The organism is Actinokineospora cianjurensis (assembly GCF_003663795.1).
GTDB lineage: Bacteria > Actinomycetota > Actinomycetes > Mycobacteriales > Pseudonocardiaceae > Actinokineospora > Actinokineospora terrae.
Window position 1 is genome coordinate 113,742 of sequence record NZ_RCDD01000006.1, and the last position, 195,063, is coordinate 308,804.

Annotated in this window: 184 protein-coding genes, 1 other RNA gene and 1 riboswitch (1 of these 186 cut by a window edge); of the genes, 122 read left to right on the forward strand and 63 right to left on the reverse strand. The window is 70.8% G+C overall.

Going from position 1 to position 195,063, the window contains the following annotated elements; all coding sequences use genetic code 11:
* The 4 genes in view from CLV68_RS34290 to CLV68_RS27730 are tightly spaced (each overlapping or abutting the next) and all read right to left on the reverse strand, a layout consistent with a single transcriptional unit that may run on beyond the window.
* Positions 1-496, reverse strand: partial view of a hypothetical protein gene (locus tag CLV68_RS34290; RefSeq protein ID WP_170224623.1) — the 5' end (the start) only. 554 nt of this gene lie to the left of the window's left edge; 496 of the gene's 1,050 nt are visible here — the first part of the coding sequence; the start codon lies at positions 494-496; the stop codon falls past the left edge of the window.
* The gene (locus CLV68_RS27720) at positions 493-2,853 is read right to left on the reverse strand and encodes a hypothetical protein (protein WP_121393850.1); all 2,361 of its coding nucleotides are present in this window, start codon (positions 2,851-2,853) and stop codon (positions 493-495) included. The genes CLV68_RS34290 and CLV68_RS27720 overlap by 4 nt, the downstream gene beginning before the upstream one ends.
* Positions 2,850-3,848, reverse strand: a complete 999-nt coding sequence (locus tag CLV68_RS27725) for a hypothetical protein (RefSeq protein WP_121393851.1) — start codon at positions 3,846-3,848, stop codon at positions 2,850-2,852. The genes CLV68_RS27720 and CLV68_RS27725 overlap by 4 nt, the downstream gene beginning before the upstream one ends.
* The gene (locus CLV68_RS27730; RefSeq protein WP_147460186.1) at positions 3,845-5,563 is read right to left on the reverse strand and encodes a serine/threonine-protein kinase; all 1,719 of its coding nucleotides are present in this window, start codon (positions 5,561-5,563) and stop codon (positions 3,845-3,847) included. The genes CLV68_RS27725 and CLV68_RS27730 overlap by 4 nt, the downstream gene beginning before the upstream one ends.
* 397 nt (positions 5,564-5,960) lie before the next feature.
* Here CLV68_RS27730 and CLV68_RS27735 point away from each other — a divergent pair, with 397 nt between their 5' ends.
* Entirely contained in the window at positions 5,961-7,118 is a 1,158-nt protein-coding gene (locus CLV68_RS27735; protein WP_121393853.1) for an alkaline phosphatase PhoX, read from the forward strand.
* A 44-nt stretch (positions 7,119-7,162) separates the two neighbouring features.
* On the opposite strand, the gene CLV68_RS27740 is transcribed toward CLV68_RS27735, so the two are convergent.
* Complete coding sequence (locus CLV68_RS27740; RefSeq protein WP_121394030.1) at positions 7,163-7,456, reverse strand: 4a-hydroxytetrahydrobiopterin dehydratase; 294 nt, start codon at positions 7,454-7,456, stop codon at positions 7,163-7,165.
* A gap of 34 nt (positions 7,457-7,490) precedes the next feature.
* Positions 7,491-7,601: riboswitch (TPP riboswitch) on the forward strand.
* Between the two features lie 22 nt (positions 7,602-7,623).
* Between CLV68_RS27740 and CLV68_RS27745 the strand changes: the two genes are divergently transcribed.
* From CLV68_RS27745 to CLV68_RS27755, 3 genes are read left to right on the forward strand one after another with little or no spacing between them, the layout of a single operon-like run.
* Positions 7,624-8,661, forward strand: coding sequence for a thiamine ABC transporter substrate-binding protein (locus CLV68_RS27745; RefSeq protein ID WP_121393854.1), 1,038 nt, complete (start codon positions 7,624-7,626; stop codon positions 8,659-8,661).
* On the forward strand, positions 8,625-10,223 hold the full coding sequence (locus tag CLV68_RS27750) for an ABC transporter permease (protein WP_246010144.1): 1,599 nt from the start codon (positions 8,625-8,627) through the stop codon (positions 10,221-10,223). The genes CLV68_RS27745 and CLV68_RS27750 overlap by 37 nt, the downstream gene beginning before the upstream one ends.
* Before the next feature lie 16 nt (positions 10,224-10,239).
* Positions 10,240-11,238, forward strand: a complete 999-nt coding sequence (locus CLV68_RS27755) for an ABC transporter ATP-binding protein (protein WP_121393856.1) — start codon at positions 10,240-10,242, stop codon at positions 11,236-11,238.
* Between the two features lie 695 nt (positions 11,239-11,933).
* On the opposite strand, the gene CLV68_RS27760 is transcribed toward CLV68_RS27755, so the two are convergent.
* From CLV68_RS27760 to CLV68_RS27770, 3 genes are read right to left on the reverse strand one after another with little or no spacing between them, the layout of a single operon-like run.
* Positions 11,934-12,812, reverse strand: a complete 879-nt coding sequence (locus CLV68_RS27760) for an ABC transporter permease (protein ID WP_121393857.1) — start codon at positions 12,810-12,812, stop codon at positions 11,934-11,936.
* 52 nt (positions 12,813-12,864) lie between these two features.
* A complete protein-coding gene (locus CLV68_RS27765; protein ID WP_246010145.1) occupies positions 12,865-13,854 on the reverse strand; it encodes an ABC transporter ATP-binding protein in 990 nt (329 codons plus the stop codon).
* Positions 13,855-13,859: 5 nt separating this feature from the next.
* Entirely contained in the window at positions 13,860-14,924 is a 1,065-nt protein-coding gene (locus CLV68_RS27770; RefSeq protein WP_121393859.1) for a sigma-E factor regulatory protein RseB domain-containing protein, read from the reverse strand.
* 132 nt (positions 14,925-15,056) lie between these two features.
* On the opposite strand from CLV68_RS27770, the gene CLV68_RS27775 reads away from it, so the two are divergent.
* From CLV68_RS27775 to CLV68_RS27785, 3 genes are read left to right on the forward strand one after another with little or no spacing between them, the layout of a single operon-like run.
* Positions 15,057-15,791, forward strand: coding sequence for a response regulator transcription factor (locus CLV68_RS27775; RefSeq protein WP_170224624.1), 735 nt, complete (start codon positions 15,057-15,059; stop codon positions 15,789-15,791).
* Positions 15,792-15,817: 26 nt separating this feature from the next.
* Positions 15,818-17,122: a sensor histidine kinase gene (locus CLV68_RS27780; protein ID WP_121394032.1), complete on the forward strand. Its 1,305-nt coding sequence runs from the start codon at positions 15,818-15,820 to the stop codon at positions 17,120-17,122.
* Positions 17,123-17,133: 11 nt separating this feature from the next.
* Positions 17,134-17,514 (forward strand): (deoxy)nucleoside triphosphate pyrophosphohydrolase, encoded by a 381-nt coding sequence (locus CLV68_RS27785; RefSeq protein ID WP_121394034.1) that lies wholly within the window; start codon positions 17,134-17,136, stop codon positions 17,512-17,514.
* A 57-nt stretch (positions 17,515-17,571) separates the two neighbouring features.
* Here CLV68_RS27785 and CLV68_RS27790 read toward each other — a convergent pair whose 3' ends face one another.
* Positions 17,572-17,766, reverse strand: a complete 195-nt coding sequence (locus tag CLV68_RS27790; protein ID WP_092785511.1) for a hypothetical protein — start codon at positions 17,764-17,766, stop codon at positions 17,572-17,574.
* A gap of 207 nt (positions 17,767-17,973) precedes the next feature.
* Here CLV68_RS27790 and CLV68_RS27795 point away from each other — a divergent pair, with 207 nt between their 5' ends.
* Both CLV68_RS27795 and CLV68_RS27800 read left to right on the forward strand, forming a co-directional pair.
* Complete coding sequence (locus tag CLV68_RS27795; protein WP_170224625.1) at positions 17,974-18,849, forward strand: helix-turn-helix domain-containing protein; 876 nt, start codon at positions 17,974-17,976, stop codon at positions 18,847-18,849.
* The gene (locus tag CLV68_RS27800; RefSeq protein WP_121393862.1) at positions 18,846-19,028 is read left to right on the forward strand and encodes a DUF397 domain-containing protein; all 183 of its coding nucleotides are present in this window, start codon (positions 18,846-18,848) and stop codon (positions 19,026-19,028) included. The genes CLV68_RS27795 and CLV68_RS27800 overlap by 4 nt, the downstream gene beginning before the upstream one ends.
* Positions 19,029-19,061: 33 nt before the next feature.
* Here the strand turns inward: CLV68_RS27800 and CLV68_RS27805 are convergent, their stop codons facing one another.
* Positions 19,062-19,472 carry an Imm1 family immunity protein gene (locus CLV68_RS27805; protein ID WP_121393863.1) on the reverse strand — a complete coding sequence of 137 codons (411 nt, stop codon included), beginning with the start codon at positions 19,470-19,472 and terminating at the stop codon, positions 19,062-19,064.
* Positions 19,469-20,275, reverse strand: coding sequence for a DddA-like double-stranded DNA deaminase toxin (locus CLV68_RS27810; RefSeq protein WP_147460187.1), 807 nt, complete (start codon positions 20,273-20,275; stop codon positions 19,469-19,471). Before CLV68_RS27810 ends, CLV68_RS27805 begins: the two co-directional genes overlap by 4 nt.
* An 83-nt stretch (positions 20,276-20,358) precedes the next feature.
* Here CLV68_RS27810 and CLV68_RS27815 point away from each other — a divergent pair, with 83 nt between their 5' ends.
* From CLV68_RS27815 to CLV68_RS27825, 3 genes are all read left to right on the forward strand, one after another.
* The gene (locus CLV68_RS27815) at positions 20,359-20,958 is read left to right on the forward strand and encodes an SAM-dependent methyltransferase (RefSeq protein ID WP_121393865.1); all 600 of its coding nucleotides are present in this window, start codon (positions 20,359-20,361) and stop codon (positions 20,956-20,958) included.
* A gap of 154 nt (positions 20,959-21,112) precedes the next feature.
* Positions 21,113-21,682 (forward strand): DddA-like double-stranded DNA deaminase toxin, encoded by a 570-nt coding sequence (locus tag CLV68_RS27820; RefSeq protein WP_147460188.1) that lies wholly within the window; start codon positions 21,113-21,115, stop codon positions 21,680-21,682.
* Positions 21,679-22,095: an Imm1 family immunity protein gene (locus CLV68_RS27825; protein WP_170224626.1), complete on the forward strand. Its 417-nt coding sequence runs from the start codon at positions 21,679-21,681 to the stop codon at positions 22,093-22,095. The genes CLV68_RS27820 and CLV68_RS27825 overlap by 4 nt, the downstream gene beginning before the upstream one ends.
* A gap of 35 nt (positions 22,096-22,130) precedes the next feature.
* Here CLV68_RS27825 and CLV68_RS27830 read toward each other — a convergent pair whose 3' ends face one another.
* The 5 genes from CLV68_RS27830 to CLV68_RS34295 all read right to left on the reverse strand — a co-directional run bounded on the left by CLV68_RS27830 (position 22,131) and on the right by CLV68_RS34295 (position 24,978).
* Entirely contained in the window at positions 22,131-22,535 is a 405-nt protein-coding gene (locus tag CLV68_RS27830; protein WP_121393867.1) for an Imm1 family immunity protein, read from the reverse strand.
* The gene (locus CLV68_RS33525; protein ID WP_147460189.1) at positions 22,532-23,278 is read right to left on the reverse strand and encodes a DddA-like double-stranded DNA deaminase toxin; all 747 of its coding nucleotides are present in this window, start codon (positions 23,276-23,278) and stop codon (positions 22,532-22,534) included. Before CLV68_RS33525 ends, CLV68_RS27830 begins: the two co-directional genes overlap by 4 nt.
* The gene (locus CLV68_RS33530) at positions 23,279-23,536 is read right to left on the reverse strand and encodes a hypothetical protein (RefSeq protein WP_147460190.1); all 258 of its coding nucleotides are present in this window, start codon (positions 23,534-23,536) and stop codon (positions 23,279-23,281) included.
* Positions 23,537-23,715: 179 nt separating this feature from the next.
* The gene (gene trpS, locus CLV68_RS27840) at positions 23,716-24,684 is read right to left on the reverse strand and encodes a tryptophan--tRNA ligase (protein ID WP_121393869.1); all 969 of its coding nucleotides are present in this window, start codon (positions 24,682-24,684) and stop codon (positions 23,716-23,718) included.
* Positions 24,685-24,837: 153 nt separating this feature from the next.
* On the reverse strand, positions 24,838-24,978 hold the full coding sequence (locus CLV68_RS34295; protein ID WP_170224627.1) for a hypothetical protein: 141 nt from the start codon (positions 24,976-24,978) through the stop codon (positions 24,838-24,840).
* Between the two features lie 203 nt (positions 24,979-25,181).
* On the opposite strand from CLV68_RS34295, the gene typA reads away from it, so the two are divergent.
* From typA to CLV68_RS27890, 10 genes are all read left to right on the forward strand, one after another.
* Positions 25,182-27,101 (forward strand): translational GTPase TypA, encoded by a 1,920-nt coding sequence (gene typA, locus CLV68_RS27845; protein WP_121393870.1) that lies wholly within the window; start codon positions 25,182-25,184, stop codon positions 27,099-27,101.
* 226 nt (positions 27,102-27,327) lie between these two features.
* A complete protein-coding gene (locus CLV68_RS27850) occupies positions 27,328-28,929 on the forward strand; it encodes an ABC transporter family substrate-binding protein (RefSeq protein ID WP_246010146.1) in 1,602 nt (533 codons plus the stop codon).
* 239 nt (positions 28,930-29,168) lie between these two features.
* The gene (locus CLV68_RS27855; RefSeq protein ID WP_121393872.1) at positions 29,169-30,977 is read left to right on the forward strand and encodes an ABC transporter family substrate-binding protein; all 1,809 of its coding nucleotides are present in this window, start codon (positions 29,169-29,171) and stop codon (positions 30,975-30,977) included.
* A gap of 176 nt (positions 30,978-31,153) precedes the next feature.
* A complete protein-coding gene (locus tag CLV68_RS27860) occupies positions 31,154-32,152 on the forward strand; it encodes an ABC transporter permease (protein WP_121393873.1) in 999 nt (332 codons plus the stop codon).
* A 34-nt stretch (positions 32,153-32,186) separates the two neighbouring features.
* Complete coding sequence (locus CLV68_RS27865) at positions 32,187-33,092, forward strand: ABC transporter permease (RefSeq protein ID WP_092785603.1); 906 nt, start codon at positions 32,187-32,189, stop codon at positions 33,090-33,092.
* On the forward strand, positions 33,092-34,255 hold the full coding sequence (locus tag CLV68_RS27870) for an ABC transporter ATP-binding protein (RefSeq protein ID WP_121393874.1): 1,164 nt from the start codon (positions 33,092-33,094) through the stop codon (positions 34,253-34,255). The genes CLV68_RS27865 and CLV68_RS27870 overlap by 1 nt, the downstream gene beginning before the upstream one ends.
* A complete protein-coding gene (locus CLV68_RS27875) occupies positions 34,252-35,289 on the forward strand; it encodes an ABC transporter ATP-binding protein (RefSeq protein WP_121393875.1) in 1,038 nt (345 codons plus the stop codon). The genes CLV68_RS27870 and CLV68_RS27875 overlap by 4 nt, the downstream gene beginning before the upstream one ends.
* A 107-nt stretch (positions 35,290-35,396) precedes the next feature.
* A complete protein-coding gene (gene mshB / locus CLV68_RS27880; RefSeq protein ID WP_121394037.1) occupies positions 35,397-36,269 on the forward strand; it encodes an N-acetyl-1-D-myo-inositol-2-amino-2-deoxy-alpha-D-glucopyranoside deacetylase in 873 nt (290 codons plus the stop codon).
* Positions 36,266-36,673: a hypothetical protein gene (locus CLV68_RS27885; RefSeq protein WP_121393876.1), complete on the forward strand. Its 408-nt coding sequence runs from the start codon at positions 36,266-36,268 to the stop codon at positions 36,671-36,673. Before mshB ends, CLV68_RS27885 begins: the two co-directional genes overlap by 4 nt.
* The gene (locus CLV68_RS27890; RefSeq protein ID WP_121393877.1) at positions 36,654-37,442 is read left to right on the forward strand and encodes a hypothetical protein; all 789 of its coding nucleotides are present in this window, start codon (positions 36,654-36,656) and stop codon (positions 37,440-37,442) included. The genes CLV68_RS27885 and CLV68_RS27890 overlap by 20 nt, the downstream gene beginning before the upstream one ends.
* Positions 37,443-37,467: 25 nt before the next feature.
* Here CLV68_RS27890 and CLV68_RS27895 read toward each other — a convergent pair whose 3' ends face one another.
* A complete protein-coding gene (locus tag CLV68_RS27895) occupies positions 37,468-38,187 on the reverse strand; it encodes a GNAT family N-acetyltransferase (RefSeq protein ID WP_121393878.1) in 720 nt (239 codons plus the stop codon).
* A 148-nt stretch (positions 38,188-38,335) separates the two neighbouring features.
* Here CLV68_RS27895 and fdxA point away from each other — a divergent pair, with 148 nt between their 5' ends.
* A complete protein-coding gene (fdxA, locus tag CLV68_RS27900; protein ID WP_121394039.1) occupies positions 38,336-38,656 on the forward strand; it encodes a ferredoxin in 321 nt (106 codons plus the stop codon).
* On the forward strand, positions 38,653-39,732 hold the full coding sequence (gene dapC / locus CLV68_RS27905; protein WP_121393879.1) for a succinyldiaminopimelate transaminase: 1,080 nt from the start codon (positions 38,653-38,655) through the stop codon (positions 39,730-39,732). The genes fdxA and dapC overlap by 4 nt, the downstream gene beginning before the upstream one ends.
* Before the next feature lie 789 nt (positions 39,733-40,521).
* Here dapC and CLV68_RS27910 read toward each other — a convergent pair.
* Positions 40,522-40,869: a hypothetical protein gene (locus CLV68_RS27910; protein ID WP_147460191.1), complete on the reverse strand. Its 348-nt coding sequence runs from the start codon at positions 40,867-40,869 to the stop codon at positions 40,522-40,524.
* A 301-nt stretch (positions 40,870-41,170) separates the two neighbouring features.
* On the opposite strand from CLV68_RS27910, the gene CLV68_RS27915 reads away from it, so the two are divergent.
* Both CLV68_RS27915 and CLV68_RS27920 read left to right on the forward strand, forming a co-directional pair.
* Positions 41,171-41,797, forward strand: a complete 627-nt coding sequence (locus CLV68_RS27915; RefSeq protein ID WP_121393881.1) for a protein rhiA — start codon at positions 41,171-41,173, stop codon at positions 41,795-41,797.
* A gap of 151 nt (positions 41,798-41,948) precedes the next feature.
* Entirely contained in the window at positions 41,949-43,055 is a 1,107-nt protein-coding gene (locus tag CLV68_RS27920; RefSeq protein WP_121393882.1) for a hypothetical protein, read from the forward strand.
* Between the two features lie 232 nt (positions 43,056-43,287).
* Here CLV68_RS27920 and CLV68_RS27925 read toward each other — a convergent pair whose 3' ends face one another.
* Together CLV68_RS27925 and dapD are read right to left on the reverse strand one after the other, a co-directional pair.
* Entirely contained in the window at positions 43,288-44,160 is an 873-nt protein-coding gene (locus CLV68_RS27925; RefSeq protein ID WP_170224628.1) for a CHAD domain-containing protein, read from the reverse strand.
* Between the two features lie 41 nt (positions 44,161-44,201).
* Entirely contained in the window at positions 44,202-45,185 is a 984-nt protein-coding gene (dapD, locus tag CLV68_RS27930) for a 2,3,4,5-tetrahydropyridine-2,6-dicarboxylate N-succinyltransferase (RefSeq protein ID WP_121393884.1), read from the reverse strand.
* Positions 45,186-45,229: 44 nt separating this feature from the next.
* On the opposite strand from dapD, the gene dapE reads away from it, so the two are divergent.
* Genes dapE through CLV68_RS27945 form a run of 3 tightly spaced genes read left to right on the forward strand, consistent with a single transcriptional unit; the run spans position 45,230 to position 47,674 of the window.
* Positions 45,230-46,297 carry a succinyl-diaminopimelate desuccinylase gene (dapE, locus tag CLV68_RS27935; RefSeq protein ID WP_121393885.1) on the forward strand — a complete coding sequence of 356 codons (1,068 nt, stop codon included), beginning with the start codon at positions 45,230-45,232 and terminating at the stop codon, positions 46,295-46,297.
* A 49-nt stretch (positions 46,298-46,346) separates the two neighbouring features.
* Positions 46,347-47,141 (forward strand): LOG family protein, encoded by a 795-nt coding sequence (locus CLV68_RS27940; protein ID WP_121393886.1) that lies wholly within the window; start codon positions 46,347-46,349, stop codon positions 47,139-47,141.
* Positions 47,138-47,674, forward strand: coding sequence for an LOG family protein (locus CLV68_RS27945; protein WP_121393887.1), 537 nt, complete (start codon positions 47,138-47,140; stop codon positions 47,672-47,674). The genes CLV68_RS27940 and CLV68_RS27945 overlap by 4 nt, the downstream gene beginning before the upstream one ends.
* Before the next feature lie 4 nt (positions 47,675-47,678).
* Here CLV68_RS27945 and CLV68_RS27950 read toward each other — a convergent pair whose 3' ends face one another.
* Complete coding sequence (locus CLV68_RS27950) at positions 47,679-48,350, reverse strand: lysophospholipid acyltransferase family protein (protein ID WP_121393888.1); 672 nt, start codon at positions 48,348-48,350, stop codon at positions 47,679-47,681.
* Between the two features lie 95 nt (positions 48,351-48,445).
* Between CLV68_RS27950 and folP the strand changes: the two genes are divergently transcribed.
* The gene (gene folP / locus CLV68_RS27955; RefSeq protein WP_121393889.1) at positions 48,446-49,315 is read left to right on the forward strand and encodes a dihydropteroate synthase; all 870 of its coding nucleotides are present in this window, start codon (positions 48,446-48,448) and stop codon (positions 49,313-49,315) included.
* Positions 49,312-50,214, forward strand: a complete 903-nt coding sequence (locus CLV68_RS27960; RefSeq protein WP_121393890.1) for a glucosyl-3-phosphoglycerate synthase — start codon at positions 49,312-49,314, stop codon at positions 50,212-50,214. Before folP ends, CLV68_RS27960 begins: the two co-directional genes overlap by 4 nt.
* On the opposite strand, the gene CLV68_RS27965 is transcribed toward CLV68_RS27960, so the two are convergent.
* Positions 50,211-50,675 (reverse strand): GNAT family N-acetyltransferase, encoded by a 465-nt coding sequence (locus tag CLV68_RS27965; RefSeq protein WP_121393891.1) that lies wholly within the window; start codon positions 50,673-50,675, stop codon positions 50,211-50,213. The genes CLV68_RS27960 and CLV68_RS27965 overlap by 4 nt on opposite strands.
* Positions 50,676-50,759: 84 nt before the next feature.
* Here CLV68_RS27965 and CLV68_RS27970 point away from each other — a divergent pair, with 84 nt between their 5' ends.
* The 3 genes from CLV68_RS27970 to CLV68_RS27980 are packed head-to-tail and all read left to right on the forward strand — an operon-like array spanning position 50,760 to position 52,034.
* Positions 50,760-51,062 carry a DivIVA domain-containing protein gene (locus tag CLV68_RS27970; protein WP_092785451.1) on the forward strand — a complete coding sequence of 101 codons (303 nt, stop codon included), beginning with the start codon at positions 50,760-50,762 and terminating at the stop codon, positions 51,060-51,062.
* On the forward strand, positions 51,046-51,474 hold the full coding sequence (locus tag CLV68_RS27975; protein ID WP_121393892.1) for an SRPBCC family protein: 429 nt from the start codon (positions 51,046-51,048) through the stop codon (positions 51,472-51,474). Before CLV68_RS27970 ends, CLV68_RS27975 begins: the two co-directional genes overlap by 17 nt.
* Positions 51,471-52,034 (forward strand): DNA-3-methyladenine glycosylase I, encoded by a 564-nt coding sequence (locus CLV68_RS27980; RefSeq protein WP_121393893.1) that lies wholly within the window; start codon positions 51,471-51,473, stop codon positions 52,032-52,034. The genes CLV68_RS27975 and CLV68_RS27980 overlap by 4 nt, the downstream gene beginning before the upstream one ends.
* On the opposite strand, the gene CLV68_RS27985 is transcribed toward CLV68_RS27980, so the two are convergent.
* Together CLV68_RS27985 and CLV68_RS27990 are read right to left on the reverse strand one after the other, a co-directional pair.
* On the reverse strand, positions 52,021-52,809 hold the full coding sequence (locus CLV68_RS27985; RefSeq protein ID WP_121393894.1) for an enoyl-CoA hydratase-related protein: 789 nt from the start codon (positions 52,807-52,809) through the stop codon (positions 52,021-52,023). The genes CLV68_RS27980 and CLV68_RS27985 overlap by 14 nt on opposite strands.
* Positions 52,810-52,828: 19 nt before the next feature.
* On the reverse strand, positions 52,829-53,629 hold the full coding sequence (locus CLV68_RS27990) for a PaaX family transcriptional regulator (protein ID WP_121394040.1): 801 nt from the start codon (positions 53,627-53,629) through the stop codon (positions 52,829-52,831).
* A gap of 171 nt (positions 53,630-53,800) precedes the next feature.
* Here CLV68_RS27990 and CLV68_RS27995 point away from each other — a divergent pair, with 171 nt between their 5' ends.
* Both CLV68_RS27995 and CLV68_RS28000 read left to right on the forward strand, forming a co-directional pair.
* Positions 53,801-53,968, forward strand: a complete 168-nt coding sequence (locus CLV68_RS27995) for a DUF3117 domain-containing protein (protein WP_018684035.1) — start codon at positions 53,801-53,803, stop codon at positions 53,966-53,968.
* 94 nt (positions 53,969-54,062) lie between these two features.
* Positions 54,063-55,553: a leucyl aminopeptidase gene (locus CLV68_RS28000; RefSeq protein ID WP_121393895.1), complete on the forward strand. Its 1,491-nt coding sequence runs from the start codon at positions 54,063-54,065 to the stop codon at positions 55,551-55,553.
* On the opposite strand, the gene CLV68_RS28005 is transcribed toward CLV68_RS28000, so the two are convergent.
* Together CLV68_RS28005 and glgA are read right to left on the reverse strand one after the other, a co-directional pair.
* On the reverse strand, positions 55,475-55,984 hold the full coding sequence (locus tag CLV68_RS28005; protein WP_170224629.1) for a GtrA family protein: 510 nt from the start codon (positions 55,982-55,984) through the stop codon (positions 55,475-55,477). The genes CLV68_RS28000 and CLV68_RS28005 overlap by 79 nt on opposite strands.
* Positions 55,974-57,149, reverse strand: a complete 1,176-nt coding sequence (gene glgA / locus CLV68_RS28010; protein ID WP_121393896.1) for a glycogen synthase — start codon at positions 57,147-57,149, stop codon at positions 55,974-55,976. Before glgA ends, CLV68_RS28005 begins: the two co-directional genes overlap by 11 nt.
* 185 nt (positions 57,150-57,334) lie before the next feature.
* Here glgA and glgC point away from each other — a divergent pair, with 185 nt between their 5' ends.
* Entirely contained in the window at positions 57,335-58,552 is a 1,218-nt protein-coding gene (glgC, locus tag CLV68_RS28015; protein WP_121393897.1) for a glucose-1-phosphate adenylyltransferase, read from the forward strand.
* Here the strand turns inward: glgC and CLV68_RS28020 are convergent.
* Complete coding sequence (locus CLV68_RS28020) at positions 58,549-59,199, reverse strand: O-methyltransferase (protein ID WP_121393898.1); 651 nt, start codon at positions 59,197-59,199, stop codon at positions 58,549-58,551. The two genes, glgC and CLV68_RS28020, sit on opposite strands and share 4 nt — an antisense overlap.
* A gap of 252 nt (positions 59,200-59,451) precedes the next feature.
* Here CLV68_RS28020 and sigE point away from each other — a divergent pair, with 252 nt between their 5' ends.
* The 4 genes from sigE (at position 59,452) to tatB (ending at position 62,885) form a co-directional block, all read left to right on the forward strand.
* Entirely contained in the window at positions 59,452-60,087 is a 636-nt protein-coding gene (sigE, locus tag CLV68_RS28025) for an RNA polymerase sigma factor SigE (RefSeq protein WP_425454886.1), read from the forward strand.
* Positions 60,088-60,106: 19 nt separating this feature from the next.
* Positions 60,107-60,715 (forward strand): anti-sigma factor family protein, encoded by a 609-nt coding sequence (locus CLV68_RS28030; protein WP_121393899.1) that lies wholly within the window; start codon positions 60,107-60,109, stop codon positions 60,713-60,715.
* A gap of 235 nt (positions 60,716-60,950) precedes the next feature.
* Entirely contained in the window at positions 60,951-62,441 is a 1,491-nt protein-coding gene (locus tag CLV68_RS28035; RefSeq protein WP_121393900.1) for a S1C family serine protease, read from the forward strand.
* A 45-nt stretch (positions 62,442-62,486) separates the two neighbouring features.
* Positions 62,487-62,885, forward strand: coding sequence for a Sec-independent protein translocase protein TatB (gene tatB / locus CLV68_RS28040; RefSeq protein ID WP_121393901.1), 399 nt, complete (start codon positions 62,487-62,489; stop codon positions 62,883-62,885).
* A 106-nt stretch (positions 62,886-62,991) separates the two neighbouring features.
* Here the strand turns inward: tatB and CLV68_RS28045 are convergent, their stop codons facing one another.
* A complete protein-coding gene (locus CLV68_RS28045; protein ID WP_121393902.1) occupies positions 62,992-64,137 on the reverse strand; it encodes an Mrp/NBP35 family ATP-binding protein in 1,146 nt (381 codons plus the stop codon).
* Between the two features lie 147 nt (positions 64,138-64,284).
* On the opposite strand from CLV68_RS28045, the gene CLV68_RS28050 reads away from it, so the two are divergent.
* Positions 64,285-64,737, forward strand: coding sequence for a MarR family winged helix-turn-helix transcriptional regulator (locus tag CLV68_RS28050; protein WP_246010148.1), 453 nt, complete (start codon positions 64,285-64,287; stop codon positions 64,735-64,737).
* Here the strand turns inward: CLV68_RS28050 and CLV68_RS28055 are convergent.
* From CLV68_RS28055 to CLV68_RS28065, 3 genes are read right to left on the reverse strand one after another with little or no spacing between them, the layout of a single operon-like run.
* The gene (locus CLV68_RS28055) at positions 64,734-65,267 is read right to left on the reverse strand and encodes a DUF1003 domain-containing protein (RefSeq protein ID WP_121393904.1); all 534 of its coding nucleotides are present in this window, start codon (positions 65,265-65,267) and stop codon (positions 64,734-64,736) included. The genes CLV68_RS28050 and CLV68_RS28055 overlap by 4 nt on opposite strands.
* Positions 65,260-66,519, reverse strand: a complete 1,260-nt coding sequence (locus CLV68_RS28060; RefSeq protein ID WP_170224630.1) for a magnesium transporter MgtE N-terminal domain-containing protein — start codon at positions 66,517-66,519, stop codon at positions 65,260-65,262. The genes CLV68_RS28055 and CLV68_RS28060 overlap by 8 nt, the downstream gene beginning before the upstream one ends.
* Positions 66,520-66,567: 48 nt before the next feature.
* Positions 66,568-67,497 (reverse strand): ArsR/SmtB family transcription factor, encoded by a 930-nt coding sequence (locus CLV68_RS28065; RefSeq protein WP_121393906.1) that lies wholly within the window; start codon positions 67,495-67,497, stop codon positions 66,568-66,570.
* Between the two features lie 247 nt (positions 67,498-67,744).
* Between CLV68_RS28065 and CLV68_RS28070 the strand changes: the two genes are divergently transcribed.
* The 13 genes from CLV68_RS28070 to CLV68_RS28125 all read left to right on the forward strand — a co-directional run bounded on the left by CLV68_RS28070 (position 67,745) and on the right by CLV68_RS28125 (position 80,374).
* On the forward strand, positions 67,745-68,809 hold the full coding sequence (locus CLV68_RS28070; RefSeq protein WP_121393907.1) for an HpcH/HpaI aldolase/citrate lyase family protein: 1,065 nt from the start codon (positions 67,745-67,747) through the stop codon (positions 68,807-68,809).
* Positions 68,802-69,656 (forward strand): HpcH/HpaI aldolase/citrate lyase family protein, encoded by an 855-nt coding sequence (locus CLV68_RS28075; RefSeq protein WP_281274705.1) that lies wholly within the window; start codon positions 68,802-68,804, stop codon positions 69,654-69,656. Before CLV68_RS28070 ends, CLV68_RS28075 begins: the two co-directional genes overlap by 8 nt.
* 10 nt (positions 69,657-69,666) lie before the next feature.
* Positions 69,667-70,785, forward strand: coding sequence for an AAA family ATPase (locus CLV68_RS28080; RefSeq protein WP_121393908.1), 1,119 nt, complete (start codon positions 69,667-69,669; stop codon positions 70,783-70,785).
* Entirely contained in the window at positions 70,778-71,443 is a 666-nt protein-coding gene (locus tag CLV68_RS28085; protein WP_121393909.1) for a DUF4276 family protein, read from the forward strand. The genes CLV68_RS28080 and CLV68_RS28085 overlap by 8 nt, the downstream gene beginning before the upstream one ends.
* 233 nt (positions 71,444-71,676) lie before the next feature.
* Entirely contained in the window at positions 71,677-71,862 is a 186-nt protein-coding gene (locus CLV68_RS33535) for a hypothetical protein (RefSeq protein WP_143073685.1), read from the forward strand.
* A 148-nt stretch (positions 71,863-72,010) separates the two neighbouring features.
* On the forward strand, positions 72,011-73,204 hold the full coding sequence (locus CLV68_RS28090) for an acyl-CoA dehydrogenase family protein (RefSeq protein WP_121393910.1): 1,194 nt from the start codon (positions 72,011-72,013) through the stop codon (positions 73,202-73,204).
* 46 nt (positions 73,205-73,250) lie between these two features.
* The gene (locus CLV68_RS28095; RefSeq protein ID WP_121393911.1) at positions 73,251-73,778 is read left to right on the forward strand and encodes a YflT domain-containing protein; all 528 of its coding nucleotides are present in this window, start codon (positions 73,251-73,253) and stop codon (positions 73,776-73,778) included.
* A gap of 160 nt (positions 73,779-73,938) precedes the next feature.
* Complete coding sequence (locus CLV68_RS28100) at positions 73,939-75,219, forward strand: ABC transporter substrate-binding protein (RefSeq protein WP_121393912.1); 1,281 nt, start codon at positions 73,939-73,941, stop codon at positions 75,217-75,219.
* Positions 75,216-76,103: a carbohydrate ABC transporter permease gene (locus CLV68_RS28105; protein ID WP_121393913.1), complete on the forward strand. Its 888-nt coding sequence runs from the start codon at positions 75,216-75,218 to the stop codon at positions 76,101-76,103. The genes CLV68_RS28100 and CLV68_RS28105 overlap by 4 nt, the downstream gene beginning before the upstream one ends.
* Positions 76,103-76,945 (forward strand): carbohydrate ABC transporter permease, encoded by an 843-nt coding sequence (locus CLV68_RS28110; RefSeq protein ID WP_281245099.1) that lies wholly within the window; start codon positions 76,103-76,105, stop codon positions 76,943-76,945. Before CLV68_RS28105 ends, CLV68_RS28110 begins: the two co-directional genes overlap by 1 nt.
* Before the next feature lie 4 nt (positions 76,946-76,949).
* Complete coding sequence (locus tag CLV68_RS28115) at positions 76,950-78,131, forward strand: ABC transporter ATP-binding protein (RefSeq protein ID WP_121393914.1); 1,182 nt, start codon at positions 76,950-76,952, stop codon at positions 78,129-78,131.
* Between the two features lie 113 nt (positions 78,132-78,244).
* Positions 78,245-78,601 (forward strand): peptidase inhibitor family I36 protein, encoded by a 357-nt coding sequence (locus CLV68_RS28120; RefSeq protein ID WP_121393915.1) that lies wholly within the window; start codon positions 78,245-78,247, stop codon positions 78,599-78,601.
* Positions 78,602-79,357: 756 nt separating this feature from the next.
* On the forward strand, positions 79,358-80,374 hold the full coding sequence (locus CLV68_RS28125; RefSeq protein ID WP_121393916.1) for a hypothetical protein: 1,017 nt from the start codon (positions 79,358-79,360) through the stop codon (positions 80,372-80,374).
* A gap of 10 nt (positions 80,375-80,384) precedes the next feature.
* Here the strand turns inward: CLV68_RS28125 and CLV68_RS28130 are convergent, their stop codons facing one another.
* Positions 80,385-81,224 carry a ParB N-terminal domain-containing protein gene (locus tag CLV68_RS28130; RefSeq protein ID WP_121393917.1) on the reverse strand — a complete coding sequence of 280 codons (840 nt, stop codon included), beginning with the start codon at positions 81,222-81,224 and terminating at the stop codon, positions 80,385-80,387.
* Between the two features lie 425 nt (positions 81,225-81,649).
* Between CLV68_RS28130 and CLV68_RS28135 the strand changes: the two genes are divergently transcribed.
* From CLV68_RS28135 to CLV68_RS28155, 6 genes are all read left to right on the forward strand, one after another.
* The gene (locus CLV68_RS28135) at positions 81,650-82,738 is read left to right on the forward strand and encodes a PPE domain-containing protein (protein WP_170224631.1); all 1,089 of its coding nucleotides are present in this window, start codon (positions 81,650-81,652) and stop codon (positions 82,736-82,738) included.
* Positions 82,739-82,757: 19 nt separating this feature from the next.
* Complete coding sequence (locus CLV68_RS28140; protein ID WP_121393919.1) at positions 82,758-84,410, forward strand: hypothetical protein; 1,653 nt, start codon at positions 82,758-82,760, stop codon at positions 84,408-84,410.
* Positions 84,407-85,246 carry an ESX secretion-associated protein EspG gene (locus CLV68_RS28145; protein ID WP_121393920.1) on the forward strand — a complete coding sequence of 280 codons (840 nt, stop codon included), beginning with the start codon at positions 84,407-84,409 and terminating at the stop codon, positions 85,244-85,246. The genes CLV68_RS28140 and CLV68_RS28145 overlap by 4 nt, the downstream gene beginning before the upstream one ends.
* 94 nt (positions 85,247-85,340) lie before the next feature.
* Entirely contained in the window at positions 85,341-86,777 is a 1,437-nt protein-coding gene (locus CLV68_RS28150) for a hypothetical protein (protein WP_147460192.1), read from the forward strand.
* Between the two features lie 14 nt (positions 86,778-86,791).
* Positions 86,792-87,130, forward strand: coding sequence for a hypothetical protein (locus CLV68_RS34300; RefSeq protein WP_170224632.1), 339 nt, complete (start codon positions 86,792-86,794; stop codon positions 87,128-87,130).
* Positions 87,127-87,963 (forward strand): ESX secretion-associated protein EspG, encoded by an 837-nt coding sequence (locus CLV68_RS28155; RefSeq protein ID WP_170224633.1) that lies wholly within the window; start codon positions 87,127-87,129, stop codon positions 87,961-87,963. Before CLV68_RS34300 ends, CLV68_RS28155 begins: the two co-directional genes overlap by 4 nt.
* A gap of 914 nt (positions 87,964-88,877) precedes the next feature.
* Here the strand turns inward: CLV68_RS28155 and CLV68_RS28160 are convergent.
* On the reverse strand, positions 88,878-89,960 hold the full coding sequence (locus CLV68_RS28160; RefSeq protein ID WP_121393923.1) for a magnesium and cobalt transport protein CorA: 1,083 nt from the start codon (positions 89,958-89,960) through the stop codon (positions 88,878-88,880).
* A 421-nt stretch (positions 89,961-90,381) separates the two neighbouring features.
* On the opposite strand from CLV68_RS28160, the gene CLV68_RS28165 reads away from it, so the two are divergent.
* Both CLV68_RS28165 and CLV68_RS28170 read left to right on the forward strand, forming a co-directional pair.
* Positions 90,382-90,885, forward strand: coding sequence for a MaoC family dehydratase (locus tag CLV68_RS28165; RefSeq protein ID WP_121393924.1), 504 nt, complete (start codon positions 90,382-90,384; stop codon positions 90,883-90,885).
* Positions 90,886-90,926: 41 nt separating this feature from the next.
* Complete coding sequence (locus CLV68_RS28170) at positions 90,927-92,039, forward strand: DUF2332 domain-containing protein (protein ID WP_121393925.1); 1,113 nt, start codon at positions 90,927-90,929, stop codon at positions 92,037-92,039.
* Between the two features lie 6 nt (positions 92,040-92,045).
* Here the strand turns inward: CLV68_RS28170 and CLV68_RS28175 are convergent, their stop codons facing one another.
* Positions 92,046-92,468: an NUDIX hydrolase gene (locus tag CLV68_RS28175; RefSeq protein WP_121394047.1), complete on the reverse strand. Its 423-nt coding sequence runs from the start codon at positions 92,466-92,468 to the stop codon at positions 92,046-92,048.
* A gap of 143 nt (positions 92,469-92,611) precedes the next feature.
* Here CLV68_RS28175 and CLV68_RS34305 point away from each other — a divergent pair, with 143 nt between their 5' ends.
* Genes CLV68_RS34305 through CLV68_RS28190 form a run of 4 tightly spaced genes read left to right on the forward strand, consistent with a single transcriptional unit; the run spans position 92,612 to position 94,907 of the window.
* On the forward strand, positions 92,612-92,776 hold the full coding sequence (locus tag CLV68_RS34305; RefSeq protein ID WP_169735350.1) for a hypothetical protein: 165 nt from the start codon (positions 92,612-92,614) through the stop codon (positions 92,774-92,776).
* Positions 92,777-92,795: 19 nt separating this feature from the next.
* Positions 92,796-93,368: a PH domain-containing protein gene (locus CLV68_RS28180; protein WP_092785379.1), complete on the forward strand. Its 573-nt coding sequence runs from the start codon at positions 92,796-92,798 to the stop codon at positions 93,366-93,368.
* A 55-nt stretch (positions 93,369-93,423) separates the two neighbouring features.
* On the forward strand, positions 93,424-94,287 hold the full coding sequence (locus CLV68_RS28185) for a PHP domain-containing protein (RefSeq protein ID WP_121394049.1): 864 nt from the start codon (positions 93,424-93,426) through the stop codon (positions 94,285-94,287).
* A complete protein-coding gene (locus tag CLV68_RS28190; protein WP_121393926.1) occupies positions 94,287-94,907 on the forward strand; it encodes a MarC family protein in 621 nt (206 codons plus the stop codon). The genes CLV68_RS28185 and CLV68_RS28190 overlap by 1 nt, the downstream gene beginning before the upstream one ends.
* Here CLV68_RS28190 and CLV68_RS28195 read toward each other — a convergent pair.
* Positions 94,888-95,247, reverse strand: coding sequence for an ArsC/Spx/MgsR family protein (locus tag CLV68_RS28195; protein WP_121393927.1), 360 nt, complete (start codon positions 95,245-95,247; stop codon positions 94,888-94,890). The genes CLV68_RS28190 and CLV68_RS28195 overlap by 20 nt on opposite strands.
* An 86-nt stretch (positions 95,248-95,333) precedes the next feature.
* On the opposite strand from CLV68_RS28195, the gene CLV68_RS28200 reads away from it, so the two are divergent.
* Together CLV68_RS28200 and CLV68_RS28205 are read left to right on the forward strand one after the other, a co-directional pair.
* Positions 95,334-96,140, forward strand: a complete 807-nt coding sequence (locus tag CLV68_RS28200; RefSeq protein ID WP_121394051.1) for a RecB family exonuclease — start codon at positions 95,334-95,336, stop codon at positions 96,138-96,140.
* Positions 96,137-96,460, forward strand: a complete 324-nt coding sequence (locus CLV68_RS28205) for a hypothetical protein (protein WP_246010149.1) — start codon at positions 96,137-96,139, stop codon at positions 96,458-96,460. The genes CLV68_RS28200 and CLV68_RS28205 overlap by 4 nt, the downstream gene beginning before the upstream one ends.
* A gap of 105 nt (positions 96,461-96,565) precedes the next feature.
* Here the strand turns inward: CLV68_RS28205 and CLV68_RS28210 are convergent, their stop codons facing one another.
* Both CLV68_RS28210 and CLV68_RS28215 read right to left on the reverse strand, forming a co-directional pair.
* Entirely contained in the window at positions 96,566-96,790 is a 225-nt protein-coding gene (locus CLV68_RS28210) for a DUF3107 domain-containing protein (protein WP_121393929.1), read from the reverse strand.
* A gap of 124 nt (positions 96,791-96,914) precedes the next feature.
* On the reverse strand, positions 96,915-97,586 hold the full coding sequence (locus CLV68_RS28215) for a ferritin-like fold-containing protein (protein WP_121393930.1): 672 nt from the start codon (positions 97,584-97,586) through the stop codon (positions 96,915-96,917).
* A 362-nt stretch (positions 97,587-97,948) separates the two neighbouring features.
* On the opposite strand from CLV68_RS28215, the gene CLV68_RS28220 reads away from it, so the two are divergent.
* Genes CLV68_RS28220 through CLV68_RS28230 form a run of 3 tightly spaced genes read left to right on the forward strand, consistent with a single transcriptional unit; the run spans position 97,949 to position 101,973 of the window.
* Positions 97,949-99,607: a DEAD/DEAH box helicase gene (locus CLV68_RS28220; protein ID WP_483902897.1), complete on the forward strand. Its 1,659-nt coding sequence runs from the start codon at positions 97,949-97,951 to the stop codon at positions 99,605-99,607.
* Between the two features lie 5 nt (positions 99,608-99,612).
* Positions 99,613-101,061 carry an Rv3212 family protein gene (locus CLV68_RS28225; protein ID WP_121393932.1) on the forward strand — a complete coding sequence of 483 codons (1,449 nt, stop codon included), beginning with the start codon at positions 99,613-99,615 and terminating at the stop codon, positions 101,059-101,061.
* 60 nt (positions 101,062-101,121) lie between these two features.
* Complete coding sequence (locus tag CLV68_RS28230; protein ID WP_121393933.1) at positions 101,122-101,973, forward strand: alpha/beta fold hydrolase; 852 nt, start codon at positions 101,122-101,124, stop codon at positions 101,971-101,973.
* Here CLV68_RS28230 and CLV68_RS28235 read toward each other — a convergent pair.
* Both CLV68_RS28235 and CLV68_RS28240 read right to left on the reverse strand, forming a co-directional pair.
* Positions 101,970-102,278 carry a DUF4873 domain-containing protein gene (locus tag CLV68_RS28235; RefSeq protein ID WP_121393934.1) on the reverse strand — a complete coding sequence of 103 codons (309 nt, stop codon included), beginning with the start codon at positions 102,276-102,278 and terminating at the stop codon, positions 101,970-101,972. The two genes, CLV68_RS28230 and CLV68_RS28235, sit on opposite strands and share 4 nt — an antisense overlap.
* A gap of 10 nt (positions 102,279-102,288) precedes the next feature.
* Complete coding sequence (locus CLV68_RS28240; RefSeq protein WP_121393935.1) at positions 102,289-103,038, reverse strand: TetR/AcrR family transcriptional regulator; 750 nt, start codon at positions 103,036-103,038, stop codon at positions 102,289-102,291.
* Positions 103,039-103,107: 69 nt separating this feature from the next.
* Here CLV68_RS28240 and CLV68_RS28245 point away from each other — a divergent pair, with 69 nt between their 5' ends.
* The gene (locus CLV68_RS28245; protein ID WP_121393936.1) at positions 103,108-104,019 is read left to right on the forward strand and encodes an AurF N-oxygenase family protein; all 912 of its coding nucleotides are present in this window, start codon (positions 103,108-103,110) and stop codon (positions 104,017-104,019) included.
* Positions 104,016-104,915 carry an alpha/beta fold hydrolase gene (locus tag CLV68_RS28250; protein WP_121393937.1) on the forward strand — a complete coding sequence of 300 codons (900 nt, stop codon included), beginning with the start codon at positions 104,016-104,018 and terminating at the stop codon, positions 104,913-104,915. The genes CLV68_RS28245 and CLV68_RS28250 overlap by 4 nt, the downstream gene beginning before the upstream one ends.
* A gap of 19 nt (positions 104,916-104,934) precedes the next feature.
* Here CLV68_RS28250 and CLV68_RS28255 read toward each other — a convergent pair whose 3' ends face one another.
* On the reverse strand, positions 104,935-105,720 hold the full coding sequence (locus tag CLV68_RS28255; RefSeq protein WP_121393938.1) for a PP2C family protein-serine/threonine phosphatase: 786 nt from the start codon (positions 105,718-105,720) through the stop codon (positions 104,935-104,937).
* A 135-nt stretch (positions 105,721-105,855) separates the two neighbouring features.
* Positions 105,856-106,491, reverse strand: a complete 636-nt coding sequence (locus CLV68_RS28260) for a TetR/AcrR family transcriptional regulator (RefSeq protein WP_121393939.1) — start codon at positions 106,489-106,491, stop codon at positions 105,856-105,858.
* A 232-nt stretch (positions 106,492-106,723) separates the two neighbouring features.
* On the opposite strand from CLV68_RS28260, the gene CLV68_RS28265 reads away from it, so the two are divergent.
* The 7 genes from CLV68_RS28265 (at position 106,724) to CLV68_RS28295 (ending at position 116,151) form a co-directional block, all read left to right on the forward strand.
* Positions 106,724-107,659 carry an alpha/beta fold hydrolase gene (locus tag CLV68_RS28265; protein WP_121393940.1) on the forward strand — a complete coding sequence of 312 codons (936 nt, stop codon included), beginning with the start codon at positions 106,724-106,726 and terminating at the stop codon, positions 107,657-107,659.
* A 73-nt stretch (positions 107,660-107,732) separates the two neighbouring features.
* On the forward strand, positions 107,733-108,767 hold the full coding sequence (locus CLV68_RS28270) for a DUF3152 domain-containing protein (protein WP_121393941.1): 1,035 nt from the start codon (positions 107,733-107,735) through the stop codon (positions 108,765-108,767).
* 108 nt (positions 108,768-108,875) lie between these two features.
* Positions 108,876-110,054 (forward strand): adenylyltransferase/sulfurtransferase MoeZ, encoded by a 1,179-nt coding sequence (gene moeZ, locus CLV68_RS28275; RefSeq protein WP_121393942.1) that lies wholly within the window; start codon positions 108,876-108,878, stop codon positions 110,052-110,054.
* Positions 110,055-110,197: 143 nt separating this feature from the next.
* Positions 110,198-110,989 (forward strand): TIGR02569 family protein, encoded by a 792-nt coding sequence (locus tag CLV68_RS28280; RefSeq protein ID WP_121393943.1) that lies wholly within the window; start codon positions 110,198-110,200, stop codon positions 110,987-110,989.
* Positions 110,990-111,093: 104 nt separating this feature from the next.
* Entirely contained in the window at positions 111,094-113,163 is a 2,070-nt protein-coding gene (locus tag CLV68_RS28285; protein WP_281274706.1) for a molybdopterin oxidoreductase family protein, read from the forward strand.
* 67 nt (positions 113,164-113,230) lie between these two features.
* On the forward strand, positions 113,231-114,676 hold the full coding sequence (locus CLV68_RS28290) for an FAD-dependent oxidoreductase (RefSeq protein WP_121394053.1): 1,446 nt from the start codon (positions 113,231-113,233) through the stop codon (positions 114,674-114,676).
* A complete protein-coding gene (locus CLV68_RS28295; RefSeq protein WP_121393945.1) occupies positions 114,673-116,151 on the forward strand; it encodes an MFS transporter in 1,479 nt (492 codons plus the stop codon). The genes CLV68_RS28290 and CLV68_RS28295 overlap by 4 nt, the downstream gene beginning before the upstream one ends.
* 416 nt (positions 116,152-116,567) lie before the next feature.
* On the opposite strand, the gene CLV68_RS28300 is transcribed toward CLV68_RS28295, so the two are convergent.
* Positions 116,568-117,137 (reverse strand): hypothetical protein, encoded by a 570-nt coding sequence (locus tag CLV68_RS28300; RefSeq protein ID WP_121393946.1) that lies wholly within the window; start codon positions 117,135-117,137, stop codon positions 116,568-116,570.
* A 217-nt stretch (positions 117,138-117,354) separates the two neighbouring features.
* Here CLV68_RS28300 and CLV68_RS34830 point away from each other — a divergent pair, with 217 nt between their 5' ends.
* The 5 genes from CLV68_RS34830 to CLV68_RS28325 all read left to right on the forward strand — a co-directional run bounded on the left by CLV68_RS34830 (position 117,355) and on the right by CLV68_RS28325 (position 119,741).
* Positions 117,355-117,771, forward strand: a complete 417-nt coding sequence (locus CLV68_RS34830) for a hypothetical protein (protein ID WP_211346793.1) — start codon at positions 117,355-117,357, stop codon at positions 117,769-117,771.
* 71 nt (positions 117,772-117,842) lie between these two features.
* Positions 117,843-118,832: a pirin family protein gene (locus CLV68_RS28310; RefSeq protein WP_121394055.1), complete on the forward strand. Its 990-nt coding sequence runs from the start codon at positions 117,843-117,845 to the stop codon at positions 118,830-118,832.
* A complete protein-coding gene (locus tag CLV68_RS28315) occupies positions 118,829-119,188 on the forward strand; it encodes a tetratricopeptide repeat protein (RefSeq protein WP_092785327.1) in 360 nt (119 codons plus the stop codon). Before CLV68_RS28310 ends, CLV68_RS28315 begins: the two co-directional genes overlap by 4 nt.
* 84 nt (positions 119,189-119,272) lie before the next feature.
* On the forward strand, positions 119,273-119,362 hold the full coding sequence (mprA, locus tag CLV68_RS28320) for an MprA protease, GlyGly-CTERM protein-sorting domain-containing form (RefSeq protein ID WP_092785325.1): 90 nt from the start codon (positions 119,273-119,275) through the stop codon (positions 119,360-119,362).
* A gap of 187 nt (positions 119,363-119,549) precedes the next feature.
* Positions 119,550-119,741 carry a hypothetical protein gene (locus CLV68_RS28325; protein ID WP_147460193.1) on the forward strand — a complete coding sequence of 64 codons (192 nt, stop codon included), beginning with the start codon at positions 119,550-119,552 and terminating at the stop codon, positions 119,739-119,741.
* On the opposite strand, the gene CLV68_RS28330 is transcribed toward CLV68_RS28325, so the two are convergent.
* Both CLV68_RS28330 and CLV68_RS28335 read right to left on the reverse strand, forming a co-directional pair.
* The gene (locus CLV68_RS28330; RefSeq protein ID WP_211346797.1) at positions 119,738-120,055 is read right to left on the reverse strand and encodes an MGMT family protein; all 318 of its coding nucleotides are present in this window, start codon (positions 120,053-120,055) and stop codon (positions 119,738-119,740) included. The two genes, CLV68_RS28325 and CLV68_RS28330, sit on opposite strands and share 4 nt — an antisense overlap.
* A 2-nt stretch (positions 120,056-120,057) precedes the next feature.
* Complete coding sequence (locus CLV68_RS28335; RefSeq protein ID WP_170224635.1) at positions 120,058-120,786, reverse strand: alpha/beta fold hydrolase; 729 nt, start codon at positions 120,784-120,786, stop codon at positions 120,058-120,060.
* Positions 120,787-120,862: 76 nt separating this feature from the next.
* On the opposite strand from CLV68_RS28335, the gene CLV68_RS28340 reads away from it, so the two are divergent.
* The 5 genes from CLV68_RS28340 (at position 120,863) to CLV68_RS28360 (ending at position 130,337) form a co-directional block, all read left to right on the forward strand.
* Positions 120,863-124,027, forward strand: a complete 3,165-nt coding sequence (locus tag CLV68_RS28340) for an ATP-dependent helicase (protein ID WP_121393950.1) — start codon at positions 120,863-120,865, stop codon at positions 124,025-124,027.
* Between the two features lie 94 nt (positions 124,028-124,121).
* On the forward strand, positions 124,122-127,370 hold the full coding sequence (locus CLV68_RS28345) for an ATP-dependent helicase (protein ID WP_281274707.1): 3,249 nt from the start codon (positions 124,122-124,124) through the stop codon (positions 127,368-127,370).
* A 31-nt stretch (positions 127,371-127,401) separates the two neighbouring features.
* Positions 127,402-128,754 (forward strand): ribosomal protein L7/L12, encoded by a 1,353-nt coding sequence (locus tag CLV68_RS28350; RefSeq protein ID WP_170224636.1) that lies wholly within the window; start codon positions 127,402-127,404, stop codon positions 128,752-128,754.
* 75 nt (positions 128,755-128,829) lie between these two features.
* The gene (locus CLV68_RS28355; RefSeq protein WP_425426361.1) at positions 128,830-129,894 is read left to right on the forward strand and encodes a potassium channel family protein; all 1,065 of its coding nucleotides are present in this window, start codon (positions 128,830-128,832) and stop codon (positions 129,892-129,894) included.
* Positions 129,895-129,926: 32 nt separating this feature from the next.
* Entirely contained in the window at positions 129,927-130,337 is a 411-nt protein-coding gene (locus tag CLV68_RS28360; RefSeq protein WP_121393952.1) for a hypothetical protein, read from the forward strand.
* Here CLV68_RS28360 and CLV68_RS28365 read toward each other — a convergent pair.
* A complete protein-coding gene (locus CLV68_RS28365) occupies positions 130,334-131,323 on the reverse strand; it encodes a neutral zinc metallopeptidase (RefSeq protein ID WP_147460194.1) in 990 nt (329 codons plus the stop codon). The genes CLV68_RS28360 and CLV68_RS28365 overlap by 4 nt on opposite strands.
* A 579-nt stretch (positions 131,324-131,902) precedes the next feature.
* Between CLV68_RS28365 and CLV68_RS28370 the strand changes: the two genes are divergently transcribed.
* The 5 genes from CLV68_RS28370 to nudC all read left to right on the forward strand — a co-directional run bounded on the left by CLV68_RS28370 (position 131,903) and on the right by nudC (position 139,906).
* The gene (locus CLV68_RS28370; RefSeq protein ID WP_170224637.1) at positions 131,903-133,402 is read left to right on the forward strand and encodes a DUF2207 family protein; all 1,500 of its coding nucleotides are present in this window, start codon (positions 131,903-131,905) and stop codon (positions 133,400-133,402) included.
* Between the two features lie 75 nt (positions 133,403-133,477).
* Positions 133,478-135,010: a hypothetical protein gene (locus CLV68_RS28375; RefSeq protein WP_147460195.1), complete on the forward strand. Its 1,533-nt coding sequence runs from the start codon at positions 133,478-133,480 to the stop codon at positions 135,008-135,010.
* Between the two features lie 77 nt (positions 135,011-135,087).
* Entirely contained in the window at positions 135,088-136,374 is a 1,287-nt protein-coding gene (locus CLV68_RS28380; protein ID WP_121393956.1) for a M16 family metallopeptidase, read from the forward strand.
* Positions 136,375-137,490: 1,116 nt separating this feature from the next.
* A complete protein-coding gene (locus CLV68_RS28385; protein WP_121393957.1) occupies positions 137,491-138,846 on the forward strand; it encodes a M16 family metallopeptidase in 1,356 nt (451 codons plus the stop codon).
* 97 nt (positions 138,847-138,943) lie between these two features.
* Complete coding sequence (gene nudC / locus CLV68_RS28390; RefSeq protein ID WP_121393958.1) at positions 138,944-139,906, forward strand: NAD(+) diphosphatase; 963 nt, start codon at positions 138,944-138,946, stop codon at positions 139,904-139,906.
* On the opposite strand, the gene CLV68_RS28395 is transcribed toward nudC, so the two are convergent.
* Both CLV68_RS28395 and CLV68_RS28400 read right to left on the reverse strand, forming a co-directional pair.
* The gene (locus CLV68_RS28395; protein WP_121393959.1) at positions 139,903-141,261 is read right to left on the reverse strand and encodes a GntT/GntP/DsdX family permease; all 1,359 of its coding nucleotides are present in this window, start codon (positions 141,259-141,261) and stop codon (positions 139,903-139,905) included. The genes nudC and CLV68_RS28395 overlap by 4 nt on opposite strands.
* Entirely contained in the window at positions 141,258-141,749 is a 492-nt protein-coding gene (locus CLV68_RS28400; protein WP_121394059.1) for a gluconokinase, read from the reverse strand. Before CLV68_RS28400 ends, CLV68_RS28395 begins: the two co-directional genes overlap by 4 nt.
* A 98-nt stretch (positions 141,750-141,847) precedes the next feature.
* Here CLV68_RS28400 and CLV68_RS28405 point away from each other — a divergent pair, with 98 nt between their 5' ends.
* Positions 141,848-142,525 (forward strand): FadR/GntR family transcriptional regulator, encoded by a 678-nt coding sequence (locus CLV68_RS28405; RefSeq protein WP_121393960.1) that lies wholly within the window; start codon positions 141,848-141,850, stop codon positions 142,523-142,525.
* Here CLV68_RS28405 and CLV68_RS28410 read toward each other — a convergent pair.
* The 5 genes from CLV68_RS28410 to CLV68_RS28430 all read right to left on the reverse strand — a co-directional run bounded on the left by CLV68_RS28410 (position 142,515) and on the right by CLV68_RS28430 (position 151,673).
* A complete protein-coding gene (locus tag CLV68_RS28410; protein WP_170224638.1) occupies positions 142,515-143,624 on the reverse strand; it encodes a DUF2399 domain-containing protein in 1,110 nt (369 codons plus the stop codon). The genes CLV68_RS28405 and CLV68_RS28410 overlap by 11 nt on opposite strands.
* A gap of 64 nt (positions 143,625-143,688) precedes the next feature.
* The gene (locus CLV68_RS33540; RefSeq protein WP_147460196.1) at positions 143,689-143,943 is read right to left on the reverse strand and encodes a hypothetical protein; all 255 of its coding nucleotides are present in this window, start codon (positions 143,941-143,943) and stop codon (positions 143,689-143,691) included.
* Between the two features lie 176 nt (positions 143,944-144,119).
* The gene (locus CLV68_RS35475) at positions 144,120-148,703 is read right to left on the reverse strand and encodes an SbcC/MukB-like Walker B domain-containing protein (RefSeq protein ID WP_246010150.1); all 4,584 of its coding nucleotides are present in this window, start codon (positions 148,701-148,703) and stop codon (positions 144,120-144,122) included.
* Positions 148,700-149,938: a TIGR02678 family protein gene (locus CLV68_RS28425; RefSeq protein WP_121393962.1), complete on the reverse strand. Its 1,239-nt coding sequence runs from the start codon at positions 149,936-149,938 to the stop codon at positions 148,700-148,702. Before CLV68_RS28425 ends, CLV68_RS35475 begins: the two co-directional genes overlap by 4 nt.
* The gene (locus CLV68_RS28430; RefSeq protein ID WP_246010151.1) at positions 149,928-151,673 is read right to left on the reverse strand and encodes a DUF2397 domain-containing protein; all 1,746 of its coding nucleotides are present in this window, start codon (positions 151,671-151,673) and stop codon (positions 149,928-149,930) included. Before CLV68_RS28430 ends, CLV68_RS28425 begins: the two co-directional genes overlap by 11 nt.
* Here CLV68_RS28430 and CLV68_RS28435 point away from each other — a divergent pair.
* Positions 151,596-152,609, forward strand: coding sequence for a cobalamin biosynthesis protein (locus tag CLV68_RS28435; RefSeq protein WP_121393963.1), 1,014 nt, complete (start codon positions 151,596-151,598; stop codon positions 152,607-152,609). The two genes, CLV68_RS28430 and CLV68_RS28435, sit on opposite strands and share 78 nt — an antisense overlap.
* Here CLV68_RS28435 and CLV68_RS28440 read toward each other — a convergent pair.
* Genes CLV68_RS28440 through CLV68_RS28450 form a run of 3 tightly spaced genes read right to left on the reverse strand, consistent with a single transcriptional unit; the run spans position 152,503 to position 154,597 of the window.
* Complete coding sequence (locus tag CLV68_RS28440; protein ID WP_211346794.1) at positions 152,503-153,294, reverse strand: SURF1 family cytochrome oxidase biogenesis protein; 792 nt, start codon at positions 153,292-153,294, stop codon at positions 152,503-152,505. The two genes, CLV68_RS28435 and CLV68_RS28440, sit on opposite strands and share 107 nt — an antisense overlap.
* 20 nt (positions 153,295-153,314) lie before the next feature.
* Positions 153,315-154,160, reverse strand: a complete 846-nt coding sequence (locus tag CLV68_RS28445; protein ID WP_121393965.1) for a fructosamine kinase family protein — start codon at positions 154,158-154,160, stop codon at positions 153,315-153,317.
* Complete coding sequence (locus tag CLV68_RS28450; RefSeq protein ID WP_121393966.1) at positions 154,142-154,597, reverse strand: low molecular weight protein-tyrosine-phosphatase; 456 nt, start codon at positions 154,595-154,597, stop codon at positions 154,142-154,144. The genes CLV68_RS28445 and CLV68_RS28450 overlap by 19 nt, the downstream gene beginning before the upstream one ends.
* Before the next feature lie 30 nt (positions 154,598-154,627).
* Between CLV68_RS28450 and CLV68_RS28455 the strand changes: the two genes are divergently transcribed.
* The 5 genes from CLV68_RS28455 to CLV68_RS28475 all read left to right on the forward strand — a co-directional run bounded on the left by CLV68_RS28455 (position 154,628) and on the right by CLV68_RS28475 (position 159,462).
* Complete coding sequence (locus CLV68_RS28455) at positions 154,628-154,810, forward strand: hypothetical protein (RefSeq protein ID WP_121393967.1); 183 nt, start codon at positions 154,628-154,630, stop codon at positions 154,808-154,810.
* 962 nt (positions 154,811-155,772) lie between these two features.
* Positions 155,773-156,795, forward strand: coding sequence for an Rv2231c family histidinol phosphate aminotransferase CobC (gene cobC / locus CLV68_RS28460; protein ID WP_121393968.1), 1,023 nt, complete (start codon positions 155,773-155,775; stop codon positions 156,793-156,795).
* Positions 156,792-157,631, forward strand: coding sequence for a Nif3-like dinuclear metal center hexameric protein (locus CLV68_RS28465; protein ID WP_121393970.1), 840 nt, complete (start codon positions 156,792-156,794; stop codon positions 157,629-157,631). The genes cobC and CLV68_RS28465 overlap by 4 nt, the downstream gene beginning before the upstream one ends.
* Positions 157,628-158,365, forward strand: a complete 738-nt coding sequence (locus CLV68_RS28470) for a zinc ribbon domain-containing protein (RefSeq protein ID WP_121393972.1) — start codon at positions 157,628-157,630, stop codon at positions 158,363-158,365. Before CLV68_RS28465 ends, CLV68_RS28470 begins: the two co-directional genes overlap by 4 nt.
* Before the next feature lie 2 nt (positions 158,366-158,367).
* Complete coding sequence (locus CLV68_RS28475) at positions 158,368-159,462, forward strand: bifunctional RNase H/acid phosphatase (RefSeq protein ID WP_121393974.1); 1,095 nt, start codon at positions 158,368-158,370, stop codon at positions 159,460-159,462.
* Positions 159,463-159,621: 159 nt separating this feature from the next.
* On the opposite strand, the gene ssuE is transcribed toward CLV68_RS28475, so the two are convergent.
* Positions 159,622-160,188: an NADPH-dependent FMN reductase gene (gene ssuE, locus CLV68_RS28480; RefSeq protein ID WP_121393975.1), complete on the reverse strand. Its 567-nt coding sequence runs from the start codon at positions 160,186-160,188 to the stop codon at positions 159,622-159,624.
* Between the two features lie 215 nt (positions 160,189-160,403).
* Between ssuE and rnpB the strand changes: the two genes are divergently transcribed.
* From rnpB to CLV68_RS28545, 13 genes are all read left to right on the forward strand, one after another.
* An RNA gene (rnpB, locus tag CLV68_RS28485) (RNase P RNA component class A) lies at positions 160,404-160,792 on the forward strand.
* 365 nt (positions 160,793-161,157) lie between these two features.
* Positions 161,158-161,448: a hypothetical protein gene (locus tag CLV68_RS28490; protein WP_245782706.1), complete on the forward strand. Its 291-nt coding sequence runs from the start codon at positions 161,158-161,160 to the stop codon at positions 161,446-161,448.
* A 19-nt stretch (positions 161,449-161,467) separates the two neighbouring features.
* Positions 161,468-161,998, forward strand: a complete 531-nt coding sequence (locus tag CLV68_RS28495) for a hypothetical protein (protein WP_121393977.1) — start codon at positions 161,468-161,470, stop codon at positions 161,996-161,998.
* A 127-nt stretch (positions 161,999-162,125) separates the two neighbouring features.
* The gene (locus tag CLV68_RS28500; RefSeq protein WP_425454887.1) at positions 162,126-164,915 is read left to right on the forward strand and encodes an ATP-binding protein; all 2,790 of its coding nucleotides are present in this window, start codon (positions 162,126-162,128) and stop codon (positions 164,913-164,915) included.
* Positions 164,916-165,012: 97 nt separating this feature from the next.
* Positions 165,013-167,133, forward strand: coding sequence for a magnesium transporter (locus CLV68_RS34310; protein WP_170224639.1), 2,121 nt, complete (start codon positions 165,013-165,015; stop codon positions 167,131-167,133).
* 3 nt (positions 167,134-167,136) lie between these two features.
* Positions 167,137-167,760 carry a hypothetical protein gene (locus CLV68_RS28510; protein ID WP_121393981.1) on the forward strand — a complete coding sequence of 208 codons (624 nt, stop codon included), beginning with the start codon at positions 167,137-167,139 and terminating at the stop codon, positions 167,758-167,760.
* Positions 167,757-168,764: a C40 family peptidase gene (locus CLV68_RS28515; protein WP_121393983.1), complete on the forward strand. Its 1,008-nt coding sequence runs from the start codon at positions 167,757-167,759 to the stop codon at positions 168,762-168,764. Before CLV68_RS28510 ends, CLV68_RS28515 begins: the two co-directional genes overlap by 4 nt.
* A gap of 20 nt (positions 168,765-168,784) precedes the next feature.
* Positions 168,785-169,261 carry a hypothetical protein gene (locus tag CLV68_RS28520; protein WP_121394065.1) on the forward strand — a complete coding sequence of 159 codons (477 nt, stop codon included), beginning with the start codon at positions 168,785-168,787 and terminating at the stop codon, positions 169,259-169,261.
* A gap of 9 nt (positions 169,262-169,270) precedes the next feature.
* Complete coding sequence (locus tag CLV68_RS28525) at positions 169,271-169,474, forward strand: hypothetical protein (RefSeq protein WP_121393985.1); 204 nt, start codon at positions 169,271-169,273, stop codon at positions 169,472-169,474.
* Positions 169,475-170,071: 597 nt separating this feature from the next.
* Positions 170,072-170,932: a 3-methyl-2-oxobutanoate hydroxymethyltransferase gene (panB, locus tag CLV68_RS28530; protein ID WP_121393987.1), complete on the forward strand. Its 861-nt coding sequence runs from the start codon at positions 170,072-170,074 to the stop codon at positions 170,930-170,932.
* A gap of 154 nt (positions 170,933-171,086) precedes the next feature.
* On the forward strand, positions 171,087-172,034 hold the full coding sequence (pip, locus tag CLV68_RS28535) for a prolyl aminopeptidase (RefSeq protein ID WP_121394067.1): 948 nt from the start codon (positions 171,087-171,089) through the stop codon (positions 172,032-172,034).
* Between the two features lie 91 nt (positions 172,035-172,125).
* On the forward strand, positions 172,126-173,847 hold the full coding sequence (locus CLV68_RS28540; protein WP_121393989.1) for an NAD+ synthase: 1,722 nt from the start codon (positions 172,126-172,128) through the stop codon (positions 173,845-173,847).
* A 40-nt stretch (positions 173,848-173,887) separates the two neighbouring features.
* Entirely contained in the window at positions 173,888-175,282 is a 1,395-nt protein-coding gene (locus CLV68_RS28545) for an RNB domain-containing ribonuclease (RefSeq protein WP_121393990.1), read from the forward strand.
* Between the two features lie 571 nt (positions 175,283-175,853).
* On the opposite strand, the gene CLV68_RS28550 is transcribed toward CLV68_RS28545, so the two are convergent.
* The 3 genes from CLV68_RS28550 to secA2 all read right to left on the reverse strand — a co-directional run bounded on the left by CLV68_RS28550 (position 175,854) and on the right by secA2 (position 180,470).
* Entirely contained in the window at positions 175,854-176,612 is a 759-nt protein-coding gene (locus CLV68_RS28550) for a helical backbone metal receptor (protein WP_121393992.1), read from the reverse strand.
* Positions 176,605-177,273: an NADPH-dependent F420 reductase gene (gene npdG / locus CLV68_RS28555; protein ID WP_121393994.1), complete on the reverse strand. Its 669-nt coding sequence runs from the start codon at positions 177,271-177,273 to the stop codon at positions 176,605-176,607. The genes CLV68_RS28550 and npdG overlap by 8 nt, the downstream gene beginning before the upstream one ends.
* 851 nt (positions 177,274-178,124) lie before the next feature.
* Positions 178,125-180,470, reverse strand: coding sequence for an accessory Sec system translocase SecA2 (gene secA2, locus CLV68_RS28560; RefSeq protein WP_121393996.1), 2,346 nt, complete (start codon positions 180,468-180,470; stop codon positions 178,125-178,127).
* A gap of 109 nt (positions 180,471-180,579) precedes the next feature.
* Here secA2 and CLV68_RS28565 point away from each other — a divergent pair, with 109 nt between their 5' ends.
* Entirely contained in the window at positions 180,580-182,160 is a 1,581-nt protein-coding gene (locus CLV68_RS28565; RefSeq protein WP_121393998.1) for an alpha/beta hydrolase, read from the forward strand.
* Positions 182,161-182,172: 12 nt separating this feature from the next.
* Positions 182,173-183,708, forward strand: coding sequence for an alpha/beta hydrolase (locus tag CLV68_RS28570; protein ID WP_246010152.1), 1,536 nt, complete (start codon positions 182,173-182,175; stop codon positions 183,706-183,708).
* Here CLV68_RS28570 and CLV68_RS28575 read toward each other — a convergent pair.
* Genes CLV68_RS28575 through CLV68_RS28585 form a run of 3 tightly spaced genes read right to left on the reverse strand, consistent with a single transcriptional unit; the run spans position 183,698 to position 186,688 of the window.
* Positions 183,698-184,468, reverse strand: a complete 771-nt coding sequence (locus tag CLV68_RS28575; RefSeq protein WP_121393999.1) for a GNAT family N-acetyltransferase — start codon at positions 184,466-184,468, stop codon at positions 183,698-183,700. The two genes, CLV68_RS28570 and CLV68_RS28575, sit on opposite strands and share 11 nt — an antisense overlap.
* Complete coding sequence (locus tag CLV68_RS28580) at positions 184,431-185,987, reverse strand: MFS transporter (RefSeq protein WP_121394001.1); 1,557 nt, start codon at positions 185,985-185,987, stop codon at positions 184,431-184,433. The genes CLV68_RS28575 and CLV68_RS28580 overlap by 38 nt, the downstream gene beginning before the upstream one ends.
* The gene (locus tag CLV68_RS28585; RefSeq protein WP_121394003.1) at positions 185,984-186,688 is read right to left on the reverse strand and encodes an LppX_LprAFG lipoprotein; all 705 of its coding nucleotides are present in this window, start codon (positions 186,686-186,688) and stop codon (positions 185,984-185,986) included. Before CLV68_RS28585 ends, CLV68_RS28580 begins: the two co-directional genes overlap by 4 nt.
* 178 nt (positions 186,689-186,866) lie before the next feature.
* Between CLV68_RS28585 and CLV68_RS28590 the strand changes: the two genes are divergently transcribed.
* Positions 186,867-187,427, forward strand: coding sequence for a hypothetical protein (locus tag CLV68_RS28590; protein WP_121394004.1), 561 nt, complete (start codon positions 186,867-186,869; stop codon positions 187,425-187,427).
* On the opposite strand, the gene CLV68_RS28595 is transcribed toward CLV68_RS28590, so the two are convergent.
* Positions 187,408-188,379 (reverse strand): GlxA family transcriptional regulator, encoded by a 972-nt coding sequence (locus CLV68_RS28595; protein WP_121394006.1) that lies wholly within the window; start codon positions 188,377-188,379, stop codon positions 187,408-187,410. The genes CLV68_RS28590 and CLV68_RS28595 overlap by 20 nt on opposite strands.
* A 72-nt stretch (positions 188,380-188,451) precedes the next feature.
* On the opposite strand from CLV68_RS28595, the gene CLV68_RS28600 reads away from it, so the two are divergent.
* The 3 genes from CLV68_RS28600 (at position 188,452) to CLV68_RS28610 (ending at position 194,684) form a co-directional block, all read left to right on the forward strand.
* Positions 188,452-189,729 carry an MFS transporter gene (locus tag CLV68_RS28600; protein ID WP_121394007.1) on the forward strand — a complete coding sequence of 426 codons (1,278 nt, stop codon included), beginning with the start codon at positions 188,452-188,454 and terminating at the stop codon, positions 189,727-189,729.
* 16 nt (positions 189,730-189,745) lie between these two features.
* Positions 189,746-191,089 carry a type I glutamate--ammonia ligase gene (gene glnA, locus CLV68_RS28605; RefSeq protein WP_092785225.1) on the forward strand — a complete coding sequence of 448 codons (1,344 nt, stop codon included), beginning with the start codon at positions 189,746-189,748 and terminating at the stop codon, positions 191,087-191,089.
* Between the two features lie 64 nt (positions 191,090-191,153).
* Positions 191,154-194,684, forward strand: coding sequence for an FkbM family methyltransferase (locus CLV68_RS28610; RefSeq protein ID WP_121394009.1), 3,531 nt, complete (start codon positions 191,154-191,156; stop codon positions 194,682-194,684).
* The last annotated feature ends 379 nt before the right edge of the window (positions 194,685-195,063 follow it).

Genomic DNA, 195,063 nt, shown 5'->3' on the forward strand with positions numbered 1-195,063 from the left:
GCGCGGCGTCGACCAGCCGCGTCGTCGGCCCGTCGAGGACGTACACGGCCGCGTCCACCGTCGCCGCGCCGACGTCCAGCACCAGCAACGGCCCGGCCGCCCGACCCGGTCGTGCCTGCGCCGCCGCGACGCATTGCAGGCCGGGTACCAGCCGGGCATCGGCGAATCCCACGGCGTCGGTCAGCACCCGCAGCAGCACCTGCCCGGTCTGGCCGCTCTCCGGCGAGATCACCGAGTCGGCCCCGAACACCGCCCACCGGTCCGGCACGGCCAGCACCACGCTCGCCTTCGCGGGCACCACCGGCACCAGGTCGGTGAACAGGTTCCCGAGGAACACCGCCAACCGCCGCGCCGCCGTCCTGGTGGACCCGTGCTCCGCGATCCCGGTGGCCGAGCCCGCCGACAGCGGCGGGCTCGCGCACTCGTGCACCGACCCGGCCGTCGCGATCTTCGTCCGCGCCGTGCCCAGGTCGATCCCGACCGCCTGCCCGGTCACTGGCCACCGCCGCGGAAGCGGGGCATGCGCCAGAACGAGTGGTCGGACTGCCTGGCCAGGTGGTCCAGGTCGTCCCGGCTACCAGCGAGCCGGGGCAGGGCCTGCCGCACCGCGGGCTCGGCGGAGAGGTCGCGCAGGGCGCCGGTGATCAGTGACAGGGCACGCGCCAGCGGCTCGACGAGTTCCGCGGTGGACTCGTGCGCGGTCAGCAACGCCCGGGGGAGTTCGACGGACCCCTCGGTCCGGTTCGCCACGGCCTGCGCCAGTTCGAGCCACTGCACCGCCGACGGTTCCCACGCCGAGGCGACCACCGACCGGACGGCGGTGTTCGTCGGCCACCGCCGCGTGCACCAGACCACCAGCAGGTCGACCACAGTGGACACCTCGGTCTCGGCGGTCAGCTCCACCAGCGTCCGCCAGGCGTCGACCCGCTCGTCCCGCCGCAGGTACCCGTCCCAACGCCGCATGGTCTCGTAACGTTGCTCGTCGGCGAGAACGGCGTCAGCGAGCGCGGTCACCACCGCCTCGGGCACGTCCGGTTCCTCGACGCCCTCGTGCAGCAGGTCCCACAGCACGTCGAGCAGGTCCCAGTCCCGCTCGACCTGACCCGTGACCGCCGCGGCCACCAGCCCCCGCTCGGTGACGCCGAACTCCACCAACGCCGCCCGGTACGCGGGTGTGTTGCCGAACTCCACCTGTTCACCCGCGAGGAGGTCGATGACGTCCCGGTAGGCGGCCTGCGCGGGTTCCAGCTCGCACGCCCGCACAGGGGCCCACCACGTCGGTACTCCGCCCTGGCGCACACGTTCATGCGCCAGCGGCAACAACGCGGACATCACCTGACGTAGACGATCCGGCCGTGCCTCGGACTTGCGCAGCAGCACAGCCAACGCGCCCCCATCGGCACTGTCCAACGCGGCCAGGTCGGGTTCGCTCGGCGTCAGCTCCTCCATGAACGGCATCCGCACCGTCTGCCACGCCGTTGCGGCCCCGATCTGGTCTAGCTCGCGAAGCAGTGCCGCGTGTTCCTCCTGCGGTTCGCCGTGCAGCAAGAACCGTCCCACGTGGACTGACAGCGGCAGGGAGTCGACGACCACGGACGAGAGCGCCGCGGCCCACTGTTCCTGCTTGCCGAGTTCGACGACGACCTCCGCCGCCCTCACCGTCGACGGATCCTCGACCACACCCGCCGGAACCAGACCTTGACCGAACGGGTCCAGCGAGTCCACCGCGAGCGCCAACCGGGCGAACGGCTCAAGTCCAGCGACCGGAAACCGGGCATCACCGACCGCCGCGGCCACCCGCTCGCGCAGGGTCTCGTCGAGGGCGCCCGACCAGTGCGTGCGCAGGATCTCCTCGTCCTGCGTGATGTCCTCGGGCGACGCCTCGCACAGGTACGAGGCCAGCACGGCCTGCCGTTCGGCCCGCGAGTACTCCTGGAACAGCCCGAGCTGGACCAGCCTGCGCAGGTGGTGCCCTTGGACCACACCGGAAGACGCCAATGCCACCACGTCCGCGGCCAGCGTGATCTCACCCAGCGCGGCCCCGACGAGCGAGGTGTCCGGAGTGGTCACGTCGCGGCGCCGCTTGAGGTAGGCGAGCAGGTTCGGGTGTTCGTGGTACATGCGCACGAACTCCGCCCCGTAGCCGCTTTCCGGCTGGACATCACCGAACACCTCCACCGGGGTGTCGTCCGCGCTCTTGTGGTCGGTGAACGCCAACCGGAAGACCCCGGCCACGTTCGACCACGTGCTCGCGCTCAGCCAGGTGCGTGTACCGGAGGGCAACGCGTTGGCGACGCCGTCGAGCGCGGTCAGCCGCTGGGACAAGGTCAGGTCACCACCGCCCATCAGCGTCACCGGGTTCTCCAGCACAGCCGCTGCCGCGATGGCGGCCGTGGGCAGCCTCAGGCGCTGCGGCTCGGTCGAGATCACCGGTTCTGCGGTGATCTGCTTGCCCTGGAACGGTTCCGGAACGTCCCAGCCCAGGTCGATGCCCTTGACGGTGTGGTAGAGGTCGGCGAACCCCAGGTCGAGGGCCTCGGCCACCGGCAGGGAGAAGAACCTGGTGATCGCGATCCGCCGCCCGGTGCGGTCGGTGTCGTTGGTCCACTGCCGGATCCCGATGCCCAGGTACGTGACGCCCTTGAGGGTCGGCTGGGCGAACCACACCCACGGCAGCGCGTCCTGGCCGGACTCGGCCGCGGGCGAGTTGCCCGGGTTGTTGTGGGTGATGACCGACTCGAACTGCGCCGGGGTGAACGGGCCCGCGCTGGTGGCGAGCACCGCGTAGTCGTCCCGTGTGGACTGCCGCTTGCCCCACAGCGCCCAGTCCAGCCGCAGGGCGGCCCGGCTCACCACTTCTCCTGCTTGCGCACGACGTCGTGCAGCCACAGCAGCGGCTCCAGCACGTTGATCGGGTGCACCTGGCCCAGGATGCGCTCCTTGCCGTCCTTGACCTCGATGTTCCGCTCGCCGTCCGGGCGGAACCGGCCGTCGGCGAGGTAGAAGCCGATCGAGGAGGTCACGAAGTAGTTCAGCTCGCGGAAGTGGTTGCGCAGCGCCAGGTCGACCAGGTCGCTGTTGCTCTTCGGGTCCGCGCACAGGCGCTGGAAGAACTCCGCCGCGCGCGCGTCGGGCACCCTGGGCATGTGCGGCCGGTGCGCGTCCTGCACCACGTACCGCTTGGCCTCGGTGTACACGTCCTGCTCGTCGAACTTGTTGACGCACACCGCGACCCGCTGCGGGAGGTGGCCGTTGACCTGCCGGTGGGTGGTCAGCACGTGCCTGGCCAGCCGGGCGAGCACGGGCTGGAAGAAGTAGTAGGCGTCCCTGCTCTCCTTGTCGCGCTTGGGGTCGAACAGGTAGACGATCCCCTGGCAGTGCAGCAGGTGGTCGAGCAGTTGCTCCTCCTCGTGGTTGCGCGGGCTGGCCGAGGCGAGCCCGCCGGGGGAGAAGTCGGGGTCCGCGGCCGCCCCCGCGCCGGTGCCGCCGAACAACCGACCCGGCACGTCGAGCACGTCCAGCACGAACTCGACCACTTCGGACCGTTCGACCGGCATGCCCAACGCGTTGCGCTTCTTGACCTTGCGGTGCCCGGTGAACCGGAACCCCAACCGCGTCGGTGCCTCCGAGGCGACCGGGAAGGTCCGCTCGTGGGTCATCAGCCGGACCGACTCCATCAGGAACTTCTCCGACGGGTCGTCCATGCCGGTCATGAACCACTTGTACGGCCCCACGTGGCGGGTCGCGGCGATGTAGAGGGCGCCGAGGAACGTGGTCTTGCCGCTGCCGGGTGGTCCCCACAACCCGATCCGGATGTCCCCGGGCGGATCGTGCCGCGTTGCGTTCATCGGGGTTCCTCCTGCGGGAGTCTGGTGAGGGGGAAGGGCAGGGTGGCGGTCGGGCCGGTGCGGCCGAGCACGCGGGCGTCGGCGGCGAGCCGGTCCGCGGCGACCCAGTCCGCGCGCAACGGGGTGTGCGGTCTGGTCAACGCGGACCAGGCCGCGGTGGTCCACTCGGCGGACTCGGGGTCGCGGCGCTCCGGCTGGTCCCACACCGCGACCCGGTGGACGTCGTCGCGTTCGAGCCTGCGCACGAGGTCGTCCCAACGGTGCCCGTTGGGGCAGTGCTCGGTCGGGTGCGGCGGTCGGCTGCCCAGCACCACGAGGGTGCGCGCGACCGAGCGCCACGGAAGGCTTGCCGCCGCCCACAACGCGTCCTCCACCGGCGCCGCGCGCGGGTCGAGCACCGGGGTGGCGCGCAGGTCGTCGAGGAAGTCCCGCGCCGTGGCGACTCCGCCGAACTCGCGCACGGCGAGCACCTGCTGCGGCATCCGTCCTTTGTGGTCGGAGTACGCGAGCACGGCGACCCGCACCGACGCCGGAGCCGGGTGTCCCCGCTCGATGGCGTCGACCAGGGCTAGAGCCAGTTCTTGTCTTCGGGCGAACGCCGAACCGCCGAGTTCGACCGCCACGACGAGGTCGGCCGCGCTGTCGTGGCGCCGGTACCGCGCGGGCACCTGGTCGATCGCACCGGTCCAGGCCGCCGGGGCCGGTTCCGCGTCCGGTTCGACGACCTCCACGGTGCACGGCCCGGTCAGCCGGAAGCGCACCGCGTGTTCCCGGTCCGGCGCGAGTTCCACCGTCGTCGTGCTGATCGGCGTGCGGCGCCACGGCGGCGTGCCAGCCGACCCGGCGACGACAGCGAGCAGTACCGGCTCGTCCTGCGGTGGAGCGGCAACTCGGACCACCGCTTCCGGGCTGTCGGCAGCCGTGGCCCCCTGGGGGAACAACGGCTGCACGACCACGGTGGTGCGCCCGTCGGCCGCGACATCGATGAGGACCAGACCACTGCCGTGCCGTTGCGGCACGTCCTTGGCCAGTTCCAACACCAGGGCGTCGTCGATCGCGGGCTCGTCGGCACCGACCACGTGCACACCGGACGGGTCGAGGGTCTCGTCGAGCGCGCGCCACCCCGCGAGCCGGTTCAGCACCACCGCGCCGTCCGGCCACCGCGGGAGGTCCAGCACCACGGGTTCCCCGCCTGCCAAGGCGAACCGGGCGCGGTCGTCGTCATCGGGCAGGCCGAGCGAGTGCCAGCACCAGCGCTGCGCCGACCGCACCCCTGGCCGTCCCAGGTGGTCGGTGCCCAGGTGCACCACGGTGATGCCGGACGCGGCGATGTCCACGACCACCGCGTCCGAGAGCAGGAGCGGCGTGATCACCTCGGCGACGGTCCCGAGCGCCTTCCGCTTGACCGTCGAGGCTTCGACCGCCGCCACCAGGTCCGCGCGCTCCGGTCGGGGTCCGCGCGCCAGGCCGGTCAACCGCTCGAACCTGGCAAGATCACCCGCTTCGGGGTACCCGGCCGCCAGCGCCGCCGCGGCCAGGTCCCACCCGCGGCACGCCCGCTCGAACGCCGCGGCGAAGGACTCCGCCCGCGCCCGCGACGGCGCGCCCGCCCACGGGCCCGCCGACAGCACCCACCCGCACCCGGGGCAGTGCGTGCCGACCGGATCGGCCAGCAGGCACACCGGGCAGGTCGTTCCCGTCCCACCGGTGCTCATTGTCGTTCCTGGTTCTCGAAGTGGTTCTCGGTCCTGGGAAATGGTTGACGGCGATTCCGGCGGCCGTGTCCGGCCGAGATCCCACCGCGGTCCGGCCGCATTCCGGATCGCCGCGATCATCGCTCTGACTAGGTAGTCCCCGCACCCTGCGAGATCGTTACAAGTAAGATCGCCCGGTGGCCTGATGTATTCGCGCGATCGTTACCTGGAACCGGTTGCTCGCGATTTTCGGTCAATGCTGAGCCACACTCGGGTGGACAGAAAATGGACACGCTTTCTGCGGGGAACGATTCCCGCAGTGCCCCGTACACCTCGACGTACGCTGGGTGTCACCAGGCGCGGTTACGGTCGGTCCGCACGGACGCGAGAACACCGCCCAGCAGAGCGGAGTCTGACCATGCAGCGCCGGAACTTCTTGCGCGTCGCCGTCGTCGGTGGCGCGGCCGTCGTCGGCGGGGCCTCGTGGGGCACCGCGTTCGCCGCGACAGCCCAACCAGGACCGAGCCCGTACGGCGCGTTGCTGGCCCCCGACGCCAACGGCATCCAGCTCCCGGTCGGCTTCAGCAGCCGGGTGATCGCGCGGACCGGCCAGAAGGTCGCGGGCACCGACTACTTCTGGCACCCGGCCCCCGACGGCGGCGCCTGCTTCGCCGACGGCACCGGGTGGATCTACGTGTCCAACAGCGAGGTCCCGCTCGTCGGCGGGGTCGGCGCGGTCCGGTTCGACGCGACCGGCCGCGTCACCGGCGCGTACCGCACGCTCTCGGGCACGAACGTCAACTGCGCAGGCGGCGCGACCCCGTGGGGCACCTGGCTGTCCTGCGAGGAGATCGACTACGGGCGGGTCTTCGAGACCGACCCGTGGGGCGCGCGGCCCGCCGTGGCCCGCCCGGCGCTGGGCCGCTTCAAGCACGAGGCGTGCGCCGCCGACGCCGACCACGGGTACCTCTACCTCACCGAGGACACCCCGGACGGCTGCTTCTACCGCTTCCGCCCGAACACCTGGGGCGAGCTCTCCAGCGGCGTCCTGGAGGTCATGACCGGCGCGGACGACCAGGTCGACGGCCAGGTCGGCTGGGCGCGCGTGCCGGACCCGGACGGGTTCCCGATCACCACCCGCAAGCAGGTCGGCGCCGCCAAGCGGTTCAACGGCGGCGAGGGCTGCCACTACGCGGCGGGCACCTGCTGGTTCACCACCAAGGGCGACAACCGGGTGTGGGCCTACCGCCCGGACACCTCCAGCATCGCCCTCGCCTACGACGACTCGCTCGTCCCGCCGGGCACAGCCACGCTGACCGGCGTCGACAACATCACCCGCTCCACCGCGGGCGACCTCTACGTCGCCGAGGACGGCGGCGACATGGAGATCAACATCATCACCCGGGACGCGCTGGTCGCCCCGGTGCTGCGGGTCACCGGCCAGTCCGGCTCGGAGCTCACCGGCCCGGCGTTCAGCCCCGACGGCCGCAGGCTCTACTTCTCCTCCCAGCGCGGCACCGCCGGGAACGTCTTCGGCGGCATCACCTACGAGGTCACCGGCCCGTTCCGGTCCTGAGCCCCTGGGGAGGCGGCGCCCGGGGACGCCCGGGCGCCGTGCCCCTAGTCGACGGCGCTGACCACCCCGTCGATCTCGGTCGCCAGGTCGGTGTCCTTGGCCGTGACGCCGTTGGCCGAGTGGGTGGAGCAGCGGAAGGTCACCTTGTTCCACCGGATGTCGATGTCCGGGTGGTGCTCGGCGCTCTCGGCGAGCTCCGCCACCCGGTTCACCACCCGGATGGCGGTGGCGAAGTCGGCGAACTCCGCCACCAGGACCAACCCGCCCTCCACCAGCCGCCACCGCGGCAGCCTGCCCAATGCCTTGCCGATCTCCGGGTCGCTCAGCAGTTCAGCCATGGTCCCCATCCTGGCCCCAACCGCAGGCGTACGCTCACCCTGCCACGGGAGTCCGGCACGCCGGGCTGAGAGGAGGGCACGCGGCCCTCGACCGTCCACACCTGATCGGGATCATGCCCGCGCAGGGAGGTGCTCGTGGCGCGCTCGCCCGAGGAAGGACACACCCCATGCGCAGACGCCGCCTCCTGCTGGCCGCCGCCATGACCATCCCGCTGGTCGCGAGCTGCACGGCGAGCTCCCAGGACACCTCAGAGCGCACGGTGGTCCTCGTCACGCACGACTCGTTCACCGTCGAGCAGCCGGTGCTCGACAAGTTCAAGGCCGACACCGGAATCAAGATCGACGTGCGCAAGAGCGGCGACGCGGGCGCGCTGACCACGCAGCTGGTGCTGACCAAGTCCGCGCCGATCGGCGACGCGGCGTTCGGAGTGGACAACACGTTCGCCTCACGCGCGCTCACGGAGGGTGTCTTCGCCGAGTACAAGCCCGCCGACGCCGACAAGGGTCCGCAGAAGTACGCGGTCGACAACTCCAGCAGGCTCACCGCGGTGGACGTCGGCGACGTGTGCGTCAACGTCGACCTCGCCGCGCTCGCGGGCCGCGAACTGGCCACCCCGGCCAGCTTCGAGGACCTCGCCGACCCGCGCTACAAGGACCTCCTCGTCGTCGAGGACCCGGCCACCAGCTCGCCCGGCCTGGCGTTCCTGATGGCGACAGTGGCGCACTACGGCAACAAGGACTGGCCCAACTACTGGAAGCGCCTCAAGGACAACGGCGTCAAGGTCGTCAGCGGCTGGGAAGAGGCGTACACCCAGGAGTTCTCCGGGTCCTCCGGCAAGGGCCCGCGCCCGCTGGTCGTCTCCTACGCCTCGTCGCCGTCGGCGGAGATCGGCACGGACGGCAAGCCCCGCACCGCCGCGCTGCTCGACACGTGCTTCCGCCAGGTGGAGTACGCGGGTGTGCTCAACGGCGCGAAGAACCCCGACGACGCGCGCAAGGTCGTCGACTTCCTGATCTCCGAGACGTTCCAGAAGCTGGTGCCCGAGTCGATGTACGTCTACCCGGCGCGCGACGGCGTCGCACTGCCCGCCGCCTGGCAGCAGGCCGCGCCGCGACCGGAGAGCCCGTCGACGCTGCCGGTCGAGGACATCCAGGGCAACCGGGAGCGGTGGATCGAGCAGTGGCGCACGGCCGTCCGGGCCTGACCGGCGCGCTGGCCGCGGCCGCGCTGCCGCTGGGGTTCCTCGCCGTCTTCTTCCTGTGGCCGGTGGTGGCGATCGTCCGCCTCGGACTCGGCCCCGGCGTCGGCGCGGTCCTGTCCAGTTCGGACACCTGGTCCATCGTCGGCTTCACCCTCGGCCAGGCCGCGGCGGCCACTGCTGTCGCGGTCGCCGCCGGCCTGCCGGTCGCGTTCCTGCTGGCGCGGACGTCGTTGTGGGGCAACGGGTTCGTGCGCGCGGCGGTGATGGTGCCGTTCGTGCTGCCGACGGTGGTGGTGGGCCTGGCGTTCCGCTCGCTGTTCGGCGACGGCGGACCGCTGGCGATCATCCTGGCGAACGCGTTCTTCAACGTGGCGGTCGTGGCCCGCACGGTGTCGGCGCTGTGGTCGCATGTGGACAGACGTGCGGAGGACGCGGCGCGGTCGCTCGGGGCGTCCCGGTGGCGGACCTTCCTCTTCGTCACGCTGCCGGTGCTGCGGCCCGCCATCTCGTCGTCGGCCGCCGTGGTGTTCCTGTTCTGCGCCACCAGCTTCGGCGTGGTCCTGCTGCTGGGCGGCGGGGAGTACGCGACGCTGGAGACCGAGATCTACCTGCGCACGGTGCAACTGTTCGACCTGACCGGGGCGGCGGCGTTGTCGTTGCTCCAGTTGGCCTCCGTTGTCGCGGTGCTGGTGATCGGGGCCGTGCTGCGCCGCCGGTCGACTGCGTTGCGACTGCGGGGGCGGGCGGACACGGCGCGGCGTCCGGTCGGCGGCGAGCGGGGCGTTGTCGCGGCGGCGTATGCGGTGATCGCCGCGCTGATGGTGCCGATCGTGTCGCTGGTGGCCAAGTCGTTCGAGTCGGGGCTCGACGGCTACCGTGCGATCGGCGGGACCGGGTTCCGCGGGTCGTTGCAGGTCACGGGCTGGGAAGCGGTGCTGAACTCGCTGCGCGCGGCAACCGATGCGACCATGCTCGCCTTGGTGCTGGGCATCCTCTCGTGCGTCGCACTGGTGACGCTGGGCCGGACCCGAGCCCGCCCCAGCCTCATCGAGACCATCGACACCGCACTGATGCTGCCCCTGGGCGTCTCCGCGGTGACGGTCGGCTTCGGCTACCTGATCACCCTGGACGCGCTGCCCGGCGACCTGCGCACGTCACCGCTGCTGGTCCCGCTGGCGCAGGCCCTCGTGGTGACCCCGCTGGTCATCCGCACCCTGCTCCCGGTACTGCGGTCGATCGACACCCGCCTCCGCCAAGCCGCGGCCACCCTCGGCGCCCCACCCTGGCGAGTCTGGCGCGAGGTCGACATACCCCTGTCGGCTCGTTCCTTCGTCGCCGCCACCGCCTTCGCCTACGCCGTGGCCCTGGGCGAGTTCGGCGCCACCAGCTTCCTGGCCCGCCCCGAATCCGCCACCCTCCCCGTGGTCATCGGCCGCCTGGTGGCCCGCCCGGGGGAGCTGAACAACCAGCTGGCGTACGCGTCCTGCACCCTGCTGATGCTGGTCACCGTGGCCATCGTCATCGCCGTGGACCGCCTCCGCGTCGGCACGGTCGGGGAGTTCTAGTGCTGAGGAGGTCTCGATGCTTCGCGTTGACGGTCTGACCGTGCGGTACGGGCGGGTGGCGGCTGTTTCGGCGGTGGACGTGGAGATCGCCGACGGGGAGGTGTTGGCGCTGCTGGGGCCGTCCGGGTGCGGGAAGTCGACGCTGCTGCGGGCGGTGGCGGGGTTGGAGCCCGCGGACGGGGGGATTTCCTGGGACGGGGTGGATCTGGGCGGGGTGCCGGTGCACCGGCGCGGGTTCGGGCTGGTGTTCCAGGACGGGCAGCTGTTTCCACATCGGACGGTCGCGGGGAATGTCGCGTTCGGACTGCGGATGGCGGGGGAGCGGAAGGTCGCCGCCCGGGTGGACGAACTGCTGGACCTGGTGGGCCTCGCCGGTTTCGGCCCGCGCCGCGTGACGGAGCTGTCCGGCGGCGAGCAACAGCGGGTAGCCCTGGCTCGGGCCCTCGCACCCCGCCCCCGGTTGCTGCTACTGGACGAGCCACTGTCTGCTTTGGACAGATCACTCCGCGAACACCTGGCCATCGACCTGTCCCGCCTGCTGCGCGACTCCGGCACCACCGCCCTGGTGGTGACCCACGACCACGACGAGGCATTCACCCTGGCCAACCGAGTAGCCGTCATGCGCGCCGGTCAGATCGTCCAAACCGGAACCCCGAACCAGGTCTGGCGCCACCCCGTCGACGAGGACACCGCCCGCTTCCTGGGCTGCACTTCCTTTGTTGACGCCACAGCAACCAACGGCATCATCCACACCCCCTTCGGCCCAACCCCCTTCCCCCTCCCCAACGGCCCCGTCCGCCTCGGCCTACGCCCCACGGCCCTGAACGCCGCCCCCGGCCCCACCACCGGCACCATCACCACCACAGTCCACCACCGCGACCACATCCGACTCACCGTGCAAACCCCCACCCTCCTAGTGGACGCCACAGCCAGCATCGCCTCCACCCCCGCCCCCACCCCCCACACCCAAACCCCCCTATCCCTAAACCCCGACGGCCTAGCCATCATCGGCTAGCGCCCCACGATCCCCATCCCCCCAACCTGTCCACAGCCCCGATCGTGACTCTGGCCCCCTCTGCGCGCCCCCACCTAGGCTTGATTCGGGGGCTGCTCGATCCGGTGTCCAACAGTTGGGACTGCGCGGCATCGCCGCCCTCTTACCCCACCGCCCCGCTCTTACTCCGCCGGGACGCATGCCTTCGTCGTCCACCCGGTCGCGGTGCTGGGCGCCGTGTGCCCGGAATACGCGACGCGCCCCGAGCGAGCCATCCTCAACCACACCGCCATGCTCGCCACGGGCCTCTTCCTGCCCCGACGCCTGCCCAGTGCAGACTCCAGTCGATCCCCATCGCCTCAAGCTGTCCACAGCCCCGACTATCACCCTGGCCCCGCCACTTGCTTCCACCTAGGCTTGATTCGGGGGCTGCTCGACGCCGCGCCTACCGGTTAGCGCCACCGGACGTCGCCTCCCTCTTACCCGAACGCCACACTTACCCCTGCCGCGCCCAACGTCTGCCCAGTGCCCATTCCTGCCGCTCCGTCCGGATATCCCCATCCCCCCAACCTGTCCACAGCCCCGACCATCACCCTGGCCCCCTCCGCGCAGCCCCACCTAGGCTCGATTCGGGGGGCTGCTCAGCCAGGACGCCCTGGACAGCGCAACGGCGACGCCCCAAGCGAGGCGTCGCCGTTGTGTCCCCGAGCGGCAGGTCAGCCGTCTCGGGTGAGCATGCGGCTGTAGGCGATGGAGCCGCCGATCAGCATGTAGCAGGCCGCGCGCAGGGCGCCGTCCACGAGCGGGCTCCAGGCGATGGGGTCGCGGATGATCTCGCCGACCGCGTCCCAGCTCGTCGTCACCAGCACCGGGTCGATCCAGTCCAGCGCCGGGATCGCGCTCAGCACCCCCGACACGATCACCAGCCCGAGCGTCACCACCACCACGATCAGCGGGTGCTCGGTGAACGCCGACACCGCCAGCGCCACCGCGGCCAACGCCCACACCTGCAGCGCCACGTACACCACCGTGATCGCCACCCGCCCGAGCGCCTCCCCGAACGGCAGCGACGTCCCCGAGGCGGTCAGCATGCCGTCGCCCCCCAGCAACAGCACCCCCGTGATCATCCCGGTGACCGCCATCAGCACCACGGCCAGCAACGTCACCGCCGCCACCCCGAACGCCTTCACCGCCAGCAGCCGCCCCCGCCCGACCGGGGCCATCAACATACCCCGCAACGTCCCGTGCGACGACTCCCCGGCCAACGCGTCCGCCGCCAGCATCGCCCCGGTCAGCGGCAGCAGCATCACGACAGCGACCGACAGCGCGAAGATCGGCAACAGCATCCCGTTGCCCATCACCAACGCCGCCATCGCGTCACCCTCACCGGTCTCCCCCGACGCGGTCGCGATCGCGATCCCGATGCCCATCACCACCGGCACCAGCCCCAACAACCCCAACCCCACCAGCGTCCGGGGCCTGCGCAACACCATCCGCAACTCGGACCGAAGCACCCGCCCCAACGGCGCCCGCCGCACGACCAGCTTGTCCACCCCACCCGCCCCACCCACCAGATCGGCGGTCTGCGCGCTCATCGGACTTCCCCCTCGTTCAATACCCAGACCCGGCCGAAAGCCGCCCGCCCGTTCATCGGGCGTCCTCCGTGACCAACGTGTCCAGATCGCCCAGTTCCGCCGTCGACGTGTCCTCCGTCAGCCGCGCGAACAGGTCCTCCAGCCCGGTCCGCTGCCGCCGCACCTCGTGCACCGGCACCCCCGCCCGCACCAGGACCTCCACCACCGCAGGCGCCGTAGTGGCCGTCAGGTCCACCCGAACCCCCTCCGGCACCGCCCGAGCAGGCACCCGCTGTTCCCGCAGAGCGTCCACCGCCAGCGTCACCTCAGGCGTGGTCACCAGCAGGTTCGCGCTCCCCGCCTCCAGCAGCGACGACAGCTCCCCCTGCGCCACCACCGTCCCCTGGTTCAGCACCGCCACGTGCGTGCAAGTCGCCTCGACCTCGGCCAGCAGGTGTGACGACACCAGCACCGTCGTCCCCGCGGCGTGCAGGTCGGCGATGATCGTCCGGATCTCCCGCGTGCCTGCGGGGTCCAGTCCGTTCGTCGGCTCGTCCAGCACCACGAACTGCCGTGGTACCAGCAAAGCCGCCGCCAGACCGAGCCGCTGCTTCATCCCGAGTGAGTACCCCCGGAACCGCCGCCCCGCCGCCCCCGACAGCCCGACCCGCTCCAGCGCCGCCCCCACGGCCCCCGGGATGTCCGACGTGGACAACAGCGGTTCCGCCGCAGCAAAGCGCAACAAGTTCTCCCGGCCCGAGAGGAACGGGTAGAACCCAGGCCCCTCCACCAACGCCCCCACCTGGGGCAACGCCAGCGCGGCGCCGTCCGGCATCCGCTGACCGAGCAGTTCCACCTCACCCGCGGTGGGCGTCACCAGACCGAGCAGCATCCGGATGGTCGTCGTCTTACCTGAACCGTTGGGGCCGAGCATCCCCAGTACCGCACCCGTTGGGACTACCAGGTCGACGTTGTCCACGGCGACCGTGCCCCGGTAGACCTTACGAAGGCCCTTGGTGCGGGCGGCCGCGGTAGGAACCGCGGCCGCCCTCTGCTCGGTCAAGCCGCTCACTTCTGCCCGAGGGCGTCGATGAGGACCTGCTGCGGCACGGCACCGACCGCGACCCGGCCGTCGGCGGTCACCAGCGCGGTGCCGACCTTGGTCGAGATCACGTACCCGGTGCCGAACGACCCGGAGACCTCCTTGCCCAGCTTCTTGAGGATGCTGGTGGCGTCCACCGGACCGCCGCGCTCGCCGGACTGCGGGATCTGCGCCGACAGCAGCGCCGCGGGGACCTTGCCGGTCGCGACCACGTCCCAGCCCTCGCCGACGACCTTCAGGTCGGCCGACTTGAGCAGTTCACCCTTGTCCTCCGACGACTTCTCCTGCTTGCCCTCGGTGACCTTCGCGCCTGCGGGCGGGGTGAAGGTGAACAGTGCCGGGTCCTGCGCACCGGTGCTGAACTGGGTGAACCCGATCCGCAACGCCGGGTCGGACTGCCCGTTGGCCAGCACCTCCAGCCGCAGCGGCACCCTGGTCTCGGAGTCGACGGCGATCCGGACCTCGCGCAGCAGCGTCCGCTCGGTCGGCTTCGGGGTCAGCACCAGCTGGTACGCGGCCCGGTCGGCGACCCGCGCGGTCCCGTCCACGGTGACCGTGGAGTCCTTCTTGAGCAGCTCGACCAGGTCGCGGGCCGCCGTCGCCGGGTCGGCCAGCTTCTCCTCGGAGTCGTCCTTGGCCTCGCTGGTGAACTTCGTGACCGACTTGTCCGAGGAGTTCCACAGCCAGGTAGTCGTACCGTCCTGGACGAAGGTCCGCTCGCCGCCGCCCTGCTTGAGCGCGATCCGGCCGCGGCCCTGTCCGTCGGCGTAGACCCGTGCAAGCTCGTCGTCGCTAGAGCCCTGGGGCAGACCCGGGATCGGCAGGCCGATGTTGTTGCGTAGCTCTACCGCACCCGCCAGCGCCGGGATCTTCGCGTCGATGACCGACTGCACGAGCGCCTCAGCGCTAACGGGCGGCAGCGTCGGCGGCGCCTCGTTGGCCCCCGCCGGGCTCGCGATCAGGACCAGCCCGACGACCCCCGCCGCTGTTCCCGCTGCCGCGACGGTCAGCGCCGTCCTCTTCCTGTCCATTGCTCTCTCCCCTGTTCGGGTTGTCGTTCCCGCACCGAGAACACTGCGCCACCCTCGCTGAGATGGTGCTGAGAGCGCCCGGCCTGCTGAGAGTCGGCTGAGAGTCCACGCCCCTGGTGGGCCGCTAGCGCCATGATGGCACCTGTGAAGCCTCGGGTGCTGGTGGTCGACGACGAGCTGGGCGTGCGGCGCGCCCTGCAACGCGGGTTGACCGCCGAGGGAATGGACGTGGTCGTCGCCGCTGACGGGCCCAGCGCCCTGCGGGTGGCGCTGACCGGCGCGTTCGACGTGATCCTGCTCGACATCATGCTGCCCGGCCTGTCCGGCTACCGGGTGCTGGAGCGGCTGCGCGCCGAGGGCGTGCGCACCCCGGTGCTGCTGGTGTCGGCCAAGGACGGCGAGGTCGACCAGGCCGACGGCCTCGACCTGGGCGCCGACGGGTACCTGGTCAAGCCGTTCTCGTTCGTGGTGCTGGTCGCCCAGGTCCGCGCGGTGCTGCGGCGCGGCTCGGACGAGGGCAACGGGCGGACGCTGCGGCTGGGCAGGCTGGAGGTCGACCGGGGGACCCGTCAGGTGCGGTTCGACGGCGCGCAGGTGTCGCTGAGCCCGCGGGAGTTCGCGGTGCTGGACACGCTGGCCGGGCGCGCGGGGTCGGTCGTCACCAAGGACGAACTGCTGCGCGCCGTGTGGGGCGACGAGCAGGCCGCGACCCGCAACGCCGTAGAGGTGTACGTCGGCTACCTACGGCGCAAGCTCGACGCCGCGGGCGCGGACGGCATCGTGCGGACGGTGCGCGGTCACGGCTACCTGGCCTCGACGTCGGAACTGGACGCCGCCATCGACCCGGCCGCGGCCCCACCCCGGTGATCGGCTTGCTGTGGCGGCGCCGCTCTATGCGCTTCCGAGTCACGACCGTCGCCACGGCCGTCACCCTCGCGGTGCTGGTAGTGCTGGCCCTGCTGACCAGCCGCATGATCGGACCGCTGCTGGTCAGGTCTACCGACGACGAACTCGCGCCAGTGCTGTCTGCGGCTCTTACGGCAGTAGCTGAAGGCAAGGCGCCCTCATCCGGTACGCCCAACATCAACGTGCACGTCCTCGACACCGCGGGCACGCCCGTAGACGGCAAGCCAGCGCCGTTGCTCTCACCTGCCGACGTGCGGGTCCTCAAGGCCGGTACGCCTGTCCTGCGCCTCACAGACACCCCACCCACGCGCTGGCAGGGCACCATCGCGACCGGCCCTGACGGTTCTCAACGCCTGGTAGTCGTAGGCGCTGGCCTGCCCGGTTACGCGGCCGCGCACGGTAGTGCTCTCCGGTGGCTCTTGGTCGCCGCGATCATTGTTGCCGCCGCCAGCGCTCTAGCCACCTGGTTCGCGGTGCGATCAGCCCTCCGACCAGTGCAAAGAATGCGCGCAGCAGCGACCCGCCTAGGGGCAGGCAAACGTTTGCCCCTGCCGTCGTCGCACGATGAGTTGCACTCCCTCGCCGGAGCTCTCAACGACCTCTTGGCCCGCCGCGACGAAGCCGCAGACAGGCTAAGACGCTTCACCGGCGACGCGGCCCACGAGCTCCGATCCCCGGTCGCCTCGATCCGCGTCCAGGCTGAGGTCGCGGTCCGACACCCCGACCCGGAGCTGTCCCAAGAGGTCCTGACCGACGTTGTCCACGAGTCCGAGCGGCTGTCAGCTCTAGTCGACGGCCTACTCACCCTGGCCCGTTCCGACGCAGGCGAGGTACCCCCAGCAGAGCCGGTAGACCTAACTGCGGCCGCTCACGCTGCCGCTGCCCGCTGCACCTCCGACGACGGCCCCGAGGTCGTAGTCCACACCCCGACGGGGCTGTCCTGGGTCTGGGCCGCCCACAACGAGGTGGATCTGGTTCTGGACAACCTCCTCAGGAACGCCGTCCGCCACGCGCGCTCCCTGATCACGGTCACGGTCATCACAGGCTCTAACGTCACCAGACTCGTAGTGGACGACGACGGCTCGGGTATCGCGGCCGAGCACCGCCAGCGCGTATTCGACCGCTTCTACCGAGTCCAGGACGACCGCGCGCGCAGCAGCGGGGGAACCGGCCTCGGCCTGGCTCTAGTGGCGGAGGTGATCCGTAGGCGCGGCGGGACAGTGCGCGTGGCGGAGTCGCCAGAAGGTGGTGCGCGCTTCCTGGTGAGTTGGCGAACGACGTCCCTGTCGTAAGGATGTCCCGCATGCTCGTAGTGGTGGGAACGGCGATCGTTGGCCCGCAAGGTCTCTTGGCGCAAGAGCGCGCGTTCCCGCCAGAGGTGGCTGGGATGTGGGAGGTCCCCGGTGGTCGCGTGGAGCCGGGGGAGACGGATGAAGAGGCTGTCGTACGCGAGTGCATGGAAGAGCTAGGCGTAACGGTGAAGGTGGGGGAGAGGGTCGGCGCGGACGTCCCCTTGCGCGAAGACCTCGTGCTCAGGGTCTATGCGGCGCAACTGGTAGACGGCGAACCCACGGCCCGCGAACACCGGACGTTGAGGTGGCTCACCGCGGCCGAGTTGTCCACGGTGACCTGGCTCCCGGCCGATGAGGCCCTGCTCCCGGACCTGCGGGTGCTCCTGGCCTGACTTCCTTGGGCCGTCCCAGGGTGTGCCGCCCGGGGCAGCGGCACACCCCAGCGGCCCTCAGGCGGCGAGTTCGGTGCTGCAGACGCTGATCAGGGTCTCCAGGGCGTCGCGGGTGAAGCGCATGGTGAAGTCCTGGCCGGTGATGCTCTCGTTGAAGTGGACCTCGACGCCGTCGCTGCCGGTCTCGGCGCGCATGACGCAGTCCGCGTTGATGGTGACGAAGGTGTCGACGACGATCGGGGCGTGCCGCATGGGCTTCCTTTCGGGGGTGGGGTCGGGATCGCGCTGCGCTGATCACTGACTACGCTGCGAAGGCGGGCCCGGCGTTGTGGGTTACATGTATCCCATAATGTAGGGGGTACATGCATCCCTCGACAGACCCCCGATCGGGGGAAGTTTCCCCGGGCGCAACGAGATGGTGGGATGGCGGTAGCCGTGCCCACGACGACAGGAGGACCGATGGCGAAGGGCGCAGCCACCATGCCCCGAGTCTTCCTCGGCGTGGCCCTGGCCCAGCTCCGCTCGGACGCGGGCATCTCCCTGGAAGCGGCCGCCAAGCACGTGGGCAAACCCCGCCAGCGCCTGATGAACTTGCTGGAAGGCCGCGCCACCTTCACCGCCGAGGAACTCACCACCCTCGCCAAGTACCTGGGCGCCACCGGAGACCGCCTCTCCGAACTCGAATCCCTAGGCGCCGAAGCAAGAAAATCCCCCACCGGCGACCCCTACACCGACCTAGGCCCAGAATCCTGGCGCCGCGTCGCCTACCTGGAAGCCAAAGCCGAGTCGATCCAGGCATACGAGAACGGCGTCTTCCCCGCTCTGGTCCAAAGTGGTGAGTACCTCACTGCCCTGAACGAGGCCAGCGAAGGCATCTGGCTCGATGCCGCTCCCGAACCGGCGCGCGCGAAGCGAGTAGCGGCCCGCTTGGAACGGCAGCGTTCAGTCTTCGACCATGCTGATTCCAAGCACATCCAGCTGTACTTCACCGAAGACACGTTCAACGCCGGAGTCGGTAGTGCGGACGTGATGGCCGCTCAGTGCGACTACATCACCGAGTTGGCTCGCGCCTACCAGAACCTGGCCATTCGTATCATCCCTAGTCCTGTCTGGGACAACCCCGCGCACTACGGCGCCTTCGTGCTCTTCGGGTTTGGTGCGTTGCTGAGGCCGATCGGCTTCCTGCCGGTCATCTACGGCCCGTCGACCTACATCGACAAGCCGGAGGACACCGATCGGATCGCCCGAGCCTTCGAGCGGCTCGATCAGTTGGCGCTGAGCCGCGACGACAGCCTGGCAATGGTTGCTGCAAAGAGCGAAGGGTTCAGCAAATGACTATCGGTCCCCAAGACACCGGCTGGTTCAAGAGCAGTTTCAGCGGCGCCGCCAACGATAACTGCGTCGAGATCCGCTTCACCCGCGACAACCCCGTGGCGATCCGCGACTCCAAGAACCCCACCGCCACCCTCACCACCCCGAACTGGTCCCAGTTCCTCACCACCCTCACCCGCTGACCTCCCCGGGGCGCCCCCCAGCGCCCCGGGTTCTCACCCCACCTCGCGCCACTCAACACATCCCGGCCGCGACCGAGTCCGCAGGTACTCCGCCACCGCCGCGTACACCAGCTCCACCGGCACCTCCGTGTACCGCTCGACCTCGGACTCGTGAAACCCCGCCAACCAATACGACAACCGCTCCGCGTTCGCCCCTCCCACCGGCGTGAACGACGAGTCCCCCTCCTGCCACTCCAGGATCCCCACCTCCCCATTGACCCCGAACGTCAACATCGACTGCTCGGTCGAGGTCAGATCCATCCGCTTCTCACTCAGCGACCACATCCACGGAATCTCCACCCCACCCCCATTCAACGCCCGAACCTCAGCGACCAGGTCAACCCCCGGCAAGATCTCATCCATAGCGATGAACCCCCGATGGATGATGGGCTCAGTTCCGGTCACCTCGTAGCCTTCCCGTGGTAGGTCCGCTTGAACGGATCGCCCTTGGCATCTGTACCCAGGACCGTGAGCGTACGGCCCTCCGGGATGAACGCGGGCAGAACGTCATCGCACCCCGGCGGATCTCCTGGCTCGGAGCCGCAGGGAGCGTGATTGATGATCACTCGCCCCTCGCGCGCATTCGTCTGGATCATCATCGTCACCGTCTTCATCTCAACGTGGTTGTTCAACCCCTTGGCGCGGCGAAGGCCCAACGACAGCAGTCTCGCGCGCGCGTCATCAGCCCAAGGGTCCGATCGCGTAGCGGTGATCTCCCCGACGTCTCGGCCGTCGAGTTGGACCCAGCCCGTCATCGGCGGAGAATCCTGCCGTGCTCGACGTACCCGTGCTGGGAGAAAGTCGTGGTACGGGTTGGACTCCTCGGGATAACGGTCTCCGTGGAGATTCGCGATTCCGGTCGATTGTGTTGTCGTTGGCGGATCTGACACTCGCGTCATGACACGGTTCGTCGCTTGTGACATGCCTTGGTAGCCGGGGTTGCTGCCACCTGGTGCGTGGTGCTCGGCAGCATCAGAGACCGACTGCTCAGCCAGCACCAGTGCCCGATGCAGATCCTCCAGATGACTGCGCACCGACTCCAGAGCTGCCCATATGGCGCTACGTCCGCTCGCCTGCCCCAGCAGCGCGGTCACGTCCTGCGCCGTCTCGTCCAGCCACGTCGACAGAGCATTGATCTGCTCCGCCGCGTGGTCCTTGAGCAATTGCGCCAACCCGCGAAGGCGCTGAGCCTCACCGTGGATCGACATAGTCAGCACAGTAAGGGGTGCCGTCCAACCCGACTAGGCGAGATTCACCCGATGCCGCGCTGGGATCAGCGTAGGTTTGCCCCATGGACTGGCAAACCTGGCACGACGACTACGACGACCCCACTTCCACCCTGTCGCGCCGCCTCAGGGCCGTCCAAGGCCAGATCGTCGCCTTCCTCGACGCCGCGCCGCCGGGCCCGATCTCCGTTCTCAGTCTCTGCGCAGGCCAAGCCCGCGACATCCTCGGCGTGCTCCCCACCCACCCCCGCCGCCACGACGTCCACACCAGACTCGTCGAGCTGGACCCCGGAAACACCGCCATAGCAACCGAAACCGCTCACGGCCTCACCACAGAAATCATCACCGGCGACGCAGGCAACACCACCAACGCCACCCAATCCGACCTAGTCCTCCTCTGCGGCATCTTCGGCAACATCCCCGACGCCGACATCAAACGCACAATCGACCTGGCCCCCCAACTGACCACCAACACCATCATCTGGACCCGCACCCGCCGCCGCCCAGACCTGGTCCCCACCATCTGCGCCTGGTTCGAACAACACCACTTCACCCGAACCTGGCTCTCCTCCCCCACAGAAGACTTCGGCATCGGCGTCCACCGCCTCACCACCCCACCCCAACCCCTCCAACCCGACCAACACCTCTTCACCTTCACCCGTTGACCACTCCGCCTTGTCCATCGCTGACAGCGTTCACCGCCTAGCGGGCCTTGTCGCATCACTTGCTGATCTCCAGCGGCTCTTGAGGCTGTGCCAGCGAGAGTTGGATGCGGTCGACCGGGATGTCGTCGAGATCTTGGGTCCTACCCGGCGAGCAGTGAGGATCAACGAGGCGCTCGGTCATGCAGAGCAGCGCCTACAAGTCCTGGACGCACTGCTTGACCAGGCCATGGCGGCTGCGCAGGTCTCCTTGGACCATCATCGAAGCCCGCCCGCCTCCGCGGCGAGATCAGGCTCGTCGTCAGAGTTCCCGGCAACCGTCGGCCATGGCTTGCGCGTCGGACTTCCACCGGACCTTCCGCGCGTCGCGAACGGTGTGCGTCGACGACCAGCGGCGAAAACGCATGGCAGGTGGCTGGGATCGGATGGCGTGGTAAGAGAGGAAGTCAGTGGGTGGGACAGCAAATATTACGAGGCGGTCGAGTGGTTCTATGGCCAGCCTGAGAAGAAGGTCCCGCTGACTGCTGCTGATGTGGAGGTCAAGCTCGCTGTGCACATGCGGAACAACAAGATCATGCGGGTGGAGTTGGCAATCAACAACATTCCCTGCGTCGGGGAATGGGGATGCGATACCCTGGTGCCGAGAATCCTGCCTCGCGGCTACACTATGACGATCCACGGATCCGGTGGGTTTCACGCCATTTACCACGGGGAGGCGAATCCATGATCGCGATCAGGGCATATTTCGAGGACGGCGACCCTGTGGTCCTCCGAACTCCTGACGACGTCATCGCGCTCATGGACCGTGTTCAGGCCGAGTCGCGTGAGTACGACCTCCCACTGTTCATGCAGTGGTACGTGGACGGCGACTCTGACGCGCTCGAGTTTGGTGTGGGTGTGAACAACGATCTCGGAGCGCTCACCTTCTCCGGTGGTTCCTGGCCAGGCTTGTGGTTCAGCCAGGGCGACGGCGCAGGAGACGAGTTGCTCAGCTACGACTACATGAGCCACGAACGACCAGTGCCCGCTCGCAGCGAAATCCCTTTCGAGGACGTTCGCCGAGCCGCACTGGAGTTCCTCGCGACCGGCGATCGGCCGTCATCCATCGAATGGATAGCCATGCACGGAAAGGCGACGTGAAGACCACTGCAAGTCAGAAAACGCGGCGGTCGATCTCATGCTGCGTCGGAGGCCCGGATCCAGTCGATGCAGCGGGGGCGGGCGCCGGTGTGGATGAACTCGGTGACGGCTTCCAGTACGAGTTCGTAACGCACCTCAGTGCCGGGGAGTTGGGGATTGTGATCGCCGTCGGGGGTGAAGTAGTCGGCGTGGGTGGTGTTGGTGCCGTTGGCCGGGATCCAGGTGCCGCCAGGCTCCTCGTCCCAGGTGAGGGCGCCGAGGTGGCCTCGGACCCCGACCGTGAGGCAATGGTCGTGCTCAGCGGTGATGTGGTTGAGCCACCAGACGGTCCCACTGGAAGCGGTGCCGCCGTGGTGCGCACTTAGCGCATCGAGGACGACGGTGGAGTCGCCGTTGAGTTCGGGGATGTCGTAGACGCTGGGCGCGTCGGAGGTGGTCATCGTTGTCCTTGGGCGCGCAGAACGGTGGGTTGTCCGTCAATGGTGGTGCCGTAGATGGTGAGGGTATAGCCGGTTGGCAGGTAGCGCGGCAGGGCGGATCCGCAGCCGAGGTAGGGAGCGTTGTCGGGACACGGCCGGTGGTTGATGGTGAGTTCGACTTCGCGGCGGCCAGTGGCGATCATCATGGCGGCGACCTGGATCTCGACGTGGGCGGACAGGAACCGCGCGTTGCGCTTCCGCAAGCCGACCTCGATCAGGCCCTGCTCGGCAACGGCTGACCACCGAGGGTGGTAGCCGGAGACCACAGGGGTGTCGCGCCTGTCGCCGATGGCGGGCCAGTCATCGTGGTGTACGTGTCCAGTGGTCTTGTCGCGGACGCCATCGGACGTGCGCCGGTCCGGCATTCCGGCGGCACACCAGTCAGACTCAGGCGGGTAGCGGGCACCGTCGCGGCCCTGAGGGGCTGGGTTATCCCTGGTTGAGGCCGCGAGTGCTGGATTGCCCTGGGTGTGGTGGTCGGCGATGGCGACGATCAGCGCTCGAAGTTGACGCAAGCCCGCGTCCACGTTGCGTAGCAATGCGTCGACTGTCCTGGCTTGAGCTTGTAGGCCGGAGTGCTCGGTCAGTTCCGTTGCAGCGACGGCCAGAGCCTCGCAGTGGTCGAGAACTGTTGCGATTGCCTGAACGGGGATCTGGTCGGCTGCGCGACGCAATGCGGCGGCGTGCTCGGCTACTGAAACCACTCACGCGCGATCACGGTGGTGGTCAGCATGCTCGATCAAAGCGGCACTCCATTGACGCAGACTGGTGATGGCGGCGTCGAGGTCGCCGCTCACGCGCGAGCCAAGAGTTCGGACGTCGTGCGAACCTGTGGTGGAGCCTTGGGCGCGGGCGATATCGCTGAGGGCTGCGTCCAGTTCGTCGCGGGCCGCAGCTGCGGCAGTTGTGGGAACGCGAGTGGCCAACCATCGCAACTGCGTGGCCTGGGATCCGATGTCCACTCTTCTCCTCCTGCCGCCTCTTACCCACGAACAAGAGCGATCTTTCCTGGTGAGGAGCTGACGTCAGCGAGGAATGCGGAGGTGTCACCCGATGAGGTCAGGGCATCAGGTGGCAGAAGCTGCGTTGGGGTCCACCGCCATCGGTGAACCCCAATCACAGCAGTCTGATCAGCAATCCCTCATCCGCTGAGGCCCGCCATCCGCAGCGCTGATTCCAGCACGTGCTGGCCCCGTTCGCGGGCCCGTGCGGCACCGGCGGCGCGGATCTCGTCGAGCTCCTTCGGGTCGTCCAGGAGTTCCAGGGCCGATGCCCGCAGGGGGGCCAGTTCCGCCACCACCGCCTCGGCGGCGGCCTCCTTCAGCTCCCCGTAGGACGAGTACTCGTCGGCGATCTCGACCGGGGAGCGGCCGACGCACGCCGCCAGGACCTCCAGCAGGTTGGCCAAGCCCGGTTGGGTCGTCGGCCGGTACTCGAGGCGCTTCTCGTTGTCGGTGACCGCGCGCATCACCTTGCGGCGCACCAGGTCCGGGTCGTCGAGCAGGAACACGACGCCCGCGTTGTCCTGAGTGGACTTCGACATCTTGCGGGTCGGGTCGGACAGGTCCATCACGCGGGCGGCCGTCGGGGCCATCACGGCGCGCGGTACCACGAAGACCTCGCCGAAGGTCGAGTTGAACCGCCGGGCCAGGCTCCTGGCCAGCTCGACGTGCTGGGTCTGGTCCTGGCCGACCGGCACCTCGGTCGCCCCCTGCAAGAGGATGTCCGCCGCCATCAGCACCGGGTAGGTGAGGAGTCCTAGCCGAACCATGCCCTGGCCGTCGGCGCGCTGCTTGAACTGGGTCATCCGCGCCGCCTCGCCGAACGAGCACGTGCACTCCAGGACCCAGCTCAGCGCGCCCAACTCGCGCACCAGGTCGGACTGGACGAACACCCGGTCCGGTTTGATCCCGGCCGCCAGCAGCACGGCCAGCAGTTCCCGGGACAGCGACCGCAGCCGGGACGGGTTGTACGACACCGTCATCGCGTGCAGGTCGCTGACGAAGTACAGGTCACCGGCACTGCCCTCGCGCGCCCACCGGCGGATCGCGCCCAGGTGGTTGCCGAGATGGGCGTGGCCGGACGGGGTGATCGCCGACAGGCGGGTCATCTCTTCGCTCCTCGAAGCCTGGGCCGCCCGCCCGGGGTCCCAAGACCGCCCGGGTGGGCGGCCTGTGGGGTGCACAACGTCAGGGCCGCCGGTCGGTGGCCCACCACAGGGTGACGTTGTGAGTGCTCATCACGGCGAACGGTAGCGCAGCCGTCACGCCGCCTTCAATCGTTTCAGCGCCAGCACCGGGCACCTGCCGCAGCGCGGTTTCGACTGGCAGCACTTCTTCTTGACCTTGCCGGACTTCATCAGCTTGCGGACGGTCTCGGCGGGTGTGCGCTGCTTCTTCCCCACGTCCCCCCACCTCCCCGTTCCGGTCAAAACCCGCAACTGAGGTTAGGTTAACCTTCCTTGATCGCGTGCGTGGTGCTGCTCACACCACCCGACGGGGTATCCTGGTGTACGCCATCAGCAGCGCATCCGCTGCGCGGGCGCCCTGCCACGTGACATGCCCGGGCCGCCCTCAACCGCCAGAGCAAGGAACCGGGAGCACGCGCGTGCCCACAGCGACCGCATCCGCCGAGCAGGCCACCTCAGGTCTGCGCCGCAACGACCTGCGCAACGTCGCCATCGTCGCGCACGTCGACCACGGCAAGACGACCCTGGTCGACGCCATGCTGCGCCAGTCAGGCGCCTTCGCCGCGCGCGCCGAACTCGTCGACCGGGTCATGGACTCCGGCGAGTTGGAGCGGGAGAAGGGCATCACGATCCTGGCCAAGAACACCGCCGTGCGCCGCCAGACGCCGGACGGGCCGATCGTGATCAACGTCGTCGACACCCCCGGCCACGCCGACTTCGGCGGCGAGGTCGAGCGTGGACTGGCCATGGTGGACGGTGTCCTGCTGCTGGTCGACGCCTCCGAAGGCCCGCTGCCGCAGACCCGGTTCGTGCTGCGCAAGGCGCTGGCCTCGAACCTGCCGGTCGTGCTGGTGGTCAACAAGGTCGACCGCCCGGACGCGCGGATCGCCGAGATCGTCGAGGAGACCCACGACCTGCTGCTGGAGCTGGCCTCCGAGCTGGACAACGTGGACGAGTCCGTGCTGGACCTGCCGGTCGTCTACGCCTCCGCCCGCGCGGGCATGGCCAGCCTCAACCAGCCCGAGGACGGCGGCCTGCCCGACAGCGAGAACCTCGACCCGCTGTTCGACCTGCTGATGGACAAGGTCCCCGCGCCGCTGGCCGACGCAGGAGGCCCGCTGCGCGCCCTGGTCACCAACCTCGACGCGTCCAGCTTCCTCGGCCGCATCGCGCTGTGCCGGATCCACTCGGGTCGGCTGCGCAAGGGCCAGACCGTGGCCTGGATGCGCGAGGACGGCACCACCGCCAACGTCCGCATCACCGAGCTGCTGGTCACCGAGGCGCTGGACCGCGTCCCCGCCGAGGAGGCGTCCGCCGGTGAGCTCGTCGCCATCGCGGGCATCCCGGAGATCACCATCGGCGACACCCTCGCCGACCTGGACAACCCGGTCGCGCTGCCCCGGCTGACCGTCGACGAGCCCGCCATCTCGATGACCATCGGGGTCAACACCTCCCCGCTGGCCGGTCGCAACGGCGGCAACAAGCTCACCGCGCGCGTGGTCAAGGCCAGGCTCGACGCGGAGCTGGTCGGCAACGTCAGCGTGCGCGTGCTGCCCACCGAGCGCCCCGACGCGTGGGAGGTGCAGGGCCGTGGTGAGCTGGCGCTGGCCATCCTGGTCGAGCAGATGCGCCGCGAGGGCTTCGAGCTGACCGTCGGCAAGCCCGAGGTCGTCACCCGCACCATCGACGGCAAGCTGTGCGAGCCGTTCGAGCACCTGACCGTGGACGCCCCCGAGGAGTACCTCGGCGCCATCACGCAGCTGCTGGCAGGCCGCAAGGGCCGCCTGGAGCACATGGGCGGGCACGGCAGCGGCCGCATCAAGGTCGAGTACGTCGTCCCGTCGCGCGGCCTGATCGGCTTCCGCACCGACTTCCTCACCGAGACCCGCGGCACCGGCATCGCCAACGCCATCTTCGAGGGCTACTTCCCGTGGGCCGGTGAGATCCGCAGCCGCCACACCGGCTCGCTGGTCGCCGACCGCCAGGGCCCGACCACCGCGTACGCCATGCTCCAACTCGCCGACCGCGGCACCTTCTTCGTCGACCCCGGCGCCGACGTCTACGAGGGCATGGTCGTCGGTGAGAACCCCCGCGCCGAGGACCTGGACGTCAACGTCACCAAGGAGAAGAAGCTCACCAACATGCGCTCCTCCTCCGCCGACGTCTTCGAGACCCTGGCCAGGCCGCGCAAGCTCAGCCTGGAAGAGGCCCTCGAGTTCTGCGCCAACGACGAGTGCGTCGAGGTGGCCCCGGAGGTCGTCCGCGTCCGCAAGGTCATCCTCGACGCCACTACCCGAGGCCGCCAGCGCTCCCGCGACAAGGCCCGCGACCAGCGGTAGTCCTGTCTGAGGTAGATCACACGGAACCTGCGCCCAGGCCCGTGCGTCATGCGGTTGGCTGCATAACCGGTGGCGGGGCGGGTCTGGGAGCATGGGCCTTTCGTGGTCGCCTGGGGGAGGAGGGGTCGTGTGGCTCGCGCGTTGTAGGGGGGCTGCGCGGCTGGGGGCTGTGCTGGTGGTCGCGGTGGCCGTGGGGGGCTGTACGAACGCGCCGCCGCCGCCGTTGGTGACCACCGAGGTGGCGCGGACCCAGACGACGAAGCTGCCGACCCCCAACGAGGCCGTGGTCGGGGTGGACAGCGTCGCGGGGGGCTACAACCCGCACAAGTTCTCCGACCAGTCCACGATCACCACCGCGCTCGCGCAGGTCCTGCTGCCCTCGGTGTTCCGCCCCGGTCCGGACGGCACCCCGACGCTCGACCGCACCCTGATGGCCTCCGCCGAGGTCACCAGCGCCGAGCCGTACACGGTCACCTACCACCTGCGCCCCGAGGCGGCCTGGTCCGACTCCGCGCCCATCGCCGCCGAGGACTTCGTCTACCTGTGGGAGCAGCTGCGCGAGGAACCCGGCGTGATCGACAGCGCGGGGTACCGGCTGATCTCCAACATCTCCGCCAGCGACGCGGGCCGGGTCGTCGAGGTCACCTTCGCCAAGCCCTACCCGGGCTGGCGCGGCCTGTTCGCCAACCTGCTGCCCGCCCACCTGCTCAAGGACATCCCCGGCGGCTGGGCGAACGTGCTGCGCGAGAACTTCCCGGTCACCGCGGGCCCGTTCTCGGTCAAGGGCATCGATCGCGACCGCGGCGAGGTAGTCCTAGAGCGCAACGACCGCTACTGGTCGACCCCCGTCCCACTTGACCGGGTCATCCTGCGCCGAGGTGACGCTGACGGCATCGCCTCCGCTCTGCGCTCCGGGCACGACCAGTTGGCCCTGTCCGCGCCGGACGCCGACGGTCTCACCGCCATGACCAACCTCGGCCTGACCGTCACCACGACCACCGTGCCCCGCCCCACCGTCGCCACGGTCCTGCTGCGCCCGGTCGGTGCCGCGATGGCCGACCAGCGCATCCGCTCCGCCGTGGTCGCGCTGACCGACCGCGAGGCCCTGGTCAAGGCAGGTACCGGCGGCGGCCCCGGTCTGCCCGCGAACGCGCAGGTCCTGGCCCCGAGCGCCCCGGGCTACACCTCGACCGCCGCGCCGCCGACCAAACCGGACCTCGCGCTCGCCCAGAGCCTGCTCACCCAGGCCGGGTACACCCGGGTCAACGAGGGCTGGATGCTCGGCGCCACCCCGCTCAACCTGGTCATCGCCGCCCCGGCCGGTCGCCCCGACTACATCGACATGGCCCGTGAGCTGCAACGGCAGCTGTCCGCGGGTGGCGTCCAGTCCCGGCTGATCACCCCCGAGGCCGACCTCCTGTTCACCGACCTGCTGGCCCCGCGCCCGGCCGCCGCCACCGCGCCCGCCGAGCAGGTCGACCTCGTAGTGGCCCCCCAGCCCGCCGGTGGCGACCCGGTGACCGCGCTGGCCACTCGGTTCGGCTGCGCGCCCGTGACAGCGGGTACGCCCGTCGCAGCCGCCAACCCGACGGGTTTCTGCGACCAGACCGTGCAGGACACCATCGACAAGGCCATCACCGGCGGCGTCGGCCTCTCTGAAGCGCTCGGTCTGGTCGAACCGACACTGTGGAGCCGCGCGGTTTCACTACCTCTTTACCAAGAGGCCGACGCGCTGGTCGTCCGCCGCGAAATGTCCGGTGTGGCCCCCGGGCCGCCGGGCGCCGGACCGTTCGCGACGGCTCCTCAGTGGCAACGACCCCAGGGGTGACTCAGACCACGCTGCGTCATGGGACGACACCGTTGGGTACCTGCTGGTAACGGTCTCGTTGCACCCCGACGCCTGCCGGTCACCCTTTGGTCACGATCGCCGCGCCAGAGGTGACCCCGGTGACAGTTGGTTCCTAGCGTGCCCACCTAGTGCGCCGCCCAACGGTCGTTGGGCGCGTGAAGGGTTCCGGGTGCGGCCCGGCCGGATCGGTCGTGGGCGACCCTGTGCTAGGAGGGCACGTGTCAACTAAGAGAAACTCACTGTCGGCGATCGCGTTGGTCGTCGGTGCGTCGCTCGTCCTGAGCGCGTGCGGCGGTGGTTCCAGCGACAACGGCGGCAGCACCGGGGCGCAGGAGCCGACCGGCGACATCGCCTCGATGGCGATCGCGAAGGGCGAGTCCGGCGACGAGTACACCTCGCCGGAGGTTCCGCAGTCGACTGACACCTTCGTCGTCTCGACCGACAACCCGTACACCGCGTACAACAACTCGGCGGCGGACGCGAACAACTCGTACAACACGTTCGCGCTCGCGCAGGTCATCTCGGGCGCCTACAAGCTCGACGGCAACAACAAGGTCCTGCTCAACAAGGACGTGATGGACAGCGTCGAGGTCACCAGCAAGTCCCCGCAGGTCGTCACCTGGAAGATCAAGCCGGGCGTGACCTGGTCCGACGGCGAGGCGTGGGACTGCGACGACTTCTACCTCGCGTGGCTGTCCTCGACCGGCAAGTCCAAGGGCGCCGACGGCAAGGACATCTTCACCTCGGCCAACACCACCGGCTACGAGCTCATCGACAAGGTCGAGTGCCCCTCGCAGACCGAGGTCGTCACCACCTTCGGCACGTCCTACCCGGACTACAAGGGCCTGTTCGGCATCTCGCTGGACATCATGCCCGCGCACATCCTGGAGAAGGCGACCGGCGTCGCGGACGTCACCAAGCTGACCCCGACCGGCGGTGACCAGGCCGCGCTCGGCAAGGTGGCCGAGTTCTGGAAGACGAAGTGGAACGGCTTCGACAAGGCGCTGATGCCCGCGTCCGGCGCCTACCAGATCACCGCCTTCGAGCAGAACAACTCCGTGACCCTCGAGCGCAACCCCAAGTGGGTCGGCAAGCCCGGTGGCCCGGCCAAGATCGTGCTGCGCGGCATCTCCGACCAGGTCGCCCAGGCCCAGGCACTGGAGAACGGCGAGGTCCAGGTCAACTCCATGGCCCAGCCGGACGCCAACGCCGCCGAGCGGCTGCGCGGCCTGTCCTCGCAGGGTGTGCGCTTCGGTGCCTCCAACGGCCTCTCGTTCGAGCACATGGACCTCAACTTCAAGAACAAGTGGTTCGCCGACCAGGCCGTCCGCAAGGCGTTCATGCAGTGCGTGAACCGCGACGAGCTGGCCGAGAAGCTGATCCGCCCGGTGCTCGAGAACGCCAAGCCGCTCGGCTCGCTGGTCTTCTTCCAGGCCGAAGAGGGCTACACCGACAACTACGCGCAGTACAAGGGTGACGCGGCCGCGGCCAAGTCCACCCTCGAGGGCGCCGGCTACACCATCGGTGGCGACGGCATCGCGACCAAGGGCGGCGAGAAGGTGTCGATCAAGATCAGCCACACCGACATCCCGCGCCGCAAGCAGACCGTCGAGCTCATCCAGTCCCAGTGCAAGCCCGCGGGCCTGGAGATCATCGACGACACCGACCCGAACTTCCTCGACACCCGGGTGAGCCAGGGCGACTACGACGTGGCCCTGTTCGCCTGGTCCGCGGCGCCGTTCAAGTCCAGCCAGAAGGCGATCTACGAGACCGGCGGCGGCCAGAACTGGTCCAACTACGCCAACTCCAAGGTCGACGCCGCCTACAAGGACGCGAGCAGCAACCTCGACGAGGCCGCTTCCCGCAAGGCGTTCCAGGACGCCGACCGCCTGATGGCCGAGGACAACTACTCGCTGCCGCTCTACCAGCTCCCCAACATGTGGGCGTTCAAGGGCATCGACAAGGTCTACTTCCAGTCGTACAACGGCGCTCTCTGGAACGCCAACGAGTGGGTCAAGACCTCGTAGTCGACTCCCTGCCGCCACCCAGGCGGCGACACATCTGGTCGACGAAGTCCGAGGGGCCGGGCCGCACAGTCCGGCCCCTCGGCCTTGGGTACCTGACCTGGTCGGGCGCACACTGACGCAGGCAGGGACAACCAGCGCCGCCCACCGGCCGCCTGGGACCCCACCGAGGAGCTCTCGTGATTCGCTACATCATCCGTCGGCTGCTGATCTCCGTCCCCATCCTGGCCATCGGCAGCCTCTTCGCCTTCTTCCTCGTCGCCGCCGCGGGCAACCCGGTCGCCGAGCTCAAGGCCAAGCCGGGCGTCACCGCCCAGCAGATCCGCGACCTCGAGTCCAGCCTCGGCCTCGACCAGCCGATCATCGTCCGCTACTGGAAGTGGCTGCTGGACTTCCTGCAGGGCGACTGGGGCAAGTCCATCGCCCTCGGCCAGGCCAAGGTGGACGTCTTCGAGTCCGTCATGCGGGCGCTGTGGATCACCGCCCGGCTGGTGATCGGCGCCGAGCTGCTGGCCATCGTGCTGGGTGTCTCGGTCGGCGTCCTCGCCGCGGTCAAGCAGTACTCGATCTTCGACTACCTCGCCACCTCCAGCGCCTTCCTGATGTTCTCGATGCCCATCGTGTGTGTCGCGGTGATCCTCAAGACCTACGGCATCAAGTTCAACAACCTGCTGGAGAGCCTGGGCATGGACCGGTGGCTGAGCACCGTCAGCCCCGCGGCCGGTGGGTTCCAGGGGTCGTTCAGCGAGGTGGTCTTCAAGTACACCGGCACCTACCTGCTGCCGACGCTGAGCCTCACCCTCATCAGCTTCGCCGCCTACAGCCGGTTCCAGCGCGCCTCGATGCTCGAGACGTTGAACTCCGACTACGTGCGCACCGCGCGGGCCAAGGGCATCTCGCAGCGGCGGGTGATCTTCCGGCACGCCTTCCGCAACGCGCTGATCCCGGTGAGCACGCTGTTCTCCATCAACTCGGCCGCGCTGTTCTCCGGGGCGATCATCACCGAGACCGTGTTCGGGTGGAAGGGCATGGGCAACCTCTTGGTCCAGTCCATTCGCACCTTCGACCCGTACATGCTGATGGGCTGGCTGATGGTCACCGCCACGCTGGTCATCGTGTTCAACCTGGTTGCCGACATCATGTACGGCTTCCTCGACCCGAGGATCCGCCTTGCCTAGCGACCCCGCACTCAACCCGCTCGGCGCGACCGGCCTGCCACCGGCTGGCACCGTCGCCGTCGCCACCGCCAGCGAGTTCGACACCACGAAGGCGCGCAAGCAGAGCACCCTCGTCCTGCGCCGCTTCTTCCGCCACCGCCTCGCCGTCGCCGCGCTCGTGGTGTTCCTGCTGATCTGCGCGATCGGCTTCCTCGGCCCGCTGTTCTGGACCGTCTCGGTCGAGGACACCAGCAGCCGCGGCTACCTGCCGCCCAGCGCGGCGCACCCGCTGGGCACCATCCAGACCGGCAAGGACATGCTCGCCCAGCTGATCATCGGCACCCGGCTCTCGGTGCAGATCGCGCTGGTCGTGGCCATCGGGTCCACCCTGGTCGGGGTGCTGCTCGGCGCGCTCGCGGGCTACCTGCGCGGCGCGGTGGACAGCACCATCAGCCGGTTCGTCGACCTGATGCTGATCATCCCGCAGATCGCCGTCGCCGCGATCCTGGTCCGCGCGCTGAGCGGCTCCTGGTACACCGTGGCGTTCATCCTCGCCGCGTTCGGCTGGATGACCATCGCCCGCATCACCCGCGGCGAGACGCTGTCGTTGGCGCAGCGCGAGTTCGTCGAGGCCGCCCGCGCCGCCGGGGCCAAGACCCGGTGGATCATCTTCCGGCACCTGGTGCCCAACATGATCGGCACCATCACGGTGAACACCACCCTCGCGGTGGCCAGCGCCGTGCTCTCGGAGGCGGCGCTGTCGTTCATCGGGCTCGGCGTGCAGCCGCCGGACACCTCGCTCGGGCTGATCATCAACGAGAACTACTCGCAGATCACCAACCGGCCCTGGCTGTTCTGGGGCCCGTTCGTGATCATCGTGCTGCTCTCGCTCGCGGTGAACTTCATCGGCGACGGCCTGCGCGACGCGTTCGACCCACGCCAGACGAAGGTGCGTGCCTGATGACCGGACTGCTGCACGGCAACCACCACGACGCCGCCAGGACCGACACCGTGCTCTCGGTGGAGAACCTGTCGGTGACCTTCCCCACCGACGACGGAAATGTCCGCGCGGTGCGGGATGTCTCCTACCAGCTGCGCCCGCGCGAGGTGCTCGGCATCGTCGGCGAGTCCGGCTCGGGCAAGTCGGTGTCCTCGATGGCGGTGATGGGCCTGCTCCCCGGTACCGCCAAGGTGACCGGGTCCATCCGCTACCGCGACCGTGAACTGGTCGGACTGTCCTACAAGGACATGCAGAGCGTGCGCAACAACGGCGTCGCGATGATCTTCCAGGACCCGATGACCTCGCTCAACCCGGTCTACACCATCGGCTGGCAGTTGGCCGAGGCGTACCGGGCGCACCACGCGGTGTCCAAGAAGGCCGCCTGGGCCAAGGCCGTCGAGGCGCTGGAACTGGTCGGCATCCCGCAACCGGACCGGCGCGCGTCGCAGTACCCGCACGAGTTCTCCGGCGGCATGCGCCAGCGCGTGGTGATCGCCATGGCGATCATCAACGACCCGGACGTGATCATCGCCGACGAGCCGACCACCGCGCTCGACGTCACCGTCCAGGCCCAGATCCTGGAAACCCTGCTGCGGCTGCGCGACGAGGTGAACGCGGGCATCATCATGATCACCCACGACCTCGGCGTGGTGGCGGGCATGGTCGACCGGGTCCAGGTCATGTACGGCGGCACGGTCGTGGAGTCCGGCCCGGTCGACGAGGTCTTCGACTGGCCGCGGATGCCCTACACCGTCGGCCTGCTCGGCTCGCTGCCCAACCCGGCCAAGCTCGGGCAGCGGCTCACCCCGATCAGCGGCGCGCCGCCGTCGCTGATCAACCTGCCGAAGGGCTGCGCGTTCTCGCCGCGCTGCCCGATCGCGGTCGACGAGTGCCGCACCCAGGAGCCGCTGCTGCTGGGCACCGAACGCGGCGACCACACCACCCGCTGCCACCGCTGGCAGCACCTCGCCTCGCTGCCCCAACCGCGCGCGCTGTTCCACCACGAGGAGATCGGGGTGATCGAGAACCCGGCCGCGCTGGTCGAGGCCGACCCCGACATCCCGGTGGCCGAGGAGGCGCACACGGTCGAACTGCGGCTGCCGTACGAAGGGCGAAACCCATGACGAACACCGAGGCGGCCCCCGGGCGGCACGCCGCCCGCGAGGCGAACCCCCCGCTGCTGCGGGTGCAGGGGCTGGTCAAGTCGTTCCCGGTGCGCGGCGGCGGCATCATCCCGCGCACCGTCGGGCAGGTGCAGGCGGTCTCCGAGGTCAGCTTCGAGCTGAACCGGGGCGAGACGCTCGGCCTGGTCGGCGAGTCCGGCTGCGGCAAGTCGACCACCGGCCGCGCCATCCTGCAGCTGCACAAGCCGACCTCCGGGTCGGTCCAGTTCGAGGGCCGCGAGCTGACCACGCTCAAGCCAGCGCAGATGCGGCCGCTGCGCCGCGACCTGCAGATCGTGTTCCAGGACCCGTACGCCTCGCTCGACCCGCGCTGGCAGGTCAACGACGTGGTGGCCGAGCCGCTGCGCATCCACGGCGTGGGGTCCGGCAAGCAGATCCAGCGGCGGGTCGACGAACTGCTGGAGCTGGTCGGGCTCAACCCCGAGCACCGCAACCGGTACCCGCACGAGTTCTCCGGCGGGCAGCGCCAGCGCATCGGCATCGCCCGCGCGCTCGCGCTGGACCCGAAGCTGATCGTGCTCGACGAGCCGGTGTCGGCGCTGGACGTGTCGGTGCAGGCCGGGGTGGTCAACCTGCTGGAGGAACTGCAGCAGCGGCTCGGCCTGGCGTACCTGTTCGTCGCGCACGACCTGTCGGTGGTGCGGCACATCTCGCACCGGGTCGCGGTGATGTACCTGGGCAAGATCGTGGAGATCGGCGAGCGGGAGGCGATCTACGCCCGGCCGTCGCACCCGTACACCCAGGCACTGCTGTCCGCGGTCCCCGTGCCAGACCCGCGCGTGGAGCGCCAGCGCAAGCGGATCGTGCTGACCGGCGACGTGCCCAGCCCGGTGTCACCGCCGTCGGGGTGCCGGTTCCGCACCCGGTGCTGGAAGGCGCAGGACGTGTGCGCGACGACCGAGCCGCCGTTGGTGCGCCACGGTGGGACTTTCTCGGCCTGCCACTTCGCTGAGGAACGCGACGTGTTGTCGTAGTAGGGTGCTGCCGCCGGGGCCTTCGGTCCCGCGCTGGTTGTCCGGTGCCGGTGCTCGGCCAGTCCGACGCACCGGCGCCGCCCCTACACGCCCCTAGGCTGAACCCGATGCTGACAGCGCCACCTCGACTTCTGCTCGTCCACGCCCACCCGGACGACGAGAGCCTGTGGACCGGCGGGACCATCGCCAGGTACGCGGCCGCGGGCGTCCAGGTCACCCTGGTCACCTGCACCCTCGGCGAGGAGGGCGAGGTCATCCCCACCTCGCTGGCCCAGCTCGCCCCGGAGGCCGCCGACCAGCTCGGCGGGTACCGGGTCGGCGAGCTGCGCGCCGCCTGCGCCGCCCTCGGCGTCTCCGACCACCGCTACCTCGGCGGCATGGGCCGTTGGCGCGACTCGGGTATGGCGGGCGTTGGCGCTAACAGCCACCCCCGCGCGTTTGCCAGCGGTGACCTCGCTGAGCAGACCGACGCTCTTATCGCGATCCTGCAAGATGTCCGGCCGCAGGTCGTTGTCACCTACGGGCCCGATGGCGGATACGGCCATCCGGACCACATTCGTGCCCACGAGATCACCGCGGCCGCAGTTGCCGGTGTGCCTGACGTGGCGCGGTTGTACTACACGGTGGTGTCCAAGCAGGCGGTCGAGGACGGGGTCGCCTCGCTCGACGGGGTCGACGGACTCCCGTGGCGCCTACCTGCCGCCGGTGAACTGCCGGTCGTGGACGACGACGACATCACCACCGCCGTGTTCATCGGCGACCACCTGCCCGCGAAGCTCCGCGCGCTGCGGGCGCACGCGACGCAGGTCAGCGTGTGGCAGGGGCAGGACGGCACCGACGCTTACGCGCTGTCCAACGGGATCGCGCAGCCGGTGGTCGACCACGAGTACTACACCCTCGCCCGCGGCACGGCGGACGCCATCGAGTCGGACGTGTTCGGCGGGCTCGCCCCGGTCGAACACGTCGGCGCCGACCGGTGACGGTGGGCGAGCGCGTCCGGTACGGCGGGCTGTTGGCCGCGAGCGTGGTGCTCGCCGTGTTCGAGCTGTTCTTCCTGCCGCTGCGGTTGGACGGGCGGGTGCTGCCGGACCTCGGGGCGCTGCCGTTCCCGATCACGGTGGTCCTGGCCGGGTTCACCATGCCGTGGCTGGTCGTGCGGGCCGGGCGGATCAAGGCCAAGGCCGCGTTCGCCGGTGGCCCGCTCTACATCTGGCTGGCGACCCTGCTGGTGTTCGTGGTCGTCGGGCCCGGCGGCGACATGGTCGTCATGACGGATTGGCGCACACTCCTGCTGTTGGCCGCCGGGGCGTTCCCCGCCACCGTGAAGATCGGGGACGTCCTGGCACGAGCGACGAGGGACGACCATGACCGAGCTGATCACTGACCAGCACGTGGTGTCGGTGCTGCGACCGTTCGTCCGCGCCACCACCCCGATGCTGGGTGCGCTGCGCGACGCCGACCCGCTCGGCCTGGTCCGGCGGGTGCTCGGGTCCCGCGAGGAGCACGAGGCCGCGGTCGAGCTGGCCAAGGTGGACCGCAGCGTGGTCAAGGGCCTGGAGAGCGTCCGGGTCCCCGGCACGGCGGCGTGGCACGCGATGTCGATCGCCGACCGCGACGACTGGTGGGTCAACCGCGTCGGCCGCTTCACCGTGCTGATGGCCTCGATCCCCGGCATCGGCGGCGCCCTCGCCGACCGGCTCCCGATCCAGGACACCCTCGCCACCGCGGGCCAGGGCCTCGTCCTGTCCGCCATCGCCGTCGAACACGGCGCCGAGGACCCCGCCACCAAGGTCCGCCTCATCGCCCACGTCCTGTTCGACCGCGACATAGACCCCCTCCTGGCCACCGGCGATGGCGACCTGCTCACCGACGACCAGGAAGACGCCGCCACCGCCGAGATGACCACCGACCTCGACGAGTCCCAACGCACCCACGGCAAAATCACCCCCAAAGCCGCAGCCAAGTCCCTCTGGCGCCTGGGCCGCACCCTCTTGGCCCTCGGCGACGAACTGGACAAACGCCCCCAGGGCCGCTTCTACCACAAAGCCATGGGCATGCTCCCCGTCGTCGGCCTCGCAGGCGACTACCTAGGCGAACGAAGCGCCCTCAAACGCGCCACCAAGAAGGGCCGCACCTGGCTGGACGGGCTCTAGTCCGCGGCGCCTGGCTGGGCTCTGGTCAGTTCGCGGGCGGGATCCAGTAGCGGTAGCGGTGCGACTCCCGGTAGCCGTGGCGGAGGTAGAGGCGCCAGGCGGGGTGGTTGTCGGTGGCGACTTGGAGGACTCGGCCGCGGGTGGTGGGGGACCAGAGGTTCAGACCTGCCAGGAGGGCGGTGGCGATGCCTTGCCTTCGGTAGTCGGGGTGGACCTCCACGACGGCGATGTGCAGCCAGTCGCCGACGACGCAGCCCCTGGCTATTCCCACAATGCGGTCTGCTCGGCGCACCGACGCGAAACCGACGTTCGGGCCCCTAGTCAGCACGTGCCGCTGCGCCTCGGTGGCGCTGCCGCCTACTGCTAGTTCCCACCATCCCTCAGGCGGTTCGTTGTCCACCTTGGCGGTTGCGCTGCCTGTCCGTAGGGGACTGTGCAGAACGGCGGACTCCGCGCCCTTGGGGTGTGCGGCGTTCACCGCCCAGCCGTGTTCGGCGAGTTCGCGTTCCCAGTGCGACCCCACGATCACCTGGGCGTACGGCGGGATCCCGTGCTCGTCTGCAAAGGTCACGACGTGTTTGAGGGCCTGCTCGGTGGGCATCCCTGGGTCGCCCGCGGCCAGCGCGCTGTTAGCCCTACCGGTGTAGCCGCCTGCTGCCCGGAGGCGCCATTCGCCGAGGCGGCGGCTTACCTGAGGTGGCCACGCGTCAGCACAAACTGCCTCTAGTGTCGATACCGTGCTCACCCCGGGAGTCTGGCCCCTATCAGCCCGTACTCGTGTGTGAGCTAGACAGCACCGGGTGCGTGCGCCCTCGGCGGTCGGTAGATACTGTCGATTGTCGCGCATCCTTCCCGAGTGCGCGCGCAACACCATGAAGGAGCAGGAGAGCGCAGTGACCTACGTGATCGCCGAGCCCTGCGTCGACCTCCTCGACAAGGCATGCATCGAGGAATGCCCGGTCGACTGCATCTACGAGGGCGACCGGATGCTCTACATCCACCCCGACGAGTGCGTGGACTGCGGCGCCTGCGAGCCGGTGTGCCCCGTGGAGGCCATCTACTACGAGGACGACGTCCCCGACCAGTGGGCCGCCTACACGAAGGCCAACGTCGACTTCTTCAACGACCTGGGTTCCCCGGGCGGCGCGTCGAAGGCGGGCAAGGTCAGCGCCGACCCCGACTGGGTCAAGGCCCTGGAGCCCCGGGGCGAGTGAGCTTCCCCGAACTGCCGGACTTCCCCTGGGACGTCCTCGCCGACCACGCCGCCCGGGCCAGGACGCACCCGGACGGCGTGGTCGACCTCTCGATGGGCACCCCGGTGGACCCCGTCCCCCCGCTCATCCAGGCCGCCCTCACCACGGCGGCCGAACTCCCGGGCTACCCGACGACGCACGGGCTGCCCGAACTCCGCGCGGCCGCCGTGGCGGCCCTCGAACGCCGCCACGGCGTGCCGGGCCTCGACCAGGACGCGGTCCTGCCGACCATCGGCTCCAAGGAACTGGTCGCCTGGCTCCCGACCCTGCTCGGGGTCAAGTCGGTCGTCATCCCCGAGGTGGCCTACCCGACCTACGAGGTCGGCGCCCGCCTGGCCGGTGCCTCCTCCGTGCGCACCGACGGCCTGACGGCCCTCGGCCCCGCCGCTCCCGGCCTCATCTGGCTCAACTCCCCGTCCAACCCCACCGGTCGCGTGCTGCCGGTCGAGCACCTCCGCAAGGTCATCGCGTGGGCCCGCGAACGCGGGACGATCGTGGCCTCGGACGAGTGCTACCTGGCCCTGGGGTGGGAGACGGAACCGGTCTCGGTCCTGCACCCGTCAGTCAGCGACGGCGACCTGACCGGCATCCTGGCCGTGCACTCGCTGTCGAAGACCTCCAGCCTCGCGGGCTACCGAGCAGGCTTCGTCACCGGCGACCCCGCCCTGGTCCGAGGACTGCTGGAGGTCCGCAAGCACGCGGGCCTCATCGTCCCCCGCCCGGTCCAGGCCGCCATGACCGCCGCCCTCTCGGACGACGAGCACATCGCCACCCAGAGGTCCCGCTTCGCCGCCCGCCGAGCCCACCTCCGCCCGGCCCTGGAGTCAGCGGGCTTCCGCATCGACCACTCCGAGGCGGGCCTCTACCTCTGGGCCACCCGCGACGAGCCCGCCTGGACCACCACGGAGTGGCTCGCCACCCGAGGAATCCTGGTAGCCCCCGGCACCTTCTACGGCCCCGCGGGCTCCCACCACGTCCGCATAGCCCTCACCGCGCCGGACGACCACATCGCCAGCGCGGTCACCCGCCTCCAGTAGGCACTCTGTCTTCGGTGGGCACCCGGCTCCGGTGGGCACTCTGTCTTCGGTGGGCACCCGGCTCCGGTGGGCGCTCCGCCTTCAGTGGCCACCTCGGCTCCAGTGGCCACCTCGGCTCGGGTGGTCACCCTGTCTCGAGTAGCCACCTGCCTCCAGTGGTCACCCCGTCTCGAGTGGCCACCCGGCATCCAGCGGCCACCCGCGTGCAGGCTCCCACCGCGCGCACACTCCGCCCCGGGGCAGAGCCGGACAGCGTGCAGACTCCGCCCACGCGCGGGTTCGGTGTAGCCGGCCGGGCCCTCCGTCCGCGACGTCGCGGGCGCCACTCGCTGTCGACGTGGGGGTTGCCCCGTCGACCGAGTGGTTGGAGTGCTGCCGGGTTTCGGTGTCGTCCGAGAACCCGGACAGCGCGCCGTGTCTGGCTTGCCCGTGCGGTGTTGTCGGGCGGCCATGTGGCCACATGGCCGCCCGACACGCCCTGCCCCGGTGGTGCCCACCTGCGGCGACCTTCGCGCTCGTGCCGTTCCGCTATTGAGTTGTCCTGGCCGCCCGGCGGCTGAAGTGTTTCCAGTGGGTCTCCTTTCTCGTCGTCCTGAATCCGCGGCGGGTATCCGCCCTATGCAAGGCTAATTCGCATTCCCGCCTCTCCTTCACCTCTATCTCCGGTGTCGCCCGCGCGCCAGGCGTTTGCTGCATTTCCCACGCTAACGGCGGCTCGCAAGGGCGGTCAACGGCTGGTTCTCGCCTGTGGATGGTTCGCACCGTTGGGGATAACTCGGCGGAAGTCCCCTAGTCGGGTGACCGTGGAATCGGGGTTTCGTGACCGGTTTCGTAACCGCCCAGGACGTGCCCGCGCTGCGCCAACTCGGTGGCCAGGTGGACGGTCTCGGTGAGCAGCGCGTCGAGCGGGTCGGTGCCGTCCGGGGGTTGCCAGCCCTGGGAGAGCAGGAGCAGGCGGTCGGCGTTGTCCCGTAGTTGTAAGGCGAGTTGGCCCAGTTCGATGCGTTCGCGTACCTCGGCGGCGACGGCTCTGCTCCGGTACGCGCGCTGGCGGCAGGCCGCGGTGCAGTACCGCCTGGGCCTACCCGCGCCCGCGACCACCAGGGGGCGCCCGCAGTACTCGCAGACTTTTGTCACCACGCCCGGGTGGCGATTCTGGGTACCTGACATCAAATGCCCTGACTTTCCGTGTGCCTGGGCCAGGCACTATCGAGCGAACCATGATTCATTGACGGGCAGACCAGAACGGTGGTCTACTGAATAGGTCTTCGAAATGCCGGGAGCACCGGGGTCAGCTTTCGGAGGCGGGGTCAGAGAGCGCAATCGCAGGTACCGCGTCACCAGTCATAGCGTCACCACGCCGGGCGTTATTCGGCTTCCTCACCCATGCCGCCCGCGTCACTTCCACCATTCCACCCACTCGTTGGGAGCTGTCAGCATGTCCACTCAGTACTCGCTCACCGTCACGAACAATTCGACCCAGTTCCAGGACCTGTGTGTCTACCAGAAGCCGGTTGACCTCGGCGTGCCCAACGCGCTGTCGCTGGCGTGGTTGACCGCGCCTGCGTGGCCGGGCACCACGGTCACCTTCACCTGGTCGCTGGACTACAGCTTCGTCTGGGCGCAGACCGGCTCGCTGCAGCCGGGGGTCACCTTCAAGGCGCAGCAGACCATCGGCGCCGACCCGGAGAACCTGGCCAACAACCAGATCCAGTTCGACTACCGGCAGGGCGCGTTCACCTTCGTCGACGGCGCCGCGGTCGGCACCCCGCAGCTGGGCTCGCTCTACATCCGCGAGCTCAACGGCGTCCCGGCCAACTCGGCCACCGTCGGCATCGGCATGTCCAACGCGGGCACGTTCGCGGTGCAGGCCCAGCCGAACACCAACCTGGTGTTCACCCCGCACCCCGAGTACTGGCTCACCGCGGGCACCTTCAGCGCGGGCGAGGTGCTCGACATCGAGCAGATCACCAACGAGGCGGCGGTGCCCTACGACGGCACCTTCGCGATGACCGCGGTGCTCAACTCGAAGAACGTCTGGCAGATCAGCTCCGGCGAGGTCTGAGCCCGGCCCGCCGCGCGCCGCCCGCACCGCCGCGCGGCGGCACCCCACAGACGGCGCTCCGCTGGGCGCCGTCCGGCGGGGCGCGGAGACCCCCTCTCCGCGCCCCGCTGTCCCCGCGCGCCCAAAAACCACGCCATGCCAAGGAGAAGCAGTGCCGAACTACACCAAGATCCAGCTCATCAGCTACGGCGCGGTGACCTCGACGCCCACCCGGGTGCTCGCCGGTGACCAGCCCAACCGCTACTACGACGACCTGGCCAGCCGCGGCCGCACCCTGTGCGACGTCGCCGACTGGGTCGCCACCACCTCGGCGTCCTCGCTCGCCGACCCGGAGACCCTCAAGATCTTCGTCGTCCCCGAGTTCTACTTCCGCTACGGCGGCCCGTCCGACCCGCCCGCGGTGCTCAACGACAGCTACCCCGACGGCGAGCAGTTGCTGCCCAGGCTGTCCGAGGAGATCCTCAAACCGCACTTCGCCGCCCAGGGCTTCGCGGACTGGGTGGTCGTGGCCGGGTCGATGTTCTGGCACAAGCGCGGTCCCGCGCACCCCAGCTACTTCAACACCACGCTGGTCATCAACGGTGGCCCGGACACCGCGCTCACCCCGCAGGAACGCGCCGACAACGCCGACGTGCGCGCGCTGGCCACGGTGGGGGCCGCCACCACCAACCAGAAAGCCCTGATGTCCAACATCGACTACGCGATCGGGGTCGACCGGTCCGAATGGGACGCCTCGCTCAACCCGATGTTCCGGCTCAGCTTCACCGACGACGAGTTCTGGCGCTGGCACGTGTTCGCCGCGCACGGCAAGCGCGGCCCGCAGGGGCAGCCGCTGGTCTTCGGCCTGGAGGTGTGCCTGGAGCACATCGTCGCCTACGCGGGCTCGGATTCCGATGTCGGCCTGCTGCGCACCATGGAAGCCAGGGTCCCCGACCAGCCGGAGGTCGACGTCCACCTGGTCACCTCGTGCGGCATGACCCTCAACCCGGCCTTCGGCATCGCCGCCCGCGACGACGGCTACGCCATGATCGTCGACGGCATGCAGCCCGGCGTCCCACCGCTGCCCTGGCCCAACGCCGACGTCCGCCGGGTGACCCGGGTCCAACCCGACGGCAGACGTTCCGTGGGCGCCTCCGCCCGGGTCCTGTCCACCCGCGCCCTGCCCGCCAACCTCCAGGTGGGCGCCCCGGGCAACCAGCACAACCCGCTCGACTCCGTCGCCATCTGGGAACCCGTCCCCCTGGCCGACGTCACCTGACCAGGCACTTCGGGGCCCTTACCGGTCCACCGCACCGAACCCGACAACCGCGCTGACCGGGAGCAGGCAGGCCACGGGGATGGGCCTGTGACTCCTGGGTTGATCACTCACCCTCGCCCCCCGAGCGGTGAGTGGTCAACCCGTGCCGCCGCCATCCCGGCAGCAGCCCAACCGACCGGAAACCGCAGAGGAACCCAGTAGTGACAACACATTTCCGCCCCGGGGGCAGGCTCTACGCCGGGCAGTGCTCGAACAACGACTGCGCCGCGAGGTCGACCTCGCCGAGGACCGCTCGCCACTGGGTGCGGCACTGGGCCTTGCGGGCTCGCTCGCGCTCGACGAGGCGGCCCGCGACGAACACGACGGTCACCGGGACGCCGTCACCCAGGTCGGTGAGCAGGGCGCGGATGGTGTCCTCGGCGATGACCGCGTCCTGGTGGTCGCCGAGGATGTCCTGGAACTCCTTGGTGGCGGCGACCAGGACCTTGATCCGCTTGCGGGCGGCGGGTTCGGCCATCTCGGCGGCGTACCGCAGGCGCTTGCCGTGGATGCGGAGCTCGTGCAGGTCGTCGTCCGGGGGGTTCTCGCCCAGGGCCTCGGCGGCGCGCATCAGCTTGCGGTGCGGCTTGCGGACCACGCTGACCAGCGCGGGCGGCTCGTCGGCATCGCTGTCCGGGACCGCGACGACAGTGCCGGAGGCGGCCGCCGCACGCACCGCCTCCAGCAGCTTGCGGTACCGCTTGCTGCGCAGCACCCGCCGCATCGTCTGCCGGGCCGCTCGCCGCTGCACCACCAGGCCGTGCAGCAGCGTCTCGACCGCCGCCAGCTCCTCCTCGTCGAACCCGATGGCCCTGGCGCGCAGGCTGTCCAGCTGGACGTCCAGGTCGCGCACCGCGCCGAGCGAGCCGCCGAGCCACTTCAGCTCGGCGTCCAGCTCCGGCAGCGGCATGCCCGCCTTGAGCGCGGCCCTGGCCCGCCGCACGGCGACGCGCATCTGGTGCACGTGCTCGGGGTCGGAGCCCTCCCGCGCGCCCTCGGTACGCGTGGCCAGCTCCTCGACCTGCGCGGAGAGCCGGGCCCGGATCTGTTCGACGAGTTCAGTCACACCGGACATCGTATGTCCAGGGGCGTTGCGCCCTCGTTCACTCAGTCGTTGGCGTGCAGCGCGGTGTTCAGCTCGACGCCGGTCCCGTCCCTGCGGACGACCTCGACCGCACCGGTGGTCGAGTTGCGGCGGAACAGCAGCCCGGACTCGCCGGACAGCTCGCGCGCCTTCACCAGCGTGCCGTCGGTCAGCCGCACCTTCGTGCCCGCCGTCACGTACAGCCCGGCCTCGACCACGCAATCGTCACCGAGGGAGATCCCCACCCCGGCGTTGGCGCCGAGCAGGCAGCGCTCACCGACGCTGATGACCTCCTTGCCGCCACCGGACAGCGTTCCCATGATCGACGCGCCACCGCCGACGTCCGAGCCGTCGCCGACCACGACGCCTGCCGAGATCCGACCCTCCACCATGGACGCGCCGAGCGTGCCCGCGTTGAAGTTGACGAACCCCTCGTGCATGACGGTCGTGCCGGTCGCCAGGTGCGCGCCGAGCCGCACCCGGTCCGCCTCGGCGATCCGCACCCCGGCGGGCAGCACGTAGTCGACCATGCGCGGGAACTTGTCCACCCCGAACACGATCACCTGCCCGCGGGCGCGCAGCCGCAGCCTGGTCGCCTCGAAGCCCTCGACCGGGCACGGCCCGTGGTTGGTCCACACGGCATTGCTGAGCAAGCCGAACACGCCGTCCAGGTTCTGCCCGTGCGGGCGGACCAGCCGCGCCGAGAGGAGGTGCAACCGCAGGTACACGTCGTGCGCGTCGGCGGGCGGGCGCTCCAGGTCGTCGACGACCGTGCGCACCGCGATCACCTCGACGCCGCGCACCGGGTCGGGGCCGAGCAGCGCGGTGACCCCGGCGCCCAGCTCCGCGGTCGCCTCGTCGGCCGAGAGCCGCGTCGTGCCCGCCTCGCCCGTCGCGCCCAGCCGGGGGTGGGGGAACCAGGTGTCCAGAACAGTGCCCTCAGTGGTCACCGTTGCCAGGCCGACGCCGTGGGCGCCCTTGCTCGTACTCGCTTCCGCGCTGCTCACACGGCACACGGTAGTCAATGGCACGGCGAGTAAGGTGACGGGCCGTGACCGTTGAGTTGGATCTCACCCTCGACCCCGTCGACCTCACCCTCGCGGTCGTCTCTGTCCCCAGCGTGTCCGAGGACGAGGCCGACCTCGCCGACGCGGTCGAGCGCGCGCTGCGGAGCCAGGCCCCGCACCTGGAGGTCGTCCGCTCCGGCAACGCCGTGCTCGCCCGCACGAACCTCGGCCGTCCGTCGCGGGTGGTGTTCGCCGGTCACCTCGACACCGTGCCGGTGAACGACAACCTGCCCCCGCGGCTGGTCGACGGCGTCCTGCACGGCCTGGGCAGCGTCGACATGAAGGGCGGGGTCGCGGTCATGCTGCACCTCGCCGTCACCGTCACCGACCCCAAGCACGACCTGACGTTCCTGTTCTACGACTGCGAGGAGATCGACGCCGCGCGCAACGGCCTGGTCCGCGTCGAGCGCGACCTCGCCGACTGGATGCGCGGCGACCTGGCCGTGGTCTGCGAGCCGTCCAACGGTGTCGTCGAGGCGGGCTGCCAGGGCACGATGCGCGTCGAGCTGCGCAAGACCGGCCAGCGGGCGCACACGGCGCGCGGCTGGATGGGCGTCAACGCGATCCACGCGCTCGGCACCGCGATGTCGACGCTGGCCGCCTACGAGCCCCGCACCGTCGACATCGACGGCTGCACCTACCGCGAGGGCCTGCAAGCGGTGCACATCTCCGGCGGTGTCGCGGGCAACGTCGTCCCGGACGCCGCGGTGCTGCGCGTCAACTTCCGCTTCGCGCCCGACCGCTCCCAGGAGCAGGCCGAGGCGCACATGCGGGAGGTCTTCGCGGGCCACGAGGTGACCGTGGTCGACTCCGCGGCCGGTGCCCTGCCCGGCCTCACCGCGCCCGCCGCCCAGGAGCTGGTGCGGGCGGCCGGGGGCACGCCGGTGGCCAAGCTGGGCTGGACCGACGTGGCCAGGTTCGCCGCGCTGGGCATCCCGGCGGTCAACTTCGGACCGGGTGACCCGACGCTGGCGCACACCCAGCAGGAGAACGTGCCGGTCGAGCAGATCACCAGGTGCGCGCTCGTCCTTCGCCAGTTCGTCGGCGGTTAGTCGCCATTAGCCCGTTCGGGGACAAGGTGATCGTCCTAGACTCGGGCCCGTGACCATCGACGGACCTCAGGACCTCGGCAGCGACCTCTCCGACGAGGTGCACCCCAAGGAGCGCCAGCGCGGGCCGGTGACCCTGCGCCGGGAGCGCAGCGAGGAAACGACCACCACCGACCAGCGGCTGCTCGACTCGCGCGGCCCGTCGGACTGGGTGCACACCGACCCGTGGCGGGTGCTGCGCATCCAGGCCGAGTTCGTCGAGGGCTTCGGCGCGCTGGCCGAGGTGCCGCGCGCGGTCACCGTGTTCGGCTCGGCCCGCACCAAGCGCGAGGACCCGGAGTACCAGCTGGGTCGCGACATCGGCGCCGCGCTGGCCGCGTCCGGCTTCGCCACCATCACCGGCGGCGGCCCCGGCGCGATGGAGGCGGTCAACCGGGGTGCCTCCGAGGCCGGTGGCCTCTCGATCGGGCTCGGCATCGAGTTGCCGTTCGAGCAGGGCCTCAACCCGTGGGTCGACCTCGGTGTGAACTTCCGGTACTTCTTCGCGCGCAAGACGATGTTCATCAAGTACTCGCAGGCATTCATCTGCCTGCCGGGTGGCTTCGGCACGCTCGACGAGCTGTTCGAGGCTCTTACCCTGGTGCAGACCAAGAAGGTCACCAAGTTCCCGGTGGTGCTGTTCGGGACCGCTTACTGGGGCGGCCTCTACGACTGGCTGCGCGCATCCGTCTTCGAGGGCGGCAAGATCGGCGAGAAAGACCTGTCCCTCTTGCACCTGACCGACGATGTGGACGACGCGGTCGGCGTGGTCGAGAAGGCGTACCAGGCGTGGAGCGACGCGCATTGAGCCGTGCGGTAGCCGTCTACTGCGGCTCTCACTCCACCGTCCCGCGGTCCTATCTGGACCTGGCTGACGAGGTAGGCCAAGGCATCGCCGCTCGCGGTTGGACCCTCGTCTGGGGTGGCTCGGCGGCGTCCATGATGGGTTCCGTCGCCCGGGCCACCCGCCGCGGCGGCGCCAGGACCGTCGGCGTCATCCCGCGCGGCCTGGTCGACCTGGAAGCCGCCGACCCGGACGCCGACGAGCTGATCGTCGTCGACACCATGCGCGAGCGGAAGCGCGAGATGGACGACCGCGCCGACGCCTTCCTCACCCTCCCCGGCGGCCTCGGCACCTGCGAGGAGCTGTTCGAGGTGTGGACATCGCGCTACCTCGACATGCACGCCAAGCCAGTGGTCCTCTTAGACCCCGACGACCACTACGCGGGCATGCTCGACTGGGTCCGCGAACTGCACGCGAGGGGCTTCGTGAACGACGTCGCCCTCAACGCGCTGGTCGTCGCCCGCACCCCGGAGGAAGCGTTGGCCGCCTGCGCCTAGGCGATCACGCGGCTTCGCTGGGGCGCTTGTGGTACGAGTCGACGTACTCCTGGCCGCTCAGCTCCAGGATGGCGTACATGACCTCGTCGGTCACGGCGCGCCGGATGGGCAGCGAGTTGGCCATGCCGTCGTAGCGGGAGAAGTCGAGCGGCGCGCCGAAGCGGACCGTGATGCGGTGCGGGCGGGGCCACTTCTTCCCCGCGGGCTGCACCTTGTCCGTGCCGATCAGCGCCACCGGCACCACCAGCGCCTTGTGCTCCAACGCCAGCTGCGCGACCCCGGTCCGACCCCGGTGCAGCTTGCCGTCGAGCGACCGGGTGCCCTCCGGGTGGATCGCGAACGCGTCCCCCGCGTCCAGGACCTCGCCCGCGACGTCCAGTGACGCCAGTGCCGCGCGGCTGTTGTCCCGTTCGACGGGGATGGCCCCCAGGGAGCGGAACAGCAGGCCGACCAGGCGCTTGCCCAGCGAGCCGCCCGCGAAGTACTCGGCCTTGGCCAGGAACGCGACCCGCCGCGAGACCATCATCGGCACCACGAAGCTGTCGATCACGGCGAGGTGGTTGATCGCCAGGATCACCGGTCCGCTGGTCGGGACCCGGTCGGCGCCCTCGACCACGGGCCGCAGGAACAGCCGGGCGAGGGACGAGAGCACGACACGCAGCGTGCGGTAGAACACGGATGGGCCTCCTCGGTCGCACCCAACTGTAGCCGGCGCCTGCCCCGGCCACCGCACGGTGGAGACGCCGCTCACCCATGGCACGATCGGTAGCCATGACCGCTCTCCGGTTCGGTAAGCGCGAGGTAGTCCAAGATCGCGCCCTGGTGATGGCGATCGTCAACCGGACCAGGGACTCGTTCTACGACCGGGGTGCCACCTTCGCCGAGCCTGCCGCTCTCGCCGCCGTCGACCGGGCGGTCGCGGAGGGGGCCGACATCGTCGACATCGGCGGGGTGCGGGCCGGGTCGCACGGCGAGCCGGTCGACACCGCCGAGGAGACCAGGCGGGTGGTGCCGTTCGTCGCCGCCGTCCGCGAGCGCCACCCCGACCTGGTGATCAGCGTCGACACCTGGCGGCACGAGGTCGGCAGGGCGGTGTGCGACGCGGGCGCCGACCTGATCAACGACACCTGGGCCGGGGTGGACCCGAGGTTGGCCGAGGTGGCCGCCGAGTTCGGGGTCGGCATCGTCTGCTCGCACACCGGCGGCGCCGCGCCGCGCACGGACCCGCACCGGGTCCGCTACAACGACGTCGTCGGTGAGGTGGTCGAGGAGTTGGTCGCCCGCGCCGAACGCATGGTCGCGCTCGGCGTCCCGCGAGAGGGCGTGCTGATCGACCCGACGCACGACTTCGGCAAGAACACCTGGCACGGCCTGGAACTGGTGCGCCGCGTGGACGAGCTGGTCGCCACTGGCTGGCCGGTGCTGATGGCGCTGTCCAACAAGGACTTCGTCGGTGAGACCCTGGACGTCACGCTGGACGAGCGCGTCGAGGGGACGTTGACCGCGACCGCGGTGTCGGCGTGGGCGGGCGCGAAGGTGTTCCGCGCGCACCAGGTGGCCAGGACCAGGCAGGTCGTCGACATGGTCGCCTGCATCGCGGGCACCCGGCCCCCGGCCCGCGTGACCAGGGCGCTGGCGTGAGCCTGGCCCGCGCCACCTGGCAGAGTCCCGAGTGGACCGTCTCGCAGCTGGTGCGCGCCAAGGGGAGCCGCACGGTCAGCGTCGTCCTCCCCGCGCTGGACGAGGAGGCCACCGTCGCCGCCGTGGTCGCCTCGGTGCGACCGCTGGTGGGCACGTTGGTCGACGAACTGGTCGTCATCGATTCCGGCTCGACCGATCGCACCCGGGCGTTCGCCGAGGCCGCGGGCGCACGCGTCGTGCACCGGGACGCCGTGTTGCCGACCGTGCCGCCCCGGCCGGGCAAGGGCGAGGTGCTGTGGCGCTCACTCGCCGCGACCACCGGTGACCTGATCGTGTTCCTCGACTCCGATCTGGTGGATCCCGACCCGGCGTTCGTCCCGCACCTGCTCGGTCCGCTGCTCACCGCGCACGGCGTGCACCTGGTCAAGGGCTTCTACCGCCGCCCGCTGCGGCTGGAGTCCGAGGAGGTCGGCACCGGCGGCGGCCGCGTCACCGAACTGCTGGCCCGCCCGGTGCTCTCCGCGCTGCGCCCCGACCTGGCCGACATCATCCAGCCCCTCGGCGGTGAGTACGCCGCGACCAGGCAGTTCCTGACCTCGGTGCCGTTCGCCGCCGGGTACGGGGTCGAGATCGGCCTGCTGCTCGACGCGCACACCCGCTACGGCCTCGACGGTCTGGCGCAGGTCAACCTCGGCGTCCGCAAGCACCGCAACCGCTCGCTGCTGCAACTCGGCGTCATGGCGCGCCAGATCCTGGGCACCGCCCTCGACCGCTGCGGCATCCCCTCGTCCACCGGTGTCCTCACCCAGTTCGTCCAGGTCGCGGGTGAGTGGCTCCCGGACCGCACCGAGGTCCTTGTCGCCGACCGCCCCCCTATGGCCGCGGTTCTGGGCGACTAGAGCGGCCTGCTCAGGCGGTACTCGGTGATCGAGGGGTCGTTCGGGTACGCCATCTCCTCGCCGGTCGGCCGGAAGCCGAGCCGGTCGTAGAACCGCCTGGCGCGGGGGTTGGTCTCGACCACCCAGGCATTGAGGGCGGTCGACCCCGCCGCCTTGGCCCAGGCGGCGACCGTCTCGACCATCTCGGTCGCCAGCGGGGTGCCGCGGACGGCGGGGGCGGTCCACACGGAAATCATCTCGACCTCGTCGCCGGGGATGCCGACGGTGATCGCGACCGGCTCGTCGCCGTCGAAAGCGAGGAAGACCGCGTGCCGCGCAGGCCAGCTCCGCCAGTGGTCCTCGTCGTAAGGGAGTTCGCGAGCCAGGTTCGACGCGAACGCGTAAGGGGCCTCGGTGAGGGCGGCGACGCGGATCGCGCGGATCGCGGACCAGTCGTCGGGGGAGGCGCGGCGGATGGCCATGATCGAACAGGTTGGTCGGGGCCGGGGCGGTGGGCAAGGCGTTTTTTCTGGCCCGCACCCGCCGCGGCGTGACACGATCTGCCCGTGACCACCGTGCTCATCTACCTCGTCGTCATGGCGCTCGTGGCGGCCGTGGTGTTCCTCCTGGCCTCCGTGGTGTTCGGCCGCGGCGAGGAGTTGCCCGCGCTACCCCCCGGTGCCTCCCCGACCCGGCTGCCCGCCGAGGGCGCCACCGGTGACGACGTGCGGGCGGTCCGCTTCCAGCTCGTCTTCCGCGGCTACCGGATGACCGAGGTGGACTGGGTGCTCACCCGCCTCGGCGGCGAGATCGACCAGCTCCGCGCCAGGGTGGCCGAGCTGGAGAAGGCGGATGATCCGAGTCGTTGAGCGGGTCGACGTCGCCGCACCGGCAGCGGTGACCTGGGCCGCGATGACCGACTGGGCCCGCCAGGGCGAGTGGATGCTGGGCACCGAGGTCCGCGTGACCAGCGGTGACGGCCGCGGCGTCGGGTCGACCCTGGCCGCGTTCACCGGCCTCGCCCGCGTCGGGTTCACTGACCACATGGAGATCACCGAGTGGCGGCCCCCGGTGCGCTGCGGCGTCCGGCACACGGGCTGGCTCGTGCGCGGTACCGGCGTGTTCGAGGTCGTGGACCGCGGCGCTCTTGGCTCTACCTTCGTCTGGAGTGAGGAACTACGGCTGCCGCGGCTGCTGTGGGCACCGGTCAGCCCCTTGTTCCGTGCGGGTCTACGCGCGTCCCTGCGTCGGTTCGCTGCCTTCGCGCAGGCCAGGGCATGACTGACCTCGTCCGGTGCGCGTGGGGCGACTCGACCCCCGATTACGTTGACTACCACGACAACGAGTGGGGCGTACCGCTGCGCGGCCAGGACGCCATGTACGAGCGAGTGAGCCTAGAGGCGTTCCAGAGCGGCCTGTCGTGGATCACGATCCTGCGCAAGCGCGAGGCTTTCCGCGAGGCGTTCGCGGGCTTCATCCCGGAGCGCGTCGCCGAGTTCGGGCCCGACGACATCGACCGGCTGATGAACGACGCTGGCATCGTCCGCAACCGGGCCAAGATCGAGGCCACCATCCGCAACGCCCGCGCCATCGGTGACCTGGACCAGCCGCTCGACGACCTGCTGTGGTCCTTCGCCCCCACCGGCAAGCGGAAGCAGCCCAAGACCATGGCCGACGTCCCCGCGATCACCCCGGAGTCGACGGCCATGGCCAAGGCGCTCAAGCGCCGCGGCTTCGCCTTCGTCGGCCCGACCACCTGCTACGCGCTGATGCAGGCCACCGGCATGGTCGACGACCACCTCGCCACCTGCTGGCGGGCCGGGAAGGTCAGCGGCCGGTGAACCGCGGTGGCCGCTTGGCCACGAACGCCTCGACGCCCTCGCGGTGGTCCGCGGTGGCGCCCGCTTCCTGCTGGGTGCGGCCCTCGACCGCCAGACCGTCCGCCAGCGGGGCGCCCGCCGACACCAGCAGGGCCTCCTTGATCTTGGCGTAGGCGGTGGTCGGTCCGGCGGCGAGCCGGGCGGCCAGCGCGTGCGCGGTCGGCAGCACCTCGTCCACCGGCACCACCTGGTTGACCATCCCGATCCGCAGCGCCTCGTCCGCGGCCACCGGTCGCGCCAGCAGGAACAGCTCCATCGCCCGCCCGTAGCCGATCAGCCGCGGCAGGGTCCACGCCGAGCCGGAGTCCGCGGTCAGCCCCACCCCGGCGAACGCCATCAGGAACTTCGTCGACTCGGCCGCGATCCGCAGGTCGCACGCGTAAGCGAACGACGCCCCAGCGCCCGCGGCCATCCCGTTGACGGCCGCGATGATCGGCTTGGGCAACGTGGTGATCGCCGTCACGATCGGGTTGTAGTGCTTGTCCACCGTCGCCAGCGGGGCAGGGTCATCGGCGCGCAGGAGGTCGAGGTGCTCCTTGAGGTCTTGTCCCGCGCAGAACGCCTTACCGGCGCCGGTCAGCACTACCGCCCGCACGGTGTCGTCAGCACCAGCGTCGCCCAGTGCCGTGATCAGGGCTTCCTTCAACTCGACGGTCAGCGAGTTGAAGGAGTCCGGTCGGTTCAACGTCAGCGTGCGGACCCCGTCGCGGTCTGAGATCGTCAGCACCTCGGCCACTGGTCGCCACCTTTCCTGGTCACGCGGTAGACCTCTGCTTACCACCCCGCCGCAGGCAGCCGTCCAGGAACTCGGTCACAGCAGGCGCCAGGCGCGCGGTGTGGGTGTCGAACAGCTCCGCCGCCGCGGCACCCGGCCAGTCCGCGGGCAGCAGCTCCACCGGCAGCCCGGGGTCGACGAACAGGAACTTGCGCCACGCGTGCAGCAGCCGCTGCGACGCCGCGAACGCCTCCGCCGGGTCCGATCCGTCCACAGCGGACATCACCGGCGCCCAGGCCGCCAGGAACCCCCGGTACGCCTCACCCAACCCGGTGAGATCCCACGCCTCGGCCGCCAGTTCCGCGTCCGACCCGTCCTGCGGGCCGTGGAACACCCGCGCGGTCAGCCCTTCCGCCGCCAGCACCTCCGACAGCTCCGCCGACGGCCGCGGTGACACCCAGGTGGACGACCCGAGCGGCCCGTACCCGAGCAGCCGCAGCGACGACGCCAGCCGCTCGCGGGCGACCCTGGGCGGCGGCTCGCCCAGCGCGACCACGTGCCACCGGCCGTCCCACGTGGAGAGTCCGGTGCGGTAGATCCGGGCGCCCGCCTCGTCGAGGCGCCGCTGGCCGCGACCGGTCAGCGCGTAGCCGGGGCCCTCGTGCAGGCGCACCGGGGTGAGCCAGCCCTGGCGCACCATCCTGGACACCGCGGTCCTGATCGCGGGCGCGCCGAAGCCCAGCGGCTCCAGCAGCCGTACCAGCGCGGCGATGGTCGCCGAGCCGTCCCGCTGCCGCAGGTGGCCGCCGAAGACGTCGAAGAGGGCGGAGCGGGCGCGCACGACGGTCGAGTCTGGCAGGCCGCCGACCCCCGGCGCCACCCATCGTGGCCGGTCACCCGACACGCGATGATCGGTTCCGATTTCACCGCCGCGCGCCGGATGGGGGAGAATGGCCCGGACCCGGCGGGTTCGCCGCGTCGGGTGGGCAGGCTATGACGGAGGGAGCACGCTATGGCGGCCATGAAGCCCCGGACCGGGGACGGTCCCCTCGAAGTGACGAAGGAGGGCCGGGGCATCGTGATGCGCGTCCCGCTCGAGGGCGGCGGACGTCTGGTGGTCGAGATGACCCCGGAGGAGGCCAGCAACCTCGGCGACGCGCTCAAGTCCGCCGCGGGCTGATCCCCCACCGCCGGGCCTGATCACCGCTCCGGCGGGATCACCCCGGCGTTCTCCCAGCTCCAGACCGATCCGCAGCCCCAGCACGGAGGACCGCTTGCCCACGCCGGTGCCGACCCCGCCGACCGCGCTTCCCGACGTGGAGGTGGCCGCCGGGACCGCCGAGGGCCTCCCGACCGCCGTGCTCACCAAGACCACCGACGGCCCCGCGCTGATCGGTCCCGGCGGCGCCGAGCTGACCCCGGAGTGGGCCGAGGCGGTCGGCCTCACCGGAAAGGCGGGCGAGGTCCGCCGAGGTCCGGTCGACGCGGCGGCGCGGTGGTCGGTCGGCATCGGGTCCGGTGAGCCGAGGCAGTGGCGCGCGGCGGGCGCGGCACTGGCCAAGGCGGTCGGCACGCTGCTGGAAACCCGGCCGGATGCTGGTCAGGCCGTGCAGGTCGTGCTCCCCGACGACGTCGACGCCGAGCAGGCCGGGTGGTTCGCCACCGGTCTGCGCCTGGGCGGGTACGGGTTCCGGGTGACCGGAGACACACCCGCGCCCCGGCTGCGCTCCGCGCGCCTGGTGGTGTCCGATCGGGACCGTCGGGACGAGATCGCCGCCGAAGTCAAGCGGACCGCGGTCCTCACCGCCGCCACCGCACTGACCCGCGACCTGGCCAACGCCCCGTCCAACGTCAAGGACCCGGCGTGGCTGGCCAAGACCGCGGCCAGGGTGGTCGGCAGGCCCAAGGGCCTCACGGCGCAGGTCCGCGACGAGAAGTGGCTGGCCGAGCACGGGTTCGGCGGGCTGCTCGCGGTCGGCGGCGGGTCGTCGCGCCCGCCCCGCCTCGTGCACCTGACCTGGGCGCCGCCCGGCGCGGCCGGTCCGCACATCGCCCTGGTCGGCAAGGGCATCACCTTCGACACCGGCGGCATCTCCATCAAGCCGAACGAGGGCATGCACCTCATGCGCACCGACATGGCGGGTGGTGCCGCGGTCATCGCCGCTGTCGGCGCGATCGCCAAGTTGGGTCTACCGGTGCGGGTGTCCGCCCTGGTCCCGTGCGCCGAGAACCACGTGTCCGGCTCCGCTTACCGGCCCGGCGACGTGGTGCGTCACTACGGCGGTAAGACCACCGAGATCACCAACACCGACGCCGAAGGCAGGGTCGTCCTCGCCGACGCGATCACTTACGCCCATCAGGACCTCGACGTCGACCTCATCGTCGACGTGGCCACCCTTACCGGTGCCATGAAGGTGTCCCTCGGTACGCGCATCGCGGGCTTGTTCTCCGACGATGACGCTCTCGCCGCCCGGATCACGGCCGCCAGCGAGCGCGCCGGTGAGGCACTGTGGCGGATGCCGCTGCTGGACCACCTGGCCGCCGAGGTGCCCAGCGGCATCGCTGACGTTCGCCAGTGCCCGCCGGGGCCCGGTGCGATCACCGCCGCGTTGTTCCTGCGCGAGTTCACCGGTGGACTGCCGTGGGCGCACCTGGACATCGCCGGTCCCGCGCGCGCCGACCGCGCCTACGACGACGTCGTGCCCGGTGCCACCGGGTTCGCCGCGCGCACCCTGGTCGAGTTCGTGGCCGCGTACGCGTCCTGAGCGAACACACGGTCCAGGAACGCGTACTTGGCCACGAACACCGGTAGCCCACTGAGCACGTAGGTCACGTTGAGCACCAGCGTGCGCGCGGCCCGGTCCGCCACCAGCGGCCCGATCAGCCAGTCCGCGCCCGCGGTCAGCAACACCGACACGAGCCCACCCAGCAGCGTGACGACCAGGTAGCCCACGACCTGCCTGGTCAGCCTCGGCATGCCGCGCTGGCCCCACGCCCACCAGCGGATCATCACGAAGTGCGGCACCGCGCCCACCACGAACGCGACGGTGCTCGCCGCCAACGCGCCCAGCACGCCCCACCCGTACAGGGCGAACAGGACCAACTGGCTTATCCCGGTCGCGACCAGGGACGCCACTGAGTAGCGGGTGAACCGCACCCGCACGCCATGTCCCACCTTCGCCAAACTAGGAGCCACCAGCTGATGGTCCTCTCAGCGCCGCGCGGTAGACCGCCACGGTCTGCTCTGCCACCGACGCCCACGAGAAGTCTCTCTCAGCCCGTGCCCGTCCGGCTGCTCCCATCGCCGCTGCTCGGTCCGGTGTGGACAGCAGTGCGTTGACCGCGTCGGCTAGCCCTGTCCGGAACGCAGCGGTGTCCTCGGCGTCGTAGTGCACCAGCAGACCGGTCTCGCCGTGCGCCACGACCTCGGGGATGCCGCCGACGTCAGAGGCCACAACAGCCGTTCCGCACGCCATGGCCTCCAGGTTCACGATCCCCAGCGGTTCGTAGACCGACGGGCACACGAACACCGTCGCGTGGCTCAGCAACTGCTGCACTTCCGACTGGCGCAACATCCGTTGGATCCAGAAAACACCCGGGCGATGTTCAGCCAGTTCGGCGACCGCCGCACGGGTCTCTTCGGCTATCTCCGGCGTGTCCGGCGCCCCCGCGCAGAGCACCACCTGCGCCGACGGGTCGATGCGGTGCGCGGCGGCGATGAGGTGGTCCACGCCCTTCTGGCGCGTGATGCGCCCCACGAACACCACCGTCGGCCGCGCCGGGTCGATGCCGTGCTCGACGAGGGTGTCCACCTCGGACACAGGGTGGTAGGTCGCGGTATCGATGCCGTTGCGGACCACGTGCACCCGCGCGGGGTCGAGTTCCGGGTAGCAGTCGAGCACGTCCGTGCGCATGCCCTCGCTGACGGCGATGACAGCGTCAGCGTCCAGGTACGCCGTGCGCTCTACCCAGCTGGACACCCGGTATCCGCCACCGAGCTGTTCGGCCTTCCACGGCCTGCGCGGCTCTAGGGAGTGCGCCGTCACCACGTGCGGAACATCGTGCAAGAGCTTGGCCAGGTGCCCGGCGTGGTTCGCGTACCAGGTGTGCGAGTGGACGAGGTCCACGCCTTCGACGGCCGCGGCGATGGACAGGTCCGCCGACAGGGTCCGCAGCGCCGGATTGGCCTGCTCCAGGCCCGCGGCCGGGTTGTGCGCGGTCGCGTCCTCGCGGGGGCCGCCGAAGCAGTGCACGTCGACCTCCACGAGGTCCCGCAGCCTCGGCACGAGGTAGCCGACGTGGACACCAGCCCCGCCGTAGACCTCCGGTGGGTACTCCCTGGTCAGCAATCCGATGCGCACGCCGTCCACCGTAGCCGCCGCCCGCGGGGCCGCACGCCACGCGGTTCACGGCCCGACCTGGTGCGGCGCGCGGCGGGACGGCTGTGCGGCGCACGGGTGAACACCTGTGCAATGCGCGGTCAACGGCCGCCCACACGGAGTAGCGCGTATGGCAGGACCACCACGCTGACGGTTAGATTCATCGTGTGAAGGGCAAGCCGCGCGTACTCGGGATCGTGTTGGCTGGTGGCGAGGGCAAACGCCTGTGGCCCCTCACGGCGGACCGGGCCAAACCAGCCGTTCCGTTCGCGGGGAACTACCGCCTGGTCGACTTCGTGCTGTCCAACCTGGTCAACGCCGGGTTCCACCAGTTGTGCGTGCTGACGCAGTACAAGTCCCACTCCCTGGACCGGCACATCTCCACGACCTGGCGCCTGTCGAACGTGCTGGGGCAGTACGTGACGCCGGTTCCCGCGCAGCAGCGCCTGGGGCCGCGCTGGTACACCGGGTCGGCCGACGCGATCTTCCAGAGCCTGAACCTGGTCAACGACGAGCAGCCGGACCACATCGCGGTCTTCGGCGCCGACCACGTCTACCGCATGGACCCGGGCCAGATGCTGGAGCAGCACGTCGAGTCGGGCGCGGGCGTCACCGTCGCCGGTATCCGGGTGCCGCGCCTGGAGGCCAGGGCCTTCGGGTGCATCGACTCCGACTCCGACCGCCGGATCACCAGCTTCCTGGAGAAGCCGGACGACCCGCCCTCGGTCCCGGACGACCCCGACGTCACCTTCGCCTCCATGGGCAACTACCTGTTCTCGACGTCGGCGCTGGTCGAGGCCCTGCGCGCGGACGCGGCCGACCGCGACTCGATGCACGACATGGGCGGCGACATCATCCCGATGCTGGTCGACCAGGGCACCGCGCACGTCTACGACTTCGCGGACAACGTCGTGCCGGGGGAGACCGAGCGCGATAGGGGCTACTGGCGGGACGTGGGGACGCTCGACGCGTACTACGACGCCCACATGGACCTCGTGTCCGCGCACCCTGTCTTCAACCTCTACAACCGCCAGTGGCCGATCCGTACCGCGACGCCGCCGCTGCCACCCGCGAAGTTCGTGAACTCGGGTACCGCTACCGAGTCCATCGTGGGACCTGGCTCCATCATCTCTGGCGCTACCGTGACCGACTCCGTCATCAGCGCCGACGTGGTCATCGAGGACGGGGCCGTGGTGGAGGGCAGCGTCCTCTTGCCCGGTGCGCGGGTCGGTAAGGGTGCCGTGGTCCGCAAGGCCATCCTCGACAAGAACGTCGTGGTCGGAGACGGCGTCCGGCTGGGCGTCGAACTGGAGTCGGACCGCGAGCGGTACACGGTCAGCGCCAGCGGCGTGGTCGTGCTCGGCAAGGGTGCCCGCGCGGACTAGCTGATCTTGGCGGCGAGCAGGAGCCCGTCGCCGAGGGGGAGCAGCAGCGGGACCAGGCGATCGTCCTCGCGCACCGCCCTGACGACCTCGCGCAGGGCAAGCGTCTCGGCGTCGCGGCGCGCGGGGTTGGCGATGTTGCCCTGGTAGAGGACGCTGTCGAAGGCCAGGACCCCGCCGGGGCGCAGCAGCCGGACGCCGTGCTCGTGGTATTCCGGGTACTCCGTGCTCGACGCGTCGACGAAGAGCAGGTCGTAGCCGTTGTCGCTGAGCCTGGGCAGCACGTCCAGCGCCCGGCCCATGATCAACCTGGTCCGGCCGGGGGCGATCCCGGCCTGGCGGAAGGTGCGCTTGGCGACCGCCTGCACCTCGGGCTCGACGTCGATGGAGGTGAGCACCCCGTCCTGGGCCATCCCGCGCAGCAGGTGCAGGCCGCTGACCCCGACCCCGGTGCCGATCTCCACCACGGCCTTCGCCCGCAGCGCGGCGGCCAGGAACCGCAGGGCAGCGCCGGTGGCGGCGCCGACCGGGGCACAGCCGAGCTGGACGCCGACGGACCGCGCCGCGACGAGCGTCTCGTCCTCGGCGAGGTACCCCTCGACGTACTCGCTGAGCTCCACCGAGCGCACGGCGGGCTGTTCCGGTCCCACGGGAACGCAGATTAGCGGCGCACGTGGCCAAAACGGGTGAACCTGACCGGAAGGTCACCCGGCGACGTTTTCTCAGCCTCGTCTCAGGCCGCTCTGAGGCTCGCCACATGGGCGGCCGCCATCGTTGTCGTCAAGCAGGGGACGTGGAGAGCGGGGAACACGGTGGGAGCGGTCGAGGGGCACGCGGTCACGGGGAACACGGCAGGCAGGTCGGGCGTTGGACAGGGTGGTGGGCAGGACATGCTTCAGGAGGTGCGCATCCCTACAGTGCAGAGCCCCAGGACGCACGGCCGCGCGCAGGGCAAGGCCGTGAGCGCGGTCGAGGCCAAGCCCGTCGAGGTCGCGGAGATCAGCGCCGCCGAGTGGACCGTCCCCAGCTGGGACGAGGTCGTGCGCGAGCACGGCGACCGGGTGTACCGGCTGGCCTACCGGCTCTCCGGCAACGCACACGACGCCGAGGACCTCACCCAGGAGACCTTCATCCGGGTGTTCCGCTCGCTGGCGTCCTACAAGCCGGGCACCTTCGAGGGCTGGCTGCACCGGATCACCACCAACCTGTTCCTCGACATGGTCCGGCGCCGCTCCCGGCTGCGCATGGAGGGCCTGCCGGAGGACACCGACCGCATCGAGGGCGACGAGCCGAGCCCGGAAGAGGTCTACGACGAGACCCACCTGGACCCGGACCTGCAGGCCGCGCTGGACGAGCTGCCGCCGGAGTTCCGCGCCGCGGTCGTGCTGTGCGATGTCGAGGGCCTGTCCTACGAGGAGATCGGCGCCACCCTCGGGGTGAAGCTGGGTACTGTGCGCAGCAGGATCCACCGCGGCCGCCAGGCACTGCGGGTGGCTTTGGAGCGCCGCCGGGCGCTGGCCCGGGAGGCATCGGCATGACCCGTGTGGAGGACGTCTCATGACGCTCGAGCGCGCCCTGGGACTGGGCGAGCAGCACCTGCTGCCCGACGCCGTGGTCGCCTTCGTCGACGGTGAGCTCACCCGTTCGGCCCACGACCGGGTGACCTCCCACCTGGCGAGCTGCACCTGGTGCGCCGCGGAGATCACCGCCCAGCGCCAGGCCAGTGCCGCCGTGCGCGCCGCGACCACGCCGACCATGTCGGCCGGTCTGCTGGCCGCCCTGCGCGCCATCCCCCAGGAGACCGAGCTGCCCGCCACCCCCGACGGCCTCGCCGTCACCGCGGACGGCCAACTCGTCGCCATCCAACGCCCCGACCGCGCAGCCGCGCTCTTCGGCGCCAGCGCGCCCCTGGGCTCGGGCCCCAAGCTCGGCGAGGGCGGCGTCGTCCTCGGCAAGCGCAACCGCCGCGCCGCCCAAGGCGCTGGCGTGGTCGTCTCCGGCCTCGTCCTCGGCGCACTCGCCCTGGTCAACACCGGCGGCCCCGACACCACCGCCGAACCCACCCCAGCCCCACCCCACCGCGGCGACGCCCAACCCATCGGCTTCGCGGGCCAAGGCGCCCTCCCGTCGCTGTCCCCCAGCTTCGGCATGCTCGCCGCCCGCTAGCCGCACAGACCCTTCCCCACACGTGAAGGCCACTGCCCCACCGGCGGTGGCCTTCATGCTGTCCTGGGCTCCTGGGCTCCTGGGCTCCTGGGCTCCTGGGCTCCTGAGCTCCTGAGCTCCTGAGCTCCTGAGCTCCTGAGCTCGTGGGGTTTGTGGGTTCGTGAACTGTGCTGGGGTCGCTCGATGAGGGGGTCCGCACGCCCACTTCACCAGTGGTTTGGCACTGTGGACGGTGATGAACCAGAACTCTGACTCGACCGGTGAGCAGCGGCTCGCGCCTCGGCCGTTGGAGCGCCCCGCGGTGGACCCGGGGGCCGCAGCGGTGTTCGGGCGGCCCAGTGGGGTGAGTGGGGCGTTCTCCCCGACCGCGGCCGCGCGGCCGGTGTTGGGGGATGTCACCGTCGCGCCGCCGACGCCGGAGGCGTTGGTCAGTGCGTTCGGCAGGCCCGCGGGGGAGACCGCGGTGTTGCAGCGGCCGCCGGGGGAGCGCGCGGACCTGGCGGAGGACGAGGCGTTGTGGGCGGCGGAGTCCGACCCGTGGCGCGACCCGGCCGCGGGCGCGGTCATCGGGCCGCCTGCCGTGGCGAAGGACGAGGACGAGGAAGACGACGCCGAGACCAAGTCCGGGCCGCTGCTGAGCCTGAGCGACGTCCTGTTCGGCAGGCGGGTCAAGCCGCTGGCGCTCGGGATCCTGGGGCTCGTCGCGCTGCTGGTCGGGGCGGCGGGCGGGTTCGTCGGCTGGCTGGTCGCCCGGGGTGGTGACGCGCTCACCAGCGATGTCACCCTCGCGCAGGCCGAGGCGGGCAAGGAGCGCCCGGCCGGGTCGGTCGCCGACATCGCGACCAGGGTGCGCCCGGCGGTGGTGTCGATCGAGGTGAAGATCGCCCAGGGCGGCGGGACCGGCTCCGGGGTCATCATCGACGGTTCCGGCTACATCGTCACCAACTGGCACGTGGTGACCCTCGAGGGTCGCGCGGACCAGTCCGCGAAGATCTCGGCGGTGTTCACCGACGGCACCAGGACCGAGGCCCAGTTGGTGGGCACCGACCCCAAGACCGACCTCGCCGTGATCAAGGTGAAGGTCACCAACCCGACCGTGCTGCAGTTCGGCGATTCCGACAAGCTCCAGGTCGGCGACACCGTGCTCGCCGTCGGGTCGCCGCTCGGGCTCACCGACACCGTCACCGAGGGCATCGTCAGCGCGCTGCACCGCCCCGTGGTGGCCGGTGGCGACAACGGCGAGTCCCCGATCACCTACGACGCGATCCAGACCGACGCCGCGGTGAACCAGGGCAACTCCGGCGGCCCGCTGGTCGACTCGACCGGCGCGCTGGTCGGCATCAACTCCGCGATCCGCAGCAGCGCGGGCAACACCGGCAGCGTCGGCCTCGGGTTCGCCATCCCGTCCAACGACGCCAAGCGCATCGCGGAGGCCATCATCCGCGACGGCACGGTCAAGCACGCCGACCTCGGCGCCAACGTCAAGTCGGTGTCCGCGGAGACCGCCGAGGGCGCCCAGGTCGTCAACGTCACCGATGGTGGCGCCGCGGCGAAGGCGGGCCTGGCGGAGGGTGACGTCATCCGCAAGCTCGGCGACCGGCAGGTCCGCAACGCCGCGGAGTTGACGGTGGCGGTGCGCCAGCACCAACCCGGGCAGACAGTTCCCGTGGTGTTGGCCAGGCAGGGACGTGAGCTGACCATTCAGGTAACCCTCCAGTCGGATTGACCGGCTACCCTGGGGGGAAGAGGCGTAGTTTCGGAGGTAGCGAGGGTGTTCGAGAGCATCGGCTGGGCCGAGATCCTCGTACTCGGCATCGCCGGTTTGTTCATCCTGGGTCCGGAGCGGCTGCCGTCCGCGGCGGCCTGGGTCGGGCGCAGCATGCGGAAGGTGCGCGAGTTCGCGACGGGGGCCCGGGACCAACTCAAGGGCGAGCTCGGCTCAGACTTCGACGAGCTGCGCAAACCGCTGCAGGACCTGCAGCAACTGCGCAACTTCGACCCGAAGCAGCTGGTCGCCAAACAACTCTTCGGCGACGACACCAACGGCGTCAAGCCCAACGGGTTCGCCGCCACCCAACCGGCACTGCCCCCATCCCCACCCCCGGCCGCCAAGCCGGACCCCCCGAGGGCGCCCGGCGACCGTCCGACCATCGACCCGGACGCCACCTGAGCACACCCCACGAAGTCGGCACCGACCACCACCGGTGCCGACTTCTTTCTTGCCTGGATCTGCGCAGGTAGGTCTACCGGCGTTGTCTATGCACCGCTAGCGCCGGTCAGCGTCCGGCGGGGGATACCGACAACATCCGGCCTGCCAGGCCGCGGGCGCGCACCGACAGCTTGGTCGCGATGTCGATCAGCACCTTCGCCGCGGGTGCGGACGGCGACGAGAGCACCAACGGCGTCCCAGCGTCCCCGCCCTCGCGAAGCCGGGGGTCCAACGGCACCTGCCCCAGCAGCGGGACGGTCGACCCGACCGCCCGCGACAACGATTCCGCGACCACCTGGCCGCCGCCGGTCCCGAAGAGATCCGCGCGCGAGCCGTCCGGCAGCTCGAACCACGACATGTTCTCGATGACCCCGGCCACCCGCTGCCGCGTCTGCAGCGCGATGGCGCCCGCGCGCTCGGCCACCTCGGCCGCCGCCTGCTGCGGGGTGGTGACGACCAGGATCTCCGCGTTCGGGATCAGCTGGGCGACCGAGATCGCGATGTCGCCGGTGCCGGGCGGCAGGTCGAGCAGCAGCATGTCCAGGTCGCCCCAGAAGACGTCCGCCAGGAACTGCTGGAGTGCGCGGTGCAGCATCGGGCCGCGCCAGACCACCGGGGTGTTGCCGGGGGTGAACATGCCGATGGAGATGACCTTCACCCCGTTGGCCTGGGGCGGCAGGATCATCTTCTCGACCTTGGTCGGCTTCTCCGTCGTGCCCACCATGCGCGGGATGGAGTGGCCGTAGATGTCGGCGTCGACGATGCCGACCTTCACCCCGCGCGCGGCCATGGCGACCGCGAGGTTGACCGTCACGCTGGACTTGCCGACGCCGCCCTTGCCGGAGGCCACGCAGTACACGCGGGTCAGCGAGCCGGGCTCGGCGAACGGGATGCGCGGTTCCTCCGCGTCGCCGCGCAGCGACTTGCGCAGGGTGGTGCGCTGCTCGTCGTTCATCACGTCGAGCTCGACGGCGACCGCGCGCACCCCCGGCAGCGCCGACACCGCGGCGGTGACGTCCTTGGTGATCTTGTCCCGCAGCGGGCAGCCCGCGACGGTGAGGAAGATGCCCACGTCGACCCGGCCGTCCGGGTGCACGGTGATGTCCTTGACCATGCCGAGGTCGGTGATCGGGCGGTGGATCTCCGGGTCCTGCACGCCTGCCAACGCCGTGCGGACGGCCTCGACGGAGGGAACCTGCTCGGTGGTGGTCACCTCCCCATGCTACGGGCGGGTAGCGGACCGCCGTGCGCGCGGATGGTCAGGACCACAGTGCGGACACTCCGTGATTACCAGCCTGCACGCGCCACCACCGTGGTGTTCCGTAGCATTACGAGCCTGTTTGTGCCGCTAGGAGGAATCTTGACCGTGCCGGAGAGAACCGCCCGGCCCACCCGAGAAGAACTGCACGCGTGGCGCACCTTTCTGCGGGCGCACGCGCACATCACCCGCGTGCTCGAGGCCGAGCTCGTCGCCGAGCAGCGGCTTTCCCTCGGTGGCTACGACGTCCTCGTCCAACTAGCGGAAGCCCCTGATCGCAAATTGCGAATGGCAGAACTCGCCGACGCGGTGCTGCTGTCCCGCTCCGGGGTGACGCGCCTGGTCGACCGGCTCGAGCGGGCCGGAATGGTGGCCAGGGAACGCGTCGCCGGTGACGGCCGCGGTGTCGTCGCGGCGCTCACCGAGCAGGGCCTCGACGTTTTGCGCACGGCTTCCAGAACGCACCTCGCGGGCGTCTCCGAGCACTTTGTCGCGCGCCTGGACGGTGAGCAGTTGCGAAAGCTCGGCGACCTGTGCGGGCAGTTGATCGACTAGCGGCTGATCTCGTCCCAGCGCGGGTCGTCGTGCAGCGCTTTCGCGTCCGGGCGGGATTTGTTGCGCTTGCCCTTGAGATCACCGCGCAGCTTTTCCAGTTCGCCGCGCAGGTAGTCGCGGGTGGCGACCTCGCCGACCGCCAGCCGCACCGCCGCCAGTTCCCTGGCCAGGAACTCGGTGTCGGCCTTGGTCTGCGCCGCCCGCGCCCGGTCCTCCTCCAGCGACACCCGGTCCCGGTCGTCCTGCCGGTTCTGCGCGAGCAGGATCAGCGGCGCCGCGTAGGCGGCCTGGGTGGAGAAGGCCAGGTTGAGCAGGATGAACGGGTACGGGTCCCACCGCAGGCTGACCGCGACCAGGTTCAGCGTGATCCAGGCCAGCACCAGCACCGTCTGCCAGAACAGGAACTTCCCGGTGCCGAGGAACCGCGCCAGCCGCTCGGAGAACCGGCCGAACGCGTCCGGGTCGATGGCGAAGCGCAGCCCGCGCTGCCGGGGCTGGTCCAGGCGCCGCCTGGTCGTCGACTCAGGCACGGTCGGCCCCCTCCCGCTCGCGCCAGTTCTCCGGCAGCAGGTGGTCGAGCACGTCGTCGACGGTCACCGCGCCGAGCAGGTGCTCCTCGTCGTCGACGACCGGCGCGCAGACCAGGTTGTAGGTGGCGAAGTAGCGGGTCACCTCGACCAGCGAGTCGGTCGGCCGCAGCAGCGCCAGTTCCCGGTCGACGGCGCCTGCGACCAGGTCGAACGGGGGTTCGCGCAGCAGCCGTTGGATGTGCACGCAGCCGAGGTAGCGGCCGGTCGGGGTGGCCGTCGGCGGCCTGCAGACGAACACCATGCTGGCCAGCGCGGGCGGCAGGTCGGGGTTGCGCACCCTGGCCAGCGCCTCGGAGATCGGGGCGTCCGGGGTGAGCACGATCGGCTCCGGGGTCATCAGGCCGCCCGCGGTGTCGAAGGAGTACTCCAGCAGCCGCCGGACCGGCGCGGACTCCTCGGGCTCCATCAGCTCCAGCAGCCGGTTCTTGTCCAGCTCGGACAGCTCGGCGAGCAGGTCGGCCGCGTCGTCGGGGTCCATCGCCTCTAGCACGTCGGCGGCGCGCTCGTCGTCGAGGTGGGCCAGCAGCACCTTCTGGTCCTCCTCGGGCAGTTCCTCGATGACGTCGGCGAGCCGTTCGTCGTCGAGCGCGTCGGCCACCTCGTAGCGGCGCTTGAGCGGCAGGTCTTGCAGCGCGCTGGCGACATCGGCGGCGCGCATGGTGTCGAACACGGCCAGCAGCTGGTCGGCGGCCTGCGGCGCGCCCGCCAGCTCGGTGATGCCGGGTGAGCGGATGTCCGACCAGCCCAGCACCGTGATCGGCCCGCGCCTGCCCAGCCGCCCGGTGCGCTCCCGGATGGCGACCCTGGCCAGCACCCAGTCCCTGGTCCTGGTCTGCTCCATCGCGGTGTCCACGACCTCGGCCCGCGCCCCGCTGTCCACCACGGCCACCCTGGCGTCGAGCAGTTGGCCGACCACCAGCACCTCGTTGGGCCGCTGGTGGAAGTGCCGCAGGTTCACCGACCCGGTCGCCAGCGTCACCGCGTTGGCGTCGATCGAGGCCACCCGCAGCATCGGCACGAAGATCCGCCGCCGGGTGGCCACCTCGATCACCACCCCGAGCACCCTCGGCGCCGACCCGTCCGGCCGCAGCCCGGCGACCAGGTCCCTGATCCGACCGATCGACTCGCCGTCGGGTCCGAACACCGGCAGACCGAGCAACTGCGCCACGAAGATCTTGCCCATGCCCGCCACGCGGTCAGGCTAGCCCGACTCGGCCGGGCGCACCGGTCGGCGCCGCCCTCAGCCGATGCCCTGGTCGTTGCGCTGGTACCGCACCTCGCGCTTGGTCCGCGCCTTGCTGATCAGGCCGGAGCTGTGCAGCACGGACAGGTGGTAGGAGACCGTCGCGGGCGCCAGGCCGTGCCGCTTGGCCAGGTCCGTCGTGGTGCGGGGGGTCTCGAGGTCGCGCAGCAGGGCCGCGCGGGTCTGCCCCAGGAGTTTGGCCATCGCGGCGGGGTCGGCGCTGGGCGCGCTGAGCCCCTGGGGCGGGTAGTAGAGGACGGAGTTCACCGCGTCCCCCAGCTGGATGTAGAACCTCGGCCACGTCAGGGCCACCGGCGTCACGGTCAGGTCGCCCGGCCGCCCGTCCTGGTGCCACGGGGTGATGATCCGCAGCGTGCTGCCGTCCCAGGTGATGTCGCCGTGCAGGGAGGTCAGGAGCGCGCCGATTCCCCCCGTCGCCATGACGCGGGCCCTGGCGGTGATGTCGGCGTCGAGGCGTTCCTTCAGGCCCGGCCAGCTGTCGGCCATGGCGACGGTCCAGAACCTGCTCATCCCGCTGGCGAACCGCGAGGCGAGCGTGCCCGCCTCGGCTGCCGCCATGACCTCCTCGGACGGAGCGGCCAGCAGCGCCACCTGGCTCGCGGCGTCTTCCGCTGTAGTCGCGGCCATCGCCTCTAGTTGAGCGGGCCAAACCTGGTCGGGTGGAACAAGAGGCGGGATTGGGGTCAAGAGGTCCGGTTTGTATTCAGCGTTGCTCGGCAGCGTGCTCGCGACTAATCGCACGTCCGGGTCGCGCATCGCGAACCTGGCAGCGGCACCTGGCTTGCCGAAGACGGGGTGGTGGAGCTGGTTGACCGTGAGGAAGAGCCAGGCCATGGCCTCGGCCGCGGGTGAGGTCGCGAGGCGGACCTTGTTCAGCACGGTCGCGTCGAGGTGGGCGGTGATCACGGGAACCGGTCGGCGCGCTGGTGGGCGGTGATCATCGCGCCAGGCTAGTGCTGCTTTCGAGCGGCTTCGAATCGTTTCCGGCTACCGGTCGGTTCGCGATGTGCTGGGACCGGGGTGCGGCGGCCGGGGCGCTGGGGGTGTCCCGGCCGCCACGCACGTGTCGGTGGCCACAATGGCGGCGCCGACGGGGCCGTGGTCGACTAGAACTCACGTTGTTACTGGTCGGTTAACCTCGATCGGAGGTCCCATGCGCTCCCCGAAGGACTTCTTCCGCCCGCTCGCGGTCGGCGCGCCGGACCCGGTGCGGGAGATCCCGTTCCGGCCGTCGCGCATGATCCACTTCTTCGACCCGTCCAACGAGAAGATGGCCGCGAAGGTCCCCGACCTGCTCGCCAAGGCCGATGTGGTGCTGGGCAACCTCGAGGACGCCGTCCGCGCCGACCGCAAGGTCGCCGCGCGCGAGGGCCTGGTGCGGGTGGGCCGGGCGACCGACTTCGGCGACACGCAGCTGTGGACCAGGGTCAACAGCCTCGACTCGCCGTGGGTGCTCGACGACCTGATCACCCTGGTCACCAAGATCGGCGACAAGCTCGACGTGATCATGGTGCCGAAGGTGGAGAGCGCGGCCGACATCCACTACGTCGACCGGCTGCTGGCCCAGTTGGAGGCGCGCGCCGGACTGACGCGGCCGATCCTGGTGCACGCGTTGCTGGAGACGGCGGCAGGTGTGGCTAACGTCGACGACATCGCTACCGCGAGCCCCCGCATGCAAGGCATCTCTCTTGGTCCGGCCGATCTGGCCGCGAGCCGTCGGATGAAGACCACGCGCGTCGGCGGTGGTCATCCCGGGTACCTGGTGCGCACGGACCCTCTTGGCGACGACCTGACTGCTGGTCGTACGACCTATCAGCAAGACCTCTGGCACTACACCGTCGCGCGCATGGTCGACGCGTGCGCCGCAGCCGGAATCCTGCCGTACTACGGGCCTTTCGGTGACATCGCTGATGTAGTCGCGTGCGAGGACCAGTTCCGCAACGCGTTCCTGCTCGGTTGCGTCGGCGCGTGGAGCCTGCACCCGCGCCAGATCGAGATCGCGCGCCGCGTCTTCTCCCCGGACCCGGCCGAGGTCGCCTGGGCTCGCCGCGTCATCGAGGCCATGGGGGACGGCACCGGCGCGGTCATGCTCGACGGCAAGATGCAGGACGACGCCACCGTCAAGCAGTGCCGCGTGATGGTCGAGCTGGCCGACGCCCTCGCCGCCCGCGACCCCGAACTCGCCCGCGCCTACTCGGAGGACGCCAACCGTGGCTGACCTGGACCGCCCCCGCCGCTCCGTGCTCTACATGCCCGGCGCCAACGAACGCGCCCTGGAGAAGGCCAAGACCCTCGACGCCGACGCCCTGATCCTCGACCTGGAGGACTCGGTCTCCCCGGACGCCAAGGTCGACGGCCGCGACCGCGTGTGCGCCGCCGTGGCCTCCCGCGAGTACGGCCCCCGCGAGGTGACCATCCGCGTCAACGGCCTCGACACCCCGTGGTTCACCGACGACGTCCACGCCGCCGCCGCCGTGTCCCCGGACGCCATCGTCGTCCCCAAGGTCAACGCGGTCGCCGACGTCCGCCGCATCGAGGACGCGGTCCCCGCGGACATCCCGATCTGGGCGATGATCGAGACCCCGATCGCGATGCTGCACGCCTACGAGATCGCCTCGGCCTCCCCGCGTTTGACGGTCCTTGTCCTGGGCACCAACGACCTCGCCAAGGAACTCCACGCCGAACACGTCCCCGGCCGAGGCCCGCTGCTCACCAGCCTGTCCCTAGCCCTGCTCGGCGCTAGAGCCGCAGGCAAGACCATCCTCGACGGCGTCTACAACGACGTGAAGGACCTAGCAGGCTTCGCCGAGGAATGCACCCAATCCCGCCAACTCGGCTTCGACGGCAAGACCCTCATCCACCCCAGCCAACTGGACCCGTGCAACGAGGTCTTCGCCCCCTCGGAAGCCGAGATCGCCCACGCCCGGAAGGTCATCGCCGCCTTCGAAGAAGCCCAAGCCGCAGGCAAGGGCGTAGCCACCGTCGACGGCAAGATGATCGAAAACCTCCACGTCTCCAACGCCCACCGCGTCCTAGCCGTGGCCGCCGCGATCAACGCCGGCTAGAGTTTCCGCTGTGTCCGGCGGCGCGCTGAGCGAGATCGAGGTGGAGGGTTTCACCTCGATCTCCCACGCGACCGTGACATTGGGCAGGCTGAACGTCTTCATCGGAGCGAACGGGTCCGGGAAGAGCAACTTCATCCGGGTACTCGAACTCCTGGGCCGGATCGCCGACCGGGAGCTGAGACTCCACGTCGGTGTCAACGGCGGAGCCTCGGCCTTGCTCGACCGGGTCACACCTGCCCACTCGATCCGAGTCGTGCTCAGGGGGCCGAACCGGTCCTACACCGCACTCCTCGTGCCAGGCGCCAACGATGAGCTGATCTTCGCCGAGGAAGTGGTCGAGTCCGACGGAATGGCGATCCCGTTGGGTGTCGGACATACCGAGAGCGGGCTCCCCAGCCGTGGTCGCGGCGCCCGCGCGCCCATCGGCCAGTCGATGTTCCCGCCCTTCGAGGACACCTACGACCTGGTCAAGGGTTGTCGGGTCTTCCACTTCCACGACACCAGTCGGGACGCCCCGGTCAAGCGGCTCAACCCGACCGCGGACAACCTGGCACTGCGGTCGGACGCGGGAAACCTGGCCGCGGTGCTGCTGGCGATGCGCGACGGTGTTGATTCCACCGCGTACCAGCGGATCGTCGCGGTGGTCCGGCAGGTCGCCCCGTTCTTCCGGGACTTCGTCCTGCACCCGGAGGGCAACGACCGAGTGCGCCTGCGGTGGCAGCAGGTCGACACCGATGTCGTTTTCTCCGCCAACCAGATGTCGGACGGGACGCTGCGGTTCATCTGCCTCGCCACCCTGCTCCTCCAGCCCAACCTGCCGCACCTGGTCGTGTTGGACGAGCCGGAACTCGGCCTGCATCCGTTCGCGATCGTGCAGCTCGCGGGCTTGCTCCACCAGGCGAGCAACCGCGCTCAGGTCCTGCTGGCCACGCAGTCGGTGACCCTGATGAACCAGTTCGACCTGCAGGACCTCATCGTCGTCGAGCGGGACGGCGGGAGCTCGGTGTTCACCAGGCCGGACGCACAGCGGCTGACCGCCTGGCTGGACGAGTACTCGCTCGGTGAGCTCTGGGAGAAGAACCTCTTGGGCGGACGGCCCGGCCCCGCGGGGAGCGGCCCCTATGCCTGACCGCTTCCGCCGCCTGCACTTGTTGGTAGAGGGGCAGACCGAGGAAGCGGTCGTCATCGAGGTCCTGCGGCCGCACTTGGAGCACGCAGGCTGGGCGGTCACCTTCTCGATCATCACCACCCGGCGTCCCGCGCGTGGACCCGCGCACCGCGGTGGGCTCGCGACCTGGGGGAAACTCCAGCGGGAGATCCGCCTCCTGCTGAGGGACTCGAGCATCGGCATCTTGACCACGCTCGTCGACTTCTACGGCCTGCCGGAGGACTGTCCCGGCATGGCCGATCGGCCCGCCCACGGTGCCTACGAGCGGGTCGCCCATGTCGAGGCAGCGATGGCCAGGGAGATCGACGACCGGCGATTCCTGCCCAACGTGGTCCTGCACGAGTTCGAGGCATGGGTGTTCGCGGCAGGCGCGCAACTCGCCGATCTGCGGGGTGATCCGAGCCTGGCGGCCAGGCTCGCGGAAGAGGTCGCGCGGGCAGGTGCACCCGAGTTGATCAACGAAGGTCCCGCGACGGCACCCTCCAAGCGGCTGATGGCCGTCTGCCCGGACTATGCCAAGACTGTCGAGGGGCCGCTCGCGGTGGCGGCGCTCGGGGTTGAGGCGCTGAGGGCTCGGTGTCCTCATGTGCACGACTGGCTGCTCGCGCTCGACGCCTGAGCCGGGAAGCGTCGACCGGAGAGCAATGGAGTCGCTACGAGCGGTAGCCACAGGCGGCGGTTAAGTCACCCTGGGTTGACTGGGGACGGCTGGTGTGATCGCCGTGTGATGTTCACGCTGTGATTACGGTGCAGGTCAAGGACGTGACAACGGGTGAGAGGTTGCCGTGACATAACGCACAGATCACGGGGGAGACTTGCTCGTGACCATGGCTGTGGGGTGCCCTGGACGGCATGGGTAGACACAGCCTTCCTTCCGAGTCGCGTGGCGTGCTGAGCTTCTTCAGTGGTCGGCACCGGCAGCGGGATGACCTGTTCGACCGCAGTTTCCGCTCGTGCACCGACTGCGGTGCGGATGTCTACGTGCTCGCCGAGGACTGCAAGGACTGCGGGACCGCGCTTGAGCTGCGGGCTGGCTGAGGAGTAACCCGATACCGAGACCGTCAAACGGCCCGGGCTGGATCAAGCCCGGGCCGACGCATGTGGTCCGGAGCACTTCGGGGGCGCGAACGGGCGTTAACCGCGACATACTGGCCGGTAACAACCCCGGGACAAGCAGGGAGCTCGCATGGCCCGCCTCGCGCAGACCGCCGGACTGACCGACATCCAGCGGGAGATCCTGGCCACCGTCAAGGTCTTCGTGGACAAGGAGATCATCCCGCACGCGCAGGCCCTCGAGCACGCCGACGCCTACCCCACCGACATCGTCGCCGGCATGCGGGAGATGGGTCTGTTCGGCCTGACGATCCCCGAGGAGTACGGCGGCCTCGGCGAGTCGCTGCTGACCTACGCGCTGGTGGTCGAGCAGATCGCGCGCGGCTGGATGAGCGTGTCCGGGGTGATCAACACGCACTTCATCGTGGCGCACATGGTCAGGCAGCACGGCACTGACGAGCAGAAGCGGCACTACCTGCCCAGGATGGCCACCGGCGAGGTCCGCGGCGCGTTCTCCATGTCCGAGCCCGACCTCGGCTCCGACGTCGCCGCCATCAAGACCAGGGCCAGGCGCGACGGCGACACCTACACCGTCGACGGCGCCAAGATGTGGCTGACCAACGGCGGCAGCTCCAACCTGATCGCCCTGCTCGCGCGCACCGACGAGGGCGCCGAGAAGCCGCACCAGAACCTCACCACGTTCCTGGTCGACAAGCCGGAGGGCTTCGGCGAGGTCGCGCCCGGCCTGACCATCCCCGGCAAGATCGAGAAGATGGGCTACAAGGGCGTCGACACCACCGAGGCCGTGTTCGACGGCTACCGGATCGGCGCCGACAAGGTCCTCGGCGGCGCCCCCGGCAAGGGCTTCGCGCACATGATGGACGGCGTCGAGGTCGGCCGCGTCAACGTCGCCGCCCGCGCCTGCGGCATCGCGATCCGCGCCTTCGAGCTCGCCGTGGACTACGCGCAGCAGCGGCACACCTTCGGCAAGCCCATCGCCGAGCACCAGGCCATCGCGTTCAAGCTCGCCGAGATGGCCACCAAGGTCGAGGCCGCGCACCTGCTGATGGTCAACGCAGCCCGGCTCAAGGACTCCGGGCAGCGCAACGACGTCGAGGCGGGCATGGCCAAGCTGCTGGCCAGCGAGTACTGCGCCGAGGTGACCCAGGAGTCGTTCCGCATCCACGGCGGCTACGGCTACTCCAAGGAGTACGAGATCGAGCGGCTGATGCGCGAGGCGCCGTTCCTGCTCATCGGCGAGGGCACCAGCGAGATCCAGAAGACCATCATCTCGCGCGGGCTGCTCAGGGAGTACAAGTCCCGGTGACGGTGTCGGGTTCGCACGGTTGGGCCCAGGTTGGCAGGATGGGGACATGACCGGTGCGTTCTCCGGCCCTGGACGAACGAACCAGGGTCTTCCCAAGGTCCCGACGCCGCCGACCGGGTGGCCGATCGGCTCCTACGACACCTACCAGGAGGCCCACCGCGCGGTGGAGCACCTGGCCGCCAGCGAGTTCCCCGTCGAGGAGGTGACCATCGTCGGGGTCGACCTCATGCTGGTCGAGCGGGTCATCGGCCGGTTGAGCTGGCCGAAGGTGCTCGGCACCGGCGCGCTGTCGGGCGCCTGGTTCGGCCTGTTCGTCGGGCTGCTGCTCGGGCTGTTCAACCAGCAGGAAGCCTCCTTCGGCCCGATCCTGGTCGGGCTCGGCATCGGTGTCGTCTTCGGCGTCGTGTTCGCCGCGGCCGGGTACGCGAGCACCAGGGGGCGGGGTCGGGAGATCGCGTCGGCCACCCAGTTGGTCGCCGGTCGCTACGACGTCCTCGCCCAGCCGCGCAACGCCGAACGGGGCCGTGACCTGCTGGCCAAGCTCACGCTTAGGCCGAACGGCGGCGTCGGCTAGACCCTTCGCCGCGTCGAATTGCGGGCCTCCAGCAGCCGACTTAGTTTCAGGTGACCCGGTCGCGGGTACCGAGCTACCCGCGTGACGGCGCACGTCGAGGTGCTTGGGAGTCGTTCGGGTCAGCCTTCCCTCGGCGTAGCCGTCGGAAGGAGGTCGGACGATGGGGCGTGCTCATCGAGGGTCCGGCCGCCGAGGACGACGCCTGCGAGCGGCGCTGTGCGCCGCGTTCATCGCTAGCCCGTTGCCGGCGGCCTGTGGTTCGGAAACCGGCGGGATCACCGTCAACGTCTACTACTCCACCGAAGAGAACTTCGACCAGGTCATCGCCAAGTGCGACGCGGCGGCGGGCGGTCGGTACAAGATCGCGCTGAACGTGCTGCCGCGCGGCGCCGACGACCAGCGCGAGCAGATGGTGCGCCGGTTGGCCGCAGGCGACACCGACATGGACGTCCTCGGCCTCGACGTCACCTGGGTCTCCGAGTTCGCCGAGGCGGGCTGGATCGCCGAGTGGACCGGCCAGGACAAGGCCGACGTCGAGGACGGCACCCTCGAAGGCCCACTGGCCACCGCCGAGTGGGAGGACAAGCTCTACGCCGCGCCGAAGAACACCAACGTCCAACTCCTCTGGTACCGCAGCGACCTCGTGCCCACCCCGCCCAAGTCGTGGGGCGAGATGATCCAGCAGGCGCAGCAGCTCAAGTCGCAGGGCAAGCCGGGCACCATCCTGATGACCGGCGCCCAGTACGAGGGCCTTGTCGTCCAGTTCTCCCAGCTGACCGCCGGTGCGGGCGGCAAGATCCTCTCCGACGACGGCACCAAGGCGGTCGTCGACGACGGCGCGGTCAAGGCGCTGGCGGCGTTGCGGGACCTGGCGCGGTCGTCGTCGGCGAGCCCGTCGTTGTCCAACGCCAAGGAGGACAACATCCGCCAGGAGTTCGAGGCGGGCAAGACCGCCGCGTTCGAGCTGAACTGGCCGTTCGTCTACGCCTCGATGGGCAAGTCCAACCCGGACCTGGCCAAGGTGTTCAAGTGGGCGCCCTACCCGGCCATCGACGAGAGCAAGTCCGGGACCGCGACCCTCGGCGGGTTCAACCTCGCCGTCAGCTCCTACTCCCAGCACAAGCCGGAGGCGTTCGAGGCGGCGAAGTGCTTGCGCAGCGCGGAGAACCAGAAGTTCTCGGCGATCAACTCCGGGGTGCCGCCGACCATCGAATCGGTGTACGCCGACCCGGAGATGGCCGAGCCGTACCCGATGCGCGACACCATCCTCGAGGAGCTGAAGAACCCGGCGGTCCGCCCGATCACCCCGGCGTACCAGAACGTGTCCACGCTGATCTCCACGATCCTGTCGCCCCCGTCGGACATCGACCCGGTGAAGACCGCCGAGCGGTTGCGCACCGAGCTGCAGGACGCGCTCGACTCGAAGGGGGTCCTGCCGTGAAAGCGGTCAGCGAGGGCAAGAAAGCCGAGCGCAGGCTCGGGCTGTGGCTGTGCGCGCCCGCCGCGCTGGTGATGATCGCGGTCACGGCGTACCCGATCATCTACTCGGTCTGGTTGTCGTTGCAGCGCTACGACCTGCGGTTCCCCGCCGAGCGCGAGTTCGTGGGGCTGGCGAACTACGTCACCGTGCTCACCAACTCCTACTGGTGGACAGCGTTCGGGGTCACCACGTTCATCACGGTCGTGTCGGTCGTCATCGAACTGGTGCTGGGCATGGCGTTGGCGTTGGTCATGCACCGCACGCTGGTGGCCAGGGGTCTCATCAGGACGGTCGCGCTCATCCCGTACGGCATCGTGACCGTCGTCGCGGCGTTCTCCTGGCGCTACGCCTGGGAGGACACCACCGGCTACCTGGCCCAGCTCTTCGGTGACTCCGCCCCGCTGACCCAGCGGGCCTCGGCGCTGGCGATCATCATCCTGGCCGAGGTGTGGAAGACCGTGCCGTTCATGGCCCTGCTGTTGATGGCCGGTCTCGCACTGGTACCGGAAGACCTGCTCAAAGCGGCCGCTATGGACGGTGCGTCGCCGTGGCAGCGGTTCACCAAGGTGATGTTGCCGGTGATGAAGCCCGCGATCCTGGTCGCGCTGCTGTTCCGCACGCTCGACGCGTTCCGCATCTTCGACAACATCTTCGTGCTCACCAGCGGCGCCCAGCAAACCGGTTCGGTGTCCATGCAGACCTACAACAACCTGATCCGCGGCCTCAACCTCGGCGTCGGGTCGACCATGTCGGTGCTCATCTTCCTCGCGGTCGCCGTCATCGCGTTCATCTTCGTGAAGGTCTTCGGCGCGGCCGCGCCCGGCAACGACGGGGGGAAGCGCTGATGGCCGTCATGGGAGGCACCGAGCGGGCGGCGAAGTTCCGGTGGGCGCTGATCGACGTCGTGGTGCTGGTCTACGCGCTGGTTCCGGTGCTGTGGATCGTCTCGCTGTCGTTCAAGACCAAGGAAACGCTGACCGACAAGAACTTCATCCCGCGCGAGTGGACGCTGCAGAACTACGTGGAGATCTTCTCCACCAACCAGTTCCTGCGCGCGCTGCTCAACTCCGTCGGCATCGCCCTGATCGCGACCGTGATCGCGGTCGTGCTGGGCACCATGGCGGCGTACGCGATCGCGCGGCTGGACTTCCCCGGCAAGCGGTTGCTGGTCGGCGTCTCGCTGCTGATCGCGATGTTCCCGCAGGTCTCGCTGGTCACGCCGCTGTTCGAGATGGAGCGCTCGCTCGGGCTGTTCGACACCTGGCCTGGGCTGATCCTGCCCTACATCACCTTCGCGCTGCCGCTGGCGATCTACACCCTCTCGGCGTTCTTCCGGGAGATCCCGTGGGAGCTGGAGAAGGCGGCGAAGATGGACGGCGCGACCCCGGCCCAGGCGTTCCGCCGGGTCATCGCGCCGCTGGCCGCCCCCGGTGTGTTCACCACGGCCATCCTGGTGTTCATCTTCTGCTGGAACGACTTCCTGTTCGCCATCTCGCTGACCTCCACGACCTCGTCGCGGACGGTCCCGGCGGCGCTGTCGTTCTTCCAGGGGTCCTCGCAGTTCGAGGACCCGACCGGCACCGTGTCCGCCGCCGCGGTGGTCATCACGGTGCCGATCATCCTGTTCGTGTTGTTCTTCCAGCGCCGCATCGTCGCGGGGCTGACCTCGGGCGCGGTGAAGGGCTAGGGGCATGGCTGAGATCGTTCTGGACAAGGTCAGCAAGCGGTACCCGGACGGCGCGCTCGCCGTGTCCGATGTGGACATCACGATCGCCGACGGCGAGTTCATCATCCTGGTCGGCCCGTCCGGCTGCGGGAAGTCGACCACGCTCAACATGATCGCCGGGCTCGAGGACATCACCGGCGGCGAGTTGCGCATCGACGGGCAGCGGGTCAACGAACGCGCGCCCAAGGACCGCGACATCGCCATGGTGTTCCAGTCCTACGCGCTCTACCCGCACATGAGCGTCCGGGAGAACATGGCGTTCCCGCTGCGGCTCGCGCACGTGGACAAGGAGACGGTCAACCGCAAGGTGGAGGAGGCCGCGCGCATCCTCGACCTCGGGGCGCACCTCGACCGCAAGCCGGGCAACCTCTCCGGCGGCCAACGGCAGCGGGTGGCGATGGGGCGCGCGATCGTGCGCGACCCCAAGGCGTTCCTGATGGACGAACCACTGTCCAACTTGGACGCCAAGCTGCGCGTGCAGATGCGCACCTCGGTGGCCAAGCTGCAACGGCGGCTCGGCACGACCACGGTGTACGTGACGCACGACCAGACCGAGGCGATGACCCTCGGCGACCGGGTCGTGGTGATGCGTGGCGGATTGGTGCAGCAGATCGGGTCGCCGCAGTCGCTCTACGAGCAGCCGGTCAACCTGTTCGTCGCCGGGTTCATCGGGTCGCCGTCGATGAACTTCCTGCCCGCCACCCTGGCTGACGGCCAGGTGCGCACCCCGCTGGGGCCCGTGCCGCTGACCGACCGGATCCGGCGGCTGGTCGAGTCCTCGTCGGCGCCGCGCGAGGTGATCGTCGGGCTGCGGCCGGAGCACTTCGAGGACGCCTCGCTGCTCGACGAGGCCGAGCGCTCGGCGGGCGGCACGTTCACCGCCACCGTCGAGGTCCTGGAGTCGATGGGGTCGGACAAGTTCGCCTACTTCCTGGTGGAGGGCGAGACCGCGACCTCCGCGGAACTCGACGAACTGGCCGCCGAATCGGGCTCCGCCGAGATGACCGACAACGGCGCCCAGATCGTCACCCGCCTCTCCGCCGCATCCCCCATCAAGGAGGGCGACGAGGCCGAGGTCTGGTTCGACCCGGACAAGCTGCACCTGTTCGACCCCAAGGACGGCCGCACCCTCACCCACACCGGCTGACCTCGGTCGAGTGGGCCTGTGGACAACTTTCCACACGGGTCTTGACACTCTGCCATCTTGGTCCCCGTCGGACCGCCCACCAGGGGCGATCCACGGGGATCGAGGTGGTTGAGATGATCTTTTCCAGGGTCTGCGCGGCACTGCTGACCGTGCTCGCGCTGCTGGGTCTGGTGACCCCAGCCGCGGCATCGCCCGCGGTGGCGTGTGAACGAGGCGAACTCTGCCTGTGGTCGGGCCTGTCCTTCCACGGCGAATCCGGCACCTTCGGCATCGGCTCCTTCGCAGTAGGCGAGTGCCTTGTCCTAGGCCGCGAATCCCGCTCCCTAGCCAACCTCCTCCGCCACGACGTCACCGTCTACGAATCCTCCGAATGCGCGACGGAGTCGGACTTCACCACCTACCCAGGGCTGGGCACCTACGTCCCAGCCACCCCCTTCGTCGTCCGCGCGATCCAGATCTGGCCAACCTGACCGCCCGACCCCGGCCCCCTGTCCACGCCACCACCGGCTCCCGTGGCGTGGACAGGGCGGGGAGCCTGTCCCGGGCTTGACCGGAGAAGCACGCCACCGCCACGACCTCGTCGCCGCTAGGGCCGCGCCGCTCCTGTGGCCCACTGGCCGACTGAGCCCACTGGTCGACTCCCGGAGCGCCGCCCAGGCCCCGAGCCGAGGCCGCCCGAGCCTCCAGGTGTCGGACAACTCCAATGGCCGGGCAAGCGCGTCGACACGCGCCTGCCCCCTTCCGGAGGCTCGGACGGCCGTGGTCGCCTCGTCCCGGTGCCCGGTGCCCGGTGCCCGGTGCCCGGTGCCCGGTGCCCGGTGCCCGGTGCCCGGTGCCCGGTGCCCGGTGCCCGGTGCCCGGTGCCCGGTGCCCGGTGCCCGGTGCCCGGTGCCCGGTGCGTCGTGTTTCCAGGCGTGGTTGGTGAGGTGTGGGTGGGCAGGGTGTGCGCTCGCATGGGGTGGACCTGAAGTGAGGGCGGTGCCGTCGTTCGGTGATGGGTGTTCGCAGGCGTGCGTGGGACGAGGCGTTCGGGGTGCGGTGTGTGCGCCGCGTTGTGTCTGTGGCTCAAGCTCAAGTGGGGGCGGGAGCGACCCGGCGGGTGGGCAGGGATGGTTGCCCGTTTGGGCGGTGATCTCGCTGGGGCTCGTGCCGTCGTTATGTTCTGGGGGTGGGGGTCGACGTCATTCACTACGTGGTGCGCTGCCTGGTGGATGGGGCGATGCGGGATGGGTACCGAGGTTCGGCCTTCTGTGGTGGGGGAGTTGGTGGTCGCCGCGGCGGCCGGGCGGTCCGAGGTGGTGGGAGGGGGTGGGGATTGGTCGACGCGGGTGGAGGAGTTGCACCCGGCTTCGGCGTGGCGGATGTCGGTGGTGGAGCGGCTCCAGCGGTTGCAGGCGGAGATCGACCAGCGCCCGGCCGAGGTCCCGCAGGCGGTGCACGTCGCCATGCGGATCGCGGCTCGGGCGGTGGAGTTGAGGAGTTCGCCCGCGCGCTGGTACTCCGGGGTCAACATCGAACGGGCGTGGCGCGCGGTGCACCTGGCTGACGAAGTGCTGGTCGCGTCCAGTCCGGACCTGCCGAGTCGGATGGCCGCGATCCGGGCCACGGTCACCCGCAAGCTGCCCGAGCGCGACCCGCGGGCTCGGGCGCTCGCCCCCGCCGCGTTCGACGTCCTCGGGGATGCCGCGCGCCGGGACGTCGTGCTCGTCGCGCTGCGCGGGATGCACCAGGCATCGCACGACGCCGCCACCGCTGTGCGGAGCCTGCGCAACCGGATCATCCTGTTCGGCTTGCTGCTCCTCGCGATCAACCTCGCCGTCGGCTGGCTCACCGCGCTGCACGACCACATGCTCCCGCTGTGCCTGGGTACCGGCGCCGACGCGATCTGCCCCACCGGCACCGCGACGCCCACCGGTGGCGATGTCTGGTGGCTCCAACTCATGGGCATGCTCGGCGCCTCTATAGCGGTGGTAGTTCTCTTACTCCGCACCAAACCCAGCGTTGTCCCGTACACCCTCACCCCGTACCAAGCCGTGGTCAAAGTGCTCCTCGGCGCGATCCTCGCCGTCGTCGGGGTCCTCATCCTGCGCACCGGCCTGCTCCACGACCTGGTCGGCAACCAGGCAGCGCTCCTGATCTTCGCCCTGGTCCTCGGCTACTCCCAGCAACTCGGCACCCGACTGCTGGACTCCTTCGCCGACCAGGTGGTCCAGCGCGCCCAACCGTCGGCCACTACCACCTGATCCGCGAAGGTCAGCCGCGGCCGCGGAGCGTGGTGAGGACGTCGTCGTCCCAGTGGTGGGAACGGATCAGCCGGTAGCGCTCGCCGATCGCCCAGAGGTACGCCTCCGCGTTGGAGCGGTTGGTCGCGATCCCCGCTTGGCGGACCATCTCGACCACCGGCGTGAACTCCTCTTCGTGCCACCGCCGCGCGACGGTGGGCCGGTCGAGGAAGCGTTGTTCGTCCTGCATCAACCGGAAACCCCACGCCTCCACCGCCTCGCTCAACTCCGTGTAGTCCCACGGGTCGGTCAGCGAGATCGTGGCCCGCCGGTCCTGGCTCAACGGGACGCGGTCCAGGAACACCCGGTGGTAGTCCTTGGTGATCAGGTCGCCGCGCAGCCGGATCCCCTCGGCGGGCACCCGGGTGACGATCTCGGTGACCGTCGCGTCGATGGTGCTGAGACCCAACGCGTGGGCCACGGACACGCGGTGGTGGCCGTCGATGACGAAGTGGAGTTCGCCGACCCGGTAGACGTCGATCGGTGGGGTCGACTCACCGCGACGGGAGGCACGGGCCAGCCGTTCCCATCGTTGCCGCGACTGCGCCGACGTCGGCCGGAACCGGCGGTCGAACTCCCGCGCGCGGTCGACGCTGCCGACGATCGACTCCAGCGGGATCACCTGTAGACCCAACCGCCGCTCCCCGGCGCGTCCGAGCGCGGCCACGACCTCGTCGAACGGCAGCATGATGTTCACGTCGTCCGGTTCGCGCCGCAGCCACGCGCTGAGCCGGGCGAGGACCTGGCGGCGGCGCGCCCGCAGGAAGTCGTACTCGGCGTCGGCGTCGGGGAAACCGGTGTCGCGCGGCATGCTCGCTCCCCAGACTCGGGACAGCTCAGTCGGGCGGCCGGGTCGGGCCGCCCGCCAAGTCTTCCCCGCCGGACGGCCCCGCGCACACTGCGCCAGCCGGGTGAAATCCCCAGCGACCCGCACCCGCCCCCAGTGGGTGTCGTTGGCGTGGATCGGGTGACCAGGTGAACGTCCGGTAACCAGCCGTTCGCTCACTCGCCACACCAGCGGTCGCGAGCGTGTCGTGGTTGCCTGGTACCAAGTCGAGCACGGCGGCAACCGAACCGGGGCCCGCTGTATCGATGCTGTTGTCGGAAACGAGGAGTGGTGGGAAGGGAACTGTCGGTGTCCGGCGCGCGTCCAAGCGGATAGCGTCATCGTCGGAAGCGATCGTCCACGGGGCCGAGGGGAGCGGTGGTCCGGTCAGCCACCGAGGGGAGCGAACGATGGTAATGCAGCGGCACGGCTACGACCGGTACGTCACGGGCGGGGTGGTCTGGGAGAAGTACACCCTGGAGCAGTTGATCAAGATGGTCCAGGAGAGCGCGAGCGCGCCCGAGTTGCAGCAGCTCGCCCAGGAGTGGCGCGAGGCGGGCGACCAGGTGTCCGCGGCGGCTGGCGTGCTCGGTGCGGCGCTCGGGCAGCTCATGGAGTTCTGGGCGGGTACCGCGGCCGAGCAGGCCCGCCAGGACGTGGAGCTCAACGCGCGCTGGGTCGCCGACCTCGGCGAGACCGCGCACGACATCGGGCCGTCGATCGAGGAGGCGGCCAACGCGCTCAAGGCCGCCCAGGCGGCCATGCCGGAGATCCCCGCCGACCCCGCCGTACCGCCCGCGCTCGCCGCCGACAGCGCCGCCCGCGGCCTGGACGCCGGGGGGCCGCTCGTGTCCGCGGTCACCGGCACCGCGGCGGGCACCGAGAGCGCGTTCGCCGCCGACCAGAAGGCCGCCGAGCTCAAGGCCCGCGCGGTCGAGGCCATGCGCCGCTTCGAGGGCGCCGTCATCGGCATCGACCAGTCCACCCCGCGCTTCGCCGAGCCCGTGTCCGACTCGGGTCCCGGCATCACCGAGCCGACCCCGCCGACCGCGCCACCGAGCCAGACCCCACCCCCGCCGATCTCCGCCGACCCGGTCCAGCGCTGGGAGGACCTCACCAAGGGCGACCCGAGCACCACCGCGCAGGGCTTCGGCGACGGCGGCTCCGCGGGCGGCTATTCCGGCGGCGGTGGCCTCAGCGCCGCACCCGTCGGAGCGGACGCGGGACGTGGCCCCTTGCAGTACGGGGGTTCGGTCGGCGCCACCGAGGCGCTCACCGGCAACAACCCCCGACCGGCCGTCCCCGCCGCGGGTATGGCCGCCTCGGCAGGTGGTGCGGGTGGTGGCACGGGCATGGGCGGCGGCATGCCGATGGGTGGTGCGATGGGCGGCGGCCAAGGCGGCGAGGGCGGCGCCGACCACCGCAGGCGCTACCCGTACGACGGGGAAGACCCGTTCCTGTTGGACCAGAAAGCCTCGCCACCGGTGATCGGGCTCTGAGGCCAGGGAGACCACGACGATGCGCGAGCAGAACACCCCCCAGTCGGACGCGACCCACCAGTTCCCCGTGCACGTCCCCGACGGCATGACCGTCGCGGTCCCCGTGCTCGGCGCCCTGCCGACCGCCACCCCCACCCCGGCGCCGACCCCCGACCCGATCCCGGCGCCCCCGTCCCCGGACCCGATCCCCGCCCCACCGGTGCCGGACCCCATCCCGACCCCACCGGCGCCGATCCCCCCGCTGCCCGCCCCACCCACGCCCCCGCTCCCGCAGCAGGCAGCCCCCCAGTACTACCCGCAGCAGCAGTACGCCCCGCAGGACTACGGCCGCCCCCACCTGACCATCCCCTCGGACGCGACCGTCCCCACCGCCTTCTCCCCAGACCTCGCCGCCCGCCTCGCCGCACAGCACCCGGCCAACCAGTCCCCGTTCGCCCCGGACATCACCGGGCAACCGCACCCGGCAGGCCAGTCGCCGTTCGCCCCGGACGCGACTGGGCACCCGCAGCCGCACTCGGTGAACCAACAGCCGTTCACCCCTGATGCGACTGGGCAACCGCACCCGGCGAGCCAGTCCCCGTTCGCCCCTGACGTGACCGGGCAGCCCTACCCGCACCCGGCAGGGCAGTCTCCGTTCGCTCCGAACGTGGCTGGGCAACCGCAGCTGGCAGGCCAGTCGCCTTTCGCCCCAGACGTGACCGGGCAGCCCTACCCGCACCCGGCCAACCAGTCGCCGTTTGCGCCGGATGTCAGTGCTCAGCCGTATCCGGTCACCCAGCCTCCGGACGCGTGGGCTCGGCCCGGCTATCCGGACGCGACCGCCCAGCCCGTGCAGCCGTACCCGCCGTCGGGGAATCCCTTACCTGAAGCGACCGCTGGTCCGGGGAGCTGGGGTGCGCCGCCGCCGAGTGCTGGTCAGCAGTACCCCGCGACGCAGCCTGGCGCGCCCGAGCCGAAGCCGGTTCCCGGTGGTCCCGTCACCGGTGCGCCGCTGCCTGCCCCCGAGCCCGTTCCCGTCCCCACCACACCCGTCCCCAGCGCGCCGACCTGGACGCCGCGGGCGGGCAAGGGCGGCGACCACCACCACAGGCCCAGCACCCCGCCCACGTCCGGCTCCGCGCCCGACTACGGCAAGCCCACCCCAGGCGGAGGTGGCAACAACCAGCTCCCCGACCCCAAGCCCGGCACCGGCCCCACGGCGCCCAACTCCTCGGCGCCGAACACCACCCCCGGTCACACCGAGCCGGGCTCCACCACCCCCGCCGACGCCACGTCCCCCTCCGCAGGCAGGCCGGACGGCGCCGGTCCCGTGCAGCCGACCAACGGCACCACTCAGGGGTTCTGGAAGATCGACCCCGATCAGCTCGCCGGGTTCACCCGGGCGGTGCAGGCGGCCAGGTTCGGGCTGGAGGGCGTGCAGCTCAAGGTCGGCGGGATGGACGGCAAGGAGCCGAAGCTGGGCACCAGTCCGGTCGGCGAGCAGTTGGCGCGCAAGTTCGGCGACCGGCTCAACGGCCCGAACGGGCTCAAGACGCTGCTGGACCAGGCCATGCTGAAGATGGACGGGTTCATCGAGAGCGCCGAGCGGGTGCGCGACAGCTACCTCGACGTCGACGACACCGCGCGCGGGGACCTGCAGCGGCGTGATCCCTCCTCGGGCGGCACCACGTGACCGAGTTGTCCACCGGCCTGGAGTCCGACTCCGGGTACCGCGACGGCGGCCGGGCCTCGCTGCACCCGGCCGAGGTGGACCTGCTGTGCACGTTCGCCGAGGTGTCGCCGCCGTTCCCGTTGCGGATCGGCGCGATCGGCGACCGCAAGGAAGCGTTCGCGGTGGCTCGTCGGGAGCTGGCCAGGCGGGGGTTGGCGGATGGTCGTGGTCCACGCGGTGTGGCGGGCGACTTCGTCCACCTGCTGCGCAACAGCGCGGGCGCGGTCGACCTGATGGTCGCGCGGCTCGGGCAGAGCCGGGGCGCGTTGGTGCTAGCGCAACGTGACGAGGCGCTGCTCGTCCGCCAAGACATCGGGCTGCCCGGTGCAAGAGTGCACGTGGTCGCACTCTCGCTGCACGATGCGATCGAGCATCTAGTCGACTTGGTGCCGGAGCACGGTCCCGGGATGGCGGCTCCGTTCAGCCTTTCCCAGCGAGCGCTCGACCAGGCTTACCGCGCTATCCAGGCCGCCACCGGTACGGACGAACAACCGCGCAAGCTGGACGCTCACGAGGTCGACCGGCTGCTGCGCGACAACGGCATCGATGACACCACCGCGCGCAGGATGACCACGCACCTACAGCCGGTTCTCGGCAACGGTCAGGCAGGGGTCGCGGAGCGCCGCGGGTATGCCGACGAGTGGGGCCGGAAAGGCGAAGAGGTGCGTTGGCTCGATACCGCGCGCGGTCGGTTCCGACTGGGGACTGACTCCACTGGCTGGGTCAGCGTCAACCCCTTGACCCGCGAAGACCTGCGCGCGGGCATCAGGTCACTAGCCGCCGAACTGTGGTACTAACCTCGGCGAACATTCCCGGATCGTCCGTCCTATCGGCTACGGTTGGAGCGCGGGAACGGCCCGGGGCGGGGCAGCCACAGGTCGGTTTTACAGCGTGAGGGAGGGCACGGGCATGATCGCCGGTCTCGACGACGTGGTGCGCCGGATGGCCGAGCAGGCCGAGCACGCCGCTGCCGCCCGGCGGGCGGCCGAGCAGGAGCGCAGGCGCCGCCGCGAGGCGGACGACAGCTACGTGACCGGCGGTGTCCACTGGGACGGCTACTCGCTCAAGTCGTTGCAGCGCATGGTCGGCGACCAGGCCAACGCGGGCCAGCTGGACATGCTGGCAGGCGAGTGGGCCCGCTACGGCGAGAAGGTCGCCCAGGCATCCAAGGACCTGTCCGGCTCCATGACCAAGCTGCTGCAGTTCTGGTCCGGCAGTGCGTCGCAGGACGCCTCGCGGACCGTGGTCAGCAACGCCGCGTGGATCTCCCAGCTCGGCGGCACCGCGCAGCAGATGGCCGACCCCATCCAGGACGCCGGTGGCGCGCTGCGCTCGGCGCAGAGCACGATGCCCGGCGGCTCCCCGAGCAGCCCGTTCCTCGCTACGGCGGGCGGTGGCGCTGCCGCGGGCTTCGCGATCGGTGGGCCTGTCGGCGCTGCCTTCGGTGCGGCGCTCGGTGGCATTGCCAGCGCGTTCGGCTTCGGTAGCAACAAGAAGAAGATGAAGCGCAAGGCAGTGCAGACCATGCAGCGCTTCGAGACAGCGGTACTCGGCATCGATGGCACCACCCCGCGCTTCGGCACCCCGGCTGACGGCGTCGACCCCGGCGTGAACCGGCCGCAACCGCAGCCGCCGCGCACGGGCGTCCCCGGTCCGGGGGTGACCGTCCCGGGTGGCCCCGGCCGCGGCCCCTCTGACCCGTCCGCGCCGGTACCCGGTTTCGGTGGCGGGCCCAGCATGGGCACCACGCCGTCGCTCGCGCCCGGGTTCGACAAGGGCTGGGAGAACCACTGGCGCGGCCTCACCGGTGTCGGCACCGGCGGCCAGTTGCCCGGTGGCATTGGCAGCAACGTGGGCAACGGTCCCGGCAACATCGGCCTCGGCGGTGGCGGGTACGTGCCCGGTGGTTTCGGCGGCGGTGGTCGCGGTGGCGCCAACGGATCCGGTCGCGCGGGGCTCGGCTCTGGCGTCGGAGCCGGTGGCCGTGGCGCTGACGGCAGCCGTGGTCGTGGCGGCGCGGGCCGTGGACTCGCGGGAGCGGGCGCCGGTTCGTCCGGCACAGGTCGAGGTGGGCTCGCAGGCGGTGGCGGTTCCGGTGTCCCCGGCGGTGGCCGTGGGCGCGACGGCAGCCGCGGCGGGAGCCGGTTCGGTCGGGCCAGCGGTTTCGGCACCGACCCGCACGGCCGGTCCGGCAGCGGTTACGGGATGCCCCCGGGTAGCGCGCGCGACAAGGAAGAAGACGGCGAGCACCGCAGGCGCGTGCCGATCGAGGAGGACCCGTTCACCACGGCCGACCTGACCGCGGCACCGCCGGTCATCGGCGCCTGAGCTAGGGAGTGAGCATGGACGAGCCCAACGCCGGTGGCGGTTGGCGGGTCGAACCCGACCAGGTGCGCGAGTTCGCGGCCGCGGTCGAGGAGGTCCGCGCCGACCTGAACGCGATCTTCGCGGAGGTCGCCGACCTGGCCACCCCCGCGTACCTGCCGATGCTGGGCACCAGCCCGGTCGGCCAGGAACTGGCGGACAAGTTCACCGAGCGGCTCGCCGGGGAGACCGGGCTCAAGGGCCAACTGGAGGAGGCGTTGCGCCGGATGGAGGACTTCGTCGCCAGCGCCGAGCGCTCCGCCGCCGGTTACCAGGACAGCGACGACAACTCCGCGCAGCGCTTCACCAACCCGTGACCGCGCCGCTGGCCCCCGGCGTCGCGCTGCACCCGGTCGAGGTCGACCTGCTGTGCGCGTTCGCCGAGGTGCAGCCGCCGTTCCCGATCGAGGTCCCCGCCGCGGCGACCTCCGACCTCGAACGCGGCGTGCTCTACCGCGCCGCCGCCGAGGAACTCGCCGAGCGCGGGCTCGCCGACGAGAGCGGGCCCCTCGACGTGGCCGAGGAGTTCGTCTACCTGCTGCGCGCGTGCACCGGCGTGCTCGACATCGTGCTCAACGGACCGTCCGGGACGCTCGGGATCGCCGTGCTGGCGGTGCGCGACGAGGCGCTGGTGCTGACCCAGGACCAGGCCGACCCGAACGGCCTGATCCGCATGTGGGCCGCCACCGTCGACGAGGCCCTCGGCCGCGTCACCCGGATGATCCCACGCGCCGAAACCCCGCTGACCGCCCCGTTCAGCCTGCCGATGCGCCCCCTGGAAGAGGCATTCGCGGCGATGCTCACCCGCCTGCCCGCCCCCGACGGCCCAGGCACCCCGAACCCGATGACCCAGCCCGAGATCGACGAACTCCTGCACGCCCACGGCATCGACGACCGCGTCACCCGCCGCATGATCGCCCACCTGCAACCCGTCCTCGGCAACGGCCAAGCAGGCACCGCCACCCGCGACGACACCGAAGACCAATGGCACCGAACCGGCCAAGAACTCCGCTGGCTGGACACCCCCCGCGGCCGCTACCGCCTAGCCACCACCCCCGCCGAAGAAACCCCCTGGCTCAGCGTCAACCCCTTGAGCACGGACGAACTAGTCGCCCACCTCCGCTCCCTAGCCCACACCACCCGCGGCTGACACCCTCGCCGCATCCCTTGGGGCCCCTGCACCTCGAACTGCCCCCACCCTCGCCGCCCCGCCGCCTTGCACCGCCTGAGTGGATCTGCTGGCTGAGGGACCTGCGGGTGCCCCGGCTCGCCTACCGCTGGCCAGCGCGAACGATCGTCGACTCGACCTTGCGGATCCGAGTCGGTGGGACTCCACGACGGTGGTCCGCACCCGGCCTTCGCGATCGTTGGCTCCCACGCGGCCCCTCCCAGGCGTTGGCCCCAACACGCCCCTCTACGACGTTGGCCGAACCGCGCTCCTCGGATCCGCTGGTGCCAGGCAGGCTCGATGGGGTGGACTTGTTTTGTGTGGGGGGACGGCACTCGTAGCGTTGCTCACCGTGGCAGGGCCTGCTTTTGGGCCCCTGCTTTGTGGTTCTGCCCGGGTGTCGTAGGGGCCCCGCGCAAAACAAGTTCGCCGCATCGAGCTCTTCGCTTTGTCGCGCCCCGGCCAATGCCGCAGGCGAGGCGTTGATCGTCGACGCCGCAGGCGAGCACGAGAGCCGGAACACCCTCAGCCCAAGATCAAACCCGCCACAGCAGCCCCCGATACACAGCCTACCGAGGCACCTGACCGCCACAGAAGGCTGAATCATTCCCCTGTGGACAACCAACCCCCATGGGGACAACTCCTCCAGCCAGGACAACCAATCCCGACAGGCACCCCATCCAGTCCACACAGGACAGATCGGCCGGCGAGCAGCCGCCACGCCAGGTGAAGCCCGTGCGCGAGCAGAAACCCCTTACGTCCCCGGCGTTTCCGCGATGATCACCGTCACCACCGTGATCCAGGTGACGATCACCGCGAGCAGCCAGAACTTCACATTGGTCAACAGCCGGGCCATGGGGGAACCTCCCATCGAAAGGGCGGACGGTGTGTCGAGCTCAGAGCCATCGGTTCTTGCGGAAGATGCGGTACAGCACGATGCACGCCACGAAGATGACCGCCATGACCATCGGGTAGCCGAAGCGCCAGTGGGTTTCTGGCATGTGGTCGAAGTTCATGCCGTACACGCCGACCACCATGGTGGGGACGGCGATGATGGCGGCCCAGGCGGTGATCTTGCGCATGTCGGTGTTCTGCTGCAGCGTGATCTTGGCCAGGGTGGCGTCGACCAGGGTGGTGAGCAGTTCGTCGAAGCTGGTGACGCGTTCGGAGACGGTGGTGAGGTGGTCGTCGACGTCGCGGAAGTAGGAGCGGACGGTGTCGGGGACCAGGGGGGAGCAGCCCTCTGCCAGGCGGCGCAGGGGGTTCGCCAGGGGCATCACGGCGCGGCGCAGTTCGAGGATTTCCCGCTTCATCAGGTACATCTGCTCGGCGCTGACCGGGCTGCGCGGCGCGAACACGGCCTTCTCGATCAGGTCGATGTCGTTCTCGAACGCGTCGGTCACCGCGAGGTAGGTGTCGACGACGTGGTCGGCGATGGCGTGCAGGACCGCGGCCGGGCCGCCGCGCAGCCGTTCGGCCGAGCGCTCCAGTTCCGCGCGCAGGTCGTGCAGGCCGGAGTGCTTGCCGTGCCGCACCGTCACCACGTAGTCGGCGCCGAGGAACGCCATGATCTCGCCGGTCTCGACGATCTCGTTGGCCGTCGTCGGCGACTCGTGCTCCACGTAGCGGACCGTCTTGAGCACCATGAACAGGTTGTCGTCGTAGCGCTCCAACTTGGGCCGCTGGTGGGCCTGGACCGCGTCCTCCACCGCCAGTTCGTGCAACCCGAAGGTCTCCGCGACGCCCTGGATCTGGCGGGCGTCCGGCTCGTGCAGACCGATCCAGACGAAGCCCTCGCCGCGCCTGCGGACCTCGGCGACCGCGTCGATGTGCGTCCACCGCCCCGGCAGCCGCGACCCGTCGACGTACACACCGCAGTCGACGACGTACGCCGACAGCGGCACCGGGATCGGCGCCGTCGGTGGCGCTACCCGGGCGGTGCGACCTCTCAGGCCGCCGAACGAGGGAATGGCGGGCATCAGACCTCCAGCGACACGCGTCGCGCACCGACGCGGCTGACCGGTTGGCCGAACGGCTTAACCGGGGTTGCTGAGCGCCCCGGCCGGTGACACGGTGCCCGCCACTAGCGGCGGCGTGCACCTCCGGAGGGGACGCGGGGACTACTGCATCCAGTGTCGGTTTCATGACCGGTGGGGTCGCCCATGCGTCTCACCTCCTCAGGTCGACGGCGGCCGGGCGCGTGACGCGCGGGCCTACCGGGAGGACAGCGTACCCCCGTACGCCGACCGCCCGGCCACAGGGCGGCAAAACCGAACGCGTTTCACACGCGGTGCCCTGGCTCACACACCGGTTGCACCTGGGCGGGAGCCGCCGTACACAGATCCCTACTCGCCGGTCACATAGGAGGCTCTGTTGAACTCAACCCCCCCTCCCACCCACGTGCAGTTCGGGCGCTACTACGAGGAGTTCGAGGTCGGTGCCACCTACAAGCACTGGCCGGGTAAGACGGTTACCGAGTACGACGACCACCTGTTCTGCCTGCTGACCATGAACCACCACCCGCTGCACCTGGACGCCCACTACGCGGAGAACACCACCGACTTCGGCAAGAACGTGGTCGTCGGCAACTACATCTACTCGCTGCTACTGGGGATGTCGGTGCCGGACGTGTCCGGTAAGGCCATCGCGAACCTGGAGGTCGAGTCGTTGCGGCACGTGAAGCCGACCTTCCACGGTGACACCATCTACGGTGAGACCGAGGTGCTCGACAAGACCCCGTCCAAGTCGAAAGACGACAGGGGGGTTGTGCATGTCGAGACACGGGGCTACAAGCAGGACGGAACAGTCGTCTGCACCTTCCGCCGGAAGGTGATGGTGCCCAAGCGCTCTTACGGTGAGGCGCGCGGGGGTGAGCAACCGGGACGACCGGAGCCGAAGGTCTAACTGCCGGGTTGGGGACAACCCGGGCGGACGGAGGGAACGCCGTGACCGTGTCGCTGGACGAGGTCAAGCACCGGTTGCGGCGCTTTGCCGAGGTCGAGGCCGCCGGGGTATCACCGCTCTACCAGCACCTCGCCGAGCGGGCCGCCGAGGACGACGGCGTCGCCGACCTGCTGACCGCCGCCCAGCCCGGGTTCGAGACGGCGACCCTGCTGCTCGCCGCCGTGCACCGGGCGCTCCAGGCTGAGCCGTTCCACGAGCTCGTCAACTACTACCCGTCCATGGGTGGCAGCTACGGGGTCGACGCCGCGACGTGGCCGATGTTCCGCCAGTTCGTCGTCGAGCGGTCTGAGAAGATCCGGGCGCTCGTCGCCGCGCACACCACCCAGACCAACGAGGTGCGCCGGGCCGCGCTGCTCTACCCGGCGGTGTCGTTGGCGGCCAAACAGGCAGGCGCCCCCATCGGGTTGCTGGAAGTCGGTTGCTCTGCCGGGCTCTTGCTCAACCTCGACCGGTACGGCTACCGGTACCAGACAGAGCAGTCCGGCCAGATCGTCGTTGGCCCTACCAAGACGCCTCTTGGGTTGCATTGTGCGCTCGAGTTGGGCCCCGACGCGGTGCTGCCGACCATCCCCAAGAAGCTCGCCGTAGCCGAGCGGGTCGGTCTAGACCGCGCGCCGGTAGACCTGGCTGACGAAGACGCCGCCGCGTGGCTGGAAGCCTGCATCTGGGCGGATCAACCCGAACGCCAACGGTTGTTCAGCACCGCGGCCGCCCTCCAGCGCAAGAGCCCGCCGCAGCTGGTGCGCGGCGACGCGATCGCCGACCTCGACAAGGCCGCCGCGCTGATCCCGACCTCGGTCCCCTTGGTCGTGATCACCAGTCACGTCTTGCCCTACCTGTCGGAGAGCGACCGCGCGGACTTCGTGGCCGCTGTCGCCAAGCTCGCTGAGACGCGCGCGCTCTGGTGGGTCAGCGACGAGGTCTACACCGTCGGGCTGCACCACGTCCTGCCCGATCGCGACGACCTCGTCCCGGCCAAGGGGCAGCCCGCGTTCAGCGTCGTGGGGCTCACCAGGTGGGACGGCGGGGTCCCGACTTCTGCCGCTCTCGCGCGCGCCGCCATGCACGGTGAGCGCATGGCGTGGCTTGTCTGATTCCCGTCATCGCGGCAGCTCACCCCACTCGGCCAAGGTCTCGGAAAGCCCTGCCACCAGGGCATTACGGCCATCCAATGTGGTGAACATCGCAAGATCCACCCAGGTGGCCGCATCGGCGTCGTCACCCGGCGAAAGATCACCCCCGGTGACGGTGCAGCGGTAGTCGTGGATCTCGAACAGCCCATCCGGCGCGGGTCGCTCCACCGTGCCCACCCGGTCGCCGACGACGACAACGAGACCGGTCTCCTCGGCCATCTCCCGCGTCAGTGCCTCGGGGTCGGACTCACCTGGCTCGACCTTCCCACCTGGGATCGACCACAGTCCGGCGCCGGGCTCGCGGCCGCGCCGGATCAGCAGCAGCCGATCGCGCTCATCACGGACGAGGCCGCCGACACACCTGATCCTCGTAATCCGATCTCCGCTCACGACGACGCAGAGTAGCGATCGCCGGGTGATCACGCTCCGCGTTGCCCCAAGAGCTTGACTACTCTCCCTTAGCGCCGCCGAGTGCGGTACAACGGTTTTCAACAGGCGCCATGCAGGGTGCGTACGGAACGGGGTAGATCACAGTGGACATCAAGAAGATCTTGATCATCACTGGGGCCGCTTTGCTCGTCTTCTTCCTGGTGACGCAGCCGGTCCAGTCCGCGGGGATCGTGAACTCCATCCTCACCAGCCTCCGCGAGGGGGCCGAAGCGGTGATCACCTTCGTCCGCACTGTTTTCCAGAGCTGAGACGAAGTAGCGTCGGAGGATGTTCGCGCCCAGGGACCCTGACGAGTACCTGCTCGACTCCGAGCGCCGGGTCATCCGCGTTCGCAGGCACTGGGCGAGCCTGGCGTGGCAGGTGTTCGAGGCCGTCGCCCTGCTCGCCGTGTGCGTGATGGTCTCGTACCTGCTGCCGCCGCAGGCGTGGCTGGTGCAGAACATCCTCTGGTACGTCGCGCTCGTGGTCGTGCTCCGCTTCACCTACCAGGTGATCGAGTGGTGGGTGGAGCGGATCGTGGTCACCGACAAGCGGTTCATGATGACCACCGGGGTGTTCACCACCCGGGTGCTCATGATGCCGATCAGCAAGGTCACCGACCTCACCTACAAGCGCACCGCGACCGGGCGGGTCTTCGGCTACGGCACGATGGTCGTCGAGTCGGCCGGTCAGATCCAGGCGCTCAACAACATCGAGTTCCTGCCCCGGCCGGAGCAGGTCTACGACGCCATCTCGGAGCTGGTCTTCGGCGACAAGAAGGCCCAGGCCGAGCGGTTCTCGATGATCAAGGCGCAGCGGCTGGCCCGCGGTACCCGCAAGGCGCGCAAGCCGGTCGGCTGAGCCGCCCGCACCGCCCACCACGCCGGTGACCTGGGTCATCGGGAACACTGGGCCGGTGCGGATCGACCTCCACTGCCACTCCACCGCCTCCGACGGCACCGACAGCCCCGCCGGGCTGGTCGCCGCCGCCGCGCGCGCCGGGCTCGACGCGCTGGCGATCACCGACCACGACACCACCGCGGGCTGGGCCGAGGCGGCCGACGCGCTGCCACCCGGTCTCGGCCTGGTCCGGGGCGCGGAGCTGACCTGCGCGTCCGAGGACGGCCGCGGCGGGCAGTGCACGATCCACTTGCTGGCCTACCTGTTCGACCCGCACGCTGAGACCGTGGTCAGGGAGTACGCCCGCACGCGGGCTGAGCGACGCAGCCGACTGCGCACGATGGCCGAGCGGATGGCCGCGGACGGCTTCCCCGTCGACCCCGACACCCTCCTCGGCGACCTGCCGCCCGACGCCCCAGCAGGCCGCCCGCACCTCGCGCAGGCCCTGGTCAGGGCCGGGGTGGTCGGCTCGGTCAACGAGGCGTTCAAGGAGCTGCTGCACGGCCGCAACGGCTACTACGTGCCCAGCAGCAAGACCCCGGTGCGCGAGGCCATCGACATGGTCCGGGCCGCAGGCGGGGTCACCGTCCTGGCGCACGGGTTCGCCCACCAGCGCGGGCCGACCATCAGCGCCGACGTGGTCGTCGACCTGGTCGACGCCGGGTTGGACGGCCTCGAGGTCGACCACCCCGACCACGACGACGACTCGCGGGCCCGGTTGCGCGCGATCGCCGAGCGGCACGACCTCATTGTCACCGGTTCGAGTGATTACCACGGCACCAACAAGACCATCCGGCTCGGCGCTCGGACGACCGCGCCGGAGATGCTCGACGAGATCGTCGCGCGCGCTTCCGGTGCCGGGTTGTTGGTGGGTGCCTGATGGCGTTCTTCGACGCCGCGCTGTTCGCCGAGGCGACCATCACCCTGGTCGTGATCATGGACCCGCCGGGCACGGTCCCGGTGTTCCTGAGCCTCACCGGCCGCAAGACCAGGCAGACCCGCAACCGCGCCGCGCGCCAGGCGGTGCTGGTGTCGCTGATGGTGATCAGCCTGTTCGCGATCAGCGGCGAGGCGATCTTGCGCTACCTGGGCATCGGCATCCCGGCGCTGCAGGGCGCGGGCGGACTGTTGCTCCTGCTGATCGCGCTCGACCTGTTGACCGGCAAGAACAGCACGGAGCCGGAGGCGGTCGAGGACGTCAACGTGGCTCTGGTGCCGCTGGGCACGCCGCTGCTGGCCGGACCGGGCGCCATCGCGGCCACCATCGTGTTCGTCCGCGGCGCGGGCGGGCACGCGGCGTCCTACGTCGCACTGGGGCTCGCGATCCTGGCCGTGCACCTGATCCTCTACCTGTGCCTGCGCTTCTCCGGCGCGGTGATCCGGCTGATCAAGGACAGCGGCATCACGCTGCTGGCCAAGATCGCCGGTTTGCTGCTGGCCGCGATCGCGGTGCAGCTCATCGCCAACTCGGTGCGCGGGTTCATCGAGGGCTCTGGCTGAGCGCCGCGTCGATGGCCTCCTGGGTGCGCGCGAGGTAGGCGCGGCCGTCGTCGGTGACGATGATCGGCCGCTCGATGAGCACCGGGTTCGCCACCAGCACCGCGATCCACGCCGCGCGCTCCTCTGGCTTGCCCGTCAGGCCGAGTTCCTTGGCCAGCGGCTCTTTCAGCCGGGTGATCTCCCACGGTTGGCGGTCGAGCTTGGTCAGCACCTCGTCCAACTCGGCGGCCGTCGGCGGCTCGTCGAGGTAGCGGCGGACGGTGTGCTCGGGCGCGGCGGCGTCGAGCGCGGCCAAGGCGGTGCGGGACTTGGCGCACCGCGGGTTGTGCCAGATTTCCACGCCACCGATTCTGCCCGGCGCCGTTGTTGTCGGTCCCGGTGCGTACCGTGTACCTGGTGCAGCAGGGCCAGCTCGGATTCGACAGCATGCCGAAGAAGCTCATCAAGGTGACCCCGTCCAGGCTCGGGGTGTGGAACGACTGCAGGCGCCGGTTCCGGATGGCTTACGTGGACCGGCCGACGCCACCGCGCGGGGGTCCGTGGGCGCACAGCACCATGGGCGCCGTTGTGCACAACGCGTTGAAAGCCCTGTTCGACCTACCTGTCGAGCGCCGCACGCCCGACAGCGCCGCCGCTCTTGTCGGCACGCACTGGAAGGACGATGGGTTCGCCGATCCCAAGCAGGCCGCGGAGTTCCGCGGGCGCGCCGCGGGCTGGGTGCACGACTACGTCAAGGAAACCGACGTCACCGACGACCCGGTCGGCCTGGAGCGCTGGGTGTCCGCGCCGGTCGGCACCATCGTCGCCGAGGGCCGCGTCGACCGCATCGACCAGCGCGGCGGCGAACTGGTGATCGTGGACTACAAGACCGGCAGGCACGCGCTGAGCACCGACGACGCCAGGGGATCGCAGGCGCTGGCGCTCTACGTCCTCGCCGCCCGCCGCACCCTGCGCCGCCCGTGCACCCGCGTCGAACTGCACCACCTGCCCACCGGAACCGTCGCCGCGTGGGAGCACACCGAGGACTCCCTGGCCCGCCACCTCACCCGCGCCGAGGAAGCCGCCGACGAGTTCCAACTCGCCATCGACACCCACAAGGCGGGCGGCGACCCCGAGGTCCTGTTCCCGCCCAACCCCGGCAGGCAGTGCTCCTGGTGCGACTTCCGCCGCAACTGCGCCGAGGGCCAGGCCGCTGGACCGGCCATCGACCCATGGGCGATGCTGTCCCCGTGACCACCCCCAGCCCAGACGACGTCACCGTCGAGCTCCCCAGGACCCGCGCCCGCTCCGGCTTCTGGCGCGAGACCTCCGGCGCACTGGCCATCGGCCTGGCCTGCCTGGCCGTGGTGGTGCTGGCCCTGCAGGTGATCGCCTGGGTCCGCGGCCTGCCCGGCCCCGGCGTCGCCGTCCTGCTCGGCCACTTCGCCACCGCGGCCGCCGCACTGGTGGCCCAGCACTTCGCCGACCGCAGGACCGGCCCCCAGGCCGCGCTGTCCGTCCTCATCGTCGCCATCGCCACCGGCACCGCCATCTGGTTCTTCTGGTGGGCGTGACCAGCTGATCGCCCCCCGCCGCGCGTTGCCCGCTCGCCGGATGCCTTGCGGGCAAAACGAAAGGCCGCTGTCCACAAGGGACAACGGCCTTCGGTTCAGTGCGGCTCAGGGAGCGAAGCCCACCTTGCGGGTGTCCGCGCTGCCGATCTCCACGTAGGCGACCCTGGCGGCGGGGACGACGAAGCGGCGGCCCTTGTCGTCCAAGAGGACCAGTTGGCCGTTGGTGTCCCGCAGGGCGTCGGCGACCAGGGCCTCGACCTCGTCGGGAGTCTGCGAGCTGCTGAGCACGAGCTCTCGCGCGGTGTCCGCGACACCGACCTTGACCTCCACGCCGAACCTCCGGGCATCGAATCTGGGAAAGACCTTCGTCGGCAAGGCTAGTCGAGTGCGGGGGTCGGGGCGCGCAGGGGCGCGTTCACCCGCCGCGAAATCCACCCCGGGATCCACCCGGGACCTAGCCGAGGCCCAGGGCGGTCATCCGCTTGCCGTGCTGCTGCTGGAGCCTGCGGAACAGCGCCGCGATACCCGCGAGGTCACCCGTTCCGGCGACGATCAACTCGGAGAGGCCGTCACGCTCAGCGACTACGTACTGGGCCTGGGTGAGCGCCTCGCCGAGCAGCCGCCTGCCCCAGAGAGCCAGGCGGTCGCGGACGGTCCTGTCCCGGTCGATGGCGGCGGTCACCTCGCGCTCGGCGAAGGCCGAGTGGCCGGTGTCGGCCAGCACGGCGAGCACCAGCAGCCGGGTGTCCTCGTCGAGCCAGGCGGCGATCTCCCGGTACAGGTCGGCGGCCAGCCCGTCGCCGACGTACGCCTTGACCAGCGACTCCAGCCACGACCGGGGGGCGGTCGAGACGTGCCAGGTGTCGATGTGGGCGATGAACGGGGCGATCGCGTCCTCGATCAGCACGCCGTGCCCGGCCAGGTACTTCTCGATCGTGGCGTAGTGGCCCATCTCGGCGGCCGCCATCGCCGAGAGCGCGGCGCGCCCGGACACGGTCGGGGCTGATCTGGCGTCCTCGGACAGCCGGTCGAATGCCGACAGTTCCCCGTAAGCGAGCACGCCGAGCAGGTCGACGACCCCTGCCGACAAGGCGCTCCCGGACACTCCCGACTCCGCGTTCTCCATGGTTGGCAGCGTATCCGGCGGCTCTCGCGGGTAGACTCGCCAGGACGCCTGGCTCGCCACCGCCCCAGGGCGGGTGGCGCCGGACGACTACGAAGACCTCGGGGAACGTCGCGGGCACCCTGCCCGCGGGACCGAGTGAGAGGGTGCGCGCCTACCTCGCAGGCCCTCCCGCGCCCCACCCGGGCCGCGCCGACGCGCAGGACCGGGGCGGGACCGGCGCGGTCGAGAAGGGCCCTCCAGGGCAGTGCGCGCTGGTATGAGAGAGGCTGATCACCCTGACGCAGGACGACACCCGGGGCGGCGACACCGCCACCCGATCCGACGAGCTGGACCCGGTCACGCTGGAGCACAGCGAGGCAGGTCTGCCCGAGAGCGACACATCACACCCGTTGACCGCGGGCGCCCCGGTCAAGCCGACCGCGCCGACCTTCGCCGAGCTCGACGTCAAGCCCGAGATCGTGCGGGCGCTGGCCGAGGCGGGCATCGAGCGCACCTTCGCCATCCAGGAGCTGACCCTCCCGCTGGCACTGGCCGGTGAGGACCTCATCGGCCAGGCGCGCACCGGCACCGGCAAGACGCTGGGCTTCGGCGTCCCGCTGCTGCAGCGCATCGTCACCCCCGGTGACGGCACCCCGCAGGCGCTCGTGGTCGTCCCGACCCGCGAGCTGTGCCTGCAGGTCACCGCCGACATCCGCGACGCAGGCAAGCACCTGGGCATCCGGGTGCTGTCCATCTACGGCGGCCGCCCGTACGAGCCGCAGGTCGCCGCGCTGCGCAAGGGCGTCGACATCGTGGTCGGCACCCCCGGCCGCCTGCTCGACCTGGCCGAGCAGAAGCACCTGGTGCTGGGCAAGGTCCGCGGCCTGGTGCTCGACGAGGCCGACGAGATGCTCGACCTGGGCTTCCTGCCCGACATCGAGCGGATCCTGCGGATGGTCCCCGACCAGCGGCAGACCATGCTGTTCTCGGCGACCATGCCCGGCCCGATCATCACCCTGGCCCGCACCTTCCTCACCCGCCCGACGCACATCAGGGCCGAGGAGAACGACGCCAGCGCCGTGCACGAGCGCACCGAGCAGTTCGTCTACCGGGCGCACTCGCTGGACAAGGTGGAGGTCGTCGCCCGCTCGCTGCAGGCCGAGGGCCGCGGCCTGACGATGATCTTCACCAGGACCAAGCGGACCGCGCAGAAGGTGGCCGACGACCTGACCGAGCGCGGGTTCGCCGCTGGCGCGGTGCACGGCGACCTCGGCCAGGGCGCGCGCGAGCAGGCGCTGCGCGCGTTCCGCTCCGGCAAGGTCGACGTGCTGGTCTGCACCGATGTCGCCGCACGCGGCATCGATGTGACTGATGTCACACATGTCATCAACTACCAGTGCCCGGAGGACGAGAAGACCTACGTCCACCGCATCGGCCGCACCGGTCGCGCTGGCAAGACCGGCGTGGCGATCACGCTGGTCGACTGGGACGAGGAGAAGCGCTGGAAGGACATCAGCGACGCGCTCGGCCTGGACAAGCCCGCGCCGGTGGAGACCTACTCCACCTCCGAGCACCTGTTCAGCGACCTGGGCATCCCCGCCGGGTCCACCGGCAGGCTGCCGATCGGGATGCGCACCAGGGCCGGCCTGGACGCCGAGCCGGAGGAGGACTTCGGCGGCAAGCGCCGCGGGTCCGGTGCCGGGGCGGGTGCCGGAGCGGGCCGGACCAAGCGGGTCCGGGCGACCGGCGCGACCAGGGCGAAAGCCGAGGCCGCCGCCCGTCCCGCCGGTGACGAGGCCGGTGGTGACGACGACAGCAGGCCCCGCAGGCGCCGTCGCCGTCGTGGTGGCAAGGACATCGGCGAGGAGAACGGCACCTCGGTCGAGTTCTCGGCGGCCGAGGTCTCGGCCGAGCCGACCGCGGAGCCGGAGTCGAAGTCGGACAAGCCCGCCAGGGTCCGCCGCAGGCGCCGTCGCGGTGGCACCGATTCGGCCGGTGAGGCCGGGGCCAACACGGGCGACACACCGGGCGGGGCAGACTAGCGCCCGTGACGCTCGGCGAGACCAGGGACGGCGGGGACGGGGAGCACCAGGACCCGGACCCGCGATACGGGTCGACCGGCGGCCGGACGGCCGTGGTCGACGAGGACGTGCTGGCCGGGGACGCCCCGGCCACGCGCGTGCGGGGCCCGCGCAACGGGTTCAACACCAAGCGCGACTGGGCGCTGCTGATCCTGCTCGTCCTCGCCCTGGTCGGCACCGGGGTGGGGGTCTGGCAGACCAGCGGCATCGCCGCCACCGAGTCCGACCCGGCGACGGGCAGGTACACGGTGCTCACCCCGCCCGAGGTGTTCCCGCCGTCGCTCGGCGAGGCGTGGCGGGTGCACAGCCCGGCCACCTGGCAGCCGGTGGTCTCGACCGTGCAGCCCGACCAGGGCAACGGGGCGCCCGGGTCCACCGTCGTCAGCGGCGACGGTGGCGTGGTCGCGGGCCGTGACCCGGAGACGGGCGACGTCCGGTGGACCTACCGGCGCGATCTCGACCTCTGCGGCATCACCGCCGCCTGGAGCAAGATCGTCACGGTGTTCCGGACCACCGGGGGTGATCTGCCGCCGTCCGACCCGAGGTCGGCGGGCGGTTGCAGCGCGGTCACCTCGCTCGACCCGACCACCGGGGTGCGCGACAACCAGGACAACGGCGAGACCAACGTCGGCCAGCGCGACTGGGACGCCGAACTGGGCTCCCGCTTCCTGTTCGACGGTCAGGACTACCTGACCGCGACCGGGTCGCGGCTGCTGGTGTCGATCCGCTCCGACCTGGTCAAGACCGGCGAGTACGGCCAGGTCCCGGCGCAGGTCAACCCGAACAAGCAGCCGAGGACCGGCTGCGAGTACCACTCGGTGCTGGCCGCGTCCGCCAAGGTCGCCGTCGTGGAGAGCTGCCCGGACGAGAACACCGATCGGCTGACCGTGCTGCGCGCGTCCCCCGCCGAGTGGGAGAAGCCGGAGGAGGTCACCAGCCAGCTCCTCGACGGCCGCGGCGCCCAGGTCGTCGCGGTGAACAACGACCTGACCGCCGTCGCCATGGCCGACCCGGGCCGCATCGTCGTGTTCAACCAGCAGGGCGAGCGCACCGGCACCTTCGACGTCGACCTCGGCCCCAACGACCTGGCCACCGACGCCCCCGGCCACAGCCCCCTGGTCACGAACGCCACCGGCGCCTTCTACTGGTACACCGGCTCGCGCACGGTCGTGCTGTCGGCGACCGAGTTGCGGCCGCTGTGGACGGTCCCGGACACCCTCGGCCCCGGCGTGGTGTTCGCCGGTCGGGTCCTGGTCCCGGTGCCCGACGGCCTCGCCGTCCTCAGCCAGGCCGACGGCGCCCGCATCGGCACCATCCCGGTCAACCGGGAGGGCTACACCGGCCCGGTCACCATGAACACGATCGGCCCGATGGTCCTGGAGCAGCGCGGCCCCACCCTGGTCGCCTTGCACTAGTCGGTCGGCGCTCGCCTGACCGCTGGTCGCCGTGCGGCCGGAGCGGGCACACTGGCGGGCATGTACTCGCAGCTGACCAGCCACTCGGCTGAGCCGGTCGAGTTGACCGCGCGGTTCGGTCCGGTGGGGGCCTTGCGCCTGGACACGGGCGGGCCGTACGCGCTGCTCGTGCCGGGCTACACGGGGTCGAAGGAAGATTTCGCGCCGCTGCTGGACGAGATCGCGGGGGCCGGGTTCAGCCCGGTGGCGATAGATCTACCCGGCCAGCAGGACTCGGCTGGGCCTGACGACGAGGCCCTGTACCTACCTGAGTCTCTTGGCGGCGTGGTCACCGACCTGATCGACGGGCTAGATCGCCCGGTGCTGCTGCTCGGCCACTCTTACGGCGGCCTCGTCGTGCGTCGGGCGGTGCTGGCCGGGGCCAAGATCGCCGGGTTGACGCTGCTCAGCACCGGTCCGTCAGAGCTACCGCAAGGGCCGCGTCGTCACGTTCTCGACCTGGGGGAGTCGCTGCTGCGCGAGCACGGCGTCCCAGCGGTGCACCGCGGCCTCGAAGTGATGAACGCCGCCAACCCGCGCTGGCTCGCGCAGACCCAGGCGGTTCGCGACTTCCTGCGGCTGCGGTTCCTGCGCAACCACCCGGCTGCCCTGCTCGGCATGGGCAACGGCCTGCGCACCGAACCCGACCTGGTCCAGGAGTTGGCCCGCGCCCTCCGCGTCACCTCGACCCCCTGCCTGGTCGCCTGCGGCACCCAGGACGACGCCTGGCCCGCGGCCACCCAGCGGGACATGGCCGACCACCTCCAGGCCGACTACGCCACCGTCGAGGACGCCGCGCACTCACCGGCCATCGAGAACCCGCACGCCCTGCTGGCCGCCCTCCTGCCCACCTGGAAGTCCTGGCTCGGCTAGGCGTCCAGCACGTCCAGCTCGGTCAGCGGGGTGAACGGCGGGGTCGAGGTCCCCATGACCCGGTAGCGGTCCCAGGGGTCCGGGTCCGACAGCTCGCCGACCGCCTCGCCCTGGGGGGTGCGCAGCGTGGCCGCGGTCTTGCGCCCGGCGACCGCCGACGACAGCTCCGCGTCGGCGCAAACCCGCCCGTACCAACGGTAGTAGCCGTCGATGGGCTGGAAGTGCCCGCGCAGGTCCACCGTCACGGCGAACTCGCGCTCGCCAACCAGCAGGGTGGCCGGGCCCTGGTAGCCGTCCTCGTCCATGGGTCGCTCCTCAGCCCGCGGCGGTGTCGCCTGTGGACAGTGTGATGAGTGTGTTGATGTCCAAGGGCTTGTGCGGGTCGATGGTGACCCCGTAGCCGCGCATGGTGCCGTCGATGGCGGCCCAGATGGTCATGGTCAGGTACTCGACGACGGCGTCGCGGCTCATGGTGCGGCGTTCGAGCCACCACTCGCCGACGTTCTGCACCATGCCGACGATGCCGTGGCCCCAGATCTCGGCGCCGCCTGAGTCGATCCGGTACGCCCGCATGTAGTCGCCGAGCAGGGCGGCCAGCGCGTTCGCGATGACCTCCTTGTCCTCGGCGACGATGTCGTTGTCGATCTTGCGGTCGGCGAAGGTGCTGCGGACCAGCAGCCGGTACAGGTTCGGGTACTCCTCGATGATGGAGAAGAACGCGTCGAGGCTGCGCCGGATCCTGGGCAGCGGGGCCTCCTCGCGGCTCATCGCCGGGATCAGCCGCTCGAACAGGATCTCGGTGCCGCGGTGGCCGAGCGCGACGAACAGGTCGGCCTTGTCGGTGAAGTGCCGGTAGAGCACCGGCTTGGTGACCCCCGCCGCGGCGGCGACGTGCTCCATGCCCAGGTCGGGGCCGTGTTCGGCGAGCGCGCGCAACGCGGCCTCGACGAACTCCTCACGCCGGGCGGCGCGGTGCGACTTCCACCGGTCCCGCCGCGCGTCCCCGGTGCCCGCCCCGGTGTCGCCGGGGCTGTGGCGCTTGACACGGTCAGCCATGCGACTCATGCTACCAGAAGTAACTGTTACCCGAAGTTACGCGTGCCGGAACCGCCGCGTAAGAGGAGTGACTCACCGATGAGCCGCGCGACGCAGGTTGCCAAGTTAGCCGATCGGGAGAAGACCGCGGGCCGTTTGCTGAAGTCCTCAGCGGACAAGTTCTACGACCCCGACATCGATATCGACTGGGACGCCGAGATCCCGGCTGACCTGCACTTCCACCCCGAGCACCGGATCTCGCTCCACGGCACCGAGCTGTGGGAGCGGTTGACCCCGCAGCAGCGCATCGAGCTGGGCAAGCACGAGATCGCCAGCATCGCGAGCACCGGGATCTTCTTCGAGGTGCTGCTGATGCAGATGCTGCTCAAGCAGGTCTACAAGCACGACCCGACCACCGACCACGTGCACTACCTGCTCGCCGAGATCGCCGACGAGTGCCGCCACTCGACCATGTTCGGCAAGGCGTGCAAGCGCTTCGGCGTCCCCGCCTACGGCCCGCGCCGGTGGGTCAAGCAGCTGGCGAAGGTCCTGCCCGTGATCGGCCGCGGCCCGTCGGCGTACGCCGCGATCCTGGTGGCCGAGGAGGTGCTGGACCGGATGCAGCGGGAGAACATGTCCGACCCCGCGCTCCAGCCGCTGATCCGGATGGTCAACCGCATCCACGTGCTGGAGGAGGCGCGGCACGTCACCTTCGCCCGCCAGGAGGTCGTGCAGGGCATGGCGAAGGCGGGGTGGCTCGCGCGCCACTACCACCGGCTGCTGACCGCGTTCGTCTCCTACTTCGTCGCGCTGAGCCTGATCAACCCCGAGGTGTACCGGGCGGTCGGGCTCGACCCGAGGCAGGCGTGGAAGGCGGCCAAGAACAACCCGCACTTCCAGGAGACCATTCGCTACTGGGGCGAGCGGATCATGAAGTTCCTGGACGAGGCCGATCTGGTCGGCGGTCCCGGCATGGCCCTGTGGCGCCGCTCGATGCTGCTGCCTGCATGAGCGCCGCAGGCACTGTGTCCACTGTGTCCGCTTCGGATGGAGTGGAGCTGAACGTCGTGGTGAGCGGCGAGGGTCCCGTCACGGTCGTGCTCATCCACGGCTGGACGATGGACCACGCCTCGTGGGACCTGGTCGTCGCGGGTCTCACCGGTGTCCGGGTCGTCCGGTTCGACCTGCGCGGCCACGGCGCCTCCGGCTCCGCTCCACAGGGGACGGCCACCATCGCCCGGGTCGCCGACGACCTGGCGGAGGTCATCGCCGCGACGGCCCCCACCGGTCCGCTCGTGCTCGGCGGCCACTCCCTGGGCGGCATGACGCTGATGGCCCTCGCCGAACGGCACCCCGACCTGGTGACCTCCCGGGTCGCTGGCGTCGCCTTCGTCGCCACGACCTCCGGTGGGCTGTCCCGGTTGACCCTCGGCCTGCCGCGCTGGGTCGCCGCGCCGGTGCTGTTCGCCGAGAAGCTGGTCAACCTGCGCATCGCCCGCTTCCGCCGACCCCGGCTGATGGGCAGCCGCACCGGCTACGCCCGCCCCGGCGTGCGCTGGCTGGTGTTCGGCAAGCGCCCGGCCCCCGAGCACATCGCCGCCACCGCCGCGCAGGTCGGGCGCTGCAACCCGGCCAACATGGTCGAGTTCCGCAACGCCCTCAACGAGCACGAACGCCTCCACGCGCTGCCCGTCTACCGAGGCGTGCCCGCGGTGGTCATGGCCGGTGGCCGCGACCGGCTCTGCACGGTCGCCGACGCCCGCGTCATCGCAGGGGCCCTGCCCGACGCCCACCTGCTGATCTACCCAGGAGCCGGGCACATGCTGAACTACGAGCGGTCCAGCGAGGTCATCGCCCAGCTGACGGGGCTGGTGGCAGGCGTCCGGCACCTGGCCACCGCAGGATGAACCCAGTCGCGGGATGACCTCAGTTCAGCCAGCCGCGCACGTCGCCCACCACGGCCGTCACGTTGTCCCTAGGTCCTACCTGGCAGGCAGCGCGCACGAGTTCGTTGACGCACACCTCCGCCGATTCCCCTCTCAGCGACTGCAACAGCGGCCACAGGTTGTCGCCCAAGGTATTGGTGAGGCCGTCGGTGCACAGCAGGTACCGGTCGCCCCTAGTCGCGGGCAGCTCCCACAGGTCCGGTCGGATGTCTTGCTCTAACCCGACCGCGCGGACTAACGCGGACCGCTGCGGGTGCCGGGCGGCCTCTTCCTCGCTGAGGTGGCCGCCGTCGACGAGGTCGTTGGCCAGGGTGTGGCTCCTGGTGAGCACGCGAACACCGGCACCGCCCTGCACGACCGTCACGCTGTCGCCGACGTGCGCGCCCCGGACCACCCACCGGCCGCTCGCGCGCACGAGGACGGCCAGGTCGAGCGTGGTGCCCATGCCGGTCGTGGCGGGGTCGACCTCGCCGTGGGCCAGGACCGCCGCGTTCGCGACCTCGACCATGCCCTCGGGGGAGTCGCCGTGCCGCTCGACCAGCGTCCTGATGGTCAGCGCCGAGGCCACCTCACCCGCGGGCGCCCCGCCGACGCCGTCGGCCACCGCCAGCAGCCGCTGGGCCGCGTGCGCCGCGTCCTGGTTGGTCGGGCGCCCACCGAGCGCCGTCGTGCTCGCCGCCGAGAAGATCATGTCTCCACGGTGCCCGCTCACCAGGCACCGCGGCCACTTCTGGGACATGTAGGCGATGTCCGGCAGGTCCGGCACGCGCTATCCGCGCCCGCGCGGCCCCTGGACGCACGGCCGGAAAACCCGAGTACGCCCAGTACGAGGGCTTCCCGGCCGCGCGCCCAGGAACCACGCGGATCACGAATCCCACGCGCCAGACCTACCGGACAGCGCCTACTCGTGCGGGTGGAACGGGAACCCGCCGCCGATGCCGCGCCAGGCCAGGTTGGAGATGAGGTTGATGGCCTCCTCCTTGGGCAGCGCGCGGTTGTCGGCCAGCCACGAGCGGGCCGCGACCTGGCTGGCGCCGACCAGCCCGACCGCCAGCAGCCGCGCCCTGGACCCGTCCAGGCTGGCGTCCGCGGTGATGGTCGCGGCGATGGCGTCGACGCTGGCGCTGGTCGCGCGCTCGATGGCGTCCTGGACCAGCGGCTCGCCGCGCAGGTCCGACTCGAACACCAGCCGGAACGCCTGGCTCTCGCCGTCGACGAAGTCGAAGTAGGCGCCGACCGCGTTGCGCACCCTGGCCTTGTTGTCGCTGGTGGCGTCCATCGCCTCGGTGACCCGGCGGACCAGCTCGTCGACGTGCTTGTCCAGCAGCGCCATGTACAGCTCGAGCTTGCCGGGGAAGTGCTGGTAGAGCACCGGCTTGCTCACGCCCGCGCGCTCGGCGATCTCGTCCATGCCCGCGGCGTGGTAGCCGTTCGCCGCGAACACGTCCTGGGCCGCGGCCAGCAACTGGGCGCGCCTGGCGGTGCGCGGCAGTCTGGCCCCTCGGCCGACCCCGTTCGACTGAACCGTCTCGGACATGCGTCTCCACCCTCGTTCACCGCTACGCCGGGGTCAGGATCACCAACCCCGCGGCTGGGTCGACCGTACTCGCCGGTATCCCCGTTCGGGGCAATTTCATGGACGTTCGTGCTCCACGACAAGTATCCAGTGTGACCCACGCCGCAGTGCGGCGAGGCCCGGGGATCGCGTGCACACTGGATCGGTGACCGCTCTTCCCACCACCCGCCGCGCCCCGCAGTCGACCGTACCCATGTCGGAGGCGGAGCTGCCCGCGCTCGACCAGGTGACCAAGGCGTGGCCGGGTGAGGTCGTGGAGTCGGCGGGGATCACGCTGCACGTCCGCCGCACGCCCGGTGTGGGCCCCGTCACCGCGCTCTACGTGCACGGCCTCGGCGGCTCCGCGACGAACTGGACCGACCTGGCCGCCTCGCTGGCCGGGTACGCCCCCGGTATCGCGGTCGACCTGCCCGGTTTCGGCCGCAGTGAGCCCCCCGATGGCTACACCTACGCGCTGACCGCGCACGCCGACGCGCTGGCCACCTGGCTGCGCGGCCTCGAACTCGGACCGGTCCACCTGCTGGGCAACTCGATGGGCGGGGCCATCAGCGCGCTGCTCGCGTCCCGCCACCCGGACCTGGTGCGCACGCTCACCCTCATCTCCCCGGCCGTGCCCGACCGGCGGCCGCTGGCCAGCCGGATGTCGGACCGGCGCATCCCGCTGGCGTTCCTCCCGGTCGTCGGCACCCGGGTGCGGCACGCGCTGGCGAACCTGACGCCGGGCGAGCGGGCCGCGCAGATGCTCACCCTCTGCTACGCCGAGCCGTGGACGGTCACCGAGGAACGGCTGGCCGAGGCCACCGAGGAGTACGCCGAGCGGGCGGGCATGGCCTGGGCCGGACCGGCGCTGGCGGCCAGCACAATCGGTCTCATCCGGGCCTGGTTCGCGTTCGGGGCCAGGTCGCTGTGGCGGGCGCTGCCCCGGATCAAGGCGCCGACGCTGGTCGTCTGGGGCGACCGGGACAAGCTCATGTCGGTGCGCAAGGCGCCGCGGACCACCCGGCTCATCCCGCGGGCCAAGCTGCTCGTGCTGCCCCGCACCGGTCACGTCGCGCAGATGGAGCGACCGTCGACCGTCGCGCGCGCCGTGCTCGGTCTGTGGGAGACCGCCGAGGCGGGGGATTGGTGACACGCGCCGTTGCCCCGGTGGCACCAATCCACCGGGCATCGGGTGATGTGGCACCCTGGGGCGCGTGAGCCGAATGACGCAGGGCGAGCCGGACACGGCCACCGGGTCGTCACGCTCCGCACCCGACCCCGACGACCGGTACCGGAGAGCGGGCAGGCGCACGTCGGCCGAGCCGCTCGCCGCGTCCTGGCGGCCGGAACACCCGGACAAGCCCCGCAAGCGCGGCTTCCTGGCGACCTACGGCTGGCGGGTGTACGCGGTGCCGGTGCTGGTGGCGGTGACCGCGCTGGTCGCCGTGCGCACCGCGGGCGACAAGGTCGACCAGGTCGCGTCCCCACCCACCGAGCAGACCGCTGATCAGGCGAACCCGGTCACCGAGGGCGGCCAAGGTGTGCCCGACGTCACCGAACGTCCACCCGGTCCGGTGGACGTGAACATCCCGACCGCGGAACTGCCCAACGGCGGCGCGTTCACCCAGGCGGGCAAGGTCACCTTCCACGTCGTGCCCGGCAGCGGCCCCCGGGTCGGCGCGGGCGCGAAGTTCTTCACCTACACCGTCGAGGTCGAGGACGGCATCGAGCCCGCCTCCTACGGCGGCGACGACGCCTTCGCCAGCCTGGTCGACTCGACCCTGGCCGACCCGCGCGGCTGGACCGGCCTCGGCGAGATCTCGGTGCAGCGGGTGGCGGCCGACTTCCCCAACCCGAGCTTCCGGATCAGCCTGACCACCCCGGACACCGCGCACCGGGCCGAGATGTGCGGGTTCACGATCAAGTACGAGTCGTCCTGCTACCGGTCCAGCCAGAAGCGGGTGATGATCAACCTGGCCCGCTGGTCGCGCGGCGCGGTCGTCTTCGGCGGCGACATGCTCACCTACCGGCAGTACGCGCTCAACCACGAGGTCGGGCACGCCTTCCGCAACAACCACGTCGGCTGCCCGCAGGCCGGGGCGCTGGCGCCGGTGATGATGCAGCAGAGCTTCGGGGTGGCCAACGACTACGTCGCCCAGCTCAACAAGGCGGTCGGCAATCCGGACCCCGTCAAGGCGGACGGGCTGGTGTGCAAACCCAACGCGTGGCCCAACCCACAGGCTCGCCCCACGCAGTGACCTGCGAGTGATCCCCATCCCGGATTCTGGGAGCGGGGAAGAGCGTGGTGGGATCCTGGCGTTGACCGGGGAAGAATCCGGCATACATCCGTGCTGTAGGAGGACCCGATGTCAGGCAGTCTCCCGCCGCTCGTCGAGCCCGCGACCGAGCTGACCAGGGACGAGGTGGCCCGCTACAGCCGCCACCTCATCATCCCGGACGTCGGCGTGGACGGGCAGAAGCGGCTCAAGAACGCGAAGGTGCTCGTGGTGGGCGCCGGTGGGCTCGGCAGCCCCGCCCTGCTCTACCTCGCGGCGGCGGGGGTCGGCACCCTCGGCGTGATCGACTTCGACATCGTCGACGAGTCGAACCTGCAGCGGCAGGTGATCCACGGCCAGTCCGACATCGGCAAGCCCAAGGCCATCTCGGCCAAGGAGTCGGTCGCCGAGATCAACCCGCTGATCACGGTGAACGTGCACCAGGAGCAGTTGACCACCGACAACGCGCTCGACGTGTTCGCCCCGTACGACCTGATCCTCGACGGCACGGACAACTTCGCGACCAGGTACCTGGTCAACGACGCCGCGGTGCTGCTGGGCAAGCCGTACGTGTGGGGTTCGATCTTCCGGTTCGAGGGCCAGGTCAGCGTGTTCTGGGAGGACGCGCCGAACGGGCAGGGCCTCAACTACCGTGACCTCTACCCCGAGCCGCCGCCCGCGGGCATGGTGCCGTCCTGCGCCGAGGGCGGTGTGCTGGGCATCCTGTGCGCCTCCATCGGCTCGGTCATGGTCACCGAGGCGATCAAGCTGATCACCGGCATCGGCGAGACGCTGCTGGGTCGGCTGATGGTCTACGACGCGCTGGAGATGTCGTACCGCACCATCAAGATCCGCAAGGACCCGGAGACCAAGCCGATCGAGGGCCTCATCGACTACGAGGCGTTCTGCGGCGTGGTCAGCGACGACGCCCAGGCGGCCGCCGCTGGCTCGACGATCACCCCGCGCGAGCTCAAGGCCAAGTTCGACCGGGGCGACACCTTCGCCCTGATCGACGTCCGGGAGCCGCACGAGTACGAGATCGTCCGGATCGAGGGCTCGGTGCTGGTGCCCAAGGACCAGATCATCTCCGGTGAGGCGCTGGCCGGGCTGCCGCACGACCGCCAGATCGTGCTGCACTGCAAGTCGGGTGCCCGTTCCGCCGAGGCGCTCGCCGCGCTGCACCGGGCCGGGTTCAAGGACGCGGTGCACGTGGGCAGCGGCGTGCTCGGCTGGGCGCGCGACGTCGACAAGAGCCTGCCGACGTACTGATCGACGCGCACGGCCCCCCGCTCCTGGTGAGTCGGGGGGCCGTTCCCGTATTCCCAGTTCCCGCTGTCCCGCCTGGAGATCAACCATCCCGGGCACGTGTCGCGCGCCCGTGTGCGCGGGGTGGGCAGGTAGCGTCCCCGCCCGTGAGAACACCGCCCCCGCCGCACGTCCGGGCAGCCTTCGGCGCCAAGAACGCCGAGCCGGTGCTCGTCGAGCACGGCCCGGTGTGGCGCTGCGGCGACATCGCGCTGCGGCAGGCGGTGAACCCGGCCGAGGCGTCGTGGGTGGCGCAGACCCTCGGTGAGCTGGAGGTGCCGGAGCTGCGGGTGGGGCGGCCGGTGCGGTCGTCGGACGGCAGGTACGTGGTCGGCGGCTGGGTCGGGTTCCGGTTCGTGCCCGGTCGGTCCGAGCCGCGCTACGATGAGGTGATCTCGGCCTCGCTGCGGCTGCACAAGGTCACCGCCGAGCTGCGCAGGCCGCGGTTCCTGGGGTTGCGCGCGGACGTGTTCGCCACGGCCGACCGGTTGGCCTGGGGCGAGGAGAAGAAGGTCACCCTCGACCCGCACCTGGGTGGGCGGCTGTTCGAGATCTACGGCGAGTCGCGCAAGGACGTCACCCTCACCCCGCAGGTCGTGCACGGCGACCTGTTCGGCAACGTCCTGTTCGACGGGGACGCGGACCCGGGGATCATCGACTTCACCGCCTTCTTCCGCCCTCCGGAGTGGGCAGCGGCCGTGGTGGTGGTGGACGCCATGGCGTGGGGCGGCGCCGATGAGGCAATCGCGAAGCGGTGGGGTCACCTGCCCGAATGGCCACAAGCGCTGCTGAGGGCGCTGTTGTTCCGCCTCGCCGTGCACGCGTTGCACCCGAAGTCCACCCCTAGGTCCATGCGGGGCTTGGAGCGCGCCGCGCAGGCGATCGGCCCGTTGATCTGACCCCTACTAGGGGCAGTGCCGGGCGGGTTCTTGCCAACAAAGCCTGGACGGGGCACGGCGCGATGCGCTCTCCTTGAGTGTCGGTGCAGACACAGGGGGAGCTCGTGACGAGACTTGCCGCGCCCGGCCGGGGGGACACGCACTGCCCGTACTGCGCCCTGCAGTGCGGCATGCGGCTCACCGGCACCGCCGTCGAACCGCGAGTCACCGTCGAACCCCGCGATTTCCCCACGAACCTGGGCGGTTTGTGCCAAAAGGGGTGGACCGCCGCCCGGGTGCTGCACGCGCCGTCCCGGCTGACCACGCCACTCGTGCGGGTGGACGGCGAGCTCCGACCGGCCTCGTGGGACACGGCCCTGGACTTCGTCGCCGCGGAGTTGGCGCGTTCGCGTGATGCGCACGGCGCGGACTCGGTGGCAGTGTTCGGGGGTGGCGGTCTCACGAACGAGAAGGCTTACCTGCTTGGGAAGTTCGCCAGGGTCGCGTTGGGAACCTCGCAAATCGACTACAACGGCCGGTTCTGCATGTCCTCGGCGGCCGCGGCGGGGATGCGCGCGTTCGGCCTCGACCGCGGGATGCCGTTCCCCATCGAGGACGTCGCCCGGTCCGAGGCCGTGCTGCTGGTCGGCGCGAACCCGGCGGAGACCATGCCGCCGTTCGTGCAGCACCTGACCGGCGCGCTCATCGTCGTCGACCCGCGCCGCACCGCGACGGCCGAGCGCGCCCACCTGCACCTGCGGCCCCGCCCCGGCACGGATCTGGCGCTGGCGCTGGGAATCCTGCACGCCGTCGTCGCCGAGGGGCACTACCGGGGTGACTACGCGGCCGAGCGGACGACGGGGTTCGAGGCCGCGTGGCGGTTGGCGGCGGCGTGGTGGCCGGAGCGGGTGGAACGGGTGACGGGTGTCGCCGCCGGTGACCAGCGGCGGGCCGCCGCCCTGCTGGCGGGGGCCCGCACAGCGCACATCCTGACCGGCCGCGGCACCGAGCAGCACTCCAGCGGCACGGACATGGTGGGGGCGTGGATCAACCTCGCGCTCGCCCTCGGGTTACCCGGGACGCCGGGGTCCGGCTACGGGTGCCTCACCGGGCAGGGGAACGGCCAGGGCGGGCGCGAGCACGGGCAGAAGGCCGACCAGTTGCCGGGGTACCGGAAGATCACCGACCCCGACGCGCGGGCGTACGTCGCCTCGGTGTGGGGCGTGCCTGCGGAAAGCCTTCCGGGGGCGGGGAGATCGGCTTACGAGCTGTTGGATTCCCTTGGGCGGGAGGGTGGTCCGCGGGCGCTGATGGTGTTCGGGAGCAACATCCTGGTGTCCGCGCCGAACGCCGGGCACATCGCCGACCGCCTCTCCACAGTGGACCTGTTGGTGGTCGCCGACTTCGTGCTGTCGGAGACGGCGGCACTCGCGGACGTCGTGTTCCCGGTGACCCAGTGGGCGGAGGAGGGCGGCACGATGACCAACCTCGAGGGCCGCGTCCTGCTGCGCACCCCCGCGGTCTCGGCGCCCGATGGTGTGCGCAGCGACCTGGAGTTGGTGCGCGCCTTGGCCATCCGCCTCGGCCAGCCCGAACACCGGTTCCCCGCCGACCCCGAGGCCGTGTTCGAGGAACTCCGCCTGGCCTCCCGCGGCGGCCCGGCCGACTACTCCGGCATCACCTACTCCCGCCTGCGCGCGGGCGACCAACTCCACTGGCCCGTCCCCACGACCGACCACCCCGGCACCCCGCGGATGTTCCTCACCCACTTCGCCCACCCCGACGGCCGAGCCCACTTCACCCCGGTCGACTACACCGGCCCCACCGAGCCCCTGGACGACGAATACCCCCTCCTGGCCACCACCGGCCGCGTCCTGCACCACTACCAGTCCGGCGCCCAAACCCGCTTGGTGCCGGAACTGAACGCCGCCTCCCCGGAAGCCTTCGTCCAGGTCCACCCCGACACCGCGAGCAGAGCGGGCCTCACCGACCGCGCCCACGCCCGCGTGATCTCCCGCCGCGGATCCACCGAGGCCGTCGTGCGCTGCGACCCGACAATGCGCCTGGACACGGTCTTCCTGCCCTTCCACTTCCCCGGCGCCCAACGGGCGAACCTGCTGACCAACCCGGCACTGGACCCGCACAGCCGCATGCCGGAGTTCAAGGTCTGCGCCGTCCGCCTGGAGTCCCTGTGACCCCACGGCGCCGATCGGCCGACAAAGTGCGGGTTGCGGCGGGCGAACGAGCCGCGGTGGTGTGGTCGTGAACCCGCGCCGGGTTGTTGTCGTGGGTTATGGGATGGCGGGGGCGCGGTTCGCGGAGGAGGTGCGGCGGCGGGATCCGGTGGGGGAGCGGGTTGCGTTGACCGTGGTCGGGGCTGAGTCGCACCCGGCGTACAACCGGGTGCTGCTGTCGGCGGTGTTGGCGGGGACGATGCCCGCAGGCGTTGTAGGGCTGCACGCGGCGGACTGGGCGGAGACCGCGGGGGTTGACCTGCGGTTGGGGGTGCGGGTCGAGGAGATCGACCGGGCCAGGCGCCAGGTTGTGCTGTCTGATGGGTCCACTGTGGAGTACGACGCGGTGGTGCTGGCCACGGGGAGTCGGGCGTGGGTGCCGCCGGTGGAGGGATTGCGCGGGGAGTCCGGGGCGCTCGCGGCGGATGTGGCGACGTTCCGGGAGTTGGACGACTGCGCGGCGATCCTGAGTCGGGTGCGGCCGGGGGCGCCGGTCGCGGTGCTCGGTGGCGGGTTGCTCGGCCTGGAGGCGGCGCGCGGGCTGCTGGGGCGTGGGTGCCTGGTCACGGTGGTGCACCCGGTCGGGCACCTGATGGAGCGCCAGGTGGACCCGGCTGGCGGTGCCGTGCTGGCGAAGGTCCTCACCGACATGGGCGTCGACGTGCGCCTGGGGCGGTCGGCGGCCCAGCACCTCAGCGGCGACGGGCTCAAGCTCGACGACGGCGGCCACGTCCCGGCGGAGCTGGTGGTCGTGGCCGCCGGGGTGCGCGCGGAGACGGGCCTGGCCGAGGCGCTGGGGCTGGCGGTGGACGGCGGGATCGTGGTCGACGACACCCTGCGCACCAGCGACCCGCGGCTGCACGCCCTCGGCGACTGCGCCGCGCACCCGGGGACCGCGCCTGGCATGGTCCAGTCCGGCTGGGACCAGGCCGTCGTGCTCGCCGACCTCGTGACCGGCGCCAACCCGGCCGCCCGCTACCGCGGCACCCCGCCCGTCGCCAGGCTCAAGGCCCGCGGCATCGACCTGACCGCCCTGGGCGAGGTGCACGCGTCCTCCGCCGACGCCGAGGTGATCACCCTCGACGACCCGACCCGCGACCGCTACGCCAAGCTCGCCCTGCGCGACAACCGGGTCATCGGCGCCATCATCCTCGGCTTCCCCGACGCGGCCGCCACCATCACCGAGTTCTTCGACACCGGCACCCCCGCCCCCTCCGACCGCCTCGCCCTACTCCTCGGCCGCGCAAACCCCAGCGGCACAACACGCACACCCGCCGACCTACCCGACGACGCCCTCGTGTGCCGCTGCAACACCGTCACCAAGGCCGGTCTCGTGGCCGCCTGGCGCGCGGGCGCGACCAGCGTCCCTGCCTTGGTGGCTGCGACGCGGGCTACGACGGGGTGCGGGACTTGTGCCGACAAGACCGCTGCTATCGCTGATTGGCTTGCCGAGTTGCCTGTGGAGGGATCGTGAATCGGTGGATCGATCGCTGGGAACCTGAGGACGAAGGGTTCTGGGCGAGTACCGGCAGGCGGGTCGCTCGGCGCAACCTGGTCTTCTCGATCTTCGCCGAGCACCTGGGGTTCTCGATCTGGGTGCTGTGGTCGGTGGTCGTGCTCAACCTGTCCAACGCGGGTTTCGGCGGCGGCACGCCGTTCACCCCGAGCGAGCTGTTCTGGCTCACCGCCGCGCCGAACCTGGTCGGGGCCGCGCTGCGGATTCCTTACACCTTCGCGGTTCCCCGATTCGGCGGTCGCTTGTGGACGGCTGTCAGCGCGGCACTGCTGCTGGTCCCGACCACCGCTTTGGCTGCCCTGGTGCACTTCGACGTGGTGCGCGCGCAGTCGCACGACACGCAGTTCGTGCTGCTGCTGGTCGCTGCGTCCCTCGCGGGGGTCGGTGGCGGCAACTTCTCGTCGTCGATGGCCAACATCTCGTTCTTCTACCCGGAGAAGCGCAAGGGCCTCGCCCTCGGCCTCAACGCCGCGGGCGGCAACCTCGGCGTCGCCGTGGTCCAACTCCTGACCCCGCTGGTCATCATCGTCGGCGTCCCCTACGCGGTCGCCCGCAACCCGGTCCACCCCGTCCACCTGGCCTACGCGGGCCTGATGTGGCTCCCCCTGATCATCGCCGCCGTCGTCTGCGCCTGGCTCTTCATGGACAGCCTCACCATGGCCCGCTCCGACGCCGCGTCCTACGCCGCGTGCCTGAGCCGCTCCCAGACCTGGATCATGTCGGTGCTCTACATCGGCACCTTCGGCTCGTTCATCGGCTTCTCGTTCGCCCTGCCGCTGGTGATCAAGCTGACCTTCCCCGAGTTCCTCGCCGAACACCCGTTCATCGGCACGTACCTGGCAGGACTCGGCTTCCTGGGCGCCTTGATCGGCTCGGTCACCCGCCCTCTCGGCGGCTGGCTCTCCGATCGCCTCGGGGGTGCTCGGGTGACGCTGTGGGTGTTCGTCGGGATGGCGGTGTTCACCCTGATCGCCATGCTGGGAGTTGCTCGCCGCGACTTCAGCCTCTTCTTCACGTCGTACATGGTGATCTTCGCGCTGTCCGGCGCTGGCAACGGTTCGACCTATCGGATGATCCCGGTCATCTTCGGCGCGCTTGGTCGCCGGGAGTCCGATGATGCCGCGACCGCGTTGCGGTACAAGCGGATGGCTGCTGCGGTGATCGGGATCGCGGGGGCGATCGGGGCGTTCGGCGGGTTCCTGATCCAGCAGGTGTTCCGGCTCGCCAGCGCGCCGGTGGGGGCTGCGGTGGCTGCTGCTCGGAGTGTGGAGGAGAAGGCTGCTGCGGCTGCTGCGCACGCTACTTGGTCTACGGCGGCGTTGTGGGTTTTTGTGGTGGGGTATGTGGTGTTTGCTGGGGTTACGTGGTTCTTCTACCTGCGGCGGAGTTCGGGGGAGTCGCGGGTGCCCAGTTTGGCTTATGCGCAGGTGTGAGGTGAGGGGATCCGGCTCTCGGTCTCGCCTGCGGCGTCGACGATCAACGCCTCGCCTGCGGCATTGGCCTGGCGCGAGTTTCGAGCCAAGCTCGATGCGGCGAACTTGTTTTGCGCGGGGCCCCTACAACAACCGTGGCAGAACCACAAAGCAGGGGCCCAAAAGCAGGCCCTGCCGCGTGAACGACGCTACGGCTGCTGTCCCCCCACACAAAACAAGTCCACCCCATCGAGCCTGCCTGGCACCAGCGGATCCGAGGAGCGGTTGGCTGGCCAACGTTGTAGAGGGGGCGTGTAGGGGCCAACGCCTGTGAGGGGCGCGTTGGGACCAACGATCGTGAAGGCCGGGTAGAGACGATGTTGCATCGTCTCTACCGGTGTTGTGTCTGGGGAGAAATCCGGGGGGCGACTGCTCGGCTATTCGGGGGCGTCGGTGAGGCGGGCGAACAGGGGGTCGATGATCTTGCGGACCGTGGCGCAGGGGGCGGTTTCGAAGCTGCCGAGCACGGTCAGGTGTGAGCCGTGTTCGTGGGGGGCCAGGTACGGGTCCAGGGCGATCGCCAGGCCGCATGCGGTGGGGTCTGGGCCTATTACCTGGTAGGCGGTGTTGCCGAAGTGGTCTTCGGTGCGGACGTAGCTGGGGGTGCCTGGGGGTTCGGCTCGGAAGAGGATGGAGACGTTGGTGGTGCCCCTGGCGTACGGGAGGCGGTAGCGGCACAGGTCGGGGGTGCCGAGCAGGGGTTCTGCCTTCACGCCGGTCGCCTTGGAGATCAGGGGGACGTAGCTGGGGCAGTCGAGGATGGCGGGGGCGAGTTTGGGGGAGCCGACCATGGTGTTCGGTTGGCGGGTGGGGGGTGGGGTCGGGAACGAGGTGGATGCCTCGTTGCGCACGGGGGCCAGCTGGGGCTGGGGGCTTGCGGTCGAGGTGGCTGCGCAGCCGGTGAGGGTCAGGGCGGTCAGGAGAGCGGCGGTGGATCGGGCGAGCACGCGGAAACGGTAGGTGCTGCCCGCCGCCGCCGCCGGGCGCGCGCGGGGGATTCCACCGATCGTGGATCTTCGGGGTCCGTGTGGACATGAGGCCGGTACGCGTAACGCGCGGGGTCGGTGCGTCGAACCTGCGGATATGAGGTCAATCGCCGGTTTGTTGTTGCTCGCCGCCCTGATCACGGGCTGTTCCGGACCCGTCACAGGAACGGCGTCGGGAGTGGACACGACAAGCACCACCACAACCCCCAAACCGACCACGACCACGACCGCGAAGCCGACGACCGCGAAGTCGACCACCAAGCGCCCCACCACCACGACGACCGCCAAGCCCAAGTCGGACGTCCCCGTGGTCGACGAGAGCGCCCCCACCACCTACTGCGACCGCCCCTTCAAGGGCGCGCTCGGCAAGAACATGCTCGCCGCCGTGGTCGAGACGCCGCGCGGCAGGCTCAACTGCGAGCAGGCCGCCGCCATCCTGTTCGACTACTACGCCGCCCGCCCCGAGCCCAAGACCGGCCAGTCCGACTTCGAGATCGGGCCCATGCGCTGCAACCAGGTCGCCGAGCCCGCTCTCCCGCAGGTCGTGTGCGCCGACGAGGACAACCTCATCTACTCGATGTGGGCGCAGACCTGAGGAATAATTGAGCGCGCAACTAGGTTGACGGGGGTGTGGTCGCCGCCAGGGTGGCCCGAGAGGAGGCAGTCATGCCTGCTGTCACCGCCGACACGTTGACCCTGCCCCGCCTGCCCGTCCTGCCCGAGTCGGACACGGTCTGGCGCGGGGTGCGCACGACGGTGCGGGCCGAGTCCTTCCTGGAGGGCGAGGGTTTCCGGGTCCGCAGGCCGTTCCCGGGCGTCGACCTGGCCATGGCCGACCCGTTCCTGCTGCTCGACCACATGGGAGCCGTCGAGTACGGCCCCGGCGAGGCCAAGGGCGCGCCGTGGCACCCGCACCGCGGGTTCGAGACGGTCACCTACATGATCGACGGCGCGATGGCGCACACCGACTCGATCGGCGGCGGTGGGCTCATCACCGACGGTTCCACCCAGTGGATGACCGCCGGTAGCGGGATCCTGCACAACGAGGTGCCGCCGCCGGAACTGGTCGCGAAGGGCGGGCTGTTCCACGGCGTGCAGTTGTGGGTGAACCTCCCGAAGGCGCTGAAAATGGTGCCGCCGCGTTATCAGGACATTGCTGCGGGTGACGCGAAGTTGCTCGCCAGCGAAGACGGTGGCGCTCTTGTGCGCGTTATTGCAGGCGACCTCGCTGGATATCAGGGGCCGGGGTCGACATACACGCCGATCACTTACCTGCACGCGACTGTGGCTGCCGGAGCACGGTTGACCTTGCCTTGGCCGGAGGACTTCAACGCACTCGCTTATGTGCTGTCCGGCCGCGGCACTGTTGGCAGGGAAGGCAGGCCGTTGCAGGAAGGTGAGCTAGCCGTGTTCGGCGAGTCCGGCCAGGCGCTCATGTTGCGCGCGGCGGACACCCAGCCTGGCAACTCCCCGACCTGGGAGGTGCTCGTGCTCGGTGGCCTGCCGATCAACGAACCGGTCGCCCGATACGGTCCGTTCGTGATGAACACCCGCCGGGAGATCCTGCAGGCGTTCGACGACTACCAGGCCGGGCGGCTGGGCCAGATCCCCGTCGCCCACCGCAGTTCCGCCGACATCACCGAGGAGGACGCGTGACCGACCTCGCCACGCTCTACGAACTCGGGCGCCGCTACCGCGAGGGCGGCGACCCGGCCACCGCGGCCCGCTACCTGGCGCAAGCCGCTGAGCTGGACCCGACCTCGCGCGCGGTGCTGACCGAGTTGGCGCTCGCGCACTTCCAGTCCGCCGCGCTGGGCAAGGCCGAGGCGACCGCCCGCTCGCTGGTCGAGCTCGACCCGTCCGACGCGTTCGCGCTGACCCTGCTCGGCCGCGCGCTGGCCAGGCAGAGCAAGCACGCCGAGGCCGTGCCGCACCTGCGGCTGGCGGCGGCGATGACCGGGTCGGCCGAGGCCGGTTCCGCGCTCGCGGAATGTGAGTCACGCCTCACCTAGCGTGTGCCGAAATGCCCGCTGATTGGGTGGAAAACCTTCCACCCAATCAGGCAACCGAGTGCGTGTCGAAGCGTCCTGGAATGCATGGACGTTGGTCTCATCGCGGTTGTCGTGGGGGCGTTGCTGCTCGTCAGCGGTCTCATCGCCTTCACCAAGCGCCGCATCAAGCAGTGATTGTGTCCGGCCAATCGCATTCCGTGACATTCACACCGGCGTAACACACCAGGTCCCTTGGGCCTCTTGCGGCGGCCCGCATTGGGCTGAAAGAGTGATGGCCACTCCGGCCGGCACGCCGCGCGAAAACCCTGTGGGCACCTCGACGCCCTTCGTGGTGGCGGCCGTCTCTAGGAAGGTTCTCGCCATGACGCTCGCGAACGGGACACCGACGTCCCCGACCAGGATCGCCGCGGCCAGGGAGGTCGAGTCGATGCACAACGCGGAGCAGTGCAGCAAGGCGGCGCGCACGGTCGCCGACCACTCCGCCGACGCCTCCGACTGCCTGCGCCTGCTCGACATGCTCGGCCTCGACCCGGCCGACGGCAAGCGCCGCTAGAACAAGCCAGGTTCTTCCTCGGGGACCACGTCCGCCCACCGGTGGCGGCGCAGGTCGACCTTGTCGCCGTCGGCGAGCACCCCCTCCGCGCGCAGCCGCGCCAGCTGTTCCTCGGCCAGGTGCGGCGCGGGCGTGCCGTTGGCGCGCAGCACCCGGTGCCACGGCAGGTCGTGGCCGTCCTCGGCCAGGACCTTGCCCACCAGCCGCGGTGACGGCGCCTTGGTCAGGTCCGCGATGTCGCCGTAGGTGGCCACGCTCCCCTCGGGGATCGACTTGATCGCCTCGCGCACCCGCTCGTGCAGTTCCTCGTCCACGGTCATCCCCTGAGGAAGTCGGTCACCAGAGCGCCCACGCGTTCCGGCGCGTCCACATAGACCACGTGGCCGCAGTCAAGGTCAACAACTGTCGCCGGACCGGCCGAGTCGAGGAACTCCTGGCCGACGTAGGGCGCGCGCAGCGCCCGCACGACCAGCGTGTCGTCGGTCGGCGCGGGCACCGGTCGGCACATCTCGCTCCACGCCGTGACCACCGCGGGCGGGCAGTACCGGGGTCGCCAGCCGTCGCCGACGCGCTGCCAGTGCGCCGCGACCTCCTCGGCCACCACCTCGTCCGACGCCGCGGGCCAATCGCCACTCTGTGCAGCGATGGGGTCGCTCACCGTCGTCGCCGCGCTTTCCGCGTACGCCAACGCGTCTTCCGGCCGGACGCTCACCGCGGGGTCGAGCAGGACCACCTTGCCCACGCGGTGGCGCGGCAGGTGCAACGCGATCAGACCGCCGAACGAGTGCGCCACGACCGGCGGCGCGTCCAGGCCGAACGCGTCGATCACCGCGAGGACGTCCTCGACGTGCTGCTCAAGCGTCCACGGCGGCAGCGCGGGGGAGTGGCCGTGCCCGCGCAGGTCAGGGGCGATCACCCGGTAGCCGGGCAGGTGCCGCTCGGCCAGCGCGCGGTACCGGCCGCCGTGCCCGGTGACCCCGTGCAGTGCGAGCAACGGCTGCGCGTCCGGCGGTCCGAAGACGTGCACGGTCAGGGCGTCGGCCATACCGCGCATCATCCCATCCGCCCGCGTTGGGCGTGCCGCGTCCGGGTCCCGGTGGCGGCCGTGGTCCAATCGGCGGATGGTCGCCGGGAAGTCGCCGCTCGCTCCGCGGCTGGTCCGCGGGCCGCAGCCGCGCAGGCGCCCGGTGCGCTGGGGCGAGGACGCCCGCAGGGTGCTCTCCGGTGCCGACGGCTTCGTCCGCGTCCTGGGTGGTCCCGGCTCGGGCAAGACGACCCTGCTCGCGGAGTTGGCCGCCGACCGGATCCTGCGCGGCGGGGTCGACCCCGAGCAGCTGCTGGTGCTCACCGCGAGCCGCCGTGCCGCGGCTGACCTGCGCGGACGCATCACCGAGCTGCTCACCGACCAGGGCGCGCCCCGGACCGTGCGGGAACCGCTGGTGCGCACCGTGCACTCCTACGCCTTCGCCGTCCTGCGCATCCAGGCGATGCTGCACGACGGCCCCGGTCCGCGGCTGCTGTCCGGTCCCGAGCAGGACGCGGTGATCCGGGAGCTGCTGGCTGGCGACATCGACACGGGCGCCCGGCACTGGCCGGAACGGCTGCGTCCCGCGCTCGCCGTGCCCGGGTTCGCCGAGGAGCTGCGGGACCTGATCCTGCGCGCCGCCGAACGCGGCCTCGGCCCCGAGGACCTGGTGGACCTCGGCAGGCGGGAAGGGCGCGAGGAGTGGATCGCGGCAGGCCGGTTCGGGCACCAGTACGAACAGGTCACGCTGCTGATCGGGTCGGCGGACAGCGGCATCGCGCACACCGCCGCGCCCGCGCTGGACGCCGCCGAGCTGGTCGCAGGCGCCCTGCTGGCCTTCGACACCGACACCGAGCTGCTCAACGCCGAACGCGACCGGGTCAGGTACCTGCTCGTCGACGACGCCCAGCACCTCGACCCGTTGCAGTACGCGCTGTTGCGGACACTGGGCGGCGCGGCGAAGGAGTTCGTCGTCGCGGGCGACCCGGACCAGGCGATCTTCTCCTTCCGCGGCGCCGATCCCGCGTTGCTGCGCGATGCCGACCCCGGTGGCGGCACGGTGGTTCTCGGGTCCGGTCATCGGATGGCACCCGCTGTGCGTCGGGCGGTGTCGCACCTGGCGGCGCGGTTGCCGGGCGGGGTGCGGCGGGTCGACAAGAGCCAGGCCGAGGGCGGGACGGTGATGGTGCGGCTGCACCCGTCCGCCGCGGCCGAGGCGAGCTGGGTGGCGAACCAGTTGCGGCGCGCGCACTTGCTCGACGGCGTGCCGTGGGCCGACATGGCCGTGCTGGTGCGCTCGGCGACCCGCTCGGTGCCGGTCTTGCACCGAGCGCTCGCGGCAGCGGGGGTTCCGGTCGCGGCACCGGGCGACGAGCTGCCGCTGTCGCAACAGCCCGCTGTGCGGCCGTTGTTGGCCCTGCTGCGGTGCGCCGCCGTGCCCGCGATGCTCGATCCGGCGTTGGCGGAGATGTTGCTGTCGTCGCAGCTCGGTGGCGCGGATCCGTTGGCGCTAAGGCGGTTGCGGCGTGGTCTGCGGCGGTTGGAGCTGACCTCCGGTGGCGACAAGTCGAGCGACGAGCTGCTGGTCGAGGTCATCAACGACGACGACAAGCTCAGCGCGCTCGCCGACACCGAGGCGGGTCCGGTCCGCCGGGTCGCCGGGCTGATCTCCCTGGCGCGCAAGGGGATCGACGAGGGCGTCGGGCTGGAGCAGATCCTCTGGGACGTGTGGCAGACCAGCGGCCTGGAGGCGCGGTGGGTGACCGTCGCCTCGCGCGGTGGGCCGGTCGGGGCGCAGGCGGACCGGGACCTGGACGCGATCGTGGCGTTGTTCCACACAGCGCAGCGGTACGCGGAGCGGCTGCCCGGGTCGGACGTCACGGGATTCGTGAGTCACATCGTGTCGCAACGGATCGCGGGCGACACGCTCGCACCCACCGCGCCGCAAGGGGATGCTGTCGCCGTGCTGACCGCGCACGCCGCCGCTGGTCGCGAGTGGGCGGTCGTGGCGGTGCCCGGCGTGCAGGAAGGTGCCTGGCCGGACCTGCGGCTGCGTGGGTCGCTGCTCGGTGTGGAGCGGTTGGTCGACATGCTTTCCGGTGTGGGGGAGCAGGTTTCGGCGACGGCGCCGTTGTTGGCTGAGGAGCGGCGGCTGTTGCTGGTCGCGGCGTCCCGGGCCCGGTCGAAGCTTCTGGTCAGCGCGGTGCGCGGGGACGACGAGCAGCCGTCGCGGTTCCTGGCGGAGTTGGCCGGTGCCGACACGGCGGAGACCGACATGCCGGTGCCGATGGCCGAGCAGGAACGGGCGCTGGTGTTGGCCGACCTTGTCGGTGAGCTGCGGCAGGTCGTGTGCGACGCGGGTGTCGACGCGGCTCGGCGGGGTCAGGCGGCGCGGCAGTTGGCCAGGCTGGCCGAGGCGGGCGTGCCGGGGGCCAACCCGGACAGTTGGTACGGGCTGCCGGAGTTGACGACCGTCGCCCCGCTGCGCGCCGCTGACGAGCCGGTGCGGGTGTCACCGTCCACAGTGGAGATCCTGGCGAAGTGCCCGCTGCGGTGGATGGTCGAGCGGCACGGGGGGCAGGACCCGGCCGAGTTGGCGGCGGTCACCGGGACGCTGGTGCACGCGCTGGCCCAGGCGGCGGCGTCCGGGGTGCCGCGCGCGGAGTTGGTGGTCGAGTTGGACAAGGCGTGGAACTCGGTCGACGCCGGTGCGCCGTGGTTCTCCCGGCGGGAGCGGCAGCGGATCCGCGCGATGCTGGACACCTTCCTCGGCTGGATGGCGTCCACCCGCTCGGAGTTGACGCAGGTGGCCGTCGAACGCGAGGTCACCGTCGAACTCCCGGACAAGATCACCGTCGCAGGCCGGGTGGACCGCCTGGAGGTCGACGCCGAGGGGCGCCCCGTCATCGTCGACATCAAGACCGGCAAGTCCCCGGTCAGCGCCAACGACGCCGAGGAACACCCCCAACTCGCCGTGTACCAACTGGCCGTCGCCTACGGCGCCTTCGCCGACCTCGGCACCGACCCCGGCGGCGCCCGCCTGCTCTACGTCGCCAAACCCAACAAGAAGACCAGCGCCACCGAACGCACCCAGTCCCCGGTCCACGGCGACTCCGCCACCCACTGGCTCACCATCGTCCGCGAAGCAGCGGCGTCGACCGTGGGCCCGGAGTACACCGCCTACGAGAACCCGGACTGCCCCCGCTGCCCCGTCCGCACCGCCTGCCCCCTGCACCCCAGCGGCCGCCAGGTCACCGAGTAGGTCTGACCCGCGCGTCCACGCGGGCGGGTTGTCGGGGGTGCGGAGTACATTGCGGCGTTGAGGTGAGGATTGCGCGGGTGAGGTGGAGGTCTCGGTGAGTTTGCCGCTGCCCGGGTTGGCGCTGGTCAGCCCGGTGGAGTTGGCGGCCGAGTTGGGGTTGAAGCCGCCCACCCGGGAGCAGGCCGAGGTCATCTCCGCGCCGCCGGAACCCGCGCTCGTCGTCGCCGGGGCGGGGGCGGGCAAGACCGAGACCATGGCCGGGCGCGTGGTCTGGTTGGTGGCCAACGGGCTGGTCACGCCGGAGCGGGTGCTGGGGTTGACCTTCACCCGCAAGGCCGCCCGGCAGCTCGCCGAACGGGTCAGGGCCAGGTTGCGCAGGCTCGCGGGCGCCAAGCTGCTCGACAAGCTCGACCCGACCGGTGAGCGCAAGGCCGCCGTGTTCGCGGGCGAGCCCACGATCCTCACCTACCACGCCTACGCGGGCCGACTGGTCGCCGAGCACGGCCTGCGCCTGCCCGTCGAGCCCGGTGCCCGGCTGCTCACCGAGACCGCGGCGTGGCAGGCCGCGCACCGCGTCGTGTCCACTTGGGGCCAGGACCTCGACACCGACTACGTGCCCGCCACCGTCACCCAGTACCTGCTCTCCCTCGCGGGTGAGCTGGCCGAGCACCTGGTCGAGCCGGACGCGCTGCGTGCGCACGCCGAAGCCGTCTGCGCCGCCATCGAGTCCGCCCCCCGCGCCAAGGGGCAGCGCGCCGAGCCGTCCCAGGACCTGCAGAAGATCCTTGTCACGCAACGGTTCCGGGTCGCGCTGCTGCCGCTCGTGCAGGCATACGCCGACCGCAAGCGCAAGGAGGGCGCGCTCGACTTCGGTGACCAGATGTCGTTGGCCGCCAAGCTCGCCGCAAGCCACCCCGAGACCGTCGCCGGTGAGCGGGTCCGGTTCGGTGCCGTGCTGCTCGACGAGTACCAGGACACCGGGCACTCCCAGCGGGTGCTGCTGCGATCGCTGTTCGGCAGCTCGCTGGAGTACCCGGACGCCGAGCCGATGCCGGTCACCGCGGTCGGCGACCCGGCGCAGGCGATCTACGGCTGGCGCGGCGCGAGCGCGGCCAACCTGCCCCGGTTCACCACCGACTTCCCGCAGAAGCACCGCGGCCGCAAGGAACCCGCGACCCGCTACGGCCTGCTCACCAGCTTCCGCAACCCGCCGGAGGTGCTCGAACTCGCCAACGCCGTGTCCGACCCGTTGCGCCGCAGCGGGTTGGAGGTCGACGAGCTGCGCGCCCGCGAGGAAGCGCCGCCAGGCGACATCCGGATCGCCCTGCTGTCCGATGTGGACACCGAGGTGCGGTGGCTGGCCGACCAGGTCGCGGACCGGTGGCACGCCGTGGTCGATGAGCGCGGCACGCCGCCGACAGCCGCCGTCCTGGTGCGCCGCCGCGCCGACATGGCCGACATCGCCACCGCCCTGCGGGAACGCGGGTTGCCGGTCGAGGTCGTCGGTCTCGGTGGTCTGCTCGACGAACCCGAGGTGCGCGACCTGGTCAGCACCCTGCGCGTGTTGATCGACCCGCTCGCCGGTACCGCCGCCGCCCGCCTGCTCACCGGGTCGCGCTGGCGCGTCGGTGCGGCCGACCTGGCCGCGTTGTCGCGCCGCGCGAGCGAACTGGCCGGTGCGTACGCCACCGAGCCGGGCAACCTCGTGCCCGGGGAGGGCGCCGAGCAGGCCGGGTTGGTCGACGCGATCGACGACCCCGGCGAGCCCGCGCTGTACTCCGAGGCGGGCTACCGGCGCGTCCGCGCCCTCGGCCGCGAGCTGACCGTGCTGCGCCGCAGGCTCGACCAGCCGCTGCCCGAGCTGGTCGCCGACGTGGAGCGCACCATGCTGCTCGACATCGAGGCCACCGCCCGCCGCGGTGGTGCGGGCCGGGCGCACCTGGACGCGTTCGCCGACGTCGTCGCCGACTACGCGCAGGCGGCCCCGGCGGCGAGCCTGTCCGCGCTGCTGGACTACCTGGCCACCGCGGAGGCCGCCGAGGACGGGCTGGAGCCGGGCGAGGTCGTGGTCGCCGAGGACCGGGTGCAGATCGTCACCGTCCACTCCGCGAAGGGCCTGGAGTGGGAGGTCGTCGCCGTCCCGCACGTGGTGCGCGAGGTGTTCCCGAGCGGTCGGCGCGGCGGCAGTTGGCTGCGCACGGTCACCGAACTGCCCGCCGACCTGCGCGGCGACGCCGTCGACCTGCCGAGGCTGAACCTGGCGGGCGCGGCCAACCGCAAGGAGGTCGAGCAGCAGCTGAAGATCCACAACGAGGAGTTCGCCGAGCGCGGCCTGCTGGAGGAGCGGCGGCTGTTCTACGTGGCGCTGACCAGGTCGGAGCGGGTGCTGCTGGTGTCGGGGCACTGGTGGGCGCGCACCGGGGGCACGCCGCGCGGCCCGTCGGACTTCCTGACCGACCTCGGCGGGTACGAGGCGTACGTGGACGTGTGGGCCGAGGAGCCCGAGGAGGGCACCGAGAACCCGCTCACCGCCGCCGTCCGGTCCGCGCGCTGGCCCGCCGACCCGTTGCGCGACCGGCGGTCCGATGTGGTGGCGGGGGCGGAGCTGGTGCGTGCCGAGTTGGCGGCGTTGCGCGCGGGGCAGGACGCGGTCGAGGAGGAGGACGACCCGGACGGCTGGGTGCGCGACACCGACGTCCTGCTGGCCGAGCGGGCCTCCGGGGGGCGCCAGGAGCAGGTGCGGTTGCCGGACAGCCTCTCGGTGAGCCAGCTCGTCGAACTGGCCGCCGACCCGACCGCGCTGGCCCGCAGGCTCCGCCGCCCGCTGCCGTTCCCGCCGAACCCGGTCGCCAGGCGGGGTACCGCCTTCCACGCCTGGCTGGAGCGCCGGTTCGGCTCCCGCGCCCTGCTCGACCTGGACGAACTCCCCGGCGCGGCCGATGACGACGCCGCCCCCGACACCGAGCTCGACCGGCTGCGCGACGCGTTCCTGGCCAGCGACTGGGCCAACCGCACCCCGCACGAGGTCGAGGTCCCGTTCGCCACCGACGTCGACGGCATCGCCATCCGCGGCCGGATGGACGCCGTCTACCTCGACCAGGACGGCGGCTGGACCATCGTCGACTGGAAGACCGGCCGCGTCCCCGACGACGACCACCTCCCGGCCCTCACCGTCCAACTCGCCGCCTACCGCCTCGCCTGGTCCGGCCTCTCCGATGTCCCCTTGGACCGGGTCCGGGCCGCTTTCCACTACGTCCGCCCCAACACCACGCTCCGCCCCGCCGACCTCCTGGACGCCGACGGCCTCAAGGCGCTGCTCCGCACCATCCCCCACGCCGAGTAACGGGCTGACTCCGCAGGCGATCTACACAGGCGTGTCCATCACTCCCGCTGGGATCCGCAATGACGAGCCCGCCTCGGTTGACGCGCTCGATCGGGACAAGATCGCCAGGGCGTTGGCCACGGCGGTGAAGGTGTGTGACACGCCGTTGGTCGTAGGCGTCTACGGGTCCTGGGGGACCGGTAAGACCTCCCTGATGAAGTTGGTGCAAGGGGAGCTGGAGAGCGAGACCGACTTCTACACCGTCTGGTTCGACTCCTGGCAGCACCAGTTCGATGAGAACCCGGCCATAGGGCTGCTCCACACCATGGTCGCCCAGTTGGGTCTAGCCGAGAAGAGCGGCAGCGAGGCCCGGGAACTGCTCACCTCCGTAGCAGGGGCGTTCACGGACGTGACCCAGTGGGTGCGGCCGCTGGTTGATGGCGCTGCCGATCTCGATGAGCTCAGGCAGCGGTTCTTGGACGAACGGTTCAAGGCCCGTGAGCAGCAGATCTTGCTCCACAAGCACCTGCGTGACCTGCTCGACAAGGCAACCGAGCGCGGTGCCATCCGGCTGGCGTTCTTCATAGACGACCTGGACCGGTGTCTGCCCGAGTACATCCTCAAGACCCTTGAGGCGCTCAAGCTGTTCCTGAACATCTCCGGCTGTGTCTTCGTCCTCGGTGTCGACCGGGAGGCGCTGGAGAGCACTATCCGCGCCCGTTACGGCGACCAGGGCATCAGTGAGCACTACCTCGACAAGATCGTGCAGGTGCCGTTCGCGCTACCGCCGATCACCAAGGCGGCCGCGACCCGGTTCGTGAAGTCGATGCTGCCGGAGGAGCTCGTTGGGGTCACCGACGACATCGTCGCCGGGCTCGATCCCAACCCGCGGCAGCTCAAGCGGTTCGTCAACTCGTTCATCCTCAACAACGAGCTGGCCAAGGAGATCTTCGAGGGCCCGGACTACAGCCCGATCGTGCTGGTCGACCTGCTGATCGTGCAGTACCGGCTGCCCGCGTTCTACAAGGAGATCGCCGAGTCGCGGCAGGCGCTGATCGCCGACCGGCCGGACAAGACGGTCGCCGGGGTCGACCAGTTGTCGTCGGTGCGCAGGTTGGTCGACCTGGTCGCCAGGGACCCGTCCGCACTCGACGGTTACATCTACCTCTCCGAGGCCATCAGCGTCCGCCGGATCGCCTTCGACGTGGTGGTCACCGAGGTCGGCGAGTTCCGCATCCAGCTGATCAAGGTGCTGCGCGAGGTGCTCGGCTGCACCCTCACCGAGGCGCGCGACCTGGCCGAGTCCCCGCCGCCGATCATCATCGCCACCGCCAAGGCCAGGGCGGAGGCGGAGGTGCTGCTGGACAGGGTGCTGGCCACCGGCAGCACCGGCGAGATCCGCTGAGGAGGGTGGGAGCGAGCGGATCCGGGGGCGGGTGGGTAGCCTTCCGGCCGTGAGTCGCACGGTGGGGAAGTGGCGGTGATCCGCCCACGGCGCTCGGCTGAGGACCTCGCCGGACGGGCCGAGCACGACCTGGTCGGCATCATCCGCATGCCGGAGAGCAGCGTCAGCCCGGTCACCGCCATCGTGCGCCGGATCGCCTGGGCGGTGGTGGCGCTGTTCGCGGCCGTCCTGCTGGTCTACCTCGACCGCGACGGCTACCGCGACGTCAACGAGGACGGCATCTCCTTCCTCGACGCCGTCTACTACGCCACCGTGTCCCTCTCGACCACCGGCTACGGTGACATCACCCCGGCCAGCGACTCGGCCAGGCTGCTCAACATCCTGGTCATCACCCCGTTGCGGGTGCTCTTCCTCATCGTCCTGGTCGGCACCACGCTCGCGGTGCTGACCGAGCGCTCCCGGCAGGCTTTCAAGATCCAGCGGTGGAGGTCGAACGTGCGGGACCACGTGGTGGTCGTCGGGTACGGCACCAAGGGCAGGTCGGCGGTGAGCGCGGTGCTCTCCGACGGGGTCGAGCCGAGCCGCATCGTGGTCGTGGACACCGACCAGGCCATGTTGGACGCGGCGTCGTCGCTCGGGCTGGTGACGGTGCACGGCTCCGGCACGAGATCGGACGTGCTGCGGGTCGCAGGCGTGCCCAGGGCCAAGTCGGTGGTGGTGGCGGCCAGCCGGGACGACTCGGCGGTGCTGATCACGCTGACCGCCAGGGAGATGTCGCCCAACGCGCAGATCGTGGCCGCGGTCCGCGAGACCGAGAACGTGCACCTGCTGCGCCAGTCCGGCGCGAACCAGGTGGTGGTGTCCAGCGAGACCGCGGGGCGGCTGCTGGGCATGGCGACGCACACGCCGACCGTGGTGGACATGGTCGAGGACCTCATCACCCCGGACGAGGGCCTGGCCATCGCCGAGCGCGAGGTCGAGGACAGCGAGGTGGGCGGGTCGCCGCGGCACCTGCCGGACATCGTGCTGGGGCTGGTGCGGGCCGGGAAGCTCTACCGGGTCGACTCCTCGGAGGCCGACGCCATCGAGCTCGGTGACCGGTTGCTCTACATCCGCAAGGTGACCCCGGCGGAGGACTGACGGTTCCTCGCGCGGTCTGCGACGATCCGGGCATGCGAGTCCCGTTCGCCATACCGGCGTCCGCCGTGAAGCTGGCGGCTGTCGCGGCGTTCAGCGTCATCGTGGCGTTGGGGCTGGCGTTCGGTGGTGCGTTGGGGCACTGGTCCAGCGGGCCGGAGACGGCCACGACGGTTAGCGCGACCGTGCTCGCTGGGGTCCCGTGCGACGGCAGCGGCCAAGAGCGGGTCTCCTACGTCACCGATGGCGGCAAGCAAGAGGCATTCTTCGACGCTTGCGGGCACGAGTCCGGCGAGACGGTAGAGGTAACCGTCGGCGATGGGGTCGTCCACCTCGCCAGGGCCACGACGGGGGCGACGCTGGATGCCCGCCCCTTCGCCGTAGTCCTTCTCGTCTTCGCTGGGATCGCAGGAGCGGGTTTCACCCAACTCAAGCGGCGGGACTAACTGACGTCGGCCGCGGCTGCCAGCCACGTGTTGCACGGCGCGGTTCGGTTGGTGGTGAACCCGTGCTCCTGCCACGCGCCGTAGTGCTGTTGGCTGCCGTGGTCACGCGGGAGGTCTTCCTGCCAGTCGCCGCGTTCGTAGCCGTCGGCGAGCATGTCGCGGATGACGGTGTCGGTGATCGAGCCGCCGCCGTGCTGACCACCGGCGAACCACATCCCACCCAGGCACTGCGCCTGGAGTTCCGACCGCCGTGACAGCTCAAGACCGACCGGGGTTTGGTCACCGGCGGCGTAGCGCGCGTCCCAGTAGGCGTCCGAGACACCGGAGAGCGCCTGGATGTGGTGGCCGAACTCGTGCGCGAACAACGCCAGGTACGACCCGGTCCTGGTGCCGAGCTTCTCGGTCTGCAGGCCCTCGAAGGGCATGTAGATGGTGCTGTCCTGCGCGCAGTAGAACGCGGCCCAGCCCGCTTCCGCGGTCCCGCAGGGGCTGGTCCACGTCTTCCCGCCGGGGAACGCCAGCTTGGGAGTGGCGTAGGGCAGGCCCGCGCGCTGCATCACCGGCGCCCACGCCTGGTCGAAGCACGGTAGAGCCGCGGTGAAGAACGCCTGCGTGGCCTTCGGGTCGCTGCGCCAGGCGGGGAGGTCGCACGTTGCCGCGTTGACGCCGTTGGTGGCGCTGAACAACGGGTTGTCGCCGAGTGCGATGACCGGCTTGGGACCCGACTGTGTGGTTGTGGTGGGTTGGGACGACCTGATCGTGGTTGTCCTAGCGGACGTCGTGGTGCGGCTGGTCGTGGATGTCGTAGTGGCCGTCGTTGTCGTAGTGCGCGGCGAGGCTGTCGTAGTGGGAGCGGAGTAGCCGACATCGTTGGACCGGCTCCGCTTACCTGCCAACTGGACGTACCCGACCAACGACGCCCCCGCGAGCAACAGGACGACCACGCAGATCGAGACCACCATGCCGGTGTTGGACTTCCGAGGCACCGGTGCGTAACCGTGCGGCGGCCACGGAGTCCTTTGTGGATATGACGGCTGCGGGTAGTGCTGACCGGGGTACTGCTGCGGCGGGTACTGCTGCGTGTGCGGCGGGTATTGCTGCGCTGGGTACTGCAAGGTCGGGTACTGCGGTAGGGGATAGCCCTGTGGCGCCTGGTAGCCCGGTAACGCCATCGGCGGCGGTGCCACCGGCATCGGTGGCGGGTATGGGCCGTGTGGGCGCCACGGACCCAGAGGCGGATGGCTCATCGTTCCCCCGTGTCGGCTTGGGTCGACCAATTCGGCCAGACCGGCGGTGAGCATAAGGGCGCTCGGCTATCGTTCGCTGCCGTGTTGAGGAAATGGGGGATCACCGTCGCGGCGGTGATGGCGTTGTTCACCGTGTGTGTGGTTGCGGGCTCTGCGGCGGCGCAACAGCCGACGTTCCCGTCGATACCGCCCACGGTGCCGAGCATCGATTTCCCGATCCCCAAACCGGGTCCGACCGGGACGGTGAAGCCGCCGGTGATCGATCCGATCCCGCCAACAGGAGGCCCGAGCAAGCCTCCCGGCGCTGTTCAGCCTATCTTGCCTGGCAGCGTCAACATCCAACTCAAGGTCGAACGCGACGGTAGCCTCACCGTCCGCGAGCAGGTCATCGTGCGCGCGAAGCAGCGGATGGTCCGTGTGGCACCGCTGCGCGTCGGCGACCGTGTGTTCACCGTCCGTAACGCCAAGGTCGAGGGCAACGGCACGGTTGACGTCACCGCAGACACGCTCACCGTGCGCCTCGACGGCGGTGCGTCGACAGTCCTCTACACCGTGGACGGCACCATCGACGACCTCGGCGACCGGCAGGAGTTCCGCTGGCAGCCGGTGAGCGGGTGGGACACCAAGCTGACCCTGGTGCGGGTCTCGCTCCTCACGCCGCGCCCCGGCCGCGACTTCGTCTGCCTCGCCGGGCGCCCCGGGACCGAGGACACCTGCCAGTCCGCCCTGACCGACAGCGGCGTCCTCCGGGTCAGCCAGTCCGATCTGGACAGTGGGTCGCGGGTCGACCTGTCCGCCAAGCTGCCCGCCGGTCTTGTCCCGGCCAACGCGCGGTACGAGAAGGCAGCCTCGACCGCGTTCGCCGTGACTCCGCTCAGTGGCACTGGATTGGGGCTTGTCGGCCTCTTGCTTCTAGGTGGATTCGTCTTCCTCTGGCGTGCACGCGAACGTGACGCCAAGATGCTCGCCGCCGAGGTAGGGCCGGTCGAACTTGTTGTCAACGATGGCGGCAAGGTCACCTTCGCCTCTCCCGACGGCGTCCTACCGGGACAGGCTGGTGCTCTCCTCGCCGAGCGCGCAGATCACCGCAAACTCGCGGCCACTGTCGTAGACCTCGCCGTCCGCAACTACCTGTGGGTCACCGAGTCCAGTGGCGACTGGCAGATAGTCCGGCGCAACGCCGCAGATGACGCCCTTACCGACTACGAGCGCGTCGTCTACCGCACGTTGCTGCCAGAGGACACGGAGTCGGTCACTCTCTCGTCCCTGCGGACCTCCCCGCTTGACGTCACCGCAGCCCGGACCGCGATCCACGCTGACGCCGTCTCCCGCGGCTGGTTCACGCGTACTCCCGGCGGGCTTGGTCGCCTGGGTCTCGTCGGGGCCGCTGTGTTGGCGGTCGGAGTGGTCGGGTCGGTAGTGCTGTCGTTGACCGGTGGTCCTGCCTTGCTCGCCGTGGCGGTTGGTCTATGCGGTCTTGGACTGCTCATCGGCGCTCGGTTCGTTCCGGTTCGCACCCAGCGCGGATCTGCCCTGGCACAGCAGGTTCGAGGTGTCGCGGCGTTCCTCGCGAGCGTGGGGCCCGAGTCGGTGCCCAGTGAGCGCGAAGTGGTGTTCTCCCGGTCGCTGCCCTACGCCGTCGCCCTCGATGCGGCCGAGCGCTGGCTGACCGGGTTCGGCCCGGTCGACCTCGCAGGCGTGCACTGGTACGCCTCCCAGGACCCGGATCTGGGTGCTGACCAGCGGGAGTTCGCCACCCGGCTGACTCCGTTCCTCGGCGCGCTCGGCCAGGCGTTCGGCGCGACCGAAAAGCACTGACAGTTGCCAATTGGTAACACGTCTGACCTGGACATACACACCATTGGGGGTAATTAGCGGATTCACGGTCACGCGGTGTACGTTTCGCGCACTTATCGCGTGTTCTGGGAGGTCCGCTTGCTCACGTTCGTGAAGCGCGCCGCTGTGGCGATCGCGACCGGGTTGACCCTGGTGGCCACCGCGGTGCCCGCCCTGGCCCAGGACGACCCGGACCTGTCCTTCCCGGACTACCCGATGGACGAGGTGGTCAGCCCGACCCCGGCCACCGTCGCCAGCATCTGCAAGAAGGGCGTGCGCTCGGTCGAGGTCGCCATCCACGACAGCGGGCCGTTCACCGTCCGCCTCGTGGGCTCGGACCTCCCGGCGAAGACCACCAAGGCCAACGACGAGCCCAAGGTGACTTTCAAGCCCGTCCCGCCCGGTGAGTACACCGTCGAGATCGACGGCGCGGGCGAGGCGTCCGACGGGCTGCCCGTCGTGGTCCGACCGTGCACCGAGGACACCCCGTCCGAGGACCCCCTGGAGGTCTCGGTCCAGTGCCGCGGCGGCTGGGGCATCGTGACCGCGAAGGTCACCAACCCGTCCACCGACGAGGTGCGCGAGTACGCGATCGATATCGACCTGCCCTACACCCACTCCGGTGAGATCGCCCCGGGTGTGGCGTACACGGTCGTCGACAACGCCTACGACGACCGCGACAAGTACCAGATCAAGCTGCACGGGCCGGGCTTCGACCCGCCCATCATCAAGACCTTCAGCGTCAACTGCCGTTCGGGCAACGCGCCCGGTTTGGGCACGTACGCGCAGTGCGACGCCAAGGGCAACATCAACAGCTTGCCGAACCTGTGGGTCGAGATCGACAACCCCAACCGGATCTCGGTGGACTACACCGTCTCCGCGCACGAGGCGACCAAGACCGTCACGGTTCCCGCTGTCGGGCACGGTAGCGCCAACCTCGGCCCGATCGAAGCGGGCGACTACAAGGTCATCGTGAAGGGCTCGGACGGCACCGAGACCGTCACCGGTGTCTCCGTGGACTTCTGCGAGGACGTCAAGGTTGACACCGACGGCCTGCAGATCTCCTCCCGCTGCGTCGACGAGCAGTCGGTCGTGACCTTCCGCTACTACGCGGTCGGCCCCTACCCGGCCGAGCGGAAGTTCACCATCGACGGCAAGCCCGGCTTCGAGGAGAACGTGCGCTTCGACGGCGACGGCGTCTACCAGTGGACCCGCCACGTCGGCGTGTTCGCGGACGGCGGCTACACCGCCCACCTGACCGGTTCCGGCCTCACGACCACCGAGACCTTCAAGGTCGACTGCGAGCGGGACGAGACCACGACGCCGACGACCCAACCGTCCACCCCGGACACCACGACGACGGCGCCGCCGACCAGTTCGACCGGGACGACCCCGACCGGCGGGTCCACCACCACCTCCCCGGCACCGCAGGGCGGCACCGCGCCCAACGCCGACGGCGGCTCCGGTGACCTGCCCGTCACGGGCGTGGCCGTCGGCGGCATGGTGCTGCTCGGCCTCGCCGCCCTCGGCGGTGGCGCGTTCCTGCTGATCGCCCAGCGGCGCAAGCGCTCCGGTCGGCAGTCGGCCTAGTCCACAAGACCCTGATTCATCCACAGGCGGACACGCACGGTGTCCGCCTGTGGCGCACCTCCCGTAGGCTCGGCCGCGTGACCGTTTCCCAGCCGCACCGCTACACGCTCGCCAACGGACTGCGGGTCGTCCTCGCCCCCGACGACACCGCGCCGGTCGTCGGCGTCAGCGTGCATTACGACGTGGGCTTCCGGTCCGAGCCGGAAGGCCGGACGGGGTTCGCCCACCTGTTCGAGCACCTGATGTTCCAGGGCAGCGAGAGCCTGGAGAAGCTGGCGCACTTCCGGCACGTGCAGTCCTCCGGTGGCACCTTCAACGGGTCCACCCACCCGGACTACACCGACTACTTCGAGGTCCTGCCCTCGGCGGCGCTGGAGCGCGCGCTGTTCCTGGAGGCGGACCGGATGCGCGCTCCCAAGCTCACCGAGGAGAACCTGCGCAACCAGATCGACGTGGTGAAGGAGGAGATCCGGCTCAACGTGCTCAACCGCCCCTACGGCGGTTTCCCGTGGATCCTGCTCCCGCCGGTGCTGTTCGAGACCTTCCCCAACGCGCACAACGGCTACGGCGGGTTCGAGGACCTGGAGCAGGCCACGGTCGCCGACTGCGCCGCGTTCTTCGACACCTACTACGCCCCCGCGAACGCGGTGCTGACCGTCGCCGGTGACTTCACCCTCGACGGCGCCAAGGAGCTCATCGAGCGCCACTTCGGCGACGTCCCGGCCCGCCCGCGCCCGCAGCGGCCCTCCTTCGCCGAGCCGCCGCCCGCCGCCGAGGTGCGCGCCGACCACCCGGACCCGCTCGCCCCGCTGCCCGCCGTCGCCATCGGCTACCGCATCCCGGACCCGATCGACGAGCTCGACGCCTACCTGGCGTACCTGGTGCTCGCGGGCGTCCTCACCGACGGCGACGGCTCCCGCCTGCAGCAGCGCCTGGTCTACGGCGACCAGCTGGTCACCGAGGTCAGCGCGGGCTGCGGCATGTTCGGCCCGTTCGAGGCCCGCGACCCGGACACCTTCACCATCACCGCGATGTACTCCCCGGACGCGGACCTGGCCCCCGTGCTGGCCGCCATCGACGAGGAACTCGAGCGCCTCGCCAGCACCCCGCCGGACCAGGAGGAGCTCGCCAAGATCACCGCCCGCTGGGCAGCGAGTCTGCACAAGGAACACGACCGCATCGTCAGCCGCACCCTGGCCCTGGGCGCGTTCGAACTCCTCTACGGCAACCCGTCCCTGGTCTACGAACTCCCCGACCGCATCAACGCCGTCACCCCCGACGCCGTCGCAGCGGCCGCAAAAGCCCTCCGCCCAGACTCCCGCGCCATCCTCACCGTCACCCCCGCCGGTGGTGGTGCCGAGTGACCCCCCGACCGACCCCGGCACTCCCCGGCGGTAGTGCGTGACCCACCCTCCAGCACCACCCACCACCCCACCCGGCGGCACCGCGTGATCACACTTACGCGCCCCCCCGCCGCCAGGGCGACTCCCACGGAGCGCAACACCTCCGCGACCGGGAAACGCCCCTACGCACCCGCCACGGTCATCGATCCCAGCCCGGCCCTCGCGATCGTTGGCCCCCACGCCCCCGTCACGGTCGTTGGTCCTAGCGCGTCCCTCGCAGACGCCGGTCTCCACCCGGCCTTCACCGGTGTTGGTCCTCACGCGCCTCTCGGAGGCGTTAGTCCCCGCCCGGCCCTCACCACGGTCGTTGGTCCCCACGCGCGCCTCTCAGACGCTGGTCGCCACCCCGCCCTCACCGGCGTTGGCCCCCACGCGCCCCTCACGGTCGTTGGTCCCCACCCGGCCTTCACCGGTGTTGGCCCTCACGCGCCTCTCGCAGGCGTTAGTCCCCGCCCGGCCCTCACCACGGTCGTTGGTCCCCACGCGCCCCTCTCAGACGCTGGTCTCCACCCGGCCCTCACGGTCGTTGGCTCCCACGCCCCCGCCACAGTCGCTTGTCCGAACGTCCCCCTCACAGTCGTTGGCCAACCACGCGCTCCTCGGATCCGCTGGTGCCAGGCCGGCTCGATGGGGTGGACTTGTTTTGTGTGGGGGGACGGCACACGTAGCGTCGTTCGCGGCAGGGCCTGCTTTTCGGCCCCTGCTTTGCGGTTCTGCCCGGGTGTCGTAGGGGCCCCGCGCAAAACAAGTTCGCCGCATCGAGCTTGTCACTTGAATCGCGTCCCGGCCAATGCCGCAGGCGAGGCGTTGATCGTCGACGCCGCAGGCGAGATCGAGAGCCGCCACCCCTCAGCTCAAGATCAAACCGCCCAAAGCACCCCCCGATATACAGCTTACCGACGCCCACCCGCAGACCGGGCCGAGCAATCCACAGCCCAGCATCGAGCACCCCAGACCGACCCACTCGGTCACGCCCGTTCCCCGCTCTACCGGTGGCCGCCCAAGACTCCCTCGACGGCGCAGCCGAGACCGAGAGCCGCACAGCCCAGCAACCACGCACAGTCCAGGAGGACAGCAGTGAGCCGCACCGCAGAGGAGATCGGGCGCACCGAGGTGGGGCCCCGGCCGCTCCCGCCGTTGGGTGAGCAGCGGGCGGCGACCAACCTGTCGGTCGTGGACACCGTGCTGGACCACGGGTTGCGGGTCATCGCGGTGCACCAGCCGACCGTGCCGATGGTCGAGGTGCGGCTGCGGGTCCCGTTCGCCGGTGCCGAGTCCGCGCACGCGGCGACCGCCGAGGTGTTGGCCGCCGCCATCCTCACCGGCACCGAGTCGCGCGACCGGGTCGCCGTGGACACCGAGTTGGCCCTGGTCGGCGGTGAGCTGTCCGCCGCGGTCGACCCCGAGCTGCTCTCCCTCGGCGGCAACGCGCTGGCCAGTGGGTTCGACACGCTGCTCGCCGTGCTGGCCGACGCGCTCACCGGCGCCACCTACGCCGACGACGAGGTCGCCGGGGAGAAGGCGCGGTTGATCGAGCGGATCTCGGTGGCCAAGTCCAGGCCGAACGTGATCGCCCGCCAGGCGTTGCAGCGGCACCGCTACGGCGATCACCCGTTCACCCGCGAGCTGCCCGAGGCCGCCGACGTCGCGGAGGTGGAGCCCGCCGACGTGCGCGCACTGCACCAGGCCGCCGTGTTGCCGCGGGGTTCGGTGCTGGTGCTCGTCGGCGATGTCGAGCCGGAGCGCGCCGTCGCCGGTGCCGCCGCCGCGCTCGGTGGCTGGCAGTCGGACGCCGCCGCGTCGGTTCTGCCCGCGCTGCCGCCGATCACCCCGGGCGACCTGCTCGTGGTGGACCGCCCCGGCGCGGTCCAGTCGCAGATCCGGCTCTCCGCGCAGTCGATCACCCGCACGGACCCGCGCTACCCGGCGCTGCAGCTGGCCAACCTGACCTTCGGCGGCTTCTTCTCCTCCCGCCTGGTGGAGAACATCCGCGAGGACAAGGGCTACACCTACCACGCGCGCTCGTACCCGGAGTTCACCCCGGACGGCGCGACGCTGCTCATCGACACCGACACCGCGAGCGACGTCACCGCGGCCGCGCTGCTGGAGATCCGCTACGAGCTGGGCCGGTTCGCGCTGGTGGCGCCGGACGAGGCCGAGGTGGAGATCGTCCGCCAGTACGCCATCGGGTCGCTGCTCACCAGCACCTCGTCGCAGGGCGGCCTCGCCTCGCAGATCGCGGCGCTGGCCGTGCTCGGTCTCGGCGTCGAGTGGCTGATCGGCCACCCGGACCGCCTCAAGGCCGTCACCGCGGCCGAGGTCGCGGAGGCGGCGCAGGAGTTCTTCGCCCCCACCCGGTTCACCGGCATCATCGTCGGCGACGTCGAGAAGCTCGCCCCGCTCGCCCGCATCGGCGGCGTCCGCTTCCCGTGACCGCGACCCCGCGCTGTCCGGTGTGGACAGCGCGGGGCCAGCTAGCACCGTGCTGTCCTCCCGCCCCGCCGGGAGTGTGTTGACCAGGGGGAAACGCGTGACCAGCGAACCGTTCCGACTAGCCGCGCTGCCCACGCTGTCGCGCGCGACAGCGGCCAGGGACGAGACCGCCCGCAAGGACCCGGAGCGGCTCGACCGGCTGTGGAAGGCGGGCCGGGTGCTGCTGGTGGACAAGCAGGGCCGCACCCCGGTCCGCGACGGCGGCACCGCGCTGGCGCCCCGCCCGGCCCTCGCGTTCGCCGACGAGCGCCCCGCCGAGGCCATGCTGCTCGGTGAGCAGGGCGACGAGTCGTACTGGGTGCTGTCCTCGGACGAGGAGTTGCGCCCGGTCCCGGCCCCGCCCGGCGCGTGGAGCCTGTGGGCGGGCGCGGAATCGGCCGACGGCGAGCAGTGGCACGACCTGCGCGGCGTCGGCTCCCTGCTCGACGACACCGCCGCCGGCCTGTTCACCACCGCGGTCGGCCTGGTCAACTGGCACGCGCGGGCCCGGTTCTGCGCCAAGTGCGGGTCCCCGGTCGACCGCACCGCCGCCGGGTGGGCCAGCAAGTGCACCGGGTGCGGACGCGAGGAGTACCCGCGCACCGACCCGGCGGTGATCTGCCTGGTCCACGACGGCGGCGACCAGGTCCTGCTGGCCCGCCAGCCCATCTGGCCCGCGCACCGCTACTCGGTGCTCGCGGGTTTCGTGGAGACCGGCGAGTCCCTGGAGGCGTGCGTCGAGCGGGAGATCGCCGAGGAGGTCGGCGTCGAGGTCACCGACATCCGCTACCTGGGCAGCCAGCCCTGGCCGTTCCCCCGCTCCATCATGATCGGCTTCACCGCGGCAGCCGACCCCGCCGCCCCGCTGGTCCCCGCTGACGGCGAGATCGAGCACGCCCACTGGGTCCACCGCGACCGGGTCGTCGAGGCACTGGCCAACGGCGGCCAGCTCCCGGACCTGATCCTGCCGGGGGAGACCTCCATCGCCCGGCAGATGGTCGCGGGTTGGGCTGGGCGCTAGAGCAGCCAGCTCAGCGGCATGATGATCAGGATGCCGACCACGGAGATCAGTGTCTCCATGATGGACCAGGTCTTGATCGTCTGACCGACGCTGAGCCCGAAGTACTCCTTCACCAGCCAGAACCCGGCGTCGTTGACGTGGGAGAAGAACAGCGAGCCCGCGCCGATGGCCAGGGCGAGCAGCGCGGCGTGCGTCGGCTCCATCCCGACCGCCAGCGGGGCGATGATGCCCGCCGCGGAGATGGTGGCCACCGTGGCCGAGCCGGTCGCCAGCCGGATCGCCACCGCGATCAGCCAGCCGAGCAGCAGCGGCGAGAAGTTCGCGTCCTTGGCCAGCCCGGTGATCACGTCGCCGACGCCCGCGTCCACCAGCGTCTGCTTGAAGCCGCCACCCGCGCCGACGATCAGCAGGATCCCGGCGATCGGCGGCAGGGACTCGCCGATCGAGGCGGCGAGCTTGTCGCGCCCGAACCCGCGCCCGAGGGTCACCATCCCGACCAGGACCGCCAGCAGCAGCGCCACCAGCGGGGCGCCGAGGAAGTCCAGCACGTGCCGGACGGTGTTCTCCTTGGCCAGCAGGATGTCCGCGAGCGCCTTGCCCAGCATCAGCACGACCGGCAGCAGCACCGTGGCGAGCGTGGCGGCGAAGCTCGGCCTGGTCGTCGGCCGCTCCACCTCGTCATCGACCACCGGTGCCTCGACCGGCACCCACCTGGCCGCGAACCGGGCGAACACCGGCCCCGCGATGATCACCGTCGGGATCGCCACCAGCACGCCGAGGCCGAGGGTCAGCCCGAGGTCGGCCTTGAGCGCGTCCACCGCCACCAGCGGACCGGGGTGCGGCGGCACCAGCCCGTGCAGCACCGACAGGCCCGCCAGCGCCGGGATGCCCAGCAGCATCAGCGGTTTGCCGCTGCGCCGCGCGGCCAGCAGCACCACCGGGATCAGCATGACCAGGCCGATCTCGAAGAACATCGGCAGCCCGATCAGCGCCGCCACCAGCGCCATCGCCCACGGCAGCTTCCGCCCGGACGCGCGCCCCAGGATCGTGTCGACGATCTGGTCGGCGCCGCCGGAGTCGGCCAGCAGCTTGCCCAGCATGGCGCCGAGCGCGATCAGCACGCCCACACCGGCCACAGTGGACCCGACGCCCTTGGTGAAGCTCTCGATCAGCGCGCCGACCGGCATCCCGGCGACCAGCCCCAGCGTGCCGGCGCCGAGCACCAGGGCCAGGAACGGGTGGAACTTGACCTTGGTGATCAGCACGACGATCAGCGCGATGCCGAGCACGGTCGCGCCGATGAGCCGGGTGTCGTGGCCGGTCCAGGCCGCCGCCGTGATCAGGGGCTCGGTCATGGCTGTCCTCCTTCGAACTCGGCCAGCCCGCGCGCGGCGGCCGCGGCGAGCTGGTCGGGGGGATCGGTGATGTCGAGTTCGAGGCCGGGCTCGCCCTCGGCCAGCGGTTCCAGGTCGGCCAGTTGGGAGTCCAGGAGCGACACCGGCATGAAGTGCCCGCTGCGGCCGCGCATCCGGTCCGCCAGCAGTTCTCGCGAACCGTTGAGGTGGACGAAGAACACGCGTTCGTCCCTACCGAGCAGGTCCCGGTAAGAGCGCTTGAGCGCGGAACACGTGACGACACCGCCGCCGTCGTGGGCGCGTTCGCGGATCCAGTCCGCGATCGCGTCCAGCCACGGCCAGCGGTCCTCGTCGGTAAGAGGGGTACCGGCGCTCATCTTGGCGATGTTCGCCGCGGGGTGGAACTCGTCCGCCTCGGCCAGCGGAGCCCCGAGCTGTTCAGCCAGCAGCGTGGCGACGGTTGTCTTGCCCGACCCCGCCACGCCCATCACGACCACGACGCTGTGCACCGACTCAGTGAAGCTCAAAGGTAGTACTTATTCAAGAGTTCGACACGTATTGGTCATATGAGTGAGACACTGGTGGGGTGACCTCAGGACTGCCCGGGCGCCTGCTCGACGACATCGGACCCGCCATCGTGAGCGGGAAGTACCCCCCGGGCGCCGTGTTGCGCACCGAGGAGTTGGAGCGCGCGTTCCGGGTCTCGCGCACGGTCGTCCGCGAGGCGTTGCGCGTGCTGGAGGCGATGCGGCTGGTCAGCAGCCGTCGTCGGGTCGGCATCACGGTGCTGCCGCGCGTCGACTGGAACCTCTACGACCCCCGCGTCATCCGCTGGCGGCTCGACGGCTCGGACCGGGCCGACCAGCTGCGATCCCTGACCGAGTTGCGATCGGCGACCGAGCCGGTGGCCGCCGCGCTCGCCGCTGCCCGGGCGACCCCGGAGCAGGCCGGTCGGCTCACCGAGCTCGCCGTCCAGCTGCGCTCCACCACGCATGACCTGGACGCGTTCCTCGTGCACGACATCGCCTTCCACCGGTTGCTCTTGGTGGCGTCGGGCAACGACATGTTCTGCCAGCTGGGGGATGTGGTCGACGCGGTCTTGACCGGCCGCACACAGCACCACCTGATGCCTCCTAGGCCGAAGGCCGAGGCTGTGCGGCTGCATGTCGAGGTGGCGGAGGCTGTCGCGGCGGGTGACTCGGCGCGCGCGGAGGGGGCCATGCGGGCCATCGTCACCGAGGTGATGGAGGACCTCAGGAGGTGAGCAGGTCCGCGACCAGGGTCTCGGCGACGGCGTCTTCCGGCACGGCCCACCCGGCGCGCATCGCCTCGGGGAGTTCGGGGTCCCACGGGGCTGTGAGGGGGTCTGGGCTCAGGGCCAGGAGATCGCGGCCGGAGACGAGCGCGTCGCGGTAGTCGGCGGCGGACATGCGCCACGGGGTGCCGCCGGTGATGGCCAGGGCCTGCTGGGTGATCAGCAGACCGTGCGCGTCGAAGTCGCCGTGCACGCGGGCGCTTCCCAGGCGGGACAACAGGGTCCGCGCGACCGGGTTGAGGTGGCCGGAGAGGCACACCAGCGGGACCCGGACCCCGGCGGCGATCGCGTTGTCCACAACCACCGGACTTGTGCACACCCAGGCGTCGACCCCGGCCGGGATGGCGTCGCGGATGGTCAGATGGGTGGGCAAGCCCAGCTCGGTCCGCGCCGCACACCCGGGGAAAGCCCATGTCAGCACCGTCGTCGACACCGCGTCCAGCAGTACGCCGCTGCGCTCCCACAGCCGCCGTTCGTCCGAAGTGGAGCGGGGTAGGGCCGCGCCGTGCGCCGTGGCCGCCGCCCGCAACACCAGTCCGGCCAGTCGAGTTCCGCGAACCAGGCCCAGATCGGACAACACCAGCCACGCCGCGGGTGCCGACGGGTCCAAGTGCAGCCGCGCGATGGCGGCTGCCGCCCTCGGCGCCACCTCGGCCAACTCGACTGGCGAGATCTTGGCGTACCGCCGGGCCTGATCCACCCACGCGGGCACCCACCCGCCACTGACCCCGGCCGCCGCGACCGCAGCCCCCAGGATGTCGTCCGCCGCCGCGGGCGCCACCACACTGCCTGCGGACTCCCCGAACAGAGAGGAGAGCACCTCGTCCAACCCACAACCGAACACAGCCCGCACCCGCGCGTCCAGCTCGGCGACCACCACGGTCATCCCGACCCCGGCGGTCACCTCGCGCCCCAACACCCCCGCCACCGCCCCCGCCGCGGCGGCGTCCGGGGCCTTGAACCCCAGCTTCACCTGCCCCCGAGCCACAGCGGTCCGCGCCTGCCGCCACAACACGGCAAACTCCGGCCGCCGGTACTCCTCGTTCACCACTGCTCCAGTCCACGCACGACCTGACCACCCCCACGGTAGCCACCCACCCCACCACAGTGGATCACGGACCCGCTCCCGTGCGCCTGCCACTGCGGCTGTTCGCGACCGAGTTGGCGACCACCACGGTCATCCTGTCGCGCGCGGTCTCTGCACGCTCCAACGACCCGGCCACCTCTCCGCTGGACCGGCACCTGGTGCCGTGACTCCACGTCACCTGCCGCGACGGCACGGCGAGCTCGGGGCACCGGTACTCCGCGAACTCCGGCGGTGGTGCGAACTCCTGCGGTGGTGCGGACTCGGGCGGGTGCTCGGTCACGGCGACTCCACTTCGGTCACGGGCCGACCACTCCTGGCATGCCTCGGTTGATCACCGTGGATCACCCGGCGCGCCCTGGGCTCCGGCGAGACGTCGACTGCTCGGTCGCCGCGCGGCGACCCGGGGTGACAGGGCTGCTCCGGGGCGGCGGGCCCGCGTGGTGCAGGGGATCGGGGTCACGGGTCGTCGCGGTCGAGGGTGGTGCCGTCCCAGGTGGTGTGGGTGCAGGCGACGCCGTGGCCGGATTTGGGGCGCAGGACGTCGTAGATGTGCATGCGGGGGATGCGGTCGGACACCCCCCAGCCGCTCGGCCAGGTGATGACCCAGTCCATGTCCAGGTCGACCAGCAGTTCCAGCATCCGGGCGATGGTGGGGTCGTCGAGGCGTTCGAACGCCTCGTCGAGCAGCACCAGCCGCAGCGGGGACATCGTGCTGGCCAGGCCGGCGGAGATGGCGCCGTAGAACGCGGCGGCGGCGGCGAACAGGGTCACGTACGAGATCAGCCGGGTCTCGCCGGAGGAGAGTTGGCGCAGGCGGCGCGAGCGCGGTTTGCCGTCCGGGCCGGTGTCGCGGACGCGGACGGTGAACGCGAACCACGACCGGTAGTCCAGCGCCCGCGCCAGGATCTCGGTGTAGCCGCCGGTGGCACTGTCGCGTTCGGACTCGATGCGCTCGGTGAACACCTGCTGCAGCCGGGCGTCCTGCTCCTCGGTGCGCTGCGCGAAGGGCACCCGCAGCAGCCGCAGCGCCTCCAGGGTGGACTCGTCCAGCCACGCGGCGGGCTGCCAGTCGAGCCGCACGTGCACGCCCTGGCTGGACCGGGCGGTGTCGAGCACCTCGTTCATCCGCCTGGTCAGGTCCTCGGCGACGGCGATCTGCGCCGAGAGCCGCTCGGCCAGTTCCCGCACCAGGTGCAGGGCGAAGATCCCCTGGTACTGCTCGGTCAGGAACCCGCGCCGCTCGGCCAGCCGACCCGCCACCCGCCGGGCAGCGACGGCGACCGGGGCCGGGCCTTCCTCAGCGGACACCACCACGGTGAGGATCCCGGCGTGCCGCTCCGGGAGCACGTTGTGCGTCCCGGCCAGCGACGACTGCAGGTTCTGCAGCTTGCCCAGCACGTTCTCCTCGCTGGGCAGCCGCTTGGACTCGGCCACCGCGGTCGCCAGCAGGTCCCAGGCGTCCGCGTCGTCGGCAGGCCGGTCCTCGTCGACCGCCGCGGGCCACACGCCGGGGGCGGCCAACGCTTCGGCAAACGCTTGCGCCGCTGCTGAGGCCGCTGACCGCTTGCCGTCGATCTCCGCGCCCCTGGTGTCGAGCAGCGTCTGCGTCTTCACCACCTGGTTGGACAGCTCACCCGCGGTCCGCCGCGATTCCGGTAGCGCCACCCGCGCCTCGCGGCGGGACCGTTCCAGCTCGCCCAGCTGCCGCGCGACCTCTTCGGCCGCGCCGCCGACCGCCGCCGTCAACTCCGCCAGGGCCGCCGCCTCGCGGTGGAACGCGACGCACTTGTCGTCGGCCACCCGCTCGGCGGTCTCCCGGTCGTCGACCGCCGCGTTGTGGTCGTGCAACGCCTCGACCAGGTCGCGCACCGTCCCGACGCAGCGCTTGGCCAGGGCGTCCCGCAGGCTCTCCGCCGACCCGCGCGCCTGCGTGGCCGCTCTGTGGGCGTGCCGCAGCGCCTCGGTGTCGGCGGTCAACCCCGCCGCGCCCGCGTCCTGCGCCAGCCCGGTCTCCATCGCGCGGACCCGGCCCTCGGCGGCCACGTGCTCGGACCGCCGCCGCTCCGCCTTCGTCGCCGCGTCCGCCGCCTGCCGCCCGGCCTGCTCCGCGGTGACCCGCGCGCCGATCAGCTCCCGGTCGTCGGGGAACGCGTCGAGGTGCCGGTCCCACCCCTCCACCGTCCGCGACCGCTCCCGCAGCTCCGACTCCGCCACCGCGAGCTCGGTGTGCAGCTCCTCCAGCGCCCCCGCCAACTCCGCGATGGCCCGCTGCCGCGCCGCTTCCCGAGCCCCAGCCCCCACGAACTCCGCGTCCGGCTTGCCGCCAACGCCGCGCAGCACCCCGGCCCGCCACCGCCCGTCCGCCCACACCGCGAGCCCGTCGTACTCCTCGCCGAACGACACGGACGCCAACAACCCCGCCACCACCTCGGCAGGCACCGGCCCACCAGGCTCCACCGCGGGCACCAACACCCCGCCCAACGACGACGGCGCCACCCCGGCCACAGTCGCCAAGATCCCCGCCACCACCCCAGCGGGTACGGCCGCCTCGCCGCGGCTGCGCGCGGCCGCGGATGTCCGCGCCGCGCCAGTGGCCGGAATCCCGGCCACCTTGTCCGCTGCGTCGCCGATGACGGCAGACGAAGTCGCTGACCCGACAGCCGCGCCAGCGGCCAGGATCCCCGCCGCTGTGCCCGCCGTGTCGCTCACGCCGCTGGATGCCGATTGGTCTCGGCCGACCGCAGGCGCTGACACGGCGTTCCGCGACACCGCGGCGCCTGCCACAGTCGCGGATCCCGGTCCGCCGAGCTCGGTTCCGGGGCCCGATGCCCCGCTTGCGGCCGGGATTCCGTTCGCCGCGCCCGGTGCGTCGCCGATTCCGCCGTCTGGGCGGACCCAGGCCGTCAGCAGGCCGGAGCCCTGGAGAGCGGCTTCGAGGCCCGCGCGTTCGGTGTCGGTCAGACCTGCGAAGTCCACCAGGCGGTAGAACGGGGCTCCGGGACCCTGTTCCACCAATCCCGGCGGGGCGGCGTCGACGCCCTTGCGCAGTTCGATCAAGCGCCGCTCGGCTGACTTCACCCGGCCGATGAGGTCGTCGACCGACTGCCTGGCCGCCGCGACCCGTTGGCGTAGGCCGGTCAGGTGCGGTGCGGCCCATTTGCGCGCGGCGTCCCTGGCCTGGCGGGTCGATTCGGGGCCGGTCAGGACCGCGTCGGCGGCGGGTGGGCGTGGGGGGCGCGCGGCGTGGTCGTCGGCGAAGGGGCCCGCGGTAATCCACGCGGTGGTCTTCTCGCGCCAGACCTCGGCGGCCACGGTGAAGCGTTGGCGGGCCTCGTTGCGCCACCCGGCCGACTCGGTCGCCTCGATCTGGGCGTCGCGGGCCTTGGCCTGGAGCTTGTCCAGTTCCTGCCGGTCCGCGTCCAGCGACATCGCGCGGTCGTGCAGCGACATCGCCAGGGCGGCCCGCTGCGCCACGACGCTCGCCAGGTCGCCCGCGCGCCCGGCCGCCTCGGCCAGTACGGCGGACAGCTCGTCCGGCGCGACCGGCGGTGGCGTGCGGCGCTCGATGGCCAGCGGTTCGGCCTCCGGGTCCGGCTTGGCCCGTACCTGGCCGGTCTCGGTCCCCGGCACCGGCTCCGGCGCGGACGGCACCGACGGGCACAGCGCGGGATCGAGGCCCGCCGCGGCCACGGCGTCCGAAGTGGACAGCGCGAGTTCGGCCGCGTCCTCGATGTCACCGCCAAGCCTGCGCAGCACGGTTAGCACTGTCTCGACCGCTCGGTCGGCGTGGTTGCGCTGCACCCCAGCGTTATCCAGAGCCGCGCCGGCTGCCTCACGCGTGCGCTCGACCAACTTCTCCCGGTCCTGCAAGTCCCGCAGACCCTGGTACGCAGGCAATGACTTCAGCGAGTCGATGCTGTTTTCAAGTTCGAGGTCGCGCTCCTCTAGTACGCGAACCCGCTCCTCAGCCTCTGCGTGCTTCTCAGCGTCAACGACCAGCCGCTGCTCTAGTTTCCGGATCTCGCCGTGCGCACTATCCAACGTCTTAGTCGCGGCCTGCGCTCTACCGCCAGCCGCGTGCAAGGCGCCGAGGGCGTAACCGGAGTACGTGGCCAGGAACGCGCTCATAGCCGTATCGGCCGCGCCGAGCCTGCCGATGTTCTCCCGGATCGACTCCAGGTCCTCGAACGACGTCGCCAACTGCTCGACCACGCCCGCGTCCAATGGCGGCAACGCGTCGGTGAGGATCTGCTCCAGTTGGCCGTCCTGCACCTTCAACCCGATGTCCGGGTTACGCAGAGTCCGCTGAAGGTGCAAGAGGTCCCCATAGCGACCACCGGGCACGCCGTAGACCGTCTCGGCTACCTTCGCGCGGAACGCGGCCTCGTCGTAGACCCTGTCCGCGCCGATGACCTCCCTCAACGCAGCTGGCCCCAACGGGACGCGGTCAGCGGAAGCGAGCTGGAAATGCGTCCCTACCCGCGATGGGGTCACGAACCGCCAGGAGTCGCTGATCTGCTGCGACGTCGCCGACGCCTTCACCCCGATGCCGCACGTCAGGTACTCGTCGGCACCCTTGGCCGTAGTGCGGTGCAGCTCGATCCACGCGTAACCGATCCGGTTAGGCCCACCGTCGTAGTCGTCGAGCATGAGGCGGCGGATCGACACAGTGCCCGCGCCCTTGGACCCCAGGTACCGCAGGTCACCGTCAAGACACAGCGGTAGCAACAACTCCAGGGTGCGTGACTTACCGGACCCGTTGGTGCCCTGGAAGATCGCCCGCCCACCGGAGAAGTCGAAGGTCTGCTCCCGGTACTGCCAGATGTTGACGATCCCGCCCCGGTGCAGCCGCCACCGACCCACCTCAGGCGCACGGTCGACCACGAGCCCCTCGACATCGGCAGCGTCAACCCCGACGGGGTCAACCCCGGCAGCGTCAACCCCAACGGCGCGAATCCCAACAGCGCCAACCCCGGCAGCGTCGCCCGCGAGCGGGCCCACCCCGTTCGCGGCCTGCTCGACCCGGTCCTGCTCGGTCACCGAACCCCCTCCTCGTCGAACAGCGACCACCCCGGCTCCGGCGGCACCTCGGACACGGCCACCGGGCGCCCCGGCGAGTCGTCCGGCTGCGGCAGCCACCGGTGCGCGGCCGGACTGATCAGCCACCCGTCGCCGTCCGGCACCGCCAGCGTCAGGCGCGTCAACAGGTCCGTCACGTCGTCGGCGAGCGCGGCGACGTCGTCGGTCGCCTGGCGCGACCAGGCCGCCGGGTAGTCCGCGACCAGGTTGCCGCACACCTCCAGCAGCCGCGCGCGGCTGACCGGAACCCGCCCGTCCGGCCGGTACGGCACCTCGCCGTCGTCGGACACCAGGTCGCTCTGGTCCACCAGTTCCGGCAGCGCGAGCAGGGTCACCCTGGCCACCGTGCCGGTCGACGGGAACACCACGTCGGTCAGGTACTCCTCGGGGTCGGTCACCGCCACCCCCTCGGCCCGGATCTCGGTGACCAGCCCGAAGCAGCGCTCCAGCACCACCGACTCCCGCCGCTGGTGGCGCAGCAGCCACTCGGCCTGCTCCGGCGGCAGGTCCGCGTGCAGCGTCACCGGGTTCTCCACCAGCCGCCGCCGCACCGCGTGCTCGACGCCGAGCCGACCGGGCGCCGAGGCCAGCTCCACCAGCTCATCCGCGCCGGTCGCTTCCGCCAGCGGGCCCGCCAGCAGCTGCCCGAGCAGGTCGGTGTGGATGGTGATCAGCGCCTCCGCCGGGGTCTCGGAGATCAACCCGGCCACGGTGCCGTCGGTCTCGGTGATCACGCCGAGCGCGATCAGGTGCCGCAGCGCCGCCGTCAGCGCCCGCCGGTCGCCGACGTCGTCGACAACGTCGATACCTGCCTCTGACGCCGCACCCCGGACATCGGCCACCAGGCGCGAAAGCAGTACCTGACGCCCGACACCGGTCAACGCCGCCATGGTCAGGCAGACGTATGCGTAGCCGCGAGGCGTCAGGCTTGACTCGCCTCGGGTGTGGTCGTCACCAGGGCCGCTCTTGTAGAGCCGAGCGAACCGGCGTTCCACCACGAGCCGGTACCCGAGCAGGCTCGCGAACATCTCCTGGAGAGAGATCCGGTACCGGTAGACCAAAGGAAGCAGATCGCCGTCAGGTCCACCTGGGCGCAAGAGCGGGTGCCGCAGCAAGACCTTCGCGCAGCGGGCGACGTTGGACGCGTCGATGTCGGACAGGTCGCCGAGGACGTCAGGACGAGACTTAACGGCCACCGCGACCCCTCGTTTCCACCCGGGAGATCCCGACCACGGTGTCGCGCAAGGTCAAGGTGCCCGACGTGCTCCGGATCCGCGTGATCTGCCCTACCTGCGGAGTTAGCGTCAACGCCAACCCCCGAACCTGGTCGGTCGCGGATCCCGGATCGGACGCCCCCTCGCGCTGCGCCATGGCCAACGTCAACAGCTCGCACAACGCGCGCAGAGCCTCGCCCGACAGCGTTGCCTCGTCGAGGTTCACGGCCGCCGCGGCCAGCTCAGCCGCCGCCGCCTCCCGCTGCTCATCGGCTTCCCGAGCCTGCGCCAGCAGCCCCTGCTCGGTGATCGGGTCGTCCATGATCCGCGACGTCCGCCCGCGCGCGCCCCGGTCACCGCGCCCGCGCACGCTGACCGACACGTCGATGGCCGGTCCGTCGCGCCACGGGGTGTGCTCGTCGTCGCCGTCGTGCTCGGGGGCGGGCAGCAGGTTCCGCGCCGAGTGCAGCCCGAACGCCGCCGCGTACACCGCGTGCGCCCGCTTGGGCGTGGCCGCGTCCAACCAGCCCGCGAGCCGAACCAGCTCCGCGCGCCTGCTCGGCAGCAGCCCGCCGCCGGTGGTCGCGCGCCGCACGGTCGCCAGCAGCGCCCCGATCGCCCTGGTCGTGGCCTCACGCAGGGCCGTGACCTGCGACGGGTTACCTGGCCGGTCGACGAACCAGTCGGTCAAATCCTGCCAGTCAGCCTCACCGCGGCCCCGGGTGCGCTCGACCGCCGCGCCCAGCTGATCGGCGGGCCGCAGCAACCGCAGCAGCTCGGCGCGGGACCGGGCAAGCGCGGATAGCGCTGTCGCGATCGCAGGGGTGTGCCGCAGCACGTCCTCCACGACCAGCTGGATGTACTCGACCAGCAGGTTGCGGAAACCCGCGATCTCCTCCGGTGCCAAGTGGTGCCGGGTCAGGATCTGGCCGAGGTAGGCGTAGAAGTCGCGGACCGTGGCCGCCAGCTCCGCGTGCTGCAGGAACAGGGTGGTGACCCGCTCGGCCAGCTGTTCGCGGGCACGGCGCGCGGGCAGGGAACCCGGATCGCGCTGACCGCGGGCCACGGCGACGGCCAACGCCTCACCCAGCTCACCGAGGCCGCGCTCGATCGCGGGCAGCAGCTCGCGGGACACCTCGCGGGCGCCCTCGGGGACCCGCAGCAGCTCGTCGACGTCGCGCTGCACCCGGACGGCCAGCTTCGACACCTGGTAGCGCATGGAGCCCTGCTGGAACTCCGCGATGCTGGCCGCGATCGTCTCCCGGCGGCCGTGCACCAGGTTGCCCCACTCGACCAGCTGCCGCAGCCGCGGGATCACCACGTCGATGTGCGACTCGCCGATGTCGATGCGCCCATCGCGCTCGGCACCGGCCAACGCGCTCGACACCTCGCCTGCGGACAGGTCCGCCAGCAGCGTCGAGGTGAACAGCCGCATGATCGCGAGGTAGGTGTGGTGGTGCTCACGGGGTTGCAGGTAGGCGTAGAGCTGGAGCCTGCTCGCCGCCTCCAGGCTGGCCTCCCCCTGCTCGTCATCCACGGCGGGCCACGATAGCCCGACCGGCCGACAGCCGCGCACCCCGGCCGCCCCGGCGCGATACGGTTCGCCCGCCAGGGGGATGAACCGACCGGGAGGCAGCCAGTGTCCGCGGCACGCGCGTTCGGCCTGCTCCTGGGGGTCGCGGCCGACGCGGCGCTCGGTGATCCCCGGCGGTGGCACCCCGTGGCCGGGTTCGGTCAGCTCGCCCAACGCTTGGAGCGGGTCGTCCACCGCGACAACCGAGCCGCGGGCGTGGTCTACACGGCCGTGCTCGCGGGTGGGGCAGTTGCTCTAGGCGCTGCCGTCGAGAGGTCACGTAATCCGATCGTGCGGATCGTGGGGACTGCCGCAGCGACGTGGGTGGTGCTCGGCGGTCGTTCACTAGCGGCCGAGGGCTGGGCTATCGGGGCGCGGTTGAGCGCTGACGACATCGCGGGTGCACGCGAGCGGTTGCCCAACCTGTGCGGGCGGGACCCATCAACCTTGGATAGCGCTGGCCTGGCTCGTGCGACAGTTGAGTCCATCGCTGAGAACACCTCTGACGCCGTAGTGGCGCCGTTGCTGTGGGGGGCTGTCGCCGGGGTGCCTGGGCTGCTCGGGTACCGCGCGGTCAACACCATGGACGCGATGGTCGGCCACAAGTCGCCCCGGTACCTGCGGTTCGGTTGGGCCTCAGCGCGGCTGGACGACGTGGCGAACCTCGTTCCCGCTCGGCTCGCGGCAGCGCTCACAGTCGTCGCTGCGCCTGCCGTCAAAGGGGACCGTCGGCGCGCGCGGGAGGCATGGAAGCGGGACGCGGGGGCTCATCCGAGTCCTAATGCCGGGCAGGTCGAGGCTGCGTTTGCCGGTGCGCTCGGCGTCCAGCTAGGTGGCCGGACCGAGTACTCCTACGGCGTTGAAGACCGGCCGGTGTTGGGGGAGGGGCGCGCACCTGACGCCACCGACGTGGCACGCGCGGTGACACTGTCTCGCTTGGTCGGCTTTCTCACGGCCGGTGTGGCCGCGCTGATCACGCTGAAGCGGCGCGCTCCCGGGCCTCGTCCTCGGCGAGGATCTCGGACACTGACTTCCGCCTGGGCTTGTGCTCCCTCTCCGCGAGAGTCCCGCCGGGCTTGATCTCGCGCCACGTGAAGTAGATGAGCCCGAGTAGGGCCATCGCACCGAACGCGATCCACTGCAGTGCGTAAGACAGAAACGGTCCTGCCTCTAGCTGCGGTAGCGGCAGCACGCCGAGCACGCCTGGCGAGCCCTCTTCGAGCTGCACGTAACCCGGCCGGATGTCGAGACTGGCCGCGCGCCCGACTACAGCGGGGTCGACCGCATAGACCTGACGGTGACCGTCTTCCTCGAACGCCGCCCGGTCGGTCGATTCGCCAAGCCGCACCCGCGCGAGCAGATTGACCTGACCGGTCGGGGCCTCGGCATAGTCGGGGACGCTCACGCCTTCGGCCGGACGCACATAGCCCCGGTCGACGAGGACGATGCTGCCGTCGGTCAGCCGGAACGGGGTCAACACCTCGAAGGCGGCGTTGCCCTGGACAGTCCTGAGCCGCGCTAGAGCCTCGCCACCGGCCAGGTAGGTGCCAGCGAGGGTGACGCGTCGCCACTGGTCGGGCGGGACCGAGCCGATCGGGGCCGGGGGAGCGTCGAACGAGTCCTGCACGGCGGTGTTCGTGGCCTTGCGCTCGTCGTGCCGGTGGAACTGCCACGGAGCGAGCAAGGTGAAGCAGGTCACGGCGAACGCCACCACGACGAGGGCCAGCATCAGCCAGCTGGGACGAAGCAGCAGTTTCAACCGCACCCCACCACGGTAGGCCAGGGTCATGCCCGTAGCGCCGCCTGGGCTGCGGCTACAGCCTGCCGGGCATAGCCCGAGCCGAACAGGACAGTGTGTACGAGCAGCGGGAACAGTTGGTGCAAGGGAACTCGCGCCTGCCATCCGTCGGCTAGAGGCCGGTGTTCGTCATAGGCGGCGATGACCCTGTCCAGGTGCGGGCAGCCGAAGAGGGCGAGCATGGCCAGGTCGGTCTCGCGGTGGCCGCCGTGCGCGGCGGGATCGATCAGCCACGCCTGCCGCGCCCACACAACGTTGCCGCTCCACAGGTCGCCGTGCAGGCGGGCGGGCGGTTCGTGCGGGACGTCGATCCGACCGCACAACGTTTCGATCGTGGACACACCGTCCCGATCGATGAGCTGACGGTCAGCAGCGTTGCGCAGGTAGGGCGCGATGCGATCGGTGACGTACCAGTGCGCCCACTCGGGGCTCGGCACGCACCGCATCGGCGCGAGACCGATCCACGCCTGCTCGGGCCCTGTCGATGCGCCATAGGCCGGTGCACCGGCCGCGTGCAGGTCCGCGATGCGACGACCGAGGTCCTCCGCCGCAACGGTGCTCGGCGCCGACGGCTCGATCTGCTCCATGATCAGCCACCGGTCGTCGTGCGCGCGGACGTCCGGGACGGCGACCGCGCCCGGTTCGGCCAGCCACCGCAGCCCGGCGACCTCGGCGTCGACGGCCCCCTGGCGCGGGTCGTACTTGGCCACCACCAGGTCGCCGTCCTCGGTGTCGACCTCGAAGACGTGGTCGGCCAGCGGGTGCACCCCGGTCGGCGTCAACCCGGTGAGCTCGGCGACGGCGGCGGCCGGGTTCAGTTCGCCAGCACCCACTGCACCAACCCGGGGCAGGCGGCCTCGACCATGGCCAACACCTGGTCGAACCCGTCCGGGCCGCCGTAGTAGGGGTCCGGAATGTCAAGATCCGTCTCGGCGGCGGGGTCGAAAACGCGGAACAATGTCACGCGTTCGGGGTCAGCCACCCTGGCGCGCAACGCCCGCGCGTGCCCGGTGTCCATCGCGACGAGCAGGTCGGCGTCGAGGTGGTCGGCACCAACCTGCGCCGCCACGTGCGCCGTCGGGTAACCGTGCCTGGCCAGCACCCGCGCGGTCCTCGGGTCGGCAGCGTCACCGACGTGCCAGCCGTCCGTGCCCGCGCTGGTCACCCGCACCCGGTCGGCCAACCCGGCCCGGCGCAGGTGCTCGCCGAACACGAGCGCGGCCATCGGGGACCGGCAGATGTTCCCGGTACAGACGAAGCAGATGTGCACGCGGCCAGGGTAAGAGGAAGGGAACCCCCCGTGGACAACCCGTGGTGGACCGTCGACCCGACCACCGCCCCACCCCACACCCTCGACCGCCTCCTCCTCGCGGTCGAGCACCACATCACCCTCCGCACCTCCCCCAACGACCTAGCCCGCCGCCGAGCCCACCACTGGCTCCACGCCAACGACCTCTCCACCCTCGCCGACCCACCCCACTGACTTCCCCGCCTGCCCCACGCCGAGACCCAGTCTTGCTCTATTTCCGCAGGTAGAAGCGTTTACCTGGCCTTCGTTTTCACCCGACTCAGCGACAGAAGTTATCCACATCCCGATCTTGGAACCCCCTGTCCCAAGATCGCTTGTCGGGGGGTACCGATAGACTGGCACAGGGACGCCCCCCGGAGTGGGTGGGGGCTGGGCAGGGTCGGGACCGCGCGCGCGAAGCGGTTGCGGTGGGCGTCGGGTGGGGGTAGCGGCGCCCGGTGGGACTGCCTGGGGGCGGTAGGCGGACCGGTCTCAGTGGGGACGCTTGGGTGCGGTAGGACGAACCGATGCTCCTGGTTACCCGAGTCGGTCCTGGTGGAGGCGTTAGGCGAGTACGCGAGTCGGTCCTGGTGGGGGTGCCTAGGTGGGCGCGCGAGCTGGTTTGGTGGGGTGGCGGTACGTGGCCGGGGTTGCTCGCGTGCGGTAGCGACCCGGTGGCTGGTGGGCAAACAGGCAGTTGGGGTGCTTGAGCACGGCGGGCGAGCCGGTCTCGATGGGGGCCGCTTGGGTGCGAGCACGCGAGTCGGGCCTGGTGGGGTGGCCGCAGTGGGTGACACGCGGCGGCCGAGGCAGGGGTGGACGCCGAAGGGGCGGCAGTGGGTGGGGTGCCCGACGGCGCGGTGGCGAGACGTGCGGGGTACTGGCAGCCAGGGTGCGGTAGATCAGTGCGCTTGGGTGTGGTGGGCGGACGGTTGCTGGTGGAGGTCGCCTGGGTTCGGTGGGGGAGTTCGCCTTGGTGAGCGGTGGGGACGCCTGGGTGCGGTACGCGAGTCGGTTCTGGTGGGTAAGGGTGCGTCGCGTGGTGGGTTGTCCGGTGGCTGGCGGGGGTGATCGCTTGGCGTCGGTGCTGGGGAGCGGGGCCGCTAGATGTGGGACGGGTGTGGGTGGGGGTGGGTGGGCGGCTTAGGATTGGGGGGATGACCAGGGATGACTTGCTTCGGCACCACGGTGATGTGGATGCCGTCCCGGGGTTGGTGGACTTCGCGGTCAATGTGCGTGGGGGGCGGCCCCCCGAGTGGTTGCGGGAGCGGTTGGTCCAGGCGTTGGACCGGGTGGGGGTGTACCCGTCGGCGGCTGAGGACCGCAGGGCCAGGGAGGCCGTCGCGGCGCGGCACGGGTGTGATGCCGACGCGGTGATGGTGCTCAACGGGTCCGCGGAGGGGTTCTCGCTGGTTCCGCGGGTTGTCCACAGCCTGGCCGCGGTTGTGCATCCGTCGTTCACCGAGCCCGAGGTCGCGTTGCGCAGCGCCGGGGTGCCGGTGCACCGCGTGCTCCTCGACCAGGCCGACGGTTTCCTGCTCCACCCCGACCGCGTCCCCAGGGACGCCGACCTGGTCGTCGTCGGCAACCCCACGAACCCCACCTCGACCCTGCACCCCGCCGACACCATCCGGGAACTCGCCCAGGACCGCACCGTCCTCGTCGACGAGGCGTTCATGGACGCCGTCCCCGGTGAACCCGAGACCCTCGCCGGCGAGCCGAACACCCTGGTCTTTCGCAGCCTCACCAAGACCTGGGCCCTGCCCGGCCTGCGCGCCGGCTACGTCATCGGCCACCCCGACCTGCTCGCCGAGCTCGCCAGGAACCGTCCACAGTGGCCGGTCGGTACGCTCACCCTGGAAGCCGTCACCGCCTGCTGCGAGGCGCCAGCGCTGGCCGAGTCCGAGATCGCCGCCCTCGACGCCGCCGCGCACCGGGAGGCGCTCCAGGCCGAGCTGGGAGACTTCGTGCTCGGCGACCCGGTGGCGCCGTTCCTGCTGGTCGAGGTGCCCGCCGGCGAGCGGATCCGGCACGCGTTGCGCGAGCGGGGGTTCGCGGTCCGCCGGGGCGACACCTTCCCCGGGCTCGGGCCCGACCACCTGCGCCTCGCGGTCCGGTCGCCGCGCGAGTGCGCGCCGCTGGTGGCCGCACTCAAGGCCGAGTTGGAGGTTCGATCATGAGCACCGTCGCCGACGTGGTCCGGGTCCTGGAGGCCGCGTACCCGCCAGGGCTCGCCGAGAGCTGGGACGCCGTCGGGCTCGTCTGCGGCGACCCGGCCGACGCCGTGACGAGGGTGCTCGTCTGCGTCGACCCCACCGAGTCCACAGTGGACGAGGCGATCGAGACCGGCGCGGAGGTCGTCGTCGCCCACCACCCGCTGCTGCTGCGCGGCGTGCACGGCGTCCCCGCCGACACCCCCAAGGGCGCGCTCGTGCACCGGCTGATCCGCGCGGGCATCGCCCTGTTCTGCGCGCACACCAACGCCGACGCCGCCGATCCCGGTGTCTCCGACGCCCTCGCCGACGCGCTGGGCATCACCGTCACCGGACCGCTCACCCCCAACCCCGACGGCCGCACCGGCATCGGCAGGCTCGGTGAGCTCGCCGAGCCGGAACCGCTCGCGCGGTTCGTCGAGCGCGTCGCCCGGGCGCTGCCGCACACCGAGGGCGGTGTCCGGGCCGCGGGCGACCCGCGGCGGTGGATCAAGCGCGTCGCGGTGTCCGGTGGCGCGGGCGACTCCTACCTGGCGACCGCGACCGCCGCCGGGGTCGACGCCTTCGTGACCGCCGACCTGCGCCACCACCCCGCCGCCGAGCACCTCGCCGTCCCCGGTGCCCCCGCGCTGGTCGACGTGGCGCACTGGGCCAGCGAGTGGCCGTGGTGCGGCCAGGCGGCGGGGATCTTGCGCACCGGCCTCGGCGGTACCGTCACCGTCGACGTCTCCAGCCGCCGCACCGACCCCTGGACCACCCAGGCCGCTTGCGAGCCGAACCGAACCGGGAGGTTCACCGGGTGAAAGCCGATCCCGCTGTCCAGCGCCGCCTGCTCGACCTCGCCGAGGTCGACGCCGAACTCTCGCGGGTGCGCCACCGGCGCACCGCCATGCCGGAGCTGGCCGAGATCACCGCGGCCGAGACCGCCGTCCGCGCCCGCCGCGACGCCGGGGTGGCCGTGCGCACCCAGCTCGACGACCTCGACCGCGAGGCGGCCAGGCAGGAGAAGGAGATCGACGCGGTCCGGGCCCGCGAGGACCGCGACCGCAAGCTGCTGCAGGGCGGCACCATCGGCGCCAAGCAGCTGGCCGACCTCGAGCACGAGCTGCACTCCTTGGAGCGCAGGCAGAGCGTCCTGGAGGACGACCTGCTGGAGCTGATGGAGCGCCGCGAGGCCGTCGAGCTCGACGTCAAGCACGCCGAGGTGGAGCTCGCCAAGGCCGAGCACGTGCTCGCCGAGGCGACCCACCGCCGCGACGAGAACCTGGCCGACCTCGACACCGTCGACGCCCGCCGCGCCGCCGAGCGGGCCAAGATCCTGCCCGGCCTGCCGTCGGACCTGCTCGCCTTCTACGAGCGCCGGGTCGCCCAGGGCCGCATCGGGGCCGCGCTGCTGCGGGCCCGCCGCTGCGGCGCGTGCAGGCTGGAGCTCGACAGCCGGGAGATCTCCCGCATCCGCGAGACCGCCGCCACCGAGGTGGTCGAGTGCGAGGAGTGCGGCGCGATCATGGTGCGCACCGCGGAGTCCGGCCTGTGAGGGTGCGGGTCGAGGCCGACGGCGGGTCGCGGGGCAACCCGGGACCGGCGGGCTTCGGCGCGGTGGTCCGGGACGCGGCCACCGGCGAGGTGCTGGCCGAGCGGGCCGAGGCGATCGGGGTGGCGACCAACAACGTCGCCGAGTACCGGGGTCTCATCGCCGCGCTGGCCGCCGCGGCCGAGGTGGGCGCGGACGTGGTCGAGGTCGCGATGGACTCCAAGCTGGTCGTCGAGCAGATGTCGGGCCGCTGGCAGGTCAAGCACCCGTCGATGAAGCCGCTGGCGCGCGAGGCGGGGGAGCTGGCCGCCCGGTTCGAGCACGTGACGTACACGTGGATCCCGCGCGAGCGCAACCAGTACGCCGACCGGCTGGCCAACCAGGCCATGGACGAGCAGGCGGGCGGCGCCAAGGCGGAACCGGCGCGGCCGGTCGGCTCCGAGAACCGCACCCCGCCGACCTCGTGGTCGGGGGCCACCGGCGCGCCGACCAAGATCCTGTTGTTGCGGCACGGGCAGACCCCGATGTCGGTGGACCGCCGCTACTCCGGCCGCGGCGACGTCGACCTGACCGAGCTGGGCGCCTCCCAGGCGGCGGCCGCCGGTCGCCGGATCGCCAAGCTGGACGGTGTCGACGCGGACACCCCCATCCTCGCCTCGCCGCTGGCCCGCACCGCCGCGACGGCGGCCGCCGTCGCCGCCGAGACCGGTGGCCGGGTGCGCACCCACAGCGGGCTGCTGGAGACCGACTTCGGCCGCTGGGAGGGCCTGACCTTCACCGAGGCCGCCGAACGCGACCAGGACCTGCACCGCCGCTGGCTGTCCGACACCTCGGTCACCGCGCCGGGCGGGGAGAGCTTCGACGCCGTGCACCGCAGGGTCACCGAGGTGCGCGACGAGCTGGTGGAGGAGTTCGCGGGCCGCACCGTGCTGGTGGTCAGCCACGTCACGCCCATCAAGTCGTTGCTGCGCCTGGGTTTGGACGTGGGGCCGTCGCTGCTGTTCCGGCTGCACCTCGACCTGGCGTCGCTGTCGATCGTCGAGTTCTACCCCGACGGCAACGCCTCCGTGCGCCTGGTCAACGACATCTCGCATTTGTGACACTCTCCCCCGCCACCCGCCCCCACATCCCCGCCCGGCATGGTTCCCGGCTTGGCGGGGGACGTTCCGGCGTCGTTCCCGGCTTGGCGGGGACGCTCTGGCATCGTCGCCCTGCTTTGTCCTCGGCTTGGCGGGGACGTCCTCCGTCCGACTCGGTGGTCAGCCCGTGAGGGGGACCAGCGGGACCACGGCGGGTCGCCTGCGCCGCACGGTCTCGGAGAACCCGGTGAGCACCTCGCCGAGCGCGGCGGCCGCGAGCGGGCGCACGTGCGAGCCCTCGTGCTCGTCGGCGATCATCTGGTCGAGCACGAAGTGCCCGGCGAGCACCTTGGTGGCGCCCATGGCGAACAGCAGCGGCCGCAGCACGCCGTCGATGGCCACCAGGTGCCCCTGGGTGCCGCCGGTGGCCAGCGGCAGGATCGCCTTGCCTGCCAGGGTGCCGGACGGCAGCAGGTCCAGCAGCGACTTCACCAGCCCGCTGTAGGCGGCGCGGTAGACCGGGCTGGCCACCACGATGCCGTCCGCGGCGGCGACCTCGTCGATGGCCGCGGCGATGGCCGGGTCGGCGGTGTCCTCGGCCAGCAGCGCCACCGTGGGCAGGTCGCGCACGCTCAGCAGCCGCGTCCGGTCGCCGAGCCCGCGCAGCTCGTCGGACACGTGCCGCACGAGCACGCCCGCGCGGGCGGACGGCGACGGGCTGCCGGAGATGATCAGGATGGTGCCCACGGGATCCCCCTGTGGTCGGCGGGTCGGTGACGGGGTGTGTCAGCGACGACAACCGCCGCCCGCGAGGAGCAGGAAGTCCACGTGCCTGCGCCGGGTGAGAACTCGGTCACCGGACATACCCGCAGTAGATCAGTCCAGGTCGGGAGGGCTCAACGGCGTCCACGCCATGGGACGTGCGGACCGCTGGGTGGACCCCTCTATCCTTGTGCCGCGGGCGAGTCGACCGGGCGGCCGCGGCGGTGCGCGAGCACCGACGAGGAAAGTCCGGACTCCGCAGGGCAGGGTGGTTGCTAACGGCAACCCGAGGTGACTCGCGGGACAGTGCCACAGAGAAGAGACCGCCCGGCCTCACGGCTGGGTAAGGGTGAAACGGTGGTGTAAGAGACCACCAGCACCCCGGGTGACCGGGGTGGCTAGGTAAACCCCACCCGGAGCAAGGCCAAGAAGGGGTCGTGAGACCCCTGCGCAGACGTTCGAGGGCTGCCCGCCCGAGTCTGCGGGTAGGCCGCACGAGCCTGCCGGCAACGGTAGGTCTAGATGGATGGTCGCCGCCCGAGACGCGGGTCTCGGGATACAGGATCCGGCTTAAACGTCGGCTCGCCCGCCCCTGTAGACCAAACGGTCGCCTACACCGATTGGAGTAGTTCCGCACGCGCCGCGCCGGGAAATTCGCTGTGAATTGCGTCACTCTCGGTGGTCGATGATCGCGCGTGCGGGTGAACCGGCCCCCGGACTAGGAAAATCGGGTGGTCGTGGGTCCTGACCGGCCCCGCCAGGATGATGATGGTGTGGTCAGATGGCAGCCGGACGGGACAGAGGAGGGCCACCGGCCTCTACGGAACGCATCCTGCTAGCTACCGTTAGTAATGACAACGATGTGCCGGTCGTGCTGTACTCGACTGGCACCGCACAGACCTGTCGCGCGGCAGCACGGCGCCCCGACGCTTTCCGCGCACTTGGGAGATCGAGATGACTAGCCCGACCATCGCCGCCCTCTTCGACCTCGCCCAGCAGCAGCAGCCACCGCAGACCGACATCGACACCGGCAACCTGCGCACCTGGATCCTCGACAACATCATCCCGCTGCTGCTGCTGGTGGTCGCGCTCCTGCTGCTCTGGCTCGGCGGCGGCAAGGGGGACAACGCGGGCGTGATGCGCAGGCTCGGCGGTGTGATCGTCGCGCTCGCCATCGTCGGCCTCGCGGTGACCAACGCCGGTGAGGGCATCGGCCGCTGGCTCGCCGGTCTGTTCACCGGCTGACCAGGCGCGGGGAACTCACGTGCGGATACGCACCGACGACGAGGTCTACCGGGTCGACGCCGTGTGGCTCGGCCCGCCCAAGGCCACCTTCCCGTTCCGCGCGCGGTACGTGGCCTGGGGGGTCGGCACCGTTGTCTTCCTGCTGGCGCTGACCGTGCTGCGCAACCTCGGGGTCGGCCTGTTCTGGTCGTTCGCCTGGGGGCTGGTCGCCACCATCGGGCTGACCATGGTCATCTGCTCCAGGATCAGCCACGAGCGCCCGCTCGGCGCGGTGCTCACCATGTGGGTCCGCGAGCTCAACAGCCCGCGCGAGACCACCTCCGGCAACGGGGGCGCGGTCAGCGCGGCCGGTGTGCGCGTGCGCCCCGAGTTACCCCGCCGGGACCGACGCGGCCCCGACCGCCGTCGCGCCAAGACTGCCCGTAGGGCCGAAGAAGCCCGTCGCCGCGCCAGGGTCGCGCGCACGGCCAACCCGCCCGCGGCACCCAGCAAGGCCGGTTACGCCAGGAACACGAGGAACAGGGAGGGCAGCGGTGTTCGGACGCCGTAAGCGCGAGCGGGACACCCTCGCGCCCTATCCGGCGGGCCAGCCGCACGACCGCGTGCCCCAACCGGGGCGCACCCGGCACAGCGCGCGCTACGAACAGGCCCAGGCACCGCGCAAGGCGGGCAAACGGCTGCCCGGCGAGGCCGCCATGCCCAGCTACACCCCCGAGATCGCGGCCAGGACCATCGACGGGCACCTGCTGCGCACCGGCACCGACGTCTACGCCTGGTACCGGCTCGCCCCGCAGCGCTGGTCGTTCCGCTCCGACTCGCAACGCCAGGACCTCGTCGCCGCCATCGCGGGCCAGTACGCCGAGCTGGCTGGCCGGTGGCTGCACCTGCGGGTCACCACCCGGCCGTACCCGATCCGGATGTGGGCCGAGGCGCACGTGCACAACGCGGTCAACCGGCTGCCGGACGTGCCGGGCGCGTTGAGCTTCGACGACTACCTCATCGGTGAGCAGCAGCAGCTCCTCGGCCGCTCCATGGCGGAGAAGGAGGTCTACCTGGGTGTCCAGGTGCAGACCCGCAACGTGGTCGACCGGGCTGTCGAGCGCGCGGCACCGTTGCTGCGCAAGGTGTTCCCCGACGCGGTGGACGCCGAGCTGCTGGCCATCGAGAGCGAGGTCGAGCACCTCGACCAGGTGATCGGCTCGGCCGGTCTGGAGGGCCGCCCGGCGACCGCCGAGGAGATGTCCTGGCTGATGCACCGGTCGTGCTCGCTCGGGCTCCCCGCGCCGCGCAACATGCCCGCCGTGCCCGGCGCCGCCTGGGAACCGGAAGACCTGGCGAGCTTCACCGACGCCGCCGACTTCCACCAGGACCCGTACTCCCCGACCGTGACCGTCCGCGGCCGCACCGGCTCCAACGCGGGCGTCACCCGGCACGTGACCGTGCTGACCGTCGGCATGATGCACGGCCTGCAGATCCCCGAGATCGACGACCCGTGGGTGCAGCGCAGCGACCGGCTGCCCGCCTCCGTCGAGTGGTCCGCGCGGCTGTACGTGCGCAAGCCGGAGGAGGTCTCCGGCGAGCTGCAGCGGCAGATGAACAAGGTCCGCTCGCAGGTCAAGCACTACACCGACGAGCACGAGCTGGAGCCGCCGCAGTCGCTGGCGCGGCAGGCGAGCCGGGTGCTGGAGATCGACGACGAGATGACGTCGGGCTTCACCGCGCTGGCCACCCGGGTGCGCTCGTGGTGGCGGCTCGCGGTGTCCGGCCCGACCGAGCGCGACGCGCTGCGCCTGGCCCAGCAGCTGCTGGACCTCTACAAGCCGAAGGTCGCCATCGAGCACCCCGAGGCGCAGTACGCGATGGCGCGCGAGTTCATCCCCGGTGAGCCGTTGGCCTCTAGCGCCTACCTGCGCCGTGGTTCCGTTGTGTGGGCCGCTTCCGCTGTGCCTACCGCGACCGCGGAGGTCGGCGACCGGCGCGGCATCCTGCTCGGCGAGACCTGCACCGCGACCCGGCGCCCGGTGGCGTGGGACCCGTGGATGGCCCAGGAGATCCGCGACGGCTCCGGGCTGACCGCGATGGTCGCCGGCCTCGGCGGCGGCAAGTCCTTCCTCGGCGGCGGCATCGTCTACAAGACGCTGCGGGCCGGGGCGCACTGGACGATCCTCGACCCGTCCGGCCCGCTGGCCCGGCTCTGCGACCTGCCGGAGCTGCGGCCCTACGCGCGGCCGATCAACCTGCTCAACGCCCAGGCGGGCATCCTCAACCCGTACCGGGTGGTGGCCGAGCCCAAGATCGACCACTTCCTGGACGAGGAGGACCCGGAGCGCGCGTGGCGCCGGGAGAAGGCGCTGGCCGCCGCGACCCGCCGCCGCCTGGTGCTCGACGTGCTCACCGGCCTGCTGCCCTACGAGGTGGCCAGGCTGCCGCAGAGCCGGATCGTGCTGCTGCGCGCCGTGCGCACCGTCGGCGGCCGGGTCGACGCCGACCCGAGCCTGGTGTTCGAGGCGCTGCGCCGCGACGCCAGCGAGCACCACGAGCACGCCGTCGTGGTCGCCGACTTCCTCGACGAGATGAAGGAGCGGATGTCGCTGCTCATCCCCGAGCGCGGCGCTGACCCCTACGACGAGCAGCGCGACGACCGGATGACCGTGCTGACCATGGCGGGCCTGACCCTGCCCAAGGACGGCGTCGGCCGCGAGCACTGGACCGACGCCGAGGCGCTCGGCGTGGAGATGCTCAACCTGGCCGCCTGGCTCACCCAGCGCTCGATCTACGACAAGCCCAAGGACATGCGCAAGGGCGTCTGGATCGACGAGGCGTTCTTCCTCTCCGAGGTGCCCACCGGCCGGGTGCTGATGAACCGCTTCGCCCGCGACTCCCGCAAGTGGAACGTCCGGGTCCTGCTGTCCTCGCAGATCCCGGCCGACTTCCTCAAGATCCAGGGCTTCGTGACGCTGCTGGACTCGGTGTTCATCGGCCGCCTCGACGACGACGCCGCTCAGGCGGACGCGTTGCGGCTGCTCAAGGTCCCGATCGGCGCGGGCTACGAGCAGGTGGTCGCCAGCCTCGGCCGCAGGCCGGGCGCGCACCGCGGCATGACCGAGCGCGACACCTCGCCGCGGCAGTTCATCTTCGGCGACGGCGCGGGCGGTGTGGAGCGCATCCGGGTCGACCTGTCCGGCGAGCACCTCAACCACCTGCGCACCGTCATGGACACCACCCCGGACGCGCAGCGCGAGGTCGGCCGCCAGGTCGTCGAGCCGCAGCAGATCCCGGCGCCGACCCCGCCGAGCGAGTACGAGTTCGAGCCGCTGGACGGGTCGGCGACCGACGAGGAGTTCGAGCGGGCCGCGGAGTTCGAACTCGGCCTCACCGAGGAGGACTTCATCGGCGAGCCGGTGCCCGGCGGTGGCGGGGACGAGCCAGGGGGCGGTAAGAAGCGCGGTCGCGAGGACGCGGCATGAGTACCGGTGCGGACCCTGTCCGCGGCGTTGTCCGGTTGGCTAAGTTGATCAAGCTAGTGCCCGGTTGCCCGAGCCCGGCGAGGTTGGTGGACGTCACATGATCACGCTCCTGGTGGTGGCCGCCGCCACGCTGCTCCTCGCGGCGCGGCGGCGGAGGAGACAACGCGGCACGGCGATGTCGCGCCGGTCCTGGTCGATGGTGGCCGTGATCGGCGTGGTGGCGCTGCAGGCGGTCATCGGCAGCCCGGCGCTGGCGCAGGCCAACGACTCCTGCGTGCCCAACCCGGAGCGCCCCGGCGCGGGGATGGTCGGCGCGATCGACCCGCCCCAGGGCAACGGCGAGGCCGACAGCCCGTACCTGGTCTACGGGTTCGCGGGCATGGTCTGGCACGTCTACGACGAGTCCTGCGGTGGTCTCGTGCCAGCCGGGGTGAGCGACCCGGGCGCCACGATCGACAACTGGGCTGGCAACGAGCTGTTCAACATGGCGAAGAACATCGTCGGCGCCACGAACTCGTTGCACTACACGCTGATGACCGGCGGTGTCCTCGGCGGGCTCAACGAGCAGATCGGCAAGGCCGCCGACTCCGTCTTCGACAACATCTACACCCAGCTGTTCAGCATCTTCATGCTGCTGCTGGCCATCCTGCTGTTCCGCCAGATCTGGAAGGGCGACCTGGCCACGGTCAGCAAACGCGCGCTGTTCGCGTTCGCGGGCATGTGGTTGGCGGCGTCATCGATGGTCCTGGTGGCCAACTACGACCGCGTCGACGACCTGATCGTGCGCACCACCACCGGCATCCAGGGCGGCTTCGTCGACCCGGAGGAAGACCGGGTGGTGCGCCACATCCTGCCGACCGACCTGCACAACAAGGTCATCTACGAGAACTGGCTGCGCGGCGAGTTCGGCAGCCCCGACTCCCCGCAGGCCCGCGACTTCGGCCGCAAACTGCTCGACGCGCAGGCGTGGACCCGCGACGACCTGGTGACCGGCCGCGACGCCGACAACGCCGCCGAGCAGGCGAAGAAGAACGAGTACAAGACGATCGCCACCCAGCTCGGCCCGGCGACCGGCTACTTCAAGGGCACCGACGGCTCCAGGACCGGCGCGGGCGTGCTCGCCCTGTTCCAGTCGATCGTCTACTCGCTGTTCCAGCTCTTCGCCAAGCTCGCCGTGCTGCTGGCCCAGCTGCTGCTGCGCCTGCTGGCGCTGGCCGCGCCGGTGATCGGCCTGGTCGCGCTGATCCACCACGACATCCTGCGCAAGGTCGGCCGCGCGGTCGGCGCCGTGGTGCTCAACGTGCTGGTGCTGGCGATGCTGGCGGGCATCCACTTCAAGTTCCTTGAGCTGATCTTCTCCCCGGAGGCCAAGCTCTCGCTGCTGACCCAGATGCTGCTCGCGGCCATCGTCACCCTGGTGTTCTTCCTGGTCGGCCGCCCCGCGCGGCGGATGTGGCAGATGCTGGAGCTGTCGGTGGGCGCCGCGGGCGCGTCGATGCCGGGCGCGGGCGCGGGGATCTTCTCCCGGTTCCGCCGCAACAAGCACGAGGGCCCGACCCCGCAGGACAACTTCTGGGAGCAGGTCCGCGAGGGCGAGGCCGGGGAGTCCGCCGAGGCGGGCGCGGCGGCCAGGACCAGCGGCCGAAGGCCACGACCCGAGGCGAGCAACCCGGTCACCGTGCACGCCGAGCGGATGGACCTGCGTCGCGCCAGGGCCGCCATCGATGGGTCGAGGCCGCGCCTGGAGTCCGGCCGATCGGGCGGGTGGGGCGGACCGGGCGGCGGCGGGCCGGACGACCCGCCCGACGGACCTGGCGGGTCCGGCGGGCCCTTCGGGTCCGGCGGCCCCCGCGGGCCTGGCGGGCCAGGTGGGCCGGGCGGATCAGACGGGTCAGGCGGTGGCGGCAGGCTAGGGCTGGGGCCCGGCCAGTCCAGCCGCACGGTCGACACCCCGCCCGCCTCCGACCGCGGCTGGGACCGCGGTGATGAGGCCGTGGTGATCCCGTCGATGGTGTCGAGCAGGCGCGGCGAGTACGAGGCGCCGGTGGAGGCCCAGCCGAACCCGACCCCCCGGGTCGCCGATGTCGAGATGGTGGCTGGCAGGCCCGTGCACGTGGTCTACCGGCCCTCGCGCGGCCTCGAGGTCGCCGACAACCAGCCACCGCGCCGGATGCCGCTCAACAGCGGGCCGCGCGAGACCGACGCCGTGGTGAGGTGACCCGTGCCGATCCGCACCAACCGCGGCCGGGCCGCGGTGTACCGCAAGCTGTGGGGCTGGCCGCTGCGCTCGCCCCGGCACTTAGCGGTGGCGGTGTTCATCGCCGCGCTCGTGCTCACCGCCGCCGGGATCGTGGTCCCGAAGGTGGTCGGCACCAAGGGCACCACCCAGGTCGGCGCGGGCGGCTCGTCGACAACGACGACCACCACCACTCGGCCCGGTCAGATCCCTGACCGCGGCATCTCCACCCAGGTCACCACCAGCCCGCTGCCGACCAGGATCACCTCCGCGCCCAGCCCCACCACCCGCGAGTCAGCGCCGCCGCAGGCGCTGGAGGCGGTCACCAAGTGGGCCGAGCGGTGGGTCGACCACCCGTCGGGCATCTCCGGCAAGGACTGGCTGGAACGGCTGCGCCCGTACACCACCGAGGAGTACCTGGGCGTCATGGGCTCGATCGACCCGGCCAACATCAAGGCCACCCGGGTCACCGGCACCGTGCGCGCCGAGACCTCGTACGCCAAGTCCGTCGAGGCCGAGGTGCCGACCGACGCCGGGCCGGTCCACGTGACGGTCATCGACACCGGGCAGGGCTGGAAGGTCGCCGACTACCAGCAGGGGTCCGGGTGAAGACCGCGCTGATCGTCGGCACCATCGTGGTCGCCGTGGTCACCACCGTCATCAGCACCGCGGCGGTGAGCCAGGTCGTGCAGCAGGGCCAGGCCGAGGAGGCCAGGGCGGCCGGGCTGGGCAACTGCAACGCCGCACTCGGCCCGTCCAGCACCGGCCCGGCAGGCTCCGGCGCCGCCGACGCGGCCAGGCTCACCGACGAGCAGCGCGGCATCGTCGCCATGATCATCACCATCGGCAAGCAGCGCGAACTCGGCTCCCGGGCCTGGCAGATCGCCATCCAGGCAGGCATGACCGAGTCCGGCCTGCGCAGCCTCAACTTCGGCGACCGCGACTCCCTGGGCATCTTCCAGATGCGGCCCTCGATGGGCTGGGGCACCCCGGAGCAGGTCACCAACCCGACCTACGCCATCAACAAGTTCTACGACGTGCTGCTCAACGTCCCCAACTGGGACAGCCAGCGCCCGGGGGAGTCCGCGCAGGACGTGGAGCGCTCCGCGTTCCCGGACCGCTACCACCGCTGGGAGTCGATGGCCGCGCACCTCATCGGCGAACTGGCGCACATCGAGAACTTCACCGGCTGCGGCACCGGCTTCGGCAACCTGCTGCCCGCCCCGACCGTTGCCGCGGGCGCCGCCATCCAGTTCGCGCTGGGCCAGCAGGGCAAGCCCTACGTGTGGGGCGCCCCCACCAACCAGCAGAACTCCTACGACTGCTCCAGCCTGATGGTCCAGTCCTACCGCTCCGGCGGCATCAGCCTGCCCCGCACCTCGCGCGAGCAGTACTGGTCCGGCGCGCTGCTGCCCGTCGAGCAGGCCCAGCCGGGCGACCTGCTGTTCTGGGCCTACGACGAGTCCAACCCCAGGACCATCCACCACGTGGCGATGTACCTCGGCGATGGCAAGATCGTGGAGGCCCAGCAGAGCGGGGTGCCGGTGCACATCCGGCCCGTCGCCTTGACCGAGGGCGAACTGATGAACCAGGCCGTCCGGCCGGGGGTCTGAGGAAGGGCACCACCGTGAACATGTACCCACCCGGGCCGATCCCCCGCCACCCAGGACCCCCCGCCTCCGGCGCGCCCGTCCGCGACTTCCTCAACACCGCGCCCCGCCCCGGCGTCAGCGAGGGCTACGTCGTGCTGCCCCGGTCGCTGGCCGAGGCCATGCCCCTGCCGTGGCAGCAGCACATGGCCCACCTGCTGCACGAGTTCCACCAGGTCTACGCCCACCTCGACTGGCCCGAGTACCGCGTCGTCCCCTCCCGCCGCGAACGCCTGGTCGACCTGGATGAGGACCAACTCGCCGAGGTCGGCTGCATGGTCGAGATAGATACGGACGGCGAACTCGTCTACCGCGAACGCAACGGCCGCCGCATCGAGAACCCCGAGGTCCAGGAAGTCCTGGTCTCCTGCCTCGACCCCATCCCCAGCCAGCACCACAACGCCAACCAGGACACACCCCCGCGCGGCTTCCCGGTGCAGCAGGCCCCCAACTGGGGTTAGCTGATCACCATGGCAGAAGACCCCAACCCCGACCCCGGCTGGTACTACAACACCAAGACCAACCAGGTGGAACACGGCACCCGCGGCCGCTCGGTCGACCTGCTCGGGCCGTACCCGGACCGAGCAACCGCCGAGCGGGCCCTGGACATCGCGCGGGAACGCACCAAAGCCGCCGACAAGGCAGACCAGGCTTGGGACCGCGAGGACGACTAGAGACCGCGAGTAGACACCGGGCACGGCTGCGGCCGTGCCCGGTGGCGTGTGGTTGGTTGTCCACAGGGGGCTTGGTCGCTCTGGCTGTTTGTCGGTGCCGCTCGGTAAGCTGTATGTCGGGGGGTGCTTTGGGCGGTTTGATCTTGAGCTGGGGGTGTTCCGGCTCTCGTGCTCGCCTGCGGCGTCGACGATCAACGCCTCGCCTGCGGCATTGGCCGGGACGCGATTCAAGTGACAAGCTCGATGCGGCGAACTTGTTTTGCGCGGGGCCCCTACGACACCCGGGCAGAACCGCAAAGCAGGGGCCGAAAAGCAGGCCCTGCCGCGAACGACGCTACGTGTGCCGTCCCCCCACACAAAACAAGTCCGCCCCATCGAGCAGGCTTGGCACCAGCGGATCCGAGGAGCGCGTGGCTGGCCAACGACTGTGAGGGGGACGTTCGGACAAGCGACTGTGGCGGGGGCGTGGGGGGTTGTGAGGTCGGTCCCAGGGGGTCGCGTGCGGGCGGGGGTGGTGCGACGCTGGGGTGGTAAAGCCATCCGCTGACCCGGGGACCTGCGATGACGTGGGCCTCGAGGGAAGGACGGTCGACAGTGATGCCTGCCGAGTCCGGTTCGGAAGCCGCTCCCTACGGTTCGGGGAGTGCTGCCCGCAAGCCCGTGAAGCGCGTCCGGGTGCACCACCTGCAGGAGCTCAAGGACCGCGGTGAGCCGTGGCCCATGCTCACCGCCTACGACATGTACACCGCCGAGCTGTTCGACGAGGCCGGGATCCCGGTGCTGCTGGTCGGCGACTCCGCGGCCAACAACGTGTTCGGCTACGAGACCTCGCTCCCGGTCACCGTCGACGAGCTGATTCCGCTGGTCCGCGCGGTGGCGGGGGCCACGAGCCGTGCCCTGGTGGTCGCCGACCTGCCGTTCGGGTCGTACCAGGTGTCGGTCGAGCAGGCCGTCGCCACGGCGGTGCGGTTCATGAAGGAGGGGCGCGCGCACGCGGTGAAGCTGGAGGGTGGCCGGGCTTTCGCGCCGCACGTGCGGGCCATCACCAATGCGGGCATCCCCGTCATGGGCCACGTCGGGTTCACCCCGCAGAGTGAGCACAACCTCGGCGGCTACCGGGTCCAGGGCCGCGGCGAGACCGGTGACTCGGTGGTCGCCGACGCCATCGCGGTCCAGGAGGCCGGGGCGTTCGCGGTGGTGATGGAGATGGTCCCCGCTGAGGTCGCCAAGCGGGTCACCCACGAGCTGCGGGTGCCGACCGTCGGCATCGGCGCGGGCCCGGACTGCGACGCGCAGGTGTTGGTGTGGCAGGACATGGCCGGGTTGCGCCGCGCCAAGCCGCCGCGGTTCGTGAAGCAGTACGCGAATGTGGCCGACACGCTGCTGACCGCGGCCAAGGCGTTCGCCGATGACGTGCGGGGCAAGGATTTCCCGGCGCCGGAGCACGCGTTCCACTGAGGACTCGGGCTGTGGTCGGCCGTGCGCGGTCGACCACAGCATCCACTTGGGACGATCCCAGCTGGGTCGACGTCTCGGGATTCAGGGGAGCGGAGCCGACTCGACGAACGGCGCCGTGGTCGCCAGCGGTGCGGGGTAGGGCAGCATGGACGCCATGCTGTCCCTGTACCCGCCGGTCGAGCCGCACGACCGGGGCATGCTCGACGTCGGTGACGGGCACCGGGTCTACTGGGAGGTCAGCGGCAACCCGCGCGGGAAACCCGTCGTGGTCCTGCACGGTGGCCCCGGCGCGGGCACGCACCCGGTGCAGCGCAGGCACTTCGACCCGTCCGCGTACCGGGTCGTGCTGGTCGACCAGCGCGGGTCGGGCCGCAGTTGGCCGCCGGTCGACGGGTCGGGGGCGAGCCTGGCGACCAACACGACCTGGCACCTGGTCGCCGACCTGGAGCGGCTGCGCGAGCACCTGCGGGTCGACCGGTGGCAGCTCTTCGGCGGCTCGTGGGGCGCGACCCTGGCCCTCGCGTACGCGCAACGCCACCCCGGCCGGGTCACCGAGATCATCCTGCGCGGCGTCTTCCTGCTGCGTCCCCCGGAGCTGGACTGGCTCTACCGCGGCGGCGCTGGCGCGATCTTCCCCGAGGCGTGGGCGGACTTCCTGCGCCTGGTGCCGCCCGGCCGCGACCCGCTCGCGGTCTACCAGGAGCTGATCTCCAGCCAGGACCCCGGCGTCCGGGCCGGGGCGGCGACCGCGTGGAGCAACTGGGAGGGCGCCACGGTGTCGCTCGTGCCCAACCCGGCCCTGGTCGCCCAGTACGCGGACCCGGCGTTCGCCGTGCCGTTCGCCCGGCTCGCTCTGCACTACTTCGCCAACGGCGGGTGGCTGGCCGAGGACCAGCTGCTGCGCGACGCCCACCTGATCGCGGGCATCCCCGGCCGCATCGTCCAGGGCCGCTACGACGCCGTCTGCCCGCCCGCGTCCGCCTGGCTCCTGGCGTCCGCGTGGCCGTCGGCGCGGCTGACCATCCTCCCCCAGGCGGGGCATTCCACCGCGGACCCCGGCGTGCTCGAAGCCCTGCGCGCCGCGACCGACGAGTTCCGCTGATTCCCAGGTCAGCACCCCAGGACCTATGGTGTTCCTCACCCGGGACCCGTATTTTCGCCTCTCAGGCGAAAACATGGTGGAGGATGAGGACATGCCGCAGCTCCGTATCGCACTGGCCCAGGTCAACCCCACCGTGGGCGATCTCGGCGGCAACGCCGCCACCGTCGTGGCCTGGGCGCGCCGGGCCGCGGAGGCCGGGGCGCACCTGGTCGTCTTCCCGGAGATGGTGCTGACCGGGTACCCCGTGGAGGACCTGGCGCTGCGCCAGTCCTTCGCCGCGGCCGCCAAGGACGCGCTGACCCGCCTGGCCACCGAGCTCGCCGACGCTGGCTGCGGCGACCTGCCCGCGTACGTCGGCTACCTGGAGCAGGACGCCGAGGGCCCGCGCAACGGTGCGGCGGTGCTGCACGGGGGCCAGGTCGTCGCGCGGCAGTTCAAGCACCACCTGCCCAACTACGGCGTCTTCGACGAGCGCCGCTACTTCAAGCCCGGTCACACCCTCGACATCGTGCGCGTCCGCGGCCTCGAGGTCGGCATGGTCATCTGCGAGGACATCTGGCAGGAGGGCGGCCCCATCGCCGCGCTCGGCCGGGCCGGGGTCGACCTGGTCGTCGCCCCGAACGCCTCGCCGTACGAGCGCCACAAGGACGACGCGCGGCTGCCGCTGGTGGCCCGCCGCGCCGGTGAGGCCGGGGCGCCGCTGGTGTACGTCAACCAGGTGGGCGGCCAGGACGACCTGGTCTTCGACGGCGACTCGATGGTCGTCGGCGCGGACGGCGCGCTGCTGGCCAGGGCGCCGCAGTTCGTCGAGCACCTGATGGTCGTCGACCTCGACGTCCCGGGTGGGGCCGCGAAGACCGACGCCCGGGCCGACGACGAGTTCGCGATCCGCCGCACCACCATCTCCGACCAGCCCGTGCCCGCCTACGAACCCGCGCACGTGCCGCCTATCGCCGAGGCGTTGCCAGAAGAGGCGGAGGTCTGGGCCGCGCTCGTGACCGGCCTGCGCGACTACGTCACCAAGAACGGCTTCCGCTCGGTAGTCCTAGGGCTCTCGGGTGGCATTGACTCGGCCGTAGTGGCTGCCCTCGCCGTCGACGCCCTCGGAGCCGACGCGGTGCACGGCGTCTCCATGCCGTCGGGCTACTCGTCGGAGCACTCGAAGTCGGACGCGAAGGAGCTCGCCGACCGCACCGGGGTGCACTACAGCGTCCAGCCGATCGCGCGGATGGTCGAGGTGTTCGTCGGCGACCTGGGGCTGACCGGGCTCGCCGAGGAGAACGTGCAGGCCCGCTGCCGCGGCGTCACGCTGATGGGGCTGTCCAACCAGCACGGCCACCTGGTCCTGGCGACCGGCAACAAGACCGAGCTCGCGGTCGGCTACTCCACGATCTACGGCGACGCGGTCGGCGGGTTCGCCCCGATCAAGGACGTGCCCAAGACGCTGGTCTGGGAGCTGGCCCGCTGGCGCAACGCCGAGGCGGACAAGCGCGGCGAGGTGCCGCCGATCCCCGAGGACTCGATCACCAAGCCGCCGTCGGCCGAGCTGCGCCCCGGCCAGCTCGACAGCGACTCGCTGCCCGACTACGCGCTGCTCGACGCCGTGCTCGACGACTACGTCGAGGGCGACCGCGGCTACCAGGACCTGCTCGCCGCCGGGTTCTCCGCCGAGGTGGTGGACCGGGTGCTGCGCATGGTCGACCTCGCCGAGTACAAGCGGCGCCAGTATCCGCCGGGCACGAAGATCAGCTTCCGGGCGTTCGGCCGGGACCGCAGGCTGCCGATCACCAACGCGTGGCGCGAGGGCAGCTGACCGATCCCCGCCGGTCCCGTTCACCGGTTAGGGTTCCCCCGTGGACTCCGCGGCGATCGGGACCGACTTCGCGCGGGTCCGCGCGGATTTCGACCTCCCCACCCAGTTCCCCCCGGCCGCGTTGACCGAGGCGGAGCAGGCGGTGTCGGACGGTCCGCGCGGCTCGCGGGTGGACGCGACCGACATCCCGTTCGTCACCATCGACCCGCCCGGTGCCAAGGACCTCGACCAGGCGTTGTGCCTGACTCGCCTCGACAAGGGCTACCGGCTGCACTACGCGATCGCTGACCTCGGCGCCTTCTTGGTGCCAGAGGGCGCGCTCGACAAGGTCGCCCGTGAGCGCGGTCAGACGATGTACCTGCCAGACGGCAACGTGCCCCTGCACCCGACCGTGCTGTCGGAGGGCGCGGCGAGCCTGCTGCCGGACGAGCGCCGCGCGGCCGCGCTGTGGACGATCGACCTCGACGGCGAGGGGCAGCCGGTCGCCGCGGACGTGCGCCGGGCGTGGATCCGGTCGGTCGCCCAGTTCGACTACGAGACCGTGCAGGCCGACATCGACGCCGGTCGTGCGCACCCGTCGGTGCGGTTGCTGCCCGAGGTCGGGTCGCTGCGCCGCGCGTTGGCGATCAAGCGGGGCGCGGTCGAGCTGCAACTGCCCGAGCAGGACGTCGACCAGGTGGGCGACTCCTGGGGGCTGGTGCTGCGCACGCGGACCGCGGTCGACGCGTGGAACGCCGAGCTGTCGCTGCTCACCGGCATGTGCGCGGCCCAGATCATGCTGCGCGCGAAGGTCGGGGTGCTGCGAACCCTGCCGCCCGCCGACGACAACGCCACCGAGTGGCTCCACCGCTCAGCCGAGGCGCTGGGCATCGACTGGCCCGCCGGGACCAGCACCGCCGAACTCCTCGCCGGCCTCGACCCGGCCGATCCCGCCGCCCTGGCCCTGTTCATGGACGCCACCCGCCTCCTGCGCGGCGCGGGCTACACGGTGTTCGACGGCGACCTGCCGGAACTGACCACCCACGCGGGCATCGCCGCCGCGTACGCCCACGTCACGGCCCCCCTGCGCCGCCTGGTCGACCGCTTCGCCACCGAGATCTGCCTGGCGGTCTGCGCGGGCGACCCGATCCCGGCCTGGGTGCACGACGCCCTGCCGTCGCTGCCCGGCCTCATGGAGTCCTCCGACTCCGTCGCCGCCAAGGTCGACCGCGCGTGCCTGGACCAGGTCGAGACCTGGGTCCTCGCCAACTCCGTGGGCACCGAGTTCGACGCCGTCGTCCTGCGCGCCGAGGCGACCGTCGCCGAGATCTTCATCCCCACCCCACCGGTCCTGGCCAAATCCGCAGGCGAGAACCTCCGCGAAGGCCAACCGGTCCGAGTCCGCCTCACCGCCGTGAACCCCGAAACCCGCCGCCTCACCTTCGAACGCGCCTGACGCTTATCTGTCTACTGTGGACTCCCCGCTACCGTTCCGCCCCTCGCCCGACCTCTCACGAACCGACTTGTCCCGCTCCGCCGCTCTACGCAGGCACCCAAGGCTCTGACCAGCAACTTCCCGTTCCTCATCGCCCAGATCTTCACCCGTTCCAGCGACAGAAGTTATCCACATCCCGATCTTCGGCGGCCTGTGTGAAGATCGATTGTCGGTGGGTGCCGATAGACTGGCACTGGGACGCCCCCCGGAGAGGGTGGGGGCTGGGGCAGGACTGGCGTGCGCGCGCGAAGCGGTTCCGGCGGGGCTAAGCCGCCTGGATAGGGCTACACCGCCCGGATGGGGCTAAGCCGCCTGGGTGGGACTAAGGCACCCGGGTGGGGCTAAGCCGCCTGGGTAGGTAAGGGGCCAGCGCAGGGTAGACGGCCTGGAGGGGCTTGCCTGGGCTGGGAGGGATCTGGCGAGCGCGCGCGGCGGTCGGTGTGGGGCAAGAGTTCGGTGCGGGGCAAGAGAAGTGGCGCTGGGTGGGGTGCGTGGCGCTGGATGTCTCCGATTGCTACGCAGGGCCGGTTCCTTAGTTCCCGGTCAGGGCTGCGGTGAGGGCTGCTCGGGCGGTGGTGAGGGAGGGGCCGTACCAGGTCAGGTAGCGGCCGGTCACCAGGATCGAGCGTTTGGCGGGGAACCAGTTGGGGCCGTCGGTGGGGGTGAACTCGTAGGGCTCGTCCGGGAGGATGGCCAGGTCTGCGGGGGTGGCGTTGAGGGCTTCGAGGGTCGGCCTGGGGTAGCGCTCGGGGTCGGTGGCGTAGGCGTTGGTGACGCCTAGGCGTAATAGGACGTCTCCGGCGAAGGTGTCTCGGCCGACCACGACCCAGGGTTTGCGCCAGACCGGGATGATCGCGGTGGCCCAGGCCGGAGTCGTGGCGGCCCAGACCTCGTCGGCCTCGGCGAGCCAGTCGGGTGTGGTGCCGAGGGCTTCGAGGAGGCGACGGGCGGAGGCGAGGCCCGCGGGGACGGTGGTGGGCGCGTCGGTCACCCAGACCGGGACGCCCGCGGCGCGCAGTGCGGTCGCGTCGTCGAGGCGGTTCTCCTCGGTGTTGGTGATGACCAGGTCCGGGGCGAGATCGCGCACCGCGGCCAAGTCCGGGTACTTCGACCCGCCGACCCTCGGGACGTCCAGGGTCGGCGGGTGGGTGCAGTAGTCGGTGGCGCCGACCAGCAGGCCGGGGGCCGACACCGCGACGGCCTCGGTCAGCGACGGCACCAGGCTGACCACGCGGCGGAACGAGCCGACCGACCCCAGCGCGGTGCCGTGGTCGTCGACCGCGTCAGACATCGGTGATCCGCAGCCCCGCGTGCGACTTGTACCGGCGGTTGATGGCGATCAGGTTGGCGGTGAACGCCTCGACCTGGTGGGCGTTGCGCAACCGACCGCCGTAGACGCCGCGCATGCCGGGGATGGCGTCGGCGAGGGCGCGCACGGTGTCGGTGGCCTCGCGGTCATCGCCCAGGACAAGGACGTCGATGTCGACCTCGGCGACCGACAGATCACCGAGCAGCACGGCCGACACGTGGTGGAACGCCGCCGTGACCCGCGAGTCCGGCAAGGTCCGCTCCGCTTGCTGCGCCGCGCTGCCCTCGTCCACCGGCAGCGCGAACGGCCCCTGCTTGTCGAAGCCCAGCGGGTTCACGCAATCGATGACGATCTTGCCCGCGAGCTGGTCGCGCAGACCCTCCAGCAGCTCCCGGTGCCCGTCCCACGGCACAGCGACCAGCACGACGTCCGCCTCCGCCGCACACCCCGCGTTGTCGAGCCCGGTGACGTGCTCGACCCCAGCCGCCTCCCGCAACTCCGCCGCCGCGACCTCGGCCCGCTCGGCCGCGCGCGACCCCAGGACAACCGGGATCCCCGCCTTGGCCCACCGCAACGCCAACCCACGCCCCTGCGGCCCGGTCCCCCCGAGCACCCCGACCTTGACCTGCCCCAACTCCGTCACCCGCGACCCCTTCCCGTGAACACTCCCCCCAACCGTAGCGACCAACCCGCCCTCACCCCCGACTCAGCGGCGAACCTCACCCCACACCCCACCGACCCCGTCCAGTGTGGACACCCCACCGCAAGCCCCGCCTACCCCAGGCAAGCCCCCAGCCCTACCGGGCCGCCGCTTCTCTTGCCCCGCACCGAACTCTTACCCCACACCGACCGCCGCGCCCGCCCGCCAGATCTCTCCTAGCCCAGGCAAACCGCCTCACCCCGCTGGTCCCCTACCCGCACCGACCGCCGTGCGCGCTCGCTCTCAGCCCAGGCAAGCCCCTCCAGGCCATCTCGCCCCGCGCCGGTCGCTTACCCCGCCCGACCGCTGCGCTCACCAGATCCCTCTCGGGCCGGGCAAACCTCTCCAGGCCGTCTTACCCCGCGCTGGTCCCTTACCCCACCCCGGGTGCCTTAGCCTCACCCAGGCGCCTTGGCCCTATCCGGGTGGCTTAGCCCCACCGGGCGGCTTGGCCCCCGCCGGAACCGCTTCGCGCGCGCACGCCAGTCCTGCCCCAGCCCCCACCCTCTCCGGGGGGCGTCCCAGTGCCAGTCTATCGGCACCCACCGACAATCGATCTTCACACAGGCCGCCGAAGATCGGGATGTGGATAACTTCTGTCGCTGGAACGGGTGAAGATTTCGGTGCTGTCCAACGGGAATCGCCTGGTCGAGCGCGTGCGAAGCGGCCGCGAAGCACCGCAAGGCCGGGCGGCGGGCGAAGTCGTTCCGGGCAGCCGCAAACGACCATGGCCGGACACCAAGGTCAAGGATCAAGGCCGGAGGCCAAGGCCAGCGACCAACCGGCCCGCCGCCTCAGTTCTTCGTGGCCTTGATCTTCTTCAGCGACGCCCGCACCCGTTGCAGTGCCTGCTCGGCATCGGAGTCGAACGGGTTGTCGTGCACCATGTACGTCCAAGTCGACGTGGGCCGCCGCAGCCCCGCTTGATCCAGGTCCACCCCGTCGGCCGTCACCTCAGCCGTCTCGAAGGTTTCCGCCGCCAGGTCGCCGATTTCCTTCAGCAGTCCCCGGAACTCCCCGATCGCCGCCCGGTGGAACTCGTCGATCGGTGTCTCCCTGGCCAGGGCCCGCAGGTGGATCGTCTCCCGCACGTCCGACAGGTACGCCAGGTGTTGCGACCACCGGCTGTCCAAGTGGAACAGGAGCACGTGCCGCGCGGCCCGTTCCAGCACCGCGTCGTCGAGGTCCGACCACTTCTCCGGTACGCGCTCCTTGAGCTGCCGCGCCGCCAGGTCCGAGTTGAGCACGTCGTCGCGGTAGGCCAGCACGATGCCGCGCTGGTGCTCGATCAGCCGCGTGTAGCGCCACGTGTTGCGGTGGATGTCGATGTTGACACCCTCGGCGACGCGTTGCGCGTGTTCGATGAACCGGCGCGCGGTCGGGTCGTCGCCGTACTTGCCGTCGTCGTCCGGGTCCGTGCCCGCCGCGGCGTCCGGGGCGTACTGGTTGACCAGGTCGTCGGTGAGGCTCGCGAACACCACCGACCCGCCCGGGTCGCCCTGGCGGCCGGAGCGGCCGCGCAGCTGGTTGTCCAGCCTGCTCGACGGGTAGTGGCCGCAGCCGATCACGTACAGGCCGCCGAGGTCGGCGACCTTGTCGTGGTCGTCGTTGTCGCCCTCGGCGCCGCCGAGGCGGATGTCGGTGCCGCGCCCGGCCATCTGGGTCGACACCGTCACCGCGGCCAGCGCGCCCGCCTCGGCCACGATCGCGGCTTCCTCGGCGTCGTTCTTCGCGTTGAGCACGACGCTGGACACGCCCGCCTCGGTCAGCTTGTCGGCGATGCGCTCGGACTCGGCGACGTCCATGGTGCCGACCAGGATCGGCCGCCCGGTCTTGTGCTGCTCGACGATCTCGGCGACCAGCGCGGCTTCCTTGGCCTCGACCGTCTCGTAGACCCGGTCCGGTTCGTCCTCGCGCACGCACGGCTTGTTCGGCGGGATCACCGACACCTTCAGCTCGTAGAACTCCCGCAGCTGCTCGGCGACGGCCTGCGCGGTGCCGGTCATCCCGCAGACCCGCTTGTACCGGCCGACCAGGCCCTGCACGGAGATCGAGTCGAGCACCTCGCCGCTCTCGGTCGGCTTGAGCCGCTCCTTGGCCTCCACCGCCGCCTGCAACCCGTCCGGCCAGCGCTGCAACAGTGCGATCCGGCCGCGCGAGGTGTTGATCAGGTGGACCTTGCCGTCCCGGACGATGTAGTCGACGTCGCGTTGCAGCAGGGCGTGCGCGTGCAGGGCGGCGTTGACCGCGGCGAGCCGGTCGGAGTGGTCGCCGGAGTACAGGTCGATGTCGCCGAGGGCCTTCTCCACGACCTTCGCGCCGCGGCTGGTCAGCCACGCGTTGCGGTTGTCCTCGTCGCGCTCGTAGTGCTGCCCGGGGCGCAGTGCCCGCACGACCTGCGCCACCTCCGGGTCGCCCTGGCTGTCGTCGGTCGACCCGGCCATCACCAGCGGCACCCGCGCCTCGTCGACCAGCACCGAGTCGGCCTCGTCGATCAGCGCCACGTCCGGTGTGCGCTGCACCAGCTCCTCCGGGTCGACGCACAGCCGGTCGCGCAGCACGTCGAAGCCGATCTCGCTGACCGCGCCGTAGGTCACGTCGGCGGCGTAGGCGTCGCGCCGCTGCTCCGGGCTGGACTCCTGGTCGACCCAGCCGACGGACACCCCGAGCAGCTCGTACACCGGCCGCATCCACTCCGCGTCGCGGCGCGCCAGGTAGTCGTTGACCGACATGACGTGCACCGACCGGCCCTGCAGCGCGTACCCGGCCGCGGCCAGCGCGCCAGCGAGGGTCTTGCCCTCACCGGTGCCCATCTCCACGATCCGCCCGTGCAGCAGCTCCATCGCGCCGACCAGCTGCATGTCGTACGGCCGCTGCTCCAGCGCCCGCCTGGCCGCCTCGCGGCCGAGGGCGCACAGCTCGACCATGGCCTGGCTGTCCATGTCCTTCGCGGTGCCCGCCAGCTTCTCGCGCAGCGCGGCGGCGGCCTCGGTCAGCTCGCCGTCGTCGAGCTTGGCGACCCGCTCCTCGCGCCACTCGATCGAGGTCAGGACCTCGGCGTACTTCTTGAGGTCGACGGTCGACGGGCGCTCCAACAGGCGATGGAACCCGCTCTTGACCCGTGTCAGAAACGCAGCCACGTCTCCGGCCACCTCTTCCCTCGTCGACCACGTGACGCAATTCTCGCCCTGCCACCTAACGGTGCAGCACGGCAGGTGAGTTCCGCATCCGGGTGGCAGGATCACTTCGGTGCGGAGGTCGGTCGCGAGTGCTCTGGTTGCCGTGCTCGCCCTGGCCGCGAGCACGCTCGCGGCCTGTTCGGCCGACGAACCCCCCGCGCCGGTGACCGAACAGCGCGGGCCTCGCGGTGCTGTGCCCGTCGGGCTGGAACGGTACTACGGCCAACCTTTGACCTGGGAGGACTGTGCTCCCTACGCGCGAACCGACGCCGACAGGCAGACCCTACGCGCCCCTGGCCTGCGGTGCGCGCGGCTGACCGTGCCGCTCGACTACACCGCGCCCGGCGGCGACACGATCACACTCGGCCTGTCGCGAAAACCGGCAACTGATGATGGCAACAGGATCGGTTCACTGGTCATCAACCCCGGCGGGCCCGGTGTGTCCGGATTGTCCACCGCGGCCCGTCTGTCCGGTGTGGGCGGCCTCAACAGGCTGTTCGACTTCGTCGGGTTCGACCCGCGCGGGACCGGGTCGAGCGAGCCGGTGGTGCGCTGCCTGACCGATGCCGAACGCGACGCGGAGCGCGCCGACGACGACGAGCTGGACACCTCGCCCCAGGGCGTGGCCAAGGCCGAGGCCGACCAGCGCGACTACGCGACCAAGTGCGCCGAGCGCACCGGCAAGGGCGCGGCGATGCTGGCCAACATCGGCACCCGCGACGTCGCCCGCGACGTGGACGTGCTGCGCTCCGCCCTCGGCGACGAGAAGTTGACCTACCTGGGGTACTCCTACGGCACCCGGATCGGCAGCACCTACGCGGAGGCGTTCCCCGGCAACGTCCGCGCCATGGTCCTCGACGGCGCCGTCGACCCGACCCAGGACGCGGTGGCCGAGCTGGTCGCGCAGGCCACCGGGTTCCAGTCGGCGTTCACCGACTTCGTCGCCTGGTGCGTCCAGCGGCAGGACTGCGCGCTCGGCCGCGACGCCACCCGGGCCCTGCGCTCGTTCCACGCCCTCGTCCGCCCGCTCGCGGAGCGCCCGATCGAGACCGGCGACGGGCGGCGGCTGTCGTACTCGGACGCCACAACCGGCGTCACCCAGGCGTTGTACTCAGAGCAGCTGTGGGAGCTGCTCAACACCGGTCTGAACGAACTGAAGCAGAATCGGTCACACACGCTCATGGCTCTAGCCGACGCCTACCTTGAGCGGGACAAGAGCGGCCGGTATACGACCACCCAGGACGCGTTCGTAGCCGTCCGCTGCGTCGACGACACCCGCGTCACCGACCGCGCGGCAGTGTTAGAGGCCCAGCAGCGCTACAAGCAGGCCGCTCCGTTCTTGGACGACGGCAAGCCTGCCTCTGACGCTCTCGACGCCTGCGCGTTCTGGCCCGTGCCTACGACCAGCACCCCGCACCTACCGTCCGTGGAAGGGCTTCCGCCGGTGTTGGTCATCTCCACAACCGGTGACCCGGCCACGCCGTACGAAGCCGGTGTTGCGCTGGCCAAGGCGTTGGGTGGCAGGTTGCTCACCTACGAGGCCACTCAGCACACCGCGTTCTTGCAGGGTGTTCGCTGTGTCGATGACGCTGGCTCCGCTTACCTCACCGAGCTGCGGTTGCCACAAGAGGGCGTCCGCTGCTCGGCCTGACAGTATGGGGGCGTGCGTACATCTCGCGTGATCGTGTTGGCAGCGGCCGCACTCGTGGTGAGCGGCTGCACCACCACCATCACCGGTACCCCGACCGCGGGCGTGTCCGAGCAGCTCGGCCCCAAGGGCCCCGTGCCCGCGGGCCTGGAGCGCTACTACGGCCAACCGCTGACCTGGCGCGACTGCCGGTCGATGATCCACGACGACGAGAGCAAGAGCGCCTTCACCGCCAAGGGCGCCGAGTGCTCGCTGCTGAGCGTCCCACTGGACTACGCGAAGCCGGACGGCCGCACCATCGCGGTCGGCGTCCTGCGGCTGCGCGCGAGCGGGGAGAAGGTCGGCTCCCTGATCATCAACCCCGGCGGGCCCGGCGGGTCCGGCATGTCGGCGGCGTCGTACATCGCGGGCAAGGCGAAGAAGACCGCCCTGGTGCAGCGCTTCGACATCGTCGGGTTCGACCCGCGCGGCGTCGGGGCCAGCGAGCCGAGGATCGAGTGCCTCGACGACGCGGAGATGGACGCCGAGCGCGTCGCCCCCTCGCTCGACACCGTCCCCGAGGTGGAGGCGGAGAACAAGCAGTTCGCCGACAAGTGCGTCCAGCGCAGCGGCGGCGCCGAGGTGCTCGCCAACGTGGGCACCCGCGACGTGGTGCGCGACATGGACGTGCTGCGCTCGGCGCTGGGCGAGGAGAAGCTCGACTACCTGGGCTACTCCTACGGCACCCGGATCGGCACCGCCTACGCCGAGGCGTTCCCCGGCAACGTCCGCTCGATGGTCCTCGACGGCGCGGTCGACCCGACCGAGGACCCGGTGCGGCAGAGCATCAACCAGGTCAAGGGCTTCGAGCAGGCCCTCGACGCCTACTTCGGCCAGTGCTCGCGCTGCGAGGTCACCGGCAAGCCGCAGCTCGAGGCGCTGATCCGGCCGCTGGAGGACAAGCCGCTGCAGGTCGGCGACCGGTCGCTGTCGCTCAGCGACGCCTCCACCGGCATCGCCGCCGCCCTGTACAACGACGAGTACTGGCCGGTCCTCACCCAGGCGTTGGAGGAGCTGGCGGCGGGCAAGGGCGACACCCTGCTGCTGCTCGCCGACGCTTACCTCGGGCGCGACGACAAGGGCGAGTACACGAACCTGATGGCCGCCCTCACCGCCATCCGCTGCGTCGACGAGCCCAGGATCACCGACCGCGGCCAGCTCACCGCGACCGCCCAGCAGATCGCCGAGGGCACCAAGGGCACCTTCATGGCCGACACCGACCCGCCGCTGCCCGCCCTGGACACCTGCGCGTTCTGGCCGGTGCCCAACACCAGCGAGCCGCACCAGCCGAAGGTGGCGGGCATCCCCACCCTGCTGGTCATCTCCACCACCGGTGACCCGGCGACCCCGTACGAGGCGGGCGTGAACCTGGCCAAGGACCTCAACGGGCGGCTCATCACCTACCGGGCCACCCAGCACACCGCCTTCCTCGAAGGCTCGTCCTGTGTCGACAACGCCGGGGTGGACTACCTGGTGGAGTTGAAGCTCCCTGCCAAGGACCTCATCTGCTAGGCATCCGCTGGTAGACGTGCACCACCGGCCCTGAGCGATAGCCCAACCGCTCGTACCACCCACGCGGCCAGTCCTCGGCCTGCGCGATCAAGAACCACACGTCAGCCCCAGCGGCCGCGGACCGGTGCAGCGCCTCTAAGACGAGCTGCCGACCCAGCCCTTTCTCCCGGTGTTCCGGCCGCACGATCACGTTCTCGAACTGCGCGACCCCATCGGCGATGTACAGCTCACCGCGCGCGATGACATCACCCTCGTCGTCCCGCACACCGAGGAACGTGACGTCGGCTCCGCGCTCGTACAGCGTGATCCGCTCGGCCAGTTCCCGGATCTGCTCGGCGGTGTCGTCCGGGTAGTCCGCCCGCCAGTCCGCGATGAGCGACGGGACCAGTCCGGCCACCGACAACGCCTCGACCCCGGTGCTCACGCGTGGCGGCACCACTCCGGAGTGCGCCATCGTCACGATCCGCTCGTGGACCTGGTAACCGGTGAACGCCTGCGCTGCCGCGGCCCCCTGCTCGTCCCGGTCGAACTGCACCAACCGATGCCCGAGCCCCCGGCCGCCCAGCACCTCGTCCGCGGTCGCCGCCACCGCGCCCGCGTCGACGTCTCCCGTGACCACCAGCCGGTTGTGGTGCCACGACGCGGTGAACTCGCTCTGCAGCAGCGCGTACCCCCACCCCAGCTCCACGACCTCGGTGGCCTGGGCGCGGGCGAACCGCTCCTCAAACCCCCGAATCCGCTGCCACACCCCGTCGCCCAAGCGCGCCGCCCCCTTCCGGATCCCTGACCCGCAGCAGCAACGCCACTGCGGCGCCCACCGCGCACAACACCGCGGTGATCAAGAAGATGTCCGTGAACTGGGTCAGCAACGCCGACTGCAACGCGTCCAGGTACTCCCGCTGCTCCCGTTGAGCTACCTCCGCCGTCTTCCCCCACGGCAGCGGTACCACCAACGACGCCGTCAACGTGTGGAACCTGTGCAGCCCCCACGCCGACAGCGCGGCGACACCCACCAACATCCCCGTCATCCGCGCGACCACCACCCCGGCCGAGGCCACCCCGTGCCGTTCGGCCGGGACCACCCGCAGCACCACCGACGACAGCGGCGCGATCACCAGCCCCAACCCGAGCCCGGCGACCACCAGGTCGATGTCCACTCGCGACAACCCGAGCAGCGACGTCGACGCGATCGGGTTCACCGGCCACTGCGACATCAGCAGATAGCCCACCGCGGCGAGGCCCATGCCCACCGCCGTCACAACGCGCTCGCCGAACCGCCCCGCCAAGAGACCGCCGACGACCGCGCCGACCGGTAGCGCTATCAGGAACCGCAGCAAGAGCAGGACACCGCCCTCGTCGTCCTTACCGAGCAGCGCCTGCGCGAACAGGTCCACGTCCACCAGGGTCACCATCAACGCCGACCCAGCGAGCGCGGATACCGCTAGAGCGGCCAAGAACACGCGCATGTCCACGCCGGCAGGGTCGATCAGCTTGGTCCTAGAGCGCCGCTCCCACAGCAAGAACGCGACCAGAGCCACCGCTGCCCCGATCAGCACCGGCAGCCCCCACGGCGGCAACACGGCATTGCGCGGGTCCGGGTTGTAGAGACCGACCACGGCCAGGCCGAGCGTGACAGCGAGCAGCAACCCACCGACCACGTCGACCCGGATCGGGTCGGCTGCCTTGCGGTGCGCGGGCACGGTGAACTGGATCGCCACCATCGCGATCACCGCCAACGGGACGTTCACCCAGAACACGCCCCGCCAGCCCGTGATGCCGAACGCGTCGGACCACAGGGGGAGCGCGGCCAGCGCCACCCCGTAGAGCGGGCCGATGACGCTGCCCAACTCCTGCGCCGCGCCGACGGTCCCCAGCACGGTCGAGCGGCGGCGCTCGTCCCACAGGTCGGCGGCCAGGGCCATGGTCACCGGCAACAGGGCGCCGCTGGCGATGCCCTGGACGACCCTGCCCGCCACCAGCGTCGGCAGGTCCTCGGCCACCGCGGTGACCACCGAGCCCGCCAGGAACCCGACCAGGCACAGCTGCAGCACCAGCTTGCGCCCGAACCGGTCCGACGCCTGCCCGAGCAGCGGCATCGCCGCGATGTAGCCGAGCAGGTAGCCGGTGATGATGGGGGTGACCTGCTCGAGGCGGTTCACCGCGATCTCCAGGTCGCCCATGATCTGGCGCAGCACGCTGACCACCACGTAGGTGTCCAGCGCGCCGAGCAGCACGGCGAGCGCGCCCGCGCTGATCGCTACCGTGCGTCCCCTGCTCATGGCGCGGTGATCGTCACCGGCTTGTCGACGTCGGACAGCGTCAGGTCGACCGTCGCGGTCTGCCCCTCACCGCCCGGCAGCTTCACCGACGCCTTGACCGGCTGCTTGTTGTCCTCGCGCAGCCACACGCTGATGTCCACGTCGCTGTTGACGCCGGGCACCAGCGCGCTCGCGACGTCCTTGGTGACCTTGCCGGACACCTTGTACGCGGAGACGCCGTCCACCGACTCCTTGGCGTCGGTGCGCGGGTTCTGGATCTTGGCGAGCACGTTGGCGATGCCCTTGTCCGGGTCGAGGATCGCCGACGGGTCGTAGATGTTCGAGCTCAGCGACGCCGGGTACTTCTGGAAGCCCCCGGTCGGCCCCTTGATGTAGAGCGAGTCGTCGACCAGCACGAACTCGCCCTCGATGAGCTGGCCGAGCAGCGTCAGCTTCACCGTGCCCTTGGCGGCCCCGGACGGCCCGCCCTCCCTGGTGAGGTCGCCTTCGGCGTTCTGCACCGGGATGGCCGACACCGATCCGTTGACCTTCAGCGCGAAGTGCGCGCTCCTGATCCCCTTCGTCACCGTCGCGGCGTCGCGCACCAGCGCCGCCCCGTCCGGCAGGCTCCCGCCGCCCCCGCTCGGCTCGTCCGACGTGCACCCCGCGACCAGCAGTCCGACCACTGCCAGGACCGCTCCGACCCACCCACGCTTGACCATGGCCCAGATCGTAGGCGGACCCGCCTGAGGGCCGCGGGAGTTGTCCACAGGCCCGCCGCGCCGACGCCTGTTACAAGTTTCAACCTTTCGGGTGTTCGTAGCTGAGAGTGCTTGAGTTCCCCCGATCGGGGAGTCAAGGTTGGTCGTACAGGCGACAAGGCGGAGTGGTAGGTGTTCATTGAGTGACGTAGCTCTCGACCAGGCCCGGGCGATCGTGTGGGCCGACATCGTCCCCTACGCGTCCGTGGTGTTCCTCGAGGTCACCGACCAGGTGGGCCCGCTGGCCGGGCGGATGGTCGGCTACCTGGCCGCCCCGTTCGGCGGCAGGCCGCTGGCACAGGGCCAGCTGACGGCGGCCGAGATGACCTCGGTGCCGGGGATGGGCTCGATCGTGGAAGAGGGCTTCGAGGAGATCGCGGCCGTCGTCCGCCGCGCCGACCACGCGACCCGGTTCGCCCGCACCGACCTCACCCTCGCCCTGCGCAGGCGCCGCCTGGTCGCGGTCCACTGCGCCGACCCGGCGATGCGCGACCAGTTGCTCGCCTGGGTCGACCAGACCCCGTCGCTCGGGCTGCGCCGCGTGTCGTCCCGGTTCATCGAGCAGGCGGTGGGCGCTACCGAGGCGCTGGTGTGCCCCGACCACAGCCGCGACTTCGAGGACTTCCTCTACCGGCTGTCGGAGCGCATGGACCTGATCGAGTGGAACCTCGCCCGCGCACTCATCCCTGCGATGAGCTAGGCCGGAACATCCTTCGATAGACCAGCGGAGACACGCCTATCGCGGTCCGCAGGTGCTGCCGCAACGAGGTGGCACTACCGAGCCCGGCGCGTTCGGCAACTTGGTCGACCGGCAGGTCTGTCGTCTCCAGCAACTGCCGAGCCAACCGAATGCGCTGCTGGATCAACCACGCCCCGGGCGACATCCCGGTCTCGGCCCGGAAGTGCCGGGAGAACGTGCGCACGCTCATCGCGGCGTGTTCGGCCATCGCCGCCAACTCCAACGGTTCGTCCAACCTCGCCAGCGCCCACGCGCGAGTGGGCGCGACACCGTCGGAGCCACCCTCGGGCAACGGGCGGTCGATGAACTGCGACTGGCCACCCTCCCGCCACGGGGGCACCACGCAGTACCGGGCGGCCCGGTTCGCGACCTCGCTGCCGAAGTCCGTGCGGATGACGTGCAGGCACAGGTCCACGCCCGCCCCCAGCCCCGCCGAGGTCAGCACGTCACCGTCGTCGACGAACAGCACGTCCGGGTCCAGCCGCACCGACGGGTAGAGCGCCCGGAACTCGTCGACGAACTTCCAGTGCGTCGTCGCGGGCCGCCCGTCGAGCAGACCGGACGCGCCGAGCACGAACGCCCCGGTGCAGATCGACATCACCCGCGCGCCCGGCCGCACCCGCGCGAACGCGTCCGCGATGTCACCCGGCAGGGTGCCCAGGTGCCGCGGCCCGGGGGAGCGGGTGCCGGGCACGATCACCGTGTCCGCGGTCTCCAGCGCCTCCGGCCCGTGGTCGAGCAGCGCGGTGAACCCGGTCGTCATCCGCACCGGCTTCGCGTCGACCCCGCACACCACCACCTCGTAGAGCGGCGTGCCGCCCGCGTCGACCGCGGCCCGCATCACCTGCGGCGGGATCGTCAGGTCGTAGCCGACCGCCTCGTCGATCGCCAGCACGGCCACCCGGTGCACCATGGCCAGATCTTTGCACATATTGGCAATCAGGCCACTAGGCCGCGACGGCGGTGACACCGCACCCTGGACGCCGTGACACAGACACAGATCCGGGTCCGGCGGCCGCACTGGGCCTGGTTCGTCGCGGGCGTCGCCTTCGTCGCCCTGGTCGGCGCCGCAGGGTTCCGCGCGGCGCCCAGCGTGCTGATCGACCCCCTGCACCGCGAGTTCGGATGGTCCACAGCGACCATCTCCACCGCCGTCAGCATCAACCTGCTCCTCTATGGACTGATCTCGCCGTTCGCCGCCGCGCTCATGGAGCGCCTGGGAATGCGCAGGGTCGTTTCCGGTGCGCTTGTGCTCGTCGCTGCCGGTAGTGGACTGACCGTCTTCATGAACTCCACGTGGCAGCTCCTACTCCTGTGGGGCGTCCTCGTGGGAGTCGGCACCGGCGCCATGGCACTGACCTTCGTCGCCACGGTCACCTCCCGGTGGTTCGTCAAGCACCAAGGTCTCGTCAGCGGTGTCCTCACCGCGGCGGGCGCGGCCGGACAGCTCGTGTTCCTGCCCGTGGTGGCACAGCTCGCCACGCACAGTGGATGGCGCACGGCGTCGCTCGCCATCTCCTTCACCGCGCTCGCGGTCGTCCCCCTTGTCCTCATCGCACTCCGGGACAAGCCCAGCGACGTCGGCACCACCGCCTACGGCGCCACCGGCGCCGAAGACCCGGTCCCCGCCACCAGCGGCCGCACCGCGACCCGTGCCCTCCAAGTGCTCGGCCAGGCGTCCCGCACCGGAACCTTCTGGCTCCTCGCGGGTGGCTTCGCCATCTGCGGCGCCTCGACCAACGGCCTCATCGGCACCCACTTCGTGCCTGCCGCCCACGACCACGGAATGCCCACAACGACCGCAGCAGGACTCTTGGCCCTAGTGGGTCTCTTTGACGTCATCGGCACCATCGCGTCAGGTTGGCTTACCGACAAGATCGACCCGCGCTACCTGCTCGGCGCCTACTACACCCTGCGCGGCGCGTCCCTGCTGATCCTGCCGCAACTGTTCGCCGCAACCACCGAACCACCCATGTGGGCGTTCATCGTCTTCTACGGCCTCGACTGGGTCGCCACGGTTCCGCCGACGGTGGCGCTATGCAGGAGGGTCTACGGCCACGACGGACCCATCGTGTTCGGCTGGGTCTTCGCCTCCCACCAGGTCGGCGCCGCGCTCGCGGCCGTCGGCGCCGGACTCACCCGCGACCACCACGGGAGCTACGACCCCGCCTGGTACGTCGCGGGCGGACTGTGCGCGATCGCGGCCGTCATGTCACTGCGCATCACCTCACAGCGGCTCGATAAGGCGCGCACCACCAGTTGATGTCTACGCTGCGCACATGGATCGCCAGCAAGAGTTCGTCCTGCGCACGCTCGAAGAACGCGACATCCGCTTCGTCCGGTTGTGGTTCACCGACGTGCTCGGCTTCCTGAAGTCCGTCGCGGTCGCGCCCGCGGAGTTGGAGGGCGCGTTCGCCGAGGGCATCGGGTTCGACGGTTCGGCGATCGAGGGTTTCTCCCGGGTGTACGAGTCGGACATGATCGCCAAGCCCGACCCGGCGACCTTCCAGGTGCTGCCGTGGGAGACCCCGGACGGCGAGCCGTACTCCGCGCGGATGTTCTGCGACATCGCCATGCCGGACGGCTCACCGTCCTGGGCGGACCCCCGGCACGTGCTGCGCCGCACGCTGTCGAAGGCCAGCGAGGCCGGCTTCACCTGCTACGTGCACCCCGAGATCGAGTTCTTCCTGCTCAACGACCTGCCGCACGACGGGAGCGAGCCGACCCCCGCCGACAACGGCGGCTACTTCGACCAGGCCAGCCACGCCACCGCCACGCACTTCCGCAGGCACGCCATCGAGACCCTCGAGGCGATGGGCATCTCGGTCGAGTTCAGCCACCACGAGGGCGCCCCCGGCCAGCAGGAGATCGACCTGCGCTACGCCGACGCCCTCACCATGGCCGACAACGTCATGACCTTCCGGTACGTGGTCAAGGAGGTCGCGCTCACCCAGGGCGTCTTCGCGTCCTTCATGCCCAAGCCGTTCTCCGAGCAGCCCGGCTCCGGCATGCACACCCACGTGAGCCTGTTCGAAGGCGACCGCAACGCCTTCTACGACAACGAAGACCCGTATCAGCTATCGGCAACCGGTAAGGCGTTCGTCGCGGGCCTGCTCAAGCACGCACGCGAGATCTCAGCCGTCACCAACCAGTGGGTGAACTCGTACAAGAGGCTCATCGTCGGTGGTGAGGCCCCTACCGCTGTCTGCTGGGGACACGCCAACCGGTCCGCCCTGGTCCGCGTACCCATGTACTCGCCGACCAAGGCATCCTCGCGTCGAGTCGAGATCCGCTCACTCGACTCCGCCTGCAACCCGTACCTGGCGTTCTCCGTCATCCTCGCCGCGGGCCTCAAGGGCGTCGCAGAGGGCTACCCGCTGCCCCCCGCCGCGGAGGACGACGTGTGGTCGCTGTCCGACGCCGAGCGCCGCGCCGCGGGCTACGCGAACCTGCCGCAGAACCTCGGCGAGGCACTGGCCGAGATGGAGAACTCCGAGCTGCTCGCCGAGACCCTCGGCGAGCACGTCTTCGACTACTTCCTGCGCAACAAGCGAACCGAATGGGACACATACCGCCGCAGCGTCACCCCTTATGAGCTGCGAACTCTCCTCCCGATGCTCTAGGCGGATCACCCTTTCGCTCGACTGGTAGGCCCACGGGCGGCCGTCGAGCCACTAGGTTGACCGGGTGCCCGACGTGCCCCCCGACGCCGTGACCGTGATCGCCTGTACCGCGGTGGCCGCGCAGGACCTGCCTGCCGCGCGGTTGGCGGCCAGGACGTTCCTCGACCACCACCCCGGCGCCCGGTTCGTGACCCTGCTGGTCGACGGCGAGCGTTCCGACGGGGTGCTCGTGCCCGAGGACATCGGCGTCCACCCGGCCGAGCTCGCCGACCTGGCCACCGGCCACACCGCGGTGGAGGCTTGCGCCGCGCTGCGCCCCCGGCTGCTGGAGTCGCTGCTGGTCGACCACGCCTGCCCGGTGGTCTACCTCGCGCCGTGGACCAGGGTCTACGCACCGTTCGCGGCCGCGATGACGGCGCCGCTCGACCAAGCGGCCGTCGTCCTGGTGCCCAGGGTGCTGCGGCCACTGCCCGCGGACGGCCTGCGCCCCACCCAGCAGGAACTGCTCACCGCCGGGATCTACGACGACGGCCTCATCGCCGTCAGCCACGGCGCGGAACCGTTCCTGCACGCGTGGGCGGAAGCCTGCCTGAACGACCCCGCGCGCGGGGGGTCGTTCCTCGACGGTGCCCCCGCAATGGCCGACCACCACGTTCTCCGCGACCCGGGCCTGGGGCTCTCCGGGTGGAACGCCGCACAACGCGCTCTGGCCCGCGACGCCTCCGGCAACCTCACCGCTGGCGCGACGACTCTGCGCACGGCCACATTCCAAGGCTTCGACCCGGCCAAACCGTGGCTTCTTACCGCTGACATCACCGACCACCCGAGAGTTCTCCTCTCAGAACATCCGCTGTTGGCAGCGGTCGTCACCGATTACGCCACCGAGCTCGACGACGTGTACGAACTGCCGCAATCGACGGTCCGATTCGGCAGACTCGCGGATGGCACGCTCTTCCCCGCGCCACTGCGGGCCGCGTATCGCGCGGCTAGAGCGAGCCAAGACCCGGCTCCCGCCGCAGGTGTCGAACCCGCTGGATTCCTCCGGTGGGCGTGCGCGCCAGAGCCCGGGATCACAGACGCCACCAGATGGGCGCTCGCGCTCTGGCAGGACGACCCTGAACTGCGTGAACGCTTCCCCGAGCCGTTCGGAGTCGACGCCGCGGGCTACCGCGACTGGTGCGCGACCGACGCCGTGCTCGCCGGTCGCCTCCACCAGCGCGCGGTACCAGGCCAGCACTCGGTCGACGTCACCCTGATCGACCAGATCGGTGTGTCCGTGGTCGGCTCCGGCCCGCTCGCCGACCGCGTCCGCCTGGCCGCCGAGGCGTCGGGCCTGCCCATCTCCGATGAGCCCGTCTACCCGGTGGTCCTTGCCTGCGGGGGACCGGGCGGACTGCCACGGCAGCGCCACATCATCGCGATTCGCGACGACCTCGCCCCGATCCCGTTCCGTGCCGACGAACGATGGCTGGTCTGGCCCACCGTCGCACCCGCACCAGACGGCATCGCCACACACACGGTTCCGTTGCCGCTACCCGACCCTGGCGCGCGCGACGAGGTCGCGCGAGACCACGCAAGACACCGACTCGGGCCGGGCGACGAGTCCGTGTTCGTGGCCTTTGCCGATCGCGGCGACGACCTGCTCGCCGCGTTCGCGGCAGCCTTCCCGGGCCGCGAAGACGTGCGCCTCGTGCTCCTGCTGCCTACGGCGCTCGCCCGTTCCGAAGGCGCCGAACGTCTCCGCCTGTCCGCGGCGGCTGACTCCCGCGTGCGACTCGTTTCCGACGAGTCAACGTTCACCGCCGTGGCCGACGCCGCGAACTGGGTCATATCGCTCGACCAGCCCGACAGCTCCGACTCGGCGCGGATCAACCGCTGGCTGGCAGAGGTGTCCCTGCGCGCCGTCCCGACGATCACCCTCGCCGGGGGAACGGCCGCTGACCTGCTCGGACCCGACAGCTGTGTCCCGCTGCCGACCGACGAGTTCGCCGCGGACACCATGGTCGCAGGCGCCATCCGCGACCTGGTCGACGATCCGGCGACCGCCGACAAGATCGGCTCAGCCGCCCGCACCCACGTGCTCGAACGGTTGGCACCCGCCGCCGCTGGCGCCGCCGTGCGTAGGCGAGTCGAACTCGCTTACCGCAGTTGGAGAGCTGGGCGCGCACTAGCCGCTGCCACCGAAGACGACCCACTACGCGCACTACGCGCTGCCCGGCACGCCCTGCACCGGCGACCGGACACCGACGTAGGGCACAAGATCCCGATGGCTCCGCAACTGCGCCGCGCCGTCCTTCGCGTGCTCAACCACTACGACGCGCACCTGACCTCGGTACTCGCGTCACTCATCGACGGCATAGAGCGCACAGCCGTCGAACTCGTCGAACGCCAGGACAGGCTCTCCAGCGCGGGTGCGGGCCTGGACGCGGATCTCCTCCGCGCTGACCTCGACCTCGTCGTGGAACGGATGGGCCAACTCGGCAAGCAGGTCTCCGCCACCGGCGACGAGGTAGTCCGCCTCAGGGGGGAGACCGCCGCAGGCGCGCGCGTCGTCGACGACCTCAGCGCGCAAGTCCGCGACGTGTCCACACGCGAACAGCACGACAGCGCCGCCGAGGTACGTGTGTTGACCGACGCGCTAGCCGCGAGCAACGCCAGGTTGGACGCACTGGAGGCGCGCCTGGCCGCTCAGCAACTCGAGGCCGAGACTCGGTTGACGATGGGCTCCTGGTCCGCCGACCAGGCTCTTCGCGCCACCGACGCGCTTCGCCGTGTCGTCGTCCGGCAGCACGAACGCGGAGTTTCTGTCGACGTCCCCAGCTCACCGGTCTTGTGTGACGCGGGCTTGTTGCGACTGCCTGTGCAGGACAGCGTCATGTCCGCCGTCTTGTCGAGCAACGGTGTGTGGGAGCCCGACGTCGCGGAGCTGGTCGACTCGCTCATCGAGCCCGACACGGTGTTCCTCGACGTGGGTGCCTACGTCGGCTACCACGCGATCCGAGTCCTCAGCCGACTCGGCACGAGTGGGACGGTCGTCGTGGTCGAGCCCGACCCGGAGGCGGTGAAACTGTTGCGCCACAACGTTTGCGAGAACGTCGCCGATGTCGTCGCCGACCGGCTCGTCGTCCTGCAGGCCGCGGCGTGGGACAGCGCCGTTCCGCTGGTGGGGACACCCGCGCCGGGCGGTGGCTACGGCGTCCGTCCACTCGAACCGCAGGAAGTGACCACGGACACACAAAGTGGATCACCGGTCGCCGCGGTGCGGCTCGACCGCGAGCTCGACGCCATCGAGGCCACCAAGGGGCAGCGGTTGGCGGTCGTCAAAGTGGACATTCCGGGCCGTGGGCACCGCGCTTTGGGGGGTCTCGTCCGCCGCCTGCGCAAGGACCGGCCGAACGTCATCCTCGCTTTCGACGGCGCCATGACCAGCGGTTTCGGCGACGACCCGGCTACCGTGCTCAGCGAGTTCGAGGCATGGGGCTACGAGCTCGTGCGGGTCGGCGATGACAACCCCGCCGCTATCGCCGATGTCGTCTCCGACGTGCTCGCCGGTCGGGTGCGCTCGCTCTGGCTCCGACCCCCTGCAAGCCGCTGACCAGGCGATTTGACTTTGGAATTCGACCTGGGTAACTTTCTCCATGTCGCACGGAGCGCCGGACGGAACAGGACGCAAGAGCCTGGCGGGGACGGACTCGAGAGACAGACGGGTCGAGCGGTTGACACCGCGAATCGAACCGGGTAGTGTTCTGCGACGTCACCACGATCGACTTCTCCCAGTAAAGGGTCCTCGGATCCAGCGCGGGACGGGTACGGTCGGGTAAACAAACTTGCTAGGCAATACCAGCCTCGGATGAGGTCGCCCTGGGTGGCGGCTGATTCGGATGTGCGTGTGTTGTTTGAGAACTCAACAGTGTGCCGATTTAAGCCAGTAGAGCTTGAATGATTGAACCCCATTTGTGGGTTCCTTTGAGATG

Bases quoted from the DNA above. Each gene is read 5' to 3' on its own strand.
- CLV68_RS27870 (WP_121393874.1), top strand. From the start codon at position 33,092: ATGACCGGACTGCTGCACGGCAACCACCACGACGCCGCCAGGACCGAC.
- CLV68_RS27745 (WP_121393854.1), top strand. From the start codon at position 7,624: ATGCGCAGACGCCGCCTCCTGCTGGCCGCCGCCATGACCATCCCGCTG.
- CLV68_RS27760 (WP_121393857.1), bottom strand. From the start codon at position 12,812: ATGAGCGCGCAGACCGCCGATCTGGTGGGTGGGGCGGGTGGGGTGGAC.
- CLV68_RS28160 (WP_121393923.1), bottom strand. From the start codon at position 89,960: ATGCCCGCCATTCCCTCGTTCGGCGGCCTGAGAGGTCGCACCGCCCGG.
- CLV68_RS28325 (WP_147460193.1), top strand. From the start codon at position 119,550: ATGACGCTCGCGAACGGGACACCGACGTCCCCGACCAGGATCGCCGCG.
- CLV68_RS28110 (WP_281245099.1), top strand. From the start codon at position 76,103: ATGGCCGTCATGGGAGGCACCGAGCGGGCGGCGAAGTTCCGGTGGGCG.
- CLV68_RS28265 (WP_121393940.1), top strand. From the start codon at position 106,724: ATGTCGGAGGCGGAGCTGCCCGCGCTCGACCAGGTGACCAAGGCGTGG.
- CLV68_RS28035 (WP_121393900.1), top strand. From the start codon at position 60,951: ATGAACCAGAACTCTGACTCGACCGGTGAGCAGCGGCTCGCGCCTCGG.
- CLV68_RS27730 (WP_147460186.1), bottom strand. From the start codon at position 5,563: ATGAGCACCGGTGGGACGGGAACGACCTGCCCGGTGTGCCTGCTGGCC.
- CLV68_RS28310 (WP_121394055.1), top strand. From the start codon at position 117,843: ATGCCTGCTGTCACCGCCGACACGTTGACCCTGCCCCGCCTGCCCGTC.
- CLV68_RS28580 (WP_121394001.1), bottom strand. From the start codon at position 185,987: ATGAGCAGGGGACGCACGGTAGCGATCAGCGCGGGCGCGCTCGCCGTG.
- CLV68_RS28595 (WP_121394006.1), bottom strand. From the start codon at position 188,379: ATGGTGCACCGGGTGGCCGTGCTGGCGATCGACGAGGCGGTCGGCTAC.
- CLV68_RS28115 (WP_121393914.1), top strand. From the start codon at position 76,950: ATGGCTGAGATCGTTCTGGACAAGGTCAGCAAGCGGTACCCGGACGGC.
- CLV68_RS27810 (WP_147460187.1), bottom strand. From the start codon at position 20,275: ATGTCGATCCACGGTGAGGCTCAGCGCCTTCGCGGGTTGGCGCAATTG.
- mprA (WP_092785325.1), top strand. From the start codon at position 119,273: ATGGACGTTGGTCTCATCGCGGTTGTCGTGGGGGCGTTGCTGCTCGTC.
- CLV68_RS27795 (WP_170224625.1), top strand. From the start codon at position 17,974: ATGGCGAAGGGCGCAGCCACCATGCCCCGAGTCTTCCTCGGCGTGGCC.
- CLV68_RS28070 (WP_121393907.1), top strand. From the start codon at position 67,745: ATGCGCTCCCCGAAGGACTTCTTCCGCCCGCTCGCGGTCGGCGCGCCG.
- CLV68_RS28245 (WP_121393936.1), top strand. From the start codon at position 103,108: ATGAGCCGCGCGACGCAGGTTGCCAAGTTAGCCGATCGGGAGAAGACC.
- CLV68_RS27755 (WP_121393856.1), top strand. From the start codon at position 10,240: ATGCTTCGCGTTGACGGTCTGACCGTGCGGTACGGGCGGGTGGCGGCT.
- CLV68_RS27735 (WP_121393853.1), top strand. From the start codon at position 5,961: ATGCAGCGCCGGAACTTCTTGCGCGTCGCCGTCGTCGGTGGCGCGGCC.
- CLV68_RS34300 (WP_170224632.1), top strand. From the start codon at position 86,792: ATGGACGAGCCCAACGCCGGTGGCGGTTGGCGGGTCGAACCCGACCAG.
- CLV68_RS28400 (WP_121394059.1), bottom strand. From the start codon at position 141,749: ATGGGCGTGGCGGGGTCGGGCAAGACAACCGTCGCCACGCTGCTGGCT.
- CLV68_RS28180 (WP_092785379.1), top strand. From the start codon at position 92,796: ATGTTCGCGCCCAGGGACCCTGACGAGTACCTGCTCGACTCCGAGCGC.
- CLV68_RS28235 (WP_121393934.1), bottom strand. From the start codon at position 102,278: ATGGACGAGGACGGCTACCAGGGCCCGGCCACCCTGCTGGTTGGCGAG.
- CLV68_RS27980 (WP_121393893.1), top strand. From the start codon at position 51,471: ATGACTGACCTCGTCCGGTGCGCGTGGGGCGACTCGACCCCCGATTAC.
- CLV68_RS33535 (WP_143073685.1), top strand. From the start codon at position 71,677: ATGGGTAGACACAGCCTTCCTTCCGAGTCGCGTGGCGTGCTGAGCTTC.
- CLV68_RS28120 (WP_121393915.1), top strand. From the start codon at position 78,245: ATGATCTTTTCCAGGGTCTGCGCGGCACTGCTGACCGTGCTCGCGCTG.
- panB (WP_121393987.1), top strand. From the start codon at position 170,072: ATGCCTGCCGAGTCCGGTTCGGAAGCCGCTCCCTACGGTTCGGGGAGT.
- glnA (WP_092785225.1), top strand. From the start codon at position 189,746: ATGGATCGCCAGCAAGAGTTCGTCCTGCGCACGCTCGAAGAACGCGAC.
- CLV68_RS27785 (WP_121394034.1), top strand. From the start codon at position 17,134: ATGCTCGTAGTGGTGGGAACGGCGATCGTTGGCCCGCAAGGTCTCTTG.
- CLV68_RS34310 (WP_170224639.1), top strand. From the start codon at position 165,013: ATGATCACGCTCCTGGTGGTGGCCGCCGCCACGCTGCTCCTCGCGGCG.
- CLV68_RS27725 (WP_121393851.1), bottom strand. From the start codon at position 3,848: ATGAACGCAACGCGGCACGATCCGCCCGGGGACATCCGGATCGGGTTG.
- CLV68_RS28360 (WP_121393952.1), top strand. From the start codon at position 129,927: ATGCGAGTCCCGTTCGCCATACCGGCGTCCGCCGTGAAGCTGGCGGCT.
- CLV68_RS27890 (WP_121393877.1), top strand. From the start codon at position 36,654: ATGACCGAGCTGATCACTGACCAGCACGTGGTGTCGGTGCTGCGACCG.
- CLV68_RS28490 (WP_245782706.1), top strand. From the start codon at position 161,158: ATGACTAGCCCGACCATCGCCGCCCTCTTCGACCTCGCCCAGCAGCAG.
- CLV68_RS28520 (WP_121394065.1), top strand. From the start codon at position 168,785: ATGTACCCACCCGGGCCGATCCCCCGCCACCCAGGACCCCCCGCCTCC.
- CLV68_RS27915 (WP_121393881.1), top strand. From the start codon at position 41,171: ATGTCCACTCAGTACTCGCTCACCGTCACGAACAATTCGACCCAGTTC.
- CLV68_RS28100 (WP_121393912.1), top strand. From the start codon at position 73,939: ATGGGGCGTGCTCATCGAGGGTCCGGCCGCCGAGGACGACGCCTGCGA.
- CLV68_RS28340 (WP_121393950.1), top strand. From the start codon at position 120,863: ATGGTCGCCGGGAAGTCGCCGCTCGCTCCGCGGCTGGTCCGCGGGCCG.
- CLV68_RS28335 (WP_170224635.1), bottom strand. From the start codon at position 120,786: ATGGCCGACGCCCTGACCGTGCACGTCTTCGGACCGCCGGACGCGCAG.
- CLV68_RS27830 (WP_121393867.1), bottom strand. From the start codon at position 22,535: ATGACCACCTCCGACGCGCCCAGCGTCTACGACATCCCCGAACTCAAC.
- CLV68_RS27825 (WP_170224626.1), top strand. From the start codon at position 21,679: ATGATCGCGATCAGGGCATATTTCGAGGACGGCGACCCTGTGGTCCTC.
- CLV68_RS27800 (WP_121393862.1), top strand. From the start codon at position 18,846: ATGACTATCGGTCCCCAAGACACCGGCTGGTTCAAGAGCAGTTTCAGC.
- CLV68_RS27740 (WP_121394030.1), bottom strand. From the start codon at position 7,456: ATGGCTGAACTGCTGAGCGACCCGGAGATCGGCAAGGCATTGGGCAGG.
- CLV68_RS28230 (WP_121393933.1), top strand. From the start codon at position 101,122: ATGTACTCGCAGCTGACCAGCCACTCGGCTGAGCCGGTCGAGTTGACC.
- CLV68_RS28090 (WP_121393910.1), top strand. From the start codon at position 72,011: ATGGCCCGCCTCGCGCAGACCGCCGGACTGACCGACATCCAGCGGGAG.
- pip (WP_121394067.1), top strand. From the start codon at position 171,087: ATGCTGTCCCTGTACCCGCCGGTCGAGCCGCACGACCGGGGCATGCTC.
- CLV68_RS28125 (WP_121393916.1), top strand. From the start codon at position 79,358: ATGGGTACCGAGGTTCGGCCTTCTGTGGTGGGGGAGTTGGTGGTCGCC.
- CLV68_RS28130 (WP_121393917.1), bottom strand. From the start codon at position 81,224: ATGCCGCGCGACACCGGTTTCCCCGACGCCGACGCCGAGTACGACTTC.
- moeZ (WP_121393942.1), top strand. From the start codon at position 108,876: ATGTCAGGCAGTCTCCCGCCGCTCGTCGAGCCCGCGACCGAGCTGACC.
- CLV68_RS27775 (WP_170224624.1), top strand. From the start codon at position 15,057: ATGATGGCACCTGTGAAGCCTCGGGTGCTGGTGGTCGACGACGAGCTG.
- CLV68_RS27875 (WP_121393875.1), top strand. From the start codon at position 34,252: ATGACGAACACCGAGGCGGCCCCCGGGCGGCACGCCGCCCGCGAGGCG.
- CLV68_RS28395 (WP_121393959.1), bottom strand. From the start codon at position 141,261: ATGACCGAGCCCCTGATCACGGCGGCGGCCTGGACCGGCCACGACACC.
- CLV68_RS28270 (WP_121393941.1), top strand. From the start codon at position 107,733: ATGACGCAGGGCGAGCCGGACACGGCCACCGGGTCGTCACGCTCCGCA.
- CLV68_RS28525 (WP_121393985.1), top strand. From the start codon at position 169,271: ATGGCAGAAGACCCCAACCCCGACCCCGGCTGGTACTACAACACCAAG.
- CLV68_RS28260 (WP_121393939.1), bottom strand. From the start codon at position 106,491: ATGTCCGAGACGGTTCAGTCGAACGGGGTCGGCCGAGGGGCCAGACTG.
- CLV68_RS28240 (WP_121393935.1), bottom strand. From the start codon at position 103,038: ATGAGTCGCATGGCTGACCGTGTCAAGCGCCACAGCCCCGGCGACACC.
- CLV68_RS28465 (WP_121393970.1), top strand. From the start codon at position 156,792: ATGAGCACCGTCGCCGACGTGGTCCGGGTCCTGGAGGCCGCGTACCCG.
- CLV68_RS27975 (WP_121393892.1), top strand. From the start codon at position 51,046: ATGATCCGAGTCGTTGAGCGGGTCGACGTCGCCGCACCGGCAGCGGTG.
- mshB (WP_121394037.1), top strand. From the start codon at position 35,397: ATGCTGACAGCGCCACCTCGACTTCTGCTCGTCCACGCCCACCCGGAC.
- CLV68_RS28250 (WP_121393937.1), top strand. From the start codon at position 104,016: ATGAGCGCCGCAGGCACTGTGTCCACTGTGTCCGCTTCGGATGGAGTG.
- CLV68_RS28540 (WP_121393989.1), top strand. From the start codon at position 172,126: ATGCCGCAGCTCCGTATCGCACTGGCCCAGGTCAACCCCACCGTGGGC.
- CLV68_RS27965 (WP_121393891.1), bottom strand. From the start codon at position 50,675: ATGGCCATCCGCCGCGCCTCCCCCGACGACTGGTCCGCGATCCGCGCG.
- CLV68_RS27780 (WP_121394032.1), top strand. From the start codon at position 15,818: ATGCGCTTCCGAGTCACGACCGTCGCCACGGCCGTCACCCTCGCGGTG.
- CLV68_RS28095 (WP_121393911.1), top strand. From the start codon at position 73,251: ATGACCGGTGCGTTCTCCGGCCCTGGACGAACGAACCAGGGTCTTCCC.
- CLV68_RS27770 (WP_121393859.1), bottom strand. From the start codon at position 14,924: ATGGACAGGAAGAGGACGGCGCTGACCGTCGCGGCAGCGGGAACAGCG.
- CLV68_RS28585 (WP_121394003.1), bottom strand. From the start codon at position 186,688: ATGGTCAAGCGTGGGTGGGTCGGAGCGGTCCTGGCAGTGGTCGGACTG.
- CLV68_RS28030 (WP_121393899.1), top strand. From the start codon at position 60,107: ATGACGCTCGAGCGCGCCCTGGGACTGGGCGAGCAGCACCTGCTGCCC.
- CLV68_RS27790 (WP_092785511.1), bottom strand. From the start codon at position 17,766: ATGCGGCACGCCCCGATCGTCGTCGACACCTTCGTCACCATCAACGCG.
- CLV68_RS28215 (WP_121393930.1), bottom strand. From the start codon at position 97,586: ATGGAGAACGCGGAGTCGGGAGTGTCCGGGAGCGCCTTGTCGGCAGGG.
- CLV68_RS28140 (WP_121393919.1), top strand. From the start codon at position 82,758: ATGCGCGAGCAGAACACCCCCCAGTCGGACGCGACCCACCAGTTCCCC.
- folP (WP_121393889.1), top strand. From the start codon at position 48,446: ATGACCGCTCTCCGGTTCGGTAAGCGCGAGGTAGTCCAAGATCGCGCC.
- cobC (WP_121393968.1), top strand. From the start codon at position 155,773: ATGACCAGGGATGACTTGCTTCGGCACCACGGTGATGTGGATGCCGTC.
- CLV68_RS27995 (WP_018684035.1), top strand. From the start codon at position 53,801: ATGGCGGCCATGAAGCCCCGGACCGGGGACGGTCCCCTCGAAGTGACG.
- CLV68_RS27815 (WP_121393865.1), top strand. From the start codon at position 20,359: ATGGACTGGCAAACCTGGCACGACGACTACGACGACCCCACTTCCACC.
- CLV68_RS28135 (WP_170224631.1), top strand. From the start codon at position 81,650: ATGGTAATGCAGCGGCACGGCTACGACCGGTACGTCACGGGCGGGGTG.
- CLV68_RS28200 (WP_121394051.1), top strand. From the start codon at position 95,334: ATGCCGAAGAAGCTCATCAAGGTGACCCCGTCCAGGCTCGGGGTGTGG.
- trpS (WP_121393869.1), bottom strand. From the start codon at position 24,684: ATGACCCGCCTGTCGGCGATCACCCCGTCCGGCCACGCCCATCTCGGC.
- CLV68_RS28085 (WP_121393909.1), top strand. From the start codon at position 70,778: ATGCCTGACCGCTTCCGCCGCCTGCACTTGTTGGTAGAGGGGCAGACC.
- CLV68_RS28190 (WP_121393926.1), top strand. From the start codon at position 94,287: ATGGCGTTCTTCGACGCCGCGCTGTTCGCCGAGGCGACCATCACCCTG.
- CLV68_RS28550 (WP_121393992.1), bottom strand. From the start codon at position 176,612: ATGTCTGACGCGGTCGACGACCACGGCACCGCGCTGGGGTCGGTCGGC.